At 51.2% G+C, this 212,787-nt stretch carries 189 protein-coding genes, 5 tRNA genes and 1 pseudogene (1 of these 195 only partly in view); 76 read left to right on the top strand and 119 right to left on the bottom strand.

The window, feature by feature from the left end; all coding sequences use genetic code 11:
* The 4 genes from CWE14_RS14890 to CWE14_RS09160 all read right to left on the bottom strand — a co-directional run.
* On the bottom strand, positions 1–154 hold a 154-nt coding region (locus CWE14_RS14890; protein WP_126799087.1), incomplete at its 3' end, for a transposase.
* Between the two features lie 134 nt (positions 155–288).
* The gene (locus CWE14_RS09170) at positions 289–732 is read right to left on the bottom strand and encodes a hypothetical protein (RefSeq protein ID WP_126799086.1); all 444 of its coding nucleotides are present in this window, start codon (positions 730–732) and stop codon (positions 289–291) included.
* A gap of 346 nt (positions 733–1,078) precedes the next feature.
* Positions 1,079–2,467, bottom strand: coding sequence for a M28 family metallopeptidase (locus tag CWE14_RS09165; RefSeq protein ID WP_126799085.1), 1,389 nt, complete (start codon positions 2,465–2,467; stop codon positions 1,079–1,081).
* Between the two features lie 373 nt (positions 2,468–2,840).
* Positions 2,841–4,931, bottom strand: coding sequence for a TonB-dependent receptor family protein (locus CWE14_RS09160; protein WP_126799084.1), 2,091 nt, complete (start codon positions 4,929–4,931; stop codon positions 2,841–2,843).
* A gap of 171 nt (positions 4,932–5,102) precedes the next feature.
* Here CWE14_RS09160 and dbpA point away from each other — a divergent pair, with 171 nt between their 5' ends.
* From dbpA to CWE14_RS09145, 3 genes are all read left to right on the top strand, one after another.
* A complete protein-coding gene (gene dbpA, locus CWE14_RS09155) occupies positions 5,103–6,527 on the top strand; it encodes an ATP-dependent RNA helicase DbpA (protein ID WP_126799083.1) in 1,425 nt (474 codons plus the stop codon).
* Between the two features lie 167 nt (positions 6,528–6,694).
* On the top strand, positions 6,695–8,425 hold the full coding sequence (locus CWE14_RS09150) for a Na/Pi cotransporter family protein (RefSeq protein WP_126799082.1): 1,731 nt from the start codon (positions 6,695–6,697) through the stop codon (positions 8,423–8,425).
* A 160-nt stretch (positions 8,426–8,585) separates the two neighbouring features.
* On the top strand, positions 8,586–9,452 hold the full coding sequence (locus CWE14_RS09145) for an alpha/beta hydrolase (protein WP_126799081.1): 867 nt from the start codon (positions 8,586–8,588) through the stop codon (positions 9,450–9,452).
* Here the strand turns inward: CWE14_RS09145 and minE are convergent.
* From minE to CWE14_RS09120, 5 genes are all read right to left on the bottom strand, one after another.
* Positions 9,449–9,718, bottom strand: coding sequence for a cell division topological specificity factor MinE (gene minE / locus CWE14_RS09140; protein ID WP_126799080.1), 270 nt, complete (start codon positions 9,716–9,718; stop codon positions 9,449–9,451). The two genes, CWE14_RS09145 and minE, sit on opposite strands and share 4 nt — an antisense overlap.
* 2 nt (positions 9,719–9,720) lie before the next feature.
* Positions 9,721–10,533: a septum site-determining protein MinD gene (gene minD / locus CWE14_RS09135; protein WP_126787715.1), complete on the bottom strand. Its 813-nt coding sequence runs from the start codon at positions 10,531–10,533 to the stop codon at positions 9,721–9,723.
* Between the two features lie 29 nt (positions 10,534–10,562).
* The gene (gene minC / locus CWE14_RS09130) at positions 10,563–11,243 is read right to left on the bottom strand and encodes a septum site-determining protein MinC (protein WP_126787714.1); all 681 of its coding nucleotides are present in this window, start codon (positions 11,241–11,243) and stop codon (positions 10,563–10,565) included.
* A 111-nt stretch (positions 11,244–11,354) separates the two neighbouring features.
* Positions 11,355–12,713 carry an ATP-binding protein gene (locus CWE14_RS09125; protein ID WP_126799079.1) on the bottom strand — a complete coding sequence of 453 codons (1,359 nt, stop codon included), beginning with the start codon at positions 12,711–12,713 and terminating at the stop codon, positions 11,355–11,357.
* Positions 12,707–13,414 carry a response regulator transcription factor gene (locus tag CWE14_RS09120; RefSeq protein ID WP_126799078.1) on the bottom strand — a complete coding sequence of 236 codons (708 nt, stop codon included), beginning with the start codon at positions 13,412–13,414 and terminating at the stop codon, positions 12,707–12,709. The genes CWE14_RS09125 and CWE14_RS09120 overlap by 7 nt, the downstream gene beginning before the upstream one ends.
* Before the next feature lie 148 nt (positions 13,415–13,562).
* On the opposite strand from CWE14_RS09120, the gene CWE14_RS09115 reads away from it, so the two are divergent.
* The 3 genes from CWE14_RS09115 (at position 13,563) to CWE14_RS09105 (ending at position 15,427) form a co-directional block, all read left to right on the top strand.
* The gene (locus tag CWE14_RS09115) at positions 13,563–14,099 is read left to right on the top strand and encodes a TetR/AcrR family transcriptional regulator (protein WP_126799077.1); all 537 of its coding nucleotides are present in this window, start codon (positions 13,563–13,565) and stop codon (positions 14,097–14,099) included.
* Positions 14,100–14,173: 74 nt separating this feature from the next.
* Entirely contained in the window at positions 14,174–14,671 is a 498-nt protein-coding gene (locus tag CWE14_RS09110; RefSeq protein ID WP_126799076.1) for a hypothetical protein, read from the top strand.
* A gap of 111 nt (positions 14,672–14,782) precedes the next feature.
* Positions 14,783–15,427: an SDR family oxidoreductase gene (locus CWE14_RS09105; protein ID WP_126799075.1), complete on the top strand. Its 645-nt coding sequence runs from the start codon at positions 14,783–14,785 to the stop codon at positions 15,425–15,427.
* Positions 15,428–15,534: 107 nt separating this feature from the next.
* On the opposite strand, the gene prpF is transcribed toward CWE14_RS09105, so the two are convergent.
* From prpF to CWE14_RS09075, 6 genes are all read right to left on the bottom strand, one after another.
* Positions 15,535–16,728, bottom strand: a complete 1,194-nt coding sequence (gene prpF, locus CWE14_RS09100; protein ID WP_126799074.1) for a 2-methylaconitate cis-trans isomerase PrpF — start codon at positions 16,726–16,728, stop codon at positions 15,535–15,537.
* Between the two features lie 104 nt (positions 16,729–16,832).
* The gene (gene acnD / locus CWE14_RS09095; protein WP_126799073.1) at positions 16,833–19,427 is read right to left on the bottom strand and encodes a Fe/S-dependent 2-methylisocitrate dehydratase AcnD; all 2,595 of its coding nucleotides are present in this window, start codon (positions 19,425–19,427) and stop codon (positions 16,833–16,835) included.
* A gap of 97 nt (positions 19,428–19,524) precedes the next feature.
* Complete coding sequence (gene prpC, locus CWE14_RS09090) at positions 19,525–20,649, bottom strand: bifunctional 2-methylcitrate synthase/citrate synthase (RefSeq protein ID WP_126799072.1); 1,125 nt, start codon at positions 20,647–20,649, stop codon at positions 19,525–19,527.
* A 14-nt stretch (positions 20,650–20,663) separates the two neighbouring features.
* The gene (prpB, locus tag CWE14_RS09085; RefSeq protein ID WP_420837103.1) at positions 20,664–21,533 is read right to left on the bottom strand and encodes a methylisocitrate lyase; all 870 of its coding nucleotides are present in this window, start codon (positions 21,531–21,533) and stop codon (positions 20,664–20,666) included.
* A gap of 13 nt (positions 21,534–21,546) precedes the next feature.
* A complete protein-coding gene (locus tag CWE14_RS09080; protein ID WP_126799070.1) occupies positions 21,547–22,230 on the bottom strand; it encodes a GntR family transcriptional regulator in 684 nt (227 codons plus the stop codon).
* Positions 22,231–22,412: 182 nt separating this feature from the next.
* On the bottom strand, positions 22,413–24,377 hold the full coding sequence (locus tag CWE14_RS09075) for an alkaline phosphatase family protein (protein WP_198676562.1): 1,965 nt from the start codon (positions 24,375–24,377) through the stop codon (positions 22,413–22,415).
* A gap of 115 nt (positions 24,378–24,492) precedes the next feature.
* Between CWE14_RS09075 and CWE14_RS09070 the strand changes: the two genes are divergently transcribed.
* Positions 24,493–24,912 carry a VOC family protein gene (locus tag CWE14_RS09070; RefSeq protein ID WP_126799068.1) on the top strand — a complete coding sequence of 140 codons (420 nt, stop codon included), beginning with the start codon at positions 24,493–24,495 and terminating at the stop codon, positions 24,910–24,912.
* A gap of 142 nt (positions 24,913–25,054) precedes the next feature.
* Complete coding sequence (locus tag CWE14_RS09065; protein ID WP_126799067.1) at positions 25,055–26,113, top strand: DUF3083 family protein; 1,059 nt, start codon at positions 25,055–25,057, stop codon at positions 26,111–26,113.
* 35 nt (positions 26,114–26,148) lie between these two features.
* Here CWE14_RS09065 and CWE14_RS09060 read toward each other — a convergent pair whose 3' ends face one another.
* The 3 genes from CWE14_RS09060 to CWE14_RS09050 form a co-directional block, all read right to left on the bottom strand.
* On the bottom strand, positions 26,149–28,608 hold the full coding sequence (locus CWE14_RS09060; RefSeq protein WP_126799066.1) for a mechanosensitive ion channel domain-containing protein: 2,460 nt from the start codon (positions 28,606–28,608) through the stop codon (positions 26,149–26,151).
* 167 nt (positions 28,609–28,775) lie between these two features.
* Positions 28,776–29,177 (bottom strand): type 2 periplasmic-binding domain-containing protein, encoded by a 402-nt coding sequence (locus CWE14_RS09055; protein ID WP_126799065.1) that lies wholly within the window; start codon positions 29,175–29,177, stop codon positions 28,776–28,778.
* A gap of 12 nt (positions 29,178–29,189) precedes the next feature.
* Positions 29,190–30,320: a hypothetical protein gene (locus CWE14_RS09050; RefSeq protein ID WP_126799064.1), complete on the bottom strand. Its 1,131-nt coding sequence runs from the start codon at positions 30,318–30,320 to the stop codon at positions 29,190–29,192.
* A 279-nt stretch (positions 30,321–30,599) separates the two neighbouring features.
* Between CWE14_RS09050 and CWE14_RS09045 the strand changes: the two genes are divergently transcribed.
* Positions 30,600–31,193 carry a DUF938 domain-containing protein gene (locus CWE14_RS09045; RefSeq protein ID WP_126799063.1) on the top strand — a complete coding sequence of 198 codons (594 nt, stop codon included), beginning with the start codon at positions 30,600–30,602 and terminating at the stop codon, positions 31,191–31,193.
* Between the two features lie 23 nt (positions 31,194–31,216).
* Here the strand turns inward: CWE14_RS09045 and CWE14_RS09040 are convergent, their stop codons facing one another.
* Positions 31,217–31,642 (bottom strand): DUF3010 family protein, encoded by a 426-nt coding sequence (locus CWE14_RS09040; RefSeq protein WP_126799062.1) that lies wholly within the window; start codon positions 31,640–31,642, stop codon positions 31,217–31,219.
* Positions 31,643–31,760: 118 nt separating this feature from the next.
* On the opposite strand from CWE14_RS09040, the gene CWE14_RS09035 reads away from it, so the two are divergent.
* Complete coding sequence (locus tag CWE14_RS09035; protein ID WP_126799061.1) at positions 31,761–32,147, top strand: YchJ family protein; 387 nt, start codon at positions 31,761–31,763, stop codon at positions 32,145–32,147.
* Here CWE14_RS09035 and CWE14_RS09030 read toward each other — a convergent pair.
* Positions 32,139–33,413, bottom strand: a complete 1,275-nt coding sequence (locus tag CWE14_RS09030) for an iron-containing alcohol dehydrogenase (protein ID WP_126799060.1) — start codon at positions 33,411–33,413, stop codon at positions 32,139–32,141. The two genes, CWE14_RS09035 and CWE14_RS09030, sit on opposite strands and share 9 nt — an antisense overlap.
* Before the next feature lie 110 nt (positions 33,414–33,523).
* On the opposite strand from CWE14_RS09030, the gene CWE14_RS09025 reads away from it, so the two are divergent.
* Positions 33,524–34,573, top strand: a complete 1,050-nt coding sequence (locus CWE14_RS09025) for an AI-2E family transporter (protein ID WP_126799059.1) — start codon at positions 33,524–33,526, stop codon at positions 34,571–34,573.
* A 101-nt stretch (positions 34,574–34,674) separates the two neighbouring features.
* On the opposite strand, the gene CWE14_RS09020 is transcribed toward CWE14_RS09025, so the two are convergent.
* The 3 genes from CWE14_RS09020 to CWE14_RS09010 form a co-directional block, all read right to left on the bottom strand.
* Positions 34,675–35,130, bottom strand: a complete 456-nt coding sequence (locus tag CWE14_RS09020; RefSeq protein WP_126799058.1) for a hypothetical protein — start codon at positions 35,128–35,130, stop codon at positions 34,675–34,677.
* 154 nt (positions 35,131–35,284) lie between these two features.
* Positions 35,285–35,911 (bottom strand): hypothetical protein, encoded by a 627-nt coding sequence (locus tag CWE14_RS09015; RefSeq protein ID WP_126799057.1) that lies wholly within the window; start codon positions 35,909–35,911, stop codon positions 35,285–35,287.
* Between the two features lie 121 nt (positions 35,912–36,032).
* Positions 36,033–38,255, bottom strand: coding sequence for an NADP-dependent isocitrate dehydrogenase (locus CWE14_RS09010; RefSeq protein ID WP_126799056.1), 2,223 nt, complete (start codon positions 38,253–38,255; stop codon positions 36,033–36,035).
* Between the two features lie 312 nt (positions 38,256–38,567).
* Here CWE14_RS09010 and CWE14_RS09005 point away from each other — a divergent pair, with 312 nt between their 5' ends.
* Positions 38,568–39,449, top strand: a complete 882-nt coding sequence (locus CWE14_RS09005) for a diacylglycerol/lipid kinase family protein (protein ID WP_126799055.1) — start codon at positions 38,568–38,570, stop codon at positions 39,447–39,449.
* Between the two features lie 9 nt (positions 39,450–39,458).
* Here CWE14_RS09005 and CWE14_RS09000 read toward each other — a convergent pair whose 3' ends face one another.
* Together CWE14_RS09000 and CWE14_RS08995 are read right to left on the bottom strand one after the other, a co-directional pair.
* Positions 39,459–40,553, bottom strand: coding sequence for an alpha/beta fold hydrolase (locus CWE14_RS09000; RefSeq protein ID WP_126799054.1), 1,095 nt, complete (start codon positions 40,551–40,553; stop codon positions 39,459–39,461).
* Positions 40,537–42,714, bottom strand: a complete 2,178-nt coding sequence (locus tag CWE14_RS08995) for a prolyl oligopeptidase family serine peptidase (protein WP_126799053.1) — start codon at positions 42,712–42,714, stop codon at positions 40,537–40,539. The genes CWE14_RS09000 and CWE14_RS08995 overlap by 17 nt, the downstream gene beginning before the upstream one ends.
* Before the next feature lie 101 nt (positions 42,715–42,815).
* Between CWE14_RS08995 and trxC the strand changes: the two genes are divergently transcribed.
* The 6 genes from trxC to CWE14_RS08965 all read left to right on the top strand — a co-directional run bounded on the left by trxC (position 42,816) and on the right by CWE14_RS08965 (position 50,149).
* Positions 42,816–43,268 carry a thioredoxin TrxC gene (trxC, locus tag CWE14_RS08990; protein ID WP_126799052.1) on the top strand — a complete coding sequence of 151 codons (453 nt, stop codon included), beginning with the start codon at positions 42,816–42,818 and terminating at the stop codon, positions 43,266–43,268.
* Between the two features lie 73 nt (positions 43,269–43,341).
* Complete coding sequence (locus CWE14_RS08985) at positions 43,342–43,974, top strand: TetR/AcrR family transcriptional regulator (protein ID WP_126799051.1); 633 nt, start codon at positions 43,342–43,344, stop codon at positions 43,972–43,974.
* On the top strand, positions 43,971–45,662 hold the full coding sequence (locus CWE14_RS08980; RefSeq protein WP_126799050.1) for an isovaleryl-CoA dehydrogenase: 1,692 nt from the start codon (positions 43,971–43,973) through the stop codon (positions 45,660–45,662). The genes CWE14_RS08985 and CWE14_RS08980 overlap by 4 nt, the downstream gene beginning before the upstream one ends.
* An 86-nt stretch (positions 45,663–45,748) precedes the next feature.
* Positions 45,749–47,242, top strand: coding sequence for a class I adenylate-forming enzyme family protein (locus CWE14_RS08975; RefSeq protein ID WP_126799049.1), 1,494 nt, complete (start codon positions 45,749–45,751; stop codon positions 47,240–47,242).
* Between the two features lie 97 nt (positions 47,243–47,339).
* Positions 47,340–49,229, top strand: a complete 1,890-nt coding sequence (locus CWE14_RS08970; protein WP_198676561.1) for a GNAT family N-acetyltransferase — start codon at positions 47,340–47,342, stop codon at positions 49,227–49,229.
* A 2-nt stretch (positions 49,230–49,231) separates the two neighbouring features.
* Positions 49,232–50,149 carry a histone deacetylase family protein gene (locus CWE14_RS08965; RefSeq protein WP_126799048.1) on the top strand — a complete coding sequence of 306 codons (918 nt, stop codon included), beginning with the start codon at positions 49,232–49,234 and terminating at the stop codon, positions 50,147–50,149.
* Here the strand turns inward: CWE14_RS08965 and CWE14_RS08960 are convergent.
* Complete coding sequence (locus CWE14_RS08960) at positions 50,141–51,271, bottom strand: endonuclease/exonuclease/phosphatase family protein (RefSeq protein WP_126799112.1); 1,131 nt, start codon at positions 51,269–51,271, stop codon at positions 50,141–50,143. The genes CWE14_RS08965 and CWE14_RS08960 overlap by 9 nt on opposite strands.
* Before the next feature lie 79 nt (positions 51,272–51,350).
* Positions 51,351–52,631 carry a flavohemoglobin expression-modulating QEGLA motif protein gene (locus CWE14_RS08955; protein WP_126799047.1) on the bottom strand — a complete coding sequence of 427 codons (1,281 nt, stop codon included), beginning with the start codon at positions 52,629–52,631 and terminating at the stop codon, positions 51,351–51,353.
* A 299-nt stretch (positions 52,632–52,930) separates the two neighbouring features.
* On the opposite strand from CWE14_RS08955, the gene CWE14_RS08950 reads away from it, so the two are divergent.
* Both CWE14_RS08950 and CWE14_RS08945 read left to right on the top strand, forming a co-directional pair.
* A complete protein-coding gene (locus CWE14_RS08950; protein ID WP_126799046.1) occupies positions 52,931–54,439 on the top strand; it encodes a methyl-accepting chemotaxis protein in 1,509 nt (502 codons plus the stop codon).
* A gap of 4 nt (positions 54,440–54,443) precedes the next feature.
* Positions 54,444–54,953: a DUF6436 domain-containing protein gene (locus CWE14_RS08945; protein WP_126799045.1), complete on the top strand. Its 510-nt coding sequence runs from the start codon at positions 54,444–54,446 to the stop codon at positions 54,951–54,953.
* A 17-nt stretch (positions 54,954–54,970) separates the two neighbouring features.
* On the opposite strand, the gene CWE14_RS08940 is transcribed toward CWE14_RS08945, so the two are convergent.
* Complete coding sequence (locus CWE14_RS08940) at positions 54,971–56,122, bottom strand: murein transglycosylase domain-containing protein (RefSeq protein ID WP_126799044.1); 1,152 nt, start codon at positions 56,120–56,122, stop codon at positions 54,971–54,973.
* Positions 56,119–57,618, bottom strand: coding sequence for a glucose-6-phosphate isomerase (gene pgi / locus CWE14_RS08935; RefSeq protein WP_126799043.1), 1,500 nt, complete (start codon positions 57,616–57,618; stop codon positions 56,119–56,121). The genes CWE14_RS08940 and pgi overlap by 4 nt, the downstream gene beginning before the upstream one ends.
* A 177-nt stretch (positions 57,619–57,795) precedes the next feature.
* Here pgi and CWE14_RS08930 point away from each other — a divergent pair, with 177 nt between their 5' ends.
* Positions 57,796–58,365, top strand: a complete 570-nt coding sequence (locus CWE14_RS08930) for a YbhB/YbcL family Raf kinase inhibitor-like protein (RefSeq protein ID WP_126799042.1) — start codon at positions 57,796–57,798, stop codon at positions 58,363–58,365.
* Positions 58,366–58,383: 18 nt separating this feature from the next.
* On the opposite strand, the gene CWE14_RS08925 is transcribed toward CWE14_RS08930, so the two are convergent.
* Entirely contained in the window at positions 58,384–59,598 is a 1,215-nt protein-coding gene (locus tag CWE14_RS08925) for a GAF domain-containing sensor histidine kinase (protein WP_126799041.1), read from the bottom strand.
* 157 nt (positions 59,599–59,755) lie between these two features.
* Between CWE14_RS08925 and CWE14_RS08920 the strand changes: the two genes are divergently transcribed.
* A complete protein-coding gene (locus CWE14_RS08920) occupies positions 59,756–60,334 on the top strand; it encodes a porin family protein (protein WP_126799040.1) in 579 nt (192 codons plus the stop codon).
* 76 nt (positions 60,335–60,410) lie between these two features.
* Here the strand turns inward: CWE14_RS08920 and CWE14_RS08915 are convergent, their stop codons facing one another.
* Both CWE14_RS08915 and CWE14_RS08910 read right to left on the bottom strand, forming a co-directional pair.
* Complete coding sequence (locus CWE14_RS08915; RefSeq protein ID WP_126799039.1) at positions 60,411–61,469, bottom strand: hypothetical protein; 1,059 nt, start codon at positions 61,467–61,469, stop codon at positions 60,411–60,413.
* A 112-nt stretch (positions 61,470–61,581) separates the two neighbouring features.
* On the bottom strand, positions 61,582–62,847 hold the full coding sequence (locus CWE14_RS08910) for an MFS transporter (protein WP_126799038.1): 1,266 nt from the start codon (positions 62,845–62,847) through the stop codon (positions 61,582–61,584).
* 167 nt (positions 62,848–63,014) lie between these two features.
* Between CWE14_RS08910 and CWE14_RS08905 the strand changes: the two genes are divergently transcribed.
* Positions 63,015–63,518, top strand: a complete 504-nt coding sequence (locus tag CWE14_RS08905; RefSeq protein WP_126799037.1) for a DUF6436 domain-containing protein — start codon at positions 63,015–63,017, stop codon at positions 63,516–63,518.
* Here CWE14_RS08905 and CWE14_RS08900 read toward each other — a convergent pair.
* The 4 genes from CWE14_RS08900 to CWE14_RS08885 form a co-directional block, all read right to left on the bottom strand.
* Positions 63,515–63,985: an MgtC/SapB family protein gene (locus CWE14_RS08900; RefSeq protein ID WP_126799036.1), complete on the bottom strand. Its 471-nt coding sequence runs from the start codon at positions 63,983–63,985 to the stop codon at positions 63,515–63,517. The genes CWE14_RS08905 and CWE14_RS08900 overlap by 4 nt on opposite strands.
* A gap of 107 nt (positions 63,986–64,092) precedes the next feature.
* A complete protein-coding gene (locus tag CWE14_RS08895) occupies positions 64,093–65,085 on the bottom strand; it encodes a virulence RhuM family protein/type II toxin-antitoxin system death-on-curing family toxin (RefSeq protein WP_241972360.1) in 993 nt (330 codons plus the stop codon).
* A gap of 54 nt (positions 65,086–65,139) precedes the next feature.
* On the bottom strand, positions 65,140–66,009 hold the full coding sequence (locus CWE14_RS08890) for a BrxR family transcriptional regulator (protein ID WP_126799035.1): 870 nt from the start codon (positions 66,007–66,009) through the stop codon (positions 65,140–65,142).
* Between the two features lie 134 nt (positions 66,010–66,143).
* Entirely contained in the window at positions 66,144–67,190 is a 1,047-nt protein-coding gene (locus CWE14_RS08885; protein ID WP_126799034.1) for a hypothetical protein, read from the bottom strand.
* A gap of 750 nt (positions 67,191–67,940) precedes the next feature.
* Between CWE14_RS08885 and CWE14_RS08880 the strand changes: the two genes are divergently transcribed.
* Positions 67,941–68,951, top strand: a complete 1,011-nt coding sequence (locus CWE14_RS08880) for a hypothetical protein (protein WP_126799033.1) — start codon at positions 67,941–67,943, stop codon at positions 68,949–68,951.
* On the opposite strand, the pseudogene CWE14_RS08875 reads toward CWE14_RS08880, so the two are convergent.
* Positions 68,932–69,475, bottom strand: a pseudogene (locus tag CWE14_RS08875) (tyrosine-type recombinase/integrase). The gene CWE14_RS08880 and the pseudogene CWE14_RS08875 overlap by 20 nt on opposite strands.
* Before the next feature lie 141 nt (positions 69,476–69,616).
* Positions 69,617–70,051 carry a JAB domain-containing protein gene (locus tag CWE14_RS08870; protein WP_126799032.1) on the bottom strand — a complete coding sequence of 145 codons (435 nt, stop codon included), beginning with the start codon at positions 70,049–70,051 and terminating at the stop codon, positions 69,617–69,619.
* Between the two features lie 532 nt (positions 70,052–70,583).
* Between CWE14_RS08870 and CWE14_RS08865 the strand changes: the two genes are divergently transcribed.
* The 5 genes from CWE14_RS08865 (at position 70,584) to CWE14_RS08840 (ending at position 77,371) form a co-directional block, all read left to right on the top strand.
* Positions 70,584–71,546 carry a ComEC/Rec2 family competence protein gene (locus tag CWE14_RS08865; RefSeq protein ID WP_126799031.1) on the top strand — a complete coding sequence of 321 codons (963 nt, stop codon included), beginning with the start codon at positions 70,584–70,586 and terminating at the stop codon, positions 71,544–71,546.
* The gene (locus CWE14_RS08860; RefSeq protein ID WP_126799030.1) at positions 71,546–72,673 is read left to right on the top strand and encodes a hypothetical protein; all 1,128 of its coding nucleotides are present in this window, start codon (positions 71,546–71,548) and stop codon (positions 72,671–72,673) included. Before CWE14_RS08865 ends, CWE14_RS08860 begins: the two co-directional genes overlap by 1 nt.
* Before the next feature lie 436 nt (positions 72,674–73,109).
* Positions 73,110–75,152, top strand: a complete 2,043-nt coding sequence (locus CWE14_RS08850) for an SMC family protein (RefSeq protein ID WP_126799028.1) — start codon at positions 73,110–73,112, stop codon at positions 75,150–75,152.
* Positions 75,153–75,675: 523 nt separating this feature from the next.
* Positions 75,676–76,832 (top strand): IS3 family transposase gene (locus CWE14_RS08845; protein ID WP_420837102.1). Its coding sequence is split into 2 segments (ribosomal slippage): positions 75,676–75,913 and positions 75,913–76,832, totalling 1,158 coding nucleotides; the frame shifts between segments, so codons are not numbered across the junction.
* Positions 76,817–77,371 carry a tyrosine-type recombinase/integrase gene (locus CWE14_RS08840; RefSeq protein WP_198676560.1) on the top strand — a complete coding sequence of 185 codons (555 nt, stop codon included), beginning with the start codon at positions 76,817–76,819 and terminating at the stop codon, positions 77,369–77,371. The genes CWE14_RS08845 and CWE14_RS08840 overlap by 16 nt, the downstream gene beginning before the upstream one ends.
* Before the next feature lie 9 nt (positions 77,372–77,380).
* Here the strand turns inward: CWE14_RS08840 and CWE14_RS08835 are convergent, their stop codons facing one another.
* From CWE14_RS08835 to CWE14_RS08780, 12 genes are all read right to left on the bottom strand, one after another.
* Positions 77,381–78,136: a hypothetical protein gene (locus CWE14_RS08835; RefSeq protein WP_126799026.1), complete on the bottom strand. Its 756-nt coding sequence runs from the start codon at positions 78,134–78,136 to the stop codon at positions 77,381–77,383.
* 137 nt (positions 78,137–78,273) lie between these two features.
* Positions 78,274–78,360: transfer RNA gene (locus CWE14_RS08830), tRNA-Leu, on the bottom strand.
* A 53-nt stretch (positions 78,361–78,413) separates the two neighbouring features.
* Positions 78,414–78,487: transfer RNA gene (locus CWE14_RS08825), tRNA-Cys, on the bottom strand.
* A 212-nt stretch (positions 78,488–78,699) separates the two neighbouring features.
* Positions 78,700–79,086: a CBS domain-containing protein gene (locus CWE14_RS08820; RefSeq protein WP_126787667.1), complete on the bottom strand. Its 387-nt coding sequence runs from the start codon at positions 79,084–79,086 to the stop codon at positions 78,700–78,702.
* Between the two features lie 60 nt (positions 79,087–79,146).
* Entirely contained in the window at positions 79,147–79,500 is a 354-nt protein-coding gene (locus CWE14_RS08815; RefSeq protein WP_126787666.1) for a transcriptional regulator, read from the bottom strand.
* Complete coding sequence (locus CWE14_RS14855; protein ID WP_126799025.1) at positions 79,497–81,026, bottom strand: DUF1538 domain-containing protein; 1,530 nt, start codon at positions 81,024–81,026, stop codon at positions 79,497–79,499. The genes CWE14_RS08815 and CWE14_RS14855 overlap by 4 nt, the downstream gene beginning before the upstream one ends.
* Before the next feature lie 170 nt (positions 81,027–81,196).
* On the bottom strand, positions 81,197–81,529 hold the full coding sequence (locus tag CWE14_RS08805; protein ID WP_126799024.1) for a putative signal transducing protein: 333 nt from the start codon (positions 81,527–81,529) through the stop codon (positions 81,197–81,199).
* Positions 81,526–83,472, bottom strand: a complete 1,947-nt coding sequence (locus CWE14_RS08800; RefSeq protein WP_198676559.1) for a methyl-accepting chemotaxis protein — start codon at positions 83,470–83,472, stop codon at positions 81,526–81,528. The genes CWE14_RS08805 and CWE14_RS08800 overlap by 4 nt, the downstream gene beginning before the upstream one ends.
* A gap of 117 nt (positions 83,473–83,589) precedes the next feature.
* Positions 83,590–83,665: transfer RNA gene (locus tag CWE14_RS08795), tRNA-Gly, on the bottom strand.
* Between the two features lie 93 nt (positions 83,666–83,758).
* On the bottom strand, positions 83,759–84,316 hold the full coding sequence (gene pgsA, locus CWE14_RS08790; protein WP_126799023.1) for a CDP-diacylglycerol--glycerol-3-phosphate 3-phosphatidyltransferase: 558 nt from the start codon (positions 84,314–84,316) through the stop codon (positions 83,759–83,761).
* A gap of 27 nt (positions 84,317–84,343) precedes the next feature.
* Positions 84,344–86,182, bottom strand: a complete 1,839-nt coding sequence (uvrC, locus tag CWE14_RS08785) for an excinuclease ABC subunit UvrC (RefSeq protein WP_126799022.1) — start codon at positions 86,180–86,182, stop codon at positions 84,344–84,346.
* A 42-nt stretch (positions 86,183–86,224) separates the two neighbouring features.
* A complete protein-coding gene (locus CWE14_RS08780) occupies positions 86,225–86,899 on the bottom strand; it encodes a LuxR C-terminal-related transcriptional regulator (protein ID WP_126787661.1) in 675 nt (224 codons plus the stop codon).
* Positions 86,900–87,242: 343 nt separating this feature from the next.
* On the opposite strand from CWE14_RS08780, the gene CWE14_RS08775 reads away from it, so the two are divergent.
* From CWE14_RS08775 to CWE14_RS08750, 6 genes are all read left to right on the top strand, one after another.
* A tRNA-Ser gene (locus tag CWE14_RS08775) sits at positions 87,243–87,332 on the top strand.
* Positions 87,333–87,527: 195 nt separating this feature from the next.
* Positions 87,528–88,190, top strand: coding sequence for a Bax inhibitor-1/YccA family protein (locus tag CWE14_RS08770; protein WP_126799021.1), 663 nt, complete (start codon positions 87,528–87,530; stop codon positions 88,188–88,190).
* Between the two features lie 140 nt (positions 88,191–88,330).
* Positions 88,331–88,714: a sulfurtransferase complex subunit TusD gene (tusD, locus tag CWE14_RS08765; protein ID WP_126799020.1), complete on the top strand. Its 384-nt coding sequence runs from the start codon at positions 88,331–88,333 to the stop codon at positions 88,712–88,714.
* 9 nt (positions 88,715–88,723) lie between these two features.
* On the top strand, positions 88,724–89,074 hold the full coding sequence (gene tusC / locus CWE14_RS08760) for a sulfurtransferase complex subunit TusC (RefSeq protein WP_126799019.1): 351 nt from the start codon (positions 88,724–88,726) through the stop codon (positions 89,072–89,074).
* Positions 89,074–89,346, top strand: a complete 273-nt coding sequence (locus CWE14_RS08755; RefSeq protein WP_126799018.1) for a DsrH/TusB family sulfur metabolism protein — start codon at positions 89,074–89,076, stop codon at positions 89,344–89,346. The genes tusC and CWE14_RS08755 overlap by 1 nt, the downstream gene beginning before the upstream one ends.
* Positions 89,347–89,350: 4 nt before the next feature.
* Positions 89,351–89,680 (top strand): TusE/DsrC/DsvC family sulfur relay protein, encoded by a 330-nt coding sequence (locus tag CWE14_RS08750; protein ID WP_126787656.1) that lies wholly within the window; start codon positions 89,351–89,353, stop codon positions 89,678–89,680.
* Between the two features lie 4 nt (positions 89,681–89,684).
* Here the strand turns inward: CWE14_RS08750 and serS are convergent, their stop codons facing one another.
* From serS to lrp, 7 genes are all read right to left on the bottom strand, one after another.
* Positions 89,685–90,980 (bottom strand): serine--tRNA ligase, encoded by a 1,296-nt coding sequence (serS, locus tag CWE14_RS08745; protein WP_126799017.1) that lies wholly within the window; start codon positions 90,978–90,980, stop codon positions 89,685–89,687.
* A 55-nt stretch (positions 90,981–91,035) separates the two neighbouring features.
* Complete coding sequence (locus CWE14_RS08740; RefSeq protein ID WP_126799016.1) at positions 91,036–91,461, bottom strand: fluoride efflux transporter FluC; 426 nt, start codon at positions 91,459–91,461, stop codon at positions 91,036–91,038.
* Positions 91,458–91,853, bottom strand: a complete 396-nt coding sequence (locus tag CWE14_RS08735) for a fluoride efflux transporter FluC (protein ID WP_157981806.1) — start codon at positions 91,851–91,853, stop codon at positions 91,458–91,460. The genes CWE14_RS08740 and CWE14_RS08735 overlap by 4 nt, the downstream gene beginning before the upstream one ends.
* On the bottom strand, positions 91,846–93,126 hold the full coding sequence (locus CWE14_RS08730) for a replication-associated recombination protein A (protein WP_126799108.1): 1,281 nt from the start codon (positions 93,124–93,126) through the stop codon (positions 91,846–91,848). Before CWE14_RS08730 ends, CWE14_RS08735 begins: the two co-directional genes overlap by 8 nt.
* Before the next feature lie 150 nt (positions 93,127–93,276).
* On the bottom strand, positions 93,277–93,912 hold the full coding sequence (lolA, locus tag CWE14_RS08725) for an outer membrane lipoprotein periplasmic chaperone LolA (RefSeq protein WP_126799014.1): 636 nt from the start codon (positions 93,910–93,912) through the stop codon (positions 93,277–93,279).
* Between the two features lie 11 nt (positions 93,913–93,923).
* Complete coding sequence (locus CWE14_RS08720; RefSeq protein ID WP_126799013.1) at positions 93,924–96,503, bottom strand: DNA translocase FtsK; 2,580 nt, start codon at positions 96,501–96,503, stop codon at positions 93,924–93,926.
* Between the two features lie 68 nt (positions 96,504–96,571).
* Positions 96,572–97,045: a leucine-responsive transcriptional regulator Lrp gene (gene lrp, locus CWE14_RS08715; protein ID WP_126787650.1), complete on the bottom strand. Its 474-nt coding sequence runs from the start codon at positions 97,043–97,045 to the stop codon at positions 96,572–96,574.
* 150 nt (positions 97,046–97,195) lie between these two features.
* Here lrp and ald point away from each other — a divergent pair, with 150 nt between their 5' ends.
* The 4 genes from ald to infA all read left to right on the top strand — a co-directional run bounded on the left by ald (position 97,196) and on the right by infA (position 100,460).
* On the top strand, positions 97,196–98,323 hold the full coding sequence (gene ald, locus CWE14_RS08710) for an alanine dehydrogenase (protein WP_126787649.1): 1,128 nt from the start codon (positions 97,196–97,198) through the stop codon (positions 98,321–98,323).
* A gap of 157 nt (positions 98,324–98,480) precedes the next feature.
* Positions 98,481–99,446, top strand: a complete 966-nt coding sequence (gene trxB, locus CWE14_RS08705) for a thioredoxin-disulfide reductase (RefSeq protein ID WP_126799012.1) — start codon at positions 98,481–98,483, stop codon at positions 99,444–99,446.
* Between the two features lie 10 nt (positions 99,447–99,456).
* Positions 99,457–100,164: a leucyl/phenylalanyl-tRNA--protein transferase gene (gene aat / locus CWE14_RS08700; protein WP_241972359.1), complete on the top strand. Its 708-nt coding sequence runs from the start codon at positions 99,457–99,459 to the stop codon at positions 100,162–100,164.
* 77 nt (positions 100,165–100,241) lie between these two features.
* Positions 100,242–100,460, top strand: coding sequence for a translation initiation factor IF-1 (gene infA, locus CWE14_RS08695; protein ID WP_111569627.1), 219 nt, complete (start codon positions 100,242–100,244; stop codon positions 100,458–100,460).
* A 111-nt stretch (positions 100,461–100,571) separates the two neighbouring features.
* Here infA and clpA read toward each other — a convergent pair whose 3' ends face one another.
* Positions 100,572–102,851 (bottom strand): ATP-dependent Clp protease ATP-binding subunit ClpA, encoded by a 2,280-nt coding sequence (clpA, locus tag CWE14_RS08690; protein ID WP_126787646.1) that lies wholly within the window; start codon positions 102,849–102,851, stop codon positions 100,572–100,574.
* Positions 102,852–102,875: 24 nt separating this feature from the next.
* A complete protein-coding gene (gene clpS, locus CWE14_RS08685; RefSeq protein ID WP_126787645.1) occupies positions 102,876–103,193 on the bottom strand; it encodes an ATP-dependent Clp protease adapter ClpS in 318 nt (105 codons plus the stop codon).
* A 338-nt stretch (positions 103,194–103,531) separates the two neighbouring features.
* On the opposite strand from clpS, the gene cspD reads away from it, so the two are divergent.
* A complete protein-coding gene (gene cspD / locus CWE14_RS08680) occupies positions 103,532–103,753 on the top strand; it encodes a cold shock domain-containing protein CspD (protein WP_126787644.1) in 222 nt (73 codons plus the stop codon).
* An 87-nt stretch (positions 103,754–103,840) separates the two neighbouring features.
* Here the strand turns inward: cspD and yejK are convergent, their stop codons facing one another.
* Positions 103,841–104,899, bottom strand: a complete 1,059-nt coding sequence (yejK, locus tag CWE14_RS08675) for a nucleoid-associated protein YejK (RefSeq protein ID WP_126799010.1) — start codon at positions 104,897–104,899, stop codon at positions 103,841–103,843.
* A 72-nt stretch (positions 104,900–104,971) separates the two neighbouring features.
* On the opposite strand from yejK, the gene CWE14_RS14770 reads away from it, so the two are divergent.
* The 3 genes from CWE14_RS14770 to CWE14_RS08660 all read left to right on the top strand — a co-directional run bounded on the left by CWE14_RS14770 (position 104,972) and on the right by CWE14_RS08660 (position 107,031).
* The gene (locus CWE14_RS14770) at positions 104,972–105,196 is read left to right on the top strand and encodes a YejL family protein (RefSeq protein ID WP_126799009.1); all 225 of its coding nucleotides are present in this window, start codon (positions 104,972–104,974) and stop codon (positions 105,194–105,196) included.
* Positions 105,197–105,208: 12 nt separating this feature from the next.
* Positions 105,209–106,855, top strand: coding sequence for a DUF3413 domain-containing protein (locus CWE14_RS08665; protein ID WP_126799008.1), 1,647 nt, complete (start codon positions 105,209–105,211; stop codon positions 106,853–106,855).
* A 99-nt stretch (positions 106,856–106,954) separates the two neighbouring features.
* Positions 106,955–107,031, top strand: a tRNA-Pro gene (locus CWE14_RS08660).
* Positions 107,032–107,584: 553 nt separating this feature from the next.
* Here the strand turns inward: CWE14_RS08660 and CWE14_RS08655 are convergent.
* From CWE14_RS08655 to CWE14_RS08645, 3 genes are all read right to left on the bottom strand, one after another.
* Positions 107,585–108,094 (bottom strand): hypothetical protein, encoded by a 510-nt coding sequence (locus CWE14_RS08655; protein ID WP_126799007.1) that lies wholly within the window; start codon positions 108,092–108,094, stop codon positions 107,585–107,587.
* A 1,304-nt stretch (positions 108,095–109,398) separates the two neighbouring features.
* Positions 109,399–111,300, bottom strand: coding sequence for a pyrroloquinoline quinone-dependent dehydrogenase (locus CWE14_RS08650; protein ID WP_126799006.1), 1,902 nt, complete (start codon positions 111,298–111,300; stop codon positions 109,399–109,401).
* On the bottom strand, positions 111,297–111,647 hold the full coding sequence (locus CWE14_RS08645) for a hypothetical protein (RefSeq protein ID WP_126799005.1): 351 nt from the start codon (positions 111,645–111,647) through the stop codon (positions 111,297–111,299). Before CWE14_RS08645 ends, CWE14_RS08650 begins: the two co-directional genes overlap by 4 nt.
* 150 nt (positions 111,648–111,797) lie before the next feature.
* On the opposite strand from CWE14_RS08645, the gene CWE14_RS08640 reads away from it, so the two are divergent.
* The 3 genes from CWE14_RS08640 to CWE14_RS08630 all read left to right on the top strand — a co-directional run bounded on the left by CWE14_RS08640 (position 111,798) and on the right by CWE14_RS08630 (position 114,612).
* Entirely contained in the window at positions 111,798–113,321 is a 1,524-nt protein-coding gene (locus CWE14_RS08640) for a hypothetical protein (protein WP_126799004.1), read from the top strand.
* 95 nt (positions 113,322–113,416) lie between these two features.
* Positions 113,417–114,109, top strand: coding sequence for a YoaK family protein (locus tag CWE14_RS08635; RefSeq protein WP_126799003.1), 693 nt, complete (start codon positions 113,417–113,419; stop codon positions 114,107–114,109).
* Between the two features lie 77 nt (positions 114,110–114,186).
* A complete protein-coding gene (locus tag CWE14_RS08630; protein WP_126799002.1) occupies positions 114,187–114,612 on the top strand; it encodes a hypothetical protein in 426 nt (141 codons plus the stop codon).
* Here the strand turns inward: CWE14_RS08630 and CWE14_RS08625 are convergent.
* On the bottom strand, positions 114,609–115,691 hold the full coding sequence (locus tag CWE14_RS08625; RefSeq protein WP_126799001.1) for an AI-2E family transporter: 1,083 nt from the start codon (positions 115,689–115,691) through the stop codon (positions 114,609–114,611). The genes CWE14_RS08630 and CWE14_RS08625 overlap by 4 nt on opposite strands.
* Positions 115,692–115,847: 156 nt before the next feature.
* On the opposite strand from CWE14_RS08625, the gene bepA reads away from it, so the two are divergent.
* The 3 genes from bepA to CWE14_RS08610 all read left to right on the top strand — a co-directional run bounded on the left by bepA (position 115,848) and on the right by CWE14_RS08610 (position 118,164).
* On the top strand, positions 115,848–117,332 hold the full coding sequence (bepA, locus tag CWE14_RS08620; protein ID WP_198676558.1) for a beta-barrel assembly-enhancing protease: 1,485 nt from the start codon (positions 115,848–115,850) through the stop codon (positions 117,330–117,332).
* A 67-nt stretch (positions 117,333–117,399) separates the two neighbouring features.
* Positions 117,400–117,750 (top strand): arsenate reductase (glutaredoxin), encoded by a 351-nt coding sequence (gene arsC, locus CWE14_RS08615; protein ID WP_126798999.1) that lies wholly within the window; start codon positions 117,400–117,402, stop codon positions 117,748–117,750.
* Positions 117,751–118,164 (top strand): DUF2069 domain-containing protein, encoded by a 414-nt coding sequence (locus CWE14_RS08610; RefSeq protein WP_126798998.1) that lies wholly within the window; start codon positions 117,751–117,753, stop codon positions 118,162–118,164.
* Here CWE14_RS08610 and hda read toward each other — a convergent pair.
* Together hda and CWE14_RS08600 are read right to left on the bottom strand one after the other, a co-directional pair.
* Positions 118,156–118,875 (bottom strand): DnaA regulatory inactivator Hda, encoded by a 720-nt coding sequence (hda, locus tag CWE14_RS08605; RefSeq protein WP_126787631.1) that lies wholly within the window; start codon positions 118,873–118,875, stop codon positions 118,156–118,158. The two genes, CWE14_RS08610 and hda, sit on opposite strands and share 9 nt — an antisense overlap.
* Positions 118,863–119,975, bottom strand: a complete 1,113-nt coding sequence (locus tag CWE14_RS08600; RefSeq protein ID WP_157981805.1) for a DUF2066 domain-containing protein — start codon at positions 119,973–119,975, stop codon at positions 118,863–118,865. Before CWE14_RS08600 ends, hda begins: the two co-directional genes overlap by 13 nt.
* A gap of 164 nt (positions 119,976–120,139) precedes the next feature.
* Here CWE14_RS08600 and CWE14_RS08595 point away from each other — a divergent pair, with 164 nt between their 5' ends.
* On the top strand, positions 120,140–121,462 hold the full coding sequence (locus CWE14_RS08595; protein WP_126798995.1) for an MFS transporter: 1,323 nt from the start codon (positions 120,140–120,142) through the stop codon (positions 121,460–121,462).
* A 26-nt stretch (positions 121,463–121,488) separates the two neighbouring features.
* On the opposite strand, the gene pgm is transcribed toward CWE14_RS08595, so the two are convergent.
* Together pgm and seqA are read right to left on the bottom strand one after the other, a co-directional pair.
* Positions 121,489–123,129 carry a phosphoglucomutase (alpha-D-glucose-1,6-bisphosphate-dependent) gene (gene pgm, locus CWE14_RS08590; RefSeq protein ID WP_126798994.1) on the bottom strand — a complete coding sequence of 547 codons (1,641 nt, stop codon included), beginning with the start codon at positions 123,127–123,129 and terminating at the stop codon, positions 121,489–121,491.
* The gene (gene seqA / locus CWE14_RS08585; protein ID WP_126798993.1) at positions 123,130–123,645 is read right to left on the bottom strand and encodes a replication initiation negative regulator SeqA; all 516 of its coding nucleotides are present in this window, start codon (positions 123,643–123,645) and stop codon (positions 123,130–123,132) included.
* A gap of 143 nt (positions 123,646–123,788) precedes the next feature.
* Here seqA and CWE14_RS08580 point away from each other — a divergent pair, with 143 nt between their 5' ends.
* From CWE14_RS08580 to CWE14_RS08555, 6 genes are all read left to right on the top strand, one after another.
* A complete protein-coding gene (locus tag CWE14_RS08580) occupies positions 123,789–124,553 on the top strand; it encodes an alpha/beta fold hydrolase (RefSeq protein WP_126798992.1) in 765 nt (254 codons plus the stop codon).
* Positions 124,554–124,591: 38 nt separating this feature from the next.
* Positions 124,592–124,810 (top strand): DUF2788 domain-containing protein, encoded by a 219-nt coding sequence (locus CWE14_RS08575; protein WP_126798991.1) that lies wholly within the window; start codon positions 124,592–124,594, stop codon positions 124,808–124,810.
* A gap of 3 nt (positions 124,811–124,813) precedes the next feature.
* Complete coding sequence (gene ybfE / locus CWE14_RS08570; RefSeq protein ID WP_126798990.1) at positions 124,814–125,101, top strand: LexA regulated protein; 288 nt, start codon at positions 124,814–124,816, stop codon at positions 125,099–125,101.
* A 26-nt stretch (positions 125,102–125,127) separates the two neighbouring features.
* Positions 125,128–125,655 (top strand): flavodoxin FldA, encoded by a 528-nt coding sequence (gene fldA, locus CWE14_RS08565; protein ID WP_126798989.1) that lies wholly within the window; start codon positions 125,128–125,130, stop codon positions 125,653–125,655.
* Between the two features lie 119 nt (positions 125,656–125,774).
* The gene (gene fur, locus CWE14_RS08560) at positions 125,775–126,236 is read left to right on the top strand and encodes a ferric iron uptake transcriptional regulator (RefSeq protein WP_126787622.1); all 462 of its coding nucleotides are present in this window, start codon (positions 125,775–125,777) and stop codon (positions 126,234–126,236) included.
* Between the two features lie 2 nt (positions 126,237–126,238).
* Positions 126,239–127,270, top strand: coding sequence for a saccharopine dehydrogenase family protein (locus CWE14_RS08555; protein ID WP_126798988.1), 1,032 nt, complete (start codon positions 126,239–126,241; stop codon positions 127,268–127,270).
* A 91-nt stretch (positions 127,271–127,361) separates the two neighbouring features.
* Here the strand turns inward: CWE14_RS08555 and katG are convergent, their stop codons facing one another.
* The 10 genes from katG to CWE14_RS08505 all read right to left on the bottom strand — a co-directional run bounded on the left by katG (position 127,362) and on the right by CWE14_RS08505 (position 138,320).
* A complete protein-coding gene (gene katG / locus CWE14_RS08550) occupies positions 127,362–129,557 on the bottom strand; it encodes a catalase/peroxidase HPI (protein WP_126798987.1) in 2,196 nt (731 codons plus the stop codon).
* A 232-nt stretch (positions 129,558–129,789) separates the two neighbouring features.
* Positions 129,790–131,469: a glutamine--tRNA ligase gene (gene glnS, locus CWE14_RS08545; protein WP_126798986.1), complete on the bottom strand. Its 1,680-nt coding sequence runs from the start codon at positions 131,467–131,469 to the stop codon at positions 129,790–129,792.
* A 67-nt stretch (positions 131,470–131,536) separates the two neighbouring features.
* Positions 131,537–132,475 (bottom strand): 5-oxoprolinase subunit C family protein, encoded by a 939-nt coding sequence (locus CWE14_RS08540; RefSeq protein ID WP_126798985.1) that lies wholly within the window; start codon positions 132,473–132,475, stop codon positions 131,537–131,539.
* Entirely contained in the window at positions 132,472–133,179 is a 708-nt protein-coding gene (gene pxpB / locus CWE14_RS08535; protein ID WP_157981804.1) for a 5-oxoprolinase subunit PxpB, read from the bottom strand. The genes CWE14_RS08540 and pxpB overlap by 4 nt, the downstream gene beginning before the upstream one ends.
* A gap of 66 nt (positions 133,180–133,245) precedes the next feature.
* Positions 133,246–133,992 (bottom strand): 5-oxoprolinase subunit PxpA, encoded by a 747-nt coding sequence (locus tag CWE14_RS08530; protein WP_126798983.1) that lies wholly within the window; start codon positions 133,990–133,992, stop codon positions 133,246–133,248.
* A gap of 14 nt (positions 133,993–134,006) precedes the next feature.
* Positions 134,007–134,435, bottom strand: a complete 429-nt coding sequence (locus tag CWE14_RS08525) for a hypothetical protein (protein ID WP_126798982.1) — start codon at positions 134,433–134,435, stop codon at positions 134,007–134,009.
* 79 nt (positions 134,436–134,514) lie between these two features.
* Positions 134,515–135,261 (bottom strand): SDR family oxidoreductase, encoded by a 747-nt coding sequence (locus tag CWE14_RS08520; RefSeq protein ID WP_126798981.1) that lies wholly within the window; start codon positions 135,259–135,261, stop codon positions 134,515–134,517.
* A gap of 47 nt (positions 135,262–135,308) precedes the next feature.
* Positions 135,309–136,010 carry a histidine phosphatase family protein gene (locus tag CWE14_RS08515; protein ID WP_126798980.1) on the bottom strand — a complete coding sequence of 234 codons (702 nt, stop codon included), beginning with the start codon at positions 136,008–136,010 and terminating at the stop codon, positions 135,309–135,311.
* A 4-nt stretch (positions 136,011–136,014) separates the two neighbouring features.
* Positions 136,015–137,091: a phosphotransferase family protein gene (locus tag CWE14_RS08510; RefSeq protein WP_126798979.1), complete on the bottom strand. Its 1,077-nt coding sequence runs from the start codon at positions 137,089–137,091 to the stop codon at positions 136,015–136,017.
* Positions 137,088–138,320, bottom strand: coding sequence for an acyl-CoA dehydrogenase family protein (locus CWE14_RS08505; RefSeq protein WP_126798978.1), 1,233 nt, complete (start codon positions 138,318–138,320; stop codon positions 137,088–137,090). The genes CWE14_RS08510 and CWE14_RS08505 overlap by 4 nt, the downstream gene beginning before the upstream one ends.
* Before the next feature lie 130 nt (positions 138,321–138,450).
* Between CWE14_RS08505 and CWE14_RS08500 the strand changes: the two genes are divergently transcribed.
* Positions 138,451–139,374 carry a LysR family transcriptional regulator gene (locus tag CWE14_RS08500; RefSeq protein ID WP_126798977.1) on the top strand — a complete coding sequence of 308 codons (924 nt, stop codon included), beginning with the start codon at positions 138,451–138,453 and terminating at the stop codon, positions 139,372–139,374.
* Between the two features lie 36 nt (positions 139,375–139,410).
* Entirely contained in the window at positions 139,411–140,340 is a 930-nt protein-coding gene (locus CWE14_RS08495) for a tetratricopeptide repeat protein (protein WP_126798976.1), read from the top strand.
* A gap of 11 nt (positions 140,341–140,351) precedes the next feature.
* Here the strand turns inward: CWE14_RS08495 and CWE14_RS08490 are convergent, their stop codons facing one another.
* From CWE14_RS08490 to sdhC, 9 genes are all read right to left on the bottom strand, one after another.
* The gene (locus tag CWE14_RS08490) at positions 140,352–141,083 is read right to left on the bottom strand and encodes a DUF481 domain-containing protein (RefSeq protein ID WP_157981803.1); all 732 of its coding nucleotides are present in this window, start codon (positions 141,081–141,083) and stop codon (positions 140,352–140,354) included.
* 110 nt (positions 141,084–141,193) lie between these two features.
* Positions 141,194–142,066, bottom strand: a complete 873-nt coding sequence (gene sucD, locus CWE14_RS08485; protein ID WP_126798974.1) for a succinate--CoA ligase subunit alpha — start codon at positions 142,064–142,066, stop codon at positions 141,194–141,196.
* On the bottom strand, positions 142,063–143,232 hold the full coding sequence (sucC, locus tag CWE14_RS08480) for an ADP-forming succinate--CoA ligase subunit beta (RefSeq protein ID WP_126787606.1): 1,170 nt from the start codon (positions 143,230–143,232) through the stop codon (positions 142,063–142,065). The genes sucD and sucC overlap by 4 nt, the downstream gene beginning before the upstream one ends.
* A gap of 130 nt (positions 143,233–143,362) precedes the next feature.
* Positions 143,363–144,952, bottom strand: coding sequence for a 2-oxoglutarate dehydrogenase complex dihydrolipoyllysine-residue succinyltransferase (gene odhB / locus CWE14_RS08475; protein ID WP_126798973.1), 1,590 nt, complete (start codon positions 144,950–144,952; stop codon positions 143,363–143,365).
* A 13-nt stretch (positions 144,953–144,965) separates the two neighbouring features.
* Positions 144,966–147,770, bottom strand: coding sequence for a 2-oxoglutarate dehydrogenase E1 component (locus tag CWE14_RS08470; RefSeq protein WP_126798972.1), 2,805 nt, complete (start codon positions 147,768–147,770; stop codon positions 144,966–144,968).
* Between the two features lie 43 nt (positions 147,771–147,813).
* Positions 147,814–148,527: a succinate dehydrogenase iron-sulfur subunit gene (locus tag CWE14_RS08465; RefSeq protein ID WP_126798971.1), complete on the bottom strand. Its 714-nt coding sequence runs from the start codon at positions 148,525–148,527 to the stop codon at positions 147,814–147,816.
* A 15-nt stretch (positions 148,528–148,542) separates the two neighbouring features.
* Complete coding sequence (gene sdhA / locus CWE14_RS08460; RefSeq protein ID WP_420836621.1) at positions 148,543–150,303, bottom strand: succinate dehydrogenase flavoprotein subunit; 1,761 nt, start codon at positions 150,301–150,303, stop codon at positions 148,543–148,545.
* A gap of 2 nt (positions 150,304–150,305) precedes the next feature.
* On the bottom strand, positions 150,306–150,653 hold the full coding sequence (sdhD, locus tag CWE14_RS08455; protein ID WP_126798970.1) for a succinate dehydrogenase, hydrophobic membrane anchor protein: 348 nt from the start codon (positions 150,651–150,653) through the stop codon (positions 150,306–150,308).
* Positions 150,647–151,021, bottom strand: coding sequence for a succinate dehydrogenase cytochrome b556 subunit (gene sdhC / locus CWE14_RS08450; RefSeq protein ID WP_126798969.1), 375 nt, complete (start codon positions 151,019–151,021; stop codon positions 150,647–150,649). Before sdhC ends, sdhD begins: the two co-directional genes overlap by 7 nt.
* 365 nt (positions 151,022–151,386) lie before the next feature.
* Here sdhC and CWE14_RS08445 point away from each other — a divergent pair, with 365 nt between their 5' ends.
* Entirely contained in the window at positions 151,387–152,667 is a 1,281-nt protein-coding gene (locus CWE14_RS08445; RefSeq protein WP_126798968.1) for a citrate synthase, read from the top strand.
* A gap of 133 nt (positions 152,668–152,800) precedes the next feature.
* Here CWE14_RS08445 and CWE14_RS08440 read toward each other — a convergent pair whose 3' ends face one another.
* The 3 genes from CWE14_RS08440 to CWE14_RS08430 form a co-directional block, all read right to left on the bottom strand.
* Positions 152,801–153,271, bottom strand: a complete 471-nt coding sequence (locus tag CWE14_RS08440) for a hypothetical protein (RefSeq protein WP_126798967.1) — start codon at positions 153,269–153,271, stop codon at positions 152,801–152,803.
* A 105-nt stretch (positions 153,272–153,376) separates the two neighbouring features.
* Positions 153,377–153,970: a uracil-DNA glycosylase family protein gene (locus tag CWE14_RS08435; RefSeq protein WP_126798966.1), complete on the bottom strand. Its 594-nt coding sequence runs from the start codon at positions 153,968–153,970 to the stop codon at positions 153,377–153,379.
* A complete protein-coding gene (locus tag CWE14_RS08430; protein WP_126787597.1) occupies positions 153,970–154,368 on the bottom strand; it encodes a nuclear transport factor 2 family protein in 399 nt (132 codons plus the stop codon). Before CWE14_RS08430 ends, CWE14_RS08435 begins: the two co-directional genes overlap by 1 nt.
* A 141-nt stretch (positions 154,369–154,509) precedes the next feature.
* On the opposite strand from CWE14_RS08430, the gene CWE14_RS08425 reads away from it, so the two are divergent.
* Entirely contained in the window at positions 154,510–155,751 is a 1,242-nt protein-coding gene (locus CWE14_RS08425; protein ID WP_126798965.1) for a DEAD/DEAH box helicase, read from the top strand.
* Here CWE14_RS08425 and murI read toward each other — a convergent pair.
* The 7 genes from murI to coxB all read right to left on the bottom strand — a co-directional run bounded on the left by murI (position 155,731) and on the right by coxB (position 162,164).
* Positions 155,731–156,507 carry a glutamate racemase gene (gene murI, locus CWE14_RS08420; RefSeq protein ID WP_126798964.1) on the bottom strand — a complete coding sequence of 259 codons (777 nt, stop codon included), beginning with the start codon at positions 156,505–156,507 and terminating at the stop codon, positions 155,731–155,733. The genes CWE14_RS08425 and murI overlap by 21 nt on opposite strands.
* 50 nt (positions 156,508–156,557) lie before the next feature.
* The gene (locus tag CWE14_RS08415) at positions 156,558–156,857 is read right to left on the bottom strand and encodes a Rho termination factor N-terminal domain-containing protein (RefSeq protein ID WP_126798963.1); all 300 of its coding nucleotides are present in this window, start codon (positions 156,855–156,857) and stop codon (positions 156,558–156,560) included.
* A 105-nt stretch (positions 156,858–156,962) separates the two neighbouring features.
* Positions 156,963–157,661, bottom strand: a complete 699-nt coding sequence (locus CWE14_RS08410) for an OmpW/AlkL family protein (RefSeq protein ID WP_126798962.1) — start codon at positions 157,659–157,661, stop codon at positions 156,963–156,965.
* Positions 157,662–157,814: 153 nt separating this feature from the next.
* Complete coding sequence (locus tag CWE14_RS08405) at positions 157,815–158,627, bottom strand: cytochrome c oxidase assembly protein (RefSeq protein ID WP_241972358.1); 813 nt, start codon at positions 158,625–158,627, stop codon at positions 157,815–157,817.
* Positions 158,618–158,956, bottom strand: a complete 339-nt coding sequence (locus tag CWE14_RS08400) for a hypothetical protein (RefSeq protein ID WP_126798961.1) — start codon at positions 158,954–158,956, stop codon at positions 158,618–158,620. The genes CWE14_RS08405 and CWE14_RS08400 overlap by 10 nt, the downstream gene beginning before the upstream one ends.
* Complete coding sequence (ctaD, locus tag CWE14_RS08395) at positions 158,953–161,451, bottom strand: cytochrome c oxidase subunit I (RefSeq protein WP_126798960.1); 2,499 nt, start codon at positions 161,449–161,451, stop codon at positions 158,953–158,955. The genes CWE14_RS08400 and ctaD overlap by 4 nt, the downstream gene beginning before the upstream one ends.
* Complete coding sequence (gene coxB / locus CWE14_RS08390) at positions 161,448–162,164, bottom strand: cytochrome c oxidase subunit II (protein ID WP_126798959.1); 717 nt, start codon at positions 162,162–162,164, stop codon at positions 161,448–161,450. Before coxB ends, ctaD begins: the two co-directional genes overlap by 4 nt.
* A 71-nt stretch (positions 162,165–162,235) precedes the next feature.
* Between coxB and CWE14_RS08385 the strand changes: the two genes are divergently transcribed.
* Positions 162,236–162,718 carry a DUF2231 domain-containing protein gene (locus CWE14_RS08385; RefSeq protein ID WP_126798958.1) on the top strand — a complete coding sequence of 161 codons (483 nt, stop codon included), beginning with the start codon at positions 162,236–162,238 and terminating at the stop codon, positions 162,716–162,718.
* Between the two features lie 8 nt (positions 162,719–162,726).
* Here the strand turns inward: CWE14_RS08385 and CWE14_RS08380 are convergent, their stop codons facing one another.
* Positions 162,727–163,188, bottom strand: a complete 462-nt coding sequence (locus tag CWE14_RS08380) for a CopD family protein (RefSeq protein WP_126798957.1) — start codon at positions 163,186–163,188, stop codon at positions 162,727–162,729.
* Positions 163,189–163,383: 195 nt separating this feature from the next.
* On the opposite strand from CWE14_RS08380, the gene CWE14_RS08375 reads away from it, so the two are divergent.
* The gene (locus tag CWE14_RS08375) at positions 163,384–163,854 is read left to right on the top strand and encodes a hotdog fold domain-containing protein (protein WP_126798956.1); all 471 of its coding nucleotides are present in this window, start codon (positions 163,384–163,386) and stop codon (positions 163,852–163,854) included.
* On the opposite strand, the gene CWE14_RS08370 is transcribed toward CWE14_RS08375, so the two are convergent.
* Positions 163,851–165,344 carry a sensor domain-containing diguanylate cyclase gene (locus tag CWE14_RS08370; RefSeq protein WP_126798955.1) on the bottom strand — a complete coding sequence of 498 codons (1,494 nt, stop codon included), beginning with the start codon at positions 165,342–165,344 and terminating at the stop codon, positions 163,851–163,853. The genes CWE14_RS08375 and CWE14_RS08370 overlap by 4 nt on opposite strands.
* 86 nt (positions 165,345–165,430) lie before the next feature.
* On the opposite strand from CWE14_RS08370, the gene CWE14_RS08365 reads away from it, so the two are divergent.
* On the top strand, positions 165,431–166,324 hold the full coding sequence (locus CWE14_RS08365) for a homoserine O-acetyltransferase/O-succinyltransferase family protein (protein WP_157981802.1): 894 nt from the start codon (positions 165,431–165,433) through the stop codon (positions 166,322–166,324).
* Here the strand turns inward: CWE14_RS08365 and CWE14_RS08360 are convergent.
* On the bottom strand, positions 166,287–167,558 hold the full coding sequence (locus CWE14_RS08360) for an O-acetylhomoserine aminocarboxypropyltransferase/cysteine synthase family protein (RefSeq protein WP_126798953.1): 1,272 nt from the start codon (positions 167,556–167,558) through the stop codon (positions 166,287–166,289). The genes CWE14_RS08365 and CWE14_RS08360 overlap by 38 nt on opposite strands.
* A 268-nt stretch (positions 167,559–167,826) precedes the next feature.
* Here CWE14_RS08360 and CWE14_RS08355 point away from each other — a divergent pair, with 268 nt between their 5' ends.
* The 4 genes from CWE14_RS08355 (at position 167,827) to CWE14_RS08340 (ending at position 176,594) form a co-directional block, all read left to right on the top strand.
* A complete protein-coding gene (locus CWE14_RS08355; protein WP_126798952.1) occupies positions 167,827–168,885 on the top strand; it encodes an efflux RND transporter periplasmic adaptor subunit in 1,059 nt (352 codons plus the stop codon).
* Positions 168,882–172,136: an efflux RND transporter permease subunit gene (locus CWE14_RS08350; RefSeq protein WP_126798951.1), complete on the top strand. Its 3,255-nt coding sequence runs from the start codon at positions 168,882–168,884 to the stop codon at positions 172,134–172,136. Before CWE14_RS08355 ends, CWE14_RS08350 begins: the two co-directional genes overlap by 4 nt.
* Positions 172,123–175,164: an efflux RND transporter permease subunit gene (locus tag CWE14_RS08345; RefSeq protein ID WP_126798950.1), complete on the top strand. Its 3,042-nt coding sequence runs from the start codon at positions 172,123–172,125 to the stop codon at positions 175,162–175,164. Before CWE14_RS08350 ends, CWE14_RS08345 begins: the two co-directional genes overlap by 14 nt.
* 89 nt (positions 175,165–175,253) lie before the next feature.
* Positions 175,254–176,594, top strand: coding sequence for a KamA family radical SAM protein (locus CWE14_RS08340; protein WP_126798949.1), 1,341 nt, complete (start codon positions 175,254–175,256; stop codon positions 176,592–176,594).
* A 96-nt stretch (positions 176,595–176,690) separates the two neighbouring features.
* Here the strand turns inward: CWE14_RS08340 and kdsB are convergent, their stop codons facing one another.
* The 5 genes from kdsB to CWE14_RS08315 all read right to left on the bottom strand — a co-directional run bounded on the left by kdsB (position 176,691) and on the right by CWE14_RS08315 (position 182,885).
* Positions 176,691–177,452 carry a 3-deoxy-manno-octulosonate cytidylyltransferase gene (kdsB, locus tag CWE14_RS08335; RefSeq protein ID WP_126798948.1) on the bottom strand — a complete coding sequence of 254 codons (762 nt, stop codon included), beginning with the start codon at positions 177,450–177,452 and terminating at the stop codon, positions 176,691–176,693.
* On the bottom strand, positions 177,449–177,649 hold the full coding sequence (locus tag CWE14_RS08330) for a Trm112 family protein (protein WP_126787578.1): 201 nt from the start codon (positions 177,647–177,649) through the stop codon (positions 177,449–177,451). Before CWE14_RS08330 ends, kdsB begins: the two co-directional genes overlap by 4 nt.
* Positions 177,639–178,670, bottom strand: coding sequence for a tetraacyldisaccharide 4'-kinase (gene lpxK / locus CWE14_RS08325; protein ID WP_126798947.1), 1,032 nt, complete (start codon positions 178,668–178,670; stop codon positions 177,639–177,641). Before lpxK ends, CWE14_RS08330 begins: the two co-directional genes overlap by 11 nt.
* Positions 178,667–180,418 (bottom strand): lipid A export permease/ATP-binding protein MsbA, encoded by a 1,752-nt coding sequence (gene msbA, locus CWE14_RS08320; RefSeq protein WP_126798946.1) that lies wholly within the window; start codon positions 180,416–180,418, stop codon positions 178,667–178,669. Before msbA ends, lpxK begins: the two co-directional genes overlap by 4 nt.
* 73 nt (positions 180,419–180,491) lie before the next feature.
* Positions 180,492–182,885, bottom strand: a complete 2,394-nt coding sequence (locus CWE14_RS08315; protein ID WP_126798945.1) for a DNA internalization-related competence protein ComEC/Rec2 — start codon at positions 182,883–182,885, stop codon at positions 180,492–180,494.
* 30 nt (positions 182,886–182,915) lie between these two features.
* On the opposite strand from CWE14_RS08315, the gene CWE14_RS08310 reads away from it, so the two are divergent.
* Positions 182,916–183,488, top strand: coding sequence for a DUF2062 domain-containing protein (locus CWE14_RS08310; RefSeq protein ID WP_126798944.1), 573 nt, complete (start codon positions 182,916–182,918; stop codon positions 183,486–183,488).
* Between the two features lie 10 nt (positions 183,489–183,498).
* On the opposite strand, the gene CWE14_RS08305 is transcribed toward CWE14_RS08310, so the two are convergent.
* Genes CWE14_RS08305 through CWE14_RS08295 form a run of 3 tightly spaced genes read right to left on the bottom strand, consistent with a single transcriptional unit; the run spans position 183,499 to position 186,668 of the window.
* On the bottom strand, positions 183,499–184,746 hold the full coding sequence (locus tag CWE14_RS08305; RefSeq protein ID WP_126798943.1) for a lipoprotein-releasing ABC transporter permease subunit: 1,248 nt from the start codon (positions 184,744–184,746) through the stop codon (positions 183,499–183,501).
* Positions 184,743–185,426 (bottom strand): lipoprotein-releasing ABC transporter ATP-binding protein LolD, encoded by a 684-nt coding sequence (lolD, locus tag CWE14_RS08300; protein ID WP_126798942.1) that lies wholly within the window; start codon positions 185,424–185,426, stop codon positions 184,743–184,745. The genes CWE14_RS08305 and lolD overlap by 4 nt, the downstream gene beginning before the upstream one ends.
* Positions 185,427–185,432: 6 nt before the next feature.
* Positions 185,433–186,668 (bottom strand): lipoprotein-releasing ABC transporter permease subunit, encoded by a 1,236-nt coding sequence (locus tag CWE14_RS08295; protein ID WP_126798941.1) that lies wholly within the window; start codon positions 186,666–186,668, stop codon positions 185,433–185,435.
* Between the two features lie 92 nt (positions 186,669–186,760).
* On the opposite strand from CWE14_RS08295, the gene CWE14_RS08290 reads away from it, so the two are divergent.
* From CWE14_RS08290 to CWE14_RS08280, 3 genes are read left to right on the top strand one after another with little or no spacing between them, the layout of a single operon-like run.
* Complete coding sequence (locus CWE14_RS08290; RefSeq protein ID WP_126798940.1) at positions 186,761–187,366, top strand: PilZ domain-containing protein; 606 nt, start codon at positions 186,761–186,763, stop codon at positions 187,364–187,366.
* A 60-nt stretch (positions 187,367–187,426) separates the two neighbouring features.
* Positions 187,427–190,900, top strand: coding sequence for a transcription-repair coupling factor (mfd, locus tag CWE14_RS08285; RefSeq protein ID WP_126798939.1), 3,474 nt, complete (start codon positions 187,427–187,429; stop codon positions 190,898–190,900).
* A gap of 56 nt (positions 190,901–190,956) precedes the next feature.
* On the top strand, positions 190,957–192,183 hold the full coding sequence (locus CWE14_RS08280; protein WP_157981801.1) for a CsiV family protein: 1,227 nt from the start codon (positions 190,957–190,959) through the stop codon (positions 192,181–192,183).
* A 74-nt stretch (positions 192,184–192,257) separates the two neighbouring features.
* Here the strand turns inward: CWE14_RS08280 and CWE14_RS08275 are convergent, their stop codons facing one another.
* From CWE14_RS08275 to acnA, 6 genes are all read right to left on the bottom strand, one after another.
* On the bottom strand, positions 192,258–193,574 hold the full coding sequence (locus CWE14_RS08275) for a hypothetical protein (RefSeq protein ID WP_126798937.1): 1,317 nt from the start codon (positions 193,572–193,574) through the stop codon (positions 192,258–192,260).
* A gap of 235 nt (positions 193,575–193,809) precedes the next feature.
* A complete protein-coding gene (gene asnB / locus CWE14_RS08270; RefSeq protein ID WP_126798936.1) occupies positions 193,810–195,825 on the bottom strand; it encodes an asparagine synthase (glutamine-hydrolyzing) in 2,016 nt (671 codons plus the stop codon).
* Positions 195,826–195,842: 17 nt separating this feature from the next.
* A complete protein-coding gene (locus tag CWE14_RS08265) occupies positions 195,843–196,913 on the bottom strand; it encodes an aspartate/ornithine carbamoyltransferase family protein (RefSeq protein WP_126798935.1) in 1,071 nt (356 codons plus the stop codon).
* 120 nt (positions 196,914–197,033) lie between these two features.
* On the bottom strand, positions 197,034–198,461 hold the full coding sequence (locus CWE14_RS08260; RefSeq protein WP_126798934.1) for a sodium:solute symporter family protein: 1,428 nt from the start codon (positions 198,459–198,461) through the stop codon (positions 197,034–197,036).
* On the bottom strand, positions 198,454–198,933 hold the full coding sequence (locus tag CWE14_RS08255) for a hypothetical protein (protein WP_126798933.1): 480 nt from the start codon (positions 198,931–198,933) through the stop codon (positions 198,454–198,456). Before CWE14_RS08255 ends, CWE14_RS08260 begins: the two co-directional genes overlap by 8 nt.
* 120 nt (positions 198,934–199,053) lie before the next feature.
* Positions 199,054–201,726, bottom strand: a complete 2,673-nt coding sequence (gene acnA, locus CWE14_RS08250) for an aconitate hydratase AcnA (protein ID WP_126798932.1) — start codon at positions 201,724–201,726, stop codon at positions 199,054–199,056.
* Positions 201,727–201,944: 218 nt separating this feature from the next.
* On the opposite strand from acnA, the gene tesB reads away from it, so the two are divergent.
* Entirely contained in the window at positions 201,945–202,805 is an 861-nt protein-coding gene (gene tesB / locus CWE14_RS08245) for an acyl-CoA thioesterase II (protein WP_126798931.1), read from the top strand.
* A 65-nt stretch (positions 202,806–202,870) separates the two neighbouring features.
* Here the strand turns inward: tesB and CWE14_RS08240 are convergent, their stop codons facing one another.
* Positions 202,871–203,593 (bottom strand): glycosyltransferase family 25 protein, encoded by a 723-nt coding sequence (locus CWE14_RS08240; protein WP_126787561.1) that lies wholly within the window; start codon positions 203,591–203,593, stop codon positions 202,871–202,873.
* A 169-nt stretch (positions 203,594–203,762) separates the two neighbouring features.
* On the opposite strand from CWE14_RS08240, the gene CWE14_RS08235 reads away from it, so the two are divergent.
* Entirely contained in the window at positions 203,763–204,695 is a 933-nt protein-coding gene (locus CWE14_RS08235; RefSeq protein ID WP_157981800.1) for a GGDEF domain-containing protein, read from the top strand.
* On the opposite strand, the gene CWE14_RS08230 is transcribed toward CWE14_RS08235, so the two are convergent.
* From CWE14_RS08230 to CWE14_RS08215, 4 genes are all read right to left on the bottom strand, one after another.
* Complete coding sequence (locus CWE14_RS08230) at positions 204,692–205,384, bottom strand: SixA phosphatase family protein (protein WP_126798929.1); 693 nt, start codon at positions 205,382–205,384, stop codon at positions 204,692–204,694. The two genes, CWE14_RS08235 and CWE14_RS08230, sit on opposite strands and share 4 nt — an antisense overlap.
* A gap of 82 nt (positions 205,385–205,466) precedes the next feature.
* Entirely contained in the window at positions 205,467–206,765 is a 1,299-nt protein-coding gene (locus CWE14_RS08225; RefSeq protein ID WP_126798928.1) for an NAD(P)/FAD-dependent oxidoreductase, read from the bottom strand.
* A gap of 69 nt (positions 206,766–206,834) precedes the next feature.
* Entirely contained in the window at positions 206,835–207,419 is a 585-nt protein-coding gene (locus CWE14_RS08220; protein WP_126798927.1) for a CBS domain-containing protein, read from the bottom strand.
* Positions 207,420–207,459: 40 nt separating this feature from the next.
* A complete protein-coding gene (locus CWE14_RS08215) occupies positions 207,460–207,753 on the bottom strand; it encodes a hypothetical protein (RefSeq protein ID WP_126798926.1) in 294 nt (97 codons plus the stop codon).
* A gap of 204 nt (positions 207,754–207,957) precedes the next feature.
* Between CWE14_RS08215 and CWE14_RS08210 the strand changes: the two genes are divergently transcribed.
* The 3 genes from CWE14_RS08210 to egtB all read left to right on the top strand — a co-directional run.
* Positions 207,958–208,995, top strand: a complete 1,038-nt coding sequence (locus CWE14_RS08210; protein WP_126798925.1) for an efflux RND transporter periplasmic adaptor subunit — start codon at positions 207,958–207,960, stop codon at positions 208,993–208,995.
* Positions 208,992–212,096, top strand: a complete 3,105-nt coding sequence (locus CWE14_RS08205) for an efflux RND transporter permease subunit (RefSeq protein WP_126798924.1) — start codon at positions 208,992–208,994, stop codon at positions 212,094–212,096. The genes CWE14_RS08210 and CWE14_RS08205 overlap by 4 nt, the downstream gene beginning before the upstream one ends.
* Before the next feature lie 101 nt (positions 212,097–212,197).
* Positions 212,198–212,787, top strand: partial view of an ergothioneine biosynthesis protein EgtB gene (gene egtB, locus CWE14_RS08200; RefSeq protein WP_126798923.1) — the beginning only. Its footprint extends 667 nt past the window's final position; the window shows 590 of its 1,257 coding nt (coding positions 1–590); it begins with the start codon at positions 212,198–212,200; the stop codon falls past the right edge of the window.

The following is a 212,787-nucleotide window of genomic DNA, read 5'->3' as shown; positions in this document are numbered from 1 at the left end:
AAAGCCGGGTGAACTGTCGCCGCCAGTTGTAGATCTGACCGGGATGCAATCCCAATTCTTTGGCGACGGATGCTGCCGTGTTGCCGGGCTGATCCGCTCGGCGTACTGCTTCCCTACGAAATTCCTCGGTATATGCCTGCCGTTTCTTGGTCATGAAACACCTCCTGCTAGGGGCTACCTAACTATAGAAGGTGTCTACTGTTTGTGGGTAACTCGGGAACATAACGCCAACATAACCGGCGCGAGGTACGAGCGTCCGGCACCGAAGGCGCGTAGTTAATGTTTTTGTTAGAGCTTTTCTAGGCTAGACACCAGTGTTTGACCTATTTCAGTAAGCTCAAATTCGGACATGCTTTTTTGTTTCATTACACCATAGTCAGCTAAAGCGTGTAAGCTTCGAAGCTCTCCTCCTGAGGCTGGGTAATATATCGATTTAACCGGTTTCTTAGCTAGTGAGCTTAGATAAAGAAATGCTTCGTCAGGCAAGGAAAGAATAATATTCGATTCCTCTGGCACTAAAGGCGTCTCGGCTTCTATGGAGCTCAGATCATGCGCGATTTTCTGGGCCGCTCTAAGCTTAAGCGCGAATCCCTTCTCGCCACCAACATTTATCTCAACTAACTTTTCGAGCAACGATTCAATGGTGCCTTTAAAGTAAACTAAGGCGAACAGAATCAATAGCGGCCATATAAGTGTTTTAATGTATTCCAATACTAGAGTTGGTATTTCCATTACTCGCTATTGCCTCATTACTTTTTTGCTCTAACATTTGTATATTGAGCACGCACACTTTGCAGCCCGGGTTTACGAGCAGGTAGCGAGTCAGGTGGTTGATATAGCGAAGGTTATACTGTGAGGAGGCTCTTTCCCTTGGAAAACAAACTGAGCGTGCTCGTTTTGCTGTGTCGCTATGCCTGATATCCCTGGCGCACGTTATTAGTATGTTATTGACCTTACTAAAGATAAATTCTGACTGCAATGACAAAACGTGCACTCAGCGCGGCTAATTGAATATCTACCGCGGTATCATTGGTCATTAGCGGGAGCAGGCAATTGCGCCTGCTCCTGCCTGACTGTCCTAGTCGATTTCGAAGGTACCGGCAGCGCCCGGAAATACCACCGGACTTTCGATGCCTTCGTTGTTGACGCTGGCAACGCCAAAGAAGTAATTATCAATGACCACGTTCTCTAGTGTGAATTCAGTCACCTTGCCTACTTCACGGCTGAACTGCCACTGTGGCTGGTCTGTGTAGCGCCAGTAAATCTTATAGCCCTTGATGTTAGCGTCCTCTGCGGAGCGAGGCTGGTCCCATTTCAGCGTGGTGTTGGCGCTGACTGCGCCTGAAATTTCGACGCCCGTCGGTGGTGCCGGCGCCCAGGCCATGCTGGCCAGCGTGACTGCATTCAATGCGGTGAGTTTGGCTGCATACTCGAAGTCAACGTACTCGATGGTATCACCAAAATGACGGCCGTCTTCGTTGCGCAAATCCTGGTGCTGGCGATCATAATGCTCGTTGGTCTCCATAATCCGCACACCCGGGTAGCCTAAGTCATTAAACGGGCGGTGATGTCCGCCGCGGCCGAAACGATCCAGGCGATAAACCACCATGGTGTCGAGATTAGGAATGTAGCGGTCCGCAATCCAGTCAATGTAACGGGCCAGATTACGACTTGGGGAGTCTACTTCCCCGCCGGTAAAGCGGCGCATCCGCGCTTCTTCTGCCGTTTCGTTCATGCGTGTGCCCTCAGCAAATACACGCGCTGTAGTATTGTCGGTGACCCCGTTAATACCCGAAATGTTGCCGATCATGTCGTTGTTAAGCACCGCATGAAGCAGCCAGCCGTCGTCTTTTGCCTGTTGCGCCAGGATCTGGCCACCAAACAGGCCCTGCTCTTCGCCTGCCAGTGCAGCATAGACAATAGAGCCATTAAACTGGTGCTGGCTAAGCACACGTGCCGCTTCCAGGGTGCCAGCGACGCCTGATGCATTGTCGTTTGCGCCCGGTGCGTCTGAGGTAGAATCCATAACGTCACTGGCACGCGAATCAATATCACCGGACATCATCACGTAGCGGTCCGGATCCGTCGTTCCGCGCTGAATCGCGACCACACTGACCACCTCTGCAGGGTCTTCAATGCGGGGGGTGTCCGATATTACATCACGGCTGTAATAGACTTCGAGACAGCCTCCGCATGCTTCTGAAATACGCTCAAACTCTTCGAAAATCCAGCGCCGGGCCGCGCCGATTCCCTGGGTATCTGACTCGGTTTCGGACAGTGTATGGCGGGTGCCAAAGCTGACTAAGGTTTCGATGTCCTGCTCGATACGTTCGGCCGATGGCGCGGTTGCGATCTCATGCAGTTTTTCCTGATCTGCATAAGTGACGTCCGCCTGCGCATTTAGACTCACCGCGGCGGTGGCACTAAGCAATACCGCCACGGCCTTCATGGTTGCTGTTTTTTTCATGCTGATTCCTCTCTGATTTCTTATTTTCGCCTGCCAGCTTAACGCATAAAGGCGTAACAATGATCAGTTGATGCGACCAACACAAGGGTGACTGAGTTTAAGCCACTCCTTGTTCAGACAAGAAAGCAAAATAAAGATGCAAATGATATTGATTATCATTTGTGAGTGAGTTATCGTAGTCATGTGTTCGCAGCCCAGTACTCTCCCTGGAGCCTGCTCACATAAATGAAGGGCGCACTCAACGTGCGGGAAGTTTGCCGGGATACTACTTACAGGCTAGTATCCCGGCTTTTTTTGCTCCTAAACATTTTGTTCTCTAAACAAAAAAACGCCGCTTATATAAGCGGCGTTTTTCGGGTTGGTCATTGGGGTCTTAGAAGCTGTAACGAAGGCCCAATTCAAATGAACGTTCAGGACCTACGTAAATACCTTGGCGAAGGCCTGAGATATAACGCTTGTCAGTCAGGTTCTTAATTGAACCAAACAAGGTAAGCTGGTCATTCACGGTATATTGCGAGGTGAAGTCATACACAGTGTAAGCTGGCATCAAACCACCCCAAATACCGCCACCCGCGCCCTCAGGCAATTCGACCTGGTTGGTTGGGTCACCATATTGCTCGCCGCGATGATGCATGTTCAAGGTGACATCAAAGCTGTTGTAGTTGTAGTTTACAGCCAGGTTCGCCACGACTTCTGGAGCATAAGGCAGTCGGTTACCACTGAAATCACCTGATTTAAATTCCGATGTTGGAACCCAGGTTGCATTGCTGTCAATGCGCAAACCGCTACCCAGATCGTAGCCGAGCATAGCTTCAATACCATAGTGCTCGGTTTCACCTGCATTTGACTGCGACAAGTTCGGATTGGTGTTACCGGTCACGACCTGATTGGTGAAGTCCATATAAAAAGCGGCAACTTCATAATCAAGCTGTTCCAGCGTGCCACGCAGACCAAGTTCAAAGTTGTTTGAACGTTCACCGTCCAGGTCCTGATCGGTCAGGCCGTCCAGTGCAACGCCGTTGGTCGCCGGTGAAAATGCGCGATAAACACCACCGTAGACCTGCGCCGATGAAGTGGCGTCAAAGGTAACCCCAACCCCTGGCAAATACTCAGTGTTGGTAGTTTTGGCTGTGGCATTGTTCTCAGTCAGAATTAAACGTTCCTGCTGGTACGATTCAACCCGGATACCAGGGGTAACAGCCAGTCTGTCACTTAGCTCAATGCGGGTTTGCGCATAGGCTGCATAGCTGTCTGCAGAATCCACCCGATGACGGTCATTTGGCCCAGTGCGGTCTTGCTCACGGGTCGCACGAATGCGGCGGTCATCAGACTCTTCGTTCATATAACGAAGACCCAGTTCATTCTGTGCAGGCAAGCTTAAAATGGTACCGTCGAAACGCAGGCGAGTTTCGATGCCGAAACGTTCGAACGAACGGTTGTTACCCGTCACGTCATCATTGTAGACCCAGCGACCGGCCAGATCTGAGGCATCTGAGTCCACTCCATAACGCCAGTAGTCCCGTGAAACATCGCTCCAGTAGACCAGTGTTTTCAGGCTCGCACTGTTGCCCAAGAGTAATTCGTGATTGGCATCAAAGGCGACCCGGTCAGTCAGGTAATAATCGTCTGGCGCAGGGTTATAAGTTTCACCCGCACGGTAATCATCGAGCAACAAGCCACGATAGGAAATATTGGCATCGTTTTCATGGTAGGAAAACTTCATACCCACCCGTTGATTCGGGGAAAGCACTGCACCTGACTTAAACATCAGGTCGGTCATGTCATACCCTTTGTCCATGAAACCGTCGCTGCTGGAATGGGTCGCAACAACACCAGCGTAGGCGTCACCTGACGTGGTGCGGCTGCCCGCTTCGACGGTCATTTCCTGCATATTGAACGAGCCGGCACGGGCGCTCACCTGAACTCCGTCATCCGGTGTTCGGGTCTGGTAGTTAACCACCCCACCAATAGTTGACGGTCCGTAGCGCAGTGACGCTGAACCTTTGAGGATTTCAACACCCTCAATACGCTGAATACGCGGATTAAAATAGCGGTCATTACCGATAAACAAACCTGGCGCCACTGGCACTCCGTCTTCAAGCACCAGCGACTTCGACTCGCTCGCAGACAGGCCACGAATACCAAAGTTGGCAACGATGGAGGTCTCTTCTTCACTCTTCACGTTAATGCCAGGGACACGGCGCAGAATATCTTCAGTCGACAATGGCTGAATGCGTTCAATGTCTTCACGATCTATCAGAACTACCGTACCTGTCTCGTCTGAGCGATGAGGGGCGTAAAAACCTGACACCCGAATCACTTCGATGGTCGGCATCACAGCACGAGGCTCACCATTTGGCTGATCCGCTGCGTCTGAAGTTTCGGCTACGGCAGTTAACGGGAGAGTCGCTAACAGAACAGCAGTCGCGACTTTCGAGGGACGAGATAAAAAGTGAGGTAACATAAGTTCTCCAGGTCTATTCTAAGCTGGCGGTGAAGTTACATGATAATGAGAATGATTGTCAACAATATATGTGTGATTTTAGTGCCCCGGATTAAATCTGTCTCAATTACCATCGTTCCACGCCGAATTCTGTTACTATATGCGCCCGATAATTTGCAATGAATGCCCGCCATGACAGACTTTAGCCAGACCAGCTCCGCTTCGACAGACTCCCCATCAGCAGACGCTGCAGACATTTCACAGCTCCATCTACCTGCTGCCCTGGCGGATGGCCTGAGTGATGCTGGCTATACCCAACTAACCGCCGTACAGGCGGCCAGTCTGCCGGTTATTCTGCGTGGTAGCGATGTCATTGTGCAGGCGGCCACAGGCACTGGTAAAACCGTTGCCTTTGCACTGGGTGTACTGAACAATGTCGATATAAACCTTTTCTCTCCGCAGGCACTGGTGCTCTGTCCTACCCGCGAACTTGCTGAACAAGTGGCTACTGAGATCCGTAAACTGGCGAAGAACGTGGCGAACCTGAAGCTGCTGACCCTGTGCGGCGGTGTACCAGCCCGTGCCCAGGCAACCTCGTTACAGCATGGTGCTCATGTGCTGGTGGGTACGCCTGGTCGGGTACTGGACCATTTAAGCCAGCAGCAACTCGACTGCTCCAAAATCAATACGCTGGTTTTAGACGAAGCCGATCGCATGCTCGATATGGGGTTTCAGGATGACATTCTGAAAATCATTGAGGCCACCCCAGCTGCACGCCAAACCCTGCTTTTTAGTGCCACCTACCCTAAAGGGATGGATAAACTGATTGGCCGTGTCACCCGTGAGCCAGTCAAACTGACGATCGCAACCGAGCAGGTGGCAGCGGATATTGAACAACGCTTTTACAGTCTCGCCACTATGCCGGCGACACTGGCCGTTATGCACCTGCTGCAGGCGCACCAGCCGGACAACTGCATTGTCTTTTGCAATACCAAACGTGAAGTACAGCAACTGAACGATAGTTTACGCGCCAACGGCTACAGCGCATTAGCGCTGCATGGTGATCTCGAGCAACGTGACCGTGACCAGACCATGGTGCAGTTCAGCAATGGCAGTACGCGTATTCTGGTGGCTACCGATGTCGCGGCGCGGGGGCTGGATATCAGTGAACTCGATTTAGTGCTGTGTGTGCACATGGCCCACGATACCGACACCCATACTCACCGCATTGGTCGCACCGGACGTGCGGGTGCGAAAGGTCTGGCAATTACCCTGGTTGGCCCGGAAGATGACTACAAAGTTCGCCTGCTCGAAGATACCTTGCCTGAACCTATTCAGATGCGTGCGATCCCGATTGAGCAAGGCAATAGCAAGCCGCTGCAGGCGACGATGATCACGCTGCAAATTAATGGCGGTAAAAAAGACAAACTACGCCCCGGTGATATCGTCGGTGCGCTGACTCGCGACAATGCGTTAAAGATGGATGATATCGGTAAAATTAAGCTACAGGCCAACTGGGGCTACATTGCCGTCAACCGACGGATAGCGGATCGTGCATTGCAGCTCATTAATGGCGATAAAATTAAAGGCAAACGTTTCCGTGCGCGAGTTTTGTGAACGCTCCCCGCGTTGAGCTGAAGATTTAACAAAACCGCAGCCGAAAAGTCGTTTCATTGCAAAACGATGACAGATATAATGCGCGCTTCTACGCACCCAAGTACAAGGCCTGAGGTTACCAATGTGCGCTTTTTGCACAACCCTCACCCATACGTAAGGCATAGCGCATGACATACTCACTATTTGATTTCCTGCAACTGATTGGTTCTTTGGGTATTTTCATCTTCGGAATGAAGATATTCAGTGAAGGTCTGCAAAAAATGGCAGGCAGTCGCTTAAAAGGTATCTTAAGTGGCATGACCCGCAACCGTTTGACGGGTGTGGTAACAGGGTTTGGCACCACGGCCATTACCCAGTCCTCTACCACGACCACCGTTATGGCGGTGAGTTTTGTTAACGCAGGATTGCTCACCTTTGTGCAGTCTACCGGCGTTATCATGGGGGCGAACATTGGTACCACCATTACTGCCTGGATGGTGTCGTTATTCGGCTTTAAGTTTCAGATTACGCCCATAGCTCTTGCCGTTATTGGTATTTTCTTTGCCTTCCTGTTCTCTAAAAATAACCGTTTGCGCAATATTGCGGAAGCAATGGTCGGTTTCGGGATTATCTTTATCGGCCTTGAGTTCATAAAAGGTGCGGTGCCAGATATCAATTCAAACCCGGAGATGTTCGCATTTCTGGATAGCTTTACTGACTATGGCTTCCTCTCGATGCTGGCGTTTGTGCTGGTGGGGACCATTCTCACCCTGCTGACTCAGTCATCGTCCGCAGCAACGGCTATTACCCTGGTCATGCTGTTTGAAGGATGGGTTACCTTCCCGATTGCCGCCGCCATGATTCTCGGTGAAAACATAGGCACCACGGTGACCGCCAATATAGCGGCCCTGGTCGGCAATGTGCATGCAAAAAGGGCGGCGAGGTTCCACTTCTTCTTTAACGTCATTGGCGTGCTGTGGATGCTGGCACTGATCTTCCCGTTCCTGCACATGATGGACAATATTGTGCAGTACTTTACCGGCAGCCCTGCTTCGGTAATGGACCCGGCAACCACGGCGCGAGAAAACTCGACCCTGGCGCTGTCACTGTTCCATACCTCGTTTAACGTTCTCAATGTGGTTCTTCTGTTTGCCTTTGTGCCTTATTTAGTGCGCTTTGTGCAATACATTCAACCTGATCGTGGCGGCGAAGAGGAGTTTCACCTGCGCTATATCAGCGGCGGGCCGATGACCTCACCGGGTTTCTCTGTCGAACAGGCCAATAAAGAGATTCAGCAATTCACCGACGTGATTCAAAAGATGCACGATTCGGTTCATGAGCTGCTATTTGACCCTGAGGTTAAACACGACAAGATCATCGAGAAGGTCAGCAAATTTGAAGACGTGACTGACGTGCTGGAAATAGAGATCTCGGATTACCTGGTGCGTATCAGTGAGCATACCAACCTTGAGCACTCGATGACCGAACGCATTCGCTTCATGCAGACGATGATCAATGATCTGGAACGGATTGCTGATATCTATTTCCAGATTGCTAAATTGACTGAACGGATGACTGAATCAAAAGCCAGCTGGCCGGACGACGCAGCCGAAGAAATGCTGCAAATGATGAATTCAGTTCGTGAAGCTATTGGTGAAATGAATCGCAATGTAGCGAAAAATCCAGAGAATGTGTCGCTGGATAAAGCTATTGAGTTAGAAAACCTAGTGGATCAAACGCGCGACAAGTTCCGTGACACCCATTACGTTCGCCTCGAAAGTGGTAACTACCCTGCCCGTGCCGGCGTGATCTTTATGGACATGCTGAACCGTCTGGAGCGCATTGGTGACCACATTCTGAACGTCAATGAAGCGGCTGCCGGACGCCGTCTGCGCGCCATGCGAATTGACGACGAGTAACAGGACGAATAACAGGTAACCTGTGAACCTGACTCAAAAGGCCCGGCGTGCTAGCACCCCGGGCTTTTTTGTTGCTATCATTCCAGCACATCAACTGATCCTATTCCCGCTGCCAGGGGTATAGAGACTACCCATACCTTTGCCCGGGACCACAGGTGACATGCGCCGTAACAGCTCTCTATTTAGTCTCTTTGTTGTACTCTTCTCTAGTCTGCTCACTGGCTGCAGCGGTTCAGCCGTGCTCAACGCCCTGACCCCTGACGGTAGTTATAACCTTGAATCAGTGCCCTATGGCGACCATTCACGGCAGCAGATGGATATCTATTACCCGGATGACCCGCAACAGCGGCAAAAGGTGGTTGTGTTTGTTTATGGAGGCGCCTGGGAACGCGGTGACAAAGCCGATTTTGAATTTATCGGCCAGGCGTTTGCCCGGCTCGGCTATATCACCGTAATTCCTGATTATCGTCTTTATCCAGAGGTAGAATTTCCGGCGTTTATCGATGACGTCGCAAAAGCCGTCAGCCAACTTGAGGGCGCTATCAGCGCGAGCTGCCCCAGTGCGCAGTCCGTTATCCTCGCTGGGCACTCTGCCGGTGCCCATAGCGCTGCGTTAGTGGCGGCCGACCCGCAGTACTTGCAGGCGCAGGGCTACTCGGGGCGAATCGGCGGCGCGATTCTCATGTCCGGGCCTTATGATTTACCCCTCGATCACTCGCGGGTTGCCGACAAATTCAGCCAGGCAAATGGTAATCAGGCAAACCCTGTCGCGCTTGCCGGAGCGAGCATGCCAAGCACTTTGCTGTTGCATGGCCGCGCAGATAGCGTCGCTGACCCTGAGCATTCGGAACGCTTTGCGCAGCGTTTAGCAGAACTCGGGGTGCCCTCACAACTTCACATTTACCCGCGTACGCGGCATGTAGACCTGATAGCCAGCCTCGGCAGCCCGCTGCGTTTTCTGACCCCTGCCTATGGCGACATTCAGCGCTTTCTTAGCGAGCAGCACCTTGATGACTGGTGCGATTAAACCGATTCATCGTCCTCTGGCAGAGTCACGTTCAGCTCAAGAACCGAAAGGTTGTCATCGCTGTGTTCGAGCGAAATTTTAACCATATTAGGGTCGGCATTGACGTATTTGGCCAGCACCTCAAGAATGTCCTTCTTTAACTGCGGCAAATAAGCTGGCAATGCTTCACCTTGCTGGCGACGCTCAGCAACGATAATCTGCAGGCGCTCTTTGGCGGCCGATGCAGTGGATGGCTTGGTTGTGCGAAAAAAATCTAATAACGACATCGTTAGCCTCCAAATATCCGTTTTAGTAAGCTTTTCTTTTCAGCTTTCACGTAGCGCATGGGTTTGTCTTCGCCCACTAAACGGGCCACGGCATCCTGATACGCCTGGCCGGCGTCGGCCTGTTCTTCGAATACCACAGGCACGCCTTTGTTCGAAGCGTTGAGCACCGACTGACTCTCCGGAATAACACCGAGCAACGGAATATTCAGTATCTCCAGAATATCGTCCACGCTTAGCATTTCGCCGGCGTCGACTCGTGATGGGTTGTAACGGGTGATCAGCAAATGCTGTTTTACCGGTTCCAACCCTTTTTCCGCTCGTTTCGATTTGGCATCGAGAATACCCAGAATGCGATCCGAGTCACGCACTGAAGAGACTTCCGGGTTGGTCGTTATAATGGCTTCATCGGCAAAATAAAGCGCCATCATTGCGCCATGTTCAATCCCCGCGGGCGAGTCGCAGATGACAAATTCGAAACCAAGCTGGTCTAACTCGCTCAGCACCTGCTGCACGCCCTCCATAGTTAAAGCGTCTTTATCGCGGGTCTGCGAAGCTGGCAATATAAACAGATTCTCGCTTCGTTTATCCTTAATTAAAGCCTGCTGCAAAGAAGCTTCGCCATTCAACACATTCACGAAGTCATAGACCACACGACGTTCACAACCAAGGATCAGATCCAGATTGCGCAGTCCAATATCAAAATCAATTACTGCGGTTTTATGTCCAGCCAAGGCTAAGCCTGAAGCGATAGCGGCGCTGGACGTTGTCTTACCCACGCCACCTTTACCGGACGTTACCACGATAATACGAGCCATAGTTGTTATCCTTATATATGGACGAATAGTTAGAGGCGAATAGTTTCCATCTGCAGCGCATCGTCGCGCTGCGTGACCAATACCTGTTGCTGCCAAAATTGCTTATCAATCTGCTCGCTAAGCCAATAATTACCAGCGATAGAAATGAGTTCGGCCTGTTGATTGCCACACAACACATGGCAGTCCCCGTTTCCAGCCGCACCTGCAAGAGCACGGCCGCGCAAGGTGCCATAAATTTGAATTGAGCCATCGGCGATGACTTCGGCGCCATGGCTTACATGACCGAGGACGACTAAGTCACGCCCTTTGGCATATATTTGCTGACCGGAACGCACTGGCGTGCGTACAACCTTACTTGCTTTCGCGGTGCGCGCAGGCCCTTTTGGAATATCAAGTTCACTGCCCTGACTACCCGGTCGCAAGCGCGGAATGCCGGCAGCGAACGCCTGCTCCTGCTGAGCAGTGCGCTCACAACCGACCACCCCAACCACATGCAGACCAAGCTTTTCAATTCCGTTTTTCAGACGCGCAAAGGCTAGATCCCCTTCAACCTGCTCGACATTTAAGATCAGTGGCGCCTGTGCGAAAAACGCCGGCGCCTGGGAAACCTTACCAGCCAGATAGGCAAGCGCCCGGTCGGTATCTGAATCAAACAGTTGCAAAATAGACAGGGTAAAACTGCTTCCCTTGAGGACAGGAGCATTGCTCATTGGACTCGTCGCTCCACATAATTTCAGTCTGAAGACAAAGTGCTCTTTATGTTGGCGAAAAGGGTAAACTTTGCCTAGTCCACGAATGCAAAGCTTTGGTAAACAGCGGGGTTAACGAAGAGGAATATGGAGGCTGGCACTGAAACCGCCTCGCTGGCGATTACGCAGTCCCAGACGTCCACCATGCACAACCATTGCTTCGTGGGCGATCGACAGACCCAGACCGACTCCACCAGTCTGGCGACTTCGAGCCTGATCAGCGCGGTAGAATGGAGTCCGTAAACGTGGCAGGTCATCAGCATTGACGCCGGGGCCATCGTCACAGACTTCGAACACGCAATGGTCGTGTTTAAAATAAACTCTCAGGCTGACCAGGCGTTGCGCATACTTGAACGCGTTTCGAATCAGGTTTTCCAGTGCCATGGTAAACAGGCGTTTGTGGAGAAGGAGCGAAATATTGTCGGGTGCCTGCACTGAAAACTCAACGTTCAACGCATCAGCCTCAAATTGGGCATCATCGAGCAAGGGTTCTAACAGAGCCGGCACTTCTTCCTGCTGGCAGGTAAACTCAAGCGAACGAGTAATACACTCAGCCAACTGCAGCAGTTGCTTAATCATTTCATCAAGCTTTTCGCCTTCACTCTCGGCCCGGTCGAAATAGGCGCCTAACTGTTCCGGCGGCGCTGTTCTGGCCAGCGCGACTGACATCTGCAACCGACTTAAGGGGGTTTTTAACTCATGTGAAATATCGGCGATCAGCCGATTGTGCATGCTAACCATTTCCTGCAACTGGCTGGCCATGCGGTCAAAGTTGGCATACAACTTATCAAATTCATCATCCAGACAGATTTCGTTGCCCAGGCGGTAGTCAAAGTTGCCCTGACTTAACTCGTTAAAGCCACGTGATAAACGCTGTAGCGGACACACAATTGAACGGTAGAACAGAAAACTCATGCCCAAGGTCGTGAGCATAACCAAAGCCAGCTTCAGCCAGCCCGGTATTTCTCTGATTTTATCTAAAAAGCGCGGATAGCGATCGCGCCAGAACATCAGCATGTACTGTTCAGATTCAAGCTCTACATACTGCGGCCCGCTAATTACCATGTCGCGCAACAGCAGCTCAACCGGTTGACTATCGCGTTCAGCCTGTTCAATCAGTCGCTGCGCCTGCGTTGGCACTGACTCGGTACTCATCATCAGGCTGCCGTCGCTGGACAACACCGCCCAATGGACAAACCGGTCGTCACGCTTGTTCAGTTCGGTGTCCGTGTTTTCGACCACGTTCTTTACGATAAGCTGCCCTAAGGCCTGCATCCCGGTTAGGTCTTCAGCTGGAATCACCCGCTCTGTGACGCTTGCAGGCAAAAAGAATGTAGGCACAGACGCCGCCAGGTAGGACAGCAACAAGGTCAGCCAGAACCAGCCCAGAATTTTCACGCCCAGTGAACGAGGCTTCAAGGTCGCTAACATGCCAAACAGTACCCCCGCCCTCGCATGGCTTTAATTTCAACCACGCTGCCGATCAATGCTAATTTCTTTCTGATTTTACTCATGTGGGTATCAATGCTGCGGTCAAACGGCGTAAGCCTCCGCCCCAGGCATTCCATCGACAGTGTTTCTTTGCTGATCACTTCGCCCAGCTGCTGCGCCAGTTTAAGTAACAACGCATACTCCATGCCCGTCAGGCCAACCGGGATGTCATCATAATAAAGGGTGCGTGAAAGCAGATTGAATCTTAGGTCACCTATTTTTAAAAGGTTTGGCTCAGGCCCCTCAGCCGCTAAAGCGTCCGCAGGCTGTCCCGCCGGGAGCTTTGCCCGACGCAGTAGCGCCTTCACTCTGGCCAGCAGTTCACGGTGATTAAAGGGTTTCTCAAGGTAATCATCGGCACCCAGTTCAAGGCCAACAATTTTATCAATGTCTGCCCCGCGCGCGGAAATAATAATGACCGGGGTTGAGCTGCTTCGACGCACCTGCCTGAGCACTTCCAGACCATCTATACCGGGTAGCATGATATCCAGTAAAACGGCCTCATACGCTTTCTTCGACAAACGCCCAAGCGCATCGCGGCCGTTACGTGCGACATCTACTTCAAACTGGTTCAGAACCAGGTACTCACGCACCAGTTCTGCCAGTTCTTTATCATCTTCAACCAGTAATAGTTTAGTCATCGCAGCGAATAGTAACGGTTCCTGACTTTAGCAACAGTGGTTTTGCATAACTTAACGTTTCTCTACGTTCAATTTCTTATACTCGATTCGACTAATAAGCAGACCTATATCCCGAACAACTAACAATAATTTATTCAGGAGCTCATCCATGACGATCTCGAATCGAGGCGGTCGCCCCAGCAAGCGGGCATATATTCTTAATAACGCGCTGGAGTTGGCGCGCCAACAAGGTCCTCAAGGCTTCACCCTGGACGCCCTGTGCGAATTCGCCAATATTTCCAAAGGTGGAATCTTATATCATTTCTCGTGCGTCTACACCCTGGTTTCGGAAATGCTGACGCTGCATCTGAAGCAGGTCCTGCAACGCCATATGCCACAGTACGCAAGCTGGGAGTCACTGCCGGTTGATTCGATGATCGAACTACTGCAGACACTGCCTACTGAATCTAATCTGGAAATGCTGTTTATGAAAACCTATGCAGAGGCTCCTTTGAACCAACAGAAACGGCAGAGCCTGCAAGGCATTATCGGAGATATGGATGATAGCCAGCGGATAGCATTGTTTGCCGCGTTCGGTGAGCGGATGAGTCGTATATACGGGGCTCCAGCTGCTGCTAGCCAGACTCACAAAAAATCCGAGCAGCCGACCATGTCAATTATGCCCCAACCCGCTGCTGTATTCTAAATCAAGGATTTACAATTTTGCTGGGGCCTTTAAACTAGGTGGCTTGTTTACCTTATTAAATGAGCGAATCATCCATGCCAGCCAGACAAACCACCTTGTTAAGCCTCTCATTATTAGGGCTCAGCGCCCTGTTCCCAGCATCCGCCGCAACCTACCTGGCCGGCGGGGCCTACGACTACAGCGATAGCAGCATTTATCTGGCTGCAGGTACTGACGTTAGCCAACGCGTCTCGCTGCACGCACAATACCTCGACGCCTACGAGTTCGTTTTTCGGGGAACGGCAGATATCTATCTGGCCAACGGTTTCTCCGCAATTGCTGGTTTTAGTCACTACGATTACTCATCCAGTGACGATACCGGCACTATTCTTGGTTTAGGCTATAAATTTGCAGCGGGCGACGTGCCTATGGCAATTAAAGGGGTGAAGGATACCGTTGGTGACGGGTACTATTCGTTTGGTGTCTTTGCCTATGTACCACTGGGCCGTAACCTTGCCATCGAAGCAAGCTACAAACTTAATACCGATGATGTCGACAATGAAATGGGCCTGGGCGTACGCTTTCGTTTTTAAACGATCGCCGTAATCTACTTTCTGCGTCATTCCCGGGCTGACGAATCGCTACTGTTCATCTAGGCTTATGCCCATATTTAAATGAGACGAATCATTTCATTGGGAGGACGTATGCGAGTATATGTAATTGGTGCCAACGGCAAAATTGGACAGCACGTGGTTAAGCAGCTGCAACAACACCCGACTCATCAGCCCGTTGCCCTGGTCCGCAAAGATGAGCAAATTAAAGCGCTGCAGGCACAGGACATTGAAGCTCGTGGGTTTGATTTGACCGATAAGGTTGAAACGTTGAAAGAAAGCTTAGAAGGTGCAGATGCGATTATCTTTACTGCCGGGTCAGGTGGTTCGACAGAGGATGACATGACGCTGCGCATTGACCTTGACGGTGCTGTGAAGTCGATGGAAGCAGCAGAACTGGCAGGCGTAAAACGTTTTGTGATTGTCAGCGCGCTGCAAGCCCACAACCGTGAGTTCTGGCACCCTGATCTCACCCCTTACTATGTGGCCAAGCATTATGCTGATCGCGAGCTGATGCGCTCTGATCTGGAATACACTATTGTTCGTCCGGGTCTACTCACCGACGACAAGCCGACTGGTCAGGTAAGGGCTGAGAGCAACATCACTGAGGGGGAAATTCCCCGCGCTGATGTGGCCGCTATGCTGATTGAAGTGCTGGATAAACCAAACGCAGTGGGCAAAGCCTTTGATCTGATTACAGGCAATCAGTCGGTTGAATCTGTGGCCAGTCAGCTTTAACAGCACAGTCTTTAGTAACAGAGTATTTTGTAGCAAAGTCTTTAGTAGAAAAGCAGTGAGGCCGCAAATTTCGGTTTGCGGCCTCACTGCTTTTCTACATCTACACCTTACTTCATGTAGTCACCGGGAACACGGACAAAACCTTCCATCAACACTCTCGCACTGCGGCTCATAATTGCTTTTTTTACCTGCCATTCACCATTCACCAGAGTCGCTTCAGCACCGACTTTGAGCGTACCTGACGGATGACCGAAGGTGACAAACTTACGCTCATCGCCACCAGCCGCAAGATTAACCAGGGTGCCGGGAATCGCTGCGGCAGTGCCAATGGCGACGGCAGCAGTGCCCATCATGGCGTGGTGCAGTTTACCCATAGACAGCGCGCGAACCAGCACGTCAACATCGCCAGCTGCGACCTGTTTACCGCTGGATGCAACATAGCTTTGTGGGCCGGCGACAAAAGCCACTTTCGGCGTATGCTGACGGCTTTCAGCTTCTGCCAAATCCTTAATAACGCCCATTTTAAGGGCACCATGGGCGCGAATACGCTCAAACATCAACAGTGCATCCGGGTCGCTGTTAATCGCTTCCTGCAATTCAACGCCGGTGTAATTCACGTCTTCCGCATTGATAAACACGGTCGGAATTCCGGCATCTATCATGGTCGCTTTTAACACACCCAGACCAGGAACTTCCAGTTCATCCACCAGGTTACCGGTGGGGAACATCGAGCCACCCTGCCCGTCTTCATCAGATGCCGGGTCGATAAACTCGACTGGAATTTCAGCTGCCGGGAAGGTCACACCGTCAAGCTCGAAGTCGCCGGTTTCCTGCACCTGCCCATTTGTGACAGGCACCCGCGCGATAATGGTCTTTTCAATATTAGCCTGCCAGATACGTACTTCACAGACGCCATTTTCAGGTACTTTGTCAGCGTCTATTAGGCCGTTGCTGATAGCAAAAGGTCCTACCGCTGCCGACAGGTTGCCACAGTTGCCACTCCAGTCGACAAAAGGCTTGTCAATGGACACCTGGCCAAACAAATAATCGACGTCATGGTCCGCTTTGCTACTTTTGCTGACAATCACGGTCTTACTGGTGCTTGAGGTTGCCCCGCCCATACCATCGGTATGTTTACCATAGGGGTCCGGGCTGCCAATCACGCGCAACAGGAGTTTGTCACGGGCCGCACCCGGTTGGCGGGCATTTTCAGGTAAGTCGTCAAGGCGAAAGAATACGCCTTTACTGGTACCGCCACGCATATAAGTCGCGGCAATTTTAATTTGTGCTGGATGGGTCATGATTTACTCCCGCATGATTTCAATACTGAACGCTTAAAAAGGGGCCGCAACGGGCCCCTTTGGTTTTTTAAGCTTCGTGTTCATCAAAATGGCAAAACGAATGGTTAGGCGCTTTCAGACTCAAGAAAGTCTTTGGCGAACCGCTGTAATACACCACCTGCACTATACACACCAAGCTCTTCACCAGTATCCAGGCGACAGGTTACCGGCACTTCAAGTTGTTCACCATCTTTACGGTGGATGACCAGAGTAAGCTCAGCACCGGGCGCTGGTTCACCTTTCACATCAAAGGTTTCAGTTCCGTCGATGTTCAGGGTGGTGCGTGTGGTACCTGGTTTAAACTCCAGTGGCATAACACCCATTCCAATCAGGTTGGTGCGGTGAATACGCTCGAAGCCTTCAGCGACAATAGCCTCTACACCTGCTAAGCGAACGCCTTTGGCAGCCCAGTCACGCGATGAACCCTGACCGTAGTCATTGCCGGCGATAATAATCAGCGGCTGCTTGCGCTCCATGTAGGTTTCAATTGCTTCCCACATGCGCATCTGTTTACCTTCGGGTTCTACCCGCGCCAGCGACCCCTGAATAACTTTGCCATCCTTATCCGTCACCATTTCATTAAAGATTTTAGGATTGGCTAAGGTTGCCCGCTGGGCGGTCAAATGGTCACCACGGTGGGTCGCGTACGAGTTAAAGTCTTCTTCCGGAACGCCCATGCTGGCCAGGTATTCACCTGCTGCACTGTCCGCCATAATGGCATTTGACGGTGACAGATGGTCGGTGGTGATGTTGTCACCAAAGACTGCCAATGGCCGCATTCCGGTTAACGACGGAGCCGTGGCAAGCCCGCCTTCCCAGTATGGAGGACGACGAATGTAGGTGCTTTGTGGGCGCCACTTGTACAGCGGATCGTTCTTTTCCCCGTAATCGACGGACAGGTTAAACATCGGCTCATACACAGTACGGTACTGCTCCGGTTTAACCGCCTGTTTAACGATGGCGTCGATCTCGTCATCCGATGGCCAGATATCTTTCAGCGTAATCGGATTGCCCTCTTTGTCGTAGCCAAGCGCATCTTTTTCGATGTCAAAACGAATGCTACCTGCTATCGCATAGGCCACGACCAGCGGAGGTGACGCCAGAAACGCCTGCTTCGCGTGCGGGTGAATACGACCGTCAAAGTTACGATTGCCTGACAGTACCGCGGTTGAATACAGATCGCGTTCAATAATTTCCTGCTGGATCACCGGGTCAAGTGAGCCACTCATCCCGTTGCAGGTGGTACAAGCGAAACCAACCAGACCGAAGCCGAGGGTTTCCAGCTCTTCCATCAGATCCGCTTCTTCGAGGTACATCTTGACCGTTTTTGAACCCGGCGCCAGCGAGGATTTAACCCATGGCTTACGGGTCAGACCAAGCTTATTAGCATTGCGGGCGATCAAGCCTGCAGCAACCATATTGCGCGGGTTACTGGTATTGGTGCAGCTGGTAATGGCAGCGATGATCACCGCGCCATCCGGCATTTTACCGTCAACCTGCTCGTACTGCCCGGCAATTCCACGGCTGGCCAGTTCTGACGACGGTAGCAGCGCATGCGGATTAGACGGCCCGGCCATGTTACGGCCGACGCTCGACAGATCAAAGGTCAGCACACGTTCGTACTCAGCCTCTGTCATTTGCGAGGCCCATAAGCCGGTTTCTTTGGCATAACGCTCAACCAGTTCAACCTGCTCGTCAGCCCGACCGGTCAATTTAAGGTAATCAATGGTTTGCTCGTCGATGTAGAACATCGCCGCCGTGGCACCATATTCCGGTGTCATATTGGAAATGGTAGCGCGGTCACCAACGCTTAGCTTGTCAGCCCCTTCACCGAAGAACTCGAGGTAGGCACCAACCACCCGCTCGCGGCGCAGAAACTCGGTAATTGCCAGGACCAAATCGGTGCTGGTAATGCCCGGTTGCAGCTTGCCGGTGAGCTTAACACCTACGATATCCGGTAAACGCATGTAAGAGGCACGGCCGAGCATCACGCTCTCAGCTTCAAGCCCACCAACACCAACCGAGATAACGCCTAAGGCGTCTACCATGGGCGTGTGAGAGTCGGTACCGACACAGGTATCCGGGAATGCCACCCCATCACGAACCTGCACCACTGGTGACATTTTCTCCAGGTTAATCTGGTGCATAATGCCATTGCCCGGAGGGATTACATCAACGTTTTTAAACGCCGTTTTGGTCCAGTTAATAAAGTGAAAACGGTCGTCATTGCGACGGTCTTCAATCTGGCGGTTCTTTTCAAAGGCATCTTTTTCAAACCCCGCATGCTCAACCGCCAGCGAATGGTCAACAATCAGCTGAGTTGGCACGACCGGGTTGACCTTGGCCGGGTCTCCACCCTGATCGGCAATGGCATCACGCAAACCAGCCAAATCAACCAGCGCGGTTTGCCCAAGAATGTCATGGCAGACCACACGCGCAGGATACCAGGGGAAGTCGAGATCGCGTTTGCGCTCGATGAATTGATTAAGGCCATCGGTCAGGGTCTGGCCTTCGCCGCGGCGTACCAGTTGCTCGGCGAGAACCTTCGACGTATAGGGCAGCTTGTCGTAGCTACCGGGTTTAATGTCTTCTATCGCGGCACGGGTATCGTAGTAATAAAGATTCGTGCCTGGTAGAAGCTTGCGATATTCGCTCTTCATGTTAGTCACCTGAAAGGTTGTAGCTGGCTTTGTAGGCCATGCCTTGCATGCCCTGCGAAACGGCAGGCTAAGCCTGCCGTTTACTCTTAGCTAGCGTCTAGCGCTCAGACAAAGCCGGTACTGGGCGTGGCTCTGGGCCTGTATAATCAGCACTTGGGCGGATAATACGGTTGTTCGCACGCTGTTCTTTAACGTGTGCAGTCCAGCCACTAACCCGCGACATGACGAAAATTGGCGTGAACAGTTTGGTCGGGATGCCCATGTAGTGATAGGCAGACGCATGGAAGAAATCCGCATTCGGGAACAATTTCTTCTCCCGCCACATCACTTCTTCACAGCGCACTGACACGTCATACAAGCGGCTGTCGCCAAACTCTTCAGACAGCTTTTTCGACCAGGCTTTGATGATGTCATTGCGTGGATCGAATTCACGATAAATAGCGTGACCAAAGCCCATGATCTTGTCTTTGCGTTCCAGCATACCGACCAGGGTGCTTTCTGCATCGTCAGCTGATTCCATGTTTTCAATCAGATCCATCGCCGCTTCGTTGGCGCCACCATGCAGTGGTCCACGCAGCGAACCGATCGCGCCAGTCACACAGGAATGAATATCTGACAAGGTTGAAGCACACACCCGCGCGGTAAAAGTCGAGGCGTTGAATTCATGCTCTGCATACAGAATCAATGAGGTATTCATCACTGCTGAATGCAATTCAGTCGGCGCTTTGTCATGCAGCAAATGCAGGAAGTGCGCACCAATTGAGTCGTCATTGGTTTCGGTTTCAATCCGCACACCATCGTGGCTGTAGCGGTACCAGTACAGCATAATGCTTGGGAACACCGCCAGCATACGCTCAATATGGCGATCCGCGTCGTCAAAGCTCTCTTCGGTTTCCAGGTTACCGAGGAATGAACAACCGGTACGCAGCACGTCCATCGGGTGCGCTTCAGCCGGAATCCGCTCAAGCACGTCTTTTAGCTCTTGTGGTAAACCACGTAATGACTTCAAACGGGTTTTGTAGTCGCTTAACTCAGACTGGGTTGGCAATTCGCCATGCGCCAGCAGGTAGGCTACTTCTTCAAAGCTAACTTTATCCGCCAGTTCCTTAATATCATAACCACGGTATGTCAGGCCTGAACCACTTTTACCAACGGTACACAGTGCTGTTTCGCCAGCGACCTGGCCACGCAGGCCTGCTCCACTCAATGCTTTCTCTGCCATGATTAAACTCCTCGTTATTTTTTAGTAAAAAGTGCGTCCAGCTTTTCTTCAAACGCGTGGTAATTCAGAAAGTCATACAGCTCGGCACGCGTTTGCATGTCATCGACCACTGCTTTCTGATCACCGTTCTCTAAAATGCTGTTGTAGACATTCAAAGCCGCCTTGTTCATGGCACGGAATGCGCTTAACGGATACAGCACCATTTCGACACCGACTTCAGCCAGCTCTTGTTTATTAAATAATGGTGTCGCACCAAATTCGGTAATATTCGCCAGCACAGGTACATTCAGTGCTTTACTGAAGGCATCGTATTGCTCAAGGGTGTGCACCGCTTCGGCAAAAATCGCATCGGCACCGGCTTCAACACAGGCTTGAGCACGCTCAATCGCAGCTTCCAGACCTTCCTGTTGCAGCGCATCGGTACGCGCCATAATGAAAAAATTCTCGTCAGTACGTGCATCAACCGCAGCTTTCACCCGGTCGACCATTTCAGGCTGCGAGACGATTTCTTTGTTCGGGCGATGACCACAGCGCTTTTGCGCTACCTGATCTTCAATATGAAACCCTGCCGCACCGGCCCGGGTCATTTCTTTCACTGTCCGTGCGATATTAAATGCACCGCCCCAGCCTGTGTCTGCATCGACCAGCAAAGGTAAATCAGTCGCCGCGGTAATCCGACGAATGTCTTCACAAACGTCATTCAATGAGGTCATACCTAAGTCCGGCAAACCGAACGAGGCATTGGCAACACCGGCACCTGATAAGTAGAGTGCTTTATGGCCAACGCGTTCCGCCATCATTGCAGTGTAGGCGTTAATAGTACCCACCACCTGCAATGGCTTTTCTGATTTGATTGCGTCGCGTAGCTTTGCGCCTGCGCTGATAAGCTGTGTCATGCTAGTTTCCCTTATTTTGCAGTTGAATTTCGATGTTCTGACGTGATGCGCCGATATGGCGTCGCATCAGTAAGTCGGCAAGTTCACCATCGCGATTGGCAATGGCATTAATAATAGCTTTGTGCTCGTCAAATGCACGGGACACCCGTGGCCCGTTCATGCCCAGCTGAACCCGGTACATCCGCACCAGAAAGTAAAGCTCGTCACACAAAATGTTGATTAAATACGGATTTTTACTGCCGAGGATAATTCGGTAATGAAAGTCGAGGTCACCCGCTTCCTGATAATAACTTTCACCTTCGCGTACCCGTTGTGTCTGCAAATGCGCATCCAGCAAGTCGCGTAATTCGGTTATTTCGCCTTCCGCCATGTTCTCGGCCGCCAGCCGACAGGCCAGCCCTTCCAGCTCCTCGCGCAACTGGTATAGCGACAACAACCCTTGCGGGGTCAAAGTCACCACCCGGGCACCCGCATTCGGGGTCCGTTCAATCAGATGACAGCGCTCCAGCCTTGCCATTGCCTCTCGCAACGGCGCGCGGCTGACTTCAAAGCGTTTTGCCAACTCCGGCTCACTCATTTTGCTGCCCGGGGCTATGCTGCCTTCCACAATGGCTTTCTGAATTTCAAGCAGGACGCGATCAGATGCGGTCACTGGAGGTCGTAGTAAAACGTTTTCAATATGCATGAATTGTCGACAGCTTTTGAATATACGACCATTTTATACCTTTTATTCAAAGCTTCAATAGCCATTACCCAGGAATTGTCGACAATTGTGTAGAGAATCCCTGACAGGGTTGAGGATAAAAAAGGCCAGCTAAGTCATTCTTAGCTGGCCTTCCCTGTGACAGCATTCTGTCCACAATGTCGTTAGCGTAGATCCGGTAACAGGCTACGACCCTGAGTGTGCCGTGGCGCAGGCATACGCAGATAGTCGGACACCGTCGGCGCCACATCAATCAATTTTGAGGCGGGTATTCGTTTGCTGGTGAACCCACCGCCATAGGCGCAGGTAACGGTTTGCATATAAGGGTCGGTCGAAGCGCGCGAATGCCAGCCTAACGGACTGGTTTCTGCCACATACTGATCACCACGGGTACTGCGACTGCTGCGATAGTTATCCGCTTCAGACCAATAAACATCGCCCCCGGCGGCGCCTCCTATACCCAGCTCTGGGTGTTCGCTGGCGATATATACCCGCTCGATAACCGAACCGCCCTCACTATCTGCTGCGCCTTGCAGGGCTTGTACCACCTCGGCAATGACCGCTTCTTTCTCATCCGGTTCAACAATCCCACCACGCCACTCTGTGGTGTTAATGGTAACCCAATGGCCACTTGGGGCCACCGCTTTACTTTGGCTTAAATCAACCATGCCGTTTGCATCCAGCACCTGTAACCCGGCCTGCTGCAACAACACATTCGGTTTAAATTCCATCCAGCTGCTGCGCATCCCATGGTCACCGACTACGAAGGTCGCCGCATTGGCGTCAGCAGCAAGCTGCAACAAATGCTCCAGACGCAAATCGACCAGTTGCCAGGTCTTGTTACGCAATTCAGTCATGGCCTCGCCGACAGCCTCGTCGTATCCGGGCCACGTCGGGTCCATATAGGTCAGTAAACTGTGGTCAATGGAGTCACCTAACGGGAAGTAGTCGACCAGCAAATCAACCTGTTGCTCCTGCCAGAACCAACTGCTGCCTTTGTTAAACACCCGGGTAAATAATTCTGCTGTTTCCAGATACCGCGCTTCAGCAGTTCCGTCACCGCCCTGAAAACGCGTTGGACCAAATTTACCCGCCGTGTACATGCGCGACGCTGAATTACCAAACCAGCCCTGCACATACTCGTCATACCCTGCCTGGACAGACTCATGATTGGTATCCATGACATGCATCGACGGGTGGTAAAGCATAAAGTCTTCACCATTGTTGCTCACTTCAAAAAGGCGAGCGCGGAGGAAAGTATTGCCACTTTCCGTTTCTACCTTTAACGGCTTTGAAAAATGACGTGCCAGCTCGCGATCTGCAAAGTCCTCCGTCTCCACTGGGTTGGACTGGGCTATCACTGCCTGATTGATATCAGGCGTCAAACTAATCGCTATGCTGTCATAACGCGATGAACCGAACAGCAAACCGTGGAAGGTGCCGGCCGCATTGCTGAAGGTAAAAGCTTTTGGCTCGAGGGTCACCCCGAGTTGGCCTAAATTGCGCCACTGGCTAACCTCAGTCCAGCTGACATCTTCAGCGCGAATGACCGCATGTCCTGTGACCTGCTGGTTATAGCCATTCATCACCTGCACATTACTTAACTCGTAGCCCGCCTGAACGCGCTCGAAATCAGCCTGTTGCTGAGCATTACGCTCGCCGCTGCGGGCCGGGAACCCTGCTTCACCAGGTGCCTGGGTTGAGTGGTGCCCACCCACCCGTCGTTGCGCGTAACCCGCACTGATCCAAATAGGTTCGGCGCTTAGGTTGGCCGAGTCAAACCCTGAAATTGTCGCCATCACGGTATTTTGATCGCGTGGTAAGACATGAACGGCGTTGGCTGCAATATTGTGCACATCACCATAAGCCCCGGTCCAGATCGACGCGTGACCTGCGGCAGTCACTGACGGAAACATAGGTTGCGCATACTCAGTACAGGCGCCGCCATCAAAAACCCGATACAGCGCGGGCGCCTGCTGCGCTGATAAATTATCGCGCAGTAGCCGTTCGTTTAACGCATCAATACTCACCAGTATTGCGCGCTCACCGGATGGCTGGGGATTTATTGAACATGCGGACAGCACCACAGCAGCCGAGACTGTGGTAAGAAAAAAAGCAGATTTGTACATCGTTTGGATACCTGATAAAACGTTTCCCATCTATTGGCGCCACTTTAGCAGAGTTTTATGACAAGCCGAAGTTCGTGCGCCGCAGTATCTATAGCATTCAACCTGGAGTTCGTTGATGAAATATTTGCATACCATGGTCCGCGTTCATGATTTGGAGGCGTCATTACGTTTCTACTGTGAAGGGCTGGGGTTACATGAAGTGCGTCGTAAAGAGGTACCCGAAGGCCGTTTCACCCTGCTCTTTTTAGCCGCCAAAGAGAGCCCGGAAGCCGAATTGGAACTGACCTACAACTGGGACCCTGAAACCTACTCTGGCGGCCGCAACTTTGGTCATCTGGCGTTCGAGGTCGATGACATTTACGCCACCTGCGATCACTTGCAGGGCATGGGTATTACCATTAATCGACCGCCCCGTGACGGCCGCATGGCATTTGTCCGCTCACCAGATGATATTTCCATTGAGCTTTTGCAACGCGGCGACGCACAGCCAGCCAAAGAGCCGTGGCTTTCTATGGCCAACCAGGGGAGCTGGTAATCAAAGGTCGTCATTTAAATGCGCGGTGAACTCGGTTGAGTTTTTATTCTGAAACAATAAAAGTTCAGCCGAAATCGTCTAAAGTCTGTGTATAGATTATTACACGTTACCTGACCCTCAACGTCAGACAGGAGACCCTCAGATGAGTACCGCTCACCGCGCTTATATTCCGACAAACGCCCATTCCAATCAGTATGTCCTGGTAGAATTAAAGCCCAGTGATGAGTTTTATCAGACATTTAAAAGTCCAGAGGCATGTTACGACAAGCTAAGCCGCTTATTTTTTCGCTTAGCCGAAGATGAAAGCCTGAGCAATGTGCATTTCATCGCCAATGATAAACTGCCGGTGGTGCGTTACCACAGTGAATACTACTGCTTCCAGACTCAAAAGCAGATGCTGTTTTTCTACAATCCAAAGTATCACGAAGCACAGAATGCCTTTATTAAGCCTGATTACAAAGCACGTAAGATCCGCCTCCTGTTTCTCGCTACAGGCAGCGATATCCGCGCCAACTCTGCCCAGTTCCACCGCCGCGTACACCGCCTGATTAAGCATTTTAAAGCCGAGTTACCAGACCTGCCACTGGAACTCAAAGTACGTGACCATCAGCATCTGTCCTATGACTTGTTCGCGCGCGATAAAGGGCACAAAGAAACCTACGCCTATAAACTGCGTTCACTCTATGCCCGTTACGAGAAGCGCAACTGCGACCTGCCGCAACCGCGCAGCGAGCTTACCTACGCCACGGTTGCGCTGCCCCTCTCTCGCCGCCTGAAGCAAAACCTCAAACTGCATGACCATGACTATGGTGCCATGTATAAGCGAATTGAAACGGTATTTACCGATGTCTGTGAGAAGCACGGCATTGCCCACCGCGCTTTTGTTGCAAACGGCAAGACGCCGCTGGTCCGCAACAGCCAGGTCGATATTTCCGAACAGAATTCTGAATTGCAGAAAATGAGTTTTGACACCACAAGCGATGACGCTCAGCAACTCAGTTTTTACGAGGACGACAATCTGGTTGAAGCCGTTAACTTTATCTTTGTGGCGGGTCAGCACGACTGCCACGAGCGTGGCTACGGCCGCTTCATGAACCGGGTTCATGAAGCGCTTAAGGATTTAACAGGGGACATTAAACTTCGCCCCGAACATGACGATCTGATCGTGCGTTTTTACCAGCACATTAGCTATATACTCTAATCGCCGGGGGCCGGTACTCTACCACGGGTACCGGCTTATTTTGCGTCATCCTCGCCTTTCGGGCTACTGTCGACCGCTCCAACCTGTCGCTCAATACCGAGTTCATTGCGAAAATGGACGTCAATCTGATTAAACGCGACTTCTATGCCAGCAGCTTTAAAGCGACGGTCTATTTCCCGATTCAGAGCATCAATGGTCGGCATCCGGTCGGACAGGTTTTCGACGTGCACGCGCAGCTCGTGATCAAGTGTCGAAGCGCCAAATTGCATGAACAACACCGTAGGTTCGGGGTCATCAAGCACACGCTCTTCGTCTTGCCCTATCGCCAATAAGATTTCCCGGGTTTTAGCCAGATCTGAGCCATATGCCACGCCTACTTTAATGGTTAAGCGGGTAATGGTGTTACTTAGCGACCAGTTTACAAACTGACCAGTAATGAACTGTCGGTTCGGTACCACAATGTCACGGCGATCAAAATCGGTTATCACCGTCGCCCGTATACGGATCTGACTTACCCGGCCGGACAAAGTGTCCAGGGTAACAATATCGCCTACCCGCAGCGGACGTTCGAAAAAGAGAATCAAACCTGAGATGAAATTACCGAAAATTTCCTGCAATCCAAACCCGAGCCCTACCGTCAGCCCGGCTGCTAACCACTGCAATTGATCCCAGCGTACCCCGAGCGAAGCAAGAAAGGTGACCACGGCGATGCTGATGACCACGTAATTAACCAGCGAGGTGACCGCATACGCAGTCCCCATCTGCAATTGCAGGCGTGACAGTATCGTCATCTCAAGCAAGCCAGGCAAGTTTCGCACTAACACCAGGCCGACCAACGCAATCACCACCGCACTAACTAAGCCACCGAGACTAAGTGCACTATCGCCAGTCGCTGCATCTTCCCACAATACCTGTGTATCCAGATAATCCAGTGCCATCGTCGCTTCCGACCACACCTGATATAGAATAAACGCGAATAGTGCCATCAGGCCAAAGCGCGCCAGTCGTTGGGACTGCTCTTTCGCGCCCTGCGCATCTGCTTCTGAGCGGGCAAGTGGTGGCGCCTCGTCTTTCACGCGCGCCTGCGACGGCTTTTCGTCCGCTTTTTCGTGGTCTTTTAGTACCGCCTCAACCTCGCGCTCCACCGCCTGCTGGGCCAGTTGCCGTTCCTGCATCCGATCATAAGCAAAGTCCAGGGCCCGCTGGACACCCGCCGCAGTAAGCATCCATACGCTGATAACATAGAACGTCGCCAGATAGTAACCACTTAACATCAGCGCTGTGTAGTAATACCCGCTGGATACCATAATCAACAGCATGACTGGCAATACCAACAAAGCCGAAGCAACCGTACGATGAGTGAGTTTAGAACCATACAGCGGCGGCAGCTTAGCAAAGAGAGCGAGCAGGATTGCGATCAGATACAAACTGGTTATAAATAGCACCAACTGACCGATGACGTCCTGGCTCAGTTGTGTGGTCTGTTGGCTGGCCACTGCAAGAATGAAACTTAATGGCACCAGAACCCAGCCCAGGGCCAGTATAAAACGGCGCAAGACCGAGCATTGATCGTCCTGCCAGCGAAAATACAGACTCGCAAAGCCATTACGCCGCAATATCCTGCTCAGGAAGCTAATCATAAACAATGAACCGGCAACGGCATTCAGCGCTTTATCCAGGTAAATATCGTCGCCGACAGGGGCATTGATAAACTGCCCGGCAATTAAAACCACTAAAGACAACGGGGCAACCAGTAATCCATGCAACAACAGCGCGCTCGGCACCAACCAGGGTGAGGACGCTGAATTCGACGCCACATCCTTGTTATATAGCGACAAGCGCAGCAAAATAGCGCGTCGTTTGAGCACTAAAATCAATAATAAAACGGTAAAAGCAACCATCAGCAGAGTGATCTGCACGCTTAACTGTGTCACTAACTGACTCAGCGCCTGGTAGATGCGTACGGCCTGAGCCGAAACATGGCCCGGAAACTGACTAAACCACTGCCACTCCATCGCCCGGTTGCTGGGTGTCCAGAACAGGTAATCAGCAAGCGTATTTTCAAACGCAGTTAACTCGCTAGTTAAACGACCCTGCACCTGCATAAAATCAACCAGTAAACTGATATCGCTTTCCAGCTCGGTCAGGTTTGCTTCCAATTCGTCGCGCTGGCTTTGTTCCAGCTCCGGCTCCCTCAGTTCGCGCTGCACGTGAAACAAGTCGAGCCGAAGCTGAGCCAGCAGCTCTTCAAAGTCCTGAGTCCTGACGTCACGTACGCTGGCTCGCTGTTCCTGCAGGATCTGGTGAAGCATGCGGCTCCCCTGCAACACCTCGTATTGTGCCTCTAAATCAAGCCGGTCCTGACTCAGTTCCTCATAATAGGCTTGCAGATCAGCGAGCTGAGACTCCAGATTCGCCGTCGACTGAGCGAGCGCCGACGATGGTGCTGCGACGAATAGCAAGGCACAAAGAGCGAACAGGTAGCAGAAGCGCATGAGCAACAGAATCCTTAGTGGTTACAGACCGTTCAGTGTACTCATCCAGCGCAAAAATAACAGTTTTTCAGCATTGCTTTATCATGTCATGACCGGCCAGACCATGCGGCGCATAAAAAAAGCCCGGCTGCAGCGCAACCGGGCTTTTCATAGGTCTAGCGAAGGGCTTAGAATTCGAGCAGAATATTTAAATCGTCCGCCTTGCTCGCATCGCTGATATAACCAATGGTGCCTGGATTCGAGCGAACATATTCCAGCACTGCCTCATCAGATTCGACCTGGCGCAGCTCTGCGGCGCGGCCGGTAAACAACAAGCGCGACCAGTGGGCTTTGATCTGCTCTGCAGAACGGCCAATGACGTTGGCCTCAAAAGCCTGACGTACTGCTGAGCCCTCTTGCTGATTAACAGCAATTAGTTCCCGCGACTGCCCCATGTAGATACGAGTGATGCGGGCTGAATCGATTTCGCTTTGGCTGATCACCGCACCACTTTGTGCCATAGCAGGCAGACTTGCCATTGCCCACACCAGTGCAGTACCAAGCAAGGTGACTTTAATTAACTTCAACATAGTAGTCGCTCCTTAAAATACTGTCTGGACAGAAAAAGACACCACATTGGAACGGGTATCCAGTGCTTTATCATCAACGTGGGTTACGTCAAATTTAAAGGCAACACCGGCTCGTACGTCATAGCGCAAACCTAACGAGGTCATATTCGAGCGTTGGGTGGTACTACTGGTTAATTGCTGAACGCCTTGCGCCAATGGTTCTGGCAGCGTGGCTAAAGCAAAATCCGCTTGCTGATCGCGGGTGCCAGCATAGGTGACATGAGGCATCCAGCTTCCAAAGCGCTTCCCTAAACTGGCATAAAACGAGCGTTGTTTCGCCAGGAAGCTGTCCTGCACCTCAAGCTCGGTGTATTCACTGGCAAATACCCAGTCAAAGTTATCAAAGTTGAGACCGATACTGGCAAAGGTTCCTTCACGCTCGTCAACGCGCAGATCATCAGCCAGTGAAGCAAAATCAGCACCGCTCAATTGCATCATCAACCCATTAAACTCCGGTGTCTGCAGTTCGACAGACACGTCGCTGCTATAAAAGAAACCGCCGCGCACTGTCCAACTGTGGTAATTCAGACTTGAACTTACCCCAACCAGATTTTCTAGATCTGTTTCCGCCTGCGAATCCGCCACTTCAACGCTGTCATTGAAGTTACCGACAATAAACTGCGTCGACAGCATGCTGTCGCCTAGAAAGGCATTGTGTTGGACGCTCGCCCCGGTGAAGTTATCAAAGGGTACCCGGTACACTGCCTGCGGCGTGCGCAGCCAATGGTAGCTGTAGGCTACATCGAGTGAATCCGAATAGTTATAGAGGGGTAAGCGAAGCTTACCGGCGTTGATGGTCCAGGCTTCATTCAGTTGATACTGCAGATACGCCCATTCGACGCCAAGGTCGAAGTTATCTTCGCCCCGTGACATCAACTGTGTGGTGATGCTCAGGTCATCGGCCAGTTGAGCACGGCCCTGCAGTGCAAACAGAGTATCTGGTTTGAAGTCCACTGAGTCTTCATAACCGAATGCCTGCTCGTCGCTTCCGGTGGTAAAACCAGCGCCAATATTGGCAAAGCCACTCCACTCAATATTTGCATGTGCCGCCGAGCCTGCCAACATAAGGCCACTCAACAATCCTAGTTTGAATACGCGTTGCATACTGCGCTCCCTTTATATGTGTGATTTGCGCGCAGTTTATAGACTGGAAGACGGTGAGACCAGAATCTATTTGCTATATCATATAACGCTAATTTGTTGTTCAACGGTGAGCTTTTAACGCAAGCTAAACAAGGTGTGCAGACTTCCACCAGCTAAATATTACAGAACTGTTACATAGCTTGACCCAGCGCAATTCTGTGGTTAACTGCTTGTTATCTGAAACCACCTCTGTAGTATGAAAATACCTATAAAAGTTTGCTGTTTTTATCGAGGATTCCTATGTCATTGCCCTTTTCACAAGCCTGTGAAAACAACAAGCGCCCCATTTTTGAGATACTTAGCAAGGCCTTATCTGAGCCGGGATCAGTGCTTGAAGTGGGCAGTGGCAGCGGCCAACATGCCGAGTTTTTTGCCCAGCAACTACCGCATATTCGTTGGCAATGCAGCGACGTCGAAGCCAATCTGCCAGGTTTACAGGCTCGTATCCGCGAAGCTCAGCTGGAAAACCTGCCCGCTGCTTTGGCATTTGACGTCAATCGCCAGCAAATCATAAGCGGTCGCTTTGATCTGGTTTATAGTGCAAATACCCTGCATATTATGAGCTGGCCAACGGTGGTTCGTTTCTTTAAGACCCTGCCCGCACTTCTCAACGAGCACGGCTCTGTCTGGATCTACGGCCCGTTTAATTATGGCGGTTTGTACACCAGCGGCAGCAACGAGCTGTTCGACCAGTCACTGAAAAGCCGCAATGCGGGCATGGGCATTCGGGATATTGAGAAAGTGCAGCAGCTCGCCCATAGCCAGGGCTTCACCCATCTACAGGATTACCAGATGCCAGCTAACAATCGCTTATTACGCTTCTATAAAGGCTAAAGCCCGTAGCTGAGGCTTGCCCGCTATGGGTAAGCCAGGGAGGCGTAGGCCACTTCGAACGCAGTTTCCTGAAACTTTTTAAGGCCGGTGTCGGCAAAATCAACCGGTATCGGATTGCGTTTCAGTTTTTCTTTCTGCTCGGTTGCCTTAAGCAGACTCACATCGATGTTTTCAATCAACTGAATGGCCGCTTCAATTTTGAACCCTACTGCGGCACCGGCAAACTTACCTTTCTGAGCGCGCTCGCGAATAACGACCTGCTCAACTTTGTAGTCCTGCAGAAACTTGGCAAAGGTAAACTGAAAGTGACGCATATTGTCAGCCTCCTGATCTTTTACCAACTGAAAGCGCACCTGGCGGCAGTCAGGAATATCAAACAGGCCGTCCTCTTTGTTTAAAAGGCAAATAATCGCTTCGTTGCTTTTTATTTCAACGCCACATACACGCATGGTCAGGGTCCCTTTTTTGATTGAGTCTTGAGTGAGCCTTAAAATTCGGCGGCGCGAGTATAGCATGCTAGACTCGCCAGCTCGCTTGCAATTTCACTCCCTTTATTCAGGTTTTATTATGACAGCTTGCTATTGTGGTAGCGAACACAGCTACGCTGAATGCTGCCAACCCGTACACCAGGGCCAGCCAGCCGCCACCCCAGAACTACTAATGCGCTCACGCTACAGTGCTTTTGCCATCGGTGACGACGCTTATCTGCAACGTAGCTGGCATCCGTCGACCCGGCCCAGCGCCATCCAGTCGGCTGACAACACGCAATGGCTGAAGCTGGAGATTCTCAGCGCCCCGAAGCCTGCAGGCAATAGTGGAACCGTTCACTTCCGTGCCTTTTGCAAAGAAGCCGATGGTAGCCTTGCTATGCTCGAAGAAGTTTCCCGTTTTAGCCTGGTAAACGGGCAATGGTTGTATCTCGATGGCGACACCGACTATCACCGTTTAAGCTGAATCCGTCGTAGCATCCTCGGTTGCTGTATTGGCCGCATCGTTGCTTGCAGAGTTCGGCAGCAACGAACGCAACAGCGCCTCGCCTTGCTGTTGATTAATGTAACGCGGCACTGCGTAGGTAAAACGAGCTTCACTGCGCGCGGCACGGATAATGGACGCAATGTCCTCTTCACGTAACTGCTCAATGTAATCAGGGATAGCAAACCGCTGATTGAGCTGGCGTACCCGTTCTATCAAGGCCTCTGCCAGTGCCGTATCATCACTGCGTCCGTCTGCGCTATTTAACCCCATCGCCCTGCTAAGGTCTGCCATACGCCTGCTGCAATCCGGTTTCGAAAACTCCAGCACGGTGGGTAACAGCATCGCATTCGCCAGCCCATGCGGGATGTGGTAACGCGCACCCAGATTATGGGCGATCGCATGCACATAGCCGACACCGGCCTGGGTAAAAGCCTGCCCGGCGTACATAGCGGCTTTTGCCATCTGTTGCCGCGCTTCCAGATTGTCACCTTTTGCATAAGCTTTGGGCAGCCAGCTGTTAATCAGCCGTGCCGCCTGAAGCGCCAGTTCGTCTGTGCGTAGTAACGCATTACGCGATAAATAAGCCTCAATGGCATGGGTCAACGCATCCAGTCCGGTGGCAGCCGTAATTGCTGGTGGCAAACCCATCGTCATTGCCGGGTCGAGGGCGACCGCCGTTGGCATCAGCTTAAGGTCAAGAATCGACAATTTGCGCATCTTGCGCGGGTCTGACACAACCGCGGCAACGGTTGCTTCCGAGCCGGTGCCTGCCGTGGTGGGCACCGCATACAGCGGCAACATGCCCTTGCGAACCTTAAACAACCCGACCAGTTTGATAATTGGTTTTTTGGTTTTCAGCAGCGCGCCAATCATCTTAGCGGCATCCAGCACCGAACCGCCACCCACCGCAATAATCGCCTCTGCATTTAGATCACGTACGTCTTCCACCGCCGTCGTGATCAGTTCAATAGTGGGATCTGAAGTAATATTCGCATAGATGCTCAGCTGCAAGTTGCGAGCCTCAGCTGCCTCACGAACCAGATTGGTCAGTCCAAGTTTCTGAACGCCCTGATCAGTCACCAGCAGAATCCGTTGGTACCCCGCATCCGCTATTTCATCAATCAACGTGCTGGTGGCATTTTCCCCTTCATGAACAGTTGGCCAGCGAAAAGGCAGGATTTTAATCACGCCCTTGAATACCCGCATGTATGCGCGTAATGGCCATTGCCTGAGTGCAGCCTTCATCTGTGTGTCCCCAGAAAAACTTGATAACTACGACAGTACCAGCTTTACAACCTTTTCGCGATCAACTGCTATGCTATGTTTTATTCGTCATTTCAACAGGCTAGGACAGAATGCAACGACCATTAGAAAAACGCTTCTTTTTACTGTTACTGGGTGTCGTAACAGGTGCCTTTTTTCTCATGCTTGGCCCTTTCTGGGGCGCAATTTTCTGGGCCATCGCCCTCGCTGTGCTTTTCTATCCAATTTATCGCTGGCTGTGTCAAAAGCTTAAGGAGAAACGCTCGTTGGCGGCTGTTTTAACGCTGTCCCTTGCGGTGTTAATTGTGGTCGTGCCGCTGAGCCTGATTACCTTCCAGATCGTAAGCCAGGCCAATGACATCTATCAGAGTTTTGATCAGGGCGACATTGATGGCGAAGTCATTCAGCAATATATTGAAGAAAATCTGCCCATCGTCCCTGAGCTTATGAATCGGCATGATCTGAATGCCAGCGATCTCGGGCAACGCCTCAGTGACACGCTTTCATCCTCCAGTCAGTACATCGCCCAGGAGGCATTTAAACTTGGTCGCAGTACCTTTCATTTTCTGGTCAGCATGGCGGTGATGCTTTATCTGACATTCTTCTTTTTCCGCGACGGCGAGAAAATCACTCAGGCGGTACGCAATGCCATTCCGCTGGGTGAAGGACGTGAAGATAAATTGTCAGATCGCTTCGTTAAGGTAACCCGGGCCACCTTCAAAAGCACCTTTATTGTCGCCGCGGTCGAAGGCATTTTAGGCTGGGCTATTCTGGCTATTCTTGGTATTCCGGGGGCACTGTTCCTAGGTGTGTTAATCGGTATACTGTCACTGGTTCCCGCATTGGGCTCGTTCCTGGTATGGGGACCGATAGCGGCCTATCTGCTGTTTAGCGGCGATATCATGCAGGGCGTCATTCTGCTCATTTTTGGTGCTGTTATTATCGGGCTGGTCGACAATATATTGCGCCCACTTTTGGTCGGTCGCGATATTCGCCTTCCGGACTGGTTAATCCTACTGTCTATTCTCGGCGGATTAAGCATTTTCGGCATTCACGGCTTTATTATTGGCCCTATCCTGACCGCACTTTTCGTCACTCTATGGAACATTTTTTCAAACGACTTTGAGAGCGACCAAGACTAACCAGTTCAGCTTCATCCAGAGAAAAAAAGACCCGCCATATAGGCGGGTCTTTTTAAATGGATTGAGAAAATACGAGCATCGCTCAGTCTTGCAGCGACCCTTTATTCACCCTCGGGATTTGCGCCTTTCCCGCCTGGAGTCTTCGCATTAATACGTTCGACATTCAGCGCGATAGTCAGAATTAAGATCAGGCTTTCTTTCATTAGTGACATCAGAATCACGGCGAAATAGGCATAGATTAAGGTTGCGACCGCACCGCCTAACGCATAAGCAGCATATCCGTTAAACAAACCACCCAGAAACGCTAGAACAGCAATAATGATAGCCACCGGCCAGGATAGTAAAATAATCCCGTCCCACGCTGTTCTGAACCAGTCAAACACCGGGAACTCAGAAGTTTCGGCCACGCTTTTGTCTTCGTCACTCATATTACGCAAGGCAGCTAAACGAAATACCGCCCCTTTCCAGATTTTCCATGGAATGGTAAAAAAGCGCACTACACATAAGATCAACGCCTGAACAACGGCAGGACCAAATTTTCCTTCGAATTGAGACATATTGCTAGTTCCTTGTTTTTATTATTGAAAGTGAATGAAACCACAATTTTGTTGAAGATCAAAGTCCTTTCGGCAGGCAGCCGATGGTATTCCCGGCCGTTGCCCTAAACCTCCGCCCGTGAGTTAATTATTCTGCTCAGCTCATTGGTATGAGCTAAATCGAAACATCTTCAGCAGATAACTCGTCGACCGAAATAGTTTCAATCACAACTTTATCTTCATCAGGGTGCAAATCCGGCGACTGCGCCCCTTTCCAACGCTTATAGAAATGCTCAAGTGGGAGCAGTATCACAGCAATCAGGAGCAATGCGGCCCAGAATTCCAGCGTCCAGACTCCAAAAAAGTGACTTAGGGTAACGCCAACACCGACCGAGAACCCGAACTGAAGCCACCAAACTAAGCGAGTACGCCTATCTGGAGCGGGTTTGCTCTTTTTGCTCGATTGAGATGCCCACACAACCAGTTTTTTTGCGGCCACAGGCGACCACTCACCCGTTGCTGAACGTTCACTAAGAACGCAAAAAACCGGCCCTTTGAGCTTACTTTTAACCTCAAGCCTGACTCGTAAGCTGCGCCCGTCCAATTCAAGCACATGCTCGCTTATGCTGCGAAAGCTGCGCTTTTGGCTTACAACCTTACCATCAAGGATTACCGTTTCGCGCCCGGTAATATTTGAAGTCCAAAGTTCAATGCTGTGGTTTTGGTAACTGAAGACATAGCGATTGCCATGCCAAAAACTGGCCTGATCCGAAGGGGATTGAGAAGCTTGCCTGTTATCCATAACGCGTGCCGTTGATATGTTGAAAAAATATTATAAGTAAGTTTTCGCGCAATAAAAAGCCCGGCATATGCCGGGCTTCGAATCGAACCTTTAGATAGCATGCAGCGCATGCCCTGTCAGATTACAGCGACGCGAGTGCATCGTTAAGTAGCTTACAAGGACGCATCGCCGTTGCAACTTTGTCTGTATCTGGCTGGTAATACCCGCCGATATCGACTTTGCCGCCCTGAACCTTGTTCAGTTCGTCGATGATTGCCTGCTCATTGCCTGACAACTGCTCTGAAAGCTTGCTGAAACGCTCTTTCAGTTCCGCGTCATCCGTTTGGTTTGCCAATGCTTCAGCCCAGTACATTGCCAAATAGAAGTGGCTGCCACGGTTATCAATTTCACCCGCTTTACGTGATGGCGACTTGTTGTTCTCCAGGAACTTGGCAGTGGCTGAATCCAGCGTATCGGCCAGTACTTTGGCTCGTGCATTGTCGGTTGCACGGCTTAGGTGCTCAAGGGACGCTGCCAGGGCCAGGAACTCACCCAGTGAATCCCAACGCAAGTGGTTCTCTTCAACAAACTGCTGTACGTGCTTAGGTGCAGAACCACCAGCGCCGGTTTCAAACAAGCCACCACCGTTCATCAATGGCACGATTGAGAGCATTTTCGCTGACGTATTCAGTTCCAGAATTGGGAACAAATCAGTCAGGTAGTCACGTAATACGTTACCTGTTACTGAAATGGTGTCTTTGCCGTCTTTCATCCGTTGCAGTGAATGCTTAGTCGCATCGACCGGGTTCATAATCTGGATATCCAGACCGTCTGTATCGTGATCTTTCAGATACTCGTTTACTTTAACAATCAGTTCACGGTCATGGGCACGGTTTTCGTCGAGCCAGAAGATTGCCGGCATGCCACTTAAACGTGAACGGTTCACCGCCAGTTTGACCCAGTCACGGATAGGCGCGTCTTTAACCTGACACATGCGCCAGATATCGCCCTGCTCGACGTTATGTTTGAACACCACGTCGCCGCCCTGGTTCTGTACTTCAACCACACCGTCAGCCGGGATTTCAAAGGTTTTGTCATGCGAACCATATTCTTCAGCTTTTTGTGCCATCAGGCCAACGTTTGGCACTGTGCCCATCGTCGCCGGGTCAAAGGCACCGTGTTCTTTACAGAAGTCGATAGTGGCCTGGTAAACACCTGCGTAGCAGCGATCCGGGATCATCGCTTTGGTGTCGGCCTGAGTATTATCTGGCGTCCACATTTTGCCTGAGTCACGGATCATCGCTGGCATTGACGCATCAACAATGATGTCACTGGGTACGTGCAGGTTGGTAATACCTTTATCAGAATTTACCATTGCCAGAGCCGGGTTGCTGCCATAGACGGCTTTCATGTCGGCTTCGATAGCCTGTGCCTTATCGGCTGGCAGTTTATCCAGTTTGGCGTAGAGATCGCCGATACCATTGGTGGCATCAAAGCTGATCTGCTTCATTTCGTCGGCGTACTTGGTCAGTACATCTTTGTAATACACTTTCACCGCGTGACCAAACATGATCGGGTCAGAGACTTTCATCATGGTCGCTTTGAGGTGCAATGACAGCAGTACGTCTTCTTCTTTCGCTGCTTGAGTCGATTGCTCGAAGAATTGCTGCAGCTTGTTCTTGTTCATTACTGCGGCATCCACCACTTCACCGGCCAGTACTTTAACTGACTCTTTCAGTACGGTTTGCTTGCCGTCGTGGTTGAGGACAATTTTCAGCTGGTCTGCACCGCCGAAGGTTTTCGACTGCTCGCTGGAGTAGAAGTCACCGTCGCTCATGTGGGCAACGTGGGTTTTAGAGTCTTTCGCCCAGGCACCCATTTTATGCGGATGTTTTTTCACGAAGTTTTTCACCGCTGCTGGTGCGCGACGATCAGAGTTACCTTCACGCAGCACCGGGTTTACCGCAGAGCCTTTCACTTTGTCATAACGTGCTTTGACGTCACGTTGTTCGTCGTTTTGCGGTTCAAACGGATAATCCGGCAGTGCATAGCCCTGTGCCTGCAGCTCTTTGATGGTTGCTGTCAGTTGAGGAATGGATGCGCTGATGTTCGGCAATTTGATGATATTGGCTTCCGGGGTCTTGGCCAGTTCACCAAGTTCAGCCAGTGCGTCCGCAATGCGTTGGTCTTCTTTCAGGTAGTCAGGGAAGAGCGCGATTACTCGACCAGCCAGAGAGATGTCACGGGTTTCAACCGAAACGCCCGCTGCTTTGGTGAATGCCTGGATAATCGGCAGCAATGAATAGGTCGCCAGGCGTGGCGCTTCGTCAGTTTCGGTGTAGATGATCTTTGATTTATCAGACATAGTCATTCCTATTTATCAAACCACGTTAACGCGAATAATGGTGCCAGCACCTGAATATTCACCAGCAACTGTCGCGTCTCTCATGAAAGTTGAGCATTAAAACGGCGCAAATTATAGCATCAAGCCCGCCCCAAGCCTAGCGTCCAGCTCAGGTGCAACAGCCCGTCACGTAAAGCATTTTTGCCGTATACTACGAAAGTAGGTGGGGCTAAATGAGATTAATTCAAGGCCCACACCGGATATTGTAAAGCCTCTGGCGCCATGCAATTATGACCATTACTCTTAACGCTCACCTAACCATAGCTGAAATCAATGAGTACACAGACACACCGCAACATCGTCGTTCTGCATAATCCGGCGCTGCATGTACGACGCCACATGCTGTTCAAGCGCCTGCAGCCAAAGTTACCGGCCGATACCTACATGTTTGCCAGCACCGGGAACTTTGCAGCCGATTTGAAAGCACTGAAAGCGGCCTGTCATGACGCCGATTTGCTGATAGCGGTCGGCGGTGACGGTACCCTTAATCTGGCCGTCAATGCGGTAGCACATACCAACACCATACTGGGTGTGGTACCCGCCGGTTCGGGTAATGATTTCGCCCGGGTCTGGGTCGCTGGTATGTCAGCTGAAGAAATTATCAATGCGGCGTTAAGCGGTGAAACCATCAACATTGATTTGGGTAAGGTCAACGACCGATACTTTCTCAATAATGCAGGGGTCGGCTTTGACGGCGAGTTGGTCAAGCGTCTTAAACACCGCACCTGGCCACGCAAGTTAACCTATCTCAGTCGTGCGCTGCAGCTGCTTCCCGGTTATCAGGCCCGCCCTATTGTGCTCGAAGACGCCAGTCAGAAGGTCAACGGCGGACTACAGCCAAATTCCTTTATGCTTAGTATTGGCAACGGCCGTTACTTCGGCGCAGGGATCCCGATTACGCCACACGCACGGTTAAATGATGGCTTACTTGCCTACACCCATCTTAAAGAAAAGCGTCGCCCGGCGACGGTGCGATGTCTTTTACGAATGCTGCTACAAAAACATCTTCAGGCAAAACAGGTGCAATCGGGACAACTGACAGAAATTACCGTTAAAAGCAGTGGCTTAGCGGTCCAGGTCGACGGCGAATACTTTGGCAGCAGCCCGGTTCGAATTGAAGTCTGCCCGGCGGCCCTTCGCATCAATAAACTGTAAACAGACGGGTTACTCTGCAGCCAATGGCTGCGGAGTAACATTGTGTTCAGTCGAGGCGGTTATGGCCGCTAAAATTGCTGGCAGGCTCTCTTTCCAGCGTGAGTGTGAGTTGACCAGCGCTGAGCAATCAATATTAGCTACTGGTAACGGCGCGGGACCAAGACCTGCCGGTCTCGACATGCCAACGTTAATACTTTGATAGGCCCAGCGCAGCACAGAATCCTCAGTCGAGAAACAGTTATACAGCTGACCGCTACAGGCCGACTCAGCTTTTAACCACAGGTCACGGTTACGCCGCCCTTGAGCAGCACCCAAAAGCACCACATCACGCACCCGTTGCGACGACTCAGCGGCTAAAGTCTGCAGTGCATAAAATGCCACCCGTGCCCCGAGTGAATGTCCGACGATGGTAAATTGCTGATGCGGAGGACTTTGCATGATCGCATCTGCCAGTAAGCGACCGCTTTTTTTCGCATTAAGCAACGCGTGGTGCCAGGCATTGTCGGCCAATTGCGTGATGACCCCAAGCGGCGCACTGCGCCATTGCCGGGTTAACAGGCTTTTCACACCAGGACCGGCAAACGAATGATTGAGCTCAGCTAAGCGTTTTGACTCCCAATTGAGATGCCAGCAAGGGGCCTGGGTAATATCAGGAAACAAGTTGGTTTGCCTGGTCGCTTGCAGCTGTTGCTCTCGCAACGTCTGCAATGCGCTACGCCAGTCAGCCAGTTCAGCATCGTCCTGACTCAAAAAGCCATTAATGAAGATGTATTGATGGGTTGCCTCGGTATCAATAGCGTCGGTCAAGGAGACGAATTCGAACGACTTGAGTTCACCAAGGTAATTATTGGCAAGGCGATAGCCGTTGTAGCTACCAAGCGCTGCGGATAGACCCTTGGAAGCAAGCAGAGCCGCACTCACTTTGCCCGCCACACCGGCTGCGCCAGCCGCGAAAACCGCTGGAGCTGTTAACGCCGCTCCGACGCCACCAAGCAACGCGCCGCCAGCTGCATAAGCAAACCGGCGGCGTCGTTTAAATGGAGACTGGTACGCCGTAGTCAGTGTCTCAGCGTACTCACCCAAATGGTTAATCGAGTTTTTCATACCCCATATTATACAGGGTGAAGCTCAGTACGTCAGCTGCCTGGTCGATAATCATCGAGGTTGGCATGCCTGCACCATGTCCGGCATTAACGTCAATGCGAATCAACTGCGGATTCTCACCACCGTCTTTTGACTGCAGTTCTGCGGCAAATTTAAATGAGTGGGCCGGTACTACACGGTCGTCATGATCCGCGGTGGTGATCATGGTCGCCGGGTAATTTACCCCCTCTTCCACATTGTGCAGTGGCGAGTAGCCATGCAGATACTGGAACATTTCTTCGCTTTGTTCAGCGGTGCCGTAGTCATACGCCCAACCAGCACCCGCAGTGAAGGTATGGTAGCGCAGCATATCCAGGACACCCACCGCTGGCAGAGCTACTTTGGCCAGATCCGGACGTTGTGTCATCACCGCACCAACCAGCAAACCACCGTTTGAACCACCACGTAAAGCAAGCTTGTCCGCAGAGGTGTAGTCTTCCTCAACCAGGTACTCAGCCGCCGCAATAAAGTCATCAAAGACATTTTGCTTGCTGGTGCGAATACCAGCCTGATGCCAGGCCTGACCGTATTCACCACCACCACGGATGTTCGGCACCGCGTAGATACCCCCTAAGTCCATCCACACCGCGTTAGTCACGCTGAATGAAGGCGTCAGGCTAACGTTAAAGCCGCCATAGCCGTATAACATGGTCGGGTTGCTACCATCTCGCTGCAGATCTTTGCGGTAGCTGATGATCATTGGGATGCGGGTGCCGTCTTTGGAGGTATAAAATACCTGCTCGCTGACATAGTTCTCAGGGTCAAAAGTGGTTTCTGCAGCAAAATACAACTCGGCGTCACCGCTTTCCGGGTCCAGCGAGAAGGTGCTGGGCGGCGTAATGTAATTGGTAAACGAGAAGTAGATTTTATCAGCGTCGTCTTTACCGCCGAAGCCACCTGCTGAACCAACACCTGGCAGGTCGATTTCACGGATCTCTTCGCCGTCCATCGCAAATTGCTTAACCTTGGAGACAGCATCCACCATGTAGCTGGCGAAAATATAACCGGCACCGCGGCTAACACTGAGTACTTCGTCTTCTTCTGCAATCAGATCCTGCCAGTTCGCCGCATCCGGCTCGCTTGCATTGACCCGCACTAAACGGTTGTTTGGTGCATCCAGATTGGTTTGCAACAATAGGTAGTCACCATCGTTGGTGAGCAGCCCGGTGTTGCTATCTTCATGACCCACCACGGTCACAAGCTCAGGCTCATCGGCTTGCAAGTCCATGACGAACAGCTTGTTGCCTGAAGTTGTATTGGCAGCGGTAATCGCCAGAAAACGACCGTCGTCAGTCACACGACCACCGACATAGCGATGCTTCTGCTCGTCGCTGCCACCAAAGATAACCGGGTCATCCGCTTGCGAGGTATTCAGCTCATGGTAGTAAAGCTTGTGTTGATCCGTCAGCTGGGACAAACGGCTGCCATCCGGACTGTCGTACTTCGAATAGTAAATTCCGTCATTCTCGCGCCAGCTGATCCCACTGAACTTCACATCGACCAAAGGCTCGCCGATAGGTTCTTTAGTCTCTGCGTCAATAATATAAATGGTGCGCCAGTCGCTGCCACCAGCAGAGGTAGCGTAGGCCGCCAGCGAGCCGTCTGGTGAAAAGCTCAGCCCGGCCAGAGAGGTGGTGCCGTCTTCGCTGAATTCATTCGGATCAAGGAATACTTCCGGTTCACCATCGCCTTGCTGGCGATAGACAACAAAATGGTTCTGCAGGCCGTCGTTGCGATAAAAATAGGTGTAATCACCTTCTTCAAACGGCGCGCCTAAACGCTCATAGTTCCAGGCATCGGCCAGACGCTCGCGAACCTGGTCACGGAAGTCAATCTGCCCCAGGTAATCAAACGTCAGCTCATTCTGAGCTTCGACCCAGGCTGCAGTTTCGTCGCTGCGATCGTCTTCGAGCCAACGAAAGGGGTCAGCAACGTCCTGACCAAAATAGGTATCAACGGTGTCATCACGACGGGTTTGCGGGTAGTCCAAAGCTTGATCCTGTTGTTGTGTTGCACTGGTTTCAGCGCCACTTTCAGTCGTATGTTCAGTCGCATTGTCAGTGGCTGGCGAACAGGCACTGAGCACCGCGGCTGCAATTAGAGTGAGTAAAGGTTTTTTCATCGGTATCCCTGCTTATAAATACATTGTTATCATTGGGTTCAGCTATCTTACAAATACTATAGCGAGCAATCTGTAATGACAACCACGGTGACGAGTGCGTTATGACTGAATCAGTAATTATTTCCTGTACCCAATGCAACAAGCCTAACCGGATCCCCTTTCAGCGTCTGACAGAGCACCCGCTCTGCGGGTCCTGCAAGGCTCGACTTATTCACGGCATCCCTTTTGAATTGACGGTCGACAACTTCCGCGCTCATGCCAATGCAGATATGCCGCTGGTGGTCGATTTCTGGGCCTCCTGGTGTGGCCCCTGCCGCCAGTTTTCAAAAGTATTTGAAATGGTGGCAGCGCCCTTCGCAGAACGAGCACGCTTTGCCAGCCTGAGCACAGAGAGCCAGCCAAGTCTGGCTCAGAGCTATGCAATACGCAGTCTGCCGACTACGGTTGTGTTCTACAAAGGGCAAGAACTTGCACGTACCTCGGGCGCTCTGCCCCCACAGCAATTGCATGCCTGGTTGAACGAAACACTTGCTGCGACAGCGTTTAAAGAATAAACAAATTTCCCTTGAATGAAAAAGTGAACCGTGATTCACTCTTTGTATGACGTCGCATCGCATCGAGTGAATTATGGCCTATCGGGAAACCGCCAAAGTCCGTGACCGAAAAGCACTGACTGAACAGCGTATTCTGCAGGCGAGCCATGAGCTGGTCGCAGAAGCAGGCTTTGCCGCCTTGCAAATGAACCAGGTCGCGCAGCGAGCCGGGATCGCCACCGGCAGCCTCTATCGTTACTTTGCCAATAAAGAAACACTGGCAGCAGAAGTCTTTCGTCAGGCGACTGAAATCGAAGTCGACCATGTCCGGCGATGTTTGCAACAAGCAGACTCGTGTGCTTTAAGCCGCCTCGAACACGCCTTACAAACCTTCGCCGAACGCGCACTAAAAGCGCCTAAATTAGCCTGGGCGCTGATTGCCGAACCCGTCGATCCCGCGGTTGATCAGCAACGGCTGCATTATCGCCTGCAATACGCCAACTTGTTTGCCTGCGCGGTGCAACAGGCGATTGACGACCAGCTTATCCCCCAACAGGACCCCATGCTGAGCAGCACCGCCATGGTCGGCGCCATCGCCGAAGCCCTGATTGGCCCGCTTGCCCAGCAAGCTCAAGACCCTACACACGCCATTACTCACACCATCACGCAGTTTTGTGTGCGAGGTTTGGCGCCCTTTCGTTATTCCGTTACAGGAGCGTCCTTATGAGTACAACCTACCCGATGGCCGAGCGTCTGCAGGCCGCGACTCATCAGGTTGAAAACCAGCCTGACTACTTACAGGATTACAATAGTTTTAGCAGTGACAGCGCCTTGCAAGAAGCAGTCAAGCGAGAAGGCGCCAGCGATGCGCTTACAGAATTAAGCGAATTCGGTCAGCTCGCTGGGGCGGCCAGCAGCATTGAACTTGGTTTTCAGGCCAATGCACATGCTCATAAACCAAACCTGATCACCCATGACCGTTATGGCCACCGCGTTGACCTGATTGATTTTCACCCGGCCTATCACCAGTTGATGCGCACGGCCATCGAACACGGCCTGCATGCCAGCCCCTGGCGCGATCCCAAAGCGGGTGCTCATGTGGCCCGCGCCGCGAAATACTATTTGCACACTCAGGTCGAGGCCGCTCACGGCTGCCCCATTACCATGACCTTTGCCGCCATTCCGGCGCTACGTCATCAACCTGATCTCTATCAGCAATGGGCCGATAAAATCATGGCGCCCCATTATGACCCGCGGAATGTGCCACATGACCAAAAGCAAGGCCTGACCATTGGCATGGCGATGACCGAAAAGCAAGGCGGCTCGGATGTACGGCGCAACAGCACCCGTGCCTACCCGATTGGTAAGGCTGGTGCCGGTCAGGCCTACGAACTAGTCGGTCATAAATGGTTCGTTTCCGCGCCAATGTGCGACGCCTTTTTAGTGCTAGCGCAAACTGACAAAGGTCTGAGCTGCTTTCTGTTACCCCGCTGGCGTCCGGACGGCAGCAAGAACCCGCTGCAAATTCAGCAGTTAAAAAACAAGATGGGCAACGTTGCCAATGCCTCCAGTGAAACCGAGCTGCGTGGTGCCTTTGCCTGGATGGTTGGTGAAGAGGGACGCGGTGTGCGCACCATCATTGAAATGGTCGCCACTACTCGCTACGACTGCATGATCGGCTCCTCGTCCGGGATGCGTCAGGCAACGGTGCAGGCAATTCATCATGCCAGTCAGCGGGAGGCGTTCGGCGCCCGGCTCAGTGAGCAACCTTTGATGCAGAACGTGCTCGCCGATCTGGCGCTGGAAAGCGAGGCCGCGATGACGCTGACCATGCGTATGGCCCGGGCAATGGATAGTCAGGAGAACGAACACGAGCAACTGCTAACCCGGATTGCGACCCCGGTCGGCAAGTACTGGATATGTAAACGGACACCAAATCATGCCTATGAAGCGATGGAAGTGATCGGCGGTAGCGGCGTGATGGAAACCCATATTATGGCCCGGCTGTTCCGTGAATCACCAGTCAATGCTATCTGGGAAGGCTCTGGCAACGTGCAGTGCCTGGATATTTTGCGTGCCATTGAAAAACAGCCAGAAGTACTAGATGCATTTATCAATGAAGTCGAAAAAGGCAAAGGCGCTGACCGTCGCTTTGACCGTTTCGTCACTCAATTGCATAGCGCTTTTGCGGATCCCACGGACACTCAGTTCCGCGCCCGTAACCTGGCGGACCGCATGGCACTGGCCTTACAAGGCGCCTTGTTATTGCAACATGCACCAGCCTATGTGGCAGATGCCTTCTGTGCAGGTCGACTCGACGGCCACAGCGGATTGAACTACGGTAATTTACCCACGGGACTCGATTGTGCCGCTATTATTAAACGGGCAGGCACTGAGCGCTTTCCTGGCAGCTAGTTTCCTGGCAGCTAGTTTCCTGGCAGCCAATTCCCTGGCAGCCAATAAGGTTGCAACGACGCAAGCTGAACTAAAGGAGAACAAGAATGAATATACCCAGTTATGTAGCTCGCAATGCGCGTAAATACCCCCAGCAAGAAGCCGTGGTCGAGCCCAATGCCCGTCACACCTGGGCAGAACTGAACCAGCGCGTAAACCAGTTGGCGAACTATCTGCATGACGAGCACGGGGTTGACTTTGGCCACCGCGTCGCGCTGCTGTTACCGAATAATTTTGCCTTTATTGTCAGCTATTTTGCGGTGCAGCGACTAGGCGCAGTGGTGGTACCGGTCAATGTCCGCCTGGCAACGCCGGAACTTGAATACATTATCGAAGACAGTGGCTCGGATTTAGTCATTACCTGCGAGCTGACCGACGCGGCGATCAAACCTCTGGCTGACAACGGCACCAATGTTATCTGGATGGACAACATTGATGACTTACTAAGCGGCCTCGACAGCGACGAATTTGAACTCAATGTGGATCAGGATGACGCCTGTGCCCTGCTCTACACATCAGGAACCACCGGAAAACCCAAAGGGGTACTATTTAACCACAACGCTTTGAGTGCTGTGGGCACCATGTTCGCCGTTGAAATGGAATATAAGCCAACCAGCCGCATTCTGAGTCTGATGCCATTTACCCATTCCGCACCGCTCAATTTATGCCTGGTCGGTGGCACCATGGTAGGAGCCACCCACGTAGTCGCCCCCACGTTCACGCCGGATTTACTGCTTGATCTGGTGGAAAAAGAACGCACCACTCACTTCTTTGGTGCTCCGGTAGCCTACCTGTTGACGGCACAGCATTCGGACATCGGCAACCGTGACTTATCCTCCATGACCCACTGGATATATGGCGGCGGCCCGCTGGCAAGCGAACATACCAACCTGGCACGGAAAGCGTTTCGCAGTGATAAGTTCTATTGCGTTTACGGCTTAACCGAAGCTGGCCCGACCGGCTGTGTCCTGTTGCCTGAGGAACACGGCGCAAAAGCAGGGTCCATTGGCAAGCGAGCGGCGTACAACACCGAAGTTCGTCTAGTGGATGACAACAATGAGCCGGTTCCAGCAGGGGAACCTGGCGAGCTGCAACTGACCGGTGAAGGGATCATGCTCGGCTACTGGCAAAATCCGGACGCGACTGACGACACTCTGACCGGTGATGGCTGGCTAAAAACCGGCGATATCGCTATTCAGGACGAGGATGGCTACTACTGGGTCAAAGATCGGCAGAAAGACATCATTATCAGTGGCGGCGTTAACATCTACCCTCGCGAAATAGAAGACGCGTTAGCAGAGCACCCTGCAGTGCTTGAGTCTGCGGTGATTGGCGTTGATCACCCGGAATGGGGCGAGACAGTGCGCGCCTGTGTGGTCCTTAACCGGGAACTGAGTGACCCGGAAGCGACCTTAAAAGAGCACCTTAAACCCTTACTGGCTGATTACAAAATACCACGCCAGTTCATGGTTATGGATGAGTTGCCTCACAACGCCAATGGTAAGGTGTTAAAGCACGAGCTGCGCGAGCTACTCGACTAACCTCGTAGGCTAAAGTCGAATAGCAACGGTCTGCTTGCTCAGGCACACTGTAGCGAACCATAGGATGCCCCTATATGGGGCTTATCCGGGAGAGAGAATGGCAAAAACCCCCGTGGTGACCAGTCAGCTCGACTGGTCAAAAATTATTAAATCGGGTCAGCGCATATTTATTGGCAGCCATGCAGCCGTCCCCACAGCATTGATTGATGACCTGATTGCGCACGCCAGCAAGCTGCACGATATCGAAATCGTGCAGCTGTATACCCTTTCCGACAATCACTGGGCCTCACCTGAACATAAAAATCTGTTTAAAGTGAATACCTTTTTTATCGGTGGGGATACGGTTCGCCAGGCGGTAAACGAAGGCCGGGCCGACTATACGCCGGCCTTTACCTCCGACATCCCTAACCTCTTTAACAGCGACATTTTGCCGCTGGATGTGGCCTTAATTATGCTTGCGCCGGGGGATAAATATGGCTATCACTCAATGGGTGTATCAGTCGATGTAGTCTCGGCAGCCGCCAAAGCAGCCACGACCGTCGTGGCCCAGGTTAACCCCAATATGCCGGTGACCTACGGCCAGTCTTTTTTACACCGTAATCAGATAGATTATCTGTGGGAACATCCCAGCGATTTGCCGACCATGCAAACCGCCGAGCCGGAAGGCAGTAAGATTATTGAGCGTATTGGTCAGTACATCGCCCTACTGGTCGAAGATGGCGCCACCTTGCAAATCGGCTCAGGTAAGATAAGTTCGGCCACCTTACGGTACCTGCGTAACCATAAAGACCTTGGCGTGCACAGCGAAATGATCACCGACGACATCATGAACCTGATGCTGGAAGGGGTGATTAACAATCGTCGCAAAACCTTTCACCCGAATAAAATAGTGACCAGTTTCTGTGTCGGCAGCCAGGCCTTATATGACTTTGTCGCGCATAATCCGCACATTGGTTTCTACCCCAGTGAATATGTTAATTCGCCGGCCAACATCGCGCGCAACGACAACATGATCAGCATCAACAGCGCCATTGAAGTCGACTTATCCGGTCAGGTCGTCTCCGACTCAATTGGTCATCAGTTTTACAGTGGTATTGGTGGTCAGGTCGATTTCAGCCGCGGCGCCAGCATGAGCGTTGGCGGCAAACCCATTATCGCACTGCCTTCCACGGCGAAAGATGGCAGTATTTCGCGGATTGTACCGAACCTGCGGGAAGGCGCCGGGGTGGTCACTTCACGCGGCCATGTTCACTACGTGATCACCGAATTTGGGGTGGCCTCGCTGCGCGGCAAGAGCATTCGTGAACGCGCACTAGAGCTGATCCGGGTTGCTCACCCCAGGTTCCGCGAAAGCCTGCTCAAAGAAGTTCGCAAACACGTATGGGTTCCTGACTATCAGCAGCAAAGCCCGGTTGATGTACCCGAGCTTGGCGACGTTGGCTTTAAAGAACTGACCATCCACGGTGAACGCTTCGACTTACGTCCGTTGTACCCCTCCGATGAACGTCGTCTGCAGGAGTTCTTTTACTCGCACACCAAAGAAACCCTGCAGCTTCGCTACAATGCCGTGCCAACTCATATGAGCCGGGAAAAGTCCTGCACCCTGGTCAGTGTTGATCAGTCCAAAGACCTCGCCTTGTGCATTGTGCGACAGAAAGGCTCGGCGGCTCAAATTCAGGCGGTCGGTCGCTATTACCTGATCGAATCTCAAAATAGCTGCGAAGTCGCCTTCGTCACCCGCGAAAATTATCAGGGCCACGGCATGGCCACTCTGCTATTACAGGAAATGATCCGGATTGCTAAAATCCGTGGCCTTAAAAGCATGCAGGCGGTGGTGCGCAGCGGCAATACCCCGATGCTAAATGTCTTTGAACGTTCAGGCTTTAAACGAGTGCCGGCGGACGAACCTGGCGAAATCTCTCTTATTCTGTCGTTGCAGGAACCCACAGAGCAAGGCTCCGACGACCCTCATAGCGGTGAACCTTAACCATGTCGATTACGATTTTCTCACACCCTGACTGTGAGCTGCATAACCCCGACCCTGAACACCCGGAGTGCCCTGAGCGTATTGCTGCGATCCAGGACCAATTAATCCGCTCTGGACTGGACTATGTACTGCGTCAAAAAGAGGCCACTGCAGCGCCGCTTGAGGCGGTCTATCGCGCTCATAGCAAGGCTTATGTTGATGAACTGCAACGTATGCTGCCAGCCGATGGCCATGTCTGGCTGGATCCGGATACACCAATTACCGGTGACAGTTTTCGCGCCGCCTTAGCGGCAGCAGGCGCTGCCATTAATGCGGTTGACGAAGTCATGCAAGGAAAGGAACAACAGGCATTCTGTGCAATTCGACCTCCCGGCCACCATGCTACCTATGATCAGGGGATGGGATTCTGCCTGCTCAACAACGTGGCCATCGCCGCCTGTCATGCGTTGCACGACTATCCGATTGAACGCGTGGCTATCATTGATTTTGACGTTCACCACGGCAATGGCACCGAAGACATTTTCCAGAACGACGAACGCGTGTTGTTGTGCTCATCCTTTCAGAGCCAGCTTTACCCGTTTACCGGCGACGACACCGACAACGCACACATCGTCAATATTCCCCTGCCCGCAGGAACCAAAAGCCTGGCCTGGCGCGAGGCGGTGTACCATGGTTGGTTGCCCGCTCTGGAAGCATTTAAACCCCAGTTAATTCTTATATCAGCAGGCTTTGATGGCCATGCCGAAGAAGAAATGGCGCATTTTTTTCTGGTTGAGGATGACTATTTCTGGATCACTGAAAAACTCAAGAGGGTTGCCGAACAGCATGCAGAAGGCCGCGTCGTCTCGGTGCTTGAGGGCGGTTATAATTTAAGTGCGCTTGGACGCAGTGTCGTCGCGCACTTAAAAGGACTACTTTAAGCGGACATCGAGCCAGACCAAACGGTGATCAGAGCTTGCCCCGCGAGAGCTGACCAGGGCATGACCGGGTTCCCCTGCTGCGGGCCAGAAAACCCCACTATCAAGCACGGTTACGCCGTAGACTGAGGGAATCACATAATCCGCGCGCATACCCCATGCGGCGGTATGGCTTGCTGCATAAGGACTTTCAGAGTGCACGGCGGCTCCAGGGCTGACGGGTTCAACAGCCCCCTGCACCAGTTCATCGTTAAGTAACCCGGCAATACCGCTACGAATACCATCGCCTTCATCGGCAGAGGCATTCAAATCACCGACAATAAAAAAGCGCTGGTGAGCCGCTAAACCGCCTGATTGATCGCGATCATCATAGATGTACTCAGCATTGTGGATGTAATCACGCCAAAATCGGATCTCGTCATGGTTACGAATGCCATTGCGGTTCTCTGGCCCGTCAAAAACAGGTGGCGTTGGATGACTCGCAAGCAGGTGCAGGGTCTCGCCATCGACCTCAATCGGCAGGTCCCAGTGCGACTTTGAGCTAAGCGGGAAGTCCTGCCAGGCTTCTTCACTGTACCAGTCATCGCCGTCCGCTGTGCGGGTTGGCAAATAGTCCGGCATGTCTTTCCATTTAAACTGTTGAAAGGTACGTACCTGATCTTTATTGATCGGGTATTTGGATAACACCAGCATGCCATACTGGCCCGGGTAGCTGCCAAAGCCCCAGGCATCGGCTCCAGTTCCGCTGGCAACACCATCGCGATCCAGATCGTACGGGCTGGGCTGACCGGTATTTACCGAGGCGTAATAATAATATGGGTAGTCGATAGGCTGCTGACCACCCTGAGCCACCTGCAGATAATTGGTTGAAAAGGCTTCAACACCCTTGCCAGGATCAGCAATGTAATCAAACTCGGTCAAAAAAAGAATATCCGGCCGGGTACGCTGAATAATTTCAGCCACGTTTTGAATCTGCACTTCATCGCCACTTGCCAGACGTTCAATAAGCACCTGTTGATCGCCCTGTTCACCACGCGGCAAATAATTATCGGCTTCCATACTGACATTAAAGGTCGCCACACGAATTGTTGCACTTGCCTGCCCTGCCCAAACCCCTGCTACCATAAGCGACACCAAACCTAAAATTGAGACCTTCACTGTAAATCCTCTGCTGACCCGAAAAACGCCGTTAGCATAGCAAAACTCAGGTAATTAAACCGCGATAATCATGTTCCAGCTGGTCGAAGGAAAATCCTCCGAGAAAACGGTTCAGACTTAACCAGGTTGCTAACCCGCGTAAGTCTTTAAAATGGGGTGGAACATACGCCGGGTCCGCGACCACGCCGATATCATGCAGCTCACAGAGCGTGGCAAAGTCGTCAATCGCAATTTTGCCGCACAGCAGCAATGGTAAGCGGTCAATTTTACCGCGCTGAATCGCCACCTGTATCAGGTTGTAGACCAGCACAAAACCTTTGATATAGGCCAGATCTTTAGTAAAGGGTAAGCCGTCCGGTGTACTACCGCGGAAAACGCGCTGGGTTAAGGTAAAGGCTTCATCAGCTGTCATCCCGTGACCTATGTTCTGCCGGTACACTTCAATGAAATCCGCGCCCTGAGTCGCCATGGCTACGGCGTCAATGCGTCGGACCAGTTTATCCAGTCGCCGTGGCGTAGAGCGCAGCGTAATAATTTCGGTGAGCACCGCCAGGCCTTCCTGGGTAACGGTCGCGCTCGGTATACCTTTGCTCAAACAGGTGAGATACGGCTGCGCAAGCCCGTTCTGGGTGGTGCCAACATGGATCCAGCCTTCATGCACCTCAAGTATATCCAACTCACGCTGCGAGAATTTAACTCCCTGATTCAGTTTGATCCGGTCGCTGCCTGCCGACGCGTCGCTGACAATGCCATCGGATAGCATTACCTGCACCTGCAATTCATGCATGCTGGTATCAAGCTGTCGCTGCAACCGATTGACAGCGTCCGCCGCCTCAATATCTTTCGCTTCCTCCGGCAAGGCATCGGTACTTAACAAGCCGCTTAATGGCTGACGTAACATCCGCGCCAGTTCGGTGAGGCTAGGTTCACCGGCGTGAAAGACATCGTCCGGATGCCCGTACAGCTCTACAGACAATTCATGAAAGTCACTACTGCCACGGCTTTCCAGCATACGCAACACGTCTTTGTATTCACGACAGGCACGACTCATTAGCTGGGTAATCGGACTCAGCTGGCCCAACTGGCGCACAATATCCCGCTGCAGCTGAGAGAACGCGTGGCGTAATTCTTTCGGATCAAACCCTAGCTCGCGGCTGGCGTATGTGTCCTGGTTAATTGCCGGTAAACGCTCCGCTTTATATTTAAAGAACTCTTCACGTACGCTTCGATCCCAGTTAATTGCGTCCAGAACACGGATCGGTGCTTGCAATTGAACCAGCCGTTCAGACAAGGTTCGTGCACTTTCCAGCAAATGTTGTTCAACCATGACCACCCCTTAAGTGCCATTCCCTAGTGTTTTACGCATACTCTTTTAACTTAAGCCTGCCCATACGTACACCAAAATTTCGTTGCTGCTTTGCGACCAAACAGTCGATTAACAATTATCCATGTCAAATGCAATAACCATAGCAATAACGCTTGCAATGCCCACTTTTTAACCAATAATGCGCGACCGGGAAAATGAAATATTAATAATCTTTGATTTAAACCAAATCAGGTTTCAGCCCGTAATTGTAACCTGACCGATAACACCATTTCGCATAGCGATACATTGAAGGAACTGCTTTGAGTAAAAACTTATCAACTGCTGCACATTATAACTTTCGCCCGCTTGCTTTTCGGATCGGCAATAGTATAAACCTACTTTTGTTAATATTAGCACTGGCGCTGGCTAGCTGGCACCAGACCTGGGGTGCATTGCTATTGATTGGCGTCCCGGCGCTGGCAGTTCCGTTTTTACTCACCCGTATGCTAGGCGATCACGCTATTGCACGAATTTCCTACGGTATCAGCTTTATGCTGTTTGCCGCACTGCATATTCATCAGGGCATGGGCATGACTGAGATCCATTTCGGTATCTTTGTTCTGCTTGCCGTTCTGATAGCCTTCCGTGATTGGCTGGTTGTAGCCGCAGCCGCAGCGGTCATTGCGGTTCACCACCTGCTGTTTATGTATTTGCAAAGCAATGGGGCGGGCGTGTTCCTGGTACCACAAAGCGACGCCACCTTGACCATCGTGATGATTCACGCCGCCTATGTTGTGGTGGAAGCGATAGTCTTAATCATTATTTGCCGCACCAGCCTGAAAGAAGCCCAGGTAAGTCAGGCATTCTTCAATCTAACCCGTGACATGCTAACCGACGATGGTCATATCGCTCTTAATAAACGCTGTCCGTCGCTAAACTCCGCACTGACTCAACAGTTTAATCAGGTACTCGATGGAATTCAGCGCACAATGCAAACCATTGAGCGTTCTGCCGCTACAGTGAAACAGGAAGCGCAGAGCATGCTTCGCGAAGGCGAAATGCTATCCGAAGGTATGCAGCAGAAACTTAAGGAGGTAGAACGAATTGCCGCTGCCACGGAGCAAATGTCGGTCAGTATTGAGCAGACCTCCGATCTGGCACAGCAAGCGACCGATGCCGCTGAGCAAGCCTCTGACAGCGTCAGCGAAGGCACCACCCAAATGGCCAACAGCCGTCAGACCATGAGTCAGCTGGCCGATGAGTTGCAGCAGGCGCGCAGCAATGTGGATGAAATGTCAGCCTCAGTGGGTGATATCCGCAGTGTGCTTGAAGTGATTGATAAAGTTGCTGAACAGACCAACTTACTGGCGTTAAATGCGGCGATTGAAGCAGCTCGTGCGGGCGAACATGGGCGTGGTTTTGCAGTCGTCGCCGATGAAGTACGTAAGCTGGCGTCACAGACTCAAGGCTCAACGGAGCAGATCCAGGCCAATATTGAACGCCTGGTGAATGCGAGCGAGCGGTCCGTGCATTCGGTTGCACGCTGTCTGGAGCAGGCCGACAGTAGTGTCAGTTCGGTCAGCCACAGCGAGCGTTTGCTACAAACCATTGATAGCAATGCCAATCAGGTACGCGAAGCCTTGCTGACGATTGCCGGGGCACTGCAACAGCAGGCCAATTCAAGCAACGAAATTGCTGGCAGCGCACAGGAACTGAGCACGATGGAGCGCCAGCAAGCTGCACAGGCGGTGCAAATCGCGCAAAGCGCTGGCTCGGTTGATCAGGTCAGCGCCGATCTCGATCAGGAAGCATCACGCTTCCAGCTGTAACCAGATGACAAACTTAAAGCAACGTCTTGGCTGGGCCATCCTAATTGGCTGGCTTGGCCTGAGTACGTTCTTCATGTATCGCTTTGTCTTTGCTGACTATGGCGAGTTCGACCCCGGGCAACAATGGTTAGACAGCCAGCCTGAACCGTCGCTGACTCAACTTGCTATTCAACCCGCAACAGGCTTCACCCTGGTCAAAGTAACCTCTGCATCGTGCAGCTGCAATTCGTATCTGGCAAGTCACCTGGCCGACCTGCACAGCGGCCTTGAACAACCTGTTGAGGTGGTGGAACGCTCGATTACAGAGGTTGAAGCGAGTGGACTAAGCGTCCCAGCGACACCAATGGCGTTACTTTATGACGGTGACTCGCTGGTATATGCCGGCCCTTTCGCCAGTGGCCCGTTTTGCGCCAACGAGGATAGCCTGATCCGGGATATCCTAAAGCGTCAAACACGACTCGCCGGCAGCTACCTGAATGGCCTGGTTAAAGCCTGCCGTTGTCTGAATGACTAACTGGCATCGTAAGCCTGTTAGTCCCGATACCCGGCCGTTGCCTGCTGTACTTTGCGTAAGTAACTACGGGTTTCTGCGAAGGGATGCGTGCTGACCAGCTGCTGATACACCTGCTGCGGAGTCATACTGTTAATCCGCGCTACTGCCTGCTCTCGATCGCTGGAAAATGCGCGGAAGACATTGCCTGCGCCACCATTGTAGGCACTGATTTTAGCGTAGGTGCGTGACTGCGGGTGCAAAATACGATTGAGGTAAAGATCATCCAGCAAATGCAGATAGGCGGTGCCAATTTCAATATTAAAATCAGCCACGAAGAGCTGCTGACGGGTAGGCTCACCCGGCAATTTTTTAATCCGTTCAAACACGTCCCGCCCGGCCGTTGACGGCACAATCTGCATTAACCCGAGCGCATTAGCGTGGCTCACAGCATAGGGATTAAACGCACTTTCCACTTCGATCACTGCATATACCAAATCAGGTGCAATATTGTACTGGCGGGCATAACGCAATACCGAGTCAGCGTAATCCAGGCTGCGCAGGTGCAAATGCTCTTCAACCAAATCGGTTTGCACGTAGCGAATAGTTCTCCCTTCGCTGCGCCGGGTCTGCAGGTGATTCGCAATCAGATAATCGGCGTAGCGCCCAGCCCGCCATTGATAGCGGATTGGTTCGTCATCCTGGTCCAGCACTTGCGGGTATAAAAATGGAACCTCACCAAGCTGTGGCTCGCTGTCAGAAAAAATATCTTCCAGCGTCAGGTTGTCCGGCGTTAGCAGTGCCAGCACCGTGGCCTGGCGCAGTTGGTCCAGTGGGTTCTCTTCGGCCACGGTTTCGACGCGCAGATAACCGCGCTCAAAATCGACAATCGCCCTCGCCTGATAGTCATTGCTGTATTTAACCAGCCGTTTATCAGAAGGGACCTCATCTTCACGTTGACCCCAAATGCTTTCCAGCAGCTTACCCAGCGCCTGCAAAACCTCGGGTAGGTTAGCCAGGTCACCGTCGCTACTTATCGACTTCAGCTTCTCGCGCAGCAGAATTTCAGCCTGTTGCTGCAACCCGCTTTGCTGCGCAATGGTGCGCCATTGCTGGTGTGACAAACTGCAACTATTCAGGATCAGTACGCAGCCAATAGCGACGGCGCTGAATAAGGCCGGAGAACGCTTCACCCTTTTAAGACAGCTTCTGTTGACGGGTCAAAGCTGGTATCTGTTTCACCCTGCATACGCTTGAGTACATCCACTGCGATTTTTTTACCGCGTTCAACGCCTGGCTGATCAAAGGAATTCAGTTCCCAGGCTACCCCCTGCATAAAGACTTTATGTTCATAGGCTGCAATCAAGGCGCCAAAAGTCTCCGGCGTCAGCTCGTCGATAACCAATAGATTCGAAGGGTGACCACCCGGGTAGTAGTCACGTGCGCTGTCCCCCTTGTAGCCAAAGGCCATCAGGCGGCGGTGCGCGAGGCAGTTGGCAACTGAAAGGTCCTGCTGCTGGGCCAGGCTCTCCTGAACTGATTCCGTGAACTGCGGTCCTTCACGGCGACGTACCAGCACAAAATCAGCGCTAAAACTATCGTACCCCTGATGCAAATGCTGAAAAAACGCATGCTGACCATTCGGACCAAAACCGCCCCAGATAATAGGCCCGGTCGGATAATCAATGGCCTCACCATTGTGGTTGCATTGCTTACCGTTGCTTTCCATATCCAATTGTTGCAGATAGCTTGGTAAATGGCGGAAGCGCCCGTCATAAGGCAATATGGCAAGGTTGTTGATACCCCGCTCTTCACGGTTATATAACCCGGTCAGAGCCATCAACAAAGGAATGTTCTGCTCCACAGGCGCAGTGGCAAAGTGTTCATCCATCTTGCGGGCGCCCGCTAACAAGCGCTCAAATACGCGGACACCGCAGGTGGTAGCAATAGACAGACCAATCGCCGACCACATTGAAAAACGGCCCCCTACCGACTGACTGAATGTCAGCTGATGTGCCGCAGGAATACCATAGTCAGTCATTGCTTTCGGGTTCGCAGACAAGCCAACGATATGATCTTTAACCCAGTCTTGCTCTGTTTTTCCCGCTTTATAAAAAGCCGGTTTGATCCATTCACGGACGGTATCAATGTTGGCAAAGGTATCAATGGTGCCAAACGACTTGGAGGCAATAATAAACAACGTGGTTTCCGGGTTAACGACCGGCAACACTGCATACAACTGACCGCCATCCATGGATGACACAAAATGGGTAGTCACCTTGTGTTGCTGCACATCGGAGGCGAACTCGCCAAGGGCAAAACTGGTCATTAACGGACCCAGATCAGACCCGCCCACGCCGACATTGACGATATCGGTGATCGGTTTACCGGTGGCACCGAGCCAGTTTCCACTGCGCAGCCTACGCACAATACTGGCGAACTTAGAGGTTTTCGGATCTTTTACCACCGATTCAGTCGAACGACTTAGTGTATGGGTAACCTGTCGCCCTTCCGATTTATTCTCAAAGCAGCCTTTGATCAGTTGCTCACGCAAGTCAGAAAAATTTTCAGGTAAGCGTTTACTGGCGTAGTCAGTCAGTTGCTGCGGGGTCAGAAACTGATAGCTCCAGTCCAGCTTAAGTCCTTCTAAACTGGTGCGTTGCAGCGCATGTAAGGAGTCCGTACTCATAGTTTGGCGTGCTTCCTGTGATCGTTCGTAGAAAAGGTCTGTATTAACGCTTAAGTTAGCATATTTTAGATCTGGTCTACACTATACAAAGACTGACAATCTATATGCATTTCATGCTTTTAGTTGAGCCTATTTTTTAAAACAGCAACTATGACACTGCAATTGAAGGAGTAAACGATGCGAAAAACTTGTATTGCCGCGTGTTTATTGACCGCTTCAGCTGGCTTAATGGCACAGGATCATGAGGCCGGTTTTCATCTGTACAGCCCGGACGTAGAAACCGATGGCGAGATTGATGCGTCATTTGAATACAATGGCTTTGGCTGCGCTGGCGACAACCAGTCACCCACCCTACGTTGGGACAACGCGCCAGCCGGAACGCGCAGCTTTGCGATCAGTGTTCACGACCCTGACGCCCCCACAGGTTCAGGCTGGTGGCACTGGCGCGTGGTAAATCTGCCAGCGGATACCACTGAACTGACAGGGAATGCCGGTGCTATCGATGGCGCTAATTTGCCAGACGGAGCCGTGCAACTGCGCAATGACTACGGCGATAAAGGTTGGGGCGGCATGTGCCCACCAGCGGGTGATTCCCCCCACCGCTATACATTCACCGTGCATGCACTGAACACTGAGCAACTGGAGTTACCCGAAGACGCGTCCCCGGCACTGGCTGGTTTTATGATCCATCAGCATGAAATTGCGCGAGCCGGATTTATGGCAACCTACGCCCGCGAAGAGGACTAACTCACTACATAAGCGGAGTTAACTGCCAGTCGAAGGTGCAACCAGTACCTTCGCTGGCAAACACAGACTAAAGGTACTGCCGTTGCCTGGCTCGCTCTGCACGCGCAGCCAGCCGCCCATTTGCTGGACCAGGTTCTGACTCACGGCCAGACCAACCCCACTACCTTCAATTGCTGACTGTTCAAAACCACCACGGTTGAATGCAGTGAAAATTTCAGCCTGTTTTTCAGGCGCAATACCTACGCCATTGTCTTTCACCAGAATACAGAGCTCAGTGCCCTGCTCCACTTCAATCCAGACAGATCCCTGAGGCCGATTGTATTTAAGTGCATTCGAAATCAGGTTGACCAGCACTTGCCTTAACCGCAGCGGGTCTACATATGCCGTCAGCGAAGGTAAATCATCCGCTATGACGGATACTTTATATTTGTCCGCCATTGGCTTAAGCAAGGCTATGACCTGACGAATGCAGGTCGCCAGGTCCACCTGCTCGCGCTGCATACTGACTTCGCCGGCCTCGACCTTTGCCAAATCCAAGACATCATTTATCAACGCCAGCAGGTGCTCACCACTGCGATAAATTTGCTCCACCTGTTGCGATTGTTTGACACTCAGAGGTTCAGTAGCAGATGCCTGCAACAATTGTGAAAAGCCCATAATTGCATTCAAAGGCGTGCGTAATTCATGGCTCATTGACGACAGGAATTCACTTTTTGCCGCATTCGCCTGTTGCGCTTCGTTGCGCGCCTGGTGCAGACGTAACAATGCTTCCGCTTGCTTTGCCAGCGCCTGAAAACGCTTATAGTCACGCTCATTAAGGCGCCGTGGTTGAGTGTCGATCAGACAAAAAGTGCCTAACAGATGCTCGCCGTCCAGAGTTAAAGGAATACCCGCATAGAAGCGAATGTTGGGTTTACCAGTCACCAATGGGTTGTCATAAAAACGTTCGTCTTTAAGCGCATCTTCCACCAGCAAGGGCTGCCCATCGACAATTGCATGAGCGCAGAACGACACGTCCCGACTGGTTTCACTAGCATCCAGTCCGGTATTGGCTTTAAACCATTGGCGCTGCTCATCAACCAGCGTGACCAGACTTACCGCGACCCCGAACAGATCGCAGGCAAGCTCTGTCAGCTCCTGGTACGGGCTCTCCAGACTGGTATCAAGAATACACAGATCCCGCAGGATTTTAACTCGCGCGGGTTCATTGTCCGGCACTAATGGCTTTTGCATGCAGTCACCTGGTTACGTCACTCGATACATTAACTATAAGAAATCCCGCCCATCTGAACCATCTTCAAAACTAGTATTAAAAATAGCGCAAAGCTATAGCCGGGCCGCTGCAGTTGAACTATAAAAATTTAGAATAAGCACAACTAAGGAACTCGTGATGCTAAAACTAACACTCGGGCTGACGCCCATGATCATCGCCTCAGCCTTTTTCTCTTCTGCCGTTAACGCACAGGCACAGGAGCCAGGTTGGATGCTAAGTGCCCATATCGCCAATAGTTCGATAGACACGACTGAACGATGGCAGGATGGTGGCTACGTGATAATCGACGACGATACAACGAACTGGGGCCTGGGGTTGAACTACCGACTGTGGCCGGGACTATCGCTGCGCACCACGTATGAACGTGGTTCAGGGTATAATAGTGCAGGCCAGCCGAGTTGCCCGGATATTTGCACTCCGCAAACACGCCTGCATAGTGGGTCGCTAAACCATTACAGCATCACCGCGGTTCCTGAATTTGCCTTTACCACCAATCTGATTGGCTTTGCCAGCTTTGGTGTCGCTCGAACCGAAATCGAAACCCATGCTGAATTACCTGATTATTCAGAAACGGACTTAACCTATGGGTTAGGAATTGGCTATCAGGTGACGCCCTCGGTTTTTGTCAGTACTGAATACCAGACCACGGGATCTGAGTACGAAAGTCTGAGAGTGTCGGTCGGCTATCGCTTTTAAGCAAACCACTCCGGGTGATGGCAAACGAGTACTGGGCCGTGATGAACGACCCAGTACCTGTCTCGCTAAGGTGGTTTTACTGTATGTCGAGTGTGAACGTACCCTGACCGGATGAAAATCCGCGCACCAGAATACTGTATTCACCAGCTGGCAGTTGCTCGCTAATCAGCGAGTTGGTGCCGGTGCCACCATCGTCATCATACAGGCTGACATCGTCACCCTGCACTTCAAGTACCGTATCAAATGCATCTGAACTCAGCGCAATACGGACCTGACTGTCTTCTTCGACCGTCAATGTATAGCTCATAGAACCGTTTTGCAGGAAGCCCAGAACCCGTTGACCAAGCTCCACACTACCGCCTTGCTGGTACTCATCCATGCCATTCAGCTTGGTAGCCTGCAAATTAAAGGTACCGAAGGTATCGCTGGCGTTACCGTATGGCGTAGTCGCAGTCACTGTGTACTCGCCTGGCTCCAGCATCACCGACAGGCGTGCATCAAGGCTGCTTCCGCTGTCGTCATCTGTGGCGTTGACGCCATTGCCTTCGATCCGCAAGTAACTGTCAAACAGTGAAGTCGACATATCAATCTGATACATACCGGCTTCTTCAATCACCAACTGGTACTGGTTAGGTGCCCCACTCAGGTAGCCCTGAATACTCTCTTCAAAGGTAAGTTCACCTTCATTGGTCACTTCCAGCCACTCAGTTTCAAGCCGAAACGGGCCGTATGAACTGAAATCGAGACCGCTGACAATCAAGGTTAACGTCTGCTCTGGGGTACTTTCAAAGTAACTGAAAAGTTCGCCTTCAGCACTGGTCTGAACCACTTCCCGATCTTCATTCAGCAGCACCATCTGAGCATCCAGAGCACCTCGTTGCTGAATTCGCAACAAACCGGTCTGGTCTGGGCGCAGGATAAACGCCTGATAGCGTGAACCATCTTTAAGGTTAATTGAACTTGCCTGAGTCAACTCGCCACGTGTGGTTTCACTCATACTTAAAGTTGGGAAACGGTCTGCGCTGCGGAACGTTGAACTACCGTCAGAGAATGCCCCCAGATAGTTGTAGGCGACGGCCCCAGCAACACCGCCGAGAATGAAACTTACTACAATCGCTAACTTACTTGTTTTCATTTTTCTTCTCCATGAATTGTCGGCCGTTCTTCTTGAACGGCCTCGCAACGAATTCTACTCTAAAATGAGTAAGGTTTTCCAAATCAAAGTGTTAAGAGTCTTTACAAAGCGCTTAACCAGCCACTTCAACCGCGTCCGATGGATAGTGACGACGGTAACTGAGCGCACTGAATTTCATCCCTAACCAAAGTGCAATCAGGCTTGTAGACGCAAGCAAGAACCAGGCCAGGGTAAAACTTTGCAGGTAGTCGCGCAGCACTCCGGCTGCCCACGGAGCCAGTGCTGCAATCAGGTAACCCACCCCCTGAACAAAGGCTGTCAGCCGGCCGGCCTGCAACGGACTTTCGATATGATCCATGGTAATAATCATCGCCAGCGGAAAGATCCCACCAATACCAAGCCCGATTAATCCAATCCAAAGCAATAAGGCGGTATGTGGTATCAGCGCCAGGGCGCTGAACCCAATCAGTTGCAACAGACACAGTACCGCTATCACTGCACGTTTGTCGTTGCGACGTGAGGCCCACCAGGGGAACAGGATCCCGGCCACCACTTCGCACGCGGTCAGGAACCCGAGCAACAACCCGGCTTGTTTAGACGAATAACCAAGTTCCTGCGCATAGGGAGCCAGCCACGCCAATACGCTGACATAACAGCTGGTTCCCAGCGCAAAGAATACCGCAAGTTGCCAGCTGCGTGGGTTACGCCAATGCGACAAGCCAGGGCCCGCTGCTGTTTCCTGATGCATTGTTCCCTGATGCATTGTCCCCTGATGCGCTGGTTGTTCCTGGTAACGACTGACCCAGCAGACCCAGACTATCAGCGCAAACAACGCCAGCCAGACCCAGTGACCAAGGCTCTCCCGCCAGCTAAGTTGGGTTGCGAGTAGCGGTGTGCTGATTGCGGCAATCGCCGCGCCAGCCATAATCGCCGTGACATAGAAGCCCATAATCAAGGGGGCACGGGTCGCGAAGCGCGCTTTAATAATGGCGGGCACTAAGGTCTGGATCATGGCAATGGAAATACCAGCCAGAACCGCAGTGAAGATCATCCAGCCAGCCCCTGGCACCCAGAATCGCATCGCCGTGCCCACTGCTAACAGCAGAATTGAGGCAGCTACCGTGCGTTCAACACCGAGCGGCTGCGCCAGGCGAAAGCCGACGAAGCTCAACAAGCCCATGGCAAGGACGGGTAACGAGGTGAGTAAGGAAGCGGTGCTAAAACTCAGTGCAAGATCGCTCTGAATAGACTGTAAAAGCGGACCTATAGCCGCCAGTGCTGGACGCAGATTGAGCGCCAGTACGACCAAAGCAACCGCGACAAGCCACTGGCGACGCGACAACACAGCGCCAGCTGATAACGAAGAATGAAGTGACATTAGTTAATCCTGCAAAAACTATCGACAACGAGGCAGCCTTGCCCCTGATAGGATGATTCAGCGTTGAATCATCAAAACCGCCGCTATACTACACCAACCCGGCCGCTTGTTGGACCCTGCGAGCCGTTTTGTTCTACACTCTAGTCAGATTCTGAGATGGCGGTTTAATGACAACAAAACATTCTTTTTGGGCGCTGAGCTGGCAGGTATTCTGCGCTATATGGGTGGTTGCCACCGCAGCTATCCTCTACCATTTTACGTTCGGCAATTATGGCGAGTTCGACCCGCAACAACGCTGGCTTGACGCGCAACCTTCGTTAACCTTGTCGGCGCTCGACTTACCTCCGCAGCAAGGCCTGACTCTGGTTCATGTTCGTCGCTCCTTTTGCAGCTGCAACCCGCTGGCCGACAATCACCGCGACAGCGTTCCTGACCAGGTCGAACAACATCAGCTTGATATCACCAGGGTTGAAGCAGCCGGTTTCAGTATGCCCGCGTCCCCCGCCGCGCTTATTTTTGATGGCGATGAGCTTATTTACGCCGGTCCGTATGCCAGCGGCGCCCTCTGCTCAGTCGAAAACAGCCTGATCGAGGATATTTTAGTCGGCCAGCAACGCCTCGCTGGACCGTTTTTAAATGGATTGGTCAAAGCATGCCGCTGCCTGAGCTAGCTTTGCTTTTTGTTGTTCTTCTCGTTGATCACTTCGCGCTCAAACTGACCCAGCCCGACCATAATAATCAGCGCAATCACAGTCACCATAACCGCCAGTGGAAAATTATTGATACCCGCAGACACACCAATAGCGCCCGCCAGCCATATCGACGCCCCCGTGGTAATGCCCTGAATATGTCCACCACTGCGAATAATACTGCCAGCACCAAGAAAGCCAATACCGCCAATCACTCCTTCTACCACCCGACTCGGATCAATCCGCGCCGACGGATCGCCTTCGGCGGTCGCAAACAAAATACTCATCCCAATAATAATAAAAGTCGCCGAACCCAATGACACCAGCATGTGCGAACGCAAACCAGCCGGTTTACCATGCAGCTCACGTTCCAGGCCCAAAAATAAAGCAAGCCCAGCCGCCACAGACAAGCGGGTCAACATATCAAGAATCGGAATTTCAGTTTCCATGCAGTGTTTTCTCTTTTTTAGTAGTTAAGCCGGTAGTTAAGAACGTAACTAAGAAAAAAGTAGCACAGGAAACGCGTTTTATCGTTGAGCGGGAGCGCGTGTGCAACCTACCTACTGCTGGGCTCTTTCAATAAAATAAAATGCTCCACCAACCGAATCATCAATGCTTTCTGCTCAGGTAAACTCTCTGCAACCAGGGTGTTGTCATTGATCAACTGCTCTACGCGCCTGGCCAGCAAATGTTGATTCATTCGCAAATACCACAAAAACAAAAATGAGCCGGAGCGCTTGTTGCCGTCGGCCAGCGGGTGGTTCTTAATTACAAAATACAAAAGGTGCGCCGCTCTACTCGCAATGTTGGGGTAAAACAGCTCGTCTGCAAAACCTTGTTCGATGGTGGCGATTGAAGAAGCCAGTCCATCGCCGCGTAACTGCCCAAACAGAGCTGTAGCTTCTCCCTTGTCTATTAGTCTCTCTTTTAGCGATTGAATAGCTTTCGTGGCTTGCTCTAAGTCCATAGGTCTCATGTCCGACTGTTTCGCCGAAATCTCAGCAAGCTCCTGTTCATCATACCCTTGCAGTAAGCTCCATGAACGCGCGTAATCGCTGATAACAGCGGCAACAGCTTCGCCTTCGTCAGAAACTAATGCTTGATTAGTCAGGGTGCGACTAAGAAGGTTAACGGCTTGCTCAAACTCAATGCCGCGTTCGAGCAGGCGCCGCTGGTTAAGAGTGTAGCCCTGAATCAGGTGATTTTTCAGAACCCGAGTGGCCCATTGACGAAACTGAGTGGCACGCTTTGAACTAACCCTGTAACCCACTGAAATGATCGCATCGAGATTGTAATGTTTTATGTTCCGACGGACCTGGCGTCGACCCTCCTGACGAACTACCGAGAAATCCTCGGTAGTTGAATCCTCTACGAGCTCACCGTCCTGATAGACATTTTTCAGGTGCAAACTAACGTTATCGCTTGAGGTGTTAAATAGCTCAGCCATCTGACTTTGATTCAACCAAACTGTATCCTCATCCAAGGAAACTTCGAGCTGCGCTTTTCCATCCGCGCTGGTAAATAATTTAATCTGCTGTGTAGTCATCATCTCCCCTCTTCCCTGAACCACGCTGCGTTAAACCATCAATCATTCCTTACACTATCAAGCCACCTTATACCCCGGCGCTATCGCCAGGTTACTGGTATTCATTAAGCTATGACGGTTGCGTAACCAGAGCTGAAATTCCGGGCCGGTTAGCTCTGCGTTTTCGGTGCAATCGACATTCCAGCGTCTGAGCAGGTACCCGACCATCGCCGCGCGCACGTTGACTTCGGACATGCCGTTTTGCATTCCATAATCGAGTTCTATCGCGGCCGGGTATTTGATGTTGTTGGGGTGTGGCTCAAACTGCAAGGTAATGATGCGATTCCATTCATAGTCAGCCTCAGGGCTTTCAAACGGCTTCGCCTCAGTTGCTCGATTCACTTTATGAATGCGGGTTAAAACAAAATCGCGAAAGCTTTCTGATTTCCGATCAAACGCACGAACATGCCAGCGCAGCCCGTTATCGACAATCGAATGCGGGACAATAACCCGTTTGTCGTTGCCGCTGGTCAGCGACGTGTACTCAATCTCGACTGCGAATTTATTCAGTGTGGCCTGCACCACTTTGGCCACTAAAAAGATATTCGGCACGTTCAAGTTCGACGCAGGCTCAACCGGGTATGTCACATCGCCGATAGCATCAAACCCATCCGAAATATTATTCGCCAGTTTCGCGAGAGTGCGCTGCGCGTCATGCTCGAAAAGCGGTTTGAATTCTGCAGTCTGGAAATAGCGTTTCAGCTTAACGTCATAGCTGAGATTGTCAGGGGCCAGCTCTTTATAGAGATTAAAGTCACGCGAGCCTGCGGACAGCCCTACCGCGAACTTTTCTACCAAATCAATGCGGCACAGTGAGCCTTTAAACAATAAGCAAAAATCAATGTACGCGAGGCGCTGTTTTTGAGCGTAAGAAAGATCGTCCAGCATGGTCCACTACTATTCCTGAATTCAAATTACTATGAACCTAGTGTGGGTGATTTTGGGTGGGGTGTAAAACCCTCATAGAGGGCATGAAACGTTTTGCCTCAAACGTGTAGTGGCAAACTTCATTCGGGAGTGACCTAACTACAAACCCTAAATGTATACAACAACGTCCCACCTTGATAAAAGTCAACTATCTGGCATCCACCGCTCGTAGGGAACGTCCAACCAGGGCCTGGGGGAGGAGGAGCTGGCTCGCCACCTGCTGAGCCACCCAGGTTTACAGCTGGCGTTAGGACGCCGTTATTTACCGCCTCTTCGAGCCTCTCCTTGACACATTCATTCTCAATTGCCAAGGACCCGTTGCTACCTGATAGGTTTTCTAGTCTATATCCAGCAACTTGCGAAGCGCCCAAAAGGTTGAAATTCATAATTGGAAGATTTTGTTCATCAAACCCTAGTATGCTTACTTGATAAGCGAAGAAGTCTTTCCTCGACCCCGGTCTTTCCGACTCATCAAACGTCACGATAAAAGACGGATCTCTTGAGGCGCTGTCTGCCAAGATTGAGCTGGTTAAACCCAAAAAACTTAATGAATAGCTTCTGTCGATTTTTACTGGGTTTAAATTCAGGTCGTTATTTTTACTTATCAGGTTTGTCCCGATTTCGATCGCGGCTCTATTTTGAATAGAATCTAAAGTGTTTGGATTTGTAAGAGCACTTAAAGCCGTGTCTGTCGGACAAGCACTGTCAGAATTTGCCGACCTATTGGCACTAGATGAACTGATGTTAAACGAGCCCAATATTTCATGAATATCAGCAGAGGCTTCCGTTATCGCACTATTTGAATCCCTGACAAACTTCATTAATATTCGAAATGACTCTTCTCTATCTGACGAAAGAGGTATTCTTTCAGCTTGCACACTCCATGGGAAATCTCTTTCGTGGAACACGTTGTATTTATACGCCTGCCCTGAATTGGAATCAACAAAGGTAATTACTTTGTTGATAGATTGGCATGTCATATCGGGTCCAAATTCCGACGAACATTGAAGGTTGTTCGCGTTCGACTTTGCGAAGGATTCTGCAGCAGATTCCGTACTACAGTTTTCACATATGACCGCGGTTTCAGCAAAAGCAATACTGGCGAAAAATAGACCAGACAACGATAAAAATCTGATTTTCATACGTTTCCCTCTGTATTTTCAACTTGAACTTGCTAAAAAATCGCGACAAGCGGGTTGTAGATTATTCGCCAACCTAAATTTCATTACCACAAGTCTATGTAGAGATCAAGAGAAAATCCCCGCCTAGCTTTTTATTCCATGATGTAGGCTTGAGTCGGCTCATTGCATACCATGGCCTCAAATCTATCTGTAGTGTGCATGTTCGCGCTCCTTATCAATGGCTTATGCACACCTGTGATATAGGTCTTAATATTTGTTGAATCGAGACAACGTGACCCCATTATGCGTCCGTGGGGTTACCCAGCGTGGATACTATTGATTTGATTGCGTCCCAAAATTTCTAACCCGCACGGCTAATTTTTAGCGATAACCTTTAGTAGACAAAAGCTTGACCAACCGCTCAAGCCTTGGGATATTAACTTCTTAACTAGCCTGAATATACAGAAGTAAGTAACGTTTTCAGACGTAATCAAGGCAGGTTTGAAGGAGAAAGAGTTTGGCTGTCATTGATGTACAGATGCTCTCGGTCGAAGCTCTTGCTAAGCAAGATTATGAAGTATTTTATCGTGTACCTGACTTCAAGAAGCCTATCGTACCCAATAAGTATAATAAAACTGAGTGTAAAGAGACGCTAATGCGACTGAAGAAACTGATGAACAAAGCTCATTGACAGAGATCGCAATTTAGCTAGTAAGAGCACTCTTCGAGTTTTCTTTAAATTAATTGCCTTATTAATATCGGAGGTTTTGATTGTTTAGTCTCGATTTCGATAACACCCATACGTTCTGGGGGATATTCACAGCTTTAGGGTTTATCGTTTTAACAACTCTCATCAAAAACAATCTTGACCTCCTATCGCGAAAAAAAAGAAGAGTGCATCGCTCAACGATAGTGATCTCTATTTTAGCGTTCATATCCGGTTTTCACTCAGCATTGGCGGTGCATATATCCACTGTAATAGCAGAAGCTGCGTTCTCATCGCTAATGTATGCAGAGTTAGCAGTGTTTAACATAGCGGTAGCGGTTACCATGCTGACAGGTGTCTACTGTGCAGCGGTTTTTCGAAAGGAGCTAATATCGAACCCGGGCTTATCTGCTAGAAAACATATCGCTGAAGGTGGGAGTTTCAAATTAGTTGGTCTTTTTAGCTTATTCTTAAGCGTAGGATTTTCGGTCCCTTTATACCTGATGAACTTATTTAGTAGTAGCGGACAAGAAAAAGACGCTATTCTTTTGATTTTGCTTATCCACGTAACCCTAACGTTTTTTTATATACTCTGGAAGACATTAAAATGCTTTGGGTTAACGATTCGAATAGGTTGCGAAGCAAGGCTACCCACTAAGTCAACGCCACTGGAAAGCATGGCCTTTAATGGTGATGGGGTATTGATCAATTTGCAAGCTAGCTCTGAACCGATCAATCTCAGGTTCGAGAGTTTAGAAAAGGATTTTATTGCCCTCAATGTGCACTTCCTTACACCGAGCTATATAAGCATAGTGGTACTTAAACACGGATTAACGGAGAAGCCACCCGAACTTGCTGTGGAGCAAACTCAACAAATTGCTGCGCTCCTACACAAAAACATTGAACAAGCCCAAGCGATTCTCCGTGAAAGACAATATCCGCTGAGTCTTCCTTTCCTAGACATCTACACCGCAAAACAACTGCCAAGTTACGACGAGAGTGGATTTTCGCGCTTTCACACTCTTAGAAAATATATCAAAGCGACTTACAGGAGAGTCACAGCTCTAGCTCGATAGAGTCTCGGTCAACATCATCCTGAGTGATCCCAATGTAACGTAAGGTCACCGACTCAGAGCCATGAAGTAGCATTTCCATCACCCTGGAGATGTCACGGGTGTTCTTATACAGATGGTAACCCCATGTCTTGCGCATAGAGTGCGTGCCGAGCGGTAACCCTACTTTCCTCCCCAATTGACGCTATGGCCCTTGAGACATACCGACGACTTAAAGGCTTTGGCCCTTTGTTCAGTGACCAGCGATTTCGAGAGGATTAAAACAAGTACACGTGATCGGGGTTTTCGATGCGAATACGCTCGAGGATCGCTTTCGCTTTATCGTTGAGTTTAATCGTCGCTAGCTTGCCAGTCTTACCCTCACGCATTGTTAACCTATCCCCCTGGATATCAGAGGACTTCACCGACAAAAGATCAGAGATCCGAAGCGCCAGGTTCAGACCCACATTCCAAATATCTGCCATCTGCTGACCGTAGGTGCGCGTCAACAAATGACTAACCAGCTTCACCGTATCTAAATTCTTCACAGCTTATACTTCAGGCATGTTGTGTTCCCTTTTTGTCATAAAACACAAAAACGGGAACTTCAAAGCCGGTTTTGCTCATCCGTCCCCGGCTTTAAAGGCTTCCAGTGTTCCCAAAATGCTAATTTGGGAACTTAGGCGCTGTTATGGGTGTTCTACATCGACTAGACCACGATTAAGTAGCCGAACGTCGATCTCAGCGAGTGCATCGAAAAGCTCTCGTATCACATCTCGATAGTCTTTGGGTTTATCAATCATTAAGCCAGGTGATTCATAAGTCATCACTGCCGAGTCTGCCCCAGCACTTAACACCGCCTTTTGCACTGCTGGCTTATTCACGTACCCGACTCTGACTTCAAGCCGACTAAATCGATGTGTGCTGATGACACTTCCATGCTCATCAAGCAGCAGCAGGCCAAATTGACCAGTTGGGATAGGTGGTAAGTGTTTAGGCTGGCGCTGAACCTCTTCATCCCAGGTTCGTTTAAGTCTCGGGATCACCACTGCTGCCAAAGAGACTGCTTTGATTGCTATCACTGACCATTTAAGTAGGTCACGACTGTTTACTGCACTGTGCATAGCGTCCTCCTCTGCTTTGTTGAGCTAATGCACAGTCGTGATATGCGTTTCAAATTTGGTTGAATCGGCGTCTGCATTTTTTTCTACAGGAGTTGGCAATCCTCTGGACAAGAGGAGATCCCTACATGAAATTTATCAAACTACCACAAGTAAAAGACATGCCAGATTTATGAAAAACATCAATATATAAACTTATAAACGATGGGGAGCTTCCCTAAGCCGGTAACGTTAATCGGAGACTCAAAAGCTTGAGTTTACATAAGAATTGAAGGTTAGCTTCTAGGAAGAATAAAAGAAACAATGCGATATCAACGAGTTGTTATAACTGATTGTGCTTATCAAAAAATCAACATAATGGTACCATACGATCTATGGTGCTTTTCATAAAAAGGATTTGCTATGAATACACAACAAGCCACAAAGTCTCTCGCTCTTAGAGCGCTTAGTAATCCTGTAGCTACTGGTGCGACGCCAGATTATGCGTGGGACACGGATATTTCTCCGTGTGTGCGAGGATTAGCGTCAAATCTCTATGAATACTAATTTTAGAATTCACTTGCTTGAAGCAAAAACAGGTGATGCCTTTATCGTCGATTGTGGGGCAAACCGTTTCATCATTGATGGTGGTACAGCCGCAGTAGCTAAGCAAATTAAGCGCTTTCTAACTACAGAGCCTTCACAGAGACTCAAAAGTATATTCGTCACCCATACAGATAGAGATCATATAGGGGGAATATTAAAGCTATTCACACATAACAAAGAAACAGTCGCCACTGACGTCCCTATCTTGATAAACCATCCGAGCTCGATTCCTATCAAACGGAACACGAATGGGCGGGTCACTTTTCAAGACGGTGATAACCTGAAGGTATTTCTTGAAAAGAATGGATACAAAACTCATCAAATAACAAGCGATAAATTATTGAAGTTTGAGGAAATCGAGATCCAAGTATTAGGACCCGACCCTGATCTGCTTGATAAACTGCATTTCTGTTGGGTGAAATACGCCGATCCTGGTCTTGTCACAAGTAGTATAATTGAAGTAGATTGCTCGATTGAACCAGATGAACCAAGCGAAGATTCTAGTGGGGACATAATAAATTCTTCTTCAGCAGCGTTTATTATTACTTATAACAAAAAAAGAGCACTTTTTTTATCAGATACTTTGCCATCTGATATATCTAAAAAAATAACTACGCGGCAACCTTTCGACGTAGTCAAAATATCTCACCATGGAAGTAAGTACAATACTAGTATAAAACTTCTGGAGAAATTAAAATGTAACAAATTTATCATTTCGACTAACGGACCACGACACTACGGGCATCCTCATGCAGAAACCTTAGTGAGGATCATAAGAACTTGTGCCTCTTTCGGGTACAGCGAGTGTAATATTTACTTTAATTATAGTCGAGTGGTTAATAGAATTAAAATTAAAAACCCACCTCCTAAAATGAAAGTCAACATTATACACGCAAAAGTGATGAGCCTATAATGAATATACTTAAACAAAATATAAAATCAAATTTCGTAACTTTTAAGTATGAAGGGCTGCACGTAGGTTGTGGGTTCATCATTTCAGTAGAGCGTGAAGCTTATTGCATAACAGCCGGACATGTCGTTTATGGTAGTGAATTCAAAGAATTAAGAGATTTACAAATATGCGACGTTAAAAACCAACCCATTCCTAATCAAACACTAGTATCAGATCTTAATTTTTCAAAAAAAAATGACCTAGCAGTGTACATACTTCAAGATTTTCCAGTTGATGCCCTCAAAGAAGTTAAAATTACAGGCCCTATAATAAGTCATAGCTTGCTATCTATCTCCTATGTAAAGGCAGAGATGCTGCCAGAAGCATTCTTCATTGAAAGCATAAATTTCAGTGACCAACTCAATGGGAATATGTGTAGATATAGAGTACCAAATAGCACGTTTAATCACTTCGGCGCTGATACGCATGGACCTGACGCAATGGAAGGTATCTCAGGAAGTCCTGGCTTGCTATGTACGCACAATGACTCACTCGTTTTCCATGGGCTTATAGATAAAATCCCGAACTCTGGCGTTAACAACTTTGTTGATATGAGAGGCCTAGAGCCTTTAAAAGAAATCATAGAAAATCTTGAAATCACTCCGCATACGGAGTTTGATCTAAATCAACAGTTAATATCATTTAATAGAAATATTATTGATAAAGAAACGTTTAGTAAATGGGTGGAAAAATGGAGAAGCACCCCAGGAAACGAAAAGCTATATAATAATCTTGAAACCAAGCTAGAAACAATTTTTGGTGAAAAATATATAGATCAACTTCCGAAAGAACTTGAAAAAATAATGATCGGAGATGAGTGTCTAAAAAGGGTAATACAGCGGGATTCTACGCTCAACGAAAGCTATAAAGACGTAAAAATTACTGCAGAACGTGACCAAATGCTAAAATACGTTAATAGTAAGCATGAAGCTCATCAGCATTATACAGTGATATCTAATGAACACCTTGAAGTTGTAACTAGTGACTTAAGTGAATTCAAGTTGAAGAAAACAGACTTGAGAAAAATTGCACAATATGATGTTGCAACATGGATGGCAGTATGCCACTTAAGGTTTGAAAAAAAATGAAAATTTTTATTGAAAAAAAGTCGTATAATAGCTTTATATCACTCAGAGACTTAAGTGGATTCCAGGTAGCCTCTATAATTTTATTAATAGACCACTCTACATCTAAAGCAGCTGATTATATCTACCTAGATAAACTACATTTTTTATTTGACCTGTTAATATGCGATAGAACTTTTAATGGATTCCCAAAGCTTACCATTCCACCATGGAGCATTGATAAGGAACTAAAGAACAAGTTGATCGTGCTTTCTAGAAATGAAATAGTCGAACAATCTAACGACAGTGGGAAAGTTAGATACTCTCTAACTGACAAAGGTAGATCGAAGGTAGAATCAATAAGAAATATCGAGGAACTAGCGTCAATTGACAGTAAAGCTAGGGAGCTCGCGCTTGCTTCATCCACCAAAATGTTTAAAAATTCTAAGGTTATTTTTCCATGCTAAAGATAAATAATGTCTCATCCAAAATCCATGTTACTCAAAGCGACAAGATTTTTGGATTTAAATTTAACTTCTGTAATGGATTAAATATAATTACTGGTGAAAACTCATCCGGAAAATCAAGTATATTGTCTTGTATTTACTATAACCTTGGAATGGAGCAGTTGCTAGGTATGAGCACTGCAAAGAGTAGCCTGCTAGACAAGTGTATCACCAGTGAATTCACTTATAAAAACCACACTTACACCGTAAGTCAATCGACGGTATTTCTAGAAATAGAAAATAGCAAAGGTGATGTAGCTCTCCTACAAAGAGAAGCCGTATGCCATAACCCAGCTGATAAGAACAAAATTAAAATTGATCAAGATGGCAAGTTACAGACCTTTTTTCTTCACGCGAAGCAAGATCATACGAACAAAAGAGGATTCTACAACTGGCTGCAATTGTTTCTAGACATTGATCTACCGAAAGATGTCGAAACTAATAAAAACTCGCTTTACTTACAAAATGTTTTTTCCGGCTGCTTTATCGAGCAGACTAAGGGGTGGTCAGATTTTATGGCTCAGATGCCCTCGTTTAACATTAAATACGCCAAAAGAAAACTCGTGGAATATCTCTTATCACTTGAATGCTTAGAGTTTGATATAGAGAAAGACGACTTAAAATCTAAACGCGATGTTTTAATTGAGCGTTGGGATATGGAAATGAAAAACTTTGAACGTCTCGACTATTCTTTGTCATATAAAGCCAACGGACTTAATCAAAAGTTCGAAAAGCATAAAATTGACTCTTTGAAAAACCTCTCACTCAAGGTTAACGTTGAATCTGAATGGCTGAACATTGAGTTAGTTAAAAGAAATACACAAGATAAATTAAACAAATTAAGAAAGCAGAATAGGGAAGTTGAAAAAAGGAAAGACTTGACAGAGCAAAATTCACGCAGAAAAGATTTAAAAATTAGGTTACTTAAGCTTAACCGAGTGAAGGCGTCTTTGGATCGAGCCTATTCCACAGAGAAATTTAAGGTGGAAAGCTACAAACAACACCTCACAAGGCTTCATGAAGAACGTTCAAATATAGTTGGCGCTAAAAAGGTTGGTGAATTGTTAACTGAGCTCTCAGATTCTGAAAGCTGTCCACTTTGTGATAGCGACATCAATATAGAGTTTTTGAATCATGAAATTTCGAGATCAGACTATGAGAATTCCTTGGCCTTTATTGGTAGTAAGATATCAATGATAAGTAGCTATTTAGATAGCTTTTCAAGTTTCGAAGAAGATTACTTCAAGAACTGCAATTATTACGAATCTCTTATTCTAGAAACTAAAACTGAAATATCTAACATAGATAGAGATCTTAATTCTAGCTTTGATAAAGATCTTTATCGGTCGCAAGTTCATGCGGAATTGATTAACACAAATTTTCTTGAAAGCATAAGTTACCTTGATACAGAGTTTGATAAATTCAAAGAATCGATAAACAAGATAAATACGGACATCATTAATATAGATCTTGCCATACGGGATATTTCTAAGCAATCGAGTAACGATGAAATAAAAATAGGAATGCTTCAAAGTAAGTTCAGAAAATACTTGAAGCAGTTTCACTATACAAGCAACTATATCAATAAAGTGAATATTAGAGATAACGCACCGCATAAGATTTTTCCAAGCGTTTTTAATGCTTCCGCAGGAAGTCATCAGTCCATACGCTTAGCATCCTCTGCAAGTGACTTTATTAGGGCTGAATGGGCCTTTTATTTAGCTCTGATGAGCGAATCCAAAGTACATCCTGGTATCCTAATATTTGATGAGCCTGGACAACACGCAATGAGTGTTGAATCCATGAAAGCATTGTTAAAAGCCTCCGAGAAATTGAACAATTATCAGTTGATATATGCAATATCAAAGGTCAATAAAGGTTATGATGAAGATAAAATCGAGCACGATATAACTATAAAAGAGCTTACCCAAGACTTAGTCAACTATAACAAGATTGAAATCGACGCTGATGGGCATAAGCTGGTATCAGAGATTTAATTATTTTTTTCAATCTGCCTCCTTGCAAGGAGAATACTCTCTAGAATGAATATATTGATGTCTTTTAGTGTTATCTAGTTCATTGGGTTCCCATCTAGGGCCTACACATAACACAAGCGTCTTGATGCTTCCTGTGTTTAAATATTAGGTATTACTGTTCGGGTTGCGTTAGCAATAGTAACCTGTCCGCTTGGCAAATCCTAAACCATCCAGCTTTAGTAAAGGATTATAATTAGTTACGCCTGGTAGGTAGCGTTATTATGACTAGCTACCTATTAAGGGTTCTGAAATTCTATTTTCATAAAAACTGTCAAAGCATTAGCCAACTTAGCTAAGATTTCCTTTAATCATCAAAGTAGTCATGCCGACCATAAATCCCTTTCAAACTCTTGAGCCCTTGGTTTAAGCACCGCTCAGCAACATGGTCTGATATTCCTATGCTAGTCAGCAACTTACGACATGAATCGCCACTGATTTGCTAGACACCTCGTAGCCATAGATAATGGCATATAAAGAGGTGCTTATGACCAACAAACGATACCCCGATGAATTTAAAATTGAAGCAGTCCGCCAGATCACCGACCGAGGTCATTCGGTTGCTGATGTTTCCAAGCGGCTGGATGTTTCAACTCACAGCCTTTATGCCTGGGTTAAGAAGTTTGGCCCGGATGCTGAGGCAAATAAGAGCCGTAATGAAGAGCAGTCCGAGCTGAAGCGACTACGCAAAGAGCTCCAGCGCGTCACAGAAGAGCGTGACATTCTAAAAAAAGCCGCGGCGTACTTCGCGAAGCAGTCCGACTAAGGTACGCCTTTATCAAAGAGCACAAGGACTGCTGGCCAGTACGCAAGCTGTGCCGACTTCTGGAAGTAAATCCGAGTGGGTTCTATGCATGGCTTAAGAATCCTCGTTCAAAGCGTCAGAAGCGTGACATACGTCAAGCCGGCCTGATTAAGCAATTCTGGCTTGAATCAGGCGGTGTCTATGGCTACCGCAAAATATACAGCGACATGCGTGAATACGGCGAAACCATTGGGATTAACCGCGTTCATCGCCTGATGAAACTCAATAAAATCAAGGCGCAGGTCGGGTACAACAAGCCGCGCCATCGTGGAGGTGATGTGCATGTCGTATCGCCGAATAAGCTTAACCGGGAGTTCAGCACCGACAAGCCTGATCAGGCCTGGGTAACTGATGTCACGTATATCAGAACTCACGAAGGCTGGCTGTATCTGGCGGTGGTGGTCGACTTGTTCTCAACGCGCGTCATCGGCTGGTCAATGCAACAGCGTATGACCAAAGAGCTCGTGTTAGACGCATTGCTGATGGCTGTGTGGCGACGAAACCCTAAAGAAACAGTCACGGTCCACTCTGATCAAGGCAGCCAATACACCAGCCACGATTGGAGCACATTCCTTAAAAGCAACAACCTGGAAGGTAGTATGAGCCGTCGCGGCAACTGTCACGACAATGCGGTGGCTGAGAGCTTCTTCCAGCTGCTGAAACGAGAGCGAATTAAACGAAAAGTGTACTCAAACCGGGATGATGCCAGGCGCGATATCTTCGACTACATCGAGATGTTCTACAACGTAAAACGCCGCCATGGTTTTAATGATCAGCTATCGCCAGTAGAGTATGAAAAACGATTTGAAAAAGTGGCTACTGAGTGTCTAGTGAACTAGTGGCGATTCAGTATGCCGTCGCGCCACCAGTAGTGCGCGTCGCCATGGAGATTGCATACCTCTGCTGCGCCCGGTTCTCGGACGTACTTGGCATGCGCAAAGACCAGATTCTTGAAGAAGGAATTTACATTAAACAAGGCAAAACCGGTAAAGCTCAGATCAAAGCCTGGTCCCCTCGCCTGCGTGCTGCAATTAAGCTATCACAAACATTAGTGACCAATCAGAAGGTCGTGTCAGCGTATGTGATCAGTAAGCCTGATGGTGGCCATTACACGGCCGACGGATTCCGCACCCGCTGGTCAGCTGCCAGAGCTGCAGCTCGTGAGCAGACCGGCTACCCGCTTGATTTCACTTTTCATGACTTGAAGGCTAAAGGAATTAGTGACGTTGAGGGGACCTTGCATGACAAGCAGCGGATTAGTGGACATAAAACGCCTGGACAGGCTGCTAGGTATGACCGAAAGGTTGAGGTGGTGCCGACAGTAGATGCCAACAACTTAAAAAGCTTAATTACTAACAACGCAAAAACTAAAACATAAGCTAAAGGGTTATATTTTGTCTTTTATAAAATGTAGAACACGAGACAATTTTGTTCCGAAAACCACCCTCTTTGAGTCATGGTACTCTATCACAATAGAGTCTAACCAAATTTCATTTGGTTTGTCCCAGTCAGGCATTAACCAAAGACCCCCACCGCTAAGTCCACGAGGTTTTAGCGGCTTGTTTTTATCTGGATTATTTCCGTAGGATAGGCACGAATGCATTGTGATGTCTTTATTAAACTGTTTGAATAACACTTCTTTGTCTAATAGCTTTCCAGCGTAGCCAAACCCCGAAATCCGCAAGGGTCCTCCTCCATTGAAAGCATTAGGCTTTCGATTCCTCGAAATCGGGAAGCCATGAATGAAAGCCAACGCTACACTGTTTAAGGACTCCCATTGCTCACATTGCTCTGAACACAAATATGCCAATTTATTTTTAATAATAAAATCGCTAGTTAGTTCAATGAAGGCAATATCAAAATGATCCGAGCCCTTAAGAGCTTCTGAGGTAACATAGCGACCAGCAACGTTTAAATAGCTGCTATGCCCTGCTATCTCGAGGCTGTGGCCGTGGCTGACAGCCTGCTTTAAAGCATGAGAAGCGGTAATTAGATAGTAAGCTCGCTCAAAGCGCAAAATTATCCCCGACGCAAGCAGCTGCCGGACGCCTTTATCGTTCTGGATAAACAGTGGGTGAGTGAAATAGTTAGCAGCGAGTTGAGCTGGTGCTAAAGCAGATTTGATTTGTTGGCTAGTGGGCAAGCGGCTCTCGCTCTAGTAAAAAAGGTCGCTTTATCTTATCGATTAATACAGAAAAAAGAATGCCATCTTCTACAGATATCTTCTACAGAACTTCTACGAAGGCAAATAGTTAGTGAGGACTATCATTGATAAGTTAATGGTGCCCGGGGCCGGACTTGAACCGGCACGCTCTTACGAGCGAGGGATTTTAAATCCCTTGTGTCTACCAATTTCACCACCCGGGCGACACTTTATGGAATAGAGCTTTGTTGCTTGCCTGAGAAGGCTAACAACTTAATGGAGGCGGGTCCCGGAGTCGAACCGAGATCCACGGATTTGCAATCCGCTGCATAGCCATTCTGCCAACCCGCCAGTTAAGCTCGACTGGCTCTGTGCCAGTGCTGGGCGCAATTCTGCCACCATCTTGCTGGTCTGTAAACAGTCTTTTGCAATAAAACGAACTGATTGCGCGTTTTTCAGACGCTTTTACGACAAGTGCCTAATTATTCGTAGTTTCTGTCCTAGGCTTAAGCAAATAAGCCTATTTTTCAACAGGTTAACTATTAAGCAACGGGTCGCAAAGTTTAATCTATGCTGGCAAGCAGAATATCCATAATATCGTCCATGGCGATAAAGCCGACTAGGTCGTTGTCGTCAAGAACCACCAGGCGTTTAACCCGATGCTCAGTCATCATCGCGGCAACATGCTTAACAGCAAGGCTTTTGCCGACTGACAGCGCAGGTTTGGCGCAGACATCGTAGACGTTGAGCAAGTCGATATCGCCTTCTTCGGCGATGATGGTTTTCATGATGTTGGTGTAAGTAATCAATCCAAAGGCATCATGATCAGCTCGCTTGTCGACCACCAATGATTTAAGGTCATGCCGTTTCATCAGGCTCAGCGCCTCGCGGATGGTGGCGAAAGGCGAGACACAGACCACGTCTTTTACCATTACGTCACGTACTTGCATTGCAATTGCCTTTCTGGTTTCGTTGGAATCGTTCACTAGTTTGTACCCTGCGAATTAAAGTTACAGTGTTTGTTTTACGTGTTGTTCAAATTTCTCGACCTGCGTCATATCGATGCCCGCCAGGTGCTCAAGGCCAAGCGTGAACACCAGCCCTTTGGAGTCATCCTTATCCGGCGGGTTGACGATGCTCTGCAACGACTTCAGCACATCAAGGGAGAGGCTTTTCTCCAGTACCATCACCAGCACACTTTGACTGCCGTCATAGGTCAGGCCAAAGAACGTTTTCTTAACCGTATTGCTGATACCTCTGGCTGACATCACGGTAATGCCGCCTGCGCCGTGTTCACGCGCGGCATCAATGGATTCCTGTTCTAGTTCTTCCGGCACGATAGCCACCAATACTGAAAACTTCATGCACTTCCCTCTTTCGTTTGGTCATTTGTTGATTCAACTGCGTCGTTTCGAGCTATGTCTTTTCGGCGCGCGATAAAGTCTGCCACGATGGCGTACGTCATCACGGTTACAATCGGAAAAATTGAGGCGAAGGCAATTAAACCAAAGCCATCAATCAGTATATTACGTCCTTCGATATGGGTCGCCAGACCGATGCCAAGCGCGGTTACCAGCGGTACTGTAACTTCCGAGGTGGTGACGCCGCCTAAGTCGTAGGCCAGGGCTACAATGTAGCGCGGAGCGAGGATTGTCAGCACAATCACCAGCGTGTAGCCGCCCATAATATAATAATGAATCGAGTCACCGCTGATGATCCGGTGTACACCAATGGTGATGCCGATAGCCACACCTATCGCTACCAGAATCCGAATCGCGTTGCCATTGACCCGGCCTTGCGCGGCCTCTTCTGCCTGTTGCCCTATCGCGATTAAGGCGGGTTCAGCCATGGTTGTGGCGAAGCCGATAGCGAAGGCAAACAGGTACACAAAGTGGATCGCCCCGAGCCCTATCAGCTGCTCAGCCATGCTGGTTCCAATTGGGAACAGGCCCAGCTTGAGTCCGACCACAAAGGCATACAAACCAAGGATAACCAGCCCAAAGCCAAGTGCAACCACGCGCGGATTATTCAGTTTTCGCTTGAGCACGATGTACTGAAAGAACAGTACGGTCAGAATAATCGGCAAGACGTCACGAACCATATATGCCAGGTCCAGTAGCATTTGCACCGCACCACCGGTTTTCCCGGTTTCCTGCTCAATCACCAGTTCTGCTGTTTCCGCGCCCCCGGCGTAGACCAGAATCCCGTAAACCTGCACGCTGATCATCGGCACCATCACCGCCATCGCGACCAGGCCAAAACCGTCCATTAACGGGTTGCGACCCCGGATCGATGCCGCCAGGCCAATACCCAAAGCCGCTATTAGCGGAACCGTGACAATATTAGTGGTTACGCCACCAGAGTCATAGGCTAAGCCGACAATCTCTTCCGGGGCAAAATAGGTCACCGCCACAACCACCATATAACCGATGATCATGATCCAGTGAATGGGCCATCCCATCAAGGTGCGTAACACACCGAGTGCGACCACCAGGCCGACCGAGGTAGCGACCAGTAAACGCAGCGTCAATGCATCGATGCGTCCTTCGCTAATGGTCTGGGCCTGTTCTGCAACGGCAATTAAAGCGGGTTCTGCAATCACTGCAGAAAAGCCAATGGCAAAACCAAACAGCAGTAAGATTGGCAGCGAGCCGCGCCGCGCAAATTGGTTAGAGAGGCTTTTTCCTACCGGGAAGATGCTGAGCTCCAGTCCCTGCAAAAATAGCGCAACGCCAAAGGCAACAATAAGCAAACCGAGCGCCATACTTGCCAGCCCATCCGGCATCTGTTGCAACACCAACGCCTGGAATACAGCCACCACGATGACAATAGGTAACAGGTTGCGTAACGCGTGGACGACAGCGTGATAAAAGTCCTTAAGAAAAGGCAAACAAGATCCCTCGTAGTTCTAATTTTAATACCCTGTTCAGTAGCCTAGAGTACGTTGACGACACACTGATGACAACTCGCCTGATAGGATGAAAGCTATTCTAGCGGACACAGCCCCTCTGGATCTTGCGCTTGGTCAAATGAAGTCATATGCAGAGAATAAGAGGGCTCCTATCCTGTAGATTCAGCTGGCGGCTCGCCGCATTGCCAGCACAATTCAAAGCTGCTGCCGTTGACTTCAGCACAGTTCTGGCACCGCCATTCATCACCGCTTTGCGCTTCATAGGCAGTGAGTACCTGCTTGGCCTCCACGAGCGACTCAGCAGGCACCCAGACTGGGGTGTACAACGCATCCATCGGCAACTCGCCAATGCCGCCCATCAGTCCCTGGCTACGCAGGCCTGCGCGGATCCCCTGGCGATGCAGCAACCCCACCAAAAGCTCGGCTTCCATGGGATTGCCCGCGCTATAGGCTTTAACCCAGTTACTCTGAACTTTCATCATACTTTAAACTGACTGACCAGCGCGTTCATATGGTCCGCCAACTCACTAAGATGACGCATTGATGCCCGCTGCTGTTTGAGGTTGTCATTAATTTCCAGCGCGCTTTCACGAATGGCGTGAGCAGACTGATTGACATGCTCAACCACACTGCTCTGCTCTTCCGTGGCGGTCGCCACCTGATGGTTACCATCACTTATTTGCTGGAAAGCAGCCTCTACCTGTTTCAGTGACTGCGCTGAGCGCTCGGTCAACTGAGTCACCGTCTCGGTATCTTCGCTGCCTTGCTGTATCGCTTTGGTCGATTTCGCCGCCAGTGCCTGCAGTTGCGCCACCTGTTCCTGAATTTCAGCGGTGGAGGTCTTGGTACGTTGCGCCAGGGTGCGGACTTCATCCGCCACCACAGAGAAGCCTCTGCCCTGCTCACCGGCTCGTGCGGCTTCGATGGCAGCATTCAACGCAAGTAAATTGGTCTGCTCGGAAATGTTATTGATAACTTCAACCACACCGTCAATCGCCTCGGCTTGCGCGGCAAATTCAGCAATGGTTTGCTGAGTGTTATTAATTAACTCATTCAGTGAGTGCATGGCGGTCGAGGTCTCAGACATGCTCTGACTGGTTTGGGTAACCTCAGTCAACGCCGATTCTGAATTGTCCGCGGTGCGATTCGCAATCGACGAGATATCGGCCACGGTCTGACCCATCTCATTGATTGCTGTGGCCACCTGATCCGTTTGCTCACCTTGCTCATTGGTTGCATCGGCAGTACGGCCCGTTAGGTCACCAATGGTATCAATGTCTTTTTTCATCAGTGCCTGCGACTCTTTGATGTTTTCCACCATATTTCCGATGGTACCGATAATCGCATTAAACCCTTTCGCCAGGTGGCCCAGTTCGTTATTGGCTGAGTCGTCCAGCCGTACCGTTAAGTCGCCACCGTCACCTGACATTGATAACAACTGGTCTCCCACACGACGGATTTTTTTACTCAGGTTATTGGCAAAAAAGATGCTGGCAACAACAAAACCGACTGCCAGTAGCAGGCTGACCAGTAATGCCCAGGCGGACACCGCATTGATCTCCGAGGACACTTCACTGACCGGAAAAATCCCGACTACGTTTAACCCGGTGCCGTCGACATCGGTGACTCCAACGTAGACCTCCTCGCCACCAATGGTGACCCGTTGCTGGCGAAATCCCTGAGCCTGTTGCCCGACAAACTCTGCCAGTGGCTGGTAATCACTAATATCGGCCAACGCGCGACCAATGAACCCATTGTCGCTGTGAGCTATCACATGGTTCTGCTGATCCACCAGAAAGATATAGCCACGCTCCCCAAGCTGACGCTCGGCGACCATCTGCGAAATCTCTGTGACATCAAAACCCAGACCTGCAGCCGCCAGTGGCTGGCCCGTTTCAGGGTCCTCGACCCGGGTGTTTACAAACAGCGTCAGCGCGCCACTTTGCTCGTCGGGGTCAATATTCAGCTGCACGCTTTCATCACTATTCATAAAGTCGAAGAACCAGCTATCACGAGAGTCCTGAGCAGACATCTCTTTAAAAAAGCCATTCTGCGTGTAGTAACGCTGATCCAGTGCGCTCACCCAGAACACAGCATCCGCTTCATTCTGCGCACCATAGCTGGCCAGAAAATCCACCGACTGCTGATGCAGTGAACTGCTGGTATCTGCCTGCCGTGTCCATTCATGCAAAAAACTATTCTGCGACAGCGCCGTCGACAACAGGATCGGGCGGTTAATTTCAGAGCGTACTTCTTCACCCAAGCGCCCTAATGCGTTTGGCAACAGTTCAGTTTCGGTCTGAGAGTAATAGAAACGGGAAAATTGTGAGATATTTACAAATGCTGCAGCGAGCGTAACAACGGTAAGCGCGATGGCCATGAAGATAACCAACAGCGTTCGGATCGGTAGCTTGTTCAAGTCCATTAGACCCCCAACAGCAAAGGATTGCCTGATATATGTACCGGTATCCTAGCGGGTCTGATTTAAAAAATGAACCTAAAACGCAAAACGCCACCCGAGGGTGGCGTTTTGTGCGAAATTTGGAGCGAGTAACGAGGTTCGAACTCGTGACCTCGACCTTGGCAAGGTCGCGCTCTACCAGCTGAGCTATACTCGCGTTTCGATGCTTTGCATTTTACTGCCAGATACGCCACAGTCAACACTTTATTTGCTTTAAGCTGACTGTTTGCGTAATTTTTAACTGATTTGACTACTTAGCGTTCGATTCGTCGGTGAGGTCTTTCCAGGCGTTATCCAGGTAGATGTACATCGACCAAATGGTCAGTACCGCAGAAACATACAGCGCCATGGTCGCAATCACTTCGATGCCTTTACTTCCCTGCCAAAGTAAACCTGTCAGAGCCACCATTTGCGCAATGGTCTTCAATTTTCCAAGGCTCGACACAGCCACTGCTGACCGCTTACCAATTTCAGCCATCCATTCACGTAGTGCAGAAACAATCAGTTCACGACTGATAATAATCAGTCCCGGGACGGTAATCCACAGACTTCCGTAGTCTTCCACCACCACAATCAACGCCGCCGCCACCATGATTTTATCCGCCACCGGATCAAAAAATGCGCCGAACTTGGTCATTTGATCGAACTTGCGCGCTACCCAGCCGTCGAGAGCGTCGGTAATAGCAGCCAAAACAAAAATAAGTGCCGCCAGAAAATGCGCATTCTCAACGGGTAAGTAAAACACCACCAGAAATACGGGGATCAGAAAAATCCTGAATGATGTCAATAAATTAGGAATATTCCACATGAAGTAGGCTTCTCTCGTAATTGGTTGCTATTCGTCCCGGAAGGCATGGTAAATGGTTTCAGCCATAGCACGGCTAATCCCAGGGACCTGTGCAAGTTGCTCTATACTAGCGCTTTTTACCTGTTGTAATCCACCCAAGTTATGCAATAAAGTTTTTCGCCGCTTCGGCCCAACGCCTTCAATTTCCTCTAATGTAGAGGTTTTTTTCACTTTTGCACGACGCTGACGGTGTCCGGTAATGGCAAAACGATGGGACTCATCGCGAATGTACTGGATCAAGTGCAACCCCGGGTCATCTTCACTTAACTGAATAGCCCCCTGGCCGAACCCGAGAAAGAGGGTTTCCAGCCCGGGTTTACGGCTTTCACCTTTAGCGACACCAATCAGCAACGGCGGTTGCGGCCAGTCGGCGAAATACTCTTCGGCCTGTTTTAACTGCCCTTTACCACCGTCAATAAACAGGATATCCGGCACATTATCCTGTTCAATCGCGTGTTTGTAGCGGCGTTCCATCACCTGCGCCATGGCCGCATAGTCATCACCACCGGTAATGTCTTTGATATTGAACCGTCGGTAGTCAGACTTTAATGGCCCCTGCTGATCGAAAACGACGCAGGAGGCGACGGTCTGATCGCCCATGGTATGGGAAATATCAAAACATTCCATCCGTTCAACAGGTTTATCAACATCCCATACCCGCGCCTTCTCCAGCGCCTTCTTCAGTGCCGACAAGCGGTTTGCCATAGTGGTCTGTGAGCTGAGCTTGCTACTCACCGAATTCATCGCGTTTTTATTCGCCAGCGACTGATAACGCGCCCGCTCACCACGGCTGGTGGCATTGATTTTCAGAGGCTTCTCAAGCGCATCGCTCAGCGCCGTCTGGACATCACTACTAATGGTCTCGCCATGCGGCAAAATGACTTCCGCCGGGATCTGCCCTGCCCGCTGTTGATTCAAGTAAAACTGAAGCAGAAACGATTCTAACAATTCACTGTTATCGGTATTCGCCGGAACTTTAGGGAAATAGCTGCGACTACCCTGAACCTGACCATCGCGAATAAAAAGCACCTGAATACAACTAAAGCCACTTTCACGATGCAAGCCAATCACATCCAGCATCGACTGGCTGCCGCTCACAGCGTTCTTGTCCTGAACCTGACGCAAGGCGCCTATCTGATCACGAAAACGGGCCGCCTTTTCAAACTCCAGCTGGGCACTGGCTTCTTCCATGCGTTGCATCAGGCTGTCCACTACCTGTTGATTCTTACCGCGTAAGAATAGCTTGGCTAAATCCACCTGCTGTTGATACTCGGCTTCGGTCGGCAGACCCACACAAGGTGCCAGGCAACGCTTAAGCTGGTGCTGCAGGCACGGCCGACTGCGCGCGCGATAATAACTGTCGTCGCACTGGCGTACCGGAAACAGTTTCTGCAGCAAGCGCAGGCTTTCACGCACCGCTGAACCATTCGGAAAGGGCCCGAAATACTCCCCTTTTTCACGTTTGGTGCCACGATGAAAGGCGATCCGGGGATGTTCATGGGCAGAGATAAAAATATATGGGTACGACTTATCGTCGCGCAGCAGCACGTTGTAGCGTGGACGAAACTTTTTGATGAAACTGTTTTCCAGGATCAGCGCTTCGGTTTCTGAGTTGGTAACAGTGACATCCATGGTCGCAATATTTTTAACCAATGCCTTGGTTTTAACTGCATCGACCTGCTTACGAAAGTAACTACTCACCCGCTTGCGCAGGTCTTTTGCTTTACCGACATAAATAACTACCCCATCAGCGTCATACATCCGGTAAACACCGGGCTGATGGGTTAGGTTATTAATGAAAGCCTGGGCGTCAAAGCTAGAATTCATGGGCACTCGTGGATACTTCAAAGTGCCCATAGCATAGCAAATTTACTCGCGAACAGGTAACCGCCCGTGCTCATATGGATTCGGCGTCAACGGCACTAAACCTGTACTGATCGCCAGATGGACCAACTGCACATCGCTTTGCGTATTGGTCTTTTTAAACAGGCGGTAGCGGAAGGTGTTGACTGTCTTGCGCGAGATAAACAAACGTGACGCAATGTCATTGACCGTATCGCCGCTGCAAAGCAGCTGTAGAACTAGCCGTTCGCGTTTGCTTAAACCACTGAGCAGAGGCTGCTCATCACCGTTTTGCTTGATGCGGCGGAAAATGCCGGTTAGATACGGCGTGAAGTACTTGTAGCCGAGGTGAACCTGCATGCAGGCCTTTAACCACTCTTCGGCCTCTGTGTACTGGTACATGTACGCATCAATTTCTTCATCTGCAATATAGTGGTCAATCGCACTGCCCACCTTAAAGCACCAGAAAATGATCCGCGTTAGTGGTGCCTGACGTTTGATCGCGCGAATTAACGACTTTGACCCCTGGGCGCAGAAATTCGAGTCGAGTATGACGATCCGCTCTGCAGGCCCGCGTAATTCATGCAGTAACTGGTGGCGGTTCTGAACATTTGCAGTACAACGCCAATGCTCATGTTCAAAGGTTGCCTGCAAACCCGCCCGGCAGACGTCCCCGCTGACGGCGATAATAAGTTGTCGCATAATAATACATCCTTGTTTTGTGTTGGTGTTATGCCTCTTGATTGTGTTGTCGTCGGGCCGGTTTTATTATTTTTGTTACCTGCCTGTACACTTTTTGTTCTAGGTAGCATTACCTAGCATCGCAATACACCAAAAGTACGATATTGGCTAATTCAACTGCTATCACAGCGAGCGACATGCAATTGGTGTAAAATTGACCTCATTTGAAGACAAAGTCGGTAAATCGGCGAAAAACAATACAAGCTGCACAAAAACGCAACAGTCAGCATTTTTTTTTAAGTTTGGGCTTTACAAGCTGCCGCAAGCTCTTTAATATTCGCCTCGTCCTGCTGAGGCAGGCCCCGGAGAGATGGCAGAGCTCGGTTTAATGCACCTGACTTGAAATCAGGCGTGGGGCAACCCACCGGGGGTTCGAATCCCTCTCTCTCCGCCACATTAAAAAGAAAAGGCCCCACGCGAAAGCGCGGGGCCTTTTCTTTTACCATCACTACCCTGCTAAAACTCTAGAATACACCCCCGAAAGTGCGCTAAGATGGGAACCAGTCAGGCTTAATGAGGTCAATGTTTACGTTCTCATTTACCATCGTATACAAGCCTAAATTTGCAAGGAAACTGGAGTACTACCACGATGAATAATCCTACGGTGCATACAACTCGCTCAAGTACTGCGAGCATCGAAACGAACAAAGTACTGCGCAATACCTACACCCTGCTGGCGATGACCCTGGCATGGTCCGCTGCTGTAGCTGGTTTCAGTATGGCGTTAAACCTGCCGCACCCTGGCATTATTGTAATGCTGGTTGGGTTTTACGGCTTGTTATTCTTAACTCATAAAACAGCGAACAGTTCATTAGGTCTGCTTTCAGTTTTCGCCCTGACCGGCTTTATGGGTTATACCCTGGGTCCAATTCTTAATTACGCTATCGGCACCGGTGGTGGCGAAATCGTGATGATGGCCTTTGGTGGTACCGCGTTAATTTTCTTCTCGCTGTCGGCCTACGTGCTGACCACGAAGAAAGATATGTCTTTCCTTGGCGGCATGATGGTTGCTGGTTTTGTGGTTATCGTCGTTGGCTTTATCGCCAACCTGTTCCTGCAAATGCCTGCTCTCGGCCTGGCCTTGAGCGCCCTGTTTATTCTGTTTTCAGCGGGTGCGATCCTGATGCAGACCAGCGCAATTATCAATGGCGGCGAGCGTAACTACATTCTTGCGACCGTGACCCTGTTCGTCTCGCTGTACAACATCTTCGTCAGCCTGTTGAACATTCTGATGGCGTTTGGCCGCGAATAATCGCGACTAGCTAGCACGTCAATTCAGAACACGCTTATTTAGCATACAACGCCCCGTGGTCAACACCACGGGGCGTTTTTATTAGCGTCAGATCCGTTATACTGGCCACCTGACTGACTTTCTGAACTCTAGAGCGCACCATGGCATCTATTACCTGTCTGATTCAACACAGCCCGGAACAAGGGCACCACAGCTACAGTGCCTACAAATTTTGTCAGGCAGCAGTAGCCAAAGGCCATCAAATCAAGCAAGTTTTCTTTTATGGTGACGCTGTCCACCATGGCAACGCCCTCGCCCATCAAAGCGCGGATGAACAGGATGTTCGCCAGCTGTGGCAATCACTGGCCAGCAATCATCAGTTTCCATTGGTGATCTGTGCCACCGTCGCGGCCCGTCATGGCATCGTCGCTGCCGGTGATTTGAAAGACTTCAGTGATGGAAACCTCGCGCCCGGTTATCACGCCGGTGGACTCGCGGAATACATGGAAGCGGTTGCCACCAGCGATCGGCTGGTGCAGTTTTAAGGAGCTCGTATGTTAACCTTTATTAATAGCCTGCCTCCGCATGACGGTGACGCTGCTCGCAATGCGCTGGATATGATTATGATGGCAGTCAGTCTGGACCAGCCGGTGCAGGTTATTTTTCAGCATGATGGTGTGTTTCAGCTTATTAACCAGCAAACCCATGCCATCGAAAGTAAAAACCCGCTGGTTAAATACCGCATCCTGAGTGATGTATTCGAACTTGAGCACCTCTATGTGTCTGCCACTGCATTAGCGGAACGGCAGCTGGAGGCCACGCAACTGGCTGTTGACGCTACCCCGGTCAGCGACAGCGAGCTCTATGCACTGCTGCAAAACAGCAGTAAGGTAGTGCGCTGCTGATGGCTATACTTCATGTTTTCTCATCGTTTCAGAGCTTCCAGCGCGGCCGTAACGTGCTTGCGGAGTTAACCGCCGACGACAGCGTATTACTACGCGCCGATGCGCTCTATCAGCTTCTCAGTGAGACTGGCTTCGCCAGTGGCAGTTATGCAGTGGCCGCTGATGCGCTCGCAAGGGGTCTCGACCCTGCGCAATTTCCCCACATCGAGTGGATTGATTATGACGACTGGGTTGAGCTGGTGATGCAGCATCAATCGTCAATTGACTGGTAAGCCTATGATTGAATTTAACGGTAAAAGCTACCCCACCGATAAGCACGAGTACCTGGCAAACCTGGATGACTGGTCACCGGAGTTGGCGGAGTATATTGCCAGCCTTGAGAATATTGAAATGACACCGGCGCACTGGGAAGTGGTCAATTTTGTGCAGGCGTTTTACAAAGAATATGAGACCAGCCCGGCGATGCGGGTACTGGTCAAAGCGGTCAAGCAAAGTATGGGTGAGGACAAAGGCAGCAGTCGTTACCTGTACACTTTGTTTCCGAAAGGCCCCGCCAAGCAGGCCACGCGGATCGCGGGCCTGCCTAAACCGGCAAAATGCATCTGAGGCGCTAGCCCGCAGTCAGCACTTCAACACCACCCATATACGGGCGTAACACCTCTGGTACTACGACAGAGCCATCAGCTTGCTGGTAATTTTCGAGCACCGCTACCAGAGTACGGCCAATCGCCAACCCCGAACCATTCAGTGTGTGCAATAATTCCGGCTTCTTCGCGCCCTGACGACGGAAGCGTGCCTGCATCCGACGCGCCTGAAAGTCGCCCATATTTGAGCATGAGCTGATTTCACGGTATGCGTTCTGGGCCGGCAACCAGACCTCAAGGTCATAGGTTTTGCAGGCTCCGAAGCCCATATCACCGGTGCAAAGCAACATTTTACGGTAGGGTAACTCAAGTAACTGCAGCACTTTCTCTGCATGCTGAGTCAGCTCTTCCAGTGCCGCCATCGAATGCTCCGGCTTCACCATCTGCACCAACTCTACTTTATCAAACTGGTGCTGGCGGATCAGGCCACGGGTGTCACGGCCATGTGAACCGGCTTCTGAGCGAAAACATGGCGTATGCGCGGTCAGCTTCAGCGGCAACGCCGTTTCATCAATAATTTCGTCTCGCGCCAGGTTAGTCAGTGGTACTTCGGCGGTCGGGATCAGTGACAGCGCTACTTTATCCTGGCTTTCGCCTTCAACATGGAACAGATCCTCACCGAACTTGGGCAGCTGCCCGGTACCAAACAGGCTGTCGTGATTGACAATATAAGGCACGCTGGTTTCTGCATACCCGTGCTGCTCGGTATGCAGGTCGAGCATGAACTGGGTCAGTGCCCGGTTTAAACGGGCCACGCCGCCTTTCATTACCACAAAGCGGGCACCGGTCAGTTTCACACCAGCTTCGAAGTCCAGCCCGTTACTCAGATCCTGCCCGACATCGACATGGTCTTTGACCTCGAAGTCGAACTGACGCGGCTCACCGCTGCGACTAATTTCTTCGTTATTGTCCTCATCAGCACCCACCGGCACGCTGCTGTCCGGCAAGTTCGGAACGCCCTGAATAATGCTCTGCAGTTCTGCCTGCAGCTCTGCCAGTTCTGTTTTAGCGCTGTCCAGCTGGTCGCCAAGATCGCCTACCGCATCCAGCAGCGGCTGAATGTCTTCGCCCTTCGCTTTGGCCTGACCAATCGCTTTCGAGCGATTGTTGCGTTCACTTTGCAGTTCTTCGGTTTTCACCTGCAACGACTTACGTTTCGCTTCCAGAGCGGCGATACTGGCAACATCCAGTTCAAAACCACGAGTTTTCAGGCGTTCTGCCGTTTGTTCTAGTTCGTCTCGAAAAAATTTTGCGTCTAACATGAAAGTTCCATATTGATTAATAACGTACTGGTATGAAGCCCAAACTCACTCAAAGCTACGCGCTAACGCGTGGCGAACGAGTTAAATAAAGTGTCCAAACATAACTTAATGCGGCCGCACTGACAGAGCCAGCAATGGTTGCAACCACATACAAACCAGCCAGCGACCAGTGTGCCAGCTGAATGGCGATAAAGGTGTCCAGCGCCATGGCAGAAAAGGTAGTGAATGCACCGAGTCCGCCGACGCCGAGCAAGAGCCACAGCACTGTGGAAATGCGTTTATGCTGACGTAACGCCGCTAAAGCGCCCAGTGCGAACGACCCTATGACATTGACCGCAAGCGTTGCCGCCATTGCCACAGTGTAATGATTGCCTGCCCCCAGGTAATGCTGGTACAACAGCAAACTAACCGTTAAACGAGCCATGCTGCCAAGGGTGCCACCCACAAAGACTAAAAGTATCGCGCGGCCGACCGGGCTCATGATAGCAAACCCGCCAGCGTAAACCCAAGCATAAGCGCCGCCAGAGTAGCGAATACACTGCTGATCGCATAACCCAGCGCCAGCCCGATACGACGTTGATGAGCCAGCGCTACCGTTTCCACAGCGAAGGTCGACATGGTGGTATAGCCGCCAAGGATGCCCAGCTCCCAGAAAAAGAATGCCGGTTCATAGCCGAAATCATTGAAATAAGCCGCTATAGCACCCAAAACCAGTGCGCCACTAACATTCACCAGCCAGGTCGGCCATGGCCAGTGACTACCTTTGTGTCGCACGACCTGGCTCAGACTAAAGCGCAGCGCGGCACCAAAGCCGCCACCAAGGCCAATCCACAGCACATGCCAAAACGTTAAATACTGGTGGATCTCAGTCACGGCGGCGGTCACTTTGCTGATCGAGGGTACGTAAACGACGCAATTTCTCGCTGATTTGTTTTTCTAAACCCCGCTCAGACGGCTGGTACCAGTCACGGTCATTCAGCTCCTGCGGCAAATAGCGTTCACCGGCGGCATAAGCATGAGGTTCATCATGGGCATAGCGATAATCCGCGCCGAAGCCTTCGGCTTTATGGACGCTGGTTGGCGCATTGCGTAAGTGATCCGGTACCGGGTAGTCCGGCCCCTCTTTGGCTTCTTTGAGCATTGCATTAAACGCTTTATACACAGCATTACTTTTCGCCGCACTGGCGCAATAGATCACGGCCTGAGCAATCGCCCGTTCGCCTTCTGCCGGGCCTACCCGGGTGTAGGTGTCCCAGGCATTCAACGCAATCTGCAAGGCTCGCGGGTCGGCATTGCCAATGTCCTCAGAGGCAATTGCCAGCAGTCGCCGGGCGACAATTAACGCATCGCCGCCGCCCGCCAGAATACGGCAATACCAATACAACGCACCGTCCGCCGATGAGCCACGTACCGACTTATGAAACGCCGAGAGCAGGTCATAATAGAGTTCCCCCTGGTTATCGAACTGGGTCTGCTTTTCTCCAATCGCCTCGCGTATGGTCGCCTGACTCAGACGCAGGCCATCCGCACTGGGCTCAGCAAAGTCGACTGCTACTTCCAGGTAATTTAACAGCCGCCGAGCATCGCCGTTGGCGACCTGCAACAGGTAGTTAACTGCATCATCATCGAGTTGCAGCGACAGCTGCCCTAAACCGCGCTCTTTGTCCTTCAGCGCTTCCAGCAAAACGTCGTGCAATGCCTCTTTGTTAAGCGATTGCAGACGGTAGACCCGGGCTCGCGACAACAATGCATTATTTAATTCAAAACCGGGGTTTTCGGTGGTCGCACCGACAAAAACAATGGTGCCATCTTCAATAAACGGCAAAAATGCATCTTGCTGACTTTTATTAAAACGGTGCACTTCGTCGACAAAGACCAGCGTACGAGTACCGCGTTGCCGGTATAGCTGTGCTTCTTCAATCGCTTTACGAATGTCTTTGACCCCGGAGGTCACTGCAGACAACCGGGCCACGCGAGCGTTTGCCGCCTGAGCTATAAGTTCTGCAAGGGTCGTTTTGCCGGTGCCGGGGGGGCCCCAGAAAATCATCGAATGCAGGTGCCCCTGCTCAATCGCGCTACGCAGCGGTTTGCCTGGCGCCAGTATATGCGCCTGCCCTGCATAGTCGGCGATGCTACGGGGCCGCATCCGCGCCGCTAAGGGCGCGGACGGATCAAATGCGGAAGCCTGAGACGCTGTGTTCTCAGGCTTCTGGTGATTAGCGGAATCTGAACCAGATCCGTCGCGATTTGCATCATCGTCTAAATCAAGATTCAAATTGTCTGCCACAAAGGTTCCTTAAAAGCTTTGCCCACGCTGGTCGTCTATCTCAACGCCTTCGGGCACGTCGATTTCAAACTCATGAGCATCGGCGCCACGGTTTAGTTCGGTATTGCTCAGGGCGAAGACACTGATTTGGCCCTGCCCATCGTCGATGCGCATGGTCTGGATGGCGTCATCAGCATCAAAGGCAATCGCCAGGCTGACCTGTGAATACCCGGTTTCCTCTTCACGAATAACCCAGAATTCGCCATCGCGTTCAATGGTAAATTCGTTCCAGGCCGCATCGTCGTCACTTAGCAGCACCAGCATCGGGTTTTGTTCAAGGTTCTGCGCCTGATCAAATATACTCAGTTGCTCAACAAAGGCGTTTAAATACCAGACTGCTTCTCCGTCTGCGACCATGATTGACTCATCCGGAAACGTCGTTTCCCAACGCAAAAAGTGCGGGCGTTTGAGGATCAGGTCACCTTCCAGCTCTTCCTGAAGCTCTCCACGTTCATCGAATACCTGCTGTTCAAAACTGGCATGCAGGGTGTCAATCTGGTGAAGCTTACTGCGCAGGTCAGCAACTTCAGCTGCGTTCGAAACAAAAGCCAGCGTTGACATAGCAAGCAGCACACTGGCAACACCGATGTAGGTAGCAATTTTCATAGGTTATCCTTTTAATCCCTTGGCGGCGGTGGCGCCAATACTTCACGGGCACCATTATGCCCGGCGTTGCTTACGACACCAGACATTTCCATTTGTTCGACAACGCGCGCCGCACGGTTATACCCGATACGGAATTTGCGCTGCACGCTGGACACCGAAACGCGCCGGGTTTCGGTAACAAAAGCGACAGCCTCATCAAACAGTGGATCCAGTTCTTCGCCATCAATACTGGGCTGCTCACCCGGCAACAAACCGTCATCGCCACTGTCTCCGGTCAGAATTTCATCCAGATAATTAGGCTTCTGCCGCGCTTTCCAGTCAGCCACTACTTTATGCACTTCATGGTCATCCACAAAGGCACCATGGACCCGCGTCGGCACACCACTTCCAGGGGGCAGGTAAAGCATATCGCCCTGCCCTAGCAGCTGTTCAGCACCGCCCTGGTCGAGAATGGTGCGCGAATCAATTTTCGATGAGACCTGAAAGGCAATGCGGGTTGGAATGTTGGCTTTAATCAAACCAGTAATAACATCCACTGACGGTCGCTGGGTGGCAAGGATCAGATGAATACCAGCCGCCCGTGCTTTCTGGGCAATACGCGCTATCAGCTCTTCGACCTTTTTGCCGACAATCATCATCATGTCAGCGAACTCATCGACCACCACCACAATATGCGGCAGCTTCTCAAGCTCCGGCACCGTCTCGTGCATGCTGTCGCCTGGTTTCCAGGTCGGGTCTTTAAGTGGCTCACCTCTGGCAATGGCTTCAGTGACCTTGGCGTTGTAACCTTTCAGGTTGCGCACGCCGACTGCCGACATCAACTTGTAGCGACGTTCCATTTCGCCAACACACCAGCGCAACGCATTGGCGGCATCTTTCATATCCGTGACGACTTCAGTTAACAGATGCGGGATCCCTTCATAGACCGACAGCTCGAGCATTTTTGGGTCGATCATAATCAGTCGAACGTCTTCCGGCTGTGATTTATACAGCAGGCTTAATATCATCACGTTGACGCCCACCGATTTACCCGAGCCAGTAGTACCAGCGACCAGTAAGTGCGGCATTTTGGCCAGGTCGACCACCACCGGCTTGCCAGAAATATCTTTACCCAGCACCATGGTTAACGGTGAGGCTGACTTCTGAAAGTTGTCGCAGCTAATGACTTCGCGCAACCAGACAATTTCCCGTTCTTTATTCGGCAACTCAAGCCCGACGTATGATTTACCCGGAATAACTTCAACCACACGCACCGCCAATGCCGACAAACTGCGTGCAATGTCTTTCGACAGATTGGATATTTTGCTGACTTTGACCCCTGGCGCCAGGTCAAGCTCAAAGCGGGTGATGACCGGTCCCGGCTGCACACCGGCCACCTGAACATCGACCCCAAAGTCTTTCAACACCGCTTCGACGGTACTGCTAATCTGATCCAGCTCTTGCTGACTCAGTGGATTGGTTGTTTTATTAGGTCGGTCCAGCAGCTCAATGGTCGGTAACAAGGTGGCCGGATCTAATGGTTTTGGCGCCACCGGCGGACTGCTTTTGCGCGCTGCTGCCGAGGCTGCAGTCGGATTTAAGTCAGGCGTAGTGGCGAACAGGTCGTCATCCGCATCATCCGCCGATTGCGCCTTCGCCGCCTGGTAGCTCTGTTTGTCCCGGGACTGGCTTGGCGTCGCATCATCGCCCCAGTCAATCGAGAAATCGTCATCATCTAATGCTGACAATTGCGGTTCGGCACGCTCATTAAATGAGTCCGCGTCATCGCTCAGCTCAGTATCCTCTGCGGACGCCTTATCGCCTTTGCCAAACTTTTGTAAAACTCGTTTATACCAGGGCGGCGTGTCACCATGCTCAAGCTCATAAGCTTCCTCATAGGCTTCGCCCTCATAAGGGTCTGCATGGTCCGCTGCGACATGCTCCAGAACCAGGGGCTGATGGTTATTGCGACTGTTCTTAAGCTGCTTTCTGGGCTCTGGCGAGTCGTCCTCATCGATATCTGCATCCGGAGCCGAGTTTCGGGCTTTATTTATTATCCACACGCAGCCAGCAATGACCGCATAGCCGATCCGATCAGCAATGTTGAGCCAGGAAATACCGCTCACCAGGGTAAAGCCGGTCATCACAAAGGTCAGTAGCAATAAGGTGGTGCCAAGCAAATTGAAATGCGGCAGCATAGCGCTGCTCACCACATCGCCGAGCACACCACCGGAGGAAAAGTAATAAATATCAGAGAAATTGAGGCTCGCCAGTGCCGATGCGCCGGTCAGCAATAAGATGGCACCGATGATACGCAGGCTTACGCCTAAATAATCGAGGCTAAGCAGATGATGTGGCCGATGAAACAGCATGTAACCAAAGCCCATCACCACGAAGGGAATAAAATAGGCCACAAAACCCAGCGTAAACAACAGCACATCGGCACACCACGCACCAATCACGCCCGCTGCATTGTAAATCTGGTCACTGCTACCTGCCTGGGACCAACCCGGATCGGCGGGATGGAATGTGAGCAAAGCAATCAAAAGAAAAACGGCTAACGCGCCAGCTAGCAATAAGCCGACTTCAAGTAACCTTTGCACACCTGTCATAGTCTTTCCATTTGTCATTCGTGCGTTTATAAATTCCTGCTGCGATTGTAACCCAAACCACCTGCAGATCAGCCCCTGATCAGGACTTTATTTTCCTGCTTGATGGCTTCCATCACCACATAGGTGCGTGACTCGTTGACCCCGGGCATATTCAGAATTGTCTCGCCCAATAGCCGCCGATAGGAAGCCATGTCCGCCACTCTGGCCTTAATTAGAAAGTCGAAATTCCCCGACACTAAATGGCACTCTAAAATCTCATCCGTGCGCCGCGCCGCCTCACTGAACTCAGCAAAGGAATCGGCTGAAGTCCGGGTCAGAGTGATTTCAACGAATATCAACAACGGTGACCCCAGTTTGTCCGGGTTCACCCGTGCATAATAGCCTTCAATGACGCCGTGACGTTCGAGCTTACGAACCCGCTCCAGACAAGGTGTGGGGCTAAGGCCCACGGCTTTAGCCAAAGCCACATTGGAGAGTCTGCCATCGTCTTGCAGAATGCGCAAAATCTTACGGTCAATGCGGTCAATAGTGAATTTTTCCAATTTTAAGCCTTAATTCAGAACGATACGCTTCATTTTAGCAAAACGGCAGCATTTTTACCTAATTTTAACCACAAAAAAAGTGAGTAAGTTCAACTAGCCTTACGTTATACTTTTGCCAACTTTTTACACGTCGAATTGAGGCAGTTAGTTATGTTGATTGGTGTTCCTAAGGAAATCAAAAACCACGAGTACCGTATTGGTTTATCACCGGCAGCCGTGCGCGAATATATCGCCAATGGTCACCAGGTGATGGTCGAAAACAATGGCGGTACGGCGATTGGTTTCACCAACGAAGATTACATTCAGGCCGGTGCCAGCATTGTTGAAACACCTGACGAAATCTTTGCCAAGGCAGAGATGATCGTCAAAGTGAAAGAGCCTCAGCCTAACGAATGCAAAATGCTGCGCGAAGGTCAGATTCTGTATACCTATCTGCACCTGGCACCAGATCCTACGCAGACTAAACTACTGGCGGAAGCCGGTGTAACTGCCATTGCCTATGAAACCGTAACGGACAACCGCAACGGCTTGCCGTTGCTGGCACCAATGTCTGAAGTCGCAGGCCGGATGTCAATTCAGGCAGGCGCACATCACCTGGAAAAAGCCCATGGCGGTAGCGGTACTCTGCTTGGCGGCGTACCAGGTGTCGCCCCGGCCGAAGTTCTGGTCATTGGTGGCGGTGTGGTTGGTATCAACGCAGCTAAGATGGCAATTGGCATGGGTGCGGATGTCACTATTCTGGATCGTTCATTGCCACGCCTGCGAGAGCTGGACGATATTTTCGCTGGCCGGGTAAAGACCATCTACTCAACGGTTGATGCGATTGACCATTATTCAAAAACAGCGGATCTGGTCATCGGTGCGGTATTAATTCCAGGCGCGGCAGCACCTAAACTACTGACCCGTGAGCACCTTAAGAACATGAAGCCAGGCTCTGTGGTGGTTGACGTCGCGATTGACCAGGGTGGCTGTTTCGAAACCTCGAAAGCAACCACCCACCAGGACCCAACCTATGTGGTTGAAGATGTAGTCCACTACTGTGTGGCCAACATGCCGGGCGGCGTTGCCCGCACGTCGACCATTGCGCTCAACAATGCAACCTTGCCGTACGGTATTATGCTGGCGAACAAAGGCATTGAAGCGATGCGTAACAACAAGAACCTGCTCGACGGCCTTAACATGCACAAGGGTAAAATCACCTATAAAGCAGTGCATGATGACCTCGGTCAGGAACTGGCACTGGATTATATTGATCCGCTGCAAGCGCTGGATCTGTAGTCGAGCGTATCTGTCCTGTTCGGTTTGCCCGATAGCGGCAATTTAAAAAAGAGCCAGGCACAGGGTGTCCTGGCTCTTTACGCTTAAGGGCTTAGGCCATACAATATTTTCACATTTTTTCTGACACATCTCGCAACGAGAACGGAGTTAAGTCTTCATGGCTGACGTAAAGCATTGCAAACTTCTTATTCTGGGCTCAGGCCCTGCCGGTTATACCGCAGCTGTGTATGCTGCCCGCGCTAACCTCAACCCGGTGCTGGTAACAGGCATGCAGCAAGGTGGCCAATTGACCACCACCACTGACGTAGAAAACTGGCCAGGCGACCCGGAAGGCCTTACCGGACCGGATCTGATGGTTCGTATGCAGCAGCATGCTGAGCGTTTCAATACCGAAATTATTTTTGACCATATTAACGACGTTACCCTCAACGAGCGTCCGTTCCGTCTGCGCGGCGACAACGCCGAGTACACCTGCGATGGCCTTATCATCGCCACGGGTGCTTCAGCCAAATACTTAGGGCTGCCATCAGAAGAAGCCTTTAAAGGCAAAGGCGTCAGCGCCTGTGCCACCTGTGACGGGTTTTTCTACCGTAACCAAAAAGTTTGCGTCGTTGGCGGTGGTAACACTGCTATCGAAGAAGCCCTCTACCTGTCCAACATCGCCAGCGAAGTGCACCTGATCCACCGCCGCGATACCTTCCGGGCTGAGAAAATCCTTATCGACCGTCTGATGGATAAAGCTGAGAACGGCAACGTAACCCTGCACCTGCATAAGAACCTGGATGAAGTACTGGGTGATGACATGGGTGTCACCGGGGTGCGGATTAAAGACAGCCGTGATGGTAGCACTGAAGAGCTTGCCGTTCAGGGCGCCTTTATCGCCATTGGCCACTCGCCAAATACTGACATGTTCCAGGGTCAGCTGGATATGGAAAATGGCTACATCAAAGTGCAAACCGGTAGCCACGGCAATGCCACGCAAACCAGTATTGAAGGTGTCTTTGCGGCGGGTGACGTCAGTGACCACGTTTACCGCCAGGCCATTACCTCGGCTGGCACCGGCTGTATGGCAGCTCTGGATGCGGAACGCTTCCTCGACCAGCTGGACCAGGCGAAAAAGTAAGGTTGAAGCCGTGTTAGTCGGCTTAGATCCGGACTCGTACGAGTTCCCCGACCCACAGCAAGCGCTGCATGAGCCCAATGGGCTGCTTGCTGTGGGCGGCGACTTATCGGTGCCACGCCTGGTTGAAGCTTACCGGCAGGGTATTTTCCCCTGGTTCAGTGACGGCGACCCGCTGCTTTGGTGGAGCCCTGATCCGCGTGCCGTGATCGACCCCCAACAGCTGCATATCGGACGTAGCCTGCGCAAGGCTATACGCAAATCTCACCTCCACTGCACCATTAACCACGCGTTTGAGGAAGTGATCAGCGCCTGTTCAGAGCAACGAGCAGAGCGTGAAGGCACCTGGATCACCGATGATATGTATGAAGCCTATTGTGACCTGCACCAGGCGGGTCATGCACACTCAGTTGAAGTGTGGGACAAGGAGCGTCTGGTCGGTGGGCTCTATGGGGTCCTAAATGGGAGTATTTTTTGCGGCGAAAGTATGTTTCATAAGGTCACCAATGCGTCTAAAATAGCTCTGGTTGCTTTATGTCACCATCTTCAGCCTGCCGGATTAAAGCTGATAGACTGTCAGATGCCGACCCCACACCTGGAGTCGTTGGGCGCAACCAGCCTGAGCCGTAGCGAATTTCTTAAGCACTTGAAAAGGTTCGGCGAAGCGCAAATTGACAAGGACTTCCTGTTAGCACAGCCAATTAGTGGCATTTGTGCGTAAAAAGCGTTAGAATCCCCCACACTTTTTTTAGCGCGATAGTTCAATACCAAGCGAATTTACACGAAACAGAGGGTTTAATGGCGAAAGAAGACAGCATTGAGATGCAGGGCGTGATCCTGGATACCCTGCCAAATACCATGTTCCGCGTCGAGCTGGAAAACGGCCACGTGGTAACAGCGCACATCTCTGGAAAGATGCGCAAAAACTACATTCGTATCCTGACCGGTGACAAAGTAACCGTGCAGTTGACCCCTTACGATCTGACTAAAGGGCGTATTGTTTTCCGTTCTCGTTAATCGAGCGCTGTCTATATACGGAAAACATCAACGACAGCTGTCAGATAGCACAAAAAAACCCGGCACATGCCGGGTTTTTTACTGTCTGCGATTCAGCTGACAAGCGCCGGGCTATGACACCACGGCCTCTTCATTCTTACTGTCATAGGTGAAAGTCAGCGTGTCAGCATCGCTGTTCTCGACACTGATAAGCACATTGCCACCTTTGGTCAGCGAGCCAAACAGAATCTCATTGGCCAATGGCTTCTTGATATGCTCCTGGATCACCCGACTCATCGGCCGTGCGCCCATCGCTTTATCGTAGCCTTTCTCCGTTAACCAGGTGCGGGCTGTGGTATCGACTTCAAGCGAGACACCTTTCTTATCAAGCTGAGCCTGCAATTCGCAGATAAATTTATCCACTACTCGCTCGATAACACTGGTATCAAGGTGATTAAACCAAACAGTGCCATCCAGACGGTTTCGGAACTCAGGGGTGAACAGGCGATTAATTTCCGCCATCGCATTGACCGACGAATCCTGCTGTTGGAAACCAATACTCTTACGCTCGGTTTCACGCACACCGGCGTTGGTGGTCATGACCAGGATAACGTTACGGAAATCTGCTTTACGCCCGTTGTTATCAGTCAGGGTGCCGTTATCCATTACCTGCAACAGGATATTGAATATATCGCTGTGTGCTTTTTCAATTTCATCTAACAACACCACGCTGTAAGGATGCTTAATCACAGCATCCGTTAGCAAACCACCCTGCTCGTAGCCGACATAGCCCGGAGGCGCACCGATCAGACGGCTAACCGCATGGCGCTCCATATACTCGGACATATCAAAGCGTAACAGCTCCACGCCCATGGCCTTCGCCAGTTGCTGCGTGACTTCGGTTTTACCAACCCCGGTCGGGCCGGCAAACATAAACGAGCCTACCGGGCGGTGTTCATTGCCTAACCCGGAACGAGCCAGACGTATAGCCGCGGTTAGTTCGTCAATCGCCTGGTCCTGACCAAACACCACCATTTTCAGATTGCGATCTAACTGAGAGAGCATGGTTTGGTCATTGCGCGAGACAGATTGCTCCGGAATTCGGGCAATTTTTGAAACAATCAGCTCAATATCCGACACACCAATGGTTTTCTTGCGCTTTGAGGCTGGCAGCAAACGCTGACTAGCACCTGCTTCATCCAGCACATCAATCGCTTTATCCGGCAGGTGACGTTCGTTAATGTACTTGGCCGACAGTTCAGCGGCAGCACGCAGGGCTGGCTGGGTATAACGAATGCCATGATGCGATTCGTAACGGTCTTTAAGACCTTGCAAGATCTTGGTGGTATCTTCCACCGACGGCTCATTGACATCGATTTTCTGGAACCGGCGCACCAGCGCCCGATCTTTCTCGAAGATGTTCTTATATTCCTGATACGTGGTCGAACCGATGCATTTCAGCTCACCCGTGGTCAGCAAAGGTTTGAGTAAGTTGGATGCATCCATGACGCCACCCGAGGCAGAACCAGCACCGATAATGGTGTGGATCTCATCGATAAACAGGATCGCGTTGTCATGGTTGCCAAGCTCTTTGAGCAAGGCTTTGAAGCGTTTCTCGAAATCACCGCGATACTTGGTACCGGCCAGCAGGCCACCCATATCCAGGCTGTAAATAACCGCGTCGGCGATAACTTCCGGTACATCCTCGTTGACGATACGGTAGGCAAGGCCTTCAGCTATGGCTGTTTTACCCACGCCAGCTTCACCGACCAGTAACGGGTTATTCTTGCGCCGACGACAGAGCACCTGAATGGTCCGCTCGACTTCCTGCTCGCGGCCAATCAGCGGGTCGATTTTACCGGCTTTTGATTGCACGTTAAGGTTGCTGCAAAAGCGCTGCAAATAGCTTTGCTCTTCGTCGCCTTTCTCTTGCGCACCCGCTTCTGCTTCAGGATCATCCATCGGGCCTTCGTCTTCAATGCGCGAAAAACCATGGGAAATAAAATTGACCACATCCAGTCGGCTGATGTCCTGCTTATTCAGCAAGTACACGGCCTGCGATTCCTGCTCACTAAAAATAGCAACCAGCACGTTGGCACCCGTTACCTCAGCGTTACCAGAGCTTTGTACATGGAACACTGCACGCTGTAAGACACGCTGAAAACCCAGCGTAGGCTGCGTATCCATCGCTTCATCATCATCCGAGAACTTGGGTGTACTGCGGTCAATATAGCTAAGCAGCTCTTCTTTAAGCTGTTCAAAGTTCAGTCCGCAGGAACGCAAAGCGTCCGACGCATCCGGGTTATCGAGCAGCGCGACCAACAGATGCTCAACGGTCATCAATTCATGACGACGCTCACGTGCCAGACGAAAGGCATCGTTCAGGGTCAGTTCTAGTGCTTTGTTCAGCATGGGCCACTCCTTACATCATGGGTGTTAAGCCTGCTCCATCGTACAGAGCAGTGGGTGCTGGTTTTCACGAGCATATTGGTTTACCTGCACCACCTTTGTTTCGGCAATCTCTGCAGAATAAACACCGCAAACTGCTTTACCCTGGTAATGCACCTTCAACATAACATCAGTTGCCGCTTCCGTATCAAGCTTAAAAAAGCGCATTAACACCTCAATGACAAAATCCATTGGGGTGTAATCATCATTATTCAGCAATACCTGGTACATCGACGGCGGCGACAACTTATGTTCGACGTCTTCATCAAGGTGGTGCTGGGGGATCGAATCACTAAATCTGCTCATAGCACTAACTATAGACCGAAATTTTTACACTGTTGAGAGCGTAGTTGATAATAAAAGGTTAAAAAAATGTTTCTTTTTTGGTTAAACTTTCTTGACTAATTTTTGCACTTATCTATTGTAGACATGGTGGCAAATGAAAGTATTTTCAATGCCTCCTGCTGGAACACCAGCTTTCTGTAACGAAAGCCTCTTACCAGCTGAATGCTTACACCAACTTATCGCAAACTGATAAATAAGATAAGTGCATGTAATCATTAAAATTGACAATTAATAACAACAATAAAGCAGTTTGGCTTTTAGTAACAACAACTTGTGTCGAACAAGAAGGATGTAGAAGTATGGCAACGGGCAAGGTCAAATGGTTCAATAACTCCAAGGGCTTCGGGTTTATTGAAAGTGAAGAAAAGAGTGGCGACATTTTTGCTCACTACTCGACCATCGAAATGGAAGGCTACCGTACACTTAAAGCAGGCCAGGAAGTTCAGTTTGAACTTCAGGAAGGTCCAAAAGGTCTGCATGCAGTGCATATTACGCCTCACTCCACTGACATTAAATCCTAATTAAGCACAACTTTACATTGCAACGCTTTCCAGCGTCAATGACAAAGCCAATGCCAGCCTCCGTGCTGGCATTGTTTTATCTGACGGTTAACTATCCTGACCATAAAAACGACGCAATTGATCGCGCAGGTTAGGTGGCGTACCGACAATGGTTAAGGTGTCTGTCTTCGGATCATACTGCACCCGCTCACCGAGCATGTCCTGCTCGAACGCGACACTCATACCGCCACCCTGGCCCTGGAACTTCATCAGCTTACGCAAACTGCTACGGTCAGCCGGGAACTCCTCTGCCATGCTAACCCCTTGCTGCTCCGAGTAGGCTTTCAGCGAGCCGGCCCCTTTTTCGGCTAAACGGGTGTCAATATCACTCAACCGGATCTGCTCGCCCTGACTCCATTGCTCGCCACAGTAGTCATACACATCTTTGCGGATTTCAGACGCCACCTCCGGCGATAAGTCGTCCTGACGAACCAGCTCCTGAACACTTTGCACCAGTTGGTCGGTCTCTTTCTTAGCATTAACCCGCTCAGCGCAGCCAAGAAAATCGAGAAAGAACTCAGCCACTTTGCGCCCTGCCCGGCCTTTGATAAAGGATATGTAGTGGCTGTCACTGATCCCAGTCTGGTAATCACTCAGATTAACCCGCGCTGCCAGCTGAACTTTACTGATATCTAACTGCGACGAACGGTCGACCGATAAATCAGCGGAGACCGTCACCCCGTCTTTAACCGGCAAAAACGCGACCAGCAGAAAACTGTCGCCGGTTTGCTGATACTCAGCCAGCAATAAAAAACCAGACTCTAAAAACTGATAATGCTCGAGCTCATTGCGTAACAGCCGCGCCACTTGCTGCGAAAAGTCAACAAAGGCGATACCGTTTTGCAGGCGGCTGTCGAGCAATTTTGGAAATTCCGGTAAAGGAACAGACTCACCACCTTCGGCTTCCTGAAAACGCGGGTCATCGGGTGACACAAAGCTGGCATAGCCTTTCGCGGGTTTGGCGTTATAGACCTTATTAAGCTCTTCTAATAATACTTCCACTTCTTCTTTTAGTAGCAACGGCTCCGGTGCCAGGCGCAAGCCAATGTTCCCATCCGGGTCCTGAAAGACATGGTGTACGACACTATTTTCTAAGCTTAAATTCATAATCCGGGTCTGTCCTGAAAAATTGGTTGTGTTATCATTCGACTATTCTAACATGAGCGAAGCCAGCCTTTTATGCCGATTGTTTCAAAATATTCTGCAGAGCAACAAGAACAGCTACTAGATGATGTAATGGCAGTTTTTGAAGACCAACAGATACCTGTCGACTTATGCCTGATGACACTAGGTAACGCCGTAAGCAATGTTATTTCCCGCGGGGTCCCTGCCGCCAGGCAAGAAGCAATGGCCGAACAGTTTTCACGCGTCCTGCTACAATCAGTGCACGCAAACAAAGCATAAGCTGACGTCACTATGGGCAAATACCAAAAACGAGACCGCATTGCACGATTAATCAGCTGGGGCCATTGGTTTACGTTTACCAATATTCTGCTGTGTCTCTTTATTGGTATTTTATATGTGGAAACCATCGGTGGGACTGGATCTGCCCTCGGCAACCTCTATCTGGTCGTCAACTGGCTCGGGCATTTTGCCTTCCTGCCGTTTGTCTTTTTTATCCTGCTACTGTTCCCGTTCTGCATGATACTGCCCTACTCCCGTATTTTACGTGGGCTAGGCGCGCTTATCGCCTCCTTTGGTTTGTTTATTTTACTTTTTGATGCGCTCTTTTTTCGTCAGTACGGCTTTCATTTAAATACCTATTCGCTGGCCCAAATGGCCGGCGACGCGGAGGATATTTTTGCCGGCGCCAGCTTCGTTGGCCTGGTCGGCGTCATATTTACTTTCCTGCTTATTCTTTCGATGCAGATAACCCTGGCCAACCTGACCTGGAAGCGTCTCGACCGGCTGCGCGGCCATCGTATCGGTCAGCAAATAAGCGCCGCTTTTGTGGCCTGTTTTTTGGCAAGTCACATGATTCATATCTGGGCCGACGCCAACCTGTATACACCCATTACCCAGCAGGACGATCTGCTTCCCCTGTCCTATCCATCCACCGCCAAGACATTAATGGCCCGGCATGGCTGGATTTCTGCAGAAACCTATCAAAGCCAGCGCGATCAGCTAACCGAGGCAGACCGCCTTGAACTGCAATACCCGCTAAGTAACCTGTTATGCTCTAAAGCACCATTAACCCGGCCCACCCTGATTGTCGCTTTTGACAGCCTCAATCAGGATCAACAGCGTGTTATTGAAAGCCGTGTCAACAACCTGCACCCGCTGGCCGATACTGCTATCGGCCATACCAGTGTGCAAAGCAGTGCCTTTGAAATGGTCTACAGCCTGCCGGATATCTACCAACACCATATTGAGCGCGATCAGATCCAGCCAGCTTATCAGTCGACCATGCAAGACTATGGTCACGATGTGAACTTTTACCACAGCCTGAACTGGTCCCTCGATAACGCGCCAGGAAGTATCCGTTCGCAATTGGTGATGTGGCCCAATCAGCATAGCGCCAGTCAGCCGATGAGCATTGTCTTTGCGGCTAACCAGGATCTCGCGGCGATGGTTACCGCAATCATAGCGGCTGAACGTGCCAATCATAGAGTCATTGTGACAGCACTGACCCCCGCAGCAGGACAAGAATCTCCCTCATGGAATCTACGCACCCGCAATTTGCCAACTATCTGGCAACAGTTTGCGGTGCCTCTTTGGGGCGCTAATATTAATAGTCGCGGTGCTGCTATCAGTAACCAGTTTGCGCAGATAAGCGACATTATGCCGACCGCTCTCAGTGGCTTCATGTCCTGTGCTGAAGACTTCGACACCTTTGCAGTTGGGCGTGACCTTAGCAAGGGCAATGAAAGCCTGCCCCGGGTCCATAGTGTGAACTCGCGGTTCTACATTTTTGAAGATGAACAGACCACAATTCTGGAGCGTAATGGTGACCTGAGTGTCTATAACCATGAAGGTGAGCTGCGCCCCGGCGCAACCCCACCGACGCCGGTATTGATTGACAGTCTGCAGGAACTCCAGCGCTTCGGCCGGGCGCGACGCTAGCGCAGCCTGCTAAAACGGCGACAATCTGAGCAGTCAGCCTAACGCAAACGCTATAGGACTTGTCTTTTTACTCGATTTCAGTAAGATACATCGCACGGTCGGCGTGTGGCGCAGCTTGGTAGCGCACTGTCATGGGGTGTCAGGGGTCGGAGGTTCAAATCCTCTCACGCCGACCAATTAAAACCTGCTTTTGAGCAGGTTTTTTTGTTCCTGAAATCCAGCGCCCTAATTCGGCCTCAATATACAGTAGTCAAATTTGAGGTATCTTAAGACTAGGATTCAAGCTCTACCTTGCTAGAAGAATTGTTCGTTCAATATTAAATAAACTAATTCTTAGTTTCAGACGCTAATGGTATTATTACCGATGGTTAGTAGGATAGAGTCATTCGTAAGAGTCGGTCTCCCAATGTTTTTGATGAATTACTCTCAACCTTAATATCGTCCTGACACCAACACTTCGCAGAGTTGGGAATGACTGTCGAAGAAGACTGGTTTATTGTCGTTTGATATGGAGCTGGCCGAGAGCAATCTCGGCTACTTCAAGCGTGGGATTAGAGATTCCTCTCAGTTTTTAGGTTTAGCATACCCTGAAGTGGTGTCCTTAAAAGATAAGTGCCAAGAATCCCCTTAAAACATCTACTTTCCCCTAGAATAGTTTACCAATATTTCAGAATTAAGCACCACATCCATGGAAGCATGCCACAGTAATCAGCTCCGAATCCGAATTTTTCATTTTCTAACAATTATTAAGGTGACAAGTTTCTTCGCTAAGTAAAAGGGAATTAAAGAAGTAATAACTGAAGCAGTTAAGTAAAAGGCTTTGAATCCACATGATAAATCCCCCCAGCTACCAATAGTAATAAACCAGCTCCCCACACAGTTAAATGTAGGCAAAAGAACCAGTACAGCTTTTGCCCATTCATGAGCATAAAGAGAAACCTCGCAGCTAGGTACCGAAGTGTCGTAAACACCGAGCTCTCTCAGTTGTCTATTAAAACCGTTTTGAATTTGGGAGTGCCTATGTGATATGAAAAACATAACATGTAGTAGCATGTTTGCACCTAGCAATAGGGCAAGCAATGCTGAAGTGTGTTCTCTTTCAAATAGGTACCACGATGCAACAAGAATACCTGCTTCCAACGTCGTAGCGTAATTATGTACACGCCAAACGGCGTCCATCTGATTAGCCCATGCGATTGAAAGAGCACCTACCTGAGCAGCCTTCATCTCATCGTTCATTTGTCATCCTCAGTATATCCCTATTCTACTATCATTTTTATCTATTAATGGCTCGAGAGGTTACTTTTTTAAATTCGTGACGGAGCATAGACTTCTATTGTATTATTTAATCTTTATGATTCCTTCCTTTGCTTTGATCACATGTATTTTTCTATCAACATTGCCAACAACTTCGTAGACAATGTATTTGCCTCCGGTTACTCTAATTACCTTCCCGCATCGGCACGCACGTCCTTTCGGCACTATATGAGATGGCGACCCGCACTATTATGCTAATTAACATAAATAACATAGATAGACGGCTGCGTGCAAACTACATAGTGAGCTAGTGGCGATTCAGTAAGTTAATTTTCATTTAATCTCGAAGGAAAAATATGGCCTTCGAAGACAGTCACGTTGAACGAAGAAATCTCACTATTGTCTCTTTAGCTTTTATCGCATTCTACTGTAGTGGTGGAAGCTTTATCGGACATTAAGTGACTTTACTTTTTATTAGTACTCAATTTACTAACACTACATTTCTTGCTTTTATGGCATGGTCGATACTTGCTTGAACCATTTTGAGATACTGGCTTACTACTCAAAATAAGAACAATCAATAAATGAAGAACTCAGATCTAGGGAAGTATGAGAGCTGATCCATAGAATGATTACCGACCTTATAAACATTAAGGAGTTTGAACAGACTAAAGTTGAGATAAACAGAATAGATTTCCGGCACTTCACAAATTGTTGTTTTTATTTCATTCACAGGGTGCCACGGGGCTCCCCGCATGATGGATGAATCACTCAATAGGAAATCGGCAATCTTTGATTGCATGATAATAATTTTGTCATACACAGGGTAGACAGTTAAAAATCATGTTCGAGCATGCTACTTTGGTTCAAGTATTCGTTCTCAGTATATAGCTCTTTACTACTTAGATTTCCTCTGTTCTCCTCATACTACATGCCGTATATCCTCACAGCAGTCGGTGTACTGGGTGGTATGAGCTCTTTATTCAGAAAGTTAAGGTAACTCTCAGGTATATTTTCCATCTCATTCACCAGCAGATTTTGGGTCAGGTCGAGTTCTCCTACTTCCCCTGGCTTACAACAAGTTCTGTAGAAGATAAATGCTGTATTAATATGTTCTAAAGCCCTTGAGTTACCTCAAAGAGGTTGAGAACCTCTACACAAATTCAAATAAAAATCTCAACCTCTAATCGGTCCGCCAATCCCGCCATCAATGTGATTGACATATATTGAAACCTGAAGTCAATTATTAACTGCAGCAACCGCTCTTAGCCTAGTGCACCTGTTTCTTATGGTAACGCATACACCGCTATCTGATCGCCTACCTGGTCTTTAATGATGGTGTTCCCCCCGGCGATAAACGCCACATACTGTTTACCGTCATGCTCATAGACAGCAGGGTTAGCAACGACCGGAGCCTGAACCAGATCGGACCAAAGCTCTTCACCGCTTTCTAACGAATAAGCGCGTACCTTAGCATCCATCGACGCACCGATAAAAATCAGGCCACCAGCGGTTACTGCAGGTCCACCAATGGTGGGAGAGCCCATACTTTCTGGCATGTAGAATCCGAATCGCTGTGACACCCCTATCGGACGGCGCCAGTTGACATCGCCCGTATGCATGTCAATTGATACTAATTCGCCATAAGGCGGTTCCCAGCACGGCATACCCAACCAATTAACCGCATTGTGCAATGACATACCAAATGGCGTTCCTTCCTGCGGGTAAAAGCCTTCTTCGTTACCGGAGTCACCAGCAACCCGTTCGTACTCGTCTCGGGGCCAGAGCTTGAGGTACTGAGTAATATGCGAGGTATTGACGATAGCGGTCTGGCTTACCGGATCAAAGGCAACCCCGCCCCACTGCACACCGCCAGCGCTGGCCGGATAGGCAAGAACGCCCTCGCCTTCAGTGGTTGGAGGCGAATACATACCTTCGTAACTAAGACTGTCAAACAGACGTGAACATTCGCCAAACCCAAGTACATCGGCGGCCCACCAGATCTTTGGTTTGCTGGCCTGATCGAGCAAAGGTTCGGGCTTGGTTGGGAATGGCTGGGTCTCTGCGTAGACTTCGCCCTCAACGTTTCCGGCTGGAACTGGTCGCTCTTCGATTGGCCATACGTCCTCTCCGGTCTCGCGATTGACCACGAACAGGAATCCCATTTTGGTCGCTTGCATCAGTGCTGGAATGCTTTCGCCATCGACTGTGATATCCATCAGCGTCGGTGCGGATGTGGGGTCGTAATCCCAGAGATCGTGATGAACCCACTGACGCGACCAAACAACTTCACCGGTTTCAATGTCCACCGCCGTGGTCGAGGTTGCCAACGGAATATCTTCCGTTCGGTTTCCACCCCAGAAGTTTGGAGACGGTGACGATACGGGCAGATAAACAAGTCCAAGCTCCTCATCCACCGACATTGCTGTCCATACATTCGCAGTGCCAGTGCGTTGGCGCATCTCCTCGGGAATAAAGTTCAGTGTCCATTGCAACTCACCAGTGCGGGCATTGAGAGAGAATACCGTCCCCGGAGGTGCCTCGGCCGAGGCCCAGTCCTTGCCGGCCCAGCCCAGGATGAGGTGGTCACCGGTAACCGTCGGCGGCTGTAGTAACGACAACGGCCAGCGGTCGTTGGTGTTGTTCCACTGATTGACATCCAACACGCCATTATTGGCGAAATCTTCACAGAGACTGCCAGTATCAGCATCGACTGCGAACAGACGAGCATCCATCGTTCCCAGATACACTATCTTTTGACAGGCTTCGCCGTTCACTGGGTCGTCGGCCTCCCAATAGGCAACTCCGCGGTTTTTCAGTGCTGGCTGGGTCAAAGCTTCTAGTACAGAGTGACTGTTAAACGTCCATTTTTCATCGCCTGTGGCGGGGTCAAGCGCGATGATGCGATAAAAAGGCGTACCTATATACAGAGTGTCGTTCGCGTAAACAGGGGTCGCCGACCAGACTGTTGCGGGCAAATCGCCGCTCCCATCAGATACATCGCCGGTATGATACTCCCAGGCCAGCTCCAGTTGATCCACATTTGAGACGTTGATTTGCGTCAGCGGTGAGTACTTCTGCGCATTCAACTGACCGTGAAAAGTATCCCAGACGGCTTCCTGCGCCTGGCTCGAAACAGACATGCAGAGCGCCACCGGGACAAGGAAGTGCGTGGTTAACCTGTTCATTTGCGGTCTTCCTTTAACGGTAAAAAATCAATGATCACGCCAACAAAGGCAACCAGCATGACAGCCACCAACCAGAATGCATGCAAAAACCAGGCGGCAGCAATAGTGCCCAAGGCACCCAGTAAAACAAGGACCCGCACCGCGATAGCAGGCGATCCCGTGTGCACTTTAAGCAGGATAATGCCGCAAAGGGTGAGTACCAGGGAGGAAATAACAACGAGCAGCGCACCTTCTGTGCCAGTAACGCCAGTCATGGGCACAAGGTAATAGTATAGCGAGATTCCGACTCCGAGCAGCGATGCGAGAATCAGCACCATAGCGCCGGTAGATGTTGGGTAAGTTGGCAAGGTGAATCTCCTGTCCTATCTTTACTAGTTATATAGTTTTGAGTAGGTCTAGCGTCAAGCTGACGCCTGACAATGGCACCTGAAGGCCAGTGTGCGCGAACAGATGTATGAACGCCCGTTTGCTAAAAGCATGAATCAGAGGAGAGGGCCATGGCACAGAACGCATCTTTCAGCTCACGGCATTCAGCTGCATGCCGACACTGCCCGCAGTCGGTGCTGTTAGGGATGATAGGCGCGCTAATCAGCGGTACTGTTGTCGCTCAGGAAGAAGGTGACAAACCGCTTACGTTCAGAGACAGGTTTGTACAGCAGGTTGTTAAGGGCTCGGAGCTTACCGGGGAACTCGGAGTTTTTGACTTCCGCAGGTTCCATGATACCAATCGACCCTATCCCAATGTCGACGATCCCGAAGACGATTTTAACACCCGTTCCAATGCGTTTGGCGGCAGCTTAAATACCCGCACAGGGATGATCTATGGTGTCTCTGCTGAGTTCGGGATTTCCTTCGCAGAGCCGATCGTTCACTACGATAACCCCAACCTCAATCTCGTTGGCCCGGATCAGGGGCTGTACGCGATTACTAAAGGCTATGTTCAATACAACAGGCCGGGATTCCGGCTTCGTGGTGGGCGCCAGCTACTTAATACGCCGTTTGCTAACACCGATCAATTTACCCTGATACCACGCTCGTTTTCCGGTGTTTCTGCTGCTATCCGACCATTGCAGTGGAGTCGTCCTAACGATTATCTCCGAGACCAAGAAAATGGCTATGAAGTCGTGAGGCCGCCTGATTATACGAATAATCAGTATATGCCGTTTGAATTTGATGCATCGGTGACTAGCCAACCCACCTGGCAGATCTTTATAGCGCGTATGACCAGCTACCAGAGCCGATTTGACGATGAGTTTACCCATAATAACCGCTATGTCGAGGATACCCCGGGCCTGTTCACTGTCGGTACTACCGTCCGCCATAACACCACTGGTGGCGATTACATTGCACAGATCTGGCACTACACCTTCTTTGATACGGCCCGCATGCAATACGCTGAATTTGGATATCAGATGCAGCTGCTGATGGGCGCCGCTGACTGGGGTGGTTTCGAGCCCTACATACGTGTGCAATTTGCCCGCGAGGAGGAAACCGGGCGTGCAGCCTTAGGCGACATCAATGCTGAAATCTACGGACTCAAACTCGGCGTGCAATCACGACATATTAGCGCCGCACTGGTTGGACACTATTCACCGTTAAATGAAGGCAGTTTTCGTGATGGTCAGCTTGTGCATCCCTATAGCGATCTCAGCGGTGTGTTCTATACCGATACGATGAACAATGGTGTCGATGGTCTTGGCCCGGGCTACGGCATCGGCGGCCGCCTTGATATCAGGTTCTCTGACAACATTGACTTGTTCACACGTTACGTTTACTACCAAGCTAAACGCGGCCAGAGTCATGCGTTCTATAACTTCGATGGCGATCGCGGCTTTGCCGCCGGTATCCCCATCGTTGAGGACCAGAACAGTTGGGGCTGGGATACCGGTATTAGCGTCGATCTTGGTGTGTTCTCCGCCCATCTCGAAGGGTTCAGGTTCGAGAACATACTGGGTATTACCGACTTTGACGGAGCCAAACGTTTTTACAATAACCGCTTGCGGCTTTTGTATCAGTTCTGATTAGTAGCCAGCTGATAATTAACTTCAATCCGTTTTCCAACCAGCATAAAGCTGTTATAAATGAAGCTCCTACACACATAGCAAGGCGGCAGACCATGCCATGGGAACGCTTAGAGAATGAGCAGGACGTGTTCATGCTTCAGCATAGAGCCCCTGTCTTTATTGGTGCGGCGGTGTTGGCGGCGTTAGCGGGCTATATCAATGTCGTTATGCTGGGCTTCTTCGCTGTACCTGTCAGCCATATGAGCGGCGCGGTTGCTCACCTCGGCATTGATATCATGAGCGGGAACACAGCCGATCTGCTGCCTATTGGGTCAATACTTGTCGGTTTCTGGCTCGGAGCATTCAGCGCCGGGCTCTTAATCAGCCATGTCAGTCTGCGGCTTAGCAAGAGCTATGTATCGGCTTTAGCGCTGGAAGCCTTACTCCTGTGCCTGGCCGCCGTCTTTGCCCTGAACGACAATAGTTATGCAGTCGCCCTTGCCGCGGCTGCCTGTGGTTTGCAAAACGCCATGGCCGGAAGTTTCCGCGGCCTGACCATACGTACCACCCACGTGACCGGTGTGGTTACCGATCTCGGCGCTTTGCTGGGCAGCCGCCTGCGCGGGCGCAAAGTGAAGACCTGGAAGTTGATCTTGCTGCTGATTATTCTACTGGCGTTTTTTACTGGTGGTGTTCTCGGGGCCTTCGCTGTGTATGCTGCCGGGCTGGTGGTTCTGCTTCCGGCTGCACTGGTAGCCGCTCTGCTCGCGGTGGTAGCCGGATTTATTCCAGGCAAAGAAAAATAAAAGGTTTGCCTAATATTTACGCAACTAACTGCGCCCTGCTGGTATCCTATAAGTACCACTTACACAGGAGAAGCGTCATGCAGATTACCCGACTCGTTATTTCACCGTTGTTGCTTGCAGCAACGTACTTCGCCATGCCGTTTACTCTGGCTGCAGACGAAGAGACAACGTATCAGTTTGATGGACGACTGGAAATTGATGGTCACACCGTCGCACGCCCGCAACAACGTATTCGCACGAATGAAGAGCAATACGTGATTACTCAATCAGAGAGCTACCCCACTATCCGCCTTACTTATAGTATCAGCGAGGCGGGAGGCAACCTGGTCAATGCACGATTTTTGATCGAACAGGAAGGCGACTCAGGCTGGAAGACGCTGATGCAGCCCTCACTGCAGGCGGTGCTTGGCCAGTCACAAACGATTACCGTCAGCGATAATCGCAGCGATGAGGATGATAGTGCGGATATCAGCTTTACCTTTACTGTCAGTGAGTCGGGTTAGGGTTCAGCCCCTTCCGCTTCTTCCTGCAGCCGCCGCTGCTCCGAGAAGGCACTAATGACCGCTTTAACCAGGCTGGCAAGCGGAATGGCAAAGAAAACACCCCAAAAGCCCCACCAGGCACCAAACACCAGCACCGACGCAATGATATAGATCGGATGCAAGCTAACCGCCTCTGAAAACAGTAAGGGGACCAGAACATTGCCATCCAGAGCCTGAATAATCAGATAAGCCACAATCAACCACACCAGGGTTGCTGAGACACCGAACTGAAACAGCCCAACCAAGGCCACGGGCGCTGTTACCACGGCCGCACCAATGTACGGAATGAGTACTGAAAAGCCGACCAGGGTCGCAAGTAAGGCGGCATAGCGTAAGTCAAAGAAGGTAAAAACAATGTAGGTGACAACACCGACGATAATAATTTCAAGTGCTTTACCGCGAATGTAATTTCGGATCTGCAGGTTCATTTCGATACCCACCTGAGAGATCATCCGCCGTTGCTTTGGCAGAATACGGTTAAAATGCCCTACCAGAGTATTTTTATCTTTCAGCATGAAGAAGATCAACAGCGGCACAATAACCAGGTAAATCATCAGCGTAAACGCGTTCACAATCGAGGTTAACGATTGTGCCAGCACCGTTTCGCCAAAGGTTAGCAGTCGTGTGGTCATGTTTTCATTAAAGGTTCTGACCTGTTGCGGTTCCACAAACGCGGGGGCATATTCCTGCGCCTGCTCCATCAGTTGGTCCCAGGCCTGCGCTATCTTAGGTAACTCTCTGAGCAGATTAAAACTCTGCTCCCATACCACCGGCACCAGAAATATCGTAAACAGCAGCATAAAGAGAATAAAAGTCACGAAGACCAGCACGGAAGCGAAGAAGCGACCAATTCCAATCCGTTGTAACAGGGTAACCGGGCCATCGAGTAGGTATGCAAAAACAATTGCAACAAGAAAAGGTGCGAGAATACGACCCCAAAAGATAATAACGCTGAAACCAATTACCAATAAAATCGTCAGAGTCACTGCATTCGGATCAGAAAATCGTGTTTGGAACCAATTGCGTAGGTAATTGAACATAAGGTACCTGTTTCCCTTGCTTGTGTTTGTAACTTTGCATAGCTGCGTTGTAGTTCGTTAGGCATGATACCACTGCACTATCGACAACAGCCAGGTAGCACCGTAGACTTTTAACCTTAGTTAACAGGAATTAAAACGCCAATGGGTGGTAATTGTATGTCATTTTGGGGAATTCGCTGGCTGGCATTGACTGCGGCATGGCTGCTGACCGCTATGCTCACGTTTAGTAGCGCGCATGCACAGCAACGGCCCGATCTGCCAACCATCGGCACCGCTGCTGGCGGCACCATGTCGATCGATCGCGAACGCCTGATCGGTGACTATTATATGCGCCAAATGCGAGCTCAGGCGCCGATGGTTGAAGATCCGGTGCTTAAAGAGTACTTAAGCGACCTCGGCAACCGCCTGGTGCGCCATTCAGACAACGTCCGCTTTCCGTTTACCTTCTTTTGGATCCGTGACCCCAACATCAACGCTTTCGCTTTTCTCGGTGGCTACATTGGTATTCATACCGGGCTCATTGAACAGGCTGAAGACGAGTCGGAGCTGGCCTCTGTGGTGGCGCATGAAATCGCTCATGTGACGCAGCGCCATATTGCCCGTAATATGGAACGTATGTCTGCCGCCGCTCCGGTCAGTATTGCCCAGGTCATCGGTGGCCTGATCCTGGCCATGGCCAACCCACAGTTAGGCATGGCGGTTATGACCGGAAGCATGGCGGGTATCCAGCAGCGACAAATCAACTATACCCGTCAATTTGAACTTGAGGCTGACCGATTTGGCATGACCACGCTGGCGGAAGCTGGCTTTGATGCACAGGGCGCCCCTCGTTTTTTCAGTCGACTGGCGGCGCAGTATCGATATTCTACTCAGGTACCGCAATATCTGGTAACCCACCCCCTGCCCGAATCACGGATTTCCGATACCAGGGCGCGGGCAGATCAACTGCCTGACCGTCGGGTCCCCCCGTCCCTTCAGTTTGAACTGGCAAAAACCCGGGTCGCCGTGCGCTATGGCTCCACCAACGCGCGCGACATGCTGACCACCATGCAAGCCAACGAGCGCCGCGCTGAGCACAACCATCAGCACAAGAAAGATGCCGCTCGCTATGGTCAGGCGTTAGCTTTGTATGAACTGGAACGCTACGCTGAAGCCGAAGATATTGTGGCCGCACTGCGGGAAAAAGACCCGTTAAACCTTTTCTATATCGATACCACCACCGATATCTGGCTCGGCCAGCGACGCTTCGACGAAGCGATAGAGTTTTTAACAGAAGCTTACATTCGCCGACCCAATAATCAGGTAATCACCCTCAACCTGGCGTACGCCGCAAACCGGGGCGGCAACTATGAGCTGTCGGTTAAGATACTCAATGATTATATTCTGCATAACCGTGATGACCGGGTAGCCTACGAGCTGCTATTTGAAGCGCACCAACAATCCGGTGACGCAGTAGCTATGCATGAAGCGCAGGCTGAAGTACTTATTCTGCGTGGGATCTTCGACATGGCAATTGAGGAACTTCACCACGCCTACAGTAAATTGCCGGATAACCGTACACTGGCCAGACAGCGGGTACAGGGCCGGATTGATCAGGTCCGACGCCTCAATAATGACCGTGAACGGGTGATGAATATGTAAAAATTCGCTATCATGCAGCCTTTCTTAAGCCTGTTCCCAGGCGATAGCGGTTCGAGGAACGAAAACCATGAGCGAATACCAGATTATACATAACCCACGTTGTTCAAAAAGCCGTCAAACCCTGGCGCTGCTGCAGGAGAACGGTATCGAGCCCACTATTATTGAGTATTTAAAAGAGCCACTGACAGCAGCACAGATTGAATCCATTGCCGGCAAACTGGCAGATGGTATTGAGTCGATGGTCCGTCGCAAGGAACCATTGTATAAAGAGCTTGGTTTATCTGAGCAGCCCCCTGCAGCAGCTGAGTGGCCCCAACTATTGGCAGAGCATCCCAAATTAATTGAACGACCCATCGTTATCAAAGGTAACGCCGCGCGGATTGGCCGCCCCCCTGAAACTGTGCTGGAGCTGCTGTAGATGCCAACTAATCCTCTTTTTTACCGTCGCCTTACCTTATTCAGCTACCCGTTATTGCTGCTATGGGTCATTCTTTGGCATGCCTGGATAGCCCCTAGCGAAACTCTTTCTGTGTGGCTTAAGTTAGCCATGTGGGGCATTCCACTGTTATTTCCGTTGAAAGGGATCCTGCAAGGCAATCCGTACACCCACGCGTGGGCTAACTTTGTCCTAATGCTGTACTTTTTGCACAGCCTGACCACCTTGTACACCCACCCGGATGAACGCCTGTATGCCGGTATTGAACTGGTATTAACCACGCTGGCCTTTATTGGGGCAACCTTCTACGCGCGCTATGCAGGACGTGAGCAAGGCCTGGGACTGAAAAAGAAAGGGCAAGTAAGCAACGCGGGCAAAGCGCCGTCGTCAGATTGACAGGGTTTGTTTGGCGAAAGGAACCGTTAAGCGTCGTTGCTGAGCCATCGACGCTTTATCCAGTTGATTGAGAATGGCCATCAACTGATGCATATCGCGGCTCACCCGCTGCACGATAAATTGAGCAACCTCAGGTTCCAGTTGCAGTCCTCGTTGTGCTGCATGAGTTTGCAGCGCACGCATACGACCTTCATCGTCCAGCTTGTGCAACTGGAAACTGGTGGTTGCCTGCAGCCGCGAACGCAGATCAGGCAACGCACAAGGAAGTGCCAGCGGCGACACCGATGCCGAAATAACCAGACGACCTTTGCCTGAATCTGACACCCGGTTGTATAATTCAAATAATGCGACACACCATTCGCGTGACTGAGTGACAGCATCAATATCATCCAGACAAATCAGATCATACTCATCAAGCCCCTGTAGCAGGCTGATGTGCATTGGGTCGCTAAAGTCTGCCAGTGGGATATACATCACCTGCAGATGAGTGTGACCAGCTGCCGCACAAACCGCATGCAGGAGATGGGTTTTACCACGCCCACGGCCACCCCAGAAGTAGACAGAGGTTTGGGCCACCGACTCACCGGTTAATGCAGTCAGGGCACTCAGCAGTTCCTGATTAGGTCCACTTTCAAAGGTTTTAAATAGGGCGTCATCCGGCAACAAGACAGGTAACGCCAGTTGCGTGCCAACTGTCGCTACCGCAGCCATCGATACTCCATGACGGGGGTTGCCGTACCACTCCATGGATCCACCACCGGCTCCATTCGGTTCTCCAGCTCAAGCGCCTGCAAGGCCCGCCCCACATCGCCCAGCAGACGCAGTTTGAATTCGGCGGTCCCCTGGTGATACCGGGTTAAGGTGACTCGCTCAACGGCGCCAAGGCGACCTAGCATGGTTTCGGCTTCAAGCACCCGCTCCAGGTCCAGCAAATTAGTAACCCGGATGGTAAGGTCCCCTTCCGATGCCTCACCATAGGTGACCGCGTATTCTGCGGCCACCCGCTCGGTCACCTCATTCATAACGTCCTTACCCAGCGCTTCCAGATCTGCGGCATAACTTTGTCCGTTGCGTCTTGTGTTACCCACCACCAGGGTCCACTGCCCGCGCCAACGCTGGTCATCGACCTGCTGCACCCGCAGCATCACAACGCCATCAGCCGGGTAACGTTTAGTCGCTTCTAATACCGGCACATCAAATCGTCCCCAGACATCACTTGGGCTCACCAGCATGCGATCGGTTAGGTCGAGCAAGGGGAAGCTAATTGGCATTCCGCGCCATTGTGCCTGTTCGCGCAAAGCGTCAATCAACCTGCTGTCACGTTCACGGCCAAGCAGTTGCACACCGCGATCCTCGTCAGTGGCAATCCACAACATCACGTTTGGTCGGCGTGCGCTCCAGTATGTCGCATCCGCACGGCGCAATAATTCTTCTATGCGTCGTTCGTCGAACTGAGCGCGCAATAAAAGTTGCCGCCCCTCAGTCGCATAACTGTATTGCACCAAGTAGTTAGTGTGACGGCCCAGCTCTGAGCGAACCGCGTCTTTTTCCAGCACCGCCTGATGTCCGGACACTTTCACCAACACTTGCTCGAACGCGTTGCGCAGTGCATCCTGACGTTCGTCACGGGACTGTGACTCAACCGCCAGGCGACTCTCATATAAATCAGTGATTTCATTGCTCTGAACGGTCCCGCTCAGCAACAACAGGACGGTCAGCGAGGTGACCCGCAGCGGATAGCTGAACAGCGTAACCTGGCTGGGTTTGACCCAGCTTTTGGCCCAGTTAAGGCTAACTAAAAGAAAATGCACGTTACCTGCCTGTCTTAAGTGGTGTAAGGGGATAATAAACAGCCAAAGCGATTCCAGCAAGTGACAACCTGTGGATAACCACTGAGCAAACTGGCTTCACCGTCGGAGTCCTGCTAAAGTACCGCTATTACTGAACATTTTGTCGAATTTTTAAGGCTTTAATCATGCTTAGACAACAGTTGCGCGCTGTCAGCTCACTCTTAACGACCATGACGCTGATCGGCCTCTGTGTCGGCATGACCAGTACCCTGCTCAGTTTACGGGCGACCATCGAAGGTTTCTCGACCATGACCACGGGTATTATCATGTCAGCCTACTTCATTGGCTTTCTATTTGGTACTACCCGCGCGCCCAAGGATATTCGTCGGGTGGGCTACATTCGAGCCTTTGGTGGTCTCGCCGCGCTTGCTTCAGCGGCCGTGCTGCTGCAGTCCGTATGGGTTGACCCTGTGGTCTGGTTCCTCGCCCGGTTCGTCAGCGGCTTTGCTATTTCGGCGATGTTCGTGATTGCCGAAAGCTGGCTTAACACCATGGCTGACAACCGCAACCGCGGTGCCATGCTCTCGGTTTACCTGGTGCTAATTTATGCGGGACTGATCACCGGCCAGCTTATTCTGGGTATTGCCGATCCCGGGACCTTTGTGCCGTTTGTCATTATTGCGCTGTTAATCAATTTATCACTGATCCCGATTCTGGCCACCATATCGTCCGAACCGAACAGCGCCTCAAGCGGCAAAGTGCCAATCCGCTTCCTGCTTAAACAGGCTCCGCTTGGTATTGCTGCGGCGTTTATCATTCAGGCCTGTTATGCCATGTTTTATGGCATTGGTCCGGTATATGCCACTTACATTGGGCTCAGCGTAGCCCAGGTCACCATTTTTATGGCTGCTTTTATATTTGGCGGCCTGGTGCTGCAAACTCCGATTGGGCTGCTCTCTGACCGTGTTGACCGCCGTTTAGTGCTGGCCGGCGTTGCCGCCGTCGGCACCCTGACCGCGGTGGTGTTGTCGCGTCTGGATGGCGATACGCCCTATCTGATATTCACCTTCATGGCCATACTCGGCGGGTGTCTGCTGCCGGTGTATTCACTGGCCATGGCTCATACCAGTGATTATCTGGAAACCGAACAAATGGTCGGCGCCACGGGTTCAATTATCAAAGTTGGCGGCATTGGCGCTATTATCGGTGCGCCTTCAGTCGCTGCCCTGATGCAGTTTGGTGCTGTCGAGTTTTTCTTTTTGCTGATGGCCAGCCTGACTGCGATTATCTGTTTGTATGCGGTATACCGCACCACACGCCGTCCGAAAGCTGCCGACCAGGGTCATACTGTGTTGACCAGCCTGGGGCACTCAACACCGTCTGAAGAATTACTCAGTTCACTGGTCGAAAGTGAAGCCGAAGAAGAAGATGAGAGTGAAGCCCCGCATGTTCCACTCGACGATTTACCGGAAATCACCATCCCGCAGCAGCGTCAGGATAACCAATAGCGCTGCCGCAGGGGGTAGATTTTAGATTAGTCTGCCTTTAACAAGGTTGTCAGTAGCTCAGCGGCTTGCTGGTGAATAAGAGCCAGATGCTCAGCACTTTTCAGGCTTTCTGCATAGACTTTATAAACTGGTTCGGTACCTGAGGGGCGCACAGCAAACCAGCCATTCTCAGTGACCACTTTCAGGCCACCGAAGAGTGCTTTGTTGCCCGGCGCTTTAGTCAGCACCGAGGTCACCGTTTCACCAGCGAATTCAGTCAGCTTAATAGACTTCTGAGGCAACTGCTTAAAGGCGTCCATCATATCTTCATCGGCGCTGGTATCGACACGCTGGTAATACGAGCGACCATATTTACTTTCCAGATCCTGATAGTAATCACTTGCCGATTTGCCGCTACGAGCCTGAATTTCAGCCGCCAGCAGACACATAATGATGCCATCTTTGTCGGTACTCCAGGCCTGACCATCCATATCCAGGAAGCTGGCGCCGGCACTTTCTTCACCCGCAAAAACCAGGTTGCCATGGTTGAGCCCCTCGGCAAACCATTTAAAGCCCACAGGCACTTCCATCAGTGGACGCTCAAGCCCAGCGACAACCCGATCAATCACGCCACTGGAGACCAGGGTCTTACCCACCGCTGAGTCTTGTTTCCAGTTACGATTGCGGCACAAATAATCAATCGCGACGGCCAGATAATGATTCGGATTCATTAAGCCTGCCTGAGTCACAATGCCGTGGCGGTCAAAGTCCGGATCGTTGCCCACTGCGACATCAAAATCACCTTTGCGCGCAACCAGGCCGGCCATCGCATACGGCGACGAACAATCCATGCGGATCTTGCCGTCTTTATCCAGGGTCATAAACGAGAACGACGGGTCCACGTGGTCATTAAACAGCGTAATATCCAGCCCATAATAATCGCGTACGGCACGCCAGTAGTCGGCACCTGAGCCGCCTAGCGCATCCACCGCTATACGTACCTTGGCATCTTTAATCGCAGTCATATCGATCACATTGGCCAGGCCTGCTACATAATCAGCAATCCAGTCCTGCTTACGCAAACGCTTTGAACCTAACGCTTGCTCGTAACTCACTACTTCAACACCCATCAACTCACTGACAATCAGTGCGTTGGCGTATTCCTGAATGGTTTTGGTTACCTCACCGTCCGCCGGACCACCATGGCTGGGATTGTATTTAAAACCACCATCCTGCGGGGGGTTGTGCGACGGAGTGATTACCACCCCATCCGCTAAACCACTGCTACGGCCGCGGTTGTACTTAACAATTTGCTGGCTGATAACCGGGGTTGGCGTATACCCAAGGTCGTCCTGTACATGCACTTCCAGGCCGTTGCCAATAAATACTTCGAGTGCGGTAGCAAATGCGGCTTCCGACAACGCATGGGTATCTTTACCGAGCATCAGCGGCCCATCGATGCCCTGCTCTTTGCGATAGGCCACAATAGCCTGGCTAATGGCAAGAATATGGGTTTCGTTGAAAGAGCCCAGCAATGCACTGCCACGATGGCCTGAGGTACCAAAACTAACCTGCTGTGCTGGCAGGCGCATATTCGGTTCACGCACATAATACTGGGTCATTAGCTGGGCAAGATTGACCAGATCGCTGGTTTGCGCTGGCTGACCTGCTCGAGGATGAATACTCATTTATAGAAAGTCCCTGATTTTTTCCGCGTCTGTCGGGGTATACCCCAGTCCGGTTGCGACCTGGGTCAACATAGATTTCTTTTTTGTCGTGTTGCTGTTTGTGATCACCCAATATGGCGACTGTGGAATTTGCTTAGGGTTGGTGCTGTTACCACTTTCCAGTAAGGCTTGTTCGCTGGTCGCAAAGTAAATGCGGTCGCGGCCCTTAATATCCAGTACCACCTGAAACGCATCGCCGTGGCAACGATACAGCATCGACAGAATATGCAGGAAACGTCCTACCACGCTTTTCTCAGCGGCGAAATCGGCACTGGTGATGACATCAAAGACTGTGCGCTGGGTCGACGTTCCGGCCGTGGCAACCTTGGTCGCTGCAGGTGTTACTGGGTCTGCAACGGTCGAGGTCTCCTGCAACTGCAACAGGCGACGCAAAATATCTGATGCACTTTCGCCGATGTGTTCAGTATTCGCTGCAATGTAGGTGTATATGTCGTCATCGATCTCAATACGCTTCATCTGATTACCCGTCGCTTTCTGTTGTACGCTTGATCATTAATGCGCGCAATTATACCCAAGGCGCTCTTTGATTGCACCGTTGATTAAGCTGGGCGACAATAGTGGCACTTTCTCTACTGAATAGCTGGTAATCGGGAGATTTCATGCAGTTAAATTATGAGCGTAGCGGTTCCGGAGAACCTGTCATCCTCATTCACGGTTTATTTGGCGACCTGGATAACCTGAAAAGTATTAGCCGCAGCCTGAATGAGCATTACAGCGTGATAAACCTGGATGTACGTAACCATGGCCAGTCACCGCATACCTCAGCAATGAGTTACGCTGACATGGCTGAGGACGTTATTGCAATTGCCGATGCCGAAGGCCTTGACCAGTTTCATCTGCTCGGCCACTCGATGGGCGGTAAAATAGCAATGGAAATTGCCCTGCGCTATCCGAGCCGGGTCCGCTCGCTAATAGTCGCAGACATTGCCCCAGTCGCCTATGATGCTCGTCACAGCTCGATTCTGGATGCACTCTGTGCCATCGATGTGGACGCATTGAGCAGTCGCCAGCAAGCGGACAGCGAACTTGCCAAATCAATTGAAAGCAAAGGCGTACGTCAATTCCTGCTGAAAAACCTGCGTCAAGAAGATGACCGCTGGTACTGGCGCTTTAATCTAGAAGCGCTGCAGGACAACTACCAGACACTGATTGGTGAGCCCACCCGTGACGGCCAGTACACCGGGCCGGTACTCTTTATCCGCGGCGAACTGTCGGACTATGTCCAGCAGTCCCATAGTGATGCCATTGGCAGCCGTTTTCCAAATGCCCGTCCGCAAACTATAGCCGGGACAGGTCACTGGCTGCACGCAGAACAACCAGCGAAATTTAATCAGCTGGTGAGTGACTTTCTCGAGCAACACTAATGTGCTAGAATGCGCGCCGATTTGGTTGAGGTAGTACCATGTTTTCTGAAAATTTTGAACAAATTGAAAGCCTCCTGACAAACCTCGCAATAGCTGGGCTTTTTTTACTTATTGGCCTTGCCATTCAGGACGTCCTGAAACGTGGTGATGTTCCAAAATTTGGCCGCTGGGCGGTCTGGCTGGTACTATTTCTGGGCATGGCAGGATTCGTTGCCAAAGGCATCATCCAGTTCATTATCGAATCCAATTTACACTAACCCATGGCCAAAGAAACGACGGATAACGTCACTATCGACCTGTTCCAACACCAGCGTCGCCCCGGTCGTCCCCGGACGAACCCGTTGTCGCGCTCGGAACAAATGAAACAGAATAAACGTCGTCAGCTACAACGTGATAAAGAACGAGGCTTACGACGGATTGAACTGAAAGTTGAGGACTCTGTGTACGATGCACTGAACAAACGTGCAGAGAAAGCCGGGCTTAGCCGCAGTCAGCTAATTGAAAAACTGCTGCAGGACGCTCTCAGCCACACAGAGAAAGATGTTTAACTAATCAACGCAGGTAACTTCGAATTATGGCAACCGTTGGACTTTTCTTCGGAAGTGACACCGGCAACACTGAAGCTGTTGCTCAGATGATTCAAAAAGAGCTGGGTAAGAATCTAATCGACGTCAAAGACATTGCGAAATCGAGCAAAGAAGACATCGCAGAGTACGACCTGCTGCTGTTTGGCATCCCGACCTGGTATTATGGCGAAGCTCAGTGTGACTGGGACGATTTCTTCCCCGAGTTAGAAGAAATCGACTTCAACGACAAGCTGGTGGCTATTTTTGGTTGCGGTGACCAGGAAGATTACGCCGAATATTTCCTCGATGCGATGGGGATGGTGCGTGATATCGTTGAAGCCAAAGGTGGCATCATTGTCGGCCATTGGCCAACAGCCAGCTATAATTTCGAGGCGTCAAAAGGCCTTGCCGATAATGACCACTTCGTCGGTCTGGGGATTGACGAAGACCGTCAGCCGGAATTAACCAAGGAACGGGTTCAACAATGGTGCAAGCAGTTGCAAGATGAAATGTATCTTGCAGAACTGGCTGACTAAACAAGATCTTAGAAACCCGTATTCAGATAAACAGCCGACCTGAAGGGTCGGCTTTTTTCGTTTCATCCGCCGATTAATCTAGCTATAATCAATTCACCATGCACGGAACAGAGTAAATTATGCCGAGTACAGATGCAGAGTTAAAAAAAGCAGGCTTAAAGGTCACATCGCCGCGGATCAAGATTCTGGAGATGCTGAAGAACCCTGACCATCAGCATGTCAGTGCAGAAGATGTCTATCGCCTTCTCCTTGAACAGGAACATGAAGTGGGTCTGGCGACCGTGTACCGCGTGCTAAACCAGTTTGACGACGCTGGTATTGTTACCCGACACCATTTTGAAGGCGGCCGTTCGGTGTTCGAACTTAGCGCCAAACAGCATCATGATCACCTCGTCTGCCTTACCTGTGGCCGGGTTATCGAGTTCGAAGACAATGTGATTGAACAGCGCCAGCTTGAAGTAGCGGAAGCGAATAATATAAAGCTGACCAACCACAGCCTGTACCTGTATGGCGAGTGCCAGAAACCAGACACTTGTGAGTACAACAACGAAGATGCCAACCCAGGACGCTTCGGAGTTTAGCCATGAAATGGATGATTTACGGCGCCACCGGTTATACCGGAGAGTTAATTGTGCACCAGGCCAAACGACTTGGTTACCGCCCTATCCTGGCAGGTCGCAATAAACAAAAAATTGAAACCCTGGCCACCCACATGGAAATGCCCTGGCGCGCCTTCAACCTGGAATCAGTAGATACCATCGCCAGTCAACTTGAAGACGTCGATCTGGTTATTCACTGTGCCGGACCGTTTGAAGAAACGGCAGAGCCAATGCTCCACGCATGCCTTAAAGCAAAAACTCACTATCTCGATATCACTGGCGAAATCAGCGTCTTTGAACTGGCTCACAGCCTGCGCAAAGAAGCCGACGACGCTGGCATTATTATCTGCCCTGGTGTTGGTTTCGATGTAATCCCGACTGACTGTGTGGCGGCTCGCCTCAATGCACAAATGCCCAATGCCACTCATCTCGCACTTGGCTTTGATTCCAGCTCGCGGATGAGCCGAGGTACAGCATTAACCAGCATCCGCCGCCTGCACAAAGGCGGCGCTGTTCGCGAAAATGGCGAGATTAAAAACGTACCACTGGCCTATAAGACCCGCCGGATTAATTTTGGTGATGGCGAGAAAATGGCGATGACGATTCCCTGGGGTGATGTCGCTACGGCCTACTACAGCACTGGTATTGAAAATGTTGAAGTTTACGTCCCCGCCAGCCCTAAACTGATTACGCGGATGAAGCGCATGAACTGGATCCGCTGGGCGTTTGCCTTTAAAGCACTGCGTGCCCGGTTAGAAAAGAAAGTTGCTCAAGGCCCTGCCGGCCCCGACGTGAAAGAACGTGAACGGGCCTATACCTGGGTTTGGGGTGAAGCACGTAATGCCGCCGGCGATGTCATTACTATCCGGCAAAAAGTATTGAATGGGTACACCCTGACCAGTCGCGGGGCGATCGAGCTGGCTGTCTATATTATGCGCAATAAATTAAGCCCAGGCTTTTATACCCCATCACGGCTTTATGGTGCCAAACTGATTGACCGTTTTCTGGTTGACTAAACGCTGACATTCAGCCGTTCACTAAAAAATAAAGGGCGCCTAATCAGGCGCCCTTTTGCTATATGGTGTCTGGCTCGCGCCATCACGCCGTTTAGTTCAGATCGAAACGATCCGCATTCATCACCTTAGTCCAGGTGGTTACGAAATCCTGCACGAACTTCTCTTTGGCATCATCCTGCGCATACACTTCTGCGTACGAGCGCAAAATTGAATTTGAACCAAAGACCAGGTCGACCCGTGTTGCTGTCCACTTGACCTCACCCGTTGCACGGTCACGCAGTTCATAGAGGTTCTCATCGACAGGCTTCCACAGCGTATTCATATCGGTTAGGTTAACGAAGAAGTCATTGCTTAATGCGCCTTCGTTTGCCGTAAAGACACCATGTTTGGTGCCACCGTAGTTGGTACCGAGAACCCGCATACCACCCAACAGAACCGTCATCTCCGGCGCCGTTAAGCCGAGTAGCTGACTACGGTCAACCAACAATTCTTCGGCGGAGACACTGTAGTCATTTTTCAGCCAGTTTCTGAAACCGTCATGAATTGGCTCCAACGGCTCAAAGGACTCAATATCAGTCATCTCAGCGCTGGCGTCGCCGCGTCCTGGTGCAAAGGGTACAGTGATAGTAACCCCTGCTTTCTGGGCTGCCTGCTCCACCGCCGCACTACCAGCGAGGACAATTAAATCAGCCAGGCTGATGTTCTTATCCAGTTCGCTCTGCAACTGAGTTAACGCAGCCAGAACGCGCTGTAAACGGTCCGGTTCATTACCCTGCCAGTCTTTCATTGGTGCTAAGCGGATCCGTGCGCCATTGGCTCCTCCGCGATAATCAGAGCCACGGAAGGTGCGCGCACTGTCCCAGGCCGTGGCAATCAGATCTGCCGGGGCAATCCCAGTCTCCAGTGTACGTTTCTTCAACTGTGCAATTTCAGTCTCATCCAGGGTGTAATCAACCTTAGGTACCGGATCCTGCCACAGCAGCTCCTCAGCCGGCACGTCCGGACCTAAATAGCGGTCTCGCGGACCAAGGTCACGGTGCGTCAGTTTGTACCAGGCGCGCGCAAACACAGCAGAGAAATATGCCGGGTCGTTATAAAAACGCTCGGATATTTTGCGATACTCAGGATCTTTTATCATCGCCATATCCGCATCGGTCATAATCGGATTATTGCGTTTACCCGGATCATGCGCATCAATTGGCTTATCTTCTTCTTTAATATCAATCGGTTCCCACTGCCATGCGCCAGCCGGGCTTTTCTTCAGTTCCCAGTCGTAAGTAAACAACAGGTAGAAATAGCCATTGTCCCAACGGTCCGGGTTGGTGGTCCAGGCCCCTTCCAGTCCACTGCTCACCGTATCACCGGCGTTGCCTGTACCTTTGGGGTTGTGCCAGCCGAATCCCTGCTCTTCAATACCTGCGGCTTCCGGCTCTTTGCCAAGTGCAGCGGCATCGCCGTTACCATGACATTTACCGACCGTATGACCACCAGCGGTCAGGGCGACGGTTTCTTCGTCATTCATTGCCATCCGTTTAAAGGTTTCACGAACGTCTTTCGCCGTGCGCAATGGATCAGGGTTACCGTCCACCCCTTCAGGGTTTACATAGATAAGGCCCATTTGCACTGCGGCCAGCGGGTTCTCCAGTGAATCACGCTTGTCGTCGCTGCTGTAGCGATTCTCTGTTGCCGCTAGCCATTCGGTTTCAGATCCCCAGTACACGTCTTTCTCCGGATGCCAGATATCTTCCCGTCCACCGGCAAAGCCATACACTTCAAGGCCCATTGACTCATAGGCCATAGTTCCGGCCAGGATCATCAAATCAGCCCAGGATAGTTTATTGCCGTATTTCTTTTTGATTGGCCATAACAGGCGACGTGCTTTGTCCAGATTAACGTTATCTGGCCAGCTGTTTAGCGGAGCAAAACGCTGATTGCCGGTGTTGGCCCCACCACGACCATCGGATACCCGATAGGAACCTGCTGCGTGCCAGGCCATGCGGATCATCAGCCCACCATAGTGACCCCAGTCGGCTGGCCACCAGTCCTGACTATCGGTCATCAGTGCTTTGACATCATCTTTCACTGCCTGCAGATCGAGGCTATTGAACGCTTTGCTATAGTCAAAGGCATCGCCCAGTGGATTCACCTTGCGATCATGCTGATGTAAAATATCCAGATTCAATGCATTTGGCCACCAGGACATATTGTCTTTGGTACTCGCGGTATTGCCACCGTGCATAATCGGGCACTTACCGCCGCTATTTGTTTTTTTTAACTCGGCCGACATATGTTGTCTCCTGTTGGTGACACTGAGCTACGACAAACAACCTTGCCCGGCGTGTATCAGTATCTAATATCAAGTTTCACTAATTAAACTAACGAAAATAAAGCCCGCTGTACAATGACTTGTTTCGAACAGGCAAATAGGTTTTTTGAATGAGTCGCGAAAAACAAAAAACCCCAGTGCCAAAGCACTGGGGTTTGCAACGTCAATAACGGCGGGAAACAAAGGACGCGGTTCAAGCGTCTCCTGCTTGTTCCATTTTAGCCCAGCTGTCGCGCAGGCCTACGGTACGATTGAATACCAGCTTACCCTGCGCGGCAAATTCGCTGTCGACACAGAAATAGCCAGTTCGCTCAAACTGAAAACCGGCTTCTGCTTCGGCCTTGGCAAGGGACGGTTCAACCACACCCTGCACGATTTGCAGCGAATCAGGGTTTAATGCATCCGCAAAAACATCTTCCGCAGCCGGGTTCGCGACCTGGAACAGACGGTCATATAAACGAATTTCGGCAGGCACGCCATGTTCAGCCGAGACCCAGTGAATAACCCCTTTCACTTTACGCCCGTCCGCCGGGTCTTTACCCAGGGTATCGGCATCGTAGCTGCAATAGACGGTAGTAACATTGCCATCGGCATCGGTATCAAAACGTTCTGCTTTAATCACATAGGCATTGCGCAAACGTACTTCTTTGCCCAGCACCAAACGCTTAAACTTCTTATTCGCCGATTCACGGAAGTCTTCTCGCTCGATATAGAGTTCACGAGTGAACGGTACCTCACGCGTTCCCATGTCCGGATTATTCGGATGGTTAGGCGCCTGCAGCGTTTCGCTACTGCCCTCTGCAAAGTTCTCGATGACGACTTTGATCGGGTCCAGTACGGCCATGGCCCGTGGCGCATTCTCATTCAGATCATCACGAATACAAGCTTCCAGAATACCCATTTCGACCTGGTTATCCATTTTAGTCACGCCGATGCGATGCGCAAATTCGCGGATCGAGGTTGGCGTGTAGCCACGACGACGCAAGCCGGCAATGGTCGGCATCCGCGGGTCATTCCAACCTTCCACATGCCCTTCGGTCACCAGTTCATTGAGTTTACGCTTACTCATGACCGTGTATTCAAGGTTCAAACGAGAAAACTCAATCTGCTGTGGATGGCAATCGATGCTGATATTATTCAGCACCCAGTCGTACAGGCGTCGGTTGTCCTGAAACTCAAGCGTACATAACGAATGGGTAATGCCTTCGAGTGCATCGGAAATACAATGTGTAAAGTCGTACATCGGATAGACACACCAGGTATCACCGGTTTGATGGTGATGCACATGACGTACCCGATAGATAACAGGGTCGCGCATACACATGAATGGCGACGACATATCGATTTTGGCCCGCAGGCTACACTCGCCTTCTTTGTACTTACCCGCTGTCATATCAGAAAAGTGCTGCAAGTTTTCTGCTACCGGGGTCTCACGATAGGGGCTATTGGTGCCTTTTTCAGTTAGCGTGCCACGCATTGTGCGCATACTGTCCTGATCGGAGAAATCAACGTAGGCCAGGCCTTTTTCAATCAACTCAATGGCAAAGCCGTGCAAGGCTGAAAAATAATCCGATGAAAAACGTGGCTTACCCTGCCATTCATAGCCGAGCCACTGCACATCGCGCTTAATCGAGTTGATGTACTCAACACTTTCTTTAAGCGGATTGGTGTCGTCAAAACGTAAATTGCACTGACCGTCGTAATCTTCAGCGATGCCAAAGTTAAGCACTATCGACTTAGCATGACCGATATGCAGGTAGCCGTTAGGCTCTGGCGGAAAACGGGTATGCACACTATGGTGCTTACCCGATGCCAGATCCTGATCGATTATTTTACGAATAAAGTTACTTGCACGTGGTGCATCTTCGGCCATGGAAGCTCGTCTCCGACTACAGGTATGTGATTAAAATGAAGCGTATGATCGCAACAAAACGCCGCGCTTACAAGCCGAAAAAACGCAGATAGCGACGCATTTGTTGCTGCGCTGTCATTAATCCAATCGGCGCAAAGCGAATCTTCGTACCGGGTTGTCGCTGCGCCAACGCAAAACAATCCAGAGGGAGGATATTACCAAGCTTAGGATAGCCCCCCAAAGTCTGCCGATCATTGAGCATAATAATAGGCTGGCCATCTGCTGGCACCTGCACTGCTGCGTAACTTAATGGCTCCGAGTACATCCCCAGTGTGGGGCTCTGCAACGGGCTACCAGACAAACGTGCGCCCATCCGATCACTGCGCGTGTCAAGTTCGAACGGCTGCTGCATAAGCTGTTGCCAGGTCGACTTACTAAACGCATGCTGTTGATAGCCTGGAATAATATGCAATGTCAGCGGGCCGCTATAATCCGGCATAAAGCGTTCCGGGATTTGTCTTGCGATGCCCTCTTCCGGCAGTATTCCGCTGGCAAGAAAGTCGCCATCCTGCAGCGCCTCACCTCGTCCGCAGACGCCGCCGAGCTTATCGCGTTTAACCGTGGCCATACTGCCCAGCACCTCGGGTACCTGGAACCCGCCCTGCACCCCAAGGTAGGCACGAAAACCCAGACGCGGCGTGCCGAAGCGCAGGCGATCGCCGGTACTGACCCAGAAACTGCGCCAGGGGGCCTGAGGCTCTCCATTGACAGTCAGGTTCAGATCGCCGCCAGTAACTGCAATCATGGTTTGAGTACGAACTTCCAGTTCCAGCCCACCGGCGGTAACCTCTATCAAACTGGCATCTGAGGAATTATCGAGCAGACGGTTGGCCCAACTGGCTGCCATGGCATCCATCGGTCCCCCATTGGTCACCCCGAGGTGCTCATAACCGAAACGCCCCGCATCCTGCACTAAGCTAAAGAAGCCTTTGCGAATAACCTGAAATCCTGTTGCTGACTGACTCATCGCGCTTGCTCCTTAACCCAGGCGTCTAACTGCTGCACAGTGACCGCTTTAAAACGGACCCGGTCACCCACTTCAACCGGTGTCATCGGCGACGCTTGCGGGTCAAACCAAGTGACCGGGGTGTAACCAAGAATATGCCAGCCACCTGGGGAGTCGTAGGGATACACGGCAGTCTGCTGCTCTGCAATGGCGACACTGCCGGCCGCAACCTTTTGCCGCGGTGTCGACAACCGCGGCAGGCGTAATTGTTGAGGCAACTCTGCCAGGTATGAAAAGCCCGGCGCAAACCCCTGAGCGTAAACCTGGTAGTCCTGACCACTGTGCAGTTCAATTACCGCCTGCTCTGACAACCCACAGGCATCCGCCACGGCGGTTAAATCAGGTCCGTGTTCACCGCCATACACCACCGGTAACTCAACCAGCTTGCCGTACTGGGTGGTGTTTTCAAAGGCAACCATCTGCAGTTCCCGTTCCAGCAGTAACTGCAGGTCATACATCCGGCACTGGCGCGGATCATACTCAACCAGAATCGTGGTATAGGCCGGTACAACCTGGCTGATAATAGAGGGGTGCCGGGTTAGCAAGTGGTCGCGTAGCGCGCTCAGATAAGCGGGCAATGCACTATTGAGCTGGTTACCAAACCGCACCAGTATGGCGTTTACACCAGCCAGTTCGAATGTCGCGTCGGGACGCTTAAAGCTCATCCTGTTGTCCTTCATTGCGCAACACTGCAATTGCACAGCATTGCATTACGTTAAGTGGATGATGAGTCAGCCTTTTGCCAGTTCAGTCAGCATCGAGCGAATGGCTTTAACGGCATGCAGTGCAGCCTGGTTATCGCCATGCACGCATAAGGTGTCTGCTGGCATTTTAATCTGATTACCCGAAATGGTACGTACGCTGCCGTGGGTTGCAATTGAGCGTGCCTGCTCAAGCACCTTGGCAAGTTCATGGTGTACCGCGTGCGGGTCACCCCGCGCAACCAGGCCGCCATTGTCGTTGTACGCGCGATCCGCAAAGGCCTCAAAGCGAAGTGTAATCCGATGCTGGGCAGCCTCATCACGTAATTGCTGGTGCGCAGCCGTTGCCAGCATAACCACTGGCAGATCGGAACGATACGCCGCAACAGCACGCAAGATACCACGCCGGGTTGACTCATCTTGCATCATCGCATGGTACAGTGCCCCATGGGGTTTAACATACCCGACCTCTGCCCCCTGGCTTCGTGCAACGCCATCTAACGCAGCCAACTGATACAGTACCAGCGCATAGACGTCTTCTTCTCTCAGCGCCATGGCACGGCGGCCAAACCCTTCTTTGTCGGGATACCCTGGGTGCGCACCGATTTCCACCTGATGCTGAATTGCCAGTCGCACCGTTTTATACAGGGTCGACGGGTCCGATGCATGAACGCCGCAGGCTATATTCGCCTGGTCAATTAACGGCATCACCAGTTCGTCCTGGCCCATTGACCAGGCACCAAAACTTTCACCGAGATCACAATTTAACTTAAGCATAGATCGCCTGTTAACTAGCCCTTAGGCTCTTTTTTGTCGGTCTTCTTGCTACTGGCTTCAGCGGCCTCGTGTTGCTTCTCAGAAAAGCGCAGCTGCGTGCGCATAAAGGCGTGCAAAGCGAGCCCGACTGACGCCAGCCAGAAAGTTGGTTGCGCCAAAAACCAATAACCGTGCTCGAATTTAATCGCGATTGAGCTGATGACGCCAAAGGTGAATAGCGCCGTGGTCACGTAGAGTGCCGGCAGCTGCAACTTCTGCACCTGATCAAAGCGTAACAGACCAGCCAGGCAGCCAAACACAATCCCCAGCGCTATAGGCAGAAATACAGCATGCCAGTTCAGGCCAGTGCTGGTAATGACCTGAAGCAGGTCACTCGGGTCACTAAGCAGGAAAATCAATCCAATAGGTGCTGTGACCAGGGCAATCGCTTTTTGAATATTCATAGTGCCGCTCTTATTACATATAGTGGCGCCTATAATGCCAAACTTGGCGCTATTAACAAACCAGACCTTGGTCGCATGGTTAAAAAAGCTTGCGCATCCAGCTCAGTGGAATGCGTTTCATAATAAAACCTAACGGAGCCCAGGGCCACCAGGGTACATAGGCAGTAGCGACTTCTTTTTCAATTTGCTTCACCATGGCTTTAACCCCGGGCACGGTATCCACCATAAATGGCGTTTCCTTGACCTTCTCGTTCAGCTCAGAGCGGATATAACCAGGCATAATACAACTCACCTTGATCGGTTTACGCAGCACGTCGGAGCGGATCCCTTCGGTCAATGACTCCAGTGCCGCCTTACTGGACGCATACGCTGTCATCGCGCCCGGCATGCCACGCACCGCGCTCATTGAAGAAATGGTGACCAGGTGACCGTCATTCTGTTCACGGAACACTTCCATTGCCGCTTCACACTGCGCCATCGCGGCAATGTAATTGGTCATCGCCGTTTGCTTGTTGGCGTCGAAATTGCCTTTACCTATACCAACGCCTTTGCCCATGCCCGCGTTTACAATGAAGCGGTCAATCTTACCAAAGTCCTGCTTAAACTCTCTGACCACAGCGAAGACACGGTCATGGTCATTCACATCCAGTGCTTTCACTTCAATGCGAATGGCGGGATTTGCCGCCATCAGCTCGGCTTTTAACGCCTCTAAACGATCGGTACGCCGCGCGCACAAACCAAGATTGCGTCCCATAGCTGCGAACTGGCGAGCCATCTCTTCGCCAAGGCCTGAACTCGCGCCGGTAATTATAATAGTTTGTCGCATACTGGATTCCTTTTATTACTGCTTGATTGAAGCAGGCTACTTTCACCTTAACGGGCGCTTAATAATGTCCTTTCAGGACCGTTAAAATGCATATGTTCATTTAAACTAATCAACTGAGCGCCGTGACGACTGGACACCGACACTTTGGTAATGCCGCCGTTAACCAGGCGCCAGTTTAGCCGCAATGCCTGCTCTACATTCATCCCCAGCAGTTCACGCACCACCAGTGAGATGGGTCCGCCCGAGGTTACCACCAGCACTCGTTCACCGAGTTTCAGACTGCCAAAGAGCTCTGTACTTGCCTCGGCAATACGCTGTTCAAAGTCAGCAAAGCTTTCCTTGTAGTCATTGGCCTGGGCGCCGCCCACCCAACGTTTCATAGCGGCAACAAAATACTCCTGAAAGTAACGCTCCTGATCGGGCTGGCCGGCGATTTGTTCGCGCAACGCCCCAGCCTCGCGGCCGTGCACGTCAAGCACCTCGCTATGGTTAAATTCATTCCAGGCTGGATTTTCCTGCCACAGCGGTACGTTATCTACACCTGATTGCTTTATCCCTTGCAGGAGCCCCTCAACGGTTTGCCGCTGACGTTGCAGCGAGCCACTTATAATTCGCCCCGGCAGCACCTCCTGGCGAGCCAGAAATTCGCCGTTAAAACAGGCCTGAGCATAGCCTGTATCGCTCAGTTGATCGTAATTTTCGCTGCCAAAAGACGCCTGCCCATGGCGCATTAGATAGATACTAGCCATGTCGTTAACGTCCCCGCTGACGAATGAGTTTGCGGCAGCGCCAATGCAAATAATGGACTAAAAACCAAAAATTCTTGAACGCTTTATTGCTGGTCTGTTTATGGTAGTAACGATAGTAAATTTGCTGCGCTATCGCGGACAAGCGGAACAGTCCATAGACTTCATAAAAAACGAAATCCTCCGCATCAATGCCCATCTTCTCACAGTAGTAGTCGATGATTTGACGGCGGGTAAACATACCCGGCAAATGGGTTGGCTGGCGACGGGTCGAGCGGGCAATAGCGTCGTCATCGGCTTCAATCCAATACGCCAGCATATTACCGACATCCATCAAGGGGTCCCCAATGGTAGCCAGTTCCCAGTCCAGCACCGCCAGGACGTCGGTCGGGTCTGAAGGGTTCAGGATCAGGTTGTCCAGCCGATAGTCATTGTGGGTCATACACAGCCGCTCCTCTGTCGGGAGATTGGCCGCTAACCATTTCATAATTTTGTTGCCAGACGGAACATTCCAGGTTTTCGCCTGGCGATATCGTTTGCTCCAGCCACTTACCTGACGCTCAGCATAGCCAGCCCCTTTGCCCAGTTCCTGCAGCCCGGACGATTCAATATCGATGCTATGCAAGGCGACTAATTTATCCAGCATAGTGCGACACAAACTGGACGTCTGTTGCTCACTCAAGGACAGGCCGCGCGGCATGTTTTTGCGCGGAATAATGCCTGCAATGCGACGCATAACATAAAAATCGCTACCAATCAGCGAGGTATCGGCGCAATAACCAATCATCTCAGGGACCCACGGAAACTCACTCTTTAGCGCGCTTTGTAACTTGTATTCACGCCCCATGTCGTGCGCAGAACGCGCTTTGGTTCCGGCTGGTCCGCGGCGTAAAATAAAGTCATGCTGCTGGCTAAAGAACAAGCGATAGGTCCAGTTCGAAGCGCCGCCAGTAAACTGACTCACCTCAGGCTCCCCGGACAAGCCATCAACCTTGCTCGCTAGCCATTGGCTGACTGCGCTGACGTCAAAGGTTTCTTCGTCACGCACGCTACTGCCGGTGTCTATCAGTGCCGGATTACTCATGACTTGTCCCCCTGCCGGTATTTTTTAAGTTCAGTGCGGGTAACCATAGCCTTATGAACTTCATCCGGACCATCGGCAATACGCAATGCCCTCGCCGTGGTCCACAGCGCCGCCAAGGGCACGTCATTGCTCATTCCTGCACCACCATAAATCTGGATTGCATCGTCGACTACGCGCTGCAATACATTGGGCACCACCACTTTAATCCCTGAGATCTCGCTCATTGCATGCTTAACGCCCAAACGGTCAATCTTGTCCGCCGCGCTAAGGGTATACAAACGCGCCTGATCAATCGCCATTCGATGTTCTGCAATTCGTTCTGCATTCCCACCCAGTTTCAGCAACGGCTGACCAAACGCCTGACGCGACGCGGCGCGTTCAATCAAAAGTTGCAGGGCATACTCTGCAGCGCCCAACGCACGCATACAATGGTGAATACGGCCAGGTCCTAAACGGCCCTGAGCAATGGCGAAACCGGCCCCCAGGTCGCCAATCACGTTGCCACGTGGGACACGCACCTGATTAAAATTCACTTCGCCATGCCCATAGGGTGGATCAAAACTGTTAAAGGCCGGCAACATGCGTTCGATTTCAACCCCTGCAACATCGAGCGGCACAATCACCATAGAATGACGCTGATGTTTGTCTGCCTGAGGCCGCGAGACCCCCATTACAATGGCAAATTTAGCATGCGGATGGCCTAAACCGGTCGACCACCATTTGCGCCCGTTAACCAACACATGGTCTCCGTCTTCTTCGATAGTGGCGGCCATATTGGTCGCATCAGACGAGGCAACATCGGGCTCTGTCATACAAAACACAGAACGGATATCACCAGCCAGCAGAGGTGCCAACCAGCGCTGCTTCTGTTGGTCACTGCCAAAGTGATACAAGACTTCCATATTGCCGGTGTCCGGCGCATTGCAGTTAAATATCTCGGGCGCGATCAAACTACGCCCCATACGCTCTGCTAGTGGCGCATACTGCAGGGTGGTCAGGCCCTGACCCAGTTCAGCATCGGGCAAAAACAAATTCCATAAACCCGCATCACGGGCCTGTTGTTGCAATGCTGTAATTTGCGGCAATTGCTGCCAGCTTTTGAAGTCCGCGTGATCCTGCTCTGCCAGCGCCTGCATGCACTCAGCCTCGACGGGCTGGACATGGCTGATCATAAAATCGTTTAAACGTGCAAGGTAACTTTTACTGCTCGCGTCCTGTTCAAAATGCATGGTCAGACCTCAAAAATTGTTTAGCTCATCCTAACCGCCAGAATAAAATGAATGAAGTGAATTTTATTAAGACATTAAAATGAATTATATTCATCTTTAGACCTAATCATCTGAGAGCTAAGCTGCCACAATGGATTTTAATCAACAGCGTTTCAATCATCTGGATCTCAACCTGTTACGGGTCCTGCGCGAAATCTACCTGCAACGTCAGCTCAATCTTGCGGCCGACCAACTGGCTTTGTCGCCATCTGCTCTCAGCCATGCCCTGCGCAGACTGCGTGACCACTTTCAGGACCCGCTGTTTGAACGGCACGGACGGCAGCTGGTACCCACGCCGTACTGCGAGCATCTGGCCCCCGTTGTGATTCAACACTTACTGGCACTGCAGCAACTAATAGCCACCCCGCAATTATTCGACCCGCAAACGGCGCAGCTGACCTTTACCATAGGCATGCCTGAAGCTATGGAAAGCAGTCTGCTACCGCGTCTGCATCACCTTGTTCAGCAACTCGCCCCACACTGTCGTTTACGCAGTGTGCCCTATGTGCGTGATCACTTAACTGACAGCCTGACCAGACGCACGCTGGATTTGATTGTAGACGTTGAGATGGCAATTCCACGGCCGGTCTGTCATGCGCCTTTTATGCAGGACCATTTTGTTGTCTTAAGCCGCAAACCAGTGCAGCTCGAAACCATGCAGCACTACCTTAGTCACCCCCATATTGCTGTGTCCGGGCGACCTCAGGGGATTGTGCTTGAAGATATGCCACTGCTTAAAGCTGGCTTTGAACGAACCATTGAGCTTCGCTGCCAGAGTTATCAAAGCGCTGCTCAAATTGCCGCCGGCAGTGAACTGTTACTAACGGTGCCCGATTTAATTGGCGCGCCACTGGCTCAGCAGTATCCTCTGCACCAGGCCCCCCTGCCCCTTACCAGCACCGAGATTCAATTGCGTGTTTACTGGCACCAGCAGGACAACGATGATCAGGCCAACCGTTGGCTTCGACACAATTTGATACAACTGGGAGATGCCGGCAAGCGTACTTTTGCGTAAACTAACAAAAAAATCACAACTGGCGAACTCATTACCATGCTGCGACTACTTACTATTGTTTTGTTTACCGGACTGGCCACCGCACCTGCGCAGGCGCAAAGCTTCTTTCTTGATACCGCCGAACCTTATGAGGAAGTGGTCGAGCAACTTCGCGCGCAGGATCTTGATGCCGCAAAAGACACGCTTGATGCATTGTCAGACGAGCACGGCAACACAGGCGATTACCATTATTTACAGGGTTTAATTAAAATGACCCAGTTGCAGGATGCCGGAGCACTGCGTTCAGCCATGCTCGCGCGTGGCCTGCGGCGTGACCTTGAAAGTGCACTGGAAACAGACCCCGATCATGCCCTTGCTCACTTTGGTTTGGTTCAGTTTCATCGGTTCGCGCCAGGCTTACTTGGCGGCAGTGCTGAAAAACTTAGTTTTCATAAGCAACGACTGGTTGAGCTGGATAGCCCTTTGCAATTTCCGGCTGAGATCCCGCGGGCTCAAATGGAAGAAAATGAGCAGGAGGAAATCGCACTTTATCAGGCCTGGCTTGAGCATACACCGGATAGCTTTGATGCCCACTTCGAGTTTAGCCTCCGTCTTATCGCTCTGCAACGATATCAGGCAGCACAGCAACAGCTGCAGCGAAGCCTGGAACTGGCTTCTGACTCAGTTCGCTCTGACGCACTCTACCAACAGGTTCGCTTAGCGGCCGTTGCAGATAGCGACGTGACCCCGGCGTTCCGCCAACAGGCATATCAACAGGGTATCGAAATGCTCGAAAACGGTCCGCAGTCACTTAGCCACGACCCGGCCTGGTTGCAATTACGCCTGGCACAGGTCGAAACAAAGCTAACCCTGCATGAGCAAGCCAACACGCGCCTGCAGCAGGTTATCGAGCTGGCCGACCGCAGCGACGAGCGTCTGCAGTCTGAAATTGAACAACTGCGACAAGCCCTGGATGCGAAGAGTTAAATCAGGCGAGGTCAAAAACGAAAGTTGAGTCCCATGGCATAGGTCCACTCATCATGGGCCTGGCCAACCAAAGGCTCGCTTTCATTGCTGTAACTTACATCCAGAGTCAGTGAAAAGACCCGGTTCAGCCGACTGGTGATACCTGCGTTAACCACACTGCGTACGTCAGAGAAGTCCTCAATGGCTGGTTGAACGTAAAAATTCACCGCCAGCTCAGCATTGTCGCTCAAGGGGTAACTCGAATTAAGATAAAAATTCAGTCGCCAGTCATTGCGCTCAATCTGCTCCGCTAAGGGTGGCACAACCGAGCGCTCTTCATACATCAGGCCTGCGCCGCCATAGCCGTCCACCAGCGCGGTTTCAATACGAACACGGGCATTGCTGCCAATCAGTTGCCGTTCATAATCCTGGTTCAGTGGCTCACTCTGATGCTGGCCGAACAGTTCCCAGGCAATGCCATTAACCACCTGACGGGTGTGGCGCAAATGAGCAAAATACTCTTCCGAGTAGGTCTCACCCTCAGCCCTGTCATTGGCGACGGTGAACAGCAGCAGATTGCGCACCTTAAGATCGTCGCTTATCCACTGGGTACCACCATTGAGCGATAGTTTATCCTCTTCAAGGTTTCCCCGTTTACCACTTAAACTTAATGTACTACTCAACATCCAGCCTGGTTTTGTCTCATCCATACGCATATCTTCGATATTGACGATAGACAGCGCCGGGGCTGAAAACAGCGCCACTGCTACGAGCAAACACCTTAACCACAAAGAGCGCATACGACCTCTCTATTTAATTATCTACACAGACAAAAAAGGCGCCCTAAGGCGCCTTTTCAGCAATTAAACCAGACTTACCAGCCAGTTTTCTCGCGTAGTGCTTTACCGATTTCAGCCAGGCTGCGAACGGTCTTAACACCTGCTGCTTCAAGCGCAGCAAATTTCTCATCTGCAGTACCTTTACCACCAGCGATAATGGCACCAGCATGGCCCATACGCTTACCTGGAGGCGCAGTAACACCAGCGATGTAAGAAACCACAGGCTTAGTTACATTCTCTTTGATGTACTCAGCGGCTTCTTCTTCTGCAGTACCACCGATTTCACCGATCATCACGATCGCTTCCGTCTGTGGATCCTTCTCGAACATCTCAAGGATGTCGATGAAGTTTGAACCAGGAATAGGGTCACCACCGATACCAACACAGGTAGACTGGCCGAAACCTTCGTCAGTCGTCTGCTTAACGGCTTCGTAAGTCAAAGTACCTGAACGCGATACGATACCTACTTTACCTGGCTTGTGGATGTGACCTGGCATGATACCGATCTTAGACTCACCCGGGGTGATAACACCTGGGCAGTTAGGACCAATCATACGCACGCCTTTAATGTCCAGGTACTCTTTCACGTACAGCATATCGATGGTAGGGATACCTTCGGTAATACAAACGATTAGCTCGATGCCAGCGTCTGCTGCTTCAATGATAGAGTCCTTACAGAAAGGTGCTGGTACGTAGATAACAGACGCCGTAGCACCGGTTTGTTCAACCGCTTCACGCACTGTGTTAAATACAGGCAGACCTAAATGCGTCTGGCCGCCTTTACCTGGCGTTACACCGCCAACCATCTGTGTACCATAAGCAATCGCTTGCTCAGAGTGGAAAGTACCCTGGCCGCCAGTGAAACCCTGACAGATTACTTTGGTGTCTTTATTAATTAATACGCTCATGCCTGGCCTCCTGCAGCTTCAACCACTTTCTGTGCTGCGTCAGTCAGACTGGTAGCAGCGATAATGTTCAGGCCGCTTTCTTTCAGCTTTTCAGTACCCAGTTCAGCGTTGTTACCTTCAAGGCGAACAACTACTGGTACTTTAACGCCTACTTCTTCAACTGCGCCAATGATACCTTCTGCGATCATGTCGCAACGTACGATACCACCGAAGATGTTGACCAGAACGGCTTTAACACTGTCGTCAGACAAGATGATTTTGAACGCTTCAGAAACACGCTCTTTGGTCGCGCCGCCACCAACGTCAAGGAAGTTAGCTGGCTCGCCGCCGCTCAACTTAACGATGTCCATAGTACCCATCGCCAAACCAGCGCCGTTGACCATGCAACCGATGTTGCCATCGAGTGCTACATAGTTCAGTTCAAAGCTAGCCGCGTGCGCTTCGCGCGCATCTTCCTGTGAAGGATCGTGGAATTCTTTGATTTTTGGCTGACGGTACATCGCATTGCTGTCGATGTTGATTTTACCGTCAAGGCAGTGCAAATCACCTTTGTCAGTGATAACCAGCGGGTTGATTTCAAGCAGTGCGAAATCGTACTGTTCGAACATCTTCGCCAGGCCTAAGAAAATCTTAGTGAACTGCTTAACCTGCTCCGGGTTCAGACCCAGTTTAAAGCCAAGTTCACGGCCCTGGTATGGCAGTGCGCCAACCGTAGGGTCGATGGTTGCTTTCAGAATTTTCTCTGGAGTTTCTTCTGCAACGGTTTCGATGTCCACGCCACCTTCAGTCGAGGCCATGAATACGATTTTACGCGTTGAGCGATCGATAACAGCGCCCAGGTAAAGCTCCTGCTCGATCTCAGTCAGATCTTCAACAGAAATTTTGTTTACCGGCTGACCATTTTCGTCTGTTTGATAAGTTACCAGGTTTTGACCCAGCCACTTGTCTGCAAAGCCACGAACTTCGTCCAAGCTTGATACCAGTTTCACACCGCCCGCTTTACCGCGGCCACCAGCGTGAACCTGACACTTAACTACCCATTTGTCGCCGCCAATTCGTTTGGCCGCTTCAACAGCTGCATCCGCCGAGTCTGCCGCTTCACCGTTTGATACTGGTAAACCGAACTCACGGAACAACTGCTTTGCTTGATACTCATGCAAATTCATGATGCTTTTTCCATCTGTTCATTCAAAATGAAAGCAGCCTGAGCTGCTTACCCGAATTTCGCGTCGGATTATAAGCTTTTAGACGCAAAAATGACAGCCGCAGTTTACACTGCGGCTGCGGTCTTCCCCTTTACACGTCCAGAAGCAGACGTTGCGGGTCTTCCAGCAAGTTCTTCACGGTAACCAGGAAGCCTACCGATTCTTTCCCGTCAACAATGCGGTGGTCGTAAGATAACGCCAGGTACATCATCGGCAGGATTTCGACCTTGCCATCTACCGCCATTGGACGATCCTGGATTTTGTGCATGCCCAGGATGGCACTTTGCGGTGGATTCAGAATTGGAGTTGATAACAGCGAACCAAATACACCACCGTTGGTGATGGTAAAGTTACCGCCCTGCATCTCGTCCAGAGTTAGTTTGCCGTCACGACCTTTGATTGCCAGGTCTTTGATATTCTTCTCAATATCAGCCAGACCCATCTTATCGCAATCACGCAGTACCGGTGTTACCAGGCCACGTGGCGTCGACACGGCAATGCTAACGTCGAAGTAGTTGTGATAAACAATCTCATCACCGTCAATCGACGCATTCACTTCAGGGAAACGCTTGAGCGCTTCAACCACAGCTTTCACGTAGAAAGACATGAAGCCTAAACGGGTGTCGTGACGCTCTTCAAATTCTTTCTGGTACTTTTTGCGCAGGTCCATGATTGGCTTCATGTTGATCTCGTTAAACGTGGTCAACATCGCGGTATCATTTTTCGCACCTAACAGACGTTCAGCAATACGCTTGCGTAAACGGGTCATAGGTACACGTTTTTGCGTCCGGTCGCCCGCGCCTGCCACTGGTGCAGATTCCTGCTTGCTTTCTTTCTTCGCCGAGCCAGACTCTTTGGCGTTCTTAACGTGCTTCTCAACATCTTCTTTGGTCAGGCGGCCATTCTTGCCACTGCCTTTGACATCCGAAGCGTCCAGATCATGTTCTTTCAGCAGGCGGCGTACCGACGGGCTGACTGCATCTGAGCTGTCTTTGTCGCTATCTGACGCGCTTGAGGTTTCTGCCTTATCAGACGATTTCGCAGCTTTCTTAGCGGACCCTTTCTTGGCTGAACCACCGGCAACAATTTTACCAATCACGTCTTTGGCGCCAACGGTTGCGCCTTCGTCGTGAATAATTTCTTCCAGCACACCATCAGCTTCAGCAACCACTTCAAGAACCACTTTATCGGTTTCGATATCAACCAGGTTCTGGTCACGGCTAACACTTTCGCCTGCTTTCACATGCCAGGTAGCAATCGTTGCATCGGTGACTGACTCAGGTAATTCAGGCACTTTAACGTCGATGCTCTCGCCGCTGCCCTGCTCTTCGTTGTCGCCGTCATCATTGTCGCCGTCTTCAGCGTCATCTGAGCTGTCGTCAGTATCACTGTCGTTGTCATCATCGCTGTCGTCGCTTTCAGCGTCAGCATCGGCTGCGCCTTCGCCTTCTTCGATTTTGCCAATCACAGCTTTGCTTTCCACGGTATCGCCTTCTTCGGCGGTAATTTCAGCAATCACGCCATCAGCTTCAGCAACCACTTCCAGAACGACTTTATCAGTCTCGATGTCTACCAGGTTCTGGTCACGGCTTACTTTGTCGCCTTTCTTAACGTGCCATGTTGCAATAGTTCCGTCAGCAACGGATTCAGGTAATTCAGGTACTTTTATTTCAATCGCCATCGTTAAATTTCACCTATTTAATGGTTAGCGCATCGTTGACTAATTTATCTTGCTGTTCTTTATGCACTGAGGCGTAGCCTACAGCCGGAGACGCCGACGCGGCGCGCCCTGCATACGTCAGCTTAGCTCCCTCAGGAATCGCTTCACGGAAGTGGTGCTGCGAACAGTACCAGGCTCCCTGGTTTTGCGGTTCTTCCTGACACCAGACAAAATCTTTCACGTGCTGATAGTCTTTCAGAGTTTCGGCCATTTCCTGATGCGGGAATGGGTACAGCTGCTCGATACGAACAATCGCAACGTCATCGATTTCTCTTTCACGGCGCTGTTTTAACAGTTCGTAATACACTTTACCGCCACAGAAAACAACACGTTTCACTTTCTTCGCTTGTTGCTGATCAATTTCACCAATCACGTTCTGGAACACGCCATCGGTCAGTTCTTCCAGATCCGACACAGCATCCGGGTGACGTAACAGCGATTTTGGTGTCATCACAATCAATGGACGACGTACCGGACGGATTTGTTGACGACGCAGCATGTTGTACACCTGTGCTGGCGTTGTCGGTGTACAGACCGACCAGTTATGGTCCGCTGATAGCTGCAGGAAACGCTCTAAGCGTGCTGAGCTATGTTCCGGACCCTGCCCCTCGTAGCCATGGGGTAACAACAGGGTTAAGCCACACAGGCGACCCCATTTTTGTTCACCTGAACTGAGGAACTGGTCAATGACTACCTGAGCGCCATTCGCAAAGTCACCAAACTGCGCTTCCCAAATGGTCAGCGTATTTGGTTCAGCCGTGGCGAAGCCGTATTCAAAAGCCATCACCGCTTCTTCAGACAGCACCGAGTCGTAAATCTCAATTTTCGCCTGGTTCTCAGCAATGTGCTGCAATGGCATATGAGTTTTAGCGTCTTTCTGATTGTGCAGCACCGCATGGCGATGGAAGAAGGTCCCGCGCCCAGTGTCCTGCCCAACCATGCGGATCGCATGACCGTGCTTGACTAAACTTGCATAGGCCAGTGTTTCCGCCATACCCCAGTCAAGCTTACGCTCACCCTTGGCCATTTTGCGGCGTTCTTCATACACTTTAGCAACCCGCGAGTTAAGCTTAAAGTCTTCCGGAACATCGCTTACTTTGTTGGCTAAATCGGTCAGTTCTTCGAGGCTCAAACGTGAGTCATATTCCACGTCCCAGTCATTATCAATAAACGGTGACCAGTCCACAGAATGCGCTTTCATCGGCTGCCACTCTTCCACTACACAATCGCCTTTATCCAAAGCGTCGCGATAGTCAGCAACCAGTTTTTTGACCTCTTTCTCGCTCACTAACTTGTCATCGAGTAAGCGTTTTGCATACAGCTCACGAGCCACTGGATGCTTTTTAATTTTCTGATACATCAGCGGCTGAGTTGCGTTTGGCTCGTCCGCTTCGTTATGCCCGTGACGACGGTAACAAACCAGATCGATAACCACATCACGCTTAAATGCGTTGCGATAGTCGACCGCCATCTGCGCCACAAACAGCACCGCTTCAGGGTCGTCAGCGTTGACATGGAAAATGGGTGCCTGGACCATTTTTGCAATATCAGTGCAGTACTGAGTAGACCGCGCATCTTCCTGTTTCGAGGTGGTAAAGCCAACCTGGTTATTGACCACGATACGGATACTGCCACCAACCCCGAACGCACGCGTACGAGACAGGTTGAAGGTTTCCTGAACCACACCCTGACCCGCGATTGCCGCATCACCATGAATGGTTATTGGCAAAGCCTTGCTGCCATCAGCGCAACCCCGACGCTCCATACGAGCACGGACTGAGCCCATCACAACCGGGTTAACAATTTCCAGGTGCGACGGGTTAAAAGCCAATGCCAAATGGACGTTACCGCCTTCAGTCTTAAAGTCTGAAGAGAAGCCCATATGGTATTTCACGTCACCTGAGCGGTCGTACTGAACGCCCTTACCGGCAAATTCGTTGAATAGTTCCTGCGGGTGCTTGCCAAGCACGTTGATCAGCACATTCAGGCGGCCACGGTGAGCCATGCCGACAACGACTTCTTTAGCGCCGCTTTCACCACCACGATGGATCAACGCCTTGAGCAACGGAACCAGGCTGTCACCACCTTCCAGTGAGAAACGTTTTGCGCCCGGGAATTTTGAGCCCAGGTACTTTTCCAGGCCGTCGGCCGCGGTCAGTTCCTGCAACAAACGTTTACGTTGCTGCTCGGAAAACTTCGGCTGACCTAATTCAGATTCGAAACGTTGCTGGATCCAGCGTTTCTCTTCGGTCGATACAATGTGCATGTATTCTGCACCGATCGAACCGCAGTAGATTTTTTCCAGCGCAGAATGAATTTCACCGAGTGTTGCAGTGTCCTTGCCAATCGCAAGAGACCCTACATTAAACTCGGTGTCATAATCATCTTTGCTTAGTGAGTGGTGCTCAAGCCGCAGATCAGGAACCTGTTCCTGTTTCCATAACTCGAGCGGATCCAGATTAGCATGCTGGTGACCACGGAAGCGAAAGGCGTTGATCAACTGCAATACCTTGACCTGCTTTTCCGACATTTCAGAGTTACCACCCTGAGTCCCGGCAAGCTTCAGCTTGTTTTTCGCCATTTCACGAAACTGATCACGCACTTCACTGTGCTTAATATCAACACTGCCAGTTGGCATGCTATCGAAAAAATCGCGCCATTCATCCCCGACAGCGCTCGGGTCATCCAAATACAGCTCGAAAAGTTCTTCGATATAGCCGATGTTGCCACCGGCTAAATGTGAAGACTCTATCCAGGCTTGCATTGCACCATTTTGCATTGCTTTTCCTTTCAATCTGTTACCACTAAAAAGCGGCGGTGAGTTAGACCGCGCGGCTCAACAGCATCGATTTAATGTGACCAATTGCTTTGGTCGGGTTCAGACCCTTAGGACATACGCTGACACAGTTCATGATACCGTGGCAGCGGAAGACACTGAAGGCATCGTCCAGGTCGTCCAGACGTTGTTCCGTCGCGGTATCCCGGCTGTCTGCCAGGAAACGATACGCGTGCAACAAACCAGCTGGGCCAACGAACTTATCTGGATTCCACCAGAACGAAGGGCACGACGTTGAACAGCATGCGCACAAAATACACTCGTACAGACCATCCAGCTTAGCACGCTCTTCTGGTGACTGCAGGCGTTCACGCGCAGGTGGTGTTTTATCTTCATTGATCAGATAAGGCTTAACCCGCTCGTATTGTGTATAGAACTGTTCCATGTCGACAATCAGGTCACGAATGACAGGCAACCCAGGCAGTGGACGAACCACGACTTTTTTGCCTTTCAGCGACGACACTGGAGTAATACAGGCCAGGCCGTTCTTACCATTCATATTAAGGCCGTCTGAGCCACAGACACCTTCACGGCAAGAGCGACGAAATGCCAGACTTGGATCCTGCTCTTTAAGCATAATCAACGCGTCCAACACCATCATGTCCTGCTTTTCGTCTACTTCTAAGGTGTATTCCTGCATGCGAGGCTTAGCATCGACATCCGGGTTATAACGATAGATTGAAAACTGCAATTTTTTCATCGTCTTCAGCCCCTATTAATAAGTACGCGCTTTCGGCGGGAATGCTTCTCGAGTCTTCGGCGCCATGTTGACTTCGCGCGTCGTCATCGATTCATTTTCTGGGCGGTACACGGTGTGAACCAACCAGTTTTCGTCATCACGGTCAGGGAAGTCAGCACGGCTATGCGCACCACGGCTTTCCTTCCGGAAGTTCGCTGCAACCGCAGTTGAGAACGCGGTTTCCATCAGGTTATCCAGCTCAAGCGCTTCGATACGAGCGGTGTTAAATTCGGCACTGGTGTCATCCAGACGAGCAAACTTCAGACGCTCACGAATTTCTTTCAGCTCTTTCAAGCCTTCTTCCATCGCATCGCCTTCACGGAACACGGAGAAATTCATCTGCATGCAGTTTTGCAGGTCTTTCTTAATTTGTGCCGGGTCTTCGCCTTTCTGGGTATTATTCCAGCGCTCAGTGCGAGCCATAGCAGTTTCCAGATCGCTCTGCGACGCTGGGCGTGCTTCGACGTTGGCCGCCAGTGCGTCTGCCAGGTGCAAGCCTGTTGCGCGACCGAATACAACCAAATCAAGTAGCGAGTTACCACCCAGGCGGTTAGCGCCGTGGACAGATACGCAGGCAATTTCGCCGCAGGCAAAGAGACCCTGAATCGGGGTCGTTTTACCATTCGCATCGACTTGCAATGCCTGACCATTAACGTCCGTTGGAATACCACCCATCATGTAGTGACAGGTTGGAATAACCGGAATTGGCTCTTCTGCCGGATCAACGTGAGCAAAGGTTTTCGCCAGATCACAAACACCTGGTAAGCGTGACTCAAGTACATCACGGCCAAGGTGGTCAAGCTTAAGCTTAAGATGCGGGCCGTACGGACCTTCACAGCCACGTCCTTCACGAATCTCGGTCATCATCGAACGTGCAACCACGTCACGACCAGCCAGATCTTTCGCGTTCGGTGCATAGCGTTCCATGAAACGCTCGCCGTCTTTGTTCAGCAGGTAACCACCTTCACCGCGGCACCCTTCCGTCACCAGTGTACCGGCACCTGCAATGCCAGTTGGGTGGAACTGCCACATTTCCATATCCTGCATCGGCACGCCAGCACGCAGCGCCATACCTACACCGTCACCGGTATTAATATGCGCATTGGTGGTCGAGGCAAAGATACGCCCTGCGCCACCAGTTGCCAGTACGACAGCTTTAGCTTTTACGAAGACGGTTTCGCCAGTCTCGATATTCAGGGTGGTTACACCCACCACTGCACCGTCCTGGTTCTTAACTAAATCCAGTGCATACCACTCAGAAAACACCGTGGTTTTATTTTTTACGTTCTGCTGATAAAGCAAGTGCAACAACGCATGACCAGTACGGTCAGCTGCCGCCGCAGTACGAGCTGCCTGCTCGCCACCAAATTCTTTCGACTGGCCACCAAATGGACGCTGGTACACAGTGCCGTTTTCGAAACGCGAGAATGGTAAGCCCATGTTCTCCATTTCCAGAATCGCTTCCGGACCTGTCTTACACATGTACTCAATCGCGTCTTGGTCACCGATGTAATCAGACCCTTTAACGGTATCAAACATGTGCCATTCCCAGTTGTCTTCATGGGCATTACCCAGTGCAACTGTGATTCCGCCTTGCGCCGAGACCGTATGTGAACGGGTTGGAAATACTTTCGACATCAGAGCACAGGTCATGCCGTTTTGCGAAATTTGCAGTGCTGCACGCATGCCCGCACCGCCAGCGCCGATTACGACGGCATCAAATTCTAGTTCTTTCATGTTTATACACCCCACAACACGAATAAGCCGGTCAGCCAGTAGACAATCAATGCCAGGCTCACAATGAACTGCAATACACCACGACCAAATGAATGCTTCACATAGTCAGTCAGCACTTGCCAGATGCCAATCCAGCCGTGCACCAGTACTGCGGTTAACGCCAGTAAGGTGTAAACTTTCATCCAAAGATTACCGAACAAACCCGTCCAGGCTTCGAATGTTAAATTCGGGGTTGCTACTAAAAAGCAAACCATGAATATCGCGTAAGTCGCCAGAATAAGCGCACTCGCGCGCAACAAGATATAGTCGTGCGTACCGCTACGACCAAAAGTAGATGCAACATTTACCATAACCAAACTCCAGCAAGCACGGATAATACAATGGCCAGAACAATAGCGGCTTTAGCACTCAGATTGCCAGAGCCCAATTCTTCCCAGTAACCCAGGTCCATCACCATGTGGCGCAGACCAGACAGAATGTGGTAGCCAAGTGCGGTCAGAATCCCCCAGACCACAAATTTCAGCAACGGGTTTGCCAACACCGCACGAGCTTGTTCGAATCCTTCAGGAGAGGACAGCGAAATTGCCAACAACCACACCAGAAAACCCAGGGTAACCAGCATGATAACGCCGGAGACTCGGTGTAGGATCGATGCAATCGCTGAAGGCGGAAAACTTATTGTGTTAAGTTCTAAATTAACAGGTCTTTGTTTTTTCACGATTGTTGCCTTATTAAAAGCACATAAATGAAGGTCCGCAAAGTATATCCAGCAGCGCTTACAATTACAATTCCCCTATCCCATCAGTTTTTTAATCCTCGGCGTACAGTTTTTAGGGGGGCTGCTCCTGGTTTTTGCTGCTATCTACGACTAAAGTCGATCATTACAATCCAAAAAATTCATACCATACGTATATACCCGTTATTATAAGGATGGAAACGGCATATCCGACGCCCAAACTGGCGAAAACATTCTAAACGGGCGTTTACCCTAAATTGACAAATGCCCCCCGGATCGAGTAAAACTAGCGCACTTTTTTGATTCGAAATCATTTCGGACCCTAACAAAAGCGAGGAGATTTCCTTATGGCTGACCGTAAAGCCACCCTGCAAATCGACGGTAAGAGCATTGAGCTACCCGTACTGTCCCCAACTGCAGGCTACGATGTTGTTGACGTACGTACACTTGGCAAACACGGCTACTTCACATTCGACCCAGGCTTTTTAGCGACTGGCTCATGTGAATCTAAAATCACCTACATTGATGGTGATAAAGGTGTCTTGTTGCACCGCGGCTACCCTATTGATGAACTAGCAACTCAGGCAGATTACCTTGAAGTTTGCTACATGCTCATTCATGGCGAAGCGCCGACCAAAGAAGAGTATAAAGAATTCGAGAAAACGATCACCCACCACACCATGGTGCATCAAGGAATTCATAACTTTTTCAATGGCTTCCGTCGTGATTCTCATCCTATGGCGATGCTTTGCGCAATTGTTGGGGCGCTCTCTTCTTTCTACCATGATGATTTGGATATCTCAGACTCTGAACAGCGCATCCGTAGCGCTTATCGTCTGATTGCGAAAATGCCGACTATCGCTGCAATGTGCTACAAGCACAGCATCGGTCAGCCGTTCGTATATCCTAAAAATGAGCTGAGCTACTCAGAGAACTTCCTTAACATGATGTTCTCGGTACCCGCTGAAGACTACGAAATCAGCCCGGTTATCTCCAAAGCCATGGACCGTATTTTCACTCTGCATGCTGATCACGAACAGAACGCGTCAACCTCGACCGTTCGTTTAGCAGGTTCTTCAGGCGCCAACCCGTACGCTTGTATTGCAGCTGGTGTTGCCTCGTTGTGGGGTCCAGCCCATGGTGGTGCTAACGAAGCCTGTCTGAAAATGCTGGCTGAAATCGGTTCAGTTGACCGTATTCCAGAATTCATTGAGCGCGCAAAAGATAAAAATGACCCGTTCCGTCTGATGGGCTTTGGTCACCGTGTTTATAAAAACTTTGACCCGCGTGCCACGGTAATGCGCGATAGCTGTCATGAGGTTCTGAAAGAGCTGAAAGTTGAAGATCCATTATTAGACGTTGCGATGGAACTTGAGCGAATTGCCCTTGAAGATGAGTACTTCGTAGAGAAGAAACTTTACCCGAACGTAGATTTCTACTCCGGTATCATCCTTAAAGCAATTGGTATCCCAACCAGCATGTTCACCGTTATTTTCGCTCTGTCACGCACGGTTGGCTGGATTTCACACTGGCACGAGATGCTCGGTGAGAAAGGTCAGAAAATCGGTCGTCCTCGTCAGTTGTACACAGGCGAAACCAAGCGCGAATTTAAACCGCTGAAGCGTTAAACGCGAATTAAGCGGGCGAAGCTTCGCCAATAAAAAAAGCCGACATGATGTCGGCTTTTTTTGTTTCAATTTTATCGGCTATAATCTGGCTTACCAGACAGCATTAACCACAGTGCTAAATGCGTCGCCTCAGTTACAAACGAAACGAGTCAACTGACTCCACCAGGGCCTCGCGCTCAGTATCCCAACGCTCCGCCAGCGCAGTAGCAGTGACTACATAAAAGTAGTTACCTTCCTTCAACACCCGCGAAAACCAGTGGAACTCAGTCCCTTGCATACTGCCGGTATATTCAAATATCAGCTCATTATCACCACGAGCCAGATCAAGCATTTCAAAATCAAGTTGCTCAAACTGCTGCACACTCAGTGCTTCGTAGTCTTCCAGGCTGCCTTCATAGGGCTGGATTTGCAGATTCACATTCGCTGCAAAGCCATCCGCAGCGGGTAAAAAATACTGAAAAACCTGCCCGCCCACTTCACGTGGGAAACTCGGAGGTGTAAATTCAAAATCTGTGGACTCTACTGGCTGAGCAAGCACAGCACTGCTAGCACTCAGACTGAGCAGCAGAATCATCGGTAAAAAGGCCTTTTTTACTGATTTCATTACCGTTTTCCTTCCTGAAAAAACTATTGTAAGCGGCTTAAATTAGCAGTCTGGTTCGTTGCAAACAAGTAGTTGGGGCAACTTTTACCGAGCATTAACACAGGTTCACACGCCGCTAGTGCTAGCCAGTAAGTGTTTCACCCGTGCTCTCAACTGCGGCACAATCTCTGACTCAAACCAAGGGTTTCGTTTCAACCATCGATTATTCCGCGGGCTCGGGTGTGGCAAAGCCAGTACCTCGGGCCACAATCGCTGATAATCCGCAACCGCCGCCGTTACCGTTTTATAGCTGCCGGGCAGATGCCAGTTGATAGCGTACTGACCAATTAGCAGCGTCATCTTTCTGTTGGTCAGCTCTGCCATCAGAGGTTGTCGCCAGGTCGCTGCACATTCTGGTCGCGGTGGCAGATCTCCCTGACTGCCCGTGCCCGGGTAACAAAACCCCATCGGCGCTATAGAAAAGAGTCGGGCATTGTAAAACTGCTCGCGATCCACTCCCAGCCAACTGCGCAGGCGCTCACCACTGGCGTCATCAAAAGGTTTACCAGAGGCGTGGACTTTGCGCCCGGGTGCCTGCCCAACCAGTAATATTGGCGCCTCCCGCGTTGCCTGAATCACCGGCCGTGGACCCAAAGGCAGATGAGCCCGGCATAGTTCACAACGCCGAATCGCGTGCAGTAATTCGTCAAGTGAATCCATTACAGACTAAAGGCGTTAAGACGCCACTTAAGGGTATCGGTAAACTGGCGAAACTGGCTGACGCGGCCATCTTTCAATTGCCAAACGTGAACAAACTGCGCATCCAGAGGCTTTTTAGTGACATGATGAAGCCCCTTGTATCGGCCCTCAACCACTACTTTATTGTCCATCTCATAATATCGTTCCGCTAAAATCTGCAAATCAGGATAATCTTTCTGCAAGCGCTGAAATACTCCCCCAGCGACTTCGTCCGGCCCCACATAAGGGTTTCCGTCCGCGTATGGCGAACTTTCCGCTTCATACCAGTGCACCGAATGGTGCAATTGTTCAACGACCTCAGTCAAGGCGCCTCGGGTAAACGCCTGATACACCGCCTTGACCCTAGCAAGATTGTCCATAACAGTCTCCTGCCTGATCTGGGTATGTGAATGACTCTGCCACGAGTATAGACCCTCCGCGCTTATCTGCCTGTGACTTGCGCGCTGTGCGTGCCTACTGTATGCTTCGCGGCGCAACACCCCACCGACACCAAGGACACTATGACTTTTAAAAACCTCGGCCTTTGCCCGGAAATTCTGCAAGCGCTCGACGCCCAGGGTTACACTCAGCCCACGCCAATTCAGCAACAAGCTATTCCCCCTATTCTGGCAGGGCGCGATGTCATGGCGGCAGCACAAACCGGAACAGGCAAGACGGCGGGGTTCACCCTTCCCATCCTGCAGAAACTAAAAGATGGCAAGTCAGCTAAAAGCAATCATACGCGGGTACTTATTCTTACCCCGACGCGCGAGCTGGCTGCTCAGGTTGGTGAAAGCGTTCGTCTGTACAGCCAAAACCTGGGAATTCGCTCCACGGTGGTATTTGGTGGGGTCAAAATTAATCCACAAATGATCGCTTTACGCAAAGGGGTCGATATCCTGGTCGCCACGCCTGGCCGCTTGCTGGATCTTCATCAGCAAAACGCGGTTAAGTTTGAGCAACTGGAGATGCTGGTGCTGGATGAAGCGGATCGCATGCTGGACATGGGCTTCATTAATGACATTAAACGCATTTTTAAGCTGCTGCCGAAAAAACGTCAGAACCTGTTGTTCTCGGCTACCTTTTCAGAGTCCATCCGGGCCCTTGGCAAAGGCTTAGTCAATGATCCGGTTGAGGTCTCAGTCACACCACCTAATACAACCGTAGAGCGTATCGAACAACGTGTTTACCCAGTCACCAAAAGCCAGAAAAGCAAACTGCTTATTACCCTGCTGCGTGAACTGAATCTGCCTCAGGTACTGGTCTTTACCCGTACCAAACACGGTGCCAACCGGCTTACCCGTCAACTTGAAAACGACGGTATTCTGGCCGCTGCCATTCACGGCAATAAGAGCCAGGGTGCGCGTACCAAAGCACTGGCCGACTTTAAAGCTGGCGGTGTTCAGGTCCTGGTCGCAACCGATATTGCCGCTCGCGGCCTTGATATTGACCAACTACCTTACGTCATTAATTACGAGCTACCGCAAATTGCAGAAGACTATGTTCACCGGATTGGTCGTACGGGTCGCGCCGGCGCAACCGGGCATGCTCTGTCGTTGGTGATGGAAGATGAAATCCGCCAGTTACGGGCGATTGAGAAATTCAGTGACCAGACGCTTGAACTGGCTGATATGACCCCGTACAAAACTGAATTTACCGCGGTTTCATTAGCTGGCCCGGGTAAGAAACCAGAGCCAAAGCCAAATCAGGGAAATCGCTCACGTCGCCCTGCTGGCAGAAAGTCACCTACAGCGGCGAAGTAATTCGAGGTAAGGCGCCAACGGCTGCTCAATTCCTGAACGGAATACACGCAGTGGCGCCGCTCCCTCTCCTCTCAGCTTGCTGTGCTGCGAGTGCTCATCGTTAGTCTGCTGCAACAGCGCGAATAACTGTTTAACGGTGCCCTGATTGCCATCAATCAGGGTTACGCTGTCCCCTACCATCGTCTGCAACGCATTACGAAAATAAATAAAATGGGTACAGCCAAGAACCACTGCTGAATAGTCCGCTAAGCGGTAGTGGCTCAACTGATGCTGCAAATACCGGGTAACCTCGGGTGAATCAAATGTCTGCTGTTCAGCGAAAGTAACCAGCATATCCATCGCCAGCTTGTCTGTTTGTTCACTGCCATCTAAGCGTTGCAATAATTGACTTAATTTACTTTCCTGCAGCGTTAACGAGGTGGCCATCACCATCACCCGTTTCTTACTCGCCCGCTGCAACGCTGGTTTAACCGCCGGCTCCATGCCAATCACCGGAAAAGAAAAGCGCAAACGCAACTCTTTAATGCAAACCGAGGTGGCGGTATTGCAGGCAATCACCAGCGCATCAAGCTGCTGCCCGGCAAGAAAGTCAGCTGCCTGCAGGACACGGTCACGAACCTCTGCCGCAGGTTTAGCCCCATACGGCGCATGCTCAGAATCTGCATAATACAGATACTCGTGCGCCGGTTGTTGTCGCTGCGCTTCGGCAAGCACAGTCAAACCGCCAATTCCTGAATCAAAGAACGCAATCCGCATAAAAAACCCCAGTACTCAGACCGGGGTATTATACATACTTTGCCGCATGATCACTGGCGCTGTCGAATCGCTGCGATAAGTTTATCTTTGTTCATTGAACTTCGCCCTTTAATCGATAGCTCCGCCGCACGGTTATACAGCTGCTGCTTAGTTCGCTCTTCAAGTGGCGTATTCGGGTTGCCAGTGCCTTTAGTTTGCTTGCTCTCGCTGCGCCCTTCCTGTTGGCGCTGCTGGTTTACCGTCCGCGCTGCAATTTCTTCAGCATCGGCGTTACTTTTCCCGCGTTTACGTTCACTGCTTTTAACATGCTGGTACTGGCGTTCGTCTTTATCACTCCAGGCCTTTGGCATCAGAAACCTCCTTAGTAGCAGGGCTTAACGACGCAGATTAAGGGCAATCAGCTCATTCTTAGCTATAGCGTAATCGCCCTGCTTCGCAAGTTTCTTTACAGCCAATTAAAACAGCCAGCGAACCCCAACCATGGTGACCAGCGGATCAATATCCACCGCGACGCGTTGAACCGTGGTGCCGTTCACCCGCACCCGACCCGTGGTCGCTATATTCATTTGACTGACCATCGCGTGGATGCCAAGGTTTTCTGTCAACTGAACATTAACCCCAGCCTGCAGCGCCAGCCCCCAGGAATCTGATAACGTCAAAGAGACCTCATCAGTACCCTGGGTCACCCCTAAACTGTCCAGAGCACCGCTTAACTGCCCATCTACCTGTTCATCAAAGAAGGTGGTGTAGTTAAGACCTATCCCGATAAAGGGCTGCCAACGGTCAGAAAAACGGGTCACGTGGTACTGAGCCAGCAGCGTTGGTGGCAAATGCTTGGTTTTACCGACATGCAAGCCATCGATGGCTGAACCGCTGACCTCGATATCATGACTAAATGGGGTGGCGGCGATCAGCTGAACGGCCCAGTTAGGGTTGAATTTGTAGTCCAGGGTGATGCCTAACTGAGTATTACCATTGACCGCCAGCTCTGTTGAACCAGGCGTCAGCCCCGCCACCTCTTCAATCACATTGAGGTTGGAACTGGATTCCTGCGGCCCTACATACACAGGCCCTACATTCAAACCCCATTGAGCCTCGGCGGCAAAGGAACTCATTGCGACAATGGCGGATACTGCTAACACAGAAGCTTTCATATTCTCTCTCCATAAGGACAACTAAGTAACAAGGTACTGGAGCTAGTCTGAACCTATGCAGCAAGAAAATATTGTGGAAGATCAAGCTTGAGCACGCAGCCGCTGGCGAGTGCAGCGAAACTTTGTGCTACGTCAATAGTTGTCCTTTTTGCTTCAGGCATTCGCTATCCGGCGTTGTAAATGCTTGTACCAGCGATTTCCAGCCCAAAGCGACGCAGCAATGTAGGGGATGCCTCCTAATACCCACATTAGCAACCCTGCCAGTTGTTGATCCTGAAGGTGTCGGGCTTCGCCATATAAAGGGCTACCGGCAAAGGTCAACAGTGCCCCCAAAAAGCCAGTGTGCATGAGTGTCAGCAGCAAGGCTAACAAGGCAAAAGGCGTTTTTCGCGGTGATGCGTAGAGGCACGCCCACCAAAACCAGACCGCGGTGACTAAAAAGCAAAGGTGTTCCAGTCCGTGAATCCACGGGTTGTCCAGCGCCAGCATATAGAACACAGGGATATGCCAGAACCAGATCACGAACCCATGTAAATAGGCGCAGACCATCGGGTATCGGGTGACTTTGAATAACCCGTCCCACAGCGGCTTGCCCCATTTAGCAAAAGCCACATAGAACTGCGCCAGCGGCTTGCTAAGCGCAAACATCGGTGCAATAACCACCATCAGCATCATGTGCTGGGTCATATGCAGCGCCGAACTGCGTGCTGCCCAATCGTCCAGTGGCCCCAATATGGTAAAAATCGTGACTATCAGGGTCGCCTGGAAGAGCCAGAACTGCCATCGCTTTACCGGCGTTCGTTTGGCACCACGCAGATAAAGCAGGCAAACTCCAATTAACGCACCAAGCGTCAATGCGCTCGCCAGGTATTGTTGCAGTTCACCGCCAAACATTATATCGCCTGAAGATGCAGCCTGAGCCGTCATCGCGAGACAAAGCAGCAGGATTAAACCGATTACACGCATGGCGGATAGATCACTCCCGGTAGTCCCACCACCAAGGTGGCAATGGCAGAGACCAGATACAGCGACGCGCTAAGACGAAGCATAAAACGCTGCTGCGTAGCTTGCTCACCGGTCTGGCGATGACAGGCCCAGGCCAGCCCGGCCAGAGGCAGCGCGACTACCACAGTAAGCAGCAATACAAACAGGTTAATCCAGGTCAAGGGACCAAGCGTGGGATCCTGCGGGAACAGCGCACAGGCGACTGACATTCCCCCGTAGAGCAGCACAAAGTAGCCAGCCCAGAGGGTCAGCCCGGCGACTAAATGAAACGGATGCGCGCTTACTCTCATGCTGACACTCCCCAGGCTAAGGGGAACAACAGGAAAGTTGCATAGCTACACCAGAAAATCGCGCAGGTATACCACCATAGTGGCTGCACCACTATAGGTTCATAGGGTAACGTTTTGCTGACATAGCCATAGCGGACTCGCCAGCTCTGCAACGCCGTTACCACAACGACCAACCCACTGTGAAATATCTGTATCGATAGCATCAGCAGCAGTACCGCATCATGCGCAGTCTGACGAAAATTAAGCTCCGCCTGTAGCGTACACCACAACAACACAGCCAGGTGGACCAGTGCCAGGCCAGCACTGAGCGCGAGCATGCCTTGTAACCCCTGGTCCTGGCCTGCCCGTAACTTTTTCGCCAGGCGTTGGTAACAGAGCATTCCGACGCTAAGTATAAGGCCTGACACTAATAGCCCGGGTAAGGAAATCGCTGAGGTCTCAGGCACAACCCAGTTTGGCGACACGGTCCATAAATAAAACCAGCCAAATAACAGTGAAAGATATAATGCAGCATCCGCCAGCAAGGTGATATTCATTCCCCAAAGTCCCGGCCCGTCGAGAGTTCTGGAGTTTAACGGCGGTTCGCCGCGCTGGTTTTCTTCCCTGCTGAGGGGGGCCATCACCGGGTGTCCGCCGTTTTCCCAACTCCAGCGCAACAGACTCAATGCAGCGAGCAGTGCCGCCAGTATCGCCCCCGGATATACCCTGATTAACAGGCAGACGCAGACCACCGCAAGGAAGGCGGCGCTTATCAGTGGCCACCAGGAGTTGGTTGGCAGGTGAATTACTTCTTTCAGTTTGCCGGTAATGGCGTCGGTGCCATAAATTTCGCGTCGCCCATGGTCAATGTCGTTGAGACCATACTGACCCTGAGCCATTTCGTCTGCCAGTTGTGGGTTTTGCCACAATGGATGACGACTATCAACGGTTGCAATACTGGCAAAGTTGTAAGGGGTCGGTGGCGTGCCCGTCGCCCACTCCAGTGAGTCCGCATTCCATGGGTTAAATGGCGCTTTACGGCCATAACGAAAATGCAGCACCACATCGAGCAGAATCATGCCGATTCCGGCGGCCATCACAAAGCCGCCCACCGACGACAGCAGATTCAGCCAGTCCCAGCCCAGTCCGCCCGAATAGCTATACACCCGACGTGGCATTCCAAGCAAGCCCGTCAGATGCATCAGCAGGAAGGTCGCATTGAAGCCGATAAAGGTTAACCAGAATGCCCAGCGACCCAGCCGTTCCGAGGGCATCCGACCCGACAGCTGCGGCAGCCAGTAATACAACCCGGCAATAAGCGGAAAGAACATCCCGCCGACCAGCACATAATGCAAGTGGGCGACCACAAAGTGGGTGTCATGCACCTGCCAGTTAAACGGAACTAACGCCAACATGACACCGGTTAAGCCGCCGCAAACAAAGACAATAAGAAACCCGAACACCCATAACATCGGCAAATTGTAGGTCACCCGACCCGCCCACAGTGTAGCCAGCCAGGCAAAAATTTGAATCGCGGTGGGGATTGCCACCAGCATGCTGGCCATGGAGAAGAATGCCTGAGCTAAGGCGGGAATGCCGATGGTGAACATATGATGGACCCACAACCCAAAGCTGATAAAGCCGGTCATAATAATCGCCAGCACAATCCAGCGATAACCAAGTAAGGGGCGCCCGGCAAATACCGGGATCAGAGTCGAAATAATCCCGGCCGCCGGGAGAAATATAATGTAAACCTCGGGGTGTCCGAACAGCCAGAACAGGTGTTGCCACAAGATCGGATCGCCACCAGCGCTGACATCAAAGAAAGGCATGCCTGCCGCGCGTTCCAGCTCGAGCATAATACTGGCCAGGATTAATGGTGGAAAACCGAACACAATCATCAACGCCATAGCGAGAATGTACCAGGCCATAATCGGCATTTTGCTCAGGCTCATTCCCGGTGCACGGGTGCGCAATATTGAAACGGTCAGTTCAACCCCGGCGGCCATCGCCGAGATTTCAACGAAAGTAATTCCCAGCAACCAAAAGTCCGAGCCCGGCCCGGATGAAAACTCAGAACTGCTCAAGGGGGTGTACATAAACCAGCCGGAATCCGGGGCAATCCCCAGTACCAGACTCGACATAATAATAAGGCCACCGAATAAATAGCAGTAATAGCCAAGCGAACTTATCCGCGGGAACACCAGATCCCGGGTCCCTATTAATTTGGGGATCAGATAAATCGCCATTCCCTCAAGGATCGGAATAGCGAACAAAAACATCATCACAGTGCCATGCATCGTAAAAACCTGGGCATACACGTCCGGGCTCAGTAGTTCCTGCGCTGGCAAGGCAAGCTGCGAGCGAATAAGCATGGCCAGGACGCCACCGACAATAAAGAAAGCGGCTCCGGTCAGCATAAAACGTCGCCCGATAGAGGTATGGTTCACCGCCGCCAATTGCCCCCACCCCGGGAGATTTCCCCACACCTTTTCGAACTGCTGATATTTACTCATTGACTCTCGTTCCTGCCTTCTGAATCGTCTGAAACCTGTTGTTGCCAGTTGCGGTAGGCTTCGGCGTCATGCGCATGAATAACAAACTTCATGAATGCGTGGCCGGTACCGCAATATTCCGCACACTGCCCCTGAAAACTACCAGTTTCGCTGGCCTGCAAACGCAGCTGATTAACCCGTCCCGGGATCGCATCCACTTTGCCGCCCAGGCGTGGGACCCAAAACGAATGAATGACATCCTCACTGCGGATCTGAAAATTGACTGGGGTGTCGACCGGAATATGAATTTCATCGATTAAGGTCACATCAAGATCCGGGTAATGCACTTGCCAATACCACTGCCGCGCTTCAATCTCAATTGACATGGCCCCGTCTGTGGCATGGGGAAGCATGCGGTGACCAACGGGGATCCCAAATACCAAGAGCACGCTAATGGCGATCGTCGGTAACGCCACACCACCCGCAATAACCCATCTGTTTTGTAACCCTTGGGCAACTGCATCGCTATCATGCTCGCCCGAGCGGCGCATCGCTCGCCACCACAAAAAATAGACGCCCAGCATAACGACCACAGAAAATGCCAGCATCCCCCACCACAGCCAGGCAACCTCCGCCGCGTGCGGACCCGCCGGATCGAGTGTTGAAAGCGGCCCACTGCACCCCGTCAGCATCAAACTGGCGAGCAGGCCGCTCTCTGCTACCCTTTTTCGCATATAGAATCCTTTTTTCTCAAGTAGATGAGCCTGCACAACAGGCTAACCTTAAACACGGGGTGAACACCGTTATGCCAACTGCCAAAATCGAAAGTCGTGCCGCATTGCGTGGTCATCCGATGCATCCAGTGCTGATCCATTTCCCTATTGCAGCCCTGGTGATGTTGCTGGGAAGCGATATTGCCTATGTCTGGACCGAGGATTATTTCTGGGCCCGGGCTGGTCTCTGGCTGGCGACTATTGGCACAGGTTTTGGTGCGCTTTCCGGCGTCGCAGGTGCGATTGATTTGTTCACCGTGGGCCCTATTCGGCGCCTGGTGACCGCCTGGGCTCACGGCATTCTCGCGGTGATGCTGCTCAGCCTGGCTGCCTTCAATCTGATGCTGCGCTGGGGCGACGATCCGGGTGCGCTGATTATGCCCTGGGGGCTTTACATCAGTGGCCTGACGGCCTTGCTTATCAACGCAACAGGCGTGCTTGGTGGCCACCTTGTCTATGAATACGGGGTTGGCGTCGATATCGACGAAGCCACCGGCCGCGACGTTAAACCCTGAGTTCCTGATTACAGCGTCCATGGAAACCACTCTGGTTCAACCGGCTTCGCCAATACGATCCAGACAATGGATAGCATCAACACACAAAACAGTGATAGCACCACCACAGAGCAGGCTTTTAAACCGCGAAACTGCTCTCGTTCCGCGCGGATAATTAACAGACCCAAGGCAGCCTGAAGCGCACACAGGAAGGTCACCAGTGTTAGCTTAACCAATAACCAAAAATGTACGCTTTGATTGATAAGAAAAACGGCAGACCCCGCACTAATACTCAGCACAGCCGCTGGCGTCGCAATATGGGTGAAGACAAAACGGGCAATGGAATCGACGGCAGAAGGCGTGCGTGCAAAGCCGTCGAGGTCACCCGACTGGCCAGCCCTCACCACTTGTATAAGGACCAGCGGAATATACACAGCAGCAGCGACCCAAATTAGCAGCGTCATAATATGAAGTGATAAAACCCAGAGCACCCAACCCCCTTGATCAGCTTCTCAGGCTAAGCCCGTCTGCTATATTGTCGTTGTTATCCCCTTCAGCTTTGCAGAAAGTTTTGCCTTTTCAAGTTTTTGCCCTCTGAATGGGTCTCGGGCATCTTGTCATACCAGTTGCAAAACCGCATACTGTGACCTTTATTCACTCGCATATCGACTACGGGACGCGTTGCCATGGCATCATCCAATTATCTTTTAGCGCTTTATGAAAAATGTCAGAAATTTCCAGCCGGCAAGCGCGTCTTTTCGGCCATGTTTGCGCGCAAAGCACCTTACTTTCGCTCTATCAAACCTTATATTAGTGAATTGCAGCCTAACTTCTGTCGCCTGCATATTAAAAAGCGCAAAGCAGTGCAAAACCATATTGGTACCGTACATGCCATCGCCTTATGCAATGGCCTTGAGATGGCCATGGGCGCGGTTGCAGAAGCCAGTATACCCAAGCATTTGCGCTGGATTCCGAAAGGGATGCAGGTGAATTACACGGCTAAAGCGAACTCTGATATTCGTATCGAAGCACACACCGCAGAGGATGCGTGGCAAGCTGGCGACCTCGATGTCGATGTAATTGGCTACCGGGCTGACGGCCAGGCAGTCATTCGGGGGACTATTACTATCTATATTTCTGAGAAGCCCGCGCGTTAACTAGCGTCGGGGTTAGCACGGCGGCGTCGCTTGTCCTGGTACATAGCGGCGTCCGCGTGACTTAAGGTGACATCGGCGTCGTGCATGTCGCCAGGCTGCCATTCGATTACCCCAATACTTGGCCCGCGGTAAAATAAATCAGCCTCCGGTAATTCGAAATTGCCGCTGGTCGCCTCCCGAATGCGTTTTACCAGTTGCGCACTCACAACGCTGAAATCGTCATCCGGGCTACCCAAACCAACGAACACAAATTCATCGCCGCCGTAGCGAGCGACCAGATCGTGCCCGCGTAAGACCCCAACCAGACGTTCCGTGAAACGCTGCAAAAAGATATCGCCAGCATCGTGGCCGTAGTCGTCGTTCAGTTGTTTAAAGCCGTCCAAGTCAATAAACGCAATATACAACGGCGTTTCGAGTCGCTCGGCCTCGCTCATTTTGTCGTCCAGCGCTTCAATCAGATAACGACGGTTTGGCAGCCCTGTTAACACATCATGCAATGCATGCTGCTGAAGCACCTGGTTTGCCGCTTCCAGGCGCGCATGATCATCTAATTTCGCCGCCAGCAACGACAACGAATTTACTGCACTATTCAATAAATACAGACTATCTCCGCAGTCTGCTATATCGGCTTGCAGGAAAATTAAAATCAGCGCTTCAACCTGTGAGCCTGAGCATATCACCAGCGCCTGGGTCTGCTCTTCCGCATCTGCCCATAGCATCGGCTGTTCCTGCTGTTTAATAATCAACTGCAGGGCTCCCTGATCACCTTCCAGCACTTGCTGGGCGAGAAGCTGGCTATGATCGTTGGCGTCTGAAAGATTATCCAGCGCGTCGCCACTGACACGAAAGGCATCCACCTTAGACCAGGCGGTGTCCTGCTCAAGCAACTGACTGACCTCGCGTACAGCAACCCGCAGTGAGGATGCAGCAAGACAGGCACTGGTGATACGGCTGGCCAGGTCGACCTTGTTCAAACGTTGTTCAGCGACAGTCGCCCGTTTCTCAGCTTGCAGGGTACGGCTGTGGCGTTCAAGGTTCAGCGCTATCAGTTCAGAGCACAAGTGCAACAGTTCGACCACACTTTCATCGACATGGACATCAACAGAGCTGGCCCCACACAACGTCCCAAACAATTCGCGGTCTACCCGGTGCACCGGAACACTGGCGTAAGTTTGTATGCCCAGTTCCTGAGCCGCCTTAACGTTACCCCAGCAGCCGGGAACGTCATTGGTAACATAGCGCCCTTCTTCAAGTGCGCGCTTACAAAGTGTGTCTTTCCACGGAACGCTCAAGCCCTCGCCGATGACCATTGCCGAATCATTATCGGCAAATAATACCCGTTGTTCTTCGGCGTTCTTGTCGATAAATGTCAGATAGACTGAAGGCAACCCACTAACCCGCTTAATCAGTGCTAATAACGGACGCACCACACTCTCAAAGTCATCGCCATGTGCGAGGGTGCGGGCCAGTTGTCGTAAATCGTTGTCCATTAAAAGTCACCTTTGCTGTTGCCTTCTTTCTTATAGCAGCATAGGGTATCCAAATGAGCAAGCTTTACCACCCATGAATGCTGATTATGGCCGTATTATCCCTCTTTCCGACACCACCTCATTGCAAACCTTTTGTCAGCCCGCACCCGATTAGCGGCGCGCAATTGAAAATTGGCTTGCTCAACCTGATGCCAAACAAAGCCGAAACCGAAGTGCAATGGCTGCGGTTGTTGCAGCAGGCAAACAGCCCCTTGCCGCTGCATATTTCGCTATTAAAATTCACCAATTGGCAGCCGCAAAATACCAGCGCACTGTATATGGCGCAGTATTACCAGACTGTCGAAGCAATGCTGGCCGCTCGCCAGTTAGATGCACTAATCATCACCGGCGCACCGTTAGGACAAGTTGATTACAATCAGGTCGGTTACTGGGCCGATTTCACCCACTTAACCTGTGATCTGCATCTGCGCGGTATCCCCAGCTTTTATTCGTGCTGGGCAGCCAATGCTGCTCTTCATCATCTGCATAAGATTGCTACCCTGCGTAGTGCCGACAAATTGAGCGGGCTGTTCCCGCAGCGGGTCGAAGCCCACTCACTCACCCGCTCGCTGGCTGACCCAGTGCGGCTGCCACAGTCCCGTTACTCGAGGCCGGACACCAGCCTGCCCATGCCCGCCTTAAAAACACTGCTCAGCGCCGAAGAAACGGGCCCCACCCTGTTTATCGACGAGCGTCGGCTGGATGTTTTTCTACTCGGTCATGTCGAATACGAGGCCGACACCCTGGCCAGGGAATATCAGCGCGATCAGCAAAAAGGCATGACGGTTGCCATGCCTGAAGGGTATTTCGTTAATAATGACCCCAGCCAATTGCCGCAGGCCGACTGGCTGCAAGCCGGCGCGCACCTGTTGGGAAACTGGTTGAGTATGCTTGGCCAGCGACTCAGACCTGAGTTAATGCCTGCTCAACGTCCGCTATAATATCGTCGATGTGTTCAATTCCCACTGAAAGCCGTACCAGATCCTCACTGACGCCTGCCCGGGCAAGTTCATCAGGCCCAAGTTGACGATGAGTAGTACTAGCGGGGTGGCAGGCAAGTGATTTCGCATCACCAATATTGACCAGACGCAGAATCATCTGCAAGGCATCAATAAACCGGGCACCCGCTTCGCGCCCGCCTTCCACACCAAAGGTTAGAATACCGGACCCCTGCCCCTGGCAATAGCGCTGAGCCAGACTATGGTAACGATTATCGGGCAATCCTGCATAGTTGACCCAGCTCACCTTCGGGTGAGCCTGCAAGTAGCCTGCTAACGCCAATGCATTTTGACAATGACGTTCCATGCGCAAGGCCAGAGTTTCCAGTCCCTGCATAATATTAAACGCACTTTGCGCCGCCAATGCCGCCCCGGTATTGCGCAACGGAACGACCCGGGCGCGCCCGATAAATGCGGCGTCACCCAGCGCCTCGGTATAGACCACGCCGTGGTAGGAAGGATCGGGTTCATTCAATTGGGGAAAGCGTTGTGGGTGAGCTGCCCAGTCAAAACGGCCACCGTCGACAATCGCTCCACCGACCGTGGTGCCATGACCGCCGATATACTTGGTCAGTGAATGAATAACAATGTCAGCACCATGCTCAAATGGCCGGCAAAGCACCGGAGTCGGTACCGTATTGTCAACCACCAGAGGTACGCCATGGGCATGCGCTATATCTGCCAGCCGCTGCAAATCAACGATATTACCCGCCGGGTTGCCGAGCGACTCACAGAACAGCAGCTTGGTGCGTTCGTCGATCAACGTCTCAAGACCAGCATAGTCATCATGGCTGGCGAAACGCACATCGATTCCCTGCTGTGGTAACGAATGCGCAAACAGGTTGTAGGTGCCACCATACAGTTGACTGATGCTCACAATATTGTCGCCCGCGCGGGCCAGGGTCTGAATGGTATAGGTAATAGCCGCCATCCCGGAGCCCAGCGCGAGTGCCGCGATGCCGCCTTCAATCGCGGCAAGCCGCTCCTCAAGGACTGCATTCGTTGGGTTCATAATGCGCGAGTAAATGTTGCCTTCGACCTTAAGATCAAATAAATCCGCGCCATGCTGAGTATTGTCAAAGGTAAATGAAGTGCTTTGGTAAATTGGTACAGCTGCCGCACGCTGCGGTGCCTCAGGTCGATAACCATGGTGTAAAGCGAGTGATTCAAGGCGCATAAAATTCTCTCCATATTTTGTTTTTACCTATATAAGCATCTAGACGTCTAAATGTCCAAATAAATTTAATATCCGCAAAACAAGTAGTTACTGGCTGACTAATTGTTGGTTATTCTCGCTAAAACTTGGTTAGCTATGTAGTCGCCTTACTCCCAACAAACTTTCATACCTATTTGTTTTATAAGAGAAAAATTTAAGTTTCCGCGCTGGCATAAGGTTTGCTCTAGTTGTTAATAAGTCAACAACAACCGATTATCAGGAGCCTCCCATGCGAGCTTATCCACTACCAACCCTATTACTGGCGCTTTGCCTGCCACTTCTCAGCGCCTGTCAGAATTCTGATGCGTCGACCGCATCCGCCCTCGACAGCGAACAGCAGGCACCCGCACTACCCGTCGAAACCCATGAGGTAGACCGCGCCACCCTGTATGCCCGTTTTTCAACCACGGGGGTACTTGAAGCCCGCGAAGAAGCTGATGTGGTTGCACGGGTAAATGGTGTGATTGAGGAGATTCTGGTTGAAGAAGGTGACTTTGTAGAACGTGGTCAGGTCCTGGCGACGCTGGAAAGCGAACGCTTTGAACAGGCTCGCCTGCAGGCTGCAGCAGAGCTACGTGGGGTGGAGCAGGAATTAGTACGATTGCAGCAAATGGCGCAGCAGCAGTTGGCCAGTGCCGATGCGGTAGAACGTTTGCAGGCCAATCGGGATACGCTGAAAGCGCGCCTGCGGCTGACCGAGATTGATCTCGAATCTGCTACCATCCGCGCGCCCATTAGTGGCTACATCGCAAGCCGATATGCGAAAACAGGTAATTTGATTCAACAGCATGAACGTCACAGCCTGTTCAATATTATTGATTTAGATCTGCTCGAAACCACCTTGCATGTACCTGAACGCGACCTGGCTAAGGTCCGTAATGGCCAGCGGGTTGAACTTCAGCTTCAGGGTATCGCGGACACTGTGACTGGCGAAGTCGCCCGGATCAGCCCAGCGGTGGACAGTGTCGCCGGAACATTCCGCGTTACGGTGCAAATTCATAACCCTGAACACCAGTTAAAGAGCGGTATGTTCGCACGTGCGCAAATCAACTATGCGCAGCACGACGATACATTGCGCATCCCACATTACGCTCTGCTACGTCTCGACAGTCAAAGCTACGTCTATGTCATTGAAGACGGCCTTGCTAAACGTCGTCAGGTAACCCCAGGTTTACGTGACGGCGAATGGGTCGAAATTACGGATGGTCTCGCCGCTGGCAGCCAGGTGGTAATAACCGGCCAAACCAACTTAACTGACAACAGCCGTATCGTGAGTGTAAATCTATGAGCCTGGTATCCATCGCAGTGAAGCGACCTGTCACTATCGCTATGTTTACGGTTGCGGTAGTGCTTTTCGGAATGGTTAGTCTGTCCCGGCTTGCGGTGACTTTATTACCCGATTTAAGTTACCCGACCCTGACCGTACGCACTGACTACCCTGGCGCCGCACCCGCCGAAATTGAACAGTTAATCAACCGTCCTATTGAAGAAAGTCTCGGCACCGTTCGTGGCATCAGTGACATAACGTCCATCGCCCGCGCTGGCCAGTCGGACGTCGTTCTGCAGTTTGCCTGGGGCACTGACATGGATATGGCAGGTCTTGATGTGCGCGAGAAACTGGACATGGTGCAGTTGCCACTGGATGCCCCCAGCCCCATTATTCTGCGCCTTAATCCGGCCATGGACCCGATCATGCGACTGGCCTTATCCTTACCCCCAGAACAGCAGGAGAACGCCTCCAACGAGCAACTTCGCGCGTTACGCACCTTCGCTGACGATGATCTCAAACGCTTGCTCGAATCTACTCCAGGCGTGGCGTCAGTGCGTTTTGGTGGTGGTCTCGAGGATGAAATTCAGGTCCAGGTTGACCAGGCCGCCATGGCCCGTCTGGATATCGATATGAATACGCTGGTTCGCCGCTTACGCGAAGAAAACCTGAATCAGGCTGGTGGACGGGTCGAAACTGAACGCTATGACTATCTGGTACGGACACTTAATCAGTTCCGTAGTCTGGAAGAAATTGAATCGCTCTACATCGCATCACGCAACGGCCGTCTGGTCCAGCTCAAAGATATCGCCAATGTCAGCGCAGGGGCCAAAGATCGCACCTCGATCACTCGGCTGAACGGAGTCGAATCGGTTGAAGTATCACTCTACAAAGAAGGCGACGCCAATACCGTAGCGGTAGCAAGTTCTGTGCGTCAGCGTCTCGACCTGATCAATCAGGAGTTACCCCGTGGTTACCAGCTCACGCTGGTGAGCGATCAGTCGACATTCATTGAAAGCGCAGTCAGCGAAGTGAAGAATAATGCCCTGATTGGCGGCCTTCTGGCAATGCTGGTTATCTACTTTTTCCTGCAACGACTATGGCCGACTATAATTGTCTCGCTAGCTGTTCCGGTGTCGGTTATTGCCGCTTTTATGCTCATGCATGCAGCCAGTGTCAGTCTCAATATTATGTCACTCGGCGGAATAGCACTGGCGGTTGGACTTCTGGTCGACAATGCCATTGTGGTACTTGAAAATATTGCCCGCCGCCGCGAAGCCGGCGACAGTGTCGAGCAGGCCGCTGAGCAAGGCACCCGCGAAGTAAGCGCCGCGATTACTGCCTCTACACTAACCACCCTGGCTGTCTTTGTGCCGCTAATTTTTGTTGTCGGTCTTGCTGGCCAGTTGTTCCGTGATCAGGCGTTAACGGTTACATTTGCCCTTGCCGCTTCATTATTGGTAGCCCTCACACTTATTCCCATGCTCGCATCACGTCAGCCAGGCAGTGCCGGGACCGCTGGCTTCTCAGACCCTGCTGCAGTGAGACGGCCACGGGGCTGGCGCTGGCTACCTTATCTGTTGCTGACCCTGCCATGGCGACTATTTAGCTTCTGGTTGCCAGTTTACGCCATTGCAGCGCTGCGTTTTATCGGTCGCGGCATAACAGCCCTGAGCCAGGCATTGGTCAAGCCTCTGTTAGCAGCTTTCAATTACCTGTTTAACGCTTGCAGTGGCCGCTACCAATCAATTCTACGTTCGAGTCTAAACCGACCAAAGTCTGTTGCCGCCTTAGTTGTACTGGTTGCTGGCCTTTGCCTGGCATTAACGCCAAAACTGGGTAGTGAGCTGATGCCCGACATGGCTCAACATGAATTCTATTTTGATATCGAGCTTCCTCACGGTAGCCATATCAGCCAAACAGATGCGGTGCTGACCAGTTTGCAAGAGCAACTGACAGATCCCGCTATCGCCTACAGCTATAGCATTGCCGGGATCGGCAGCCTGCTGAACCCTGATGCAAGTCAGGGTGGCGACTATTGGGGTCGTCTGCAAGTGGTCCTGCAACCTGACGCCGCGGCTGATGCACAGCAGCATATTCAGCAGCAACTGCGCGAGGCGCTACAACGCCACCCCGGAGTCAGCGGACGCATTGCACAACCTGAACTCTTTAGTATTGAACAGCCGCTGGTGATCGAATTGTCCGGTTACGACCTGTCACAACTGGCACAAGCCAGCGACCAGGTGCGCAAGGCACTCAGTAGCCATGCTCAGTTCAGTGATATTCAAACCACCCTGCGCCCGGGACAGCCCGAACTGGAAGTCCACTTTGACCATGCCCGACTCAGTCAGGTTGGATTAACGGCTGCCGAGGTCGCCGAGTTGCTGGCATTGCAGGTCGGTGGCCGGGTTGCTACGCAGTACAACCTCGATGACCGTCAGATTGATATTCGGGTGCGGCTGGCCGAACAGGACAGAACCAGCCTCGAAGCTATCGAAAACTTAATTATTAACCCCGGTGCTGAGCGTGAATTACCCCTGCGCGCGGTGGCCGATATTACCCAAAGCACAGGGCCGGGCGAAATTACCCGGGTTGCGCAGCAACGCGTTGCCCTGGTCAGCGCTAGCCTGAGCAGTGGAGATTTAGGCCAGGCCAGTGAGCGCATTCAACAGATACTGAGCGAGCTGACCCTACCTGCTGGTGTTGACGCTCGTTTAGGCGGACAGAGTGAAAGTCAGCAACAGGCTTACAAATCCCTGATGCTGGCCTTGGCTCTGGCCGTGTTTCTGGTGTATCTGGTCATGGCTTCTCAGTTTGAAAGTTTTGCTCACCCCCTGTTAATCATGTTCAGTGTACCTTTAGCCGCGGCAGGCTCCGTGCTGGGCTTATGGCTCACCGGCACCTACCTGAGTGTGGTGGTCTTTATTGGCTTGATCATGTTGGCCGGCATTGTGGTTAACAACGCCATCGTCCTGGTGGATCGGATTAATCAGTTACGTGCTCAGGGGGTCGCCCGGCTGGCCGCCATTCAGCAAGCGGGTGAACAACGCTTACGCCCTATTATGATGACCACCTTAACCACCATTCTGGGTTTGTTACCGCTCGCACTCGGTGCCGGTGAGGGGGCGGAAATGCGCAGTCCCATGGCTGTTACTGTTATTTTCGGGTTGCTCTTCGCCAGCATCCTGACCCTGGTTTTTATTCCTGTGCTCTATGCAATTTTTGACCGCAAGTCATTTTCTACCGGGGAGCAATACGATGTCATCCACTAACTCAGCGTCAGCAGTCTTAACCCGTTGGGCGCTGCGTCGCCCGGTCACCGTTTGCATGTTGTTTTTCAGCATGCTGGTGCTCGGAATGCTGGCAACCCGGCTGCTGCCATTGGAAAAATTCCCTGGTGTCGATATTCCGCAGATTATGATTCAGGTGCCCTACCCGGACGCCTCCCCGGCGGAAGTTGAACGACTCATTACCCGCCCCCTCGAAGAAGCCCTGGCTGGCATGAGCGGTATTGTCGAAATGCGCTCCTTTTCGCGCGAAAATGGCACCGATATTGTGCTCGACTTTCGTTGGGACGAAAATATCAATGCCCGAAATATTGAAGTCCGGGAGCAGATAGACAGTGTGCGCCACCTTTTACCAGCTGACGTCGAGCGCGTGTTTGTATTTCAGTTCAGCACCGACGACATGCCGGTGTTTCAGCTCCGCATCAGCAGCGAGATCGACCTGCAGTACGCCTGGGATCTGCTCGAACGAACACTGAAGCGACCCATGGAGCGAGTTGCTGGGGTCTCCCGGGTTGAGCTCTATGGTGTCGACAAACGGGATATCGTTATCCGCCTGCGCCGGGACGAGATGGCGGCACTGAACGTGGATCCCGCGTTATTGCGTCAGCGCCTGCAACAAGCCAATTTCACCCTTACCGCTGGCTATCTTGACGACGGTCAGCAGCGGATACTGGTCAATCCGGTTGGCCAGTTCGAGTCCCTCGACGACATTCGGGCACTGCAGTTAACCCCTCAGTTGCGCCTGAGCGATGTCGCCGATGTCGACTACGAGTTACCCCGTCGTCGCGATGGCCGCCATTTTAATCAGTCCTATGCAATTGGCATGAACGTGTACAAGGAATCGACCGCGAATCTGGTGGACGTGTCTGCACGCGCTCTGGAAGTTGTTGAAGCCGCGCGCCAGCACCCCGAGTTTGCCAACATTGATCTGATGCTGATGGATGACACCGCCGCGAGCGTTAAATCATCACTAAATGATTTGCTCTGGGCCGGATTGCTCGGCGCTTTGTTGTCAATTATCGTCCTCTACGCCTATCTGCGCCATGCCATTACCACCCTGATTGTTGTGGTCTCTGTGCCGGTCGCCATCTTCCTAACCCTCGCCGCCATGTACTTGCTCGGCTACAGCCTGAATATCCTGTCGATGATGGGACTGATGCTGGCGGTTGGTATGCTGGTCGACAACGCAGTGGTGGTCACTGAAAGTATTCAGCAGGAAGGTGACGCTGAGCGTGGCATCAGCAAAGTTGCGCTGGCCGTGATTGCGGGCACCCTGACCACTGCTATTGTTTTTTTACCCACCGTATTCGGTGCCAAAATAGAAATTACCGTCCTTCTTGAACATGTTGCAGTGGCCATTTGCATATCATTGCTGGCATCACTTCTGGTTTCACAGACATTAATTCCGTTACTAATTAGTCGCCTTCCTTCGCGACTGATGCAGGAAAAACCCCGTAAAGCCCGGGTCAAGGCATTCTATTTGTCCACCTTGCGCTGGAGTCAGCGTCATCCAAGAGTGACCAGCCTCGCGATGCTGCTGGTGCTACTTGCCAGCCTGTTTCCTTTCAGCCAGACCAGTAGTGACCAGGCAGACGTCGCCTACAATGACCGCCTTATTCTCAACTACCATCTCAACGGGCAGTACCGGCTTGACGAAATCCGCCAGGAAGTTGCGCGCATGGAGGCCTATCTATACGAGAATAAGGAGGCATTTGAAATCGACCATGTTTATTCCTACTTTGCGACCAGCCACGCGTTTTCGATGCTGTTACTCAATCCCGAGCGAAGTCAGTCAGTGGCTGAGATCCAGAATCGGGTACGCGAAAACTGGCCGCTCTTGGTCCGCAGCGAACCACAGTTTGGCTGGCAGAGTAGCAATCAGGGAGTCCGTGTCACCCTGACCGGCGCGTCGACCTCAACACTGCAAACGCTGGCGGATGAGCTGATTCCTTTGCTGGCCGCTATCGAGGGGCTTACCGACGTGCGCTCCGAGGCTGAAAGTACCCAGCAGGAACTGCAAATCAGGTTACAAGCCTCGCAGTTACACCGCCTGGGACTCACCAGCCAGGAGGTGGCTGCCATTTTAAGCACAGCACTGAGAGGCGATCAGTTGCGCTCGTTTCGTCACGACCCCAGCGGTGAACTGCGTATCCGCCTCACCTATGACCGCGAACTTGAGACCTCTCTGAGCGCTATTCGCGAACTGGTGGTGCATCAATACCAAGGGCAGCCAATTACCCTGCAACAGGTCGCCGACATCGAACTGCAACCCAGACTTACCGACATCCGACGGGTGAACCGGGAAACTGCAGTTCGCATTGGTGCCAACCTCAATGAGATGACTATGCAGGAGGCGAGTGTTGCGTTAACAGAGGTGCTGGAACAGGTACACCTGCCAGATGGCTATCGCTGGAGTCTGGACGGTGGATTTCGTAATTTCGAAGAAACCAGCAGTGTTATGCAGGTCAATATGTTACTCGCGCTATGCCTGATTTATCTGGTGATGGCTGCCTTGTTTGAATCCTTGCTACTGCCCAACGCGGTTATTGGCTCATTATTGCTGGCTATGGCGGGAGTATTCTGGGGACTATGGATAACCTCGACGTCCCTCGACATGATGGTCATGATCGGCATGCTGATATTAATGGGTGTGGTGGTTAACAACGGTATTGTACTGGTCGACAGGATCAATCAGCTCTATCCTGAATTAGCACTGGAAGATGCGATTATTGCCGCAGCAGACCAACGAGTGCGGCCAATCATGATGACGGTCAGTACCACAGTGTTAGGGTTACTGCCGCTGGCTCTGGGCACCACCCAAATCGGTGGCGACGGACCACCCTACGCACCGATGGCCATCGCAATTATCAGTGGCTTACTGTTTTCGACCTTCACCAGTCTGTACTTCGTGCCACACGCCTATCATCGACTCTTAGTCTGGCGCGCGCACTGGATTAATGTAGTCCGATACAGCGCTAGCCCAATGCGAGCACGGGCTTCGGCCAAAGGCTGATATGCCGGTCGGTTTGCTGTATACTATGCCGCCTTTATCGGGATCATCCTTTCGCTTACGCGAACGAAAAACGGGGAAGATAAGCATTTATGCAGCAAGTAGTTAACATCCAACCGCCACAATTTCTGCCGCGCAAATTTAAGGTGTATCAGCATCGCCAGCTCGACAAGATCGAGGCATTGCAGCACATTCCAAAAGATATGCTGTTTGAAATGAAAGTGGTTGCCAACGTATTGCCCTTTCGGGTTAACGAATACGTGTTCAATGAACTGATTGACTGGGATAAAGTTCCAAATGACCCAGTCTTTCAGCTGGTTTTTCCGCAGCGTGAAATGATCGACCCTAGCGCTTACGACCGCATGGCGGATCTTATGAAACAGGGTGGCAGCACGCAGGAAATTTTTGAACTGGCGGAACAGTTGCGCGCGGAAATGAATCCGCACCCGGCGGGTCAGGTTGAAATGAACGTGCCGACCATCGACGGCGAGCCTTTGCGCGGTATGCAGCACAAATACCGTGAAACGGTACTCTTCTTCCCATCTCAGGGGCAGTACTGTCATTCCTACTGCACCTTTTGCTTCCGCTGGGCGCAATTTGTCGGCAAATCAATGCGGATGAATTCAAATGACGCCGAGTCGTTGCACAATTACCTGGCTGCCCACGGCGAAGTCACTGACCTGCTGATGACTGGCGGCGACCCTATGGTGATGCGGACTAAAAAGTTACGTGAATACCTTGAACCACTCACTGAGTCACGCTTTGATCATGTGCAGACGGTCCGCATCGGTAGTAAATCGCTGACATTCTGGCCATACCGGTTTGTTACCGACCCCGATGCAGAAGAACTGCTGGCACTGCTTGAGAAATTGGTAAAAGCTGGCAAGCATGTCTCATTCATGGCGCATTTTAATCACCCGCAGGAAATGGGAACTGAAATCTGCCATGAAGCCATTCGTCGTCTGCGTGCAACCGGTGTGCAAATTCGTTGCCAGGCGCCACTGCTCAATAACCTGAATAACGACCCGGATGCCTGGGCGCAGATGTGGCAGGAACAGGTTCGCCTGGGTATGGTTCCTTATTACATGTTTATTGAACGTGACACTGGCGCTAAGCGCTATTTTGAAGTGCCTTTGTATCGCACCTGGGAAATTTTCCGTGATGCGTATAAACAGGTTTCAGGCCTTGCCCGCACTGTACGAGGCCCATCCATGTCGGCAGGCCCCGGCAAAGTGGAAATTCAGGGTGTGAGTGAAATTCACGGCGAAAAAGTCTTCGTCCTGCGTTTTATTCAGGCGCGCAATCCGGACTGGGTCCAACGCCCGTTCTTTGCTAAGTTCGATGAAACTGCGACCTGGCTTAACGATCTGAAACCAGCATTCGGCGAAGAGAAGTTTTTCTGGCAGGACGAGTACAATTCGATGCAGGGCTAGCCTGCTCATTTAGCAAGGTAACCCTACAAAAATGCCGCACTCCAATGGAGCGCGGCATTTTTTATGCTTCATTTGCAAATCGTTATGACTAAGAGGCTACTTGCTGAAGGCCTGTCTGATACGCTCAAGATCATCCGGTGTGTCGATCCCGGCTGGTGGCTCAATGATCGCCTGGGCCACATGAATACGTTCGCCGTACCAAAGCACCCGCAATTGCTCCAGTGACTCAAGTTTCTCGACCGGGCTTGCGTCCCATTCCGCATAGCGATGAATAAAACCAGCACGATAGGCGTAAATACCAATATGGCGCAGATAATGGTCCGCTAACTCAATGTTAGAGTCCGGCTTCGCCATAAATTGCTCGCGATCATAAGGAATCGGCGCGCGGCTAAAATACAGCGCATAACCACTACCATCGAGGACTACCTTGACCGTATTCGGGTTAAACACATCTTCCACCGACTCCATCGGTACCGCCAGTGTCGCCATCGGCGCATTACGCTGCGACGCCAGGTTTTCGGCCACCTGTCGAATAATCTCAGGCGGGATCTGGGGCTCATCGCCCTGCACGTTGACCACCACTTCGTCATCGGCCAGCGCCAGCAATTCAATCACTTCAGCCAGTCTTTCGGTCCCTGAGCGATGCTCGGTGGAGGTCATCATAGCGTGACCACCGAAACCTTTTACCGCCTCTTTAATCCGTTTGTCATCAGTGGCGACCACCACTTCAGCGGCACCACTTTCCAGCGCCCGCTCATAGACATGTTGGATCATCGGCTTGCCTGCTATCTCAGCCAGCGGCTTGCCAGGTAACCTGGACGAGTCGTAACGTGCCGGGATAACTACGGTAAAACTCATAAACTATCTACCTTTTTCATTTCTTCGCTGTTCAGTGAACGCGCCGCGTCGGCAAGCAAGGCTGGGATCCCTTCGTTTACCGGGTACGCCAGTTGCTCGCCACGACACACCAGCTCCGTTTTCTCTGCATTCCACACCAGTTTGCCTTTACAGGATGGGCAGGCAAGAATAGCCAGTAGATTCGCATTAATGGTCATTGTTAAGGCCTCGTATCTGTTGAATAAGCGCAGCATTAAAAGATTCAGGCAATTGCGCAGCCACTTTCAGATAATACCAATGCGGTCGGGCAAAACTACGGCATTTCACCGCGTCCTTTTCCGTCATAACCACCGGATATAGGTTACTGACGTTGAAGAAGTCACTGGCACTAAAATGATGGTGATCATCAAACACCCGCGTTTCCATGATGTCCAGCCCTTCGCCACTGAGCAAATTAAAAAAGCGCTTTGGATTACCAATGCCTGCCACAGCAACCACTGATTCGCCATCCGGGGTTTCTATTTCACTGCCATCTGTGACCCGTCGCCAGCCCTGCGCGGCAATTTGCATGGCGACTGGCGGCTTATGTTTAGCCAGCTTAGGCAACACTTTAGCCGCATGGTCAGTGTCCTTTGCTCCGTTAATCAGTACATGGTCGGCTCGTTTCAGCCGTCGCCAGCCTTCGCGCAAAGGTCCGCATGGCATTCGCCATCCATTCCCCAGGCCGCGTGCCGCGTCAACCACAGCAAGCTCAATATCCCGACCAAGACGATAATGTTGTAAACCGTCATCACTTAAAACGATATCGACATCATTTTGCTCGGTTAATATCTTTACCGCCTCGGCACGTTTTGGCGCCACCACGACCGGCACGCCGGTAACAACCGCCATCATATAAGGTTCATCACCCACCTGTGCCGGATTCGAGTCAGCGTTAACCTGCTGCGGGAAAGGTCCTTCGCCGCGATACCCACGGGACACGATGCCAGGCTTGAAACCATTCGCCTGTAGTAGTTCCACCAGGGCCATCGTCAGCGGCGTCTTGCCTGTCCCCCCGACGCTGATATTGCCAATCACAATCACTGGCACGTCGGCCCGGTACGTCTTTCTGAGACGCAAACGGAACAGCAAACGACGTAATCCACTTACTACAATAAAAAACCAGGTTAGCGGGATACACCACCACAACCACGGACTTAAATGTCGCTTATACCAAAGCCGGTTTACCTTCTCACTCACTCCAAACCACCAAACTGCATATTGTGAAGTTGAGCGTAGGCGCCGCCCTGACTCACAAGATCATCATGGGTACCACGTTCGATCACCCGGCCATGTTCCATCACTAGTATTTCGTCCGCATTCTCGATAGTCGACAGGCGATGCGCAATCACCAGCGAGGTTCTGTTTTGCTGCAAATTGTCCAGCGCCTGTTGGATATGACGTTCTGATTCGGTATCCAACGCCGAGGTTGCCTCATCCAGAATAAGTACTGGCGCATCCCGTAATAACGCCCGGGCAATGGCAATACGCTGCCGTTGTCCACCGGACAACATGACACCATTCTCACCCGCCATGGTATCCAGCCCGTTCGGCAGGCTATCGGTAAATTCGTTGACATAGGCCAGGCGCACGGCTTCTTCGATACGCTCTTTACTGACATTACCAGCAGCCCCGTAGGCAATGTTATTGGCAATGGTATCGTTAAACAGAGTAACGCTTTGCGACACCACGGCGAACTGGCGACGCAGTGATTTTAAGGTGTACTCGCGGATATCATGGCCGTCCAGTTCAATACTGCCTGTCTCATAGTCATAAAAGCGTGTCAGCAATGAAGATATGGTCGACTTACCGCTGCCGGATCGCCCTACCAAAGCCACGCTATGACCAGCTTTGACTGAAAAACTGACATTCTTAAGTGCTGGCTCTTCGGTATCAGGGTAGCTAAAGGTGACGTCTTTGAAATGGATCTCACCCTGGGCACGGTCCAATACCCGCTTGCCAGTGTCGACTTCTTTTTTCTGATCGAGCACCGCAAAAATACTCGCTGCAGCCGCCAGACCACGCTGGAAATCGGCATTCACATTGGTCAGCTGTTTAAGCGGACGCAGCAACATGATCATAGCGGTCAGCAAGGCGGTAAATGCACCCGGCGTGAGGTCATCCAGCATGGTGGGTAAGCTGGCGATAACAAGAACCATCGACAGGCTCAGCGATGCAATCAGCTGAATAACAGAGGTACTGATAGCACGGGTGCTGACCAACTTCATGTTCTGCTGACGGGTGACGTTATTTATCTCATCGAAACGCTCAGCTTCACGCTTCTGCCCTTCGAACATCACCACTACCTGATGCCCATTGATCATCTGTTCGGCGGTGGTGGTTACGTTACCCATCGCGGTCTGAATACGGCTACTCACCTGACGGAAACGACGTGAAACCACAGACACGACTTTGCCAATTAACGGCCCAATCAAGAGGAATACAATCGACAACTGCCAGCTGTGGTAGGCCATCAGGCCTAGCAGACCGATGACGAAGGCTCCGTCACGTATTAGCGTCAATAACGCTTTGCTGCATGCTTCAGCCAACTGCTGGGTGTCATAGGTAATCTTTGAAATCAGTTCGCCGGTCGAGACCTTATCGTGATAAGAAACCGGCACCCGCATCAGATGTTCAAACAGCTGTTGCCGCATAACCGTCACAATACGAAAGCCGACATAACTTAAAAAATAAGTCGAAATAAAGTTAAAGAAGCCCCGCAGCAGGAACACGAAAGGCACAAATAACGCACCATAGAGAAGAATGGTCGGGTCACTCTGACCAAGCCCATCGTCTATCAGGGTTTCAATGTGATAAAAGAAAAATGTATCGACGCCAGCATACCCAATCATTCCGATAACTGCTGCTGCAAAAGCCAGTCTGTACGGCTTTAGGTATTTTACTAAGCGACGGAATGTTTGTTGTCGAACTGCTTTTTTTGAATCCATGCATTTGCCATATATAAAAAAAGACTGCGGCATTTTACCTGAAAGGTAGGCCATGTGACCAGCGCCAGGGACCTCAAGGTAATTGATTGAACCAAAAACGTCCATAATGCTGACGGTATGTGTAGACCTTCCAATGCGCTATTTGCCCCTCCGATGGCTGCCAAAGCATCGAAACCTGTCCCTCTTCAGCGCTGCTATACAGCGCCACCCCCGCGTCATTAAAACGTTCAAGCACCTCAGCATGGGGCATATTAAAACGATTCAGATAACCGCTACTGAGCAAAGCCCACTGTGGTTTCACCGCGTCGAGAAACAAATCATGGCTGGAGGTGTTTGAGCCATGATGAGGCACCAGCAACACATCGCTTTGTAGGCGGTCACCATAGCGCTGAACCAAACGAAATTCGGCAATTCGTTCAATATCGCCGGGTAACAGTACCTTTGTGCCCCGGTAACTGAGATGAATAACACAGCTTTCATTGTTAACCCCATAGGAAAAATCAGCCGGTGCCGCGGGCAGAGGCGCTAACGCAATTAAACGGACGTCTTGCCAAAGCCATTGCTGACCCCACTGACAAGGCCAGTAGGCTCCATCGGTATCCAGCACCGTCATTTTCGGGTATGCGGCTAACAATGCGTTCGCCCCCCCGGTATGATCGCGGTGGCGATGGGTGAGTACCAGTGCATCAGGGGTTAAACCACGTCGACGCAGGAACGGAATAATAACCCGGTCGCTGAGATGCCCGTCAATGCCAAAGCCGGGACCACTATCAACCAGCATCGCCCGACCCGCTCGTTCAATGACCAGCGCACTGCCCTGCCCGACATCCAGCATATGCAACCATAACCTGGGGTCGCTCTCCCGCCACCAGCTATACCGACCATATAGCAACAGCAAGCTAGTCAGGCATGCAGCAAGTACCAGGAGCTGCAGTTGTCCCGACCACAGACTGTAGCGGCAAAGTATCCCGGCAACGGTCAACGTAGCCAGACCAGGCATTGCTACAGGCCACCAAGCCATCGGCTGCATCCAGATCAGCAGTGACCATACTAACTGGAGTATGGAATCGCTTACCTGCAGGCACAGTGTTGCTATCGTCGGTGCCAGAGGAAACAACAGTGCCGCAAATAAGGTTAATGGCAGCACAGCAAAACTAAACACAGGGACGACAATCAGATTGGTTAACGGTGCCAGCCAGGAAACGCCCTGAAAAAACACCACCGAAAGCGGCAATAGCATCAGCGTCAGCATCACTTCAAGCCGGCTAAGCTGGATCAGACCCAGTCGCCATCGACTGATTAGGCTGCCATGCACAGGCGGAACTGGCAGCCGCCAGAGCCAGCTGAAGATAGCGGCCACCGCCCCCACCGACAGCCAAAAACCCGCATCAAGAAACGCCAGCGGGTCAAAAATAAGCAGTAGTACCACCGCACGCAGCAAAAGCCGCAGGCTGCTGAGTCGTTTGGCCCCAAGTCGCAACGCGATGATCAAGCTGATTAACAATAGGGCTCGTAAGGTAGCGACCGCAAACCCCGCCAACATGGCATAGCCAAGCGCCGCCAACCATGCTGTCAGCAACGCCAGATACAGAATATTTAACCGCGCCGAGAATGCTCCCGGTAACCGATAGAGGCAAAACCCCAGGATCCCGCGCGACAGAAAAAAGGTGAAACCGAAGACCATGCTAAGGTGCAAACCTGAGATCGCCATCAGATGCGCAACGCCGGTCTGTTGCAGCAACTGCCATTTCTGTTGACTAATCCATTGCCGCTCGGCGAGCACCAACGCCATCAGGACATCAGCATGGACAAGCTCGCTCCGACGTGCTGAAAACTGATCATACAGAGACTGACGAGCACCTGCATTGGCCGAACTCGCCGCAGATAACCGGCTGCCCGCGGTAATATAACCAGTCGCCCGCACGCCGTGTCGGAAAAGGTAAGCCTGGTAGTTAAAAGCGCCCTGATTCAGGCTGCTGACCGCCGGTCGAAGGCGGACTTCAAAACGCCAGTGTTCACCCAGCCGCGGTACAGGCCCCTGCGCCTCATACCAGTCAAGTTGTATCCTCGGCTGCGGTCCCGGTTGCGCCTGAGGCCAGTCTGCGGGCCCTTGTAGCAAACGCCCGGTAAAGCGCCAGCGTAACTCGTTCTCTTCGACTATGCTGTCTACACGAAGGTCAATGGAAAGTGGCTGTCGATAATCTTTAACAGGTAAATTCCAGCTTTGCGCCGCTTTGCCATTGATTAAGGACCACTGGATACCGCACAATAGGCCAAGTGTCACAATCAAAAGCGAACGTAACCACGTCAGGTGACGCGTTTCGCTACCGGAAACTGCTACCAGTGGTGATTTCAGCCAGCAGAACAAAGCGATAGAAAGCAGGGTCCAGGGCCATAGCGCCCAGTCCGGTTGTAACCAGGCTGATGAAAGCGTGCCTAGCAGCACGCCAGTGAACCACCAATCCATAGTAGTTACCTGTTGTAGGTGTCAGCATCCATGCCAAAAAAGACAATTCAGCGCTTTTTGCCGGACCCAAGGAAAATAGCCAGCAGTAAGGCCGTGCGCATGTTTGGTAGCGTCGCACAACGCTCGAATTTATGGCACCTTAACCGACGCTCGGCATCACGTGCTTTTGCCATCGGCTTGTTCGTCGCCTTTTTGCCTGTCCCGGCTCAGATGATCATCGCCGCCGCGATGGCCATTTTCTTTTCTGCCAACATTCCACTGTCGGTGGCATTGGTCTGGATCTCGAACCCCATTACCATGCCCCCCTTATTCTATGCTTCGTATCAGATTGGGTCGCTCATTCTTGGCCGTCCATCCGAGCCTTTCTTATTTGAACCCTCACTCGCCTGGTTCGCTGCCAGCCTGGGTACCGTAGTCCCACCGTTTCTGCTCGGCTGCTTGTTATTAGGCGGGTTGTCCAGTTTATCGGCGTTTATTACTATCCGGATTTTATGGCGTCAGGCGGCAATAAAAGCCTGGCGCGAACGCCAGCGCCTGCGTGCCAGTAAGCGGCAACAGCGCCAGCAGGAGGGGCTTCAGCCCCCGAAGCACAATCAGCAGTAGCCAGCAGAGATTAATCGCCCACCAGTGCTCGTGCCGGATTTACTTTGGTCGCCTTCCACGCCGGATACAAGGTTGCCAGCATACTGGTTAACAGGGCGACCCCTAACACCAGCAGCACATCAAGCCACTGCACGTCGGTAGGAATAGAGCTGACGAAGTAAATATCATCCGCCAGCAACGAAAACGCGAACCAGCTTTCCAGCATTTTTAAAATGGTCGGCAACTGCCAGGCTAAGAGCACGCCGCTCACTGCACCAATCAGGATCCCTATCAGTCCATTTAAGGTTCCCTGCAAGACAAACGTGCGCATAATCATCTGGTCATTTGCACCCATGGTCTTGAGAATGGCTATCTGCGAGCGTTTTTCCTGAACTACCATCACCAGGGTCGAAACGATGTTAAAACTGGCTACTGCCAATACCAGCACCAGTACCAGATACATTACGCTACGCACCAGCTGGATGTCACGGTAGAGATGCCCCTCTGTACGTGTCCAGTCGTTGATATACGCATATTCGGACAACTGAGCAGCAATTTGACTGGCCACCACCGGCGCCTGATAAACATCATCCAGGCGCAACCGTACGCTATTTGCTTCACTACTCAGGCCCATTGCTTTACGCCCTTCTTCTAAATGCAAATAGGCTTGCTGGTAATCGAGTTCGCCGCCCAGTCGGTAGGTTCCGGCAAGCTCCAGGCTAAGCCGTCGCGGAGCACGCAAACTCTGACGATCACTATCAATTTGCGGGACCAGCAAATTAACCCGGTCTCCCACTTTCAGGTCCAACGATTCAGCAAGTCCGTAGCCCAGTAGAATGCCCTGCGGTTGATCAACAAATCGCTGCCAGTCCTCGCTGCTGATATAGTCCGTTAATCCGGATACACGGGGCTCAAGCTCAGGGTCGATAGCCTGCGCCGTAACCCCTTTGAAGCCCCGCCCCTGCTGGATCATGCCGTTAATAAGTACCCGCGGCGCAGCCGCAATCACCCGCGGATGTTCTTCCGCGGTTGCGACCACCTGGCGCCAGTCTCGCAAGCCATCTCGCACGGCTTCATACTGAACATGGGGCACCAGGCTAAGTAATTGTTCTTCCAATGCTTTCTGAAAACCATTCATGACCGAAAGCAATACAATCAGGGCGGCACAGCCGAGTGCAATGCCAGCAGTAGAGGATGCCGAAATGAAATTTACGAATCGGTTTTTATGCTTGCTACGACGAAATCGCCGTGCCAGCAACCAGGGCAAAGCGAACTTCATCGTGGGGTTTCCTCAAGCTGACCGTTATGCAGCATGGCGCGACGCGGCAATCGGTTCGCCAGGTGCTGGTCATGGGTTACCACAATGAATGCGGTATTCAGTTGTTCATTCAGTTCCAGCATCAGGCTGTAAATGGTTTCCGCGGTGGTTTCATCAAGATTTCCGGTCGGTTCATCTGCTAGTACCAGAGCTGGCTGATTGACCAAGGCGCGGGCGATCGCAACCCGCTGCCGCTCGCCGCCGGATAACTTGGCTGGCGCATGGGTCATGCGATGCGCCAAGCCAACGCGTTCAAGCAGCTCAGCCGCCTGCTGTTTGGCCTTCGCCGGATTCATGCCACCAATCAACAACGGCATCGCCACATTTTCCAGCGCCGAAAATTCTCCGAGAAGATGATGAAACTGGTAAATAAAGCCGAGCTTCTGGTTACGCCATTTGGCACGCTGACGCTCTTTCAAACTGTTCAACGACTGGCCCTGCATCACCACTTCGCCCGCTGTCGCCGTATCCAGACTGCCGAGAATATGCAGCAGTGTACTTTTTCCTGAACCCGATGACCCGACGATTGCCATCATATCGCCAGCAGCAAGTGAAAAACTGACATCCTGCAGTACCTTGACCTGTTGCTCACCGTCGGTAAAGGTTTTACTGATATGGTTACATTGAAGCAAATTAGTCATTATCGGTTACTCGTAACGAAGTGCCTGCGCGGGCTTAATAGCCGCAGCGCGCCAGGCTGGGTAAATAGTAGCGAAAAGGGTTAACACAAGCGCCAGCAGCGCAATGCCGGTGACCTGCCATGGTTCAATCACTATGGGTAAGCCAGCACCGTCAGTGTAGGCCATGATACCGACGCCAAAGGCATCTAGCAGCGGGTTCAGCAGCAGACAAAGCAAGAGACCAATCAACACCCCCAGCAGTGTGCCCACGATCCCGTTGTAAGCCCCCTGCACCAGCAACATGGCGAAGACCGCAGGGCGCGACAATCCCTGAGTCTGTAAAATGGCAATGTCATAGCGTTTATCGTGAATCACCATAACCAACGCCGAGACTACGTTAAAAGCTGCAACCGCCACCACCAGCGTCAGCATAAAGAGCATCATCCCTTTCTCCATGCGTACCGCAGCAAATAACCGCCCGTAGCGCTCGGTCCACTGTCCGATGCGGCTTTCCTCATTCACCTGTGGTGCGAGAACGGCAGCAACCTGTTCAGCCCGGAACGCATCATCAAGGTAAAGTCGTATCCCACTGACATGACCCTCAGGGAAGCGCAACAAGCGCGCCAGATCATCGCCGTGCATCAGTACCAGCTGGCGATCTATCTCTGCACCTAATTCAAACTGCCCGACGACGCGGAACATACGCTGAGCCGGCATCACCCCGACCGGGGTAAACTGGCCGCCTGCAGCGGCGACAATGCGGACCTGCTCACCGACCTGAACATCCAACCGATTGGCCAGCGGACGCCCCAGAATAATGCCGTATTCGCCTGCTTCGAGATTGTTTAAGCTACCGCGCACCATATGTCGCGTGACGACATTGTGATGGTCTTCAAATTCCGGGTAAAGCCCCTGCAACATAACGGCATTCAACTGACCACGCCCCTGCACCAGCCCTTCAATCTGCACATAAGGGCTACTGTGTAAAACCGATTCGGGCAATTTCAGCGCTGCCCGCTGGGCCTGCCAGTCGGCCATACCCGTGTTGGCTGTGGCGCTGATAGTGACCTGGGGGACGACACCGAGAATGCGATTTTTCAGCTCATTTTCAAAGCCGTTCATAACCGATGTCACCACAATAAGCGCCGCGACTCCAATCATAATCCCGAGCAAAGAGAAACGGTTAATGAAGCGGGTAAACGCGGAGCCCTGACTACTGCGGCTGTAGCGCACGCCTAAAAACAACGGAGCGGGCTGAAACATATGATTGCGCCTGTTCAAGTCTGGTTTGCTAAAGTAAAGTGTGAAAGCATAAAGACAATAAGCCCATGGCACAACTGGCAAACGAGTAACAAATGACAACATCGACTGACCATCTGCAACAGGCCCGCGACGAATACGCTGAGTACTTCGCCATAAAAGAAGCACTCGATATCAATGTAATTCCACTGGACGACAAAGCAGGTCTGCCAGATGAAGAGGTATTCCTTAGTGAGTTGCCCCTGGTCTTTCGCATGGCTGGTGAACTGCAGCAAACGGATCAGGCTGCCTGGCAGCAAATTCGCTCGCTCGGCGAACCCGGTCAGGCAATTCTTAATATACTCACCCAGCAGAATCAAAAGCTGAATGCGCTGCTAGGCTACCTGCTACGTTATGAAGACGACCCCGACTATCGTTATCAAGCATACGAATACGGTGGCGCCGGTATTGGCTTTTATTCCGCCGCGTCATTTGAGCCGGGGCAACTGGTTCAGCTAAAACTATTTCTGAGTGCAGAATCGGCTGCCATTTTCGGTTACGGCGAGATTATCGACTGCGAGCAAAATGGAGATGGTTACCGAGTCACAGCCCTGTTTCGCCGTCTGCGCGAGGAAGACCAGGAGTTGATGGTACGTGCCGCATTACATGCACAAACCCGGCTATTAAAAAAACGTGCAAGCGAGCGTGCAAATAAGCCCTAAACAGAACGCTTTTTGCTACACTAGCGACTTTTCCAGCATTGATCGTGTGCATTATCATTCATGGCAGCAATTTCTGTATTTCAGGCCGACGCAGTGCCGGCCAACGAGCAAGACAAAACCTGGCGCCAGTTAGAAGGCAGTAGCAGCGCTCTCGCCCTGGCTTCTCTGGCAGAGCGGGAACCGCGCCGGATCTTACTGGTCACTGCTGACGCCCCTGCTGCGTATCGGCTGGAACAGGAAATTCGCTTCTTCACCCCGCGCCTGGCGCCGTATATCAGCGTCTTTCCAGACTGGGAAACCTTACCCTACGACACCTTTTCGCCACACCAGGATATTATTTCCGAACGTTTACGGGTGCTGGCAACATTGCCCGAGAGTGAACAGGGTATCCTGATTGTTTCATTAAATACCCTGCTTCACCGCATCGCCCCGCCGTCCTACGTGCAAGGCCAAGCCTTTATTCTGCAACCCGGTGATAACAAGCCGCTGGAGAAGTTTCGCGCACAACTAGAACAGGCGGGCTATCGCTTTGTAAACCAGGTGATGGAACATGGCGAATGCAGTGTGCGTGGTTCGATTATTGATTTATTCCCGATGGGCGCGACCGAGCCATTCCGAATTGATTATTTTGATGATGACATTGATAGCATCCGCCCGTTCGATGTCGACAGCCAACGCTCCGCGGCCCCGGTTGAACGCATCCATTTGCTGCCAGCACATGAATTCCCAACTGCAGACGCCGGTATCGAAACTTTCCGGCGTCAGTACCGTGAGCAATTTGACGCATCCAGAGCGCGAGAATCGGTTTATCAGCAGGTCAGCCAGGGCAGTTTGCCCGCTGGCATCGAATACTATCTGCCGCTGTTTTTTGACTCTACTGCGACCTTATTTGACTACCTTCCGGACGATATCCTGTTGGTTACCCAAGGTGATTTGCAAAAGCAGATGGAGCAACTCTGGCGGGATATTGATTACCGTTATGACGACCGCCGCTGGGATAAGAACCGGCCCTTGCTTCCGCCTGGCCAGCTGTTTATCCGCAGCGAAGAGCTAAACGCTGAATTTAAACGCCGCCCGCGTATCCGCCTTGGCGTGCCGGAAGGGACCCGCCAACCAGGGCCCGTTCAGTTTGCCACCAAGGCAGTGACCGAGATTCAAATTGAGCATAAAGCCGACGACCCTCTGGCGCGGATCCGCAGTCTGTATAAAAAGGCGCAGGAAAAAGGCGAACGTGTTCTTTTTGCCGTCGAATCGGCAGGCCGGCGCGAGAGCTTGCTCGAACTGCTCGGACGGGCTGGTATTCACCCCCAGGTGGTCAAAAATTTTAGCGACTTTATCCACGCAGATATCGACTCTGGGATTGTGGTCAGCTCGGTTGCACATTCGTTTTATGCCCGCGACCCCGAACAAAGCCTGTGGTTTATTACTGAAAGTGAATTGCTCGGCGCCAAGATCGCGCAACGCCGCCGTCAGGACAGCCGCCAGGCGGGATCTGCCGATGCCTTAATTAAAAATCTGGCTGAGCTGTCGATTGGACAGCCGGTGGTTCACCTCGACCACGGCGTTGGTCGCTACCAGGGTCTGACAACGCTGGATGCAGGTGGCACCGCCACCGAATTTTTGTGTATCGAATACGCCCAGCAATCCAAGCTATTCGTGCCAGTCGCTGCACTGCACCTCATCAGCCGTTACAGTGGCGGCGAAGAATCAAGCGCACCACTGAACAAACTAGGTAACGACACCTGGGAGAAAGCCAAACGCAGAGCCGCAGAGCGTGTCCGCGATGTTGCCGCCGAGCTGCTCGCGGTGTACGCAAAACGCGAATCCAAACCAGGCTATGCCTTTCAGGTTAGTGACAGCGACCATGCTCGCTTTGCCGATGGCTTTCCATTTACCGAAACCGATGATCAGCTGCAGGCAATTCACGCTGTCCTCGCCGACATGCAGGCGCCGCGGGCTATGGACAGACTAGTCTGTGGTGATGTTGGTTTCGGGAAAACAGAAGTTGCCATGCGCGCAGCTTTTACCGCCATCAACGACAACAAACAGGTGGCCGTGTTAGTGCCCACCACCCTGTTGGCGCAGCAACATTATGAGAACTTCCGCGACCGTTTTGCCGACTGGCCGGTGCGGGTCGAGGTACTATCCCGCTTTAGAACTACCAAACAAACTCTCGACGTGCTGGCTGACCTCGAAGCTGGCAAAGTCGATATCGTTATTGGCACTCATAAATTACTCCAAAAAGACATTAAGTTTCATGATTTAGGCCTGTTGGTGGTAGATGAAGAACACCGTTTCGGCGTGCGTCAAAAGGAGCAGGTTAAGCGTCTGCGTGCAGAAGTGGACATTCTTACCCTTACCGCGACACCAATTCCTCGCACACTCAACATGGCGATGAACGGTATTCGCGACTTATCGATTATCTCGACACCGCCAGCCAAGCGACTGGCAGTAAAGACATTTGTCCGCGAATTTGACAAGGCAACTGTGCGTGAAGCTATTTTGCGTGAAGTTTTGCGCGGCGGTCAGGTCTATTTTCTCCATAACAACGTGGAAAGTATTCAGCGTACGGCGGAAATGCTCACCGAGCTGGTACCTGAAGCGCGCGTTACCACAGCTCACGGTCAAATGAACGAGCGTGAACTTGAACGCATCATGGCCGACTTCTATCATCAGCGCTTTAACGTACTGGTATGTACGACCATTATTGAAACAGGTATCGACATTCCTAGCGCCAATACCATCATTATGGACCGTGCTGACCACCTTGGTCTGGCCCAGCTGCATCAGCTACGTGGTCGTGTCGGTCGTTCACATCATCAGGCCTATGCCTACCTGCTGACACCGCACCCGAAACGGATGACCAAAGACGCAGTGAAACGGCTTGAAGCGATCGCACAGTTGGAAGACCTCGGTGCCGGCTTTGTGCTTGCAACCCACGACCTGGAAATTCGCGGTGCCGGAGAATTACTTGGCGATGACCAGAGCGGTCAGATTGAAAGTATTGGTTTTACACTCTACATGGATATGTTGGAAGAAGCAGTGGAAGCGCTCAAAGCGGGTAAAGAACCTAGTATTGACCTGCTGCTTAAACAGCAAACCGAAATTGAACTGCGCATTCCGGCCCTGCTGCCGAGCGATTACATTGCCGATGTCAATACGCGCCTTAGCCTGTATAAACGCATCGCCGGAGCACGCTCAGAGGCGGAACTGGAAGATTTGCAGATTGAAATGATTGACCGTTTTGGCCTGCTTCCTGATGCGGCTAAAAATCTTATTCGGGTCAGCGAGATCCGGCTGCGTGCAGAACCCATCGGCGTACGTAAAATTGAGATCGGTCCCCAGGGCGGGCATATTGAATTTAATCAGGACGCTAAGGTCGACCCAGCGATCATTATTCAAATGCTGCAACGAGACCCGGCGACCTTTGCCATGGACGGTCCGACCCGGCTTAAAGTCAAGCAGGGTGTGGAAGATACTCATTCACGGGTAAAACTGATACAGTCAGTACTTCAGCAGTTAACCGCCGCTTAATAACCACCAGGTACGAGGAAACAGGATTGAACGCACAGCGACGTACAGCATCTTCTTTGACCAGGTCAGTTCGCCGCAGCTGGCTTGCTTTTGGTTTCGCCAAGCGCAGCTTCAGCGCATGCTTAGCAACCCTCTGTGCCAGTGCTCTGTTAACGAGCGCTACAGCACACGCCAATGATCAGCCTGGCGCTGATTTGCGCTGGTTTGAGATTGAGGTGCTGGTTTTTAAGCAGGATCCACAGCGCCATGCCGATGAGGAATACTTTCCGCTACAACTCCGGCCTGTTCCTTTGCGGAATCACCTCGACCTGCTCAACGACTATCGCCGTGAACAACTGGCCCCGGCGCTAGAGATCATTCCCACCTGTACAGAAGATGACGAAAATCACTGGTTTGAAGTTGTCCAGCGTTTACGTATTCTCAGCGAACCTGCATTCATTACAGGCCAGCGCCAGCAGATATCACTGTGCAGAGACTCGATTGAAGAAGCCCTGATCACCGGCGCATTCGGTATCAGCGGAGCAGCGGGTTCGCAACGATCTCAAATGCGCGAAGTGGCCGCGCAGCAAATCAATGGTGAAGGTGGTGACATCTACAGCACTGAGTCGCCTTTCCTGATGCCAACTGAAAGCTTTGAACTAAACTCGCTACGCCAACAACTGGAGCGTCAACGAGGTAAGTCTACCTTGCTTCACACCAGTTGGCGCCAGCCCGTATACAGTCGCAACCAAGGTCGTAAGATCCGCTTATTTGGCGGCCAGAATTACACCAGCGAGTACGATTACCTTGGCTTTGCCCATGATTTTGACAGCGTCGTCGCTGACCGTAGCGACAACCCTAACTTTTTGTTACAACAACAAAATGCTCCATTGGAACGAATTCACAGCTTATTGAACCTGATTGAACAAGGTCAGACACCGTTTAGCCGCCCAGACCGGCAAACGGCAGGATTACCAGAACGACCGGCTAATCCTCCAGCCAATCTGCCACAGGATGTATGGGAATTCGACGGGCTAATGCACATTTATCTGGTCGGGAATTACTTACACATTGACGGCGAATTCAACCTGCGCGACGAAGTGCAGGTTCCGTTGCAGGCTACCTCGCTGGAAGCACAAGCCAATGCGGCTTTACGTCAGGAAGAGGCAGCTGCGAGCTTCTTACGTGGTTATTACTTTAATCAACTGCGTCGGGTTATCAGCCACGAAACGCACTACTTCGACCATCCCAACTTTGGCATCCTGGTGCAGATACGCCGCACCGACTTATCGTCCAGACGCTAGCCACTTCAAAGCAAAAAAGAAGCCCCTTACGGGGCTTTTTTATTATAGATATCAGAGTTTGGCTGACTCAACGCTTAGTGATCGTGAGACTCTTCAGAGGTAAAGCCAGTCCAAATCAAGCTACCCGGCTCAACATCTAAGTCACGTTGCTCTACCACTTCGCCATCATGCAAATCAACCACAGTAATTCTCTGATGCCCCGGGTCAGCAATATACGCCTGGTGGTTAACCTGGCTCACGGTCATAGCCAGCGACATTTCATGAGTATCAGACACCACCGTGAACTGACTCTGCAACTCAAACGGATAACTCTCATGGTCCTGCTCGCGTAAACGGAAAATAGTCATGTCGCCTGCAGTGTCGAGAACAGCAAAGCGATTGCCAGTATAGTTAAACGCAACAGAGCCAAATTCCCGCGCCTCGTCAACTTTCCAGTCAAGCTGCCAGCTTTCACCAGTCGACGCATCGATCAGTACCATGTCCTGCCCTGCACTGCCGATAAAATACGGGCTCTCTTCATGTCCCCACAGTGAGCCGACACGACCTCCCAGCGTTTCCGGCATGCTTAGTTTTTCACTCACGAAGCTGCCATCTTCAGCTACCGACAACAGCAACACGCCATCACCACAGCCAAAGGCTACATGCTGCTCGTTCAGGGCGCTGCCATGTAAATCTACACACTCATTTTCAAAACCCTGGACGAAATCGAAGTGATCAGAATGACGCTCGTAGACTTCAACCGAATCGGGCAAACCTGTCGCGGTTGCGTCGCTGCGGTTGGCAGTGAACAAATAGTCTTCACGGATCTCAGCAGCACCATGCATCGAACTGCTTAACTCCAGCTCCGCCAGCACTTGCTCCTCGACAATACTCTGGTCGGAAAAAACCTCAATTTTAGAGGCGATCCCCTCAGCACCATCATAAAAAAGGGCCCCTCGGTGATGATAAAAATCGTAATGAGTCGGCCGCTCTCCTGTCAAAGTGAAACCCGATAATGCCGGAGCCAGCTCATTGTAATGTGCATGGTCGCCATGAGGTTCAGTTTCATACCCGCTGTCCACAAAGCGAGTCACCCCGGCATCGCGCTGAATCGCAACTGCATAGCGATAATCCGGGCTTGCTAGCAAACGGCCTGGGCTTTGCAGGTCAAACGATTCCAGTAATTCATTGGCCTCGAGGTCATAGACAAAAGCACGGGTTGCATCGTTACCGTATTCCATGAAAATAAGACGCCCAGCGGCACTGTCCTCATGCTCGTGGTCATCCGAGTGATCATGATCTTCATCATGCTCGATAGGCTGAATACTGGTGTCGTCACAGGCTGCCAGCAGCAGAACCGCACTGATTGCCATGGCCAGCTTAGCGGGATGAAAGGAAATAGTCGTTATCATTGAGGTTATCTCTTTTTGTAGTTGGTGAACGGGTCATACCAAACAATCAAAGCACAGAGGCTTGTTAAAAAGTTACGGTATAACATTTCAATTGATATGTTATACCGTAACACTTAAAAAGAAAAGTCGATCCATGAATAGCGCTATAAAGGCACAAAAAAAGCCCCTCGCGGGGCTTTTTCCATGTGTTCGACCAATGTTTTCACCACTCTTTCCAACAGATGCCTTACAACAGTTAGGCATGCCAACCAAGTTCGTCAGCCCGTGCTGCGGCTTTTGCTGGCAGATCCGTTGCGACAAACTGCTTGTGCAGGATCTGAACCCCCAGCATATGGTTAATCACCGCGTCCAGTTGCACCTGCAGCTCTGCCGGCGCATCATCCGCATCATGCAATGCAAACAGCGCATTGACTTCATCGTGATCGAGCAAACCCGCCTCTTCAACAGACTCTTTGTTGAGGTACTTTTTCGCTAAGGCCCGCATGGCCGCCCATTTTTTCGGATCGGTATGCGCTGGAGGTGCCATAAACGCAAACTTCTCGCGCTTATACAGAGTTTCCGGTAACAGCCCTTTCATTGCCTCACGCAGGACCCATTTCTCTTTGTTTTCGCGAATACGTAAATGAGGCGGGATCTTAAATGCGTATTCGGCCAGTTTATGGTCCAAAAATGCCGGCCGCGCTTCCATCGAATTTGCCATATCCACCCGATCACCACCCCAGGTCAGGATCTGACCTTCGAGCATGGTTTTAGTCCACACATACTGAGCTTTATCGAGCGGATGCCGTTCTGCCAGCATGTCCGCATCCAGGGTATCAGCAATCGCCTTACCAGCGTCATAGCCCTGCATCCGTTGGCGTCGGTCTTTTGCCAGCAGTTTATCCGCAAAACCGCTGCAGGACAGCCAGGGTTGCAAGCAACTGGGGGTAAAGCCCATTTTAGCTACGAAGGCATCGCTGACAAATTCTTCCCGTGCCAGCATGGCACCTTTGAATAGCTTGTTGTTCTTTTCCAGCATGGCCTGCCAGTTAGCACGTTCTTCCGGTGGCAGATGGTCCAATCCGTACATAAACAGATCTTTGCGGAATGACGGATAACCAGCGAATAATTCATCAGCACCTTCGCCAGTCATCACAACCTTGTAGCCAACATCACGAACCTGCTGGCTCATCAGGTATTTTGCCACACCCAGGGTATTATAGATGGTGCGCTCGGTATGCCAGAGCGTAGTTTCAAAATGATCATAAAGGTCATTTGAATCAAGCGTCATCACATGATGGTCAGCATCGGTTGCCTCGGCCATTTCGCGGGCTATTGGTGTTTCATCATAGGCTGCTGAATCGAAACCAATGGTAAAGGCTTTTACCGGCTCCTGACTAGCTGCAGCCGATAGCCCAAGTATCGAGCACGAATCAATGCCCCCCGACAAATAACACCCCACAGGTACATCAGCAGTCAGGCGATGTTGAACCGCTTCTAACAACTCCCGGCGAACCCCTTCAACGTACTCGTCAGCACGTTTGTCGTCTTTGTCATGTTCATGCTCAAGGGGAAACTCCATGTCCCAGTATTTGCTCTCTTCGATATGTAACTTACCGTTGACCCGTTTAACACTGACCACATGCCCGGGCATCACCTGACGAATGCCTTCAAACGCAGTGGTACCGGGCACCATGGTCTGAATCAACTGATGGTAAACACCCTCATCTGAGAACTGGCGTGGCACTTCCGGATGGGCAAAGATGGTTTTCAGCTCAGAACCGAACACAATGCCTTTGTCAGTTTGGGTGTAGTACAACGGCTTAACCCCAAAGCGGTCGCGCACCAGAAACAGGGTATCTTCTTCCTGATCATACAGCGAGAACGCAAACTCACCACGTAAATGGGGCAACATGCCTTGCATGCCAAACCGCGGATACAGCTGCATGATAATTTCAGAATCACTCTTGGTATTAAAGCGGGCTCCTTCGGCCGTTAACTGCGCTCGGATACGTTTAAAGTCATAGAACTCGCCGTTATGGGCCAGCATCAAGCGTTTGTCATCAGATAAAAACGGTTGCCGGCCACGGTCACCGACCAAATCGATAATGGACAAACGAGCATGGGAAAAACCAACGCCCTGCTCGGCTATGGTTTTATAACCAAATCCATCAGGACCACGGTGGTGCATAATGGCCGCCATATTGACTAAGACTTGTGGCTCAATCATGTGTTTAGGTTGGTTGTAAAAAACACCTGCAATTCCGCACATACGGGTTCAGTCCTCTGTCAAACTACATCAATGACACGTTCTGCACGCTCTACCATGCAGGTTAACAGTGCCATGCGTAAAAATACCGCCCCACGCGCCTGGCTGAAGTACCAGTTGTGCGACGTATTATCGAGATCCTTGGCCAGCTCTTCGCCACGCGCCAAAGGATGCAAAATGATACCGTCCTGCTTAAGCGGCGAGTCGGCATTTAAAATGAATTTCTTTCCATAGGTTTCAAAACCGTCGCCTTCCCAGGCAATGGCGTTGATATAGGTTACATCCAGCGTCGGTAGCACCTCGTCCAGCTCATTCGCCAGGCGTATAGTTAACCCGCGCTCCTCAAGTTCTTCACGCTGCCCGGGGTCAAACAGCCCGTCATCATCACTGCCATCATGGATAATGACCACCTCTTTGATACTGGTATGAAACACCGCAAGGCTCTTTAACAAGCTTCGCACCGTGCGCATGCGCCCTGGTATTCCTATCACACCAATACGAATTCTGCGCTCTTCAGGCACCTCTGCAGCGAGCAGCTCCGGACGCCATTTGAAGATCGCATACAGATCCGCCATCGCCTGAGTCGGATGCTCGTCGCGTCCGTTCCCCGCATTGACGATCGGAATGCGCAGCGTATCCATCATTTTTTCCAATGACTCGCCGTTATTATCGCGCAGCACCACGCAGTCGCCATAGTTGTTGAACATTTCTGCGACATCATCCAGACACTCACCTTTTGCGATCCCAGTGGTGGAACGGTCAGTGATTGACATAATATCGCCGCCCAAGCGGTGCCAGGCGCTTTCAAACGACAGCCGCGTGCGGGTGCTTGGTTCATAGAAGGCGCTAATGAGGATTTTTCCCTGCAGCGGCGAACGGAACCGGGTCGGGTTGCTCTCATACTTGGCCGCCAGCCGGAACAACTGGATCAGGGTATCCCGCGAAAACTGATCCGACGACACAATATGCTGGTTGGACAGTTTTACCAGATAGTCGCCATCTTCCTGGACGCTTCGCAGTAGCGCTTTAGGATGTGCATCTCCGTATACATCAGGCCTCTCGCGGTCAAACGAGGCATCACTTACATTCATATAGTCACCAGATCGTCTTTGCTTTGTAGTCAATAAAAAATAGCGCCAGCAGCACCACAGGTACTAAAGCACCTGCAATGGTTGCTGCCCATACCATCAGGGTTAATGCCGTTAAGGAGATCATTCTGTGTGCTCCTTCTCATTTAACAGATCCCAGTCAAAATGTTGTTTACTCATATAGACGCCAACCGCTGTTATCACCGCTGAGACCAGACATGCAATCAGCGCGGCGACGTAAAAACCAATCAAAAAGTAACCAGCCAGGCCGCATAGCGTGCCTGCCGCCATTGCCCCGGCCGCGTATTTGCCCTCCAGCCGTGGCTGATACAGACCGACCACTATGGGCCAGATCGTGCTGGCGACAAAGGCACCAGTGAAATTCAACAACGCGGCCAGCGTGGTAATTTGGGGCAAACACAGAATCCAGGTGGCGACGCCGAGTCCAGCAATGGCGATGCGATTGGCACGAAACAAGGTTTTGTCGTTGGCTTTTCGGTTAAGGTGCTTGTGATAAATATCGCGGGTTAGCAGATCTGAGGTCGCAGCAAGCAGTGAATCCAGGCTCGATGCCAGCGCCGAAAAAACCACAATAAAAACCACCACGGCACCAGCGGTGCCAAGTACCGCGGCAGCCACCGTCGGCCCGACCATATCCGGACTGGCGGGGAAAATCCCCAATTGCGGTGCCGCCAAAGCGACGAAACCAGTCACAATCGGGATAGGGAGCCATAACAGGCCACCGGTTAAAAAGGCTCTGAACGCAACTTTCTGTTTAAACGCGAGGGCTCTTGACCACCACACGTTGGAATGAAAGATCTCCCCTAACCCAAAAAAGATATTATTAAATAAAAACATAATGGCGGCCGGGAATAGCAGGTCGAGCAGCCGCGGATGATGGTCAGCAAGGTTCTGGTGGATCTCAGGCATGCCGACATTGGTCAGCAATAACACCGCGACCAGAACCACACCGGTGATAATAATCAGTGCCTGAATAAAGTCGGTGGCAATCACAGCGCGTAACCCGCCAAACAGGGTGTAGAGTACGCAGATAAACAAAATCGCCGACATTCCGATGTGATAATCAAGGCCGCTCAGCGCCTGTAGCAGGATCCCTCCGGCCATTCCCAGGCTGACTAACCAACCCAGCGCATAGACAAACGAGATAACCATGAACAAACACCAGGCGGTAAAACCAAAGCGCAAACGGATAAAATCCCCACTGGTGTATCCATTTGGCAGCAAGGTTTTAATCCGCGCTGAAATCGGCGCAAACAAAATAAGTCCGAGGGCGGCAAACGAATACCCCACCATACCCCACAAACCGAACTGGAACGTCAGTTCCGGCGCAACCAGAGTGGTGTTGCTGGTAACCCAGGTTGCCATCGCCGTAGCGGAGGCAAATGCGAACCCAACATTACGTCCCGCCAAAGCAAACTCTTCATGGGTGGTGGTCTTACGCCCGAGAAACCAGCCAAAGGTTATCCAGGCTAGTCCGAACACGACAATGATGGCAAACCCGACCCGGGCATCGAGGGCAAATTCATCCATGACTAGGTTCCTTGTGATTGCGAGCGGATCGGCGGGTCAATATCAGCATGGTCACAAGCAGGCTGATAAAGAGCAGTGCACCAAGGGTAAACAGACTTAATGCCTGCCACAGTGGGTAATGAACCACATCCAGTTGGTGAATATTGCTGTATTCGCCCGTCCCGGAGTGGACGGCACGGAAGTAATAACGACCATCATCGAAACCGCTAAGAGATAGCTGGCGAAAGGCGCCTAAGGGAGAAAAGGTGTTTTCGACCGTTGCAAACTGCTCCGAGGAAGCAAGCTCAATAACAAAGCTATCCTCTTCAGCAACGCCATCTACACGGAGTTGAAAGTACCCCTCGCGAACCTTATCCGGTCCCTGCAATGTTAACCCGGGTTGGGCCGTGTCAGCAAACGCGGTGCCGGATAGCAGAAGGCCTGAGCCCAGAGTGCTCATCACGACGAGGATTCCAATTAGCAGTTTTTGCATGGCATACCGCTCGCGAATAAAAGCCTTCAGGCTATCAAGCTGGTTACATTTGTTCAACAAATCGTGCAGCCTGAAAACGACGCAAGGCAGGTCGAAGCCTGCCTTGCTGTTCGTTTAAGTTTACGCTGCGATTAGCTGACGCAACACATAGTGCAAAATACCACCGTTCTTGTAGTACTCAACTTCGTTGGCAGTATCTATGCGACAAAGCAGTTCAAAAGAAACCTCTTCACCATTGCTGCGCTTGGCAGTTGCCTGCACGCTTTGACCTGCTTTAATGTCGCGGGTACCGCTCAGCGAAATTTTCTCTTCGCCGGTTAAGCCAAGGCTATCTGCACTTTCGCCATCCTTAAATTGCAGCGGCAGTACGCCCATACCCACCAGGTTTGAGCGGTGAATACGTTCGAAGCTTCGTGCAATTACAGCTCGCACGCCAAGTAAGCGCGTACCTTTCGCTGCCCAGTCGCGGCTGGAGCCGGTGCCGTACTCTTTACCCGCTAAGATCACCAGCGGTGTTTTCTCTTCCTGATAGCGCATAGCCGCGTCATAGATTGACATTTCATCACCACTGGGCACATGACGTGTAACCCCACCTTCACTGCCTTCGACCATCAGGTTTCGAATCCGGATATTGGCGAAAGTACCGCGCATCATCACTTCGTGATTGCCGCGACGCGACCCGTAGGAGTTGAAGTCTTTAATCGCAACCCCTTTGCTCTGCAGGTATTCGCCTGCCGGAGCACTTGGTTTGATGGCGCCGGCCGGTGAAATATGGTCGGTGGTGATCGAGTCGCCAAAACGTGCCAGCACATAGGCGTCTGTTACATCCTCCTGCGCCTTGAGTGGCTTGTCGATGCCTTCGAAGAATGGTGGGTTGGCGACATAAGTTGAGTCATCCTGCCACTCGTAGGTAAGGCTATCCGGGATATTCAGGCTCTGCCAGTGTTCATCCCCTTCAAATAACGTAGCACCATATTCTTTACGGAACATATCACTGGCGACCAGTTTCACCTGCTCGGCAATTTCCGCCTCGGTTGGCCAGACATCTTTCAGATAGACTGGATTGCCGTCTTTATCTTCACCCAGTGGATCTTTACTCAAATCAAGACGCGTCGACCCAGCCAGCGCGTATGCCACCACCAGCGGTGGTGACGCCAGCCAGTTGGCCTTAACTTGCGGGTGAATACGGCCTTCAAAGTTACGGTTACCTGACAACACCGACGACACGATCAAATCGCCCTCATCAACCGCCTTACTGATTTCATCCGGTAACGGGCCTGAGTTACCAATACAGGTGGTACAACCGTAGCCAACCAGGTCGAAACCGAGTTCATCCAGGTACTGGTCCAAACCTGCTGCCTCAAGGTAATCAGTCACCACTTTAGAGCCAGGTGCCAACGATGTTTTCACCCAGGGCTTGCTCTGCAAGCCTTTTTCCAGGGCTTTCTTCGCGACCAGTCCTGCGGCCATCATCACACTGGGGTTTGAAGTATTGGTACAGGAGGTTATCGCAGCAATCACGACGTCACCATGGGTTAACGTCTGGTCGCTGCCTTCAATCGGCACCTTGGTTTCATCTGAGGTACTGACCCCGGACGACTCCATCAGCAATTCAAACGCATCGTTGAGGCCGCTTAGCGAAACACGGTCCTGCGGACGCTTCGGCCCCGCCAACGACGGCTCGACATCGGCCATATTCAATTCCAGGGTTTCGGTAAATTCTGGCTCTACCGAATCGTCCCGCCAGGTGCCCTGCGCTTGTGAGTAGGCTTTAACCAGATCAATCTGCTCTTCCTCACGACCGGTCAGGCGCATGTAGGTCAGGGTTTCCTCATCGACCGGGAAGAAACCACAGGTAGCGCCATATTCAGGTGCCATATTGGCGATGGTGGCGCGGTCAGCGAGTGGTAAATCTGCTAAACCCGGACCGTAAAATTCAACGAACTTGCCTACCACCCCTTGCGCACGAAGCATCTGGGTTACAGTCAGGACCAGGTCCGTCGCTGTTACGCCCTCGCTTAATTTACCGCTAAGGCGGAACCCGACCACTTCAGGGATCAGCATCGACACCGGCTGACCAAGCATGGCGGCTTCAGCTTCAATGCCGCCGACGCCCCAACCGAGCACACCAAGGCCGTTGATCATTGTGGTATGCGAATCAGTTCCAACCAGGGTGTCCGGGTAGGCAAATGTCTTGCCATCTTCTTCTTTGGTCCACACTGCTTTAGCCAGGTACTCAAGGTTAACCTGATGGCAAATACCAGTGCCCGGCGGTACCACGCGGAAATTATCAAAGGCTTTCTGCCCCCAGCGAAGAAACTGGTAACGCTCTTTATTGCGCTCCATTTCAAATTCGACATTCTCTTCAAAGGATTGTGGCGAACCAAATTTATCCACCATAACCGAGTGGTCGATCACCAGATCGACCGCCGACAATGGGTTTATCTTGTCCGCATTTAACCCCGCTTTGGCCACTGCATCACGCATCGCAGCAAGGTCAACTACCGCAGGCACCCCGGTAAAGTCCTGCATCAGTACCCGCGCAGGACGGTAGGCGATTTCACGCGTCGAGGAACGGCTGCCAAGCCAGTCAACCATGGCCTGTAAGTCATCGCGAGTGACGGTGTCTCCATCCTCGAAGCGCAATAAATTCTCTAACAGCACTTTCAATGAGACTGGTAATTTTTTGATATTCCCCAGCTTTTCTGCTGCTTTAGGCAGGCTGTAGTAATGGTAAGTGGCTCCCCCTACCTCGAGCGAACTCAATGTGCCGAGACTGTCTTGACTTGCCATAACCCTCTCCTCAGATATTACTTCTTGTTCTTATGATCCAACGGGACCATCAGTGTTCTTTAACTATAGAAAAAATCCTGCTTTTCTCAATAGTTGCAGGCTAAATAGAGAGTATTCAGGAAATTTACATAGATACTCTCAGTGCTACTCACATCAGACCAGGTGTTCTGATAAACTGCTTTCATTCACGCAAACTGTGCACAAGGAAACGTATCACAATGAGCCAGGTACTCAACGACTTACTGAATTTACTGGAACTGGAAACCATTGAGGAAGGCCTTTATCGCGGGCAGAGCCAGGACTTAGGTTTTGCTGCGCTATTTGGCGGCCAGGTGATGGGTCAGGCGCTCTGTGCGGCAAAGAAAACGCTGGAAGAATCCCGTCAGGTCCATTCACTGCACAGCTATTTTTTACGTCCCGGGGATGCCCATAAACCAATTGTCTACGATGTGGAAAATATTCGCGACGGTAAGAGCTTTTCGACCCGCCGAGTGCAGGCTATTCAGTACGGTAAGCCTATTTTTTATATGACTGCATCCTTCCAGAGTGCAGAAGACGGCATTGAACACCAGGCTGAGATGCCGGATGTACCGGGTCCTGAAGGGTTGGTCTCTGACCTTGATGTTCACCGTGCCCACGCCGATCTTATTCCAGAGCCGTTGCGGACTAAATTCACCAGTGACAAACCAATCCTGATGCGTTTTGTCACTGACTACAATCCGTTCAACCCACAGAAAACAGAAGCGAAGCGCTACGTGTGGATCAAGGCAAATGGCGAGATGCCAGATGATCTGCGCATTCACAAGTACCTGCTTGCCTATGCCTCAGATTTCAACTTTCTTCCGACTGCGTTGCAGCCGCATGGATTAAGCTTCGCCTCACCAAAAATGCAGATGGCGACCATCGATCATGCGATGTGGTTTCATCGTGATTTCCGCATGGATGACTGGTTGCTTTATGCCATTGATAGCCCGAGCGCATCCAACGCCCGCGGGCTGGTTCGCGGCCAGGTTTTCAATCGGGCCGGTACCCTGGTTGCATCAACCATGCAGGAAGGCGTTATCCGTAAACGATCCTGACGCGAGCCAACAAAAAAGCCCCGACTACGGGGCTTTTGCTTGAGTTCAGGTGTTAAAGCCAATGGCTAGTTGTCCTGCATCCGCCGTTGCCAGCGATACTTCAGCCCTTCTTTAAATGCGACCAGACGCCGAACCTGATGCTTTTTCATCAGTGCCACAGGTTTTTCAAGACGGCCTAAGCGGTGACTAATCTGCACTGGATAAGGCCGGATACCGCGAACCTTCAGGCCCGGCTGCCAGGCCCACTGGAAATCCACATCCAGTGGCCGGAAAAAACTTTCACTCCAGTTAAGCATGGTTTCAGCAGCATCCCGGGTAATCACATAGGCGCTGGTTCCTAGCGGGATATGCGGATAGCGAACCAGAGTGGACGCCCCGCAACGCTCAATACCCTTACTTTTGACTCGTGCATAAGGTTCCGCTAATTTAAGTACGTGCCAAGTCTCTTCCAGTTGCGCAATGGTGCGTGGCAGGTAGGAAAAGCTATTGGCCAGCAACACATCGTCTTCCAGCACAATAGCGAAGTCGAGGTCATCATCGACCATCCGTTGCCAGGCCATACGGTGATTCAGGTACGTCGCTATTTCACTGGTCGTCATTGAGCGATAATACTGCTGGGTATTGAGATTCTGGTCATAGCGGGCGTAGTCAGCGCTTTCCTGCACATCCTGACTACCCATTGCTTCAATACGAACAAAAGACTGGCGTAGTCGACCAGCCTGGATACGAAAATGTTCTAAGCGTGTTTTTTCATCTGCCCGGTTAAGGACATAAATTTGGTAGCGCATTCAACTCTCATCTAATGAATTAACCCTGATCCTGATAGAAGAGAATTCTGAGTCTTTATGACGCGTCCGTCAGCCTGGTTTACAGAAGTTTTACGCGCTAATGAACTTTTTACCGCAGCTTCACGAATTATTACGTATACTTAATGCAAACATTGGTGAGATTAAAATCATGCATAAACTGCCATCTCATGAACACCTTCAGGTTTACTTCGAGCGAAGTGACGATTTGTTCGGCTGGTTTTCACCCGACGACATGCTACTTTACGCCAATGCCCGCTTGCGCAACCTGTTCAACCTGTCCAGCCGCGACCAGCGTAAACTAAGCTTTGCTGAGATTATTCGTGACTGTTTCAACGCCCAACGCGGGCCGCTAATCGAAACAGACTGCGTCGACGACTGGCTGCAACATGCACAAACCAAACGACGTAGCGCCCCGCATCGGCGTTTCCAGCTCGACACCACTGACGGACGCTGGTACATGGTCAGCGAAACCTGTGATACCGCCGGCTATCTCTTTATGCATGGGGTTGATATTACCGACCTGGTTGATCGCACCAACGATCTCACTCAGGAACAGCGCAGATTGCGCCGCCTGGCCAATACCGATGCACTCACCGGTGTCTTTAACCGCCGTGCATTCGTTACCGCTATCGAAAACCATTTTGAACAGGTTCAGCGCGACCCGGCCTGCCTGATCCTGATAGATATTGACCATTTCAAGCAAATCAATGACGACTTTGGACACCCCACCGGGGACCAGTCTTTAGTCAGACTGACTGAGATTTTCTCCCAGCATATCCGCCCGGGAGACACGCTGGCGCGCATAGGCGGTGACGAATTTGCTTTGTTTTTGCGCGGCGCTACAGGCAAAGCTGCACTCGATGTCACCGCGCGTATTCGTAAAGCTCTACAAAAAAAGCCACTTCATATTGAAGTGGCTGATAAAAAATTTGACGTCTGCATCCGTTGCTCGTTCGGCATTGCCTTTAGTTCAACGACCGCCGATAACTTCGAAAACCTATACAGCCAGGCTGATGACGCCCTTATTGAAGCCAAGCAAAAAGGCCGCAATCAGGCAGTCGCACAGGCTGAAAGCAGTTAGCGAGCGTCCAGAATTAACGGGGCTACCAAGCTAATAGTGCGCACTGGTGTTTCGTTGTCACTATCGATAAAAAGCTGAAACAGGTCACCGTACTGTTCTTCACTCATTTGTTCAGGCAGTTCGTCTCCAGTGGCACCCATCCCCTGTAACAGGTCCGGCACTGTGTTGCTGTGGCCGATCACCAATGCGTTAACCGCCTCGTTTTCAATTTTTTGCAGCAGCTGCTCGCTGGCATCAGCCTTGTAAAACTGAATAGGCACCGACAAAGCTCTGGCTAAAGGCAGCGCAGTACTGACACTGCGTCGGTAATAAGTGCTGTAGATAGCTTCGATATCTGCCTGGCTTAGCATTTGCGCTAAACCATCTGCACGGCGGTAGCCGTCGCGGGTCAATTCAGGATCAAGTTCGCTGTCTTCCTTCTCGGCGTGACGCATAATGTAAACCACAAAACTCTGCTGCGTCGCTGGTGGTTCCGTTACCACGACCGGGGCGTCGGCGCTGTCAGCCGTTTCCCCATCTTGCTCCTGCGTTTCTTGCAGATCTTCATTTTGCAATTCTTCGTTTGCAGATGCCTCTTCAACCACTACAGGAGGTGCTGTCTGCTCATTGTCGTCACCAGAGGCCCATAACGCGCCAGAAAATACCAATGAAACAGTCAGCAGTGCGGCCGACCCTATTCGTGCAAACATAATCAGTACCCAAATTAATTAGACCTGACGCTATTATGCATGCTTTTCCAATGCAAATGAACCTGAGGTAACACAAATGAAATCAGTGCAACTTCATTCTCGGCTTGAGGTAATAGTTAAAGCTGTCAGCGACCATAGTCAGGCTGGTTTTGGTCACCCCATGAATGGTCATTTGATGCATACGGTATAAGGATGAATACGCCAGCCGTGCCATGATCCCTTCAATAAACACACCACGCCGCGCCAGTCCCCCCATCAGACTGCCGACCGCGTCATAATCGGCTAAAGAGACCAATGAGCCACGGTCCTGATAGACAAAGTCGGTCAGTGCCTCGCCACCTAAACAGCGTTTTATATTTGCCGCTAAATGCTTAGCCTGTTGGTGCGCAGCCTGTGCCCGGGGCGGCACCGCACTGTCCTCGCCCTGAGGGCAATAAGCACAGTCGCCAAAGGCAAATATACGTTCATCATCGACACTTTGCATGGCTGCGGATACATTCAGCGTGTTGTTTTTATTGCAGCTTAAACCAAGCTCAGCAAGAAACGGAGGTGCTTTAATGCCTGCAGCCCAGACACTGAGATCGGTGGCAATGAAGTCATCATCATTGGTATATAAACCGTCGGCTGTGGCTTTTTTTATTGAAGTGTCGGTGTGCAGCCTTACCCCTAACTTTTCCAGTTCTTTATGCACCCGCTGACTCACCTTCTCGCTCAGCGGCGGCAGGATGCGTTCTGCCATTTCTATAATCTGAATATTCAGTCGGCTGTGCTCAAGATCGGTATAGCCATAACTGTGCAGCATATCGGACGCTTTGGTTAACTCTGCAGCCAGCTCCACCCCGGTCGCTCCGCCACCGACAATGCCGATTGAAACCTCTCGCTGTTGATTGCTACTGGCATCATTAATGCGTAAAAACGTATTGAGCATCGCCTTGCGAAAGGATTCCGCCTGCTCGGCGGTATCAATAAAATGACAATGCTGCCCCACCCCTTCAATCGAGAAATCGTTGGCCACGCTACCGACCGCCAGCACCAGGTAATCATAGCCCAGCTCTCGTTGCGGAAGTATTTCATCGCCCTCCTCGTCCAGTAGAGGCGCCAGCGTTACCGCCTGACGTTCTCTATCGAGGGACTGCAAACTGCCGCGGACAAAACGATAGTGGTGATTTTTTGCATGGCCCTGAAACGAAACTTCATCCAGGTTCGAGTTCAGTACGCCAGTCGCAAGTTCATGATACAAAGGTTTCCAGACATGGGTTGCGGCACGGTCAATCAAAGTAATCTCTGCTTTGCCTGACTTTCCAAGCTGGCTGCCTAAACGGGTTACCAGCTCTAACCCCCCTGCGCCACCGCCAACCACAACAACCTTGGGTACCTGCATAGTGCCTCCTGTTTTCTGTTGCTGTTGAGTATAGAAAAAAGGCCAGCAAATGCTGGCCTTTTCGAAGAGTTAATCAATGTCATCACTGTGCTTTATCGCATGCAGTATATCGACGAAGGATTCCACATGGTGGCGCACCTGAACCGACTCCCCGGTGCGCTCGACAATATTTAATGATGACACCAGACCGACGATCTGGCCTTCCTCCTGCACCAGCAGAAAGTCCTGGCCGCTCTTTTGTAAGGTCGCAACGACATCCCCTATCCGCGCTCGCTCAAGTTGCTGATAGGTGATTAACGGTAGCTGGCTGATTGGTTTCATCAAATAATCGACGCTGAGGTCATCGTGGGCAATACTCAGCTCCTTTGCCAGCCGCACAGCCTGACGGCCATGCAAATCGCGCAATGCAAGTACGCCGGTAAGTCGCTGCTGGTGGTCAAAGACACATATGTAACGAGCACCCGCACCGTCCATGATGGCATCAGCATGTTTCAGTTTGGTCGAGGTATGCACATGCAGTGGGTCCTGGTCGGAAAAGTTATCCAGCACCATACGTGCGGGTTCGTTCCAGCTTAACTTAGTGCGGGCATTTAATTTGGCTAACGGCAGCTGTGCTGGCATTGCAGCCCAGCTTAAACTTGTATAGTGGCTCATAAGAACACTCCTAAAATTTCAAAAGACCGGGGAAAATGGTTTAGAAATTCAGTCGGACAGGAGGTGCTCTGGAATAATAAGGGGCGTAAACAGGAATCGCCTGAACTGGCGAAGTTCGCGAGAACCCAGACTCTGGGCTGAGAGGCGCTATTGGCAGGGAACTAACTAATAAGTAATCCGGATCATCGCCCTCAAAATCCTGAGACTGCAGCAGGCTCAGATGATCATGTGCGACATCGTGATAACCATCAATGGAGGCAACACTCTGCAGCGGAACGCTGCTAAACAGCGCGCCGACAAACAAAAACATAAACAGAGTGCGGATACGACTCATGGAGCTAACTCCCTACTTCTACTACAATAAAAGTACGCTCACCATTAGAAAAATACAAGTAATTTTTAGTCATTCATGTCTCCTTTAACAGTTGACACTCTGGGGCTTAGTTGAGAATAATTATCAACTAGAGATCAGTAACGGACTAATCTTTTTCGACATTCATCCGTATACCTACACAACAAAGACAACCACGGACCCCTGATGGACTACTCAAAATTTCGCTATGCACTGGTTTTCTGCTTTACCGTTAGCTGGCTATTTAGCAGCACCGTGGTCGCCCAATCTGACGAGCAGGCATTGGTGGTGACTGAAACATTGCGTCTTGAGCAACAAACGCAACGCGTCGAAGCGGTGGGCACTGCGCAGGCGTTACGCTCAGTTATTCTTTATCCAGCGGTTGCTGACCGGGTTACTGAAGTCAACATCGTAGCTGGAAGCAGAGTCAGCAAGGGCGATGTTTTGGTGCAGATGGACGCCCGCCGCCAGCAGGTTGCGCTGGACCGTGCACGTATCCAACTGGCGGATGCTGAACGTACCGTAGATCGTCTCACCCGAAGCCGGGAGCAGCAGGCCATTCCCCAAAGTGAGCTGGATGATGCGGTAACCGTGCGAGATCTGCTGCAAGTCCAGCTGACCGAAGCAGAAACCGAGTTTGAGGACCGCAAGGTACGAGCCCCCTTTGATGGCGTAGTTGGCATTACTGATGTTGAAATCGGCGATCGGATCAACGAGCAAACTGCGATCACGACCCTGGACCACCGTGACCAGCTTTACATCGATTTCCGGGCACCCGAAAGTGCCCTCGAGTTATTACAACGAGAAGCCGTATTGCGAGTCAGCCCCTGGCAACAACAGGGCACTGAAATCGAAGCCCGGGTAGCACAAATTGACTCCCGGCTGGACAGTGAAAATCGTACTATTCGCATCCGTGCCTTAATCGACAATGCCAACGACAGATATCGGCCTGGCACCAGTTTCAGAGTAAGCCTGCAAACCGAAGGTGAGTCCTATGCCAGTATTCCAGAAGCTGCGTTGATGTGGGGGCCAACCAGTCCCTACGTATGGCGCGTAACCGACGGTCGCGCAGAGCGGGTCGATGTGCAGATTAAACAGCGTACGCGGAGTCGCGTGTTAGTCGACGGCGATCTGGAACAAGGTCAGACCCTGATTACCGAAGGTGTTCAGAACGTTCGCGAGGGTCAGGCCGTGCGTTCACAGACTATGGACAATGACGCATGAGTGCAGACAACGACAGCTCCCTCTATTCGAGTCATTCTGACCTTCCGACCCTGTCGATCCGGCGACCTGTTCTCATTATCGTCCTCAATTTACTGATTATCATTGCCGGTTTTGCCGCCTTAAACGGAACCGAAGTGCGTGAGTTACCGGATGTCGATATGCCGATGCTCACCGTCAGCGCGAGATTCCCCGGCGCCGCACCGGAAACCATGGACACCGAAGTTACCTCACGGCTGGAAGGCGCCGCGGCCCGGGTCAGTGGTGTACATGCCATCTACTCTTCGAGTGAAGAAGACAGTACCCGCATTGTGGTGCAGTTCCGCGCTGGCGTGAATATCGATAATGCCGCCAACGAAACCCGTGAAGCCATTGCCCAGATAGAGCGTGATCTGCCGGACGGTGTTGAGCGATTGTCAATTATCAAAGCCGACAGTGACTCGCGCCCGGTCGTCGCCATTTCGATTTCCAGTGACCGCCTCGACCTTGAAACCATGACTGAGCGCATTGAAACCGATCTGGCTCCGCTGTTTCTGAATATCCCCGGGGTTGCTGATGTCCAGCTGGATGGGGCCCGCGAGCGCGTTGCCCGGGTGATGTTAGATCCGCTGCGGCTGAATAGTTATGATCTCACCGCCAGTCAGGTTGCCGATGTTTTACGCCAGGCTCCTTTTGATGTACCAGCGGGGAGCTTACGCAACACCGACCAGCAAATTATTGTACGAGCCGATGCCAGCTCAGTGACTGCCGAACAACTGGCTGATATTGTCATTACTGGCGATACCCGCGTTGGCGATGTTGCCGATGTCTACTTTTCGCCGGCTGATGCCACCAGCATGGTGCGCCTGGATGGGCGAACTGTTATCGGTATCAGTGTCATTCGTCAGGCCGGTTCAAATACGATTGAAATTTCCAATGAAGTGTCACGAGTACTTGGCGACGTGCGCGAGCGATTTCCTGAATTGCAGATGCAAGTCACCACCGATGACGCGGTATTTATCAAGGACTCGGTACAACAAGTCGTAACCTCGCTGGCATTCACCATTGTGCTGGTTATTTTTACCTTACGCCTGTTTATTGGTTCGTGGCGCGCCACCGTCATCCCCGCCGTGGCGATTCCGGTGTCCTTAGTGGGTGCTGTCGCGGCTATCTGGTTACTCGGCTTCTCGATTAATATTCTTACTTTGCTGGCGTTGGTCCTGGCGACAGGCCTTATTGTTGATGACGCCATTGTGGTCACCGAGAATATTCAGCGTCGCCGAGCTTCTGGGCTAGGCTCGCGTGCAGCCGCCGTGGTCGGCACCCGCGAGGTATTCTTCGCGGTGGTGGCAACGACCGCAGTACTGGCCGCTGTATTTGTGCCAATTGCCTTTCTCCCTTCTACTGCAGGTCGGCTTTTCCGTGAATTTGGCGGCGTACTAGCGGCAGCCGTGATTATTTCGTCCTTTGTCGCCTTGTCATTAGTACCTGCACTGACCGCGCGCCTGCCACTTAGCAAAGGCCGAGAAGGCATCCTCGCCCGCTTTGGGACTCGCTTAATCGACAGCTACGGACGCTCCCTGCACATTGCACTGAATCACGCATGGTGGGTTCTGCTCGGTTGTTTGCTCCTCGCCATTGGGGCCGGCAGTGTCTATCGCGTCATCGACAACGAGCTGTTACCCCCTGAAGACCGCGGTATGATCCGGATTATGGCGCAAGGGCCAGACGGCGCAGGCCTGCCCTTTATGCAACGTCAGGCCGACCGGATGGAAGAAATTCTGCTGCCTTACCTTGAGGGTGGTGAAATCGAAAGCTTGTATACCGTGGTCGGTCAGTGGGATCCAAACCGGGTCTTCATCACGGTTCCGCTAACCGACTGGAGTGAGCGGTCGCGCTCGCAACAGGAAATTATTAATGAAATCCGCGGACCGCTAGGCGCTATTCCAGGCGCTCCAGGCAGAGCTTTCGGCGCCAACAGCCTAAATATGCGAGGCCCCGGTGGGGGTGGTATTGAGTTCGCCCTGACCGGCAACGATTACCAGCAAATTTATCAGGCTGCCCGCGACTTCTCACAACGTATCGAAGAGGAACTCCCCGAGCTGGGCAATGGCCAAATTTCATATCAACCCACCCAGCCGCAGTTACGGGTTAATATTGACCGGCGCCGGGCTGAGGATTTAGGGGTCGAACTATCCGATATTTCAACAACCCTTCGCGTGGCTATTAATGGCGATGATCTGGCCGACTTGAATATCGGCGACCAGGCAGTCCCTATTATTCTGCAGGCAAATCGTAGCCAGGTTAATGACCCCAGTGACCTGAGTAACCTCTATCTGCGAGCCCGCAGCGGCGAGTTGGTTGCGTTATCAGCACTGGCCTCGATCACCGAGGAAGGTGTTGCCGCGGAGCTTGAGCGACATGTGCAGCGGCGCGCGATTGAAGTGAGCTTTGACCTGCCCAATACGCTGCCAATTCAGCGCGCAGTAGAGCGCATTCGGGAGCTGAGCCGGGCCGAACTACCTGAAGGAATCGGCCTGGTCTTCCTTGGTGACGCGTTAACCTTTGAAGAAACCGCACGGGAAGTGACCCTCACCTACATACTCGCGTTGATCATCGTATTTTTAGTGCTGGCGGCCCAGTTTGAAAGTATCAACAGTGCCATCGTAGTCATGCTGACCGTGCCTTTTGGTTTGGCAGCCGCCCTGTTCGCGCTCTTTATAACTGGTAACAGCATCAATATTTACTCACAAATTGGCCTGGTCATGCTTATCGGACTACTCGCCAAGAATGCAATTTTACTTGTCGAGTTCGCTGATCAGCTGCGTGATCGCGGCTACGAGGTACGCCAGGCTATCGAAGAAGCAGCCCGTATTCGTTTACGGCCCATTATGATGACCCTGGTGTCCACTCTGTTAGGTGCGCTGCCCTTAATTCTCGCCTCCGGCGCGGGTGCTGAAGCGCGCAGCGCCATCGGCTGGGTTGTATTTGGCGGTCTTACCATTGCGGTACTCTTTACCCTCTATTTGACCCCTGTGCTTTACCTCGGTATTGCCCGGTTTACCAAGCCCCGTGCCGATGAAGGCAAGCGTCTGCAGGAGGAACTAACAGCCGCTCAGGAGTAGAATGTCCCGCATTGGCGGATGAAGCCAGTTTCGACAAAACTGGCTTCTCCGTCTATGGTTGAAAACGAACTTCCAGTGATTCTTAACCGCAGGCAGTACTGATGTTGAATTATCGTTCAGTCAGGGAACAAACTCTGGCGCTGACAAAGGGACTTTCGGCCGAAGATATGATGCTGCAGTCGATGGCGGACGCCAGCCCGAGCAAATGGCATCTGGCACACACAACCTGGTTCTTTGAAACCTTTCTGTTGCAGCCTCATTTACCTGGTTATCAAGTATTCAACCCTCACTTCAGGTACCTCTTTAATTCCTATTACGATGCTGTGGGTGAGCGACACCCAAGGCCGCAACGCGGCTTGTTGTCGCGACCGGGGCTAAATGAAGTCATCGACTACCGTCGTTATGTCGACGAGAAGATGGATGAGCTGCTCGCGACCCTCCCGACCAGCCTTAAACCTGTCCTGACCATAGGGTTGCATCATGAAATGCAGCATCAGGAATTGATTCTGACGGATATTAAACACGCGCTGTCGCTGAACCCCTATGCCGAAGGTTTAACCTCTGCCTCTGCGGTTAAGCGCCACAGCGTTACCGACCACGGTTACACTGAATTTGACGGCGGCTTGGTGGACATTGGGCATGCCGCTGACAACGGCAGCGATGATAACTTTGCTTACGATTGTGAACGCCC

This window comes from Aliidiomarina soli, from assembly GCF_003986975.1.
Classification (GTDB): Bacteria; Pseudomonadota; Gammaproteobacteria; order Enterobacterales; family Alteromonadaceae; genus Aliidiomarina; species Aliidiomarina soli.
Note: the sequence above shows the minus strand (reverse complement) of the source record. Positions and strands in the feature narration are given on the sequence as shown.

Excerpts from the sequence above, each read along its gene's own strand:
- CWE14_RS09170 (WP_126799086.1), bottom strand. The coding sequence starts at position 732 with ATGGAAATACCAACTCTAGTATTGGAATACATTAAAACACTTATATGG.
- CWE14_RS09165 (WP_126799085.1), bottom strand. The coding sequence starts at position 2,467 with ATGAAAAAAACAGCAACCATGAAGGCCGTGGCGGTATTGCTTAGTGCC.
- CWE14_RS09160 (WP_126799084.1), bottom strand. The coding sequence starts at position 4,931 with ATGTTACCTCACTTTTTATCTCGTCCCTCGAAAGTCGCGACTGCTGTT.
- dbpA (WP_126799083.1), top strand. The coding sequence starts at position 5,103 with ATGACAGACTTTAGCCAGACCAGCTCCGCTTCGACAGACTCCCCATCA.
- CWE14_RS09150 (WP_126799082.1), top strand. The coding sequence starts at position 6,695 with ATGACATACTCACTATTTGATTTCCTGCAACTGATTGGTTCTTTGGGT.
- CWE14_RS09145 (WP_126799081.1), top strand. The coding sequence starts at position 8,586 with ATGCGCCGTAACAGCTCTCTATTTAGTCTCTTTGTTGTACTCTTCTCT.
- minE (WP_126799080.1), bottom strand. The coding sequence starts at position 9,718 with ATGTCGTTATTAGATTTTTTTCGCACAACCAAGCCATCCACTGCATCG.
- minD (WP_126787715.1), bottom strand. The coding sequence starts at position 10,533 with ATGGCTCGTATTATCGTGGTAACGTCCGGTAAAGGTGGCGTGGGTAAG.
- minC (WP_126787714.1), bottom strand. The coding sequence starts at position 11,243 with ATGAGCAATGCTCCTGTCCTCAAGGGAAGCAGTTTTACCCTGTCTATT.
- CWE14_RS09125 (WP_126799079.1), bottom strand. The coding sequence starts at position 12,713 with ATGTTAGCGACCTTGAAGCCTCGTTCACTGGGCGTGAAAATTCTGGGC.
- CWE14_RS09120 (WP_126799078.1), bottom strand. The coding sequence starts at position 13,414 with ATGACTAAACTATTACTGGTTGAAGATGATAAAGAACTGGCAGAACTG.
- CWE14_RS09115 (WP_126799077.1), top strand. The coding sequence starts at position 13,563 with ATGACGATCTCGAATCGAGGCGGTCGCCCCAGCAAGCGGGCATATATT.
- CWE14_RS09110 (WP_126799076.1), top strand. The coding sequence starts at position 14,174 with ATGCCAGCCAGACAAACCACCTTGTTAAGCCTCTCATTATTAGGGCTC.
- CWE14_RS09105 (WP_126799075.1), top strand. The coding sequence starts at position 14,783 with ATGCGAGTATATGTAATTGGTGCCAACGGCAAAATTGGACAGCACGTG.
- prpF (WP_126799074.1), bottom strand. The coding sequence starts at position 16,728 with ATGACCCATCCAGCACAAATTAAAATTGCCGCGACTTATATGCGTGGC.
- acnD (WP_126799073.1), bottom strand. The coding sequence starts at position 19,427 with ATGAAGAGCGAATATCGCAAGCTTCTACCAGGCACGAATCTTTATTAC.
- prpC (WP_126799072.1), bottom strand. The coding sequence starts at position 20,649 with ATGGCAGAGAAAGCATTGAGTGGAGCAGGCCTGCGTGGCCAGGTCGCT.
- CWE14_RS09080 (WP_126799070.1), bottom strand. The coding sequence starts at position 22,230 with ATGCATATTGAAAACGTTTTACTACGACCTCCAGTGACCGCATCTGAT.
- CWE14_RS09075 (WP_198676562.1), bottom strand. The coding sequence starts at position 24,377 with ATGTACAAATCTGCTTTTTTTCTTACCACAGTCTCGGCTGCTGTGGTG.
- CWE14_RS09070 (WP_126799068.1), top strand. The coding sequence starts at position 24,493 with ATGAAATATTTGCATACCATGGTCCGCGTTCATGATTTGGAGGCGTCA.
- CWE14_RS09065 (WP_126799067.1), top strand. The coding sequence starts at position 25,055 with ATGAGTACCGCTCACCGCGCTTATATTCCGACAAACGCCCATTCCAAT.
- CWE14_RS09060 (WP_126799066.1), bottom strand. The coding sequence starts at position 28,608 with ATGCGCTTCTGCTACCTGTTCGCTCTTTGTGCCTTGCTATTCGTCGCA.
- CWE14_RS09055 (WP_126799065.1), bottom strand. The coding sequence starts at position 29,177 with ATGTTGAAGTTAATTAAAGTCACCTTGCTTGGTACTGCACTGGTGTGG.
- CWE14_RS09050 (WP_126799064.1), bottom strand. The coding sequence starts at position 30,320 with ATGCAACGCGTATTCAAACTAGGATTGTTGAGTGGCCTTATGTTGGCA.
- CWE14_RS09045 (WP_126799063.1), top strand. The coding sequence starts at position 30,600 with ATGTCATTGCCCTTTTCACAAGCCTGTGAAAACAACAAGCGCCCCATT.
- CWE14_RS09040 (WP_126799062.1), bottom strand. The coding sequence starts at position 31,642 with ATGCGTGTATGTGGCGTTGAAATAAAAAGCAACGAAGCGATTATTTGC.
- CWE14_RS09035 (WP_126799061.1), top strand. The coding sequence starts at position 31,761 with ATGACAGCTTGCTATTGTGGTAGCGAACACAGCTACGCTGAATGCTGC.
- CWE14_RS09030 (WP_126799060.1), bottom strand. The coding sequence starts at position 33,413 with ATGAAGGCTGCACTCAGGCAATGGCCATTACGCGCATACATGCGGGTA.
- CWE14_RS09025 (WP_126799059.1), top strand. The coding sequence starts at position 33,524 with ATGCAACGACCATTAGAAAAACGCTTCTTTTTACTGTTACTGGGTGTC.
- CWE14_RS09020 (WP_126799058.1), bottom strand. The coding sequence starts at position 35,130 with ATGTCTCAATTCGAAGGAAAATTTGGTCCTGCCGTTGTTCAGGCGTTG.
- CWE14_RS09015 (WP_126799057.1), bottom strand. The coding sequence starts at position 35,911 with ATGGATAACAGGCAAGCTTCTCAATCCCCTTCGGATCAGGCCAGTTTT.
- CWE14_RS09010 (WP_126799056.1), bottom strand. The coding sequence starts at position 38,255 with ATGTCTGATAAATCAAAGATCATCTACACCGAAACTGACGAAGCGCCA.
- CWE14_RS09005 (WP_126799055.1), top strand. The coding sequence starts at position 38,568 with ATGAGTACACAGACACACCGCAACATCGTCGTTCTGCATAATCCGGCG.
- CWE14_RS09000 (WP_126799054.1), bottom strand. The coding sequence starts at position 40,553 with ATGAAAAACTCGATTAACCATTTGGGTGAGTACGCTGAGACACTGACT.
- CWE14_RS08995 (WP_126799053.1), bottom strand. The coding sequence starts at position 42,714 with ATGAAAAAACCTTTACTCACTCTAATTGCAGCCGCGGTGCTCAGTGCC.
- trxC (WP_126799052.1), top strand. The coding sequence starts at position 42,816 with ATGACTGAATCAGTAATTATTTCCTGTACCCAATGCAACAAGCCTAAC.
- CWE14_RS08985 (WP_126799051.1), top strand. The coding sequence starts at position 43,342 with ATGGCCTATCGGGAAACCGCCAAAGTCCGTGACCGAAAAGCACTGACT.
- CWE14_RS08980 (WP_126799050.1), top strand. The coding sequence starts at position 43,971 with ATGAGTACAACCTACCCGATGGCCGAGCGTCTGCAGGCCGCGACTCAT.
- CWE14_RS08975 (WP_126799049.1), top strand. The coding sequence starts at position 45,749 with ATGAATATACCCAGTTATGTAGCTCGCAATGCGCGTAAATACCCCCAG.
- CWE14_RS08970 (WP_198676561.1), top strand. The coding sequence starts at position 47,340 with ATGGCAAAAACCCCCGTGGTGACCAGTCAGCTCGACTGGTCAAAAATT.
- CWE14_RS08965 (WP_126799048.1), top strand. The coding sequence starts at position 49,232 with ATGTCGATTACGATTTTCTCACACCCTGACTGTGAGCTGCATAACCCC.
- CWE14_RS08960 (WP_126799112.1), bottom strand. The coding sequence starts at position 51,271 with ATGGTAGCAGGGGTTTGGGCAGGGCAGGCAAGTGCAACAATTCGTGTG.
- CWE14_RS08955 (WP_126799047.1), bottom strand. The coding sequence starts at position 52,631 with ATGGTTGAACAACATTTGCTGGAAAGTGCACGAACCTTGTCTGAACGG.
- CWE14_RS08945 (WP_126799045.1), top strand. The coding sequence starts at position 54,444 with ATGACAAACTTAAAGCAACGTCTTGGCTGGGCCATCCTAATTGGCTGG.
- pgi (WP_126799043.1), bottom strand. The coding sequence starts at position 57,618 with ATGAGTACGGACTCCTTACATGCGCTGCAACGCACCAGTTTAGAAGGA.
- CWE14_RS08930 (WP_126799042.1), top strand. The coding sequence starts at position 57,796 with ATGCGAAAAACTTGTATTGCCGCGTGTTTATTGACCGCTTCAGCTGGC.
- CWE14_RS08925 (WP_126799041.1), bottom strand. The coding sequence starts at position 59,598 with ATGCAAAAGCCATTAGTGCCGGACAATGAACCCGCGCGAGTTAAAATC.
- CWE14_RS08920 (WP_126799040.1), top strand. The coding sequence starts at position 59,756 with ATGCTAAAACTAACACTCGGGCTGACGCCCATGATCATCGCCTCAGCC.
- CWE14_RS08915 (WP_126799039.1), bottom strand. The coding sequence starts at position 61,469 with ATGAAAACAAGTAAGTTAGCGATTGTAGTAAGTTTCATTCTCGGCGGT.
- CWE14_RS08910 (WP_126799038.1), bottom strand. The coding sequence starts at position 62,847 with ATGTCACTTCATTCTTCGTTATCAGCTGGCGCTGTGTTGTCGCGTCGC.
- CWE14_RS08905 (WP_126799037.1), top strand. The coding sequence starts at position 63,015 with ATGACAACAAAACATTCTTTTTGGGCGCTGAGCTGGCAGGTATTCTGC.
- CWE14_RS08900 (WP_126799036.1), bottom strand. The coding sequence starts at position 63,985 with ATGGAAACTGAAATTCCGATTCTTGATATGTTGACCCGCTTGTCTGTG.
- CWE14_RS08895 (WP_241972360.1), bottom strand. The coding sequence starts at position 65,085 with ATGATGACTACACAGCAGATTAAATTATTTACCAGCGCGGATGGAAAA.
- CWE14_RS08890 (WP_126799035.1), bottom strand. The coding sequence starts at position 66,009 with ATGCTGGACGATCTTTCTTACGCTCAAAAACAGCGCCTCGCGTACATT.
- CWE14_RS08885 (WP_126799034.1), bottom strand. The coding sequence starts at position 67,190 with ATGAAAATCAGATTTTTATCGTTGTCTGGTCTATTTTTCGCCAGTATT.
- CWE14_RS08870 (WP_126799032.1), bottom strand. The coding sequence starts at position 70,051 with ATGCACAGTGCAGTAAACAGTCGTGACCTACTTAAATGGTCAGTGATA.
- CWE14_RS08865 (WP_126799031.1), top strand. The coding sequence starts at position 70,584 with ATGAATACTAATTTTAGAATTCACTTGCTTGAAGCAAAAACAGGTGAT.
- CWE14_RS08860 (WP_126799030.1), top strand. The coding sequence starts at position 71,546 with ATGAATATACTTAAACAAAATATAAAATCAAATTTCGTAACTTTTAAG.
- CWE14_RS08850 (WP_126799028.1), top strand. The coding sequence starts at position 73,110 with ATGCTAAAGATAAATAATGTCTCATCCAAAATCCATGTTACTCAAAGC.
- CWE14_RS08820 (WP_126787667.1), bottom strand. The coding sequence starts at position 79,086 with ATGCAAGTACGTGACGTAATGGTAAAAGACGTGGTCTGTGTCTCGCCT.
- CWE14_RS08815 (WP_126787666.1), bottom strand. The coding sequence starts at position 79,500 with ATGAAGTTTTCAGTATTGGTGGCTATCGTGCCGGAAGAACTAGAACAG.
- CWE14_RS08805 (WP_126799024.1), bottom strand. The coding sequence starts at position 81,529 with ATGATGAAAGTTCAGAGTAACTGGGTTAAAGCCTATAGCGCGGGCAAT.
- CWE14_RS08800 (WP_198676559.1), bottom strand. The coding sequence starts at position 83,472 with ATGGACTTGAACAAGCTACCGATCCGAACGCTGTTGGTTATCTTCATG.
- pgsA (WP_126799023.1), bottom strand. The coding sequence starts at position 84,316 with ATGTGGAATATTCCTAATTTATTGACATCATTCAGGATTTTTCTGATC.
- uvrC (WP_126799022.1), bottom strand. The coding sequence starts at position 86,182 with ATGAATTCTAGCTTTGACGCCCAGGCTTTCATTAATAACCTAACCCAT.
- CWE14_RS08780 (WP_126787661.1), bottom strand. The coding sequence starts at position 86,899 with ATGCGACAACTTATTATCGCCGTCAGCGGGGACGTCTGCCGGGCGGGT.
- CWE14_RS08770 (WP_126799021.1), top strand. The coding sequence starts at position 87,528 with ATGAATAATCCTACGGTGCATACAACTCGCTCAAGTACTGCGAGCATC.
- tusD (WP_126799020.1), top strand. The coding sequence starts at position 88,331 with ATGGCATCTATTACCTGTCTGATTCAACACAGCCCGGAACAAGGGCAC.
- tusC (WP_126799019.1), top strand. The coding sequence starts at position 88,724 with ATGTTAACCTTTATTAATAGCCTGCCTCCGCATGACGGTGACGCTGCT.
- CWE14_RS08755 (WP_126799018.1), top strand. The coding sequence starts at position 89,074 with ATGGCTATACTTCATGTTTTCTCATCGTTTCAGAGCTTCCAGCGCGGC.
- CWE14_RS08750 (WP_126787656.1), top strand. The coding sequence starts at position 89,351 with ATGATTGAATTTAACGGTAAAAGCTACCCCACCGATAAGCACGAGTAC.
- serS (WP_126799017.1), bottom strand. The coding sequence starts at position 90,980 with ATGTTAGACGCAAAATTTTTTCGAGACGAACTAGAACAAACGGCAGAA.
- CWE14_RS08740 (WP_126799016.1), bottom strand. The coding sequence starts at position 91,461 with ATGAGCCCGGTCGGCCGCGCGATACTTTTAGTCTTTGTGGGTGGCACC.
- CWE14_RS08730 (WP_126799108.1), bottom strand. The coding sequence starts at position 93,126 with ATGCGGCCCCGTAGCATCGCCGACTATGCAGGGCAGGCGCATATACTG.
- lolA (WP_126799014.1), bottom strand. The coding sequence starts at position 93,912 with ATGAAAATTGCTACCTACATCGGTGTTGCCAGTGTGCTGCTTGCTATG.
- CWE14_RS08720 (WP_126799013.1), bottom strand. The coding sequence starts at position 96,503 with ATGACAGGTGTGCAAAGGTTACTTGAAGTCGGCTTATTGCTAGCTGGC.
- ald (WP_126787649.1), top strand. The coding sequence starts at position 97,196 with ATGTTGATTGGTGTTCCTAAGGAAATCAAAAACCACGAGTACCGTATT.
- trxB (WP_126799012.1), top strand. The coding sequence starts at position 98,481 with ATGGCTGACGTAAAGCATTGCAAACTTCTTATTCTGGGCTCAGGCCCT.
- infA (WP_111569627.1), top strand. The coding sequence starts at position 100,242 with ATGGCGAAAGAAGACAGCATTGAGATGCAGGGCGTGATCCTGGATACC.
- clpA (WP_126787646.1), bottom strand. The coding sequence starts at position 102,851 with ATGCTGAACAAAGCACTAGAACTGACCCTGAACGATGCCTTTCGTCTG.
- clpS (WP_126787645.1), bottom strand. The coding sequence starts at position 103,193 with ATGAGCAGATTTAGTGATTCGATCCCCCAGCACCACCTTGATGAAGAC.
- cspD (WP_126787644.1), top strand. The coding sequence starts at position 103,532 with ATGGCAACGGGCAAGGTCAAATGGTTCAATAACTCCAAGGGCTTCGGG.
- yejK (WP_126799010.1), bottom strand. The coding sequence starts at position 104,899 with ATGAATTTAAGCTTAGAAAATAGTGTCGTACACCATGTCTTTCAGGAC.
- CWE14_RS14770 (WP_126799009.1), top strand. The coding sequence starts at position 104,972 with ATGCCGATTGTTTCAAAATATTCTGCAGAGCAACAAGAACAGCTACTA.
- CWE14_RS08665 (WP_126799008.1), top strand. The coding sequence starts at position 105,209 with ATGGGCAAATACCAAAAACGAGACCGCATTGCACGATTAATCAGCTGG.
- CWE14_RS08655 (WP_126799007.1), bottom strand. The coding sequence starts at position 108,094 with ATGAACGATGAGATGAAGGCTGCTCAGGTAGGTGCTCTTTCAATCGCA.
- CWE14_RS08650 (WP_126799006.1), bottom strand. The coding sequence starts at position 111,300 with ATGAACAGGTTAACCACGCACTTCCTTGTCCCGGTGGCGCTCTGCATG.
- CWE14_RS08640 (WP_126799004.1), top strand. The coding sequence starts at position 111,798 with ATGGCACAGAACGCATCTTTCAGCTCACGGCATTCAGCTGCATGCCGA.
- CWE14_RS08635 (WP_126799003.1), top strand. The coding sequence starts at position 113,417 with ATGCCATGGGAACGCTTAGAGAATGAGCAGGACGTGTTCATGCTTCAG.
- CWE14_RS08630 (WP_126799002.1), top strand. The coding sequence starts at position 114,187 with ATGCAGATTACCCGACTCGTTATTTCACCGTTGTTGCTTGCAGCAACG.
- CWE14_RS08625 (WP_126799001.1), bottom strand. The coding sequence starts at position 115,691 with ATGTTCAATTACCTACGCAATTGGTTCCAAACACGATTTTCTGATCCG.
- bepA (WP_198676558.1), top strand. The coding sequence starts at position 115,848 with ATGTCATTTTGGGGAATTCGCTGGCTGGCATTGACTGCGGCATGGCTG.
- arsC (WP_126798999.1), top strand. The coding sequence starts at position 117,400 with ATGAGCGAATACCAGATTATACATAACCCACGTTGTTCAAAAAGCCGT.
- CWE14_RS08610 (WP_126798998.1), top strand. The coding sequence starts at position 117,751 with ATGCCAACTAATCCTCTTTTTTACCGTCGCCTTACCTTATTCAGCTAC.
- hda (WP_126787631.1), bottom strand. The coding sequence starts at position 118,875 with ATGGCTGCGGTAGCGACAGTTGGCACGCAACTGGCGTTACCTGTCTTG.
- CWE14_RS08595 (WP_126798995.1), top strand. The coding sequence starts at position 120,140 with ATGCTTAGACAACAGTTGCGCGCTGTCAGCTCACTCTTAACGACCATG.
- pgm (WP_126798994.1), bottom strand. The coding sequence starts at position 123,129 with ATGAGTATTCATCCTCGAGCAGGTCAGCCAGCGCAAACCAGCGATCTG.
- seqA (WP_126798993.1), bottom strand. The coding sequence starts at position 123,645 with ATGAAGCGTATTGAGATCGATGACGACATATACACCTACATTGCAGCG.
- CWE14_RS08580 (WP_126798992.1), top strand. The coding sequence starts at position 123,789 with ATGCAGTTAAATTATGAGCGTAGCGGTTCCGGAGAACCTGTCATCCTC.
- CWE14_RS08575 (WP_126798991.1), top strand. The coding sequence starts at position 124,592 with ATGTTTTCTGAAAATTTTGAACAAATTGAAAGCCTCCTGACAAACCTC.
- ybfE (WP_126798990.1), top strand. The coding sequence starts at position 124,814 with ATGGCCAAAGAAACGACGGATAACGTCACTATCGACCTGTTCCAACAC.
- fldA (WP_126798989.1), top strand. The coding sequence starts at position 125,128 with ATGGCAACCGTTGGACTTTTCTTCGGAAGTGACACCGGCAACACTGAA.
- fur (WP_126787622.1), top strand. The coding sequence starts at position 125,775 with ATGCCGAGTACAGATGCAGAGTTAAAAAAAGCAGGCTTAAAGGTCACA.
- CWE14_RS08555 (WP_126798988.1), top strand. The coding sequence starts at position 126,239 with ATGAAATGGATGATTTACGGCGCCACCGGTTATACCGGAGAGTTAATT.
- katG (WP_126798987.1), bottom strand. The coding sequence starts at position 129,557 with ATGTCGGCCGAGTTAAAAAAAACAAATAGCGGCGGTAAGTGCCCGATT.
- glnS (WP_126798986.1), bottom strand. The coding sequence starts at position 131,469 with ATGGCCGAAGATGCACCACGTGCAAGTAACTTTATTCGTAAAATAATC.
- CWE14_RS08540 (WP_126798985.1), bottom strand. The coding sequence starts at position 132,475 with ATGAGTCAGTCAGCAACAGGATTTCAGGTTATTCGCAAAGGCTTCTTT.
- pxpB (WP_157981804.1), bottom strand. The coding sequence starts at position 133,179 with ATGAGCTTTAAGCGTCCCGACGCGACATTCGAACTGGCTGGTGTAAAC.
- CWE14_RS08530 (WP_126798983.1), bottom strand. The coding sequence starts at position 133,992 with ATGCTTAAGTTAAATTGTGATCTCGGTGAAAGTTTTGGTGCCTGGTCA.
- CWE14_RS08525 (WP_126798982.1), bottom strand. The coding sequence starts at position 134,435 with ATGAATATTCAAAAAGCGATTGCCCTGGTCACAGCACCTATTGGATTG.
- CWE14_RS08520 (WP_126798981.1), bottom strand. The coding sequence starts at position 135,261 with ATGCGACAAACTATTATAATTACCGGCGCGAGTTCAGGCCTTGGCGAA.
- CWE14_RS08515 (WP_126798980.1), bottom strand. The coding sequence starts at position 136,010 with ATGGCTAGTATCTATCTAATGCGCCATGGGCAGGCGTCTTTTGGCAGC.
- CWE14_RS08510 (WP_126798979.1), bottom strand. The coding sequence starts at position 137,091 with ATGAGTAATCCGGCACTGATAGACACCGGCAGTAGCGTGCGTGACGAA.
- CWE14_RS08505 (WP_126798978.1), bottom strand. The coding sequence starts at position 138,320 with ATGCATTTTGAACAGGACGCGAGCAGTAAAAGTTACCTTGCACGTTTA.
- CWE14_RS08500 (WP_126798977.1), top strand. The coding sequence starts at position 138,451 with ATGGATTTTAATCAACAGCGTTTCAATCATCTGGATCTCAACCTGTTA.
- CWE14_RS08495 (WP_126798976.1), top strand. The coding sequence starts at position 139,411 with ATGCTGCGACTACTTACTATTGTTTTGTTTACCGGACTGGCCACCGCA.
- sucD (WP_126798974.1), bottom strand. The coding sequence starts at position 142,066 with ATGAGCGTATTAATTAATAAAGACACCAAAGTAATCTGTCAGGGTTTC.
- sucC (WP_126787606.1), bottom strand. The coding sequence starts at position 143,232 with ATGAATTTGCATGAGTATCAAGCAAAGCAGTTGTTCCGTGAGTTCGGT.
- odhB (WP_126798973.1), bottom strand. The coding sequence starts at position 144,952 with ATGGCGATTGAAATAAAAGTACCTGAATTACCTGAATCCGTTGCTGAC.
- CWE14_RS08470 (WP_126798972.1), bottom strand. The coding sequence starts at position 147,770 with ATGCAAAATGGTGCAATGCAAGCCTGGATAGAGTCTTCACATTTAGCC.
- CWE14_RS08465 (WP_126798971.1), bottom strand. The coding sequence starts at position 148,527 with ATGAAAAAATTGCAGTTTTCAATCTATCGTTATAACCCGGATGTCGAT.
- sdhA (WP_420836621.1), bottom strand. The coding sequence starts at position 150,303 with ATGAAAGAACTAGAATTTGATGCCGTCGTAATCGGCGCTGGCGGTGCG.
- sdhD (WP_126798970.1), bottom strand. The coding sequence starts at position 150,653 with ATGGTAAATGTTGCATCTACTTTTGGTCGTAGCGGTACGCACGACTAT.
- CWE14_RS08445 (WP_126798968.1), top strand. The coding sequence starts at position 151,387 with ATGGCTGACCGTAAAGCCACCCTGCAAATCGACGGTAAGAGCATTGAG.
- CWE14_RS08440 (WP_126798967.1), bottom strand. The coding sequence starts at position 153,271 with ATGAAATCAGTAAAAAAGGCCTTTTTACCGATGATTCTGCTGCTCAGT.
- CWE14_RS08435 (WP_126798966.1), bottom strand. The coding sequence starts at position 153,970 with ATGGATTCACTTGACGAATTACTGCACGCGATTCGGCGTTGTGAACTA.
- CWE14_RS08430 (WP_126787597.1), bottom strand. The coding sequence starts at position 154,368 with ATGGACAATCTTGCTAGGGTCAAGGCGGTGTATCAGGCGTTTACCCGA.
- CWE14_RS08425 (WP_126798965.1), top strand. The coding sequence starts at position 154,510 with ATGACTTTTAAAAACCTCGGCCTTTGCCCGGAAATTCTGCAAGCGCTC.
- murI (WP_126798964.1), bottom strand. The coding sequence starts at position 156,507 with ATGCGGATTGCGTTCTTTGATTCAGGAATTGGCGGTTTGACTGTGCTT.
- CWE14_RS08415 (WP_126798963.1), bottom strand. The coding sequence starts at position 156,857 with ATGCCAAAGGCCTGGAGTGATAAAGACGAACGCCAGTACCAGCATGTT.
- CWE14_RS08410 (WP_126798962.1), bottom strand. The coding sequence starts at position 157,661 with ATGAAAGCTTCTGTGTTAGCAGTATCCGCCATTGTCGCAATGAGTTCC.
- CWE14_RS08405 (WP_241972358.1), bottom strand. The coding sequence starts at position 158,627 with ATGCGTGTAATCGGTTTAATCCTGCTGCTTTGTCTCGCGATGACGGCT.
- CWE14_RS08400 (WP_126798961.1), bottom strand. The coding sequence starts at position 158,956 with ATGAGAGTAAGCGCGCATCCGTTTCATTTAGTCGCCGGGCTGACCCTC.
- ctaD (WP_126798960.1), bottom strand. The coding sequence starts at position 161,451 with ATGAGTAAATATCAGCAGTTCGAAAAGGTGTGGGGAAATCTCCCGGGG.
- coxB (WP_126798959.1), bottom strand. The coding sequence starts at position 162,164 with ATGCGAAAAAGGGTAGCAGAGAGCGGCCTGCTCGCCAGTTTGATGCTG.
- CWE14_RS08385 (WP_126798958.1), top strand. The coding sequence starts at position 162,236 with ATGCCAACTGCCAAAATCGAAAGTCGTGCCGCATTGCGTGGTCATCCG.
- CWE14_RS08375 (WP_126798956.1), top strand. The coding sequence starts at position 163,384 with ATGGCATCATCCAATTATCTTTTAGCGCTTTATGAAAAATGTCAGAAA.
- CWE14_RS08370 (WP_126798955.1), bottom strand. The coding sequence starts at position 165,344 with ATGGACAACGATTTACGACAACTGGCCCGCACCCTCGCACATGGCGAT.
- CWE14_RS08365 (WP_157981802.1), top strand. The coding sequence starts at position 165,431 with ATGGCCGTATTATCCCTCTTTCCGACACCACCTCATTGCAAACCTTTT.
- CWE14_RS08360 (WP_126798953.1), bottom strand. The coding sequence starts at position 167,558 with ATGCGCCTTGAATCACTCGCTTTACACCATGGTTATCGACCTGAGGCA.
- CWE14_RS08355 (WP_126798952.1), top strand. The coding sequence starts at position 167,827 with ATGCGAGCTTATCCACTACCAACCCTATTACTGGCGCTTTGCCTGCCA.
- CWE14_RS08350 (WP_126798951.1), top strand. The coding sequence starts at position 168,882 with ATGAGCCTGGTATCCATCGCAGTGAAGCGACCTGTCACTATCGCTATG.
- CWE14_RS08345 (WP_126798950.1), top strand. The coding sequence starts at position 172,123 with ATGTCATCCACTAACTCAGCGTCAGCAGTCTTAACCCGTTGGGCGCTG.
- CWE14_RS08340 (WP_126798949.1), top strand. The coding sequence starts at position 175,254 with ATGCAGCAAGTAGTTAACATCCAACCGCCACAATTTCTGCCGCGCAAA.
- kdsB (WP_126798948.1), bottom strand. The coding sequence starts at position 177,452 with ATGAGTTTTACCGTAGTTATCCCGGCACGTTACGACTCGTCCAGGTTA.
- CWE14_RS08330 (WP_126787578.1), bottom strand. The coding sequence starts at position 177,649 with ATGACCATTAATGCGAATCTACTGGCTATTCTTGCCTGCCCATCCTGT.
- msbA (WP_126798946.1), bottom strand. The coding sequence starts at position 180,418 with ATGGATTCAAAAAAAGCAGTTCGACAACAAACATTCCGTCGCTTAGTA.
- CWE14_RS08315 (WP_126798945.1), bottom strand. The coding sequence starts at position 182,885 with ATGGATTGGTGGTTCACTGGCGTGCTGCTAGGCACGCTTTCATCAGCC.
- CWE14_RS08310 (WP_126798944.1), top strand. The coding sequence starts at position 182,916 with ATGCCAAAAAAGACAATTCAGCGCTTTTTGCCGGACCCAAGGAAAATA.
- CWE14_RS08305 (WP_126798943.1), bottom strand. The coding sequence starts at position 184,746 with ATGAAGTTCGCTTTGCCCTGGTTGCTGGCACGGCGATTTCGTCGTAGC.
- lolD (WP_126798942.1), bottom strand. The coding sequence starts at position 185,426 with ATGACTAATTTGCTTCAATGTAACCATATCAGTAAAACCTTTACCGAC.
- CWE14_RS08295 (WP_126798941.1), bottom strand. The coding sequence starts at position 186,668 with ATGTTTCAGCCCGCTCCGTTGTTTTTAGGCGTGCGCTACAGCCGCAGT.
- CWE14_RS08290 (WP_126798940.1), top strand. The coding sequence starts at position 186,761 with ATGACAACATCGACTGACCATCTGCAACAGGCCCGCGACGAATACGCT.
- mfd (WP_126798939.1), top strand. The coding sequence starts at position 187,427 with ATGGCAGCAATTTCTGTATTTCAGGCCGACGCAGTGCCGGCCAACGAG.
- CWE14_RS08275 (WP_126798937.1), bottom strand. The coding sequence starts at position 193,574 with ATGATAACGACTATTTCCTTTCATCCCGCTAAGCTGGCCATGGCAATC.
- asnB (WP_126798936.1), bottom strand. The coding sequence starts at position 195,825 with ATGTGCGGAATTGCAGGTGTTTTTTACAACCAACCTAAACACATGATT.
- CWE14_RS08265 (WP_126798935.1), bottom strand. The coding sequence starts at position 196,913 with ATGAATGTAAGTGATGCCTCGTTTGACCGCGAGAGGCCTGATGTATAC.
- CWE14_RS08260 (WP_126798934.1), bottom strand. The coding sequence starts at position 198,461 with ATGGATGAATTTGCCCTCGATGCCCGGGTCGGGTTTGCCATCATTGTC.
- CWE14_RS08255 (WP_126798933.1), bottom strand. The coding sequence starts at position 198,933 with ATGCAAAAACTGCTAATTGGAATCCTCGTCGTGATGAGCACTCTGGGC.
- acnA (WP_126798932.1), bottom strand. The coding sequence starts at position 201,726 with ATGGCAAGTCAAGACAGTCTCGGCACATTGAGTTCGCTCGAGGTAGGG.
- tesB (WP_126798931.1), top strand. The coding sequence starts at position 201,945 with ATGAGCCAGGTACTCAACGACTTACTGAATTTACTGGAACTGGAAACC.
- CWE14_RS08240 (WP_126787561.1), bottom strand. The coding sequence starts at position 203,593 with ATGCGCTACCAAATTTATGTCCTTAACCGGGCAGATGAAAAAACACGC.
- CWE14_RS08235 (WP_157981800.1), top strand. The coding sequence starts at position 203,763 with ATGCATAAACTGCCATCTCATGAACACCTTCAGGTTTACTTCGAGCGA.
- CWE14_RS08230 (WP_126798929.1), bottom strand. The coding sequence starts at position 205,384 with ATGTTTGCACGAATAGGGTCGGCCGCACTGCTGACTGTTTCATTGGTA.
- CWE14_RS08225 (WP_126798928.1), bottom strand. The coding sequence starts at position 206,765 with ATGCAGGTACCCAAGGTTGTTGTGGTTGGCGGTGGCGCAGGGGGGTTA.
- CWE14_RS08220 (WP_126798927.1), bottom strand. The coding sequence starts at position 207,419 with ATGAGCCACTATACAAGTTTAAGCTGGGCTGCAATGCCAGCACAGCTG.
- CWE14_RS08215 (WP_126798926.1), bottom strand. The coding sequence starts at position 207,753 with ATGAGTCGTATCCGCACTCTGTTTATGTTTTTGTTTGTCGGCGCGCTG.
- CWE14_RS08210 (WP_126798925.1), top strand. The coding sequence starts at position 207,958 with ATGGACTACTCAAAATTTCGCTATGCACTGGTTTTCTGCTTTACCGTT.
- CWE14_RS08205 (WP_126798924.1), top strand. The coding sequence starts at position 208,992 with ATGAGTGCAGACAACGACAGCTCCCTCTATTCGAGTCATTCTGACCTT.